The following is a 230,686-nucleotide window of genomic DNA, read 5'->3' as shown; positions in this document are numbered from 1 at the left end:
CTGAAGCTCGATTATTCTGCCTCTTCGTGCTTATCCTCGTCATTCACCTTGTTGGTGAGTTTTCCCCGATAACTAGGATTTTCTAAATGCAGGATATAATCCTCCACCTGATCAGCACCAATGCGGCGCGCCTTGATCACCTTGTCCTTATCCAAAATATAAATCTGCGGCGTGCTTTGAATATCCCATTCAAAGCGGAAGTTGTTGTGCAATTTAGAATCCTGAACATTGATCCAATCCAAATTATTGTTCTTAATGAACTCTATCCAGTCTTTATAATGTTCGATGGTCATAATAGAAGGGGAGAATACTTCAACATCCACGCCTTTCTTCTTCAAATCATGGTAGGCTTCTGCTAAAACAGGAATTTCCTTTTTGCAATGCCCGCAGTCCGGATCCCAGAAGGCGAGAACGGTATATTTATGTTTGACATCATAAAGCGACTTCCACTGAGTTTCCGTAGAATCTGTTGGCAGAATTAATCGCTGAGCCTTTTTGCCAACCAATACCGGTTCCAGTCTTTTCACCCGGTCGCAAATTTTAAACATTTTGGTCGTGTCAATCCACGGAGCCAAACCGGTGCAGAAATAGTTCTTACCGAAATAGACATACGAATTGTCAAAACCCATCACCTTGGAGTTTGCCATTTCGTTAAAGATGTACGTCAGAATATAACGGTACACTTCATTTTTGCCATCTGTTTTCGCCAATAATTCATCGCCGGCAACATTGATAGAATCAGGAATCTGCACGACCGTTTGGGTCATAAAGGTTTTCAATTTGTTATGAAAGACCGGATTGCGCAACATGCGTTCATCCTTCAAATCAATATTGTCCCAATAGTGGTTCTTGAAAAACCTCCATTGAAAAGCGGAATCAATAATCTTTCCATTAGCGTCGCGAGGGGCTTCCGGCACTTCCACATCTTTCATCGCTCTGAGCAGCTTGGCATAATACAGGTCAGGAGTGTTTTCCATCACCGCTGTCCGCTTGGCCTTCACTTGTTTATCAAGGATGGATAGCTCTTCGCGATATTTATCTTTCTCCTTTTGATCTTTTGCCGCTTTATATAAGTTGCTTAACGAGTCAGACGTATGCTTCACTACTCCAAGATACTTCATGTCATCATAGAAATACTTGTTTTCGGCAGAACCGATAACTTTAATATGCCCGGTCAGGTCGTTGGTATCTGTTTCAATGGAGAACTGCGGTTCGTTGATAATGAATTCGAAGTAACGATTGCCTAAATCGGGGAAAACAGCGAGGTAAACACCGCCCGGCACCACCGTATCGGTTTTGATATAAGCCGTACCGGATTTGTCGGTAACCAGTGTATCTTTCACATATTGCTTGTCGCCGAAATAATTAGCCAAAATGATTCGACTGTTCTCCAAGCCCTTAATAGTCAGTTTAATATTCGTTCCTTTTCCGGTACCGGCAAAAGACGTTAATGCAACAAAACTGAAGATCAATAAATTATAAAGCCTATTATTCATAGATGGTTTGTTTATACGCTGCCAAAAGTATTTTAATCCAATTAAATCTATCAAATTGATTTGTTGATTTTGCCGTTAAAATATCTTAACTATATTAGAATACGTATCTCGCTAATTAAGTTGCGTTTCAGTGATTTTATTAATAGAAATTAGCAAGATCATTCTACATATAATGCCAGGCCTTTTAAATACAGCGCCTCGGGATTATAAATGCTCACCGGATGGTCGGCAGCTTGGCTCAAACGGTGTATAATGCGAATATCCCTACTCGATTCAATAGCCGCAGAAGTAATCGCTCCCTCAAACATCTCTTGGTTCACCACTTGCGAACAGGAAAAGGTGAAAACTATTCCTCCTTTCTTTATCTTTCTAAATGCCTCATGGTTTAAACGAGTATAAGCCTTGATGGCCGAATGTCGCGCTGCTTGTCCCTTAGCAAAGGCCGGAGGGTCGAGAACAATCAGGTCATACTGCTCATTAGAATCTTTTAGAAAATCAAACACATCCGCGCAATAGCTTTCATGCTTTCCTTCGGCGCTTCCGTTCAGGGCGATATTTTCATCGGTCCATTCGATTGCTTTTGCAGAACTATCCACCGAATGTACCAAGGTCGCTCCCGCTTTCATGGCATAAACGGAAAAGCCGCCCGAATAACAAAAAGTATTCAATACCTTTTTGCCTGAAACATATCTGGCAAGCAGGGAGCGGTTGTCGCGCTGGTCAATAAAGAAGCCTGTCTTTTGACCTAATTCCCAATCTACCGAGAAGCGCAGATTGTTTTCCAGAATGGTTTTTTCGCCCAACGTTCCAAACAGATATCCGTCTGTTCCTTTAACGGGTTCCGAAGAATCTTTATGATGCAAGGAGGCCGCGCTCTTGTCATAAACTGCTTTTAGCTTATTGCCATAAACGGACTTTAAAGCCGCCACAAAGTTTTCTTTCTCCCTGTTCATTCCGTTAGAATGGCATTGGATAACCGCCGTTCCGTTATACCAGTCCACAATCAAACCGGGCATGCCATCTCCTTCGGCATGAATGAGCCGATAAGCATTGGTCCTTTCGCTTTCAGCCAAGCGGGCGGCTATTCTCACCTGATAAGCCCGTTGAAATTTCTGTTGCCAGAGTTCGGGCAAAGAAGAAACTTTCTCAAACGAAAATATTCGTGCCGAAACGCTACCGGTTCCAAAATGACCTGTGCCGAGATATTCTCCCTGCTCCGAAAGAATCTCCACTACATCCCCTTGTTGCGGATTTCCTTCCTTTTGCTTCACGGCTCCCGAGAAGACCCAAGGATGAAATCGCTTGACGGCATGCGTTTTGTTTTGATGCAGAATAAGAGCAGGATATGTCATGATTATTTTTGTTTCAGTATTCTATATTCTTTCGGATAATAATTGTTCCACCTATTGGGCATCAATTTCATCCATCCAAGATTTTTTTCTTCAAAGGTGGCCAAACACCAACCGCGATAGGCTGATTTTATTTTTGGCGTTTCGCCCCGCAAGTAAGCAATAGCTTCCTCATTATTCAGTTCTACCGAGGGAATATCCTTGCCGATAGCAATGCTCAATGCCAAATCATGAGCAGGAAGAAAATCCTTTCCCTTCATCGTCCCCATACAAATGCCGACGTTGCGGATATAAAGCTGTTTCTCCAAAAACAAGAAGTCGTTGTGAATAGTCTTAGGGATGGCGAAAAACAAATCGTTCTTTTTTATCTCCGCAAAATCTTCGGGAGATTGAAGGAAGTCGGGGTTTTGAAGTTGAGCGCTTGGTGCCGAGACTTCAAAGTTTGGAACCCAGTCACCCTCTTTCTTGAACACGCTTATATAAAACCCTTCGCCCTTCACCTTATGTGGAAAGAATTGGTAACCATAGTTGGTCTTCGTTATCCCCGGTTGTTCCACCGCTATCTCCCAACTGCCAACCCCTAACCGCTTCATGTTCTCATCATTCTCTTCTGCTTCAAAAGTGCAGGTAGAATAAATCAAGAAGCCACCTGGTTTTAGGCAGCGATATGCGCTGTTCAAAATGTCTTTCTGCCTTTGCGCACAAATCGCTACGTTTCGTTCGCTCCATTCATCTATGGCTTCTTTGTCCTTGCGAAACAAGCCTTCGCCACTGCAAGGCGCATCAATTAAAACAAGATCAAAATAATTTTCAAGAGCAGCAAAATCTTCGGCTTTATTCTGCGTAATGATGCAGTTAGGATATCCCCATTTGATGATGTTTTGTTGAAGAATACGATTGCGGTGAGGGAGAAGTTCATTGCTCACCAATACACCTTTCCCATCCATCAAAGAAAGGAGATGAGTAGATTTTCCGCCCGGTGCAGCACACATATCTAAGACCTTTACCGCCTCCTTATTTGGATTCACCTGTTTCCACACCTGCTCAACAAACATAGAACTGGCTTCCTGCACATAATACGTTCCGGCATGAAAGAGCGGATCGAAAGTAAAGGAGGGCCGCTGAGCCAAATATCTTCCTTCTTCACACCAACTAATTTTCTCCTCGCTATCAAACTTTGAAATTCTCTTTTTAGGATTCAACCGCAGCGACGTGGGCGAAGGTTGCCCGAGGCTTTCAATGAAAGCCGGGAACTCATCACCTAAAAGCAGTTGCATTCTGCCTAAAAAGGCATCGGGATATGAAGTAGTGGCGTGGTTCAAAATATTAGCGCGCAGATTAAATGGGGTGCTATTTATGAATTTGGTTCTGTACAAAAAAAACACCCCGCATTGCTGCGAGGTGCCGAATCGTTGCTGTGCCCCCCGACACGAACAACGAATTCTAAAATTGTGCTCTACTGTCGGGGGGCGACGCGCCAAAAATATCTAAGCCTTTAATTCAATCACATGATTTTACTCATCCAAAAAAAACACCCCATCCACCATCCCAATTCACACAAAACTTACGAAATGGTCACCGTATAAGGCTCAGAAGCCAAGCCAGGCCCTGCTTCATTCACTCCAAACACTGTTATATAATATCTTTCTTTAGAAGTTAAACCGATAATAGTTGTTTTGCGATGCGTATCCACTTTTACTGCCACCACCCCCGCAGCGCCCCCGATTGAAATTTGACCATTAGGAAAAGATAAAGGCTCTGGATTTGTAGCTACCACATAAACATAGTTCTCTACATGCTCATGTTCAAAGGGTTCACATTCTACGGAAGCAATTCCAATCATGGTGGAAGTGGATTCAACCTTCACGTCGGGTGCTGACAGTTGATGTGAAGGAGTGGTTTCTGCTTTGGTTGGGTCAAATCCGCCGAGCCGGATAACCGCTTCATCTCCATCTGCAATCCGGTTCACATAATTGGCATCTTTTCTAAAAAGCAATTCCCACTCCTTTTCCACGTTGTGCATCACTGCTACCTTTTGCTTGTCGCCTCCGGCTGCATCCACCTTCGCCGCCTGAAGTTCATCGTTCTTCAGCTGTAAATCTGCCGGGGTGACATCGGGCGAGGTAAAGACGCTCGCGTTTGCAATTAGCTTTGCAATCACATTGGCACCGTAAGAAATTTTTTCAGCTACGCTTAATCTTAAGAAAGCGAGCAAAACTTTTACTTTCCGTATCATTTTCTTTCGTTTTAGATTGGTTAATTAACTATGGCTCAAACGTAACAAGCTTTTTTCAAATTTCCAAATTCATGTTTTTGGCTCAAATTTTTACCTAAACCAGAGCCCTATGCGAGCTTGCAAAAGCCAAGAACGAGCTTGCAAAAGTGTTTTGCGAGTATGAAATCGGCATTGCGAGTTTGCAAAAGTGTTTTACGAGTATGCAAAAGTGTTTTGCATGTATGAAAAAGTATTTTGCGAGCATGAAATGCCCCATACGAGCTTGCAAAAGTGTTTTGCAAGCATGAAAAACGTTTTTGCATCTATGTTTTTCTCCTTTGCATGCTCGTTTTTGAAATCCCAATCCATGAAAACTCCTAAATCAACATATTTTAAACCAAAAACCTGCCTTTTGGAACATATTTAGCCATTTAGTTTTGCCTTTGGAATAGAATAAAATAAGGTAAAGCCATAAAATTTTCGGCAAGCATTTAAGGTCTTAAATTGTCCCTCTTCCTCTTTTTCAAACAACATCCATCTGCTGAATTACAATGCCTGAACCCGCCTTTACAAGGAATGCCTTGTAAATAATGTGGGGCATGTTGTAACCTTTCGGGCTGTATAAGAGTATAACACAATAAGCAATGTGCTTGTCCCCCCGACATCAAAGCAAATCATTGCGATAGGATTGTAGCCTTTCCCTCCGTGTGCAGATGATTTGTTTGGAATTGTTTAGTGAAATCATCAAGTAGTCAATCAATAAAACCGAATTTATTTTATGAAAAACGCTTTTATCAGAAACAAGAACATCGGAATCAAAAACAGCGCAAGAGTTCTTGCCTTGTTGATGATAGCCTTTTGCTCGCTGGTCTTTCCCCAAAATGCCGGTGCGGCAACCAAAACCGCTACGTTGACCGGTAATTGGAGCGATAGTAATATATGGAGTCCGGTAGGGGTTCCTGATTCAACCGATGATATTATTATCAATAGCGGATTAACGATTACCGTGGATGGCCTTTACACTTGTAATAGTTTCGATCTGGGAAACACCACGAGCGGTGCCACGACCGTTAAAATTATTACTGCCGGAAAAACGCTGACCATCAAGGGTGATTTAAGGTATAATCCAAACAGCAAAAACTCTACCTATATCATGGATGCCGGACCGGGCACGATCAAAGTGGCCGGAACTTTTTCGCATTGGAGCATCACCGGTACCAATACTTTTAAAGTAGGAACCGGAACGCTGAACTTCACTCCGGCAATCACGATTGCCGACGCGGGGCAGCATATCACTTTTACAGGCGCAGGCATCGTCACCTTTGGGTCTGACTTTGCAGATAGCAAGGACAACCTCGATTTCTATGTAGGATGCACCGTGAATTTTTATGGCGCTTATAATGTAACCTCTACCACCGTTGACTGGACCACGATTGGCACTGCCAATTTTTATGGTACCGGAACCTTTACACCCAATGCGGATGTGCTATTTAATCATGTCAATATCATGGCCGGAGCCGCTACCACGATGGCCGTAGGTTCGGGCGATGTGATGATTGAGGGAAGTCTGAGCATTGGCGCGGCTGCCACCTTTACTACGAATGAAGATTTGGAAATACGCGGAGACTTGACCAATAGCGGAGGAACTTTTTCTGCTGTGGGCCGCACCATAAAGATGGGCGGAGAACTGGGCACTATAGGCGGCTCCTCTCCTTTCACTTTCACCACTTTGCAAATAGGCGGGACGAAAAATAAGGATGTGAGCTATACCATGAGCACCAATATCACCGCTACCAGTCTAACCCTTAGTAGCACCGGAAAAAACCGGACTTTTAATATGGCTACCGGAAAGGCCTTGACGGTTACTGGAAATCTGACCATCAACCAGCCGACCAGGAATAAACGAAACGCCATCGTGAATATTAACGGCGGAACATGTACGGTGGGGGGAAACCTGATTTTTGCCGGAAGCAGCAGTACAGCCACCCGCACCTGTCAGGTAAATGTGACGAGTGGTAGTTTTGATTTGACGGGCAGTGTAACTTGGTTGAGCAATAATGTGGTGGCGACGGAAGTGATAAGCGTCAGTACCGGAACCATTAACTTTGGTTCTTCGCTCGTGATGGCTACCAAAAGCGGCACCTTGAAAATTACCGGTAGCGGAACTATGAACTTTAACGGCACTTCGGCACCCAGTCTCAACTTTGGAGGAGCCGTAGTTCCGGTGTTTACCACGTCCTACGGAAGCAAGATAAAGATTGCCAAGGGGCTGACCAATAGTTCTATTCTAACCTTCGCGGAAGGAAGCAACACCACGTTTACCGGAACCGGTACCATCACGCCGAGCGCCACGCTTACTTTCGGTAGCGTTACCATTGATGCAGGCAATACAGTAACGGCTGCAGGAGATATGAATGTGAAAGGCGATTGGTCAAACTATGGCACCTTCACTCCCGCCACCTATTCAGTAGTTTTTAACGGTGGAGGAACACAAGATATTTTCAAAACAGGAGGAGAAATATTTTACAAGATGACCGTCACCCCCTATGGAACGGTTGTTCGGATGTTGGGTGATGTGACGGTGAGCAACTCATTAACTATGAGCGGCGCGAGTGTTGATATGAACGGATATACTTTTAGCTTGGGTAACGGTTCGGGCGCTGCACTGGTTTGGAGCTTTGGACAATTTTATGGAGGAACTTTTAGAAGATACTGGCCTTCGGGAACGGCCATTACGAGTACTTCGGGAAATTATTATGGATTATTTCCCATCGGTACGTATGTATATTTCCGGCCTATATCTATCAACTCAACGTCAAATGCGACAACGGGCGGCTATGTTTCAGCAGTGCATAACAACGCGGCAGGCGCAGCGGATATTGTTTATACCGACAATGAAGGCTCCAACATGGAACAAATTGCGGTGGTCAATTCTGAGCTAAGTACTACCACTCTTGCGGGAGGCACTTATAATTTGGGCGTAAAGTTCAGCAACCTCGGTTCGCAAGGAAATGTTGCCAACTTGAAACTGCTGACTTATACCGGCGGTGTCATGGGTTCGGTCGGTACGCACGTAACTACTGCGGGGCCTTTAGGCTCGCCCACCGGATATAGAAATGGCTTAAGTGTTTCCAACTTGAATAACGTTTTTGTTTTGGGAACGAATGATAAGTCCACCACACCGATGTATAACTACGTATTCTCTCGCAAGGATGGGAATTGGAACGATGTAACTCCCGGCGATGGAACCTGGTCTTTTGCAGAAGGCGGTGCCGGTGCCAGTTGTGATTGTTTGCCGGGCGGTTCGGGCTATGCGGTCATTTCTCAAAACCAAACGGTCACCTTGACAGCCACCGACTCCGTAAAGTTTATGGATATTGATACCGGCGGAAGATTGGTCATCAATAGTTCAAAAACGATGAACTGCGGCGGAAACATTATCATGTATGGCACCGGAAACTTTACCAATAATGGAACCTTGAATGTAGTGGGAGAATTACTGATGTCTTCAGCCACTTCGCCCATTGTAAATAATAATGTGAACGTAACCGGATGGTTTACGCTACCTGTGGGAACCGCTTATACCCAATCAAGCGGGACATTAACGGTCGGAGGCGATATTGAAATCTCTGGTGCCATGAGCATGGGATCAGGTGCTTCAATGGTTTTGAATAGAAGCGGAGGATTTATATCCGGCACCGGAACTTACACGACGGCATCGGGCGGTTCTTTCCCCATTACCAATAACAAAACGATTGTTCCCGGAACAACCATTACGATTGGAACACCTTCGGTCAATACTACCTTATCCATTGCCGCCGGTACTATCGTCAATAATATCGGCGCGATAACCGTGAACGGAAATGTAACCGGCGCAAACGGAAGTACTTCTATATGGCTGAACAATGCAAACGCGCTCCTCAGTGTTTCAGGCACTCTTCTATCAACCGGAATATTGGATGCTTCTATCAATCCGAATACAGTGGAGTATAGCGGAAGCGGTGCGCAAACTATCAAGGTTCCATTGGCGACCTATAGCAAGCTAAAGGCCGTAAATGCAGGAACCAAAACATTGTCGGCAGATGTTATTGTAGATAATGAAGTTATTTTGGGAGGAACAGCGATTCTGGATGAAGGAACCAATATCTTGTATGGCGATGCGGGATTAACTATGACCGGTACTTCTGAATTAAAACTACAAAGAAGTGTGAAAGAAGTTTATCCCGAACTTTCAGGAATATATACCTGTACCGGAGGAACGGTAACGGTCAATCAAACTGCCGATAGCGCGCAGATTCGCGAAGCGCGTTATTATAATCTCAAACTAAACGGAACCAAACCTTATGACCTTTCAGCCGTTTCTTTTATTGATAATAATCTGGACGTTCTCAACTCAGCCAGAATCACCAGCAACAGCATATTGACAGTCGCCGGAACGTTTACGCATAATAGCAGCGGAACTTCTATACTTGAAGACAGCATAGCCGTGAATGGAATTGTGCTCACCGCAGGAACCTTGAATGATGGCGGACAAAGTATCAATGTGATGGGTTCGGGAGGATGGACGAAAAACGGCGGGACCTTTACATCTACAGTCGGTGGGACGGTTTATTTCACCGGAACGGATGCACAGACTTTAGGAGGAACTACAGCTACGCAGACTTTTCAAAACCTTACGGTGAACAAAGCCTCCAATACGGTAACCGTCGGTGGCAGCACCACGACGCTCAGCATGAACAGGGATATGAGTTTGAATTCGGGAACTTTTGATGCCGGTACCGCCACCAACATCAACATGACCGCAGGCGATTGGTATAACAACGGCGGAACCTTTTCTCCGAGAACCGGAACCGTCACCTTTAACAGCACCAGTGACCAAGCCATACAAGGAACAGGAACCGGTCAGAACTTTAATAACCTAACCATCGCTAAAACTGCCAGCGAATTAGCTGTGGGAGGAAGTGTAGATACGATAGCATTGAGCGGAAATATGACCTTGACCTCGGGTATTTTAACGGCGGGCGAGCTTACCGACGTTATCATGACCGCAGGCAACTGGACCAATAACGGGGCAACTTTTGCTCCTGATAACAGCACAGTTACTTTTAACGGTAGCGGTGCACAAGCTATTAACGGCACGGCAGCCAGCCAAACATTTAATGGGCTTACCGTAAGTAAAAGCTCCAATACGCTTAGCGTTGGTGGCAGCACCACTTCTCTAACTCTGAATGGAAATATGAAATTATCGTCGGGAACATTTAGTAATGGCACGGCAACAAATATTTATTCTAAAGGAAATTGGACGAATAACGGTGGTGGATTTATGTTCGGTACCGGAACCGTACACTTCACCGGAACAACTGCTCAAGCCATTAACGGCAGCGCCAGCACACAGTCTTTCTACAACATAACCGTCAATAAGGCTTCTGATACGTTGACATTAGCGGGAAGTACCACCAGTCTTACTCTCGATGCAAACATGACGCTTACTGCCGGCCACTTTAACGGCGGAACCGCTACGACCATCAACATGACCGCAGGCAATTGGACTAACAACGGAGGAACCTTTTTGCCGGGAACGAGTACAGCTCTTTTCTCTGGCACCGGTGCTCAAAATATTAACGGCACAGCAGCCAGTCAGACTTTCAATAATGTAACGGTTGATAAAAGTTCCAGCACGCTTACGGTTGGAGGTAGCACTACTTCCATGACTTTGAATGGCAACATGCTTTTATCTACCGGAACTCTGGATAAGGGAACGGCTACAAACATTTATGTAGGCGGAGACTGGACGAATAACGGAGGCAGTTTCACTTACAGCACCGGTTCGGTTACTTTCAATGGAACTGGGAATCAAGCTATCAATGGCTCTGCCGCTACACAAACATTTTATAACATGGCTGTGAACAAAAGCAGCAATACAGTAAGCATCAGCGGTAGCACGATGACATTAAACATAGGCGCAAACATGACATTAACAGCCGGAACGCTCGGCGGTGGAACTGCTACCACTATCAATATGACTTCGGGCAACTGGACAAGCAATGGCGGTACATTCTCTCCCGGCACGAGCACAGTTGTATTTAATAGCGGTGGTGCACAGGCCATTAACGGAACTTCCGCGGCTCAGTCTTTTTATAATCTAAATATTAGCAAGAGTGACAACAGTTTAACTCTGGGAGGTAGCCTCGCCAACATGACACTGAATGGAGCACTCAACCTATCTTTGGGAACATTGAATGATGGCGGAAAGAACATCACAATAAATGGCGCAAATGGTTGGAACAGAACTGGCGGCATCTTTACTACGACGGGTCGCGTCATCTTTGGGGGCAGCAGTCCCCAGTTGATTCAAGGAAGCGTTGCTACCACTTTCTATCAATTAGAAATGAATGGTGCTGGAGGTTACCTTGAGTATTAGTCCCGCTGCCGCTACAATTGTCAGCAATTCACTTACTATGACAAGCGGGGTTCTTTATACGGATTCCACAAACATCCTGCGAATTTTAGATAATGCAACTTCAACTTCCGGCTCTGCCAATAGCTATATCCGTGGACCGGTGGTAAAGGTGGGTAATGATGATTTTGTTTTCCCGATTGGCAAAGCGGGCAAATGGAGAAGAGTAGGTATTTCGTCTATCACCGATGTAAGCACCGAAGTAAAGGCAGAGTATTTTAATACCGGATATACCTCCTTAATACCCCTGAGCGGAAGATTACAAGATGTTGATGGAGATCAGTATTGGGATATTGACAGAACCGTTTCGACCGATTCAATGAAAATTGAATTGTTCTGGGAAAGCATTTCACAACCCGATGGATGGATCTGTGATGAACTCACCATCGCCCATTGGAAAACCAATCATTGGGCGGAGGAAGTGGCCACAACGGTATTGGGTTCTTTGTGTGATTTTGGTGGCAGCGGCAGCCTCAAAACTACCGGATACGTTTCTTCCTTTAGCCCCTTTAGCATTGGAGGAACCGGACAACACTCAATGCCTATTGAACTACTTTCTTTCGAAGCTAAACCGGTTGACAAGAACGTTCAAACCAGATGGACTACCTCACTGGAAGTCAACAATCACTACTTTACGCTTGAACGAAGTCCCGATGCAGAGACGTTTACTGCAATAGCTCGGATTGAGGGCGCTAATAACAGCACACAACTATTGGACTATAATTGGTTAGATGAAAATCCGCTACCGGGAGTTTCTTACTACCGCTTGAAACAAACAGATTATGATGGACAATTCAGCTATTCCAACATTGTTTCAGTAAGAATGAAGACAGGATTAACCTATAAGATTTACCCTAACCCCTCTAAAGGGCATATATATATTTACGTTTCTGACCCGTCTCAGGATTTAAACTTCAGCATGATTGACATGACCGGTCGTGAAGTATTTTCAAAAACAATGACAGGTAATAATGGACAACTACTTGAGATAAATACATCTGGCATCCTCCCGGCCGGTATGTATTTTATCCACCTTTCAAACGGTGCAGATAATTTCAGCGAAAAATTGATAGTGGAGTAATATCCGGTTGCTTACAGGAATGGAGTCCCCCCGCCCTACTGTTTGCTACACGTTAAAAAGGAAGTTCATGATATCTCCATCGTGAACTAGGTATTCTTTCCCTTCAGAGCGCAGTTTCCCGGCAGCACGACAGGCCGCTTCGGTTTTATAATGCGTAAAGTCGTCGTAAGCCATTACCTCTGCACGAATAAATCCGCGCTCAAAATCTGAGTGAATGACTCCCGCTGCCTGCGGGGCTTTATCGCCCTTATGAATGGTCCAGGCACGAACTTCCTTTTCTCCAACGGTAAAATAGGTTTGAAGACTGAGCAAGTGATAAGCTGCTGCAATAAGTCGGTTAAGTCCCGTTTCTTCCAATCCTAAATCTTTAAGAAAGGCATCGCGATCTTCGGCACTTTCCAGAACAGCAATTTCCGATTCAATGGCCGCTGAGATGATGACCACTTCTGCATTTTCACTGGCGACTGCCTTGCGCACTTGCTCCACCAAAGCATTGCCGTTTACTACGCTACCTTCATCAACATTACAACAATAGATAACCGGTTTTTCGGTCAAGAGTTGAAGGTCTTCAATAAAACGTTTCTCCTCGGGATTGTTTAAAGGAGCAGTGCGAGCCGATTGGCCGCTTTCCAGATGTTGTTTATAAAGCCCCAGAACTTCCAGTCCCTTGATCACTTCTTTATCACCGGTTTTTACCAGTTTTTTCAACTTCTCTAATTTCTTATCTACGCTTTCCAAATCCTTCAGTTGTAGTTCGGTGTCAATAATCTCCTTATCGCGCACCGGATTGACGGAACCGTCCACATGGATAATATTTGGATCTTCAAAACAACGGAGTACGTGGATGATAGCGTCGGTAGTACGAATGTTGCCCAAGAACTGATTGCCCAGCCCTTCACCTTTGCTGGCCCCTTTCACCAAGCCCGCAATGTCCACGAACTCAATCGTAGTAGGAACCACCCGTTGTGGCTTCGCCATTTCCTCCAGTTTATTCAACCTTTTATCTGGAACCGTAACCACCCCTATATTGGGGTCTATGGTGCAAAAGGGGAAATTAGCCGCCTGAGCTTTGGCAGACGAAAGCGCATTAAATAAAGTTGACTTGCCGACATTTGGCAGACCGACGATGCCACATTGTAAACCCATATTCGATTTTTAGGGCGGCAAACATAACCCTTTGATTGATTATTTGCCATTGGCGAATCTCCATCAAACTTCTACACTTCCTTCAAAAACTTTTTTTGCAGGCCCCTGAAGGAATATGTTGCGGTATCCGGCTTCCGCTTTTTGAAGTTTAACCGAAAGAAGTCCACCGGGAGTTTCTACCTGAATTTGACTTAGACTCGGTATAGTGGAAACCGCAAAAGCAATAGCAGAAGCTACCACGCCGGTGCCGCAGGAAAGTGTTTCATCTTCTACGCCTCTTTCATAAGTGCGGACATAAATTTCCTGGTCACTCCTACGGGTAACAAAATTTACGTTGATTCCTTCTTTTTCAAAACGAGGGGAGTAGCGTACTTTTCTAGCTTCCTCTACCAAATTTAATTTCCGAACATCTTCCACAAAACGAACATAATGAGGAGAGCCGGTGTTGAGTACAAAATCGTTCTGGAAAGATTCAATAGTAGGAACATCCATCATTTGCAGCACTACATCTCCATCCGCGAGAATCTCACCATTGTGGTCGCCGTCTATGGCGAGGAAACGACATTGGGAGGAGATAAGGCCTAAATCCTTCACAAACCGAATCAGGCAGCGCCCCCCATTACCACACATGCTGCTTTCATTTCCATCGCTATTGAAATAAACCATCTCAAAATCGTATCCCGATTTGTTTTGAAAATAGATTAGGCCGTCGCCACCGATGCCAAAACGCCGGTCGCAAAGGAGACGAACCAGTTCAGGATGGTTTCTGTCTAATAGCCCTTCCCGATTATCAATCATGATAAAATCATTTCCGGTGCCTTGATATTTATAGAATTTAACGGTCATTTAACTCGCGTGTTAAAGGTGGTTAAGCTGAATGGTAATCATATCGTTTTATAGACAGAAGTAGAATAAATTTGTGGGGACAAACGTTATTAGTTTAAATACAAAAATAGAAATGATATGAATACGAAGAAAATTGCTTTTACCGCACTTGTTGCATTTGTCAGCGCCTTTGCTGCCGTTGCCGTCTTTAATTTTTCGGGATGGAATTTACAAAAGGTTGCTTTCGTAGAGAAGACACCGGTGCAGTTGGCTGCTTACTCCCCTCCTGTTGGTGGAAATACCCAACCCGTTGACTTCCGCTTTGCAGCGGCAGCTTCTACCCCCTGCGTCGTTCACATCAAGTGTACCACGAAAACCACAAAGGCAGGTTTATAAGCAGTACGATCCTTTCGGCGGATTATTCGGGCAGGACTTTTTCCAATATCAACAACCGAGAAACGCACAACCACAATTATCTACCGGTTCCGGTGTAATCGTTTCAAAGGATGGATATATCGTCACCAATAACCACGTCATACAAAACGCAGACGAAATTGAAGTGGTTTTACAAAATAATAAAACCTACAAAGCCAAATTGGTAGGCAAAGATGCAGATACAGATTTGGCTTTAATAAAGATTGATGATGGAAGCCTGCCTTACATACAATTTACCAACTCTGATTCCGTGATGGTGGGTGAATGGGTGCTGGCCGTAGGCAATCCCTTTAACTTGGCTTCTACCGTAACTGCAGGAATTGTAAGCGCCAAAGGCCGGAACATCAATTTGCATGGCGACGAATTTAGCCAAGGTGCCAATACAGCTATAGAATCATTTATTCAAACCGACGCAGCAGTCAACCCGGGAAACAGCGGTGGCGCTCTGGTCAATATAAATGGCGAACTGGTAGGCATCAACACCGCCATTGCTTCTCCCACCGGCTCCTATGCGGGATATTCTTTCGCAGTGCCTTCCAACATTGTCAAAAAAGTAATCTCTGATTTAAAAGAATTCGGGGTGACACAACGCGGTTTTCTCGGTGTCAACATTCGCACAATGGATGATGAAACTGCCAAGAAATTAGGCTTTGAAACTCCCTACGGAGTCTATGTGGATGGTGTGAACAGCGGCTCCGCAGCCGAAGAAGCCGGTTTGCAGAACAAAGATGTTATCCTCAAACTAAACGGCTTTCCGGTCAACTCTTCTCCCGAACTGCAAGAACAAGTGGCCCAATATCGCCCCGGTGACCCTATTAAAGTGGAATATATCCGCGGCGGGAAAACTTACACTACCACTATCACCCTAAAGAACAAATACAACACCGTAGCTACTGTTGACAATTCAAAAGATATTCTCAATACCCTAGGCATTAAAATTGAAAACCTTAGCGAAGGCGAAAAAAGAAGCCTCGGCATCAACAATGGCGTGAAGATTGCTGACATCCGAAGTGGAAAGTTGGCCGAAGCTACCGACATTCGCAAGGGATTTGTCATCACCCAGATTGATGACCAAGCCGTTAACAATGTGGACGATTTCGTAAACATTCTAAAAACCAAATCAGGCAGAGTACTCGTAGAAGGCATCTATCCCAACAAACCCATGAGTTACCTCTACGCATTTAAAATGTAGCGCCCTCCAACCTTTTTCATAATGGTTCGTTAATTGACCGAAGCCTCAAAGCCATAGCGTTTTGGGGCTTTATTTTTGGAGGGCGATTTCGCTCGGAGACACGGAGTAAACAGCCGATAGAAATACACTCCTTCATTCTCCGTGCCTCCGTGCGAAATGGAAGCCATATTCTCTCCAACATTTCACCAGTAACTACTAAAGAAATACAAATTTCTTTCGCTCTGCTTTCAATAACCAATAACTCGGTTAGTTTTGCGGCGCGAGCCTCATACGATCAGCTCCTGTTTAATCCTCCAGGGCGGAAACGCAGCAAAGGCAGACGGTTGTAGCGGTGCGATATGAGTAACTTGCCCTATTTTTTTCCCTGATTCCATCCATTTTATAATTCTAAAGACAAAATCTTTTATGAAATTTTTATAGACACCGCCAGTATCGAACAAATTAAAGAAGCCGAATCATTAGGCATCCTCGACGGAGTAACTACTAACCCTTCCCTCATGGCCAAAGAAGGAATCAAAGGCGAACAAAACGTTTTGAAACATTACGTCGCCATCTGCGAAATCGTCCACGGCCCGGTCAGCGCCGAAGTCATCTCTACCGACTTCAAAGGCATCATTGAAGAAGGCAAAAGCTCGCCGCCCTCCACCCCAATATCGTCGTCAAAGTACCGATGATCAAAGAAGGCGTAAAAGCCATCAAATGGTTCACCGACAACGGTATCAAAACAAATTGCACCTTGGTATTCAGCGCCGCACAGGCCATCTTGGCCGCCAAAGCCGGAGCCACTATGGTTTCTCCCTTCATAGGAAGAATTGATGACGGCAATTGGGACGGCGTTCAACTCATCGGCCAAATCGCCCACATCTATCGCAACTACGGCTACCAAACCGTCCTCGCCGCCTCCACCCACCCGCAACTCCTCCACATCGTCCGTTGCGCCGAAATGGGTGCCGATATCGCCACTTGCCCCCTCTCCTCCATCCTTGGCCTTTTCAACCATCCACTCACCGACATTGGCCTCGAAAAATTCCTCGCAGACCATAAAAAGGTAAATAGTTAAGGCCTTTCTCAAAATATAAAGAATATTTGGGTGCGCCCTCCGACTTTCCTTCTGGAGATTTTGGAGCGCTTGGCCACCCTTTTCCGGTTGGAGTTGACCACCCCTGTTTGCTGACCTAAATGCATTTATCTAAGAGATGATTATACCCGGATTACGAATCCTTTGAACCAAAATATGCTGAAGCCTAGTTATGTATTGAGTTCTATTGAATGTTTGAAACGAAAAAATAATCTATTGCTTAATTCGGTTTAAAGTCAAAAGCAGGATTTACGTGAGTGTTTCCATTTTAGAAGTTGGACGAAGCATGGAGTTGGAGGCATGCTCAAAGGATTCCCCTACCCGTCTTACCCTATACTAAAGTAAAATTATCTTTTCCCTTCTTTCTATGAGCTAGATATGAGCCTGCCCCCTTGCGTTTCAGCATGTCCGAAGAATTTCTTTGGATGTGGCACGCCCAAATCTTTTTTAGGGAATGGAGCGGTTGCTAGTTCTATTTTTTCTTTGCCCTTTTCTTTTTGAGGATGTCGTGGCCGGCTTTGTCGCGTTTGGTGGTGAGGTAGCGGCGGTTGTGAGGGTTGGGGGCTATTTCGAGAGGGACGTTATCTACGATTTCGAGGCCATAGCCGATGAGGCCGACGCGCTTTTTGGGGTTGTTGGTCATGAGTTTCATTTTGGCGATGCCAAGGTCGTTGAGGATTTGAGCACCGACGCCATAGTCTCGGGCATCCATGGGCAGACCGAGGTGGAGGTTGGCTTCGTAGGTATCCATGCCTTTTTCTTGTAGTTGGTAGGCGCGGAGTTTGTTGAGTAGGCCGATGCCGCGGCCTTCTTGTTGCATATATATGACGGCACCTTTGCCGGCTTGGTCAATCATTTGGAGGGCGGCGTGGAGTTGGTCGCCACAGTCGCAGCGGAGGGAGCCGAGGATGTCGCCAGTGAGGCAGGAAGAGTGGACACGGACGAGGACGGGTTCGTTTTTTTTCCAGGTACCTTTGAAAATGGCGAGGTGGGGTTCGTGGGTATTTGGCTCTGAGTAGGCGCGAACACGAAAGGTGCCGTATTTGGAAGGGAGGGCAATTTCAACTTCTCGTTGAGAAGGCGTTCATGTTTCATCCGGTATTCGATGAGGTCTTTGATGGAGATGATTTTGATTTGGTGTTTTTTGGCGATTTGGAGCAGTTGGGGCAGACGGGCCATGGAGCCGTCTTCGTTCATAATTTCGACCAGTACTCCAGCGGATTCGAAACCGGCGAGGCGAGCAAGGTCAACGGTGGCTTCGGTGTGTCCGGCACGGCGCAGCACGCCACCTTTTTTTGCTTGCAGAGGGAAGATGTGTCCGGGGCGAGCGAAGTCTTCGGGTTGACTATCGAGGTTGATGAGATGTTGGACAGTTTGGGCGCGGTCGTGGGCTGAGATGCCGGTGGTGCATCCATGACCAACAAGGTCAACGGAGATAGTAAAGGCTGTTTCGTGGTGTGAGGAGTTTTTGGAGGCCATGAGTTCGAGTTGGAGGCGATCGCACAACTCTTCGGACATGGGCATACATATCAGTCCGCGCCCGTGGGTGGCCATGAAGTTGATGATTTGGGGCGTTACGTTTCGCGCGGCGGTTATAAAGTCGCCTTCGTTTTCGCGGTCTTCGTCGTCCACGACAATGATGAGTCGTCCTTTTTTGATTTCCGAAATGGCGGAGGCGATGGTGTCTAGTTTGGCTTTAGTCTTGTTTTTCATAGTAGATTATAGATTTCTTTTGGTGGGATTCCAGCTATTGGTTTTGATGCCTCGCATGTATAAAATGAAGCCCATCAGTAAAGCAAGGTTCATCAAATAGAAGTAGGAAGCGAAGCGCAAAACTATTAAATGAATACCGATTGTTTTGAGTAAGTAATCTACCAGCGGACTTTGAAGGAGGAGATTTTGCAGGATAAAGGTGAAGAGGTAGAATGGGCTTTGACTTATCAAGAAGATGTTGGAAAGGTAGGCCAGAAGGATGAGCAGTGGGCCTACCCAGCGGATGACTTTGTGTGAGAGGAAGCAAAAGGCTACAGGATTGAAGCGAAGGAGGAGTTTCCAATAGGCAGCCAGGTTTTGGAAGTTACCGGCTTGGATGCGGGTTTTTCGTTTGAACTCCTCTCCCACTTCGCTAGATACATCTTCATAGCAAAGAGCATTCTTTTCGTGTATGGCTTTCTGTCCCTGATGCAAAACGTTCATACTTAGATAGAAATCTTCCATGAGTTGGTTTTGTGGAATGTTTTTCCATGAACCAGCTCGTAAAGCATAGCAGCCGCCAAAGGCGCCAATCATGCAGCCCCAGTTTAAGCCTTCGTAGTATTTGATGTTATTTTCGTTTTGGATGTAGGTTTTTTCTTGGAAGGAAATTCCATCTTCTATCACTCCTTTGTTGAGGATGTTTGCCCCCACCTGGGCAATTGAATTGTTTTTGAAATGCTTGGACAGTTCATAGATCGTTTCAGGCGCAAAGATGACATTGGCATCGGTGAGTATAAAAATATCTTTTTCTGGGTTTACTCCTTTATCCTGAACCATCTTTACCAAACTGTTCAAGACGTTGGATTTGCCATTTCGCTCGGCGAAAGGAATAAAGGTGAGGTTAGAAAAACGATGGGTAAATCCTTCAACTATTTCATTGGTTTGGTCCGTTGAGTTATCAGAACCGACATAGACGTGAAGTTTTTCAGATGGGTAAGTGCTCAGAAAAATACTTTCCAATTTCTCCCGGATTACTTTCTCTTCATTAAACGCAGAAAAGATGACAAAGACGTCGGGTAAAAGTTCATCACCACTGTCAAAGATTATTTGGTTTTCTACCTTACCATTCGCCAACCATCTGAGTAGCCGTGGATATAGAATATAGGAATGAAACATGAGTCCCACAGTAGCCCAAAAAATTATTGCAGCTAAGGAAAGCATCAGTTGAGATATGGTTTACAGAAATCAATAATAGCGGAGCAAATTTTCCGGTTGTCGTATTGGTTGCGAATGAGTTGTTGGGCATTGGCACCTAAATCCATTCGTAGTTGATGGTCGCTGAGGGTTTTAATCACGGCTTGAGCAAAAGTATTCGCATCGTCGGCAATCAATATATCCTTGCCATCTGTAAAAGCCAGACTCTCTGCACCAACAGAAGTAGAAATTACTGCCCTGCCCAAAGCCATTGCTTCTATAATCTTTACGCGCATACCACTTCCGGCAAAGAGTGGAACAATGGAAATTGATTTAGAAGAAATAAATTGGACGGCGTCATTCACTTCGCCAACAATAATAAGGCCTTTAACTTTCAGGTTTCTGATTTCATCGGGGAAATTCCTGCCCGCTAGATAAAATTTGGCATCGGGTATTTCAGCAACCACTTGCGTCCAGACTTTCTGGATAAACCACTCTACGCCTTCCCGATTGGGCATCCAGTCCATACCGCCGATAAAGGCCACGACATTTTCTTCGTTCGAATTTATTAGCGGCAGCGTATCAAATATGTATCCGGTAGGGATAGAAGTATGTGGCACTGTACAACCGTGAGCGAGAAATATCTTCATATCGTTTTCACTGACCGGTATCATGATATCAGCCAGGTTGAGATTGGATATTTCAAATTGCTTCATCCTATGGGAAAGGACTTTTAAATACATTCGTTTTAAGATATGCTTTTCGGTTCGGTATAGGCGTTCCCAAATTATGAATTCAACATTTTGTGGTCGGAGCAATACTCTAGCGGCTGTGTTCTTTCTAATAACCTCGATATACCGCATCAAATAAATTCCTTCGAGTAAAATTAAATCAAATGAATTGGTTGCCAGCACCTCGGCAATTTTGTTTTCAAAATCTGTTGAATAAAAGCGTTCAATATTGTAGGACTTTGAAGTAAATAGGTTGAGAAAAGCCTTGAGCGGATGGAGGGTGGTGTCAATATCCACAGATATAAACTTTGCTATACTCTTCTCGTCTTCCGGAAGGTTTTCTGGGGGAAAATAGTGTTTTTTAGTATTTAATGAAAGAACGGTTACCTCGTGACCTTGTGCCGCAAAACCTTTGGTAAGGTTGATGATGCCAATTACCTCTCCGTCCTTTACCGGATGAGGAAATTTTTTGGTGATTTGCAGAATCTTCATTTCTTAAAACAGCGTGCGAATGTAGGAAGACTAATAGATTGCAAAAAGAGTCCCTCAGAATAATCAATGAAAATCTCGATAGTGCCTGCCAGATTAAAACACTAATCTATAGAATTCATTTCCCACTACGTTAATCGGAAAGCAAAAGGGTAAAGCCAGAATCAAAACAAACCGAACAACTCAGCGCTCACCTTATTGATAACTTCCCCCTGCGCTTCTTCTTCATCGGCAAAGTTGGACTTGTCCACATCTATAATAAGTAGGTTGCCTGATTGGTAGCTTGTAATCCACTTTTCATAATATTCATTCAACTTGCGTAGATAATCTAACCGTAGGTTGTCTTCATATTCTCTGCCTCGTTTCTGAATCTGATTCACCAAAGTTGGAACGCTGGCTCGGAGATATATCAATAAATCAGGCGGTTTGATCAAAGATGAAATAGTGCGAAAAAGTTGTGAATAGTTTTCAAAATCTCTAGTGGTCATCAGCCCCAATGAATGAAGATTGGGCGCAAATATCATGGCATCTTCATAAATAGTTCTGTCTTGAATAACGGTCTCATGTCCCTTTTGAATTTCGAGCAGTTGTTTGAAACGAGAATTAAGAAAATGCACCTGAAGATTGAATGACCACCTTGGCATATCTTCATAAAAATCATTCAGGTATGGATTACTTTCTACATCCACAAACTCAGGAATCCAAGCAAAGTGTTTAGAAAGAATTTTAGCAAGAGTAGTTTTACCGGAGCCAATATTCCCCGCAATAGCAATATGTTTAATTGGCCTTTTGGAGCCTGCAAGTTTCTTTGCCACTACCGGAGGACTCTTAACAGTAGCTGTCTTTTTAGTAGCCGGTTTAGCAACTTTCTTTGCTACCGACTTCACAGTCTTCTTTGTAGCAGACCTTGAGGCTTTCTTCGCTACGGGTAACACAACTTTCTTCCCTGTCTTTTTTACGGGCTTACTTTTAGCTTTAGATGCCGATTTCTTTTTCGCCATAGGTTTTTGCTTGTTTATCAGGTTTGGAATGCTCTTTAGTGACTAAGTTTATGTTTGTGCCGAAAATAGAAATTGTTTCAGTCTCAAAAGCTTTTTATCCCAATTATTTCCCTCACTTCCCCGATTGTTTTTGCAGCGCTTATACGAGCTTTAGCACCGCCATCCCCTATTATTTCGTTCAACATCTTTTCGTTTTGGCTCAATTCTTTAATTCGCTCACGGATAGGCGATAGGAATAGAACCATGTCCTCTGCCACTTGTTTCTTCATATCACCATAGCGAATGGTGCAGTTGTTATACTTCGTTTCAAAATCAACAATTGCGTCTTTAGAGGAAACCAGTTTCATCAAATCAAACAGATTTTTTACTGCTATTGGTTTTTCGGAGTTTGGCTGAGTCGGTCCTGTATCCGTTACTGCGCGCATTACTTTTTTGCGAATTGCCTCCGGTTCATCGGATAGATATATACAAGTGTTTTCTCCTTTAGATTTACTCATCTTTCCCTCACCGTCAAGACTGGGCACCGAAACCAATGCTCCATCGAAGTTGAAAGCTTTGGGCTCGGGGAAATATTCTACCCCATATAGGTGGTTGAAACGATGGACAAAATCACGTGTCATTTCCAGATGTTGTTGCTGATCTTTTCCCACTGGAACTTTGTCCGCCTTATGAATAACAATATCAACCGCCATAAGCACCGGATAAGTCAGCAACCCGGCATTGACATTATTAGGCTGCTCTCTCACTTTATCTTTGAATGATGCCGAGCGCTCCAGTTCACCTAGATAAGCCAGCATATTAAAGATGAGATACAACTCTGGAATCTGCGGTACATCACTCTGCAAAAATAAAGTGCATTTATTCGGATCTACACCACAAGCCAAATATTCCACCACAATTTGCCTTACATTGGCTTTTAGATCTGCCGCTTTGGGATGGGTAGTTAGCGAATGATAATCAGCCACAAAGAAGTAGCCATCAAACTGCTCTTGCATTTTCACAAAATTCACCACAGCCCCAAAATAGTTACCCAAATGTTGTTTGCCGGTAGGTCTTACACCGCTAACCGTTATCTCCTTACGCATCTTCTTTTCTATTCGATTATATTTGGCTCGAAAATAGAATAATTAAGTACCCGCCAACGATGACGATAGATGATGCCACAGTAGAACGCCTTGCCGAATTAGCACGACTAGAATTTGACGGTCAGCAGAAGGAAGTATTGAAAAAAGATCTCCAAAAGATTTTTGACATGATGGAGAAGTTGAAGGAAATAAATGTGGATGGTGCTGAGCCTAATTTATATGAGCGAGGAAAAGAATGTTCTTAGAAAAGATTTTGTAAAGGACAATGTTTCCAAAGAAGATGCGCTGAAAAATGCCCCACAGAGAGATTCGGATTATTTCAAGGTACCTAAAGTTATTAAAAAATAGTTCGAAGGCGCTGAATTGTTGGAGAACTGATGCAATACGATACAGCCAACTTAACATCAACACAATAAGAAAAATGCCTATCATTGAAATCCATAACATCCGCAAGGAATACATAATGGGATTACAGAAAATCGCTGCTCTTCGGGATGTATCGCTTTCGATTGAGCGCAACGAATATGTAGCTTTGATGGGACCATCCGGCTCGGGCAAATCTACCCTGATGAATATTTTAGGTTGTCTTGATTCTCCAACTTCCGGTTCGTACAAACTCAACAATACACAGGTATCCGAAATGAGTGAAGATGAACTGGCTCGGGTGCGCAATAAGGAAATCGGCTTTGTATTTCAAACTTTCAACCTCCTCCCCCGCCTTTCGTCTTTGGAAAACGTTGCCCTTCCTTTGGTCTATGCCGGAATGAGCAAAAATAAACGTATCGCGCGCGCCGAAGAAGTGATGGAAATGGTGGGTCTAAAAGACCGGATGACTCATAAACCCAATGAACTATCAGGAGGACAGCGTCAAAGAGTGGCCATTGCCCGCGCGGTGGTCAATAATCCATCCATTATTCTCGCTGATGAACCAACCGGTAATCTTGACACCAAAACTTCTTACGAAATCATGGAGATTTTTGAAGCGATAAACAAAGGAGGCAACACCGTAATATTAGTAACTCACGAAGACGATATAGCCAAGAACGCACGTCGTATCATCCGTTTAAGAGATGGATTGGTAGAATCGGATGTGATAAATGAATCTCTTAAATTAAGTCCAGTTTAGTATTATGAAGATCTACACCAAAACCGGAGACATAGGCGAAACTTCCCTTTTTGGAGGAAGCGGGTGCTGAAAAGCGAATTGCGTATTGACAGTTACGGCACGGTAGATGAACTTAACCATGGATTGGTTTTGTTGCGCGACGTTTCATACCGATCAGGCGACTAAAGATTTATTAAAAGAAATTCAGGACCGCTTATTCACTATAGGTGCTAACCTAGCTGCTGATCCGGATAAGCAATCGCTCAAGAAGCCTGATTTGCACGAGGAAGATATTGAACTTTTGGAGAAGGCTATTGACCAAATGGATGAGCAACTGGAGAGTTTGAAGCATTTCGTGTTGCCCGGCGGCAATGTGCATGTCTCCTATTGCCACATTGCCGTACGGTTTGCCGTCGTGCTGAGCGACTAATCGTAGCCCTACATCAAGTTACCCCCTTAGACCCGCTAATCATAAAATACCTCAATCGCCTTTCCGATTTCCTCTTTACCCTATCACGAAAAATAGCAAAAGACCTCGGTGCAAAAGAAGTAAATTGGCTGCCGAGGAGATGATTTTTTTAGAACCGAACAGCCCCATTTCTCCGTATGCCTTTAAGGTCGAGTAGATACCGCCATAGTGTAAGCTATTGGCATTTGAATCAGTCTTGGAAAAGGGTTCGGCTATATTTCACCTCTCAATAATGAAAGAAATACAACTAATGTATTGAACGCAAATCTTGGTCTAGATAACTCTTGCCATAGTAATCTTTCCACAATTGATCCATTTTGAAAGGTTCGATATCAGATTTGAAGAAAAACAGTATTTTTACGACTACGTTTAAGATATGAAACTATTTTATCTCACTTTTATAGGAGTGCTTTTACTGTTCAGTTCAGGCTGTAAGAAATTAGTTTGCGAGTGGCCACTTCAACCGAGTGCCGATCCGGATAGATGTGTAGAGGTAAGATATGATATTACGGGTGTTTACCGCGGTTATAACTTCCGTTCCGATGGGCTTTCAAAACCGTATGATGAATATGCCATTTGGGCCTATCATGATGATCCTAAAATTATCACCATTATGCCAGGCACGATAGAGTGCCTTCTCACTGGGAAATATACCTTCTTCGTTTTCGAACAAACCTTGGGAGGGCCTCCAAAATATCTTGACATCAAAGAAGGTACTGGCTTCGTGAAGGATACATTTATGGAAATGAAGTATGTAACCACCATACATGGTGATTCTACTTCGCTACCAACCATGTTCACTTTCAGAGGTTTTCGCCCTCCCAGAAACTGATATTTCTATCGCATAATCTTTGTTCCACCGTGGACAGAATAGCAGCCTCCGATTCTACTGCCTTTTTCATAAGTATATCTCCAGCTTTTAATTTTTTGCCACATAATCTTTGTCTTCATATCCAGAAGCATTGATTTTGATGTTTAGAAAAGCTCCATAGATTGCCGCACGGACACATAAAGCTCCTACACCTGCATCTGAAACTGAATTTGGATTTCCTTTTTCGGCCATTGCTTTAATTATCTCAAAAGATTCAAGGCAGAGTGTCATTACTTCAAAGGGCACTTCGATGGCGGTCTTGGTAGCTAATTGTATAGCCTCTCTTCTTAATTCCTTCTCTTTTTCTGAAGATTTTGGCAAACAGTATGCCTCCATTATCTTATTGAATGAACTGGTGTCTTCATCTACTAATTGCAACAGCCGATCTTTTATTTTCTGACCCCGTTCAGCCACATCAGAAAACTCTTTCCATCGGTCATCCCATCCCTTTTTATGTGAAGAAAGATTCGCGACCATGGTTCCCAAAGAAATCCCCAAAACTCCAACGTATGCAGCTACCGACCCACCTCCCGCCGGAGATTCAGAAGCGGTTTCATCCGCAAAATCCTTTAGCGTTTTGTTTATCAATTGGGGTGGGTTTTCTTCTTCCAATAGGTATTCTACAATTCTCTTTCGAGGATTAAATGGGCCTAGTTCATCTAGTCCCAGACTTTTAACTGCTATTTTAATCAATTCTTCTACGCTGACTCCGGCCGAACGGTTTTGTTTAATCAAAAAATATTTGCCGGCATCCAACATTGCCTGAAGAGGAATGAGACCAACCAACTCGCTACCCGTAACTCTCATTCCTCGATTATGAGCGCTCTGCACACAAGCATCAAAGGCGATATGAACAGGTGTAATATTGATATTCGTAAGGTTCATGGAAACTTGTGAAATGCCATACTCCGGGATATACCAACCTATTCCCTTAACAGCCTTACAAATACCCGATTGCGTTATTTCAACTCCTTTATCATTCTTTATCTTTCTACCCGCTTCGCGTACATCAAAAGCAACTGAGTTAGCGCGACGAACCGATGTAGTATTGAGGTTAACATTATATGCCACTAGGAAATCACGGGCGCCAATAGCTATATTGCCGCATTTTTCATTCCATTGGGTTGGGCCAAAGTCCGGCTTCCATTCAGGTTCTGCTATTTTCTTAGAGATACCTTCATATTCGCCCGCTCTGATGTTTGCCAAATTTTTGCGAACGGGATTATTAGCTGCATACTCGTATAAATAAACTGGGATTCGCAATTCTTTCCCGACCCGCTCGCCTAACTTTCGAGCACAGGCGATACAGTCATCCATCGTAGCATTTGCAATCGGAATAAATGGACATACATCCGTAGCGCCAAATCGGGGATGCTCGCCGCTGTGCTTTCTCATGTCAATCAACTCAGCTGCTTTGCTGATAGCTTGAAATGCAGCTTCAACTACCTGATTTTCATCCCCTGCAAAAGTTATAACTGTCCTATTAGTGCTTTTACCCGGATCCACATTTAATAGTCGGATACCATCAACTGATTCAATGGCTTTTGAAATCTGATGAATGATATTCATATCTCTCCCTTCACTGAAATTAGGTACACATTCAATCAATTTCTTCATAAATAAATTTTAAACGAATATAGCAAAGTAGCCTTCTCTAGATATACAATCTGTTGATCTTAGATTCAATCTTCATGCACCATAAAGAGGTGCCGACACTTTCACTTGAAAAATCGGAAAGGAAGAAGCACTTCGGTTGAATGTTTTTATATTAGGCAATATTGATTCCAGTACTATCACCGAAGAAACGATTGAAAATATTAGTCCATCGCCTGACCTGGATTGTTTGACATCTCAAGCATCTTTTGGAAGTCGGCATCTTTCAAATCGTTGAAGTAATAATAAACCGGATTCAAATGGCCGCCATTCTTGATTACCTCATAATGCAAATGTGGCCCAGTAGATTTGCCGGTGTTTCCAACCTTACCAATAATATCACCCCGTTTTAATTTCTGTCCCTCACGAATTAATGGTTGAGACAAATGGGCGTATCTTGTTTTATATCCATAGCCATGATTTACCACTACTTCGTTGCCGTAACCATTATACGAAAAGTTAACCGTTTCAACCGTTCCATCGCCGGTCACATGAATATCGGTACCAATAGCAGCAGAAAAATCCATGCCTTCATGAAACTTCATGATTTTATAAATGGGGTCTAAACGCTTACCGTATCCGGAAGCTACATGTTTAAGATTCTTGTTCAAAATGGGCTGGATGGAAGGAATAGATGCTAACATCTGCTGGCTATTAGTGATCAGCACAGCCACCTGATCATAACTCTTAGATTGAATGACCATCTGCTTTTTCAATTTATCCACCTTTAAGGATAACTCCTTCATCAGTTCCCCGTTATCAAACTGTTCTAAATAACGATATTTATTAATCCCCCCGGTTCCTGCTTTCCAAACATCCTCATCAATTGGTTCTGCTTCAAGCATCACCCGGTATATATTCCCATCTCGATAATGCAAATCATCTAACACAGTTGAAAGCCTATCCGTTTCGCGACCAAGCAAGGAATATTGATCTTTCATTTTATTCAATTCTGCCCGAAGTCTCTTTTCTTTTGGGGAGTCGAAAAAGCGATAGTAAATAGTAGAAATAGCCAGCGAAAAAACCAATGCCGCCACCATAAAGCCCAAAAAGCGAATGATTCGACTGCCCCAACTCACTACAGCTTTCTCGTAGCTGAGTGTATGTGTATTGAAAATGTATTTTTCCTTTTTCCGATTGGCCATGATGAACCTTTGGGGAAGGTAAAGCTAAAGATTCCCTCCAATTCTATTGCTAAGAAATCTTAAGGACCAAAATATTCTACCAAAGGCTTTGACCCTACGGGTCAAGAAACCAGTGCCACACATCTTTATATAAGGTTCTGAATAGTTGGGGGCCTTCCCTGCCTTTTCTTCAGACAATGAAGAGTGGGGTAATGAAACTGTATGCCTAATCTGCCGCAATGCTTTGTTGCGCACTGCATATTAACTTTCGCAGCTTATATTTATAGCATGAAGACACTTTCACTCTTTATAATGGCTGCATTATATGTCGCGGCAGGGGTCAATCATTTTTGGCATCCCAAATTTTATTTAAAAATAATGCCGCCCTGGCTTCCCTGGCATCATCAGTTGGTCATTATCAGCGGTGTTTGCGAAATAGCTCTTGGCCTGCTACTTCTATTTTCTTCCACGAGAAGTGTAGCTGCCTGGGGCATCATTCTCTTATTGATCGCTGTTTTCCCTGCCAATATTCAAATGATGCTTGACTATTGGAATAAATCTAATCCTAAGTTGTGGGTAACGATACTTAGATTGCCTTTGCAACTAATATTGATTTGGTGGGCTTACACTTTTACAAAATCATTGAGCTAAAACTCTAAAGCAGCAAAGCACTATTATGGGTGTCCTCTTTTCAATAAATATAAATGTAAAAAGGACGCTGCGATAAGCTAGTTTACTCATTCATTCGCGCAGAGTTCTGAAAAGGAAACTCTGCGGGGGGAGAAATTGTCAGAAGCAGCAATCCGATTATTAAAGTATGTCGTGTCATTATCCTTTGTTTTTACAGTCGGTTTCAAGTTTGCACGGTCGTCATACGCTTACCGCTAACGTTCCGAGGGTTTGCGATGGCGGGGCTTTTTAGCACCAAATTTAATACGAAGCACTACACTCTCACTAAGCACAAAATTGTCTGCGAAGCACGTCACCCCCGCTATTGCAAACCCTTTGTTAGCGGTAGTTGTCATTACAAATTATTTAATTCATGTAATGCTTTTAAAGTGTCAATCGGCAAATCCCTATTTTCATCAAATAGTCTGATTTCACCATCATACTTCTCTTTGTCTAAGGGCATGTTGTATTCGCCAGATATTATGTCAGTGTATGTAATAATAAGTTTGCTTTTACTTCTTGTCAGGCCTACATAATTCACACATAAATTCTTATGGCTATTCAATGTATTGCTGAAAGGTAAAATAACAGTATCAAACTGTAGTCCTTTAGAACTGTGATATGTCATGATATTTATGTTTTTACTTTCTGTAAAAACTAATTTGTCGACACGGTCAAATTTATAACCTATTACAATACCAGAGGAAACGAGAAAATCTTTAGTTTCCAAGACACCTGGTATTTTTATTTTTTTACTATTACGATTCGCAAAATATCCACCTTCTTGTATGGCTCTATTTTCTTTAAGTAGAATGCCTATATCTTCATTGGCATTAGTCGTAACATAGGTTTTTATGTATTCAAGTTCTTGAAGAGGGGAATTACATTTAATAAAAATTGGTTTATGCCCATCGTCAAACGATTTACAGCTTAGAGAACTATCCGGATATAAGTTACAAATAAGTTCTGCGATATTTTTTGAGATTCTATAATTGTGCTTCAGTTTAACCGTAGGAAAATTAACTTTTTGGCGTAAGAGTGAGACCGTCAGTGTTGTTTCCTTCTTTGAGTTTTTGTCATAAAGGCGCTGATTCTCGTCTGCGAAAATAAACATGCCTTTTTTGGCATTTTCTTGAAAGTTAATAATGTCTTGAACAGAAAAGTCCTGCGCTTCGTCTATTATAATATAATCGTGTTTTATATTTATATATCCATTTATTTCTTCTTGATAAAATACATTTACTTCTGGTAAATTTAGATAGGTCAATGTATGCTTTATGAATGTCCTAAGTGCTTTAGTATAAACTATAATTGAAATGTTCTTTTCATGCTTTTCATGCAACTCTTTAGCAAGATAAATAGCTAGCAAAGTTTTGCCACTGCCTGCACCCCCTTCAATAATAATGTTGGGTTTACTGTTAGGACAAGTTGCTGTTCATTGTCCCAGTTTGGTTTTGTTGAAAATATTTCTTTCATGTTTATGTGTTTATCAATTACAGCTAACGGTTTGCAGCTACCCGAAGGGCGGGACTTTTACCACAAACCTTGATTTGAAAAACTAATGTTTGATTAACCACAAAACTGTCTTTGGAACACGAAACCCCGCCTTTTGGGTAGGTGCTGTTATAGCCAGTGGTATTTGTCCACCGTGTTTGCAAACCATTGTCGTTGTTGAGTTGTCGTGTCATTGAGTGTCGGCTGTGCGTTGCGTTTTTTATTTTTTTTGAAGCGTTGGAAATTTTTTAAAAACAATTTTTCTTTTGGGTCGGCTTTGCAAGCTCTATTAAAAACTTTGGTTGTGAGTTGGCTTGTGCGGTTTTTAATTGTGCTTGCAAAATGCGTTGGCTATTTGAATTTTTCTACGATGTCTTTCATACTGAACTCACCCGACATTTCTTGAATGTCAATCTTGCCAAGTAAAATGTCAAAGAAAAAGTTTGAGATATTCCCAACTGTCAGTGATTTTCCTTCACCTCCGTTTTCAATTCCTAAGTCATAAGTTTTCAGCAACTGCGAACCAAGTGAAGCAGCAGTCAAAAGAAAATGGTTGTTGAATTTGTCAATGTCCAAAAGGTCAGCAGCTAAAACTTTTCCGATTACAGTGTAACTGCGAATAATTTGTTGTGTATCTTCTGAACGCAAAACAGATTTTAATTCGTCTGCTTCCATACTCATTCTAATCTTACCAGAATTTTTTGATTGCTCATGCCCTTTGAAAAGAGAACCTAAGTCAGCCAAGCTCAAATTATACATTTCAGTTCCAGGTATTGCGTTTATTTTCTCAACTGTAAATGCACTCGGTAAAAGCAAGTGAATCACTTTGGAAATTCTTGCAAGCGGAGCGTTGAAAGTTCCTATAATAGAATTGTTGATTTCAAGATTCAATGAAGCAAACACGCCACCTATTACAACACAATCTTCCAAAACAATTTCATCTGCAAAAATGCTTCCAGCAATAAAAGCATTACGCAATTTCACTTGCTTCGCATTTACATCACCTTGAAAAATTACACGGTAACTTGGAGCAAGTGAAACGATTGAATCGGCAGAACCAACAGCTTTGCGAAAAGTTGCCGAACCCTTTGCATCAGTATTTACATGCAATTCAATTTGAGTGAAAACTGCACCTTGCACTTCAAGTTTTCCTCTTTGAATTTCAAAGTATTTTGCATACACCGCACCTTCAATAATTGTGTCGCCTTGTATTACAACATCTCGTTCCAATTCGCTTGATGCTCTCGGAAGTATTGAACTCTTTACAAGATTATCATTCAGTAATAATCTTTGGTCGTTCACTCGGATTTCTTTTAACTCATTCATGGGAATTAATTTTAATTGTTGGTTTGTATGTTAGTGTCATTGTTCCAAAGCTGCATAATTTGTTGTGCAACTCTCGGATTGATATTGTGTGTTTGGCTCTCCTGACTTGATAATTCAAGTTTCAAAAAAGTGTTGATGTGTTCTCTGTTTTTTGAATCAAGTGTTTTCCATTTGCTTCCCGAATTTGAAAAACTGTCTTTCAATTTTGTCTTGTTAGATGCCAATGCAGGAATTTGTCCCGAAGTAATAATTGCAACATCATTTCCGTTTTCTTGATTCTTGCTTTCAAAATACAATACAGGAATTTGTTTTGATACTACAACTTCAATTCTCGCTGGAATTAAAATTTCCTGCAATTGTGCTGAAAGATTTTTTTCAGAAAACAAATAATTTTTTGCACTGTCAATCAATGAATGTGCTTTGCTTTTCAAACCAGAAGCGAAAAGCATTGATTGAAGATGATTTCCTTCCTTGTTGTAAATGGTTGCGATGCTTGTGCTGATGTCGCTGAATGAACGATGCACACGGGTTGTAAGTGTTCCGTGAACTCCAACTGCTGATTGGTTCAACAAAAGAATTCTGTTCCGCAATTCTTTGTCTAAGTCAAAAAAGATTTTTGCGTATCGCTCGGAGATTCTTCCAAAGTCGCCTTCCAATTGAACTTTCTTTTGTGCACATGTCTGTTGATGTTGCATTAATTCAATTATCAATGCATCAACTCTTGGTTTTATTTCTGTAAGTTGCTGATTGATTTCGGATTTTATCAGTCCGAAAAATCCCTCAACCATTGTATCAGAAATATCTTCTGCACTTTTAACTTTTGCTGCTATATGTGCGGCTTCCGTTGCTACAACTGAACCTGTAAGAAAATTGACATGTTTATTTGCCGAGCTTACGCTTCTGTCAAATGGATTTGTGTCCACATTAATTCTTATGTCAACGGGAACATGCTCTGTGTAATGAACTGTAACAGTCATGCTTCCTCCTGATTCAGATTTCGGATACGATACGGTTTTAGATTCTGAACCGTTGACTGTAATTGTTTCGTGATAATCTCTTGAATAACTCATTGGATTAAGAATTTAATTTTTGCCATTTAGACGATTCAAGTAAAGAGAGCATTTGTTTTTTCACTCTGTCTGAAACAGTAGATTGATTTACAAAATCTCCAAATTCTTGTTTTACACGACTGGAGTTGCTTTGGTCATCATCAACCCATTTCAAATTTGTCAATGTTGAATAAATATGAGATTCAATTTTTGAGTTTGTGTTTTTCTTCAATGGCGGTTGTGTAATCATCCATTGCGACTGTCTTACATTCAGTCCTTCCGATTCTGAAATGAGAACTGGAATATCTTTTTCAGTTGGCTTGCTTACTGACTCCTTATTTAAAATACTTCCGATTAAATTTTTTTGATTTTCCGAACTGTAGATAAAATCTTGCATAGAAGAAATATTCTTCATAGCATTATACTTTGTGTTGGAAACAGAAATCATTTGACCGCTCGCAATACTTTCTACTTGTGTTGTTGATGTTGAACCTGACAAACGTTTTGTTCTGTTTGCGGTTGGTAAAACATCTTTCAATACAAAGTTTGTAGTTGGCTTGTCAAGTTCAAAAATTCTTGCCCGCAATGCTTTGTTCAATCCTTCAAACAACTTTGTGTAACGGCTTGCAAGCATTTGATAATCTTTTTCCATTCTGCTTTTAATTGCAATTAGCGAAACTGATTGCTGTTGCAGTTCCATAATTTTTGCATCGGCTTTACTTTTATGCGTTGCAATCTTTTGAAAAATCTGTGAACGGATTAAAGAGTAGAAACCAAAATTGACATTATTGCAGATTTTCTCTGCTCCTTTTTGTTCCGCAATTACAACTGCTGTTTGCATTGCAATAACTGCTGCTGTGGTTCCGTCAACATGATTGGCAACGCCATCAATGCTGTCTGCCATTGGGTTGGTGTCAACTGTAAAATTAAAATTAGCCATTGTATGTTTTTTAAATTTCGGTTGCTATAAATTATGCTTCGCTATTTTCAGTGGTTTCCGTTCCGTTTTCTTCTTCTGTTGGTTCGCTGTTGCCTCTTAATTCATCCAATGCCGCCTTTGCAATTTTTGGAAGATTGATTGACATATGTTCGTATGTAACATCTTCAATTGAGGGTGGTGGTGGCAACTCTGATGTTTCAGCGAAGAAAGGACTTACAGAAGCCAAAGGCATTCTTCTTGCATCTAACTGATTTACTCTGCCGCTTGCAACCGCATACTCTTTAAAGTTTGTATCTCTCAATGAAGCATCATAAAACTCAATGTATTCAAATTTCTCCGCTCGTCTGTCAATATCTTCTTTCAATCTGTCCATGTATTGAGTGAAATCTTCTTGAATCATTTTGAAATCTTTTGACTTGGCTTCAAACGCAGCAAATACTTCTGCTTCGTTCTCCTCTGATTTTACAAGTGAAGCATCAACAGATGAATTGTTTTTGAGATTGTCTTCCGTCTTTTTCAACGCAACCATTGCATTGTATGATGAAATGTATTCACTCAAGGTAGAACGCATGATGTTTATTAAATCGTTGCTCTCTGCTCTGTTTCTACCGTAGAAATCCATTGTCTCCTGATGCCACTGATTGAGATAAGATGTTTTCTGGTCTTTGATGTTGTTGTAAATTTTCATTCTCTCCAATCTTGTTTCCTCCATTAAATTCTGAACAATAGGAGCAACAATTTCTTCGTGAATTTGATGAACACCAAAAGGAAAATTTGTTTTGCTTCCATCTTCCGCAACCCAACAATCAGAAACAATATCATACTTCAATTTTGAACTTGGTTTCAGTTGGAACGGCTGATAATTTTCTACTGATTCTTGGTAATTGAATTTCTCGTTTCTGATTCTTTCAATTTCGTCTGCTTCAAGATTTGGTGAATAGTGATTGTAAGAACATTTCAAAATTTTGAAAAGCGTTTTGTTTGAAGTGTCAACCATCATATTTGTTGAAGCAAGTTTTACTTGCGTTATCGCCTGAACTGAATTTGCCATGTTCATCATCAGCGTTTTCAAAACTTCTTCAAATTGTGTTTGATTTTTCTCTAAAGATTTTTTCATTTCATTCAACGAATGAAATCTTGCGATCTCATCTTGATAAGGTGAGTTGTCAAAGATGTTGAATACGGGAGCATTTCCTGTTTCAGTTGTTGAATGTTCATTGATAAATTTTGAATGTTCGCTTTCGGGCAACACAACTGGAAGTGAAACGGAAGTCAAGTCCAAATCAGAAAGGCAAAAGGAAGAAGTGCGAAGTGTTCTGTCAATCTTTCCTAAGTAATCGTGATAAGTAACATTTTGAATTGAGAGAGAATAGTCGTCTGTGCTTACTGATTCTGTTTCGTCTGACTTTTCAATAATTGGTGCATCTTGCATTAACTCGTCTAAATCATTTACTGCACTTGTAAATAATTCTGCTTGCTTCAAAGTATTCAGATTAAACTTTTGTGAGTTGACAGAGTTGGTGTAATCAATCATAAAACTTTTGTCCTCAAAAGGAATTTGCGCTGCAACTGGAACATAACCGATTCCCAACTTAGTTACTTTGTAATCTCTGAAAATTTCTTTGTGCATTTTCTGAAACTCAGCAATCTTCTGTTCGTTGGCATCAATCTCCGCTTGCAATTCTTTCATTTTTAAATGCGCTGTAATTGCAAAGTAGATTGGCACAAGCACGAAGAAAAATATCATGCAAATCAATCTGGTCTGTTTTGCCTTAGCAAAATCCTGACTAAGTTGTGCAACTCTTTCTTTGCATACTGCTATTTCCTTTTCATACTTTTCTTCTTCGCTGACAATTTTTTCAGCTGCTTGTTTGTAATAGTCAAAAAGGACTTTTGCTTGGTCTTGATAAATGTTTGCCGAAGCATTTAAAATTTTTCCGCTCATAACTTTTGGTTTGTTAGTGGTTATTTTGAGTAAGTGTTTTTTCTAAGTTTCAATAACTCCTCACACTTATTGAGGAGAGAAAATACTTCTGTTCCGCCTTCATTTTTTTCTCTTGCTTTTGCAAACGCCTGTTGAATCGTGCTTGCAATTTCAGAATCAATGTCTGCTGCGGCTTGATTGTTTGTTGGAGAGAGATAACGAACATCTTCTTTCAGAAAATTTATTTTCTGTTTTTCTCCTTCCCACTTTCCCGAACTTCCTGTGAATAAAATTTCAAATTGATTTAATGCTCTTAGGATTTCATCTTTCCCTTTTCTCTCAATGTCTTGTTCTGCTTGCACTGACACGGCTTTTCCCGAACTTAGATGAGAAAAGAAATAGCCAATCAGTAAAATGAAAGCTGCAAGAAGTTGAAAGAAAAGTTGGTAACGGAAATGAACTTCCGCAAAATATCCGATAGTAATTATTGCAAGAGCAAAAAAGGAATAGAAGCGAATGTAAGCAAGGCGAATTCCAAGACCACCAACTTGTTTTTCAAAATCAAAATTGATTCCGAAAAGCCCCAACTCTGTCAAGGATGAAACGATGAACACAAGACAAACCGTTGCTAAGTCCAACCAAAAAACATCGTTCCGTTTTTCTTGCGGAACGAAAAGAAAAAATCCTGTGAAGATTAACGCTAACCCTGCGATTAAAACTACATAGCCGAATATTTGACCTCTCTGTTTCATGTTTATGAGTTTTTAAATCCGCATTGAGAACAAAAAGGTGTGCTTCCTAATTTATGTCCGCACCGTTTACAACAACCTTCCTTTGATGCAACGGGCTTTCCGCAAGTTGGACAAAACGCTGCTCCGTCTGCTAACGGTGAACTGCAATTAGTGCAACTTGCACCGCTTGCAGATAGAACCGTTCCACAACTCACACATTTCTTTGCATCCTTATCATTGTCCGCTCCGCACTTTGGACAAGCTGTATATGGGTCGCCACAATGCGGACAGAACTTCATGTTGCTTGAAAATTTCTTAGCACAATTGGAACAATAAACTTCTCGTGCTGGAGTAACAACAGGATTTTGAACATTAGAATTTGTTTCTGGATTCTTATAAGAAACAGGATTAAGCAAACCGCCTCCCGATAACCCTCCCATTAAATTTGTTGCCATAACAGCACCCAATAAACTATTTTGTCCGTTGCCCTTACCCATTGAATCTACTGCTTTGTCGCCCAACTCAAAAACTTGCGACTGCTGCCATGTATAACCACCAATGATTTGTGCGCTTTGCTGCGACATGGCTTTGAGAATCATTTCACCTGCTTTGGTATTTGAATCAACTTCAATTGTGGTGATGTAAAAACTTATAAGTTGAAATCCGTAATCTTCCCAGAAAGTTGAAATTGATAATCTCAAACTTTCTGAAAGCCCATCTAAGAAAGCGGAAATAGTTTTAATGCCAATCTTGTTTGACATTATGAATTGAAGAATGGTAGATTTTGTTTTTGAAACTGTTGCTCCGTAAAAATTATCAGTGAGTTGTCGTGCTGTAAATGTTGTCGTTGTTCCAACCAATTTTATTAAAAACTTTTCTGCATCAACAATCTTAATTCCGTATCGTCCTTTTGCAAGTAAAGGAACCATTGTTTGATAGTCAGGGTCGTGATACATCATTGAATCAGTTGTCCAATCAAGATTCAAAGGCATCAATTTATTTACGAACCACACTTCGGCAGTGAAAGGATTTTTTCCTCCGAATGGAATACCAAAAAGATTTCTTAGGATTGGCAAGTTTTCAGTGTTGAGGGTGTGTTTTCCTGGTCCAAATTTGCCTACAACTTGTCCTTTGGAAAATAGAATTGCTTCCTGTGATTCAGCAACTATCAATTGAGTGAAGGTGCTTAAATTTGATTCTGGAAATTTCCAAGCGAAAAGTTGTTCCTCTGGTCTTGTGTCCCATTTTACAAAATCTATAATTGCTGCCATTGTTGTTATGATTTAATTATTTTGATTGAATTGATAAGCGTGTTTAACAAAAGTAGAGTTATTTATGAAATGGCAATTAAAGTTTTGAAACTTAATTTCTGTCAATCGTATATTAGTGCGTTGGCTAAAAAGTGGCTCTTTTGGTTTTGCCGAAGGGCTGGCTTTGTGTGTCGGGGCAAAGCCAAATGTGCCACTTGTGCGGCTGGCAAAAATTGTTTTTAAAAAAGTGCGGTGGGGGAAAAAAATAAAAAACATCGGGCAGACTTGAGTGTCGGCTTCCATGCTGTCCCGTTGCAATATGGTCTGTATGTTTTAGGTCTCTTGTCAAAATGGTTTGTCTTTGCTTTAATGTTTAAATTTTAAGTCGTCTGTTTCGTTGGTTGCACTGTCGCCCTACCATTGGCTATAACATCTATTATGCGAAACAAATCTATCAAAACCTTCGCATTTCCGCACTTCTGATTTGCTGAAAAGCGAAAGTTTGTGTTCCGCAATTGTCATACACTATCTGTCATATCTTCATCCGGTTAATAGGCTACCAATACCCAAATTTAAATTTATTTCAAACTCATCTGGGCTTAGGCTGTGCCTCCGCCCCGTAAGTATACGGCTTTTAGCTGTAAAAAGTAGCCAAAGGCTACCAACTTTTCCGACGTAGGCATAGCCTACGCCGAGAGCGGAAACTCTGCGGGAGGAAAGATTTATGTATCGTGTTAGATAATGAGCCGGAAAAAGGTGCTATGTCCGAAAAGTCGTGTTTTGGTGCATTTTAACACCATTTGGATTGGAATAGCAGGGATTATAATTGGAAAAAATGTTTTTCCAGTTATAAAAAATGTTTTTCTAATTAAAACAGCCGCTTATCTAACCATATAAGCCGCTGTTCTAATCATATCAGCCGTGGTTCTAACCATACAAGTCGCATTTCTAATCATAGCAGCGGCAGTTCTAATCATACATGCGCCTTTTCTATCCATACACGCCACTGTTCTAATCATATCAGCGGAGGTTCTAACCATACAAGTCGCGTTTCTAATCATAGCAGCGGCAGTTATAACCATACAAGCGGCGTTTGTAATCATAGCGGCGGCAGTTCTAATCATACAAACAACATTCTTAATCACCTCTTGCGCTGTTCTAATCTAAACCACCGCTATACCAATCACAAGCGGGGCGATACCAATCAAGACAAAATCTATATCAATAGAATCACCAATCGTTTTTAGCAATATGTATAAAATAAGAACGGCAGAGATAGGTAGTACCTCTGCCGTTTAATTTAGAAAAGTATAAGTTTAGCGAATCCCGCTCAGTTTCTGCGACTGGCTGCTTCCGCCGCAGTTAATTTCTACAAAATAGAAACCGTTGGTCAATGCTCCGAGTTCGGCTTGCAGGGTGTTGTTGCCCGCTTCGAGACACACCGGACGACTGTAAACGGTTTCGCCCATCAGATTATATACCCGGAGGGTAGCATTTCGGTTAGCTTACAAGGCATGAATCACCAAAGAAACACGACCGGTGGCCGGGTTCGGGAACAAGGTCATGTCGAGCGCTATGTTTCTTGGTGTTTTAATAGCGGTAGGTATTTCAATGGTGTTGAGCGGTGTGTTGTATTATTTCCGCGTCCGCATCTTCACGCATGAAGGAATAGGCGACTGGAGCGCGGTGAAGTCGCTGAGAATAACCTAATGCAGCCAATAGTTTTTAGTCAATAGAAATTGGGAGATTCATTTCTAATAGCTAAAAGCTAATTGCTAAAAGAAGTATCGGTCGTTCCGACGGAACTTGAATAGGCTGTGGTTTGTTTTCTACCAAACGTATATCTCCTGCGGAGATAAAATACATAGACGGAAACGGGTTCCTATCCCCTTTAGCTTACCCCCGCCTTTCTAGTTTGATGAAACTGAAAGGATAGGCGTGTTTGGCATCCGCCGGTTGATCTACGCGGTCCACTTCTTCCCATTCTTCAGAATTGATGTCGGGAAAATAAGTGTCGGCCTCGGGAAAAGATTCGTGCACGCGGGTTAGATAAATGATGTCAGTTTTCGGCATCGCCAAACGATAAATCTCGCCGCCACCAATAATCATCAATTCGCCTTCGCCACATTCTTTGGCATGTTGATAGGCCGTTTCCAAATCGGCGAAGACAATACAGCCTTCATCACGAAAATCCTTTTGCCGCGTCACCACCATGTTCACCCGCCCGTCGAGCGGTTTATAGTTCGGCGGAATGCTCTCCCAGGTTTTTCTACCCATCAATACATAATGGCCCATGGTGACTTCCTTAAAGAACTTCATATCTCGAGGCAGCTTCCACAACAGGCCCCCTTTTGAACCAATTTCGCTATTTTGCCCCACGGCTACCACGATTGCAATTTTCATGTTTCGAAACTAATAGAATGTTGCAGAATCTGAATGAATATCGAAGGCTCGTTTGATTCCACATTATTATACAGCCGTAGTTTCTTAACACCAATTAGCACCATTCAAAACACCTGAATGTTTCTAATATCACACCGAATCTCTTAGATTAGAATGATGGAAAGCCCACAGACGATAGATTTAGAAAAGGAGAAAAAATTAATTCTCAAAGAGTACCGGAGTCTTTTACGCTCGTTGAAAAAAAATATTTCGACGCAGAAAAAGAGGATGGTTCGGCGCGCCTTCGAGATGGCGATGGACAGCCATAAAGATATGCGGCGCAAATCGGGCGAACCATACGTGCTGCATCCTATCTCGGTGGCAAAAGTGGTGAGCGAAGAAATGGGCTTGGATGCCACCTCGGTCATCTGCGCGCTGTTGCATGATGTGGTAGAAGATACCGACGTGACGCTGGAAGAAATTGAACGTACGTTTAATAAAGAAGTGGCACGTATTGTTGACGGGCTGACGAAAATATCGGGTGTCTTTGACCTGAACTCTTCTTTGCAAGCAGAGAATTTCAGAAAGCTATTGCTGACGCTGAACGACGACATTCGAGTCATTCTTATCAAGCTGGCCGACCGGTTGCACAACATGCGGACTTTAGAATCGCTGAGTAGAGAGAAGCAGTTGAAGATTGCAAGCGAAACCATGTTTCTATATGCCCCGCTGGCGCACCGGATGGGCCTTCACTCCATCAAGACGGAACTGGAAGACTTGGCGCTGAAATTTACAGAGTCCACTTTATATAGAGACATTGCTAAAAAACTGCAGGAGAAAAAGCGCGAGCGCACAAAATTCATCAACGAATTTATTCGACCGTTGAAAGAAGAGTTGGAACGGCGCGGTTTTAAGTTTGAAATATATGGCCGCCCTAAATCCATTTACTCCATCTATAATAAAATGAAGGTCAAGGGAGTTTCGTTTGAAGAAATTTATGACCTGTTTGCTATCCGAATTATACTGAAGTCACCACCGGATAAAGAGAAGAGCGATTGTTGGGGAGTCTATTCTGCCATCACCGATATTTATCACCCCAACCCCGACCGGTTGCGCGACTGGCTGAGCAACCCGAAAACGAATGGTTATGAGGCGCTGCACACCACCGTGATGAGCGGCACCGGTAAGTGGGTAGAGATTCAGATTCGCTCTGAGCGCATGCACGAAATCGCCGAACGGGGTTTTGCGGCTCATTGGAAATATAAAGAAGGAAGTGCCGACTCGGTATTGGATGAATGGTTAGATAAAATTCGTTCGCTGTTAGGGAACCCGGACAGCACAGCGATAGATGTAGTCAATGAATTCAAGTATGAACTTTTCAGCGAAGAGATATTTGTTTTTACACCGAAGGGCGATTTGAAAAGACTTCGCAAAGGCGCTACCGCACTCGACTTTGCTTTTGAAATACACAGTGGCGTGGGGGTTAAATGTATCGGCGCCAAGGTCAACACGAAGTTGGTTCCGCTCAGCCATCAATTGAAGAATGGAGACCAGGTGGAAATTCTGACTTCCAATAAGCAAACACCCAACGAGGATTGGTTGAATTATGCAATTACCGCCAAGGCGCGCTCGGTCATCAAACAATCACTGAAGGAGGATAAAAGGAAATTTGCCACAGAGGGGAGGGAAATCTTAGAAAAGAGGATGAAGCAATTGAAGATGGAGGTGGGAGAGGCCAACATCTATCTGCTGATGAATCTGTTCAAAATGATTTCGCCGCTGGACTTGTACTTCCATGTTGCCTCGCATAAGATAGACTTAGCTGAGCTGAATAAGCTGGATGTCGTGGGAGGCAAAATCAAGTTACCCAAACCGCTGGAACAAGCAGCCAAGAACGCAGATGCTATTGATACAGCCGTAAAGCAAACCTTGCAGAAGAATGCCGAGTTGCTGATTATGGGCGAAGGGGCCGATAAGATTGATTACAAATTTGCTCCTTGTTGCAATCCCATACCCGGCGATGACGTTTTCGGATTTCTGACGATTAACGACGGGATTAAAATTCACCGTACCAATTGCCCGAACGCGGTGCAGATGATGAGCAAATACGCCTATCGTATTATCAAAACCCGCTGGACCAAACAGCATGAAATCGCTTTCCTCACCGGTGTGAAAATCACCGGCATTGATGATGTGGGCTTAGTCAATAAAATAACGAACATCATCACCGGACAAATGAACCTGAATATGCGCTCGCTTTCTTTCGATAGCGCCGATGGTGTATTTGAAGGAAAAATCATGGTGTATGTTCACGACACCGCCGAACTGGAAGATCTGACCAGCCGTCTCACCGCGCTGGATGGCGTTCTGGATGTAGGGCGTTTCGACGAGGAGGACGAACAGAAGGGATAGGCAATGCGTCCTTGATAATTTTTCGCTTCTTCGTTTCTCAAATATAAACCGGCTTTATGAAAAAGACTTTTGTAGTTCTCGTTGCGGCGTTGCTATTACTGGTATCTGCCGATGCTCCAAATGAAACCTTGTTGGGTTATAGCCCTTCGGGAACAATCCTTCAGAAAAAAGCAGAGACACGCTATGATCAATTGCTGGAAGTATCGGCCATAGAGAGCATGATGAAGCACCTTTCTGCGCGACCACATCATTTGGGTTCGCCTTATCAGAAAAGCAATGTGGAATATCTTTTAAAGAAATATAGAGAATGGGGCTTTGATGCAAGGATTGATACGTTCTACGCGCTGTTTCCCACTCCTAAGCTTCGCCTGCTGGAAGCCGCTTCAGTCATTAAATTCAAAGCCTCGCTAGTAGAACCTACTTTGAAAGAGGATACTACCTCGGGGCAGCTTAGCGAACAGCTTCCACCCTATAATTGCTATTCAGCCGACGGCGATGTGACCGGTGAGTTGGTGTATGTAAACTATGGTATTCCTGCGGATTACGAGCAGTTAGAGCAGATGGGAATCAGTGTGAAAGGGAAAATTGTGATTGCGCGGTATGGTGGCGCATGGAGAGGAATTAAACCTCGCTTGGCCGCAGAATATGGAGCCATTGGTTGTTTGATTTATTCTGATCCGAAAGAGGATGGCTATTATCAGGGGGATGTTTATCCCAAAGGCGCATTCAAGAATGAACACGGAGTGCAGCGCGGTTCGGTAATGGATATGCCGCTTTATCCCGGCGACCCGCAAACACCCGGCTATGGTGCCGTAAAAGGTGCTAAGCGCATAGACCGAGCCGAGGTGAAGACTTTAATGAAAATACCGGTGTTGCCCATTTCTTATGCAGATGCAAAACCTTTTCTTGCCGCACTTGCAGGACCGGTGGCGCCCGGTAACTGGCGCGGTGCATTGCCATTTACCTATCATGTAGGACCGGGACCGGTGAAGGTTCATTTGAAACTTGAGTTTAACTGGGACATTGTACCGGTGTATGACGTGGTCGCGATGATGAAGGGAAGCGAATTGCCGGATGAATGGATCATTCGCGGCAATCACCTTGATGCTTGGGTAATGGGTGCCGACGACCCTATCAGCGGGCAAGCTGCCATGTTGGAAGAGGCCAGAGCCATTGGCCAAATGGCGAAAGAAGGAATGCGCCCAAGGCGCACCATCGTTTATTGCAGTTGGGATGGAGAAGAGGAAGGCCTGCTGGGTTCTACCGAATGGGTAGAGACCAATAAAAATGAGCTGAGCAAAAAGGCCGTGGTCTATATCAATACCGATGCCACCGGTCGTGGATTCCTCGGCGTTGGCGGCTCTCATACCTTGGAGCAGTTTGTGAATGAAGTAGCCGATGATGTAATAGACCCGCAAACGAAGGTCAGCATTTTGAAACGAAGAATCTCCCACGATGCAGTGAATGCCTCCGGCATGAAAGAAAAGAAGGAAATCCTTGCTTCATCGGCTATCAAATTGGGTGCTCTAGGCTCCGGTTCTGATTTCTCCTCCTTCTACCAGCATTTGGGCATTCCTGCACTTGATCTCGGATTTGGCGGTGAGAGCGGCGGCGGCGAATATCATTCCGCTTATGATACTTATGAAATGTTTTGTCGCTTCAAAGACCCCAGGTTTGTTTATGAAGTAGTGTTGGCCAAGACCGCCGGTCGGATGACCTTGCGCATGGCAAATGCACAGGTATTGCCATTCCGTTATGGAGATTTTTATTCCACGGTGAATGATTATGCTTCTGAGCTTATCAAACAGTTGGATGATATGCGCTTTTCTACTGAGATCGAAAATAAATTGATTCTTGGGAAACATTACGTCCACGCAAATGACCCCACTCTTACCTTTGTTCCCCCAACGGTTAAAGAGGACGTGCCCTATCTTGATTTCGCGACGCTACAAAATGCCCTTGCTTCTTTAAAGAAAAGTAGTGCAGAATATGAATCGCTGATAGGCGACGTAAAACTACTTCCTACTTCGGTCAATAAATTAAATAACCTACTGTATCAAAGCGAGAAGCAGCTTTTGTTCGCCAACGGCCTTCCCTAATCGCCTCTGGTATAAACATTCCATCTACGCACCCGGATATACCGGATATGGAGTTAAAACCCTGCCCGGTGTTCGCGAGGCGATAGAGAATAGAGATTGGAAACTGGCACAGCAGCAAATCGAGGAAGTATCACGTTCTCTAAACGACTACCATCTGGCGGTGGAGGAAGTGATCAAAGTCTTGAAAGAGCAGTAAGCGCTTCAATCGTCAAACTCATTTCTGAAACCCGCAATCTTCATTTCGCGGACAGAGTTTTCGACCTTAGCTTTCAATTGGTTTTTATAGGCCATAACTTTCTCCGAAACAGCCTTATCTGAAGTGCCTATTATTTTGGCGGCTAATATCCCCGCGTTTCTCGCACCGTTGAGTGCTACCGTAGCTACCGGTATGCCAGAGGGCATTTGCAGAATAGAAAGAATAGAATCCCAGCCATCTATCGAATTGGAAGATTTAATAGGAACACCAATCACCGGTAAAGGGGTAATAGAAGCCACCATGCCCGGCAGATGCGCCGCGCCACCGGCACCGGCAATAATCACCTTCAATCCTCTTTCTTTGGCAATCTGGGCATAATCGATCATGCGCTGTGGGGTGCGGTGAGCAGACACCACTGTCAATTCAAACTCCACACCCAGTTCGCCCAACACTTCAGCAGCTTCCTGCATAATCTTCAAATCGCTTTCGCTGCCCATTATAATACCGACTAAAGGATTGCTCATGGTCTTTTGTTTAGGGCGCAAAAATAAGAATAGGTGCCGTTCAGGATGACATCAGTTTATGAACTCACTGGCTACAATAGAAATGGAATATAGAGGATGCAGATATATAGCACTGAAAAAGCCTTTACTACAAGTTTGTGACCAACCCAATCTAGAGCAACAAAATTTTGTTTTATTTGAATGCCCGTATTGCTATAGACAAAAAAGACGCAAGGGCTGATATTTGAAATGAAAAAATGGGTTCAAAAGGCCGTAGTGCAAAAGGTGGTATCTTATTTACCTTTTAATCATCAGGTTAATTTTCTTTTCCAGAAATACGTGACCAAAGGAGTTTACCTCACCGACGAGTATTTTTCCAGTCGCTTGGAACATGCCACTCAACATCTCAAGAAGTATCAGCAGTTTTCAGGGAAGAAAATTCCCGCAAGCACTCTTGAAATCGGCACTGGATGGTATCCGGTGGTTCCAGTCTGTTTCTTTCTTTCCGGTGTAGAGAAAATTTATTCGGTAGATATTACCTTTCTTACTTCCAAAAAGAGAATAGAAACCACGCTCAGGAAGTTTGTTGAGTATCATGATTCGGGCAAGTTGACAGGGTACTTATCTTATGACCCCGACAAATATCAAACCCTTCTAAGTCTGCTCCAGAATTTCGAGCAATTGTCTCTGGATAATATCCTGCACGATCTGAGGATCACTTACAAGATTGAAGATGCCCGGCAACTTTCACTGCCCGATGGCTCCATAGATTTAGTCAATTCAAACAATACGTTTGAGCATATCTATCCGGTTATCCTTCATCCTATTCTAAAGGATTTCAAAAGGGTGGTAAAAAAACAAGGTGGGGTGATGTCTCATTCCATTGATATGTCCGACCACTTTGCTCACTTCGACAAGAGTATCAATATCTATAACTTTCTACGCTTTTCAGATAGGGAATGGATATGGATCGACAATTCCATTCAGCCACAAAGCAGATTGCGGATTACAGACTACAGAAAAATGTATGAAGACCTGCAAATTCCTGTTTCTGAAGAAACATTCCGAGAAGGAAATCTACTCGAACTGAAGACGATCCCTCTGGATAAAAAATATGCCGAAATGCGTTTGGACGACGTGGCGATAAGCCACTGTCATTTTGTTTCGGATATGAGCAAAGGCAGATAGCCCCTTCCAAAAACAATCTAGAAGTTCACAACCAACTTGGCGTTGATGCGGCGAGTGGTGAGGTAATTAGGCACGGCGTATTGGGTGTTGAAAATGTCGCGCACCCAGATGTAAGAAACTGTATTGGTGATACCGAAGATATTAAAAGCCTCCACCGATATCCACACACCTTTGAGTCCCTGATTAAACTTGTTCTTGTTCTTCGCCCATTCGGGGTTCCAAAGTTGGCCGCTGAAACCGATGTCCACCCGGCGATAGGGCGGCAACCGTAGTTTGTCCTTATACTTATCGGCACCCGGAGGCCCAAATGGAAGGCCGCTGCCAAAAACCATCGCGATATGTACTTTGATAAATTTGAACTTAGGGATATAGTCCTGAAAGTACAAGGCAAAGTTCACGCGCTGGTCCGTAGGGCGGGGAATATAACCGGGGTAAATCGTGGCACTGTCCACAATCCTGCTTTGGTTGCGTTCGGTGTTCGCCCAAGCCACCCCATTGCTATCATAGTAGGCAACATATTGGTCGTTGCGCAGATCTTCGCCGGTACTCATAATGCTCATGCTGATCCAACTTTCTGCACCCTCAGCCAGTTCGCCGTTCAAACGGAAATCCACACCAGCGGCATAACCTTTAGAAAGGTTTTCGCCCAAATAGCGAATCAATACGTTTTCATATTTATAGGGAACCAAATCCCAGAGGTATTTATAATACGCTTCCGTCACAAAACTAAAGGGCCTCTTCCATGCACTAAACGCATAGTTCATGCCCAGCACTCCATGAAAAGATTTTTGAGCCTTGAGTTTGGTGTTCACTTCTCCTTTCAGATTACGCATTTCCCGGTAGAAAGGAGGCTGATAGTAGGTGCCGGCGGAAGCTGTGAAGACAATATCCGCCTTGCCTTTGGGTTTATAGCTGAACTGCACCCGTGGGGTGATGACAGGTTCCTGATTGACATCCCAATACTGAAAGCGAACGCCGTAATTGAAAGTGAATTTGGAAGAGTCGCCCCATCTCCAAGTATCTTGAATGAAGCCCGAAATCCGATTGGACTCAAGATCGAATGAAGATTTCAGAATGTTGTCGAATCCGATGTTTCCCTTTTGCGGAACATAGTAGTAGTTGGAATCTACCAGCACCAATGTTTCATCATAATTATAAGGAAGCGAATGACCTGCCGAATCGAGCCGGTTCCAAGTATCGAGCTTGTCTTTAATCCACTCGTGCTTATAATCAAGCCCCCATTGAAGATTATGTCCCTTTTTGAACCAGGAGCCACGGACACCGGCGTAGTAGATATCACTCTTCAACGTGTTTCGCGCCCAATCTTGCATACCACCGACCCCAAGACTGTAAAGAATCTCGCCGAAATTATCTTTACCAATATCGCTCTCCACCTGACTGAGGTAATATTCACCCTGAATATCATAAGCCTCTTTTTCGCGGTTGAGATAATAGGACGTCAGAAACTTCAGCAGTAGGTGATTGTTGGGAGCATAGTTGAAAGAAAGTCCGTTGAGTGCCGACTGATACTGGTCAGCTTCTTGTCCGTCAAAATAAATCGTCAGCTTCTTGACATCGGTCAGCAGACCAAAGCTGGTTTCGCGGTTCACCGGCTTAAAGAAAAACTGATTGCGTGAATAGTTGGTGATATATTCTACACTTGTCTTCTCGCTGATCCGATAGGTAAAAAAGCCCTGCAAGTCAAGAAAGTTAGGACTGTATTGGCCTTTAGTATCCAAGGAACGAAGCAAATATTGACTGGTGCGTTGACGTACACCAACCAGAAAAGTGAAGCGCTGTTTCTTGTCGCTTCCTTCCACGTGGCCTCCAAATCCCATCAAACTGGCATAGAACGAACCACCGAACTGCTTAGGACGTTTGTAAGTCACATCCAGCACAGAACTCATCTTGTCGCCATAGCGCGCTTGAAAGCCGCCGGAGGAGAACTTTACGTTGCTCACCATATTGGGATTGATAAAACTCAATCCCTCCTGCTGTCCCGACCGGATAAGGAAAGGGCGATAAACTTCAAAATCGTTTACATACACGAGGTTCTCATCAAAGTTACCGCCGCGTACAGAATAGCTGGAACTCAACTCATTGCTTTTCTGCACCCCCAAACCCTGAAAAGCGAGATTGGCTTCAAAGCTTTCGTTGGGAGATGCAAGGAAGGTTTGTCCTTTTATTTCCACCGTACTCGGTGCTTCGCCTTCTTGCCGTTCCCCTTTAATCACCGCATCAGGAATGGCATTTATCTTTTCTGTCACCACTTGTTTTAAGGTAACCGTTTCGCCGGGATTCAATTCCACCTTGATACGGGTAGCATAAGTATTTAGTGACGAAAAAACTAGGGTGATCTTTCTTCCGGCAGGCACCTTCAGCTCAAAGTTTCCTTTCCGGTCGGTGGTAGTGGAATATTTCTGATCTTCTTCTACCACAATGGAAATGAATTCCATCTTCTTTCCGACCGAGTCATAAACCGACCCCTTTACGGTTCCGATGTTTTGAGCAAATAACGAAAAGCCAGAAAACAGTAAGGAAAGAAATAGGAACTGCTTCAAATACATGGATGCGTATAAACGAAGATTACAGGCATTTATTGCCCCGAAGCATTTTGTAATTGAATAATAGTTGCTGCCGGATCGCCCGAACCAAACACCGCGTTACCGGCCACTAACACATCGGCACCAGCATCAATCAGTTCTTTAGCATTGTTCAGCCCTACTCCCCCATCCACTTCAATTTTTGCTTTGGAGCCGGAAGATTGAATCAAGGCTTTGCACTCCCTCACTTTCCGGGTAGCATAGGGAATAAACTTTTGTCCACCAAAGCCGGGATTCACACTCATGATTAAAACCAAATCGAGCAGATGAATAATCTCTTTCAAATCTGCGACAGATGTAGCCGGGTTAATGGCCACTCCAGCCGTAGCTCCAGTCTTTTTTATTTGATGGATAATAGAATCGAGATGATAATTGCCTTCGTAATGAACCGTGATATGATCAGCACCTGCGTCGCGGAACTGTTGAAGATATTTCTCTGGCTGCACAATCATCAGATGTACATCCAGAAATTTCTTGGTGGCCTTTCTCACTGCCTGAAGCACCGGAAAGCCAAAAGAGATATTCGGAACAAAGACTCCGTCCATCACGTCCACATGAATCCATTCAGCTTTGCTTTGGTTCAGCATTTCGATGTCGCGCTGTAGGTTTCCGAAATCGGCGCTCAGTATAGAAGGAGAAATAATTGTTTTCAAGTTGGGGCGAAGATAATTGTTGAATGATTAAAAGCAACTAACTCAAAATGCGGATGACCATCTCTTTAAGCAGTTGGCCTTCGTTAATGTTGTTGGTAGAGTTGACTCCCTTGAAGCGAAGGTCGTATTCGGCGAGAAGATGGAAGATTTGTTCGAGTTTCTTCTCTGAGTAGTTGCGCGCTGCGTTTTTATAGTCCTTGACGAAGAAGGGGTTTACTTTCAGTTTGGCCGCCAGTTCTCTGTCTTCCACGTGCTTTTGTTGTGCGGCGAGATAAACCTTAGTGAAAAATCCCTGCAAGGTGCCGAGGATAAGGACAAATGGGCCGTTCTTGGGGTTGGCTACAAAGTAGTTGGCGATTTGAAAGACCTTGGTTCTATTTTTCTGACCGAGGGCGTTGCTCAATTCAAAGACGTTGAACTCCTTGCTGACTCCTACGCCTTTTTCGACATCATCAGCGGTGATGGTGGCGCCGGATTGTTTGTTGAGGATGAGCTTTTCGAGTTCGTTGGCTACTTTAGAAAGATCGTTACCGGTAAACTCTACGAGCAGTTCGTTGGCCTGTTCTTCAATTTTGTATTTGCGGTCTTTGAGCCAGTTGCGCACCCAGGGAGCTACCTGATTGTCGTAGAGAGTTTTGGATTCGAAGTAAACACCGCTCTTTTGCACCTCTTTAATAAAGGCTTTACGCCCATCGGGCTTCCCATGCTTCCAAGCAAAGACGAGCAGCGTGGAGCGCACCGGTTTCTTGAAATAAGCATGAAGCAAGTCATTGTCTTCGCCTTTTTTCAAATTCAGGTCCTGAGCTTCTCTGACAATCACTACTTGTCTTTCGGCCATCATGGGCAGGCGACCAGCCGATTCAACAATGGAACGAACCGTTGCATCCTTGCCATAGATGATAGTTTGGTTGAAGGCCTTTTCCATGTCGGTGAGCGCATGCTGTTCGATTAGATCGGTTAACCCGTCAATGAAATAGTCTTCCTCACCACAGAAGAAATAAACCGATGCAAATTTGCGGGCTTTAATATCTGCCGCAATAGAATCATAAGAAATTGCTGCCATTAAAAGCGAAGATGTTTTACGGTCAAGCCGTCGTTGATTAATTGTTTGAGCGAGTCAATACCGATTTTCAGATGCTGCTCTACATAGCTCTTAGTTACATTATTATCGCTCATCTCGGTTTTCACACCTTGTGGAATCATCGGTTGATCAGAAACCAGCAGTAAAGCGCCGACAGGGATTTCGTTTTTGAAAGCTGTGATAAAGATCGTGGCGGTTTCCATGTCAATAGCCATCGCGCGAATCTCGCGGAGATATTCTTTGAATTCGTCATCCCATTCCCAAACACGGCGGTTGGTGGTATAAACGGTACCGGTCCAGTAATCCTGACTGTAATCACGTATCGTTGTAGAGATGGCTTTTTGCAAAGCAAAAGAAGGCAGTGCCGGAACCTCGTGCGGAAAATAATCGTCCGAAGTTCCCTCGCCGCGAATGGCGGCAATGGGCAAAATGAAATCGCCGAGTTCGCTCTTCTTTTTCAATCCCCCACATTTACCAAGAAACAAGGCTGCTTGGGGTGTGACAGCAGAAAGCAAGTCCATCATCGTAGCCGCATTGGGGCTGCCCATGCCGAAATTGATGATGGTGATTCCTTCGGCGGAGGCGTTCATCATAGGCCGATCTTCGCCAACGATGGGAACATTGTGCCATTCGGCAAACATTTTGACATAGTTGTCGAAGTTGGTGAGTAGAATGTATTTCCCAAAATCTTTCAATTCTCTGCCCGTATATCTGGGCAGCCAGTTGGTGACTATCTCTTCTTTGGTTTTCATCAGTTAGATTTTAGATAATAGACCGTAAAACGTCGAACATAGAATATTAGCGCGCAATTATAACGTTATGAACTCCCTATTCGTTGGATTGTTCTATTTTAGAATCGAAATTAAGAAAGATGACCGAAGTTATTTTTGGCAAATATGATTTTCGGGTGGAAGAACGAGAGAAGGGGCGATACATTTTCGATGAAATACGCAAGAAGTTTGTAGCGCTAACTCCCGAAGAATGGGTCAGACAGCATGTGCTGCACTATCTTATTTATGATTTGCAATTTCCTAAAAGTTTGATTGCCGTAGAGCGTGGATTGATCTTGAACGGCTTGCAGAAACGCTTTGACGCATTGGTGTTTGGAAAAGACGGACTACCCAAAATGATTATAGAATGTAAAGCCCCTGAAGAGCCTTTGAACCAAAAGTATTTGAACAGATAGCCCGGTATAATCTATCTTTGAATGTGCGCTATCTGTGGGTGACAAACGGCGCAAATAATTTCTGTTGTCGGTTAGGAAAAAACTTGGAACAATTGAGCGCTATACCAACTGCGAAAGAAGTGACAAGAGATACAGAGACCGTAGGATGAAACGTATAGCCGAGCAAATTATCTGGCTTCCCTGGACTATTTGGTGCGGGAGTACGTTTTCTATTTTGCTCCTCCTCTCCTTCCCTATTCTGATTGCCGGAGTAATGAGCGGGAACGAACGCTGGATAAGACAACTACACTTCATTCCGCTTTGGATTTCAAGAACCTTGCTTGTTCTCTGGGGCATCCGAATTGAACTTCATGAAGAAGAACCGAAGGAAACATTACGACAAGCAATATTTATCAGCAATCATACCAGCTATCTCGATGCGTTGGTGGCGGGCACTTTGATTAGAAACTACGTCAAGTTTCTGGGCAAGGCAGAATTATTGTACTGGCCGGTATTGGGCTATCTAATCAAACACCTATACGTTCCGGTGCGGCGCGAAGACAGTGAAAATCGCGCCTGGAGCATGGAGCAGATGAAAGAGAAGGTACACGCAGGCGCTTCCTTCTTTATCTGTCCCGAAGGAACCTGCAACACCACGCCCGAATTGTTGAAACACTTTCACAGCGGGGCATTTCGTTTGGCCGTAGCATGTCAAATCCCCTTGGTGGTCTTTACCATTGTGAATGCCGGAAGGCTCTTTCCTCGTAAAGGCCTGATGATTCGTCCCGGACGGCTCGTTGTTTATCGCCATCGCCCGATTGAAACTACCGGTATGGTGGAAGCGGACGTGGAGAGGCTGAAAGAACAGGCCATAGCCTTGATCACTACAGATTTGGAGCACGAATCCGCCTCTAAATTTTGAATGGTTGCGTAATTGGGTTCCCTCCTAACCCGCCGATGGCGGGAATTAGGGCTGCGTTTTATTTTTAATGCCGAGTGCTGAATTAAAAATGTCTCTGATGAGGTGGATACCGATGTCTTCCTCGTTCAATATGTAAAGGTTAACCTCTGCCTGTTCATCAGCAATAATCCATTTACCATCACTCGTCAGTCCGAACTCTGGCTAATAGAAAAGTTGGATTACTCCCGTTTTCATTATAAGATAGATGGCAATAACATAAAAGCAGGTTTTTTCTAAGAAAAGCCGTAACTTTCGGTCATGAAAGTGTTACCCGAATATATCAAGGCTGGATTTCCTACCGACAAGAAAATAAAAGCTGATTATAGTAAAATGGCCCGTATGTGCCGCGAGGCACTTGCTTCACATCCCGAAGACAAGGATTATCTGCTAGCTTGGGAGGTTGTTTATCTGTGTTCCGATAAGCAATATGAAGCGTCGCTCAAAGCCGGGCGGGAAGTACTGCCGGTGTTGACGCTGCAAGATTGCATAGATGATATAGAGCGCAACGAGCTTTGGTGTCTCGAGCAACTGGGGCGCACACCTGAAGCCATAGATATTTTGAAGAAGAAAGCCGCCGCCACGAAGGAGGGTAATGAACGATACAGCGTTTATGGATCTATCAGGGAGCTTTATAAAAAGCTGAACGACCGGGAAAACATGCTGAGGTATGGTAGTATGATGCTGGAGGAATCACCGGATCAAATGGATGTAGAGGAACTGAGGGAGCAGGCAGAGCTATAAGGAGCAGAATGAGGATTTTCTTCTGTCGTTCAAATGTTACGAAATGGCGGCCATCAGCGAAAGCGGGGAAAGTGCCTGGGATTGGAGTATGGCAGGCAGAGCCTTGGCAATGAATGGGGAAAATGAGGAGGCTATGTTTTATTTTCGGGTTGCGAACAAAATAGACCCGAAGGATAGCATGATTCATTATTATCTAGGGCAAGCCTATCAGGATTTGGGCGACCAATACCGGGCGCTGCATCATTACACCGAAGCGCTGAAAGATAGACCTGATTTTCCGGAGGTGTATAACAATATGGCGGCCCTCAGTTTTAATGAAGATGGAGATATCAAATCGGCAATTCAGCATTTGGAAGAAGCTTTGCAGCATGATCCGGATGACCGGATGAAAATTGCTGTTTACAAAAGTCTGGCGCAACTTCATCACAAGCTGGCTAATTATGACCAGCACGAATATTATAAGGGTAAGTTGCTGGAGGCTATTGGATTTCCGGTTGATTGGGAAGAAGGGGATGATGAAGAGGAAAAGGGGGAGGTTTGAAGGAGATAGTAGGATGAAAAGGGAGTATTTTCGTCCACCCATTTTTAATAAGTTCAATTTCTATAAATAATAGAGATGCTATTATTGCAGATTATATTTAGAAACTTGAACAAGGCAATACAATATTCTTTCATAATTTCGTTTACAAATAAACAACAACCATGAAAAACAAACTAAGTATTCTCGCTACGCTGATTATCAGCCTGCTGATTTTTAACTCTTGTTCAAAAATCACTAACGACCCTACCGATCCAAATACAAAGCAACACAACGAAGACATTAATAACCAGAAAGGCGAATCGGACAATGTCAACTCCGATGTAAACAACGCTATGTTCAATATTGGCGGCTTTGTCGGTAAAAAAGAAGGCATCCAAGGATACTCAATCTGCGGCGCCACGATTGATTCTTCTCACCAAAACGATCCGCAGCCATATATACTCATCAATTTCGATGGCACCACCGTTTGCCCAAATCCAAACCGGATTAGAAGTGGTCAAATTAAAGTACAGTTGATTGTTGGAAATAGTTGGGCGGATGTAGGCGCTACGGCAGAAATCACCCACACGGACTATAAAGTAGTATATACCGGACTGAACAATCACTACCTCACCTTCAATGGTATAAAATATCTAACCAACGTTAGCGGAATGGATATTTTGTCCTATGTTTTTACTGGTGCAGCCACCGTAATTTTGAAAGAAAGAAGCAGCAATATGACCGCGACTTTTGAAAACGGACAAACTTCTTCTTGGAATATGGCCCGTCGTTCTACTTGGGCTATTACAGGTTATTCAAATATTGCTGCCACTGTCAACGGAGACACCACGGTGAACGGTAAAATACTCGACTCTTGGGGCAAAACTCGATTCAATACCGATTTTCAAACAGAAATGATTCAACCTTGGAAATCTGGCACTGCGTGTGGATGGTGGAGGCCTATAGCCGGTAAATATACCAGCACCACTACCAACTTCAGCGTCACAGCCACTTTCGGCGTGAACAGCAATGGCAGCCCGGTAAGCACTGGTTGTCCGAGCTATCTGAAACTTGAATGGATTTTAGGTAACAATGCAGGCAGCGGTCAGGCAGTGTTGGGCTATTGGTAGAAAAACATAAAGGTTCAGCCTACTGAATCATTAAAAAGCGCCGGTTTCGTTTGAACATTTTCCGGCGCTTTTTTTATGTCCTCAAATTCAAACATATTTTATTTGGAAAATCACCTCATCCATATATTTTCGCACCACTCATGAAATTTCCGCAGAACCATATCGAACAACTATCCAAGTTGCTCGCCGAACCAAAGAATATTGTCATCGTCACCCACAGAAATCCCGACGGCGACGCGCTGGGTTCTTCTTTGGGTTGGAAATTTTTTCTGGAGAAGAAAGGACATCAAATCACCTTTGTAACGCCCAACCCTTACCCTGCTACTCTTAAATGGATTCCCGGCACAAAATACGCTCTGAACTATGAAGGAGAAGCCGCACGCAAAACAGCCAACGACAAAATCAAAAATGGCGACATCATTTTCTGTCTCGACTTCAACGCCATCTCGCGCTTAGAAACTCTCGGCGAAGCCATTAGCAGTTCTACGGCGTTCAAAATCATCATTGACCACCACCGTCAACCAGAAGACTTCGCCAACCTCACCTTTAGCGATATTACCTATTGTTCTACTTCAGAAATGATTTACGATATCATTCTTGATTTTGACGAAACCGATAAGATAAACCGCGAAATCGCCGAGTGCCTCTACACCGGCTTGGTGATGGACAACGGCTTCTTTCAGTTCAGCAGCACAACACCCAATGCCCTGCGCGTTGGTGCCGAACTGGTGGCCAAAGGCGTAAAGCCCGAATACATCAGCGAACGAGTGAACAACAACTTTCGCGAAAACCGCCTGCGCTATTTCGGCTACTGCCTCCATGAAAAGTTAAAATTGGTCAATGGTAGCCAAATCGCTTATATGATGCTGACCCAAGCGGAAATAAAAAGATTTAATTTGCAATCGGGCGAAAGCGAAGGTCTGGTGAATTATCCTTTTAAAATTGACGGAGTTAAAGTGTCTGCTTATTTCAGCGAAGAGGCGGATCGCGTTAAAATTTCATTCCGCTCTCGCGGCCAAACAGATGTCAACACCTTTGCCCGAACCTACTTTGAAGGCGGCGGACACCGCAACGCCGCCGGTGGCAAAAGCCTTCTTTCGCTCGAAGCCACCGAAAAGAAATTTCTCGAAGCCCTTAGCTCGCTTAAACTCTAAATCTACCATAACTTCAAACTCTAAACCAAAAATTCAAAACCATGAACAATTCAAAACCATTTTTTCTCTCACTGGTTCTCTTTGCCGGAATGTTTTCTTCCTGCAATGCGAACGCAAACAAAAACGAAGAATCAAATATGAACAACACCAATGAACCGGCAAACGCCACCACGACTCAACCCGCTGCGGCAGGAAATAATTGGAGAGAAACGCCAGGGCTTTATGCCGAAATCGTTACTTCTAAAGGCCCCATTGTTATTTCACTCTACTATCAAAAAGCACCCGTCACGGTTGCCAACTTTGTTGGGCTCGCTGAAGGGAAAATCGAAAACGGCAAAAAGCCGCTCGGCACCCCTTTCTATGATGGACTCACCTTCCACCGCTGCATTCACACCCCGCAGCCTTTCATGATTCAGGGAGGCGACCCGGCTGGTAACGGCTCTGGCGGCCCTAATTACAAATTCGACGACGAGTTTGATCTATCGCTCAAGTTTACCAAACCAGGTCTTCTTGCTATGGCCAATGCCGGTCCCGGCACCAACGGTTCGCAATTTTTCATCACCGAAACAAATCCTTCTTGGCTGGACTACAAACACACCATCTTTGGCGAAACCGTTGAAGGCTACAACCTCGTTCCTACCATCGAAAATGGAGAAGTGATGAGCAAAGTGAACATCGTTCGTGTAGGCAAAGATGCCGAAGCTTTTGATGCGGTTGCTATCTGGGCTAAGAGAGATGAACTGTTGAAAAAGAAAGCTGCTGAATTTGCTGCTGCTAAAGCCGACATGGACAAAGCAAAGACCGTTTCAGCCGCTGATCTGGTAAAGAAATCATATCCTACTGCCGTAAAAACCGCTAGTGGTTTATATTATGTTATAGAAAACCCGGGAACCGGCGCGAAGGCTGTAGCCGGAAAGAGCGTTTCTGTTCACTACACCGGTACACTGGCCGACGGCACCAAATTCGATTCCTCTCGCGATCGCAACCAACCCATCACCTTCGTCCTTGGACAAGGGCAGGTTATCAAAGGCTGGGACGAAGGCATTGCCCTGATGAACGTAGGTGCTAAATACAAATTGATTATCCCTGCCGAACTCGGCTATGGCGCGAACGGTGCAGGTGGAGTGATTCCTCCAAACGCTACCCTTATCTTCGATACCGAATTGATGGAAGTCAAGTAAATCTATTTCAACAAAACAAAAAAGGCTGTTACGCAAGTAGCGGCCTTTTTTATTTGTCGAAAATCAAGAGCTACCAGTTAAGAAATCGGATACTGCAATTTGCGAAAATGACACCGATCATCCTATGCTTTTGCTGCTGACGTTTGCTCCACTATGAATTTGAAAAACCAAACACCAGACAATAAAATAATGCTGATAGCGGCTGCAGGTTGTCAACAAACTACAAAGGTCTTAAAGACTTTTGTAGTCTTCATCCATTTTTAATTTTTTTGGGCGGCAGCCGGGCTTTCGGCTATATCCCCGACTGAAACGTCGGGGGATGCCGCCTCTATCCTGAGGACAACATGTAAAGGATAGCATAAAATGGATACTATCCTCTACACTTTTTGTCCTTTTTCTAACAATCCGGCGGGCCGGTTAAGGCTTCCCTGCCGCGGGTTCAGCCCTCCTTTCTTTTCACTGAATCTTCTCTGTGTTCCCAGCTACTCTGCGCCCTCTGCGCGAAATAAAGTCAAAAACAAAAGTCTCAAAGACTTTTGTAGTTTCAATATGCTTATTTTAGAAAAATACTACCAATTTGGCAAAATGTCCACTCCATTTAATGAACTTACTACACCATTTGTCCGAATTGGTTAAGTCAGTCTGACAAAGGGTGTACACATTTACATAAATTGCCTTCCTAATTCATTATATATAGTATATAGTGTAGCATATTGCCATCATACTATACTATATATAGACCATAGTTTTGCATATTGCCTATCTGATTTATTAAATTGTCAATAAAATTTGATAATAATCTAGATAATCAAAGAAACCTTCCTTATATTTGCTTCGTATTAATATAGATAAACGAACAAAACATGGGAACGACACAGGTAAATAGACTTTATGGCGGCATCAAAGACTCGCGGATGGTAGAAGAGGCGCAAGTGATGCACGAATTATTTGTTGATGACACGGCAGATTTCATCGGCTTCGATGCCGATTTTGGCGGTAGTTTTGAAACAGATTTTCAGACCAAACTTACGGCGGCGATGAACATCGAAACCGACGAAACGGTGCAAGACCAGATTCAACAGTTGACCGAAGAAATGCAAACCCGCTGGGATGAATGCAAGGCGCAATATCAAAACGTAAAATATTTTATCGAAAAGGCTTTCCCGAATAAAAAATCGGTGTGGAACGAATTCGGAAATGATGATTATAAAATCATGGATACGCAGCAGAGCAAGGTCAATGAATTTATGACTGCCTTCATCGCCGCGCTCGGAAAATACAGTATGGAACTGGCGGCGGTCAATATTCCGGCTGGTGTCGAGTCCGATTCGACTTTGGCGCTCACCGCCTTTAATGTGGCCAACACGGCGCAGAACAAGGCCATCAAAGAGCGGCCTACAAAAACGCAGTCGCGCATTGGTGTTTATAATGATTTATGGAAGGTGTTGCAGGTCATCAGTCGCGCCAGCAAAACACTTTATGTGAACGACTATGCCAAGCGACACGAGTATTTATTGCCCGGTCCGTACAACAATATTCAAGAGGGCGATGAATTTAAGATAAGCGGTGTGGTGAAGAATTTGGTAACCGGTGTGCCGGAGGAAGGTGTAGAGGTGAAACTGGCCAATGTAGATTTAGTAAGCGTTACGGACAGCACCGGTACCTTCGTCTTTGTGGACGGGGTGCCCACCGGTAATGATTCGCTGATTGCCACGAAGGAACATTATAAAACGGCTACGAAAAATATTGTCATCGAGGCGCATAAAAAATTGGTGACCAACATAGATATAGAACCGGATAATACGTAGAGATGCAAAATATTGCGTCTGTATTTCATCCGAACAATAGACGCAATATGTTGCGTCTCTACGCCGGATTCACGCGGACATTTTTGGTAATGAGGACTACCCTGCGGCAGGGATAGAGCGGAAATCCTTTTCTTCCTTTAAAAAATTTGTAGAGCAGAAAAGATTGGAGTGAAAGCCCGGCTGCCGCCATCATTTTTATTTATGTTTTGAGCGTGATTGATGGAAGGAGGTGAACAGGAAGCCGTGCAGGATTTAGGCCGCAGGTTTGGAGGGGCGCTGATTTAGACGTCGGCGCTATGAAGGCGGTTCAATATTTTTATTTTCGCTCGAACAATATCTGCCTTGCTGACTAAATATTTTAATAAAATTCTGCTTTATAATATTCTCCTGGCCATTGCGGTGGTGGTGGTGGGGATGTGGCTCGTGCAGTCGGGTTTGAAATCATATACGCGCCACGGCGAAAGCATTACGGTTCCAGACCTTCGGGGGATGACTTATGAGCAGGTGAAAAGTATTTTGGATGGAAAGAATCTGAACTGGCAGGTGATGGATTCGGTGTTTGATATGAACAAGGCGCCGCTTTCTATTTTGGAGCAAAACCCGAAGCCAAACGCGAAGGTGAAGGAGGGGCGCACGATATATATAACGGTGAACGCGACCAAGGCGCCGACGACGGCGGTACCGGATTTGGTGGGGCGCAGTTCGTTGAAGTATGCGCGGATGCAGTTGGAAAGTTTTGGATTGAAGGTGGGCGAATTGATTTATAAACCGAACCCGCATTTGAACTCGGTGATTGGAATGATGTTGAATGGCAAAGAGGTGGTGGCTAAAACGAAGGTGCCGCGCGGAACGGTGATTGATTTGGTTTTGGGCGATGGGTTGGGCGGAGAGAAAATGATGGTGCCTTATCTGATTGGTTTGCGGTATGATGAAGCGGAGTTTAAGTTGAAGGGCAATTCGCTCAATATTGGCGCGGTGGTGATTGATGCCGGTGTGCGCGATACGTCGGGCGCTATTGTTTATCGGCAGTCTCCTGAATTTGGCCCCGGCAATAGAATCAGAATGGGCGAACCGATAGATTTGTTTTTGGCAAAGGAACTTCCGGCAGATATTGAGGTGAATCCCGATTTGTATGATGCGGTTGATTCGTCCGACATTCAATAAAACATTCGTTTTTACGTTTAGCGAGTTGATGAAAAATAATTTGATGAAGAAACTCATAGGGATGATAGGGATGGTATGGGCTTTGCTCCCCGCTCTGGCGCAGGAAGAAAGCCTGTCACCGCTTCCGGCGAATGCTCCGTTGTATTACAGCACGCGCTCGTATCAGGTAAACAAAAAGAATCTGAGATACCTGATTGAGAAAAAGAATATCGTCGTAAAGACCAACACGCTCTCGCTTCCTTTTGTAGATGATTTTTCAACGAACCGGTTGCGGAGTTATAAATGGTTGGAGAACCATGTTACCGATACGTTTTATAATGTGTTTGGCACTTGCCTTGCGGTAGATGGGGTGGAGACCATTTCGGGGAAATTCATGAGCGATACTTCGTGGAGCTATTCTTATGATTTGGTGAATAAGAAGGTGGATTCGGTAGCGAATCCAGTCATGCCTTTCACTTTCTTTGGCCCGGCCATCACCGGATGTTTTGATCAGCCGCCACAAACGTTTTTTTACTGGGAACCGTATTACACGTTTACGTTTGATACGAACGGAGTGAAACGTGATTCTGTCTTGGTTCCGGCCGATGAAACTATTTATTATGCGCCGGTGGTCTATTTTGCGCAAGGAGAGCCGGGTACCTTGTGGGCAGATAATTATGCCTATGTCAATAATACTTATCCGGTCAATCCGCCGAGCATCGGGGTGGCTACGCTCGATGGACTGAATGAATACGGCTTGCCATATAACCGGGCAGCCAATTCTTATGGCTCGGCAGATGTATTGACTTCTAAACCGATTGATTTTTCTGGGTATAAGGACAGCAATGATATTTATCTCAGTTTTTATTATGAAGCGATGGGGCTGGGTGATTTTCCTGAAAAGACAGACTCTATCATCGTTGAATTTAAGGACATTGGCAATATTTGGAGAACGGTTTGGGCCGATACCGGCTATTCGAGCGAAGCGAATGTGCCGAATGAGTTTGTTCAGATATTTATCAAGGTGCCCGACAATCCGATTCAATCTTCGTTCTATCACAATGCTTTTCAGTTCCGGTTTCGGAATATGGCTTCGCTATATGGCAATAATGACCATTGGCATATAGATTATGTTCGATTAGATAAAGACCGCCAGAGTGACTCAATCATCCGCGACATTTCGTTCATGTATGATTTCCCTACCATCTTGAAGGAATACACTCATCTTCCGGCAGACCAGTTCACGGGGGTAGATGATTTGGCTGATTCGATCGTGCTGCCGGTTAGGAATTTAGATCCGGATGCCGTAAATAATCCTCCGGCCACGAACTTTGTAAAAGGCGCTTCGGAACTTTACCCAACCCCGACGGTAGTAGCAAACGATGCTTTGGAAACGTTCAACGCGGGTCCTTATAATTTTATTGGGGTGAATCCGGCTTCGGAATATACGATTGCTACCAGTGGTTTTCCGGTGGATAGTTTGGTGATAAAATCTAGAGTATTCATTCAGCCCAACGACAGCCGCCCGCAGAATGATACTTTGTATCACAGCCAAAATTTCAATAACCTCATGGCTTATGATGATGGCAGCGCCGAACGAGCTTATGGCATCAGCGGGTTGGGCATTAAGAAGTTCGGATACGAATTTGAATTGAGACAACCTGATACCTTAGCTGCATTTCAAATCATGTTTGCACAAGTGGAACAAGATGTGAGCGATCTGATTTTCAACTTTGCACTTTGGGACACGTTGGAGTTGGGTATCCCTTCTTTCGTGGACAGCCCTATTCTACTGATTGAAAGTAAAAAGCCGCTGTATGTGGACAGTGTTAATGGTTTCGCCACCTATGTACTCGATACGCCAATCATCCTTTCGGGTAAATATTATTTTGGTTGGGCGCAAAACGATACACGCAAAATTCAGATTGGCTACGACCTGAATTCCACCTTGGGTAAAAAGCACATGTATCTATATACCAGCGCCACCTGGAAGAAATCTACGATTACTCCTGACGGCTCTCCTATGATTCGATTTATTTTCGATACTGATTTTTGGGGAACTAACACCTTTCCGCTTGCGGTTAAAGATTTGAGTAAGAATAAGGAAGATGAAAGCCTAGTGGTTTACCCCAACCCGACTTCGGATGTTGTTTATCTGAAAGGCCATTCAGCCACTTCTTATGAGGTTTCTGTGATGAACCTGATGGGGCAAGAATTGAAAAGAGAAAAAATATTGGATGGAGGTATGCATCTCGGCGCACTTAGCAACGGAGTATATATCATCGTTGCAAAAAATGTAACGACTGGCAAAACGTCCTATCACAAAATCCTTAAAACATCTTCGAGGTGAAAGTAGTTTTGTTTGATGGCGTTTGTAATTTATGCAATGGTTACGTGAACTGGGTGATTGATCACGATAAATCCAGACAAGTGAAATTTGCATCGCTTCAATCTGGCTATGGCCAGGCAGTCATTGAACGTTTCAACATCCATGACCAATACTTAAACACTATTATCTATCTAGACGGAGATAAAATCTATTTCCGCTCCGAAGCCGTATTGCGAACTCTGAAACAAATGGGCGGCATATATTCCCTTGCCTTTGGTTTTATGATTATTCCCGCATTTCTGCGCAACTGGGTTTATAACACGGTGGCTAAGTACCGCTACCGTTGGTTTGGGGAAAGAGAGGTGTGCAGAATCCCGACACCTGAGCTGAAGGATCGGTTTGTTGAATAAGTTTCGGCTTATAGCCGAACATATTCAAAGACTGGATAACCGGTGATACCCATTCGGTCAAAGCTATTAAATCTCAACTTGTAATAATCAGTAGAGCCGGTTCTGATGTAGTAAGTGTAATTTGAATTGACCGAATATGTACCGCTGCTATTTAGCCCATATCGTTTCCATTCAAAGCCAATAGCATCCCGCCGAGTTTCCAGCCGGGAAGAGTTAAAATCACCGAATTGGATACTATCAAAATTCAAGATTGAATCCATATAAACCTCCGTCCGAGAGGGATTGGTAAGGACTCCGGTTACTTGATAAGGCAGATAATACGGGTCGTAAAAGAGGTAGGAATACTGGGTGAGGCAAAAATCCCAGAGGTTCTTATCGGGTTCTATCCCATCCACGATTTCCGAATCATTTACAAACCGGAAATAGCGGTAATTCCACCTCACATCTTTAGAAACTGATACGGTGCGAAGGTGTTGATTATCCATATCAGAATAGGTGATCGAATATTCGCTGGCAGAAAAATCATTCACTTTCATTTTGATATATCCTAATGGATCCCCCAATGTATCTACTCCCAGATTGATAATATAAACTTCCCCTTTGGTTGTCACCTCGGGCCCTAAAGCAGACCACCACTCGCCTAAAGCGGAAGAATCTGGCAGGTATCTGCCGGTTTCATACATCCACTTTTTCCCGCTGGCATCCCCCATAGTAATTGAGTTGAGATCGGTTTTCCCTGTATGGACGACACTCATAAACTTTGCGGTATTCAGCAAGATATAAAAGGAAGATGAGTTGCAGTCAAACATCAGGTCGTAGGCCAAACGAGAGTTTTGACTTATCACTGAGTTTTTCTCCAAGCTGTAGAAGAACTGGTCGGCATATTGGGGACCCATCTCAATCATACCAATCTGCACCTCTCCCTGCTTGAGGGGAGGAATGAGCGGTTTCTCTTTGAAACAAGAAGATAGAAAGCAAATTGCAGAAAATAGAACGCAGAAAATAGATAGATGCCGAATCTCTACAACGGCTATCCACTTTTGATTACTAATTGCTGATTCCAGTGTTCTCATTTTGTAAATTGCAAGATCAATGAACAGAAAAAAGTCCTTCCCCAGCCAATGTTCACTGAATTTCCTCCTACATTGTGTCCTACACCGGAAACATTATTCGCCTGAACATTTGTAACATTGAGTAGGTTCTTCCCTCCTACTGTGAGTTGTATGCGGTCTTTCCAGAAATTACGTGATAGCGAAGCATCAAGCCAATGAAAATCATTCCTTGCACCTGTTTGAATGCTGCTGTTGACAGAGAAGAGTGGCTTTCTACCAGTATATTTATAAATCAGGTTGATGCCGATTTCAGCTTTGGGGACTATATAATTAGCCGAAACCGAAGCATCGGGACTCCATAAACTGGCATCCGCAGAAGCATTAGATGAGTTATTCATATTGTAATGAGTAATCATCCCCGACAAAGAAACCTTCAACCGCTTCCATTGGTAAGTGATTTCTTCCTGAAACCCATAAGTAATATAACGATTGATATTGTAATACTGGAAGGTATCCGGTTCAGAACTAATACGCGCTGGAGTGCGTACAAAATCAATCTTATCGCTGATCCGGTTATAAAAAGCAGAGGTGGCAAATTCCAACCGATGCTTCTTTGCCAAATTGAATGTGTAGTTAAATGAGCCATTGATACAATGACCATCTTCGGGTTTAAGTTCTGCATTGCCGTGAATAGCGTGTGTGCCTCCATCAAAAAAGAAGAGATACAATTCTTTTAAGCTCGGGGCACGGTAACCTCTGCCGTATGAAGCACGGAGTGTCAATTTATCTTTGTACAGATAGCGGATATTCAGCGAAGGAATGAGCGGAACCCTGAAACGGCTATTATAACTAAACCGTATGGCGGCCTGGATAGCCAGACCTTTTACCACCGTTATCCGAACGCTGCCAAAAGCAGCATAGTCGCCGGATTGTTGTTTTCTGTTCAGCAGGTTAGTCGTCTGGGTGAACTCTTGGTTTATATCTAAGCCAAATTGAAAATTGAGTCGGTTCTTCCATCCGGACATACTATAGGTAGGGCGGAAAACGATTTGATGATAACGGGTAGTATCTTGCTGCTTCGAATCGGCCACTATTTGTTCTTTGAGTGTAACAAGATCCTTGACGTAGTTATTGGAAAAGCGAAAGAAACCTGTATAAGCAAGCAATGCGTCTAATTGGATGCCATCTTTGAAACGACACATCAGCGAAGTAGCTACCCGAGGACGAAAAGTGAGGTAATGTCCGTCCCCACCTACATAAGTCCACGATGTTCCATCCTGCGCCAGAGTTTTTTCAGGCACACCTCTGTCAAGCATCTTTTCTCTAAAGAAAGCACCGGTGACAGAAACGCGGAAACGGTTACCGGTGTAGATATACTTAGCATCTGCGAAATATTGCTCTTTGGGTTTCCACTGCTGTACCCTTTGAACAGAATGATCAGCGGTATACCCGTCGAAGAAATATCTTCCACCACTGAGATAAATCTGGTTTTTGTTGAAAGAAAAACCGGTATTGAGTTCAGCGTTATACTGTCCGGATGATTCATAATAACCTTTCAAGAGGATGTTGATCTTATCCTGCTGATATGTCTTGGTAATGATATTAATTACTCCACCCATAGCATCGGTGCCATACATGACCGATAAGGGGCCTTCTACTATTTCAATCCGCTCAATGTTATTGATATTGATTTGGCTTAGGTCTAGTTTGCCATCGAGCCTTCCAACGATTGGTACGCCATCCACCATAATCTTTACTCCTTCACCCGAAATTCCATTGATGCCAATACCAGTTCCAAATACACCATCTTGTCCTAAGTCAATGTTCAGTTCATTCTGTAGTGCTTCGCGCAGGTTATTTGCCCCCTTGGCTTTAAGCATGTCGCCTTGCAGCACTTTTACCTGATATACGGAGTTCTGGGTAGAGTTCGGGGTATATTGCCCCGTCACAACCACATCCTTTACCTCTTTAGTCGTCCACTGGATTTCATATTTTTTATCGGATAAAACATAAACGGTATCCATGATGGTTTCATAACCGAGATGTGAAACCTTGATAATGACCGGCTCAGTAAAATTATAGGTAAAAACACCTAATGAATTAGTCTGCCCCTGAATTCCCTTAACCTTCTCATTGGCTTCCTGAAGAGGAATGAAACTCACAATGGCATCGGACAGGGGCTTATGATTTTCAGCCCGAAGGACAGTAATCGAGGCACTACCCGGAAGAGATGCCGAGAGAACTGTATAGAAAAGGCAAAAAAATATTAAACCGTATATCTTCTTTACGGCGAGGGCAATCTTTGGAAAAAGTTTCGAAACATCGGACATCGTTTCATTTATCAGTGCTTAACCACCAACCTTTTAACGGATACTCCTCCTTCGGAATGAACTGCCAAGAGATACGCCCCGTTGGCTATCAAGCTAATATCTAATTGAATTTCTGTACTGCCATTTGAACTTTGGTGCATCACTAGATTCCCGAGTAAATCATAAATAGTCACCTCATCAATTCTATTTTCACTCGAGATAACCAATAGGCTATTTGCAGGATTGGGGTAAAGGTTCCATGATGTGCTTTTCATATCATCAATACCTGTATTCTGAATCAACTCCTCTTTGTAGAATAGAAAGTCCCCATTGGTACTTCCGCTAAAACCTGTAAATACCATTTTAAAGTATTTGTTCTGTTGGGTTTTTACAAAATATACGAGCGAATCGGTTACCGAAAATCCTCCAGCGGCGAAAGTTTTCCAATCCCAGCCAATTGTATTCAAATCTGAAGAAAAATTTTGTCCGGAATAATCTTTACTGTTTACCTCTAATGGTGTCGCTTCAGCCACTATGGTCCGTGGGTTTGACCATACGCCGGTAACCGGATAGGCAGGCAAACTTTGAATGTTCAAGCCCGTATATTTCAGAAACTGCAAATCCCAATCGGTCAGAACAGGCTCCTTGTCATGAACCATGTTGTCCAACAGGTTTAGATATACAAAACCCTTTCCAGAATAATCGGCCTTGAGAATATGAACTTGTTGAAGGTCCGAATTATCAAGGTTAGCATATTTAATATCATAAGCCGTATCCTTTATTAATCCTTCTATAATCAGTTTTTTCACGGCACCTCCAGGTAGGTGAATAATGAAAACCGAATCGCCCATAACATTATGCGTGGTTTGGTTATAAGCTCCCCATCCGAAATCGAAGGGGTTGGAGGGACTGCGACGGCTGTTTAAGGAGCCTTCTATCCATTCGAGGTCTGAATCATGAAGCACTGGCCAACCAGACTGTCCAGTAGTATCTAGATTACTGAAGGTAGAAGCATCATTATTCTCGGCCACTACGATATTCATCCCCAGTTGTTCATTCATTCTAACCACCACTCCTCCTTGCGGATTTCCACTGGGAGGGTAAATCGTAGGGCGAACGGAAATGGCCAGATGCCAATCCGTGTTAGACGCTGTGGTCTTCGCACCAGTAGAAAGATTATAAAAAGTCATATCCGAATAACTCGCACCAATAGACACCGAGTCATTGGGGGCAAGGGTTTGAGCATGAAGTGTGCAGCACATAATAAGGGCGGCAAGCATTGGTATCAGTCTATTCATTTTTTAGTATAATTTTGTGGGCGCAAAGTTGCTTCTAGAAAACATTCTTTGCAAGAGACTTTTGTCATAATAATGTCATTTTTTAAGCAGTTATCAACAAAATGAACCAAGCCAAAGACAATAAATTGCCCGAGACCGCCCGAGTATGGGTATATCAAAGCCAGCGCAAACTTAAACCGGAGGAAGCCGCAACTATTCAGGTATGTCTGAACGATTTCCTAGAAAATTGGACATCACATAAAATCGGAGTGGTAGGAACCGGACAGTTGGTCTATAATCGCTTCTTGGTTTTGATGGCTGATGAGGATATGGTGAAACTGGGGGGATGCTCTATTGATTCCTCCATGCACTTTATCAAGGCAATACAACAAAAGATCAACACAGATTTTTTCAATCGGCTGTCTTTAGCCTATAAGGTTGGCGATGATGTTGAAAGCTGCTCACCCGAAGAATTCAAATCTTTGGTGGATAAGGGGATTATTCATGACGAAACCATAGTATTTAACAACCTCATTCAAACCAAACAAGAATTCATTACCGGCTGGGAAATTCCTTATAAAGATAGCTGGCACAAGAATCTGGCGGTTTCTAACACGCCCTTTAGTTCCCTGTTATGAGAATAGGAAGGCTTGGGAACTGACTTCTCCACAAGCACTGAGTTCATTACTTGAATCTACCAATTCAAATCGCTTCTTAAATTCACGTCTTAAAAATCTAATATCCGGGTATCCCGATTTTAATGAGATTATATCTGAGCCTCTTATTCCTGTGTCTAATTTCTCTTCCTACGAAGAAAGTTATTGCTCAAAGTATTATTGCTCTCCCAATCCAACCCAACGCCTTCTCTCAAGCTATTAAAGCAGACAATACCTTGAAGATGATTCTCCACTATGGAACCGGAGGCTTGGACGAAACCCGCGTGGACTTTAACACCGATGCCACTACCGGGTTTGACAATCTGTATGATGCCAATAAACCAGGCAGCGCACCGGGTGTCCCTACCCTTTACACGACCATGGGGACTAACTTATGGTATGGCATCAACACCCTTCCAAGCCTGACAGATGTGACAACAGTTCCTATGGGATTGAGGCCGGATATGAATACCACCATGAGTTTGACCGCAGAGGGGATCAACACCTTTGACCCAACAACCTTTCTATTCTTACAAGATAAAAAAATAAATATTTGGAAAGATTTGAGAGAAGGAGCTTATAGCTTTACTACTGCAACCAATGACAATCAGGCACGCTTTGTTCTTCATTTCACGCCACCGGCTATTATTAACGCCATTAGTGCTTCTTGTACTTCGCTGGGAAGTATTGAAATTCAGCAGCCGGGGAGCGCCTCTTGGAACTATTCTATTATGGATGATGCGAACCAGTCCATCCATTCAGGAACTTTGAATGTTACCTCTCCGGTATCCATCTCTGTTCTGCCCGGCGTCTATCAATTATTGTTGAGTGACCAGAACGGTTATACGGTGATGAAGAATATTCAAGTCAACGGACCTCTGGCTCCGAGTTCATCTTTCACTGCCGATACTTTGATCGCCCAAGTAGGACAACAGATAATATTTAACCCAGCCGTAACCGGATACAGTTCCTATCTCTGGAATTTCGGAGATAGCAACTATGCCCAGACTACTGATGCATCACACCCTTTTGATACAGCAGGAGTTTATACGGTGCAATTAACGGTGACTGATTCTGCCGGATGCCAGTCCAGCTCCTCGGTTGTTGTGACCATCGTTTCTAAGCAATACACCGCTCTCCTTGAAGAGGAGCCGTCCGGGATAAAGATATGGAGCCATGAGAAAAGCATCTTTGTATCTCTTGATAAACCAACAGGCATTACCTTCATCCAGATATATAATGTAGTAGGTACATTGATTCATCAGGTCAAATTGCCGGCTAATGATTTTAAACAAGAGATACCAATTAATGAAACGGGCTATTACCTAGTCGGCATGATTGGTAAAGACCGTAGATTTTACCAAAAGGTTTTCATCAACAACCTTTAGCCCGGACTCCGATTTTCTGAGCGCATAAATATTATAAGCTCCTTTAGTATTGATTGAGCTACAATATGTACTTTTGCACCTATTACTTAACCATAAAAATAAAAACATGAAAAAAGGAATCATTCTTACTCTTGGGGTTGGAGTTGTGTTCGCGCTCACTACCATTGGTTGTGGAACGAAATATGCTTCGATGAACCAAGAACAAATCACCGCCAAGGCGGATTCAATCTACACTGCTCAAAGCGAAGCCAAGATGGCCGAACTGAAAGCTGCTTGCGAAAGCAGTCTCGATGCTCAAGTCAATGCCAAAGTGGAAGCCATGAAAGCAGCCGCAACCGTTACTAACTAATTCTAAACCACTAAAAGAAAAAACTATGAAAAAGAAATTCATGAACCTATCGGCGGTGGCTATGCTTTCCGCTTCTTTCATTCTCGGCAGTTGCGATAACGCTGCTGAAAATCAAAAACTGATGGATGCTGATAATACGGCTATCCAAACAATGGTAGATGCCAAAATGGCTGAACTACAAGCTCAAGCAGATGCAGATTGTACCGCACAGGTGCAAGAAAAGGCAGATGCTTTATATGCTGAAGCAATGGCTGCTGCCTCTAAAGGAGGGAAAAAAGTAGTGGCTAAACCGGTTGCTAAACCTGCCGCTAAGAAAGAAGAACCTAAACCAGAAACCGTTGGTTCCGGAAAACCTAAAATGGGCACTACTTCTGACCCTAATACGGTTGGAAGCGGTAAACCTAAAATGGGTGCTACCGGAAGTACCGGAAGCAACACTATCGGAAATGGAAAACCTAAAATGGGTTCCACAGATCCTAAGTAAGTTAAAGTTCCTACAAATAAAAAAGCCATTATGGATATCCATAATGGCTTTTTTTATTTAGAGAATTAAAGCCTACAGCTTCGTTCCTGTGAAAGTACAGTTATTCGTAATAGCCGGAGGACCAGCCGCTTGAATAGCATAAGTAAAGGTAAGTGTGTTACCAGTTAAACTCCCAGAGCCAGAAAGCAAAGTAACACCAGTAGCCAATGTCTGATTAGCAGCCGCTGTAAAGGTAGTTCCAGTTGCAGATGCAGTTGCAGTGAATGTTTGATTATAAATATTAGTGATGGTGATAGTTTGAACATCCGATGCAGAGTTAGCCACCGCAATCGTATAGCTATCAGTTCCTACAGTGCATACTTCATCGCCCTTCCATTGGCCGACGAATTTCGCTCTAACTTCAGTAGTACACTTATCTCCTTCATAACCCGGATCGCAGGTTTTGGTGCAAGAGGAAGTGATAATTGCCGCCGTAGCGACTGTCAGAAAAAGGCCAAAAATTTTCTTCATAGTTTGTTGTTTGTTTTAGTTAATAATTTTTTAGTGGCGCAAATCTAAAAACATTTGAAAAACAGAAGCTATGCTTTGCCATTTGTTTATAAAAATCATAAAAGGCTTTAAGGCTTTGGGAGTGGAGAGAACCGTCGAAACTTCACAAACGGTCTTTACTTTGCTTGCCGATGGCGCTTACCTTGCTATTATTCTTGAAAACTAAACACCCTCAAGGACAAGAAAATAAATGATGATGGCGGCAGCCGGGCTTTCGGCTATATCTTTTTCTTAACTCTAAAATATTTTTGGAAAGAAAAAGGATGCCGCCTCTATCCCTGCCGCGGGTTCAGCCCTCATTCATATAGATGGTCCTTGTGAGGCAATTTCAAATCATGAATACATTTCCGCAGAGATGCAGCGCATCGAATCTCTTTACTGTACTTTCTCTGTGTTCCCCGCTACTCTGCGCCCTCTGCGCGAAATAAAGTCAAACTACAAAAGTCTCACAGACTTTTGTAGTTTCAATATGCTTATTTTAGAAAAATATTACCAATTTGACAAAATGACCACTCAATTTAATGAACTTACTACACCCTTTGTCCGAATTGGTTAAGTCAGTCTGACAAAGGGTGTACACATTTACATAAATTGCCTTCCTATTTCCTTATATATAGTATATAGTGTAGCATATTGCTAACATACTATACTATATATAGACTATAGTATAGCATATTGTATATCAGATTTGTTAAATTGTGGATTAAATTTGATAATAATGATGAAAAGTAAAGAAACCTTCCTTATATTTGCTTCGTATTAATAGAGATAAACGAACAAAACATGGGAACTACACAGGTAAATAGGCTTTATGGCGGCATCAAAGACTCGCGGATGGTAGAAGAGGCGCAAGTGATGCACGAATTATTTGTAGACGACACGGCAGATTTTATCGGCTTCGACGCCGATTTTGGCGGCAGTTTTGAAACAGATTTTCAGACCAAACTTACGGCGGCGATGAACATCGAAACCGATGAAACGGTGCAAGACCAGATTGAACAGTTGACCGAAGAAATGCAAACCCGATGGGATGAATGCAAGTCGCGATATCAAAACGTAAAATATTTTATCGAAAAGGCTTTCCCGAATAAAAAATCGGTGTGGAACGAGTTCGGAAACGATGATTATAAAATCATGGATACGCAGCAGAGCAAGGTCAATGAATTTATGACTGCCTTTATCGCCGCGCTCGGAAAATACAGTGTGGAACTGGCGGCGGTCAATATTCCGGCTGGTGTCGTGTCCGATTCGACTTTGGCGCTCAACGCCTTTAATGCGGCCAACACGGCGCAGAACAAGGCCATCAAAGAGCGGCCTACAAAAACACAGGCGCGCATTGGTATTTATAATGATTTATGGAAGAAGTTGCAAATCATCAGTCGCGCCAGCAAAACACTTTATGTAAACGACTATGCCAAGCGGCACGAGTATTTATTGCCCGGTCCGTACAACAATATTCAAGAGGGCGCTGAATTTAAGATAACCGGTGTGGTGAAGAATCTGGTGACCGGTGTGCCGGAAGAAGGCGTAGAGGTGAAACTGGCCAATGTAGATTTAGTAAGCGTCACCGACAGCACCGGTACCTTCGTCTTCGTTGACGGGGTGCCCACCGGTAACGATTCGCTGATTGCCACGAAGGAACATCATAAAACTGCTACGAAAAATATTGTCATCGAGGCACACAAGAAATTGGTGACCAACATAGACATAGAACCGGATAATACGTAGAGACGCAAAATTTTGCGTCTGTATTCCATCCGAACAATAGACGCAAAATATTGCGTCTCTACACTGCGCGAAGGATAGAGGCGGCATCCTTTTTCTTTCCAAAATAATTTTAGAGTTAAGAAAAAGATATAGCCGAAAGCCTGACACCGTCCCGATTCTTCCAAAATATTTTAGAGGAATCGGGACGGGGGCGCGCCCGAATTATTCAGTGGGTGTTTCTATGTCTGGTTTCAGGAATTTTGGGAGCCAACACCTATATTGCTAATATTGGCGCTTGTAAAAACACAAAGCCCTCATTCCATGAAGAAGGAAAAAATTCTATTTGCCGGACTGGTCATCGCGTTGTTGTGCGGAGTGATCTTTGCCTACTATAATCATTTCAACAATCCGTTTCATTTTGACGACGAGCACACGATTGTTTCCAACGTTTATATCCGCGACCTCAAAAACATTCCGCTATTCTTTACCGATGCGCGCACTTTCAGTTCTCTGCCTGCCAACCAGTCCTACCGTCCGGGTGTGACGACGCTGAACGCTATTGATTGTTGGCTTGGTGGAAAGGGCGTTCCGGTGCCGTTCTATTTCCACGTTTCTATTTTTATTTCCTTTCTGCTGACCGGTTTATTTATGTACCTGTTGGCGGTTAAAATTTTCCGGACGGCTCTTCCAAATTCGTCGAATCCTTTTGTTGCTCTTTTGGCGGTAGCGGTGTTTCTGCTTCATACCGCCAATGCGGAAACCATCAATTATATCATTTCGCGCTCTGATGTAGATTCTACGCTCCTGATTTTGGTGGCGCTCTGCGTCTTTGCCTATTACCCCGCCTTGCGCAAATTCCAGCTATACCTCATCCCCATGTTTTTGGGTTTCTTGATAAAAGAACCGGCGGTGATGGTGGCGCCCTTGATTTTTATTTATGTCTTTTTGTTTGAGAAGCAATACAATCTTCTGAAGGTGTTTAACCTCAAAGCAAGTTGGAATATTTTGTGGATGATACTTCCGGTCTTTCTTCTCGGTATCGGTATGTATCTGATCCGCGAAACGATGATTCCTTCTACCTATACTCAGGGCGGTTATGACCGTTGGGGATATTTGACGACGCAAGCCTTCGTGATGGTGCATTATGTCAACAATTTCTTTTTCCCTTTCAATCTCTCCGCCGATACCGATTGGGGATTGATTAAAAATGTATTCGACCCGCGAGTTACCATTGGCTTGGCCTTTATTTTTTTCACTATTTATCTGGCTTACAAAGCGTCGCTTCAGGCAAAATCAAGACCAATCACTTTTGGTATTCTATGGTTTTATATTGCTTTGCTGCCCACTTCCAGTTTCTTCCCTTTCAGCGAAGTATTAAATGACCACCGGGTGTTTTTCCCTTATATCGGGTTGACGATGGCAGTGGTATGGGCTTTGTTTTTGTTGTACAAAAAGTATGAATCCGCTATTTCAAAAAGTATAATCATCCAAGGCGGCATCCTGCTTTTCTTTATCGCATTTTTCTCTGCTCATATTTACGGCGTTCGTGAACGGGTGAAAATTTGGAGTAGCGGTGAATCGCTGTGGTATGACGTGACGATTAAGAGTCCGAGAAACGGTCGCGGATTAATGAATTATGGAAACGTCCTGATGGGCAAAGGGGATTATAAAGGGGCAGAAGAATATTTTAATAAAGCAAAACAAGAGTGGCCATATTATTCATATATCTATGTCAACCTGGGTGTGTTGAACAGCGCCAACGGAAAATATGAGGAGGCAGAAAAGGACTTTAAATATGCGCTGCAACTAAACAACCAGAATCCAAACTGCTACTATTATTACGGCAACATGTTGAAGAACAGTGGCCGAATCCAGGAAGCGAAGGCCATGATTCAACAAGGTCTGAATCTCAGCCCCCAGCAGCCAGACCTGAACCGTTTGATGGCAGAAATAACCGGTAATCCTGTTTATCAGGGACAGATAAAAAATAAAATCGAGCTGCTTGAAAAGCTATCGCAACAACAACCTACGCCGGAAAATTACATCAACCTGAGTTTGGAATATTATTATCAGGCGCGCTATTTAGATTGCGTTCATGCGGCAGATGAGGCCATAAAACTCAAGCCCAACTACGACTTGGCATACAACAACATTTGCAGCGCCTACAACATGCTGCATGAATGGGATAAAGCCATCGAAGCAGGGCAAAAAGCAGTAGAGCTAAACCCAAATAGCCAGTTGGCAAAAAACAATTTGAAGGTTTCTATGGATGGAAAAAAGAATCAGCAATAGAAGATGACGCAGCTTATTGGCCGATCAAAGTTTGGACAAACCTAATCAGCAGCGAAGGTTGAAGCAATACCGGAAAGAAGAATCCAAAAATAGCTCCGGTGAAATGAGCGAGATGGCCGATGTTATCACTTTGGCGTTTCGCCATGTAGATGCTATAAGCCAGATAAAGCCCTCCGAAAATAAATGCCGGAATACCGATCGGAATGAAAAACAGATACAGCAATCCAAAGGGTTTGATGAGAATGAAGGAGAAAAGTACCGCCGCCACACCACCGCTGGCACCCAAGCTGCGGTAATTAGGATCATCGCGCTTTTTAAATAAGTTCCATACGTCGGCTAATACAATCGCCAGCAAATACATGGCTGCGTAAATCAGTCCGCCAGCCTCACCAAATATCTGCCCGAAAGCCACTTCGATATATGAACCAAAACTATACAACACAAACATGTTGAAGAACAGGTGGGTCAAGTCTAAGTGAATCAAGCCACCGGTCAGCATCCGATACCATTCTTTGTTTCGCCAAATGAGGTAAGGATAAAAAATAAGTCGCTCTATCCATTGGTGCTTTTGAAAGGCCACCAAGGATATAATCGAGGTGATGGCGATAAGGATGATGGTGATGTTCATTTCCATTTATTCGTGATGATAGGGTTCGTGATGAATAATAGTGAAAGCGCGATAAAGCTGTTCGGCAAACAAAGGCCGGATAATCTGGTGGCTAAAAGTCATTTTCGATAAACTCATTTTCTCGTTGGCGCGACGATAAACATCCTCGCTGAAACCATAAGCCCCACCTACCGCAAAGCACAAATTTTTTAGAGATTGATTGAAAAGGCTTTCTAAATGCTCCGCGAAACGAGTAGAAGTAAACTCTTTGCCTTTGTCATCTAGTAGAATCAGGTAATCTGTGGGAGTGAGTCTTTTCAATAGCCCATCTCCTTCTACTTGTTTAACTTTCGAGATGTCTTTACTTTTTAGGTTAACGGCCTCCAAAAATATCTCTTCCATCTTCATATAACGATTGATGCGTTTGCGGTATTCATCGCAAAGATTTTTGATGTCGGGAGAAGTAGTTTTACCATTAAGGAATAGGGTGATTTTCATAAATCAGAATGGCCGCCATTTCTTTATTAAATCTATTTTAGCCGCCCGCAATGATAGAAATGAAAATAAGAAACCCAGTTACTGTCTTTTTTACAGCCCTGCTTTGCTGCTGGATTTTAAGCGGTTGTGCTGATAAATCTAACCTACTGGTAAAAACATGGAAGCTAGAGGATTTGAGATATACACGAGAGATTCCCACAGATATGTTACCGGCTATTCAGGCTTCCATCAGCCAAATGAAAAATGTATTTACTCTGACCTATTATGCAGATGGGACTTATGAAACACACATGCAGGAACAGTTAGTTAAGGGTACTTGGAAATTGAATTGGAATAATACCAAAATACATTCGACAACCAAAACTGGTGAGTCTAACGACTATACTATTCTGAAGCTAAACAATAAGGAGTTTGAATTCAAAGCGAGAGAAGGAACCGAGGAAGTGATTTTTGTAATGAAAGCAAGTAAATAATCAAGAGATGAAAAAATATTTTGGAAGGAGTATTACTATCTTGTTGGTCCTCATTCTAGCACAATGCGCTAACAAAGAAAAGAAACAAATTATCGGAGTGTGGCAATTGGAGCAGATGGACATCAATGGAACAAGAATAGATGGTCATGATATGGGCAGATGGTTGTGGGAATTTAATGATGAGGGCGGCTATTTAACCAATGTGGCGGTGCGGTTGAAAAAGGCTCATACAAATTAAAAAATGATGAGTTAAAGATTCAAATAACGACAGAAAAGAACCGTGTGGAACAAATTTATATGATCCAAAAGCTGGATTCACTGCACTTAGAACTGGTCTCTACCGGCGACCGTAACAAAGGACTCCTTCACTTTGTGAAATGGCAGGGATCCGTCGAAGAAGAAGACGATTAGTCCTTTCGGCTTCTTGTATGTTTAAAGCTACCTTTTGACGGAGGTGTGAAAAAATAGGAGAACATCTTTCCCTGTATTCCTATACTATCTATTATATTTAATACGTGATGAAGAAATGTTTGATGAAAGCGATTTGTATTTTCTGGATTTCGCTGGTTTATCAGCAGGTCTCCAGCCAATCGAATGCTGTAAATGGTGAGATATTCATCCCGATGGATAACCGGAGCGAAATATGGCTCAAGCCGAATCTCGATACTCTCTTGAACAAGAAAGAGTATAGTTTTAAAATCAGGGTAGCACCGGAACTAATTATCTCACAGTTTCTATTTGAAAAAGGGCTGGCGATACAAAACGACAGCGTCCTGTTGATTACAGCCAACAGCACCAAGTGGGGAGATTATGATACGGCTACCCTACGCGCTATTGTAACCAGCATTACCGGTTCCAGAATATATCTTTTTCAAAAGCAGTTTATTGTCAAGGTACCGGAACGAATGTTTCCTGTAATCAGCAACCCAAAAACAAACTTGATTAAGCTAAATGATAAAGTCCTTTTAATCCGAAATAAATCATATCCGAGAAGTATGTTTATCCATAAACAGCCTTTTGTAACGATGTATGACAATGAGAAAAACATGAATCAGGTAGCGGTGAGTGGCGTGACCATTTCTTTAACAAAAAAAGAAGGCAAACAATATATTTCCGGTGGAGATACTTTGAGCTCGGATGCGATACAAGAATTGAAAAAAATCAAGACGGCTACACCGGTTTACATTAAAGTAGATGGACAAATCGGGAAATCTAAAAGAAGCGTGTGGGAACGAATCTTTGTTTTCGATGATTGAACCATTTTAGGACATAAAAAAAGCAAACCTTACGGGGTCCGCCTGTTTCATATCTTAATAAACAAATTACTTGCCGGCAAAGGTCAGTGCGCCACGATCTCCCAGAATCACTGTTGTTAATGGAAGTGTATTCTGCTGACCTAAAGAATTAGTAGCAGTAATTCTATAATGATTTAGGCTCAGGTTAGGATTTGTATCGGTATAGCTGGTTGTTTTTTCTTCTACGCTATTCTTCACCGGAAGAATTTCTAGCACGACATAAGTTTTTCCATCCGTACTTCTTTCAATGCTATAAAAAGAAACATCCTCATTAGAAGGACTGAAGATTTGCAGTTCTACAACGCCTCCCGCGAGATTGGTTTGAACGCGAAACGGGGAAGCCACTGAAGACTCCTCAAACTGACTTCCATAAAACACCTTAGTTTCTTTACTAAATTCGGAAGAGGGTGAATTGAATACATTATTGTTGACGAAATAAGCACCGGTTTTCCCCTCTGCTTTTCCGCCATAATTACTGAAATTGTTTCCCGCAACCATATTGTTGTTATTGCCAATCATTCCTTTATTGTCAATATCCATCATGGATTCCATAATCAGGTTATTGTCAATCGTTCCTTCGTTCATGATCCTTTTCATCACAGTATTTCCGTTGTTCACGAATTTCCCGGATTTAGAAATCATCAGGTCTTTCATGCCAACCATGCTAGCCCCTTTTTCAACTGTTAGAGTTCCCTCCACGACAATACCGGTGTTCATCGTCACCTGACCAGAGATAATCACCTCATCATCTGCGGCAATTACATTTCCAGGATAAGCTTGATTCCAAACGGCGGCATCCGTCCATTTACCGGAGGTTACCACAAAGGTTTTTGCAGATACATTAGATGCTGCCAGAAAGGAAACCATAAGAAGCGTGTAAAGTTTGTTCATGTCCATACCCCTTATTACGGACATCATGGTCATAAAGTTACGTGAGGGCATATTCATTCAAATCTGGATTGGGCAGCAGAGGTCGCTGAAAACTTCAGTTTTCAGTAGCTTTTTACCAAAAAAGACTTAAACAGCAGGCATCATCTTGTAGCTAATAATGAACGCTACAATGGTCAATGATACATATACAAGGTACGGAATGTATAGAAGAAAGCGCCTAATTGATATTCGGAAAACGAAATGACAAACAGCCACCAGAAAAAATTTATCAAAAAGGCTAGAAATCACTGTTCCATAAGCAATCCCCACCAAACCAAACTTCATAGAGAGTAGAATGCTACACGAAACGTTCAACGTGATTTCTATTAATGAAGAAATAAACAGGAAGCGGGAAGCATGAATACCGGTAAGAATAGTTTGTGGAAAAAGGACTCTGGGAATGATGAGTAAAAGATAGATGTTAAAGATGATGGCACTGGAAGCAAAACTCTGATTGAATACCAAAGGATATATGTAAGGACTGGTAACCATCAGAATGATAGTAAGGGGAAAGAACAGGTGCATCAAATGTGCTGAGTTCTTCTTGATCTGCTTTAACCCTTCGTCTAGATTTGCAGAAACAGCAGTAATCATAGCCGAACTGAAGGTATTGGCAATAATTAAAAGTATAGGCAGTTCCTTTGCCCCGTATCGGTAAATGGCGAAATCTGTGTCATTAAACTTTGCTTTTACCAAGATGCCGTCTATATATTCCGCCGACCCGCTAACAAATATGGAGCCGATAATAGGCAAAGAAATTTTGAGTTGATCTAATTGCAATCGCCAATCAAAACGGAAAGCTCCGAATTTATAGACAAGAAATAAAGCAAACAAAATCCTAAGTGCAGCTACCCCTATAAAACCATACATAGCATACTCCACGTGGTAATTGATATATATGGGGATGACTGCTGCCGAAAAGGAAAGAATTGCAAAGGCCATTCCGTAAATCACCAACTCTTTTTTCTTGTTGTTCAGAAACAGAATATACTCTGATATGAAGGAAGGGTTATTCAACAACAAGAAAAAGACAGACAATTGAATTAACCCGCCGCTTCTATCCTTATCCAAAAACAAAAGCAGGTTTTCCGAGAAGGTAAATAGCAAAACTCCTGCCGCTACACTCAAAAAGGACAGCGATAGAAAGGTATTGAACAATACTGCCTTTTTGTCCTCCTCATTCTTTTTAGGATATACGGACAGCATTGAATTAATCATTCCGCTCACCCAAAAGAAGCTGAGCATACTACTTACAAGAAGAAAAGTTTCAAACCGGCCAATATCGTCTTGGCCTAAGCTCAGCTTCGCAAAGCAAACGCCAATAAGCACAAAGGCCCCATAGCGCAACATTTGAAAAAGCTGTAAGGCAGAAAGACTGCTGAATCGAGATGGAATCGGGCGCTGAAAATTCACTTGAAGCTATTAATTGACCAACCCTAAATCAATTCGACGAAGAATAATATCGGCGGAAAGAATCTTCACCATTACCTTGTCACCCAGTTCAAACTTACGCTTAGTTCTTACGCCTGTCAACCGAAGCATCTTTTCATCAAAAGCAAAATCTTCTTTTCCCAAAGCCTCCACGCTCACCATGCCTTCACATCTATTGTCCACCATCTCCACAAAGATGCCGCGCATAATGACTCCGGTAATCACCCCTTCAAACTCTCCTCCTATTTTATCCTGCAAAAATTCAATCTGTTTATACTTTACAGCTTCCCGCTCTGCATCCATAGCTTTGCGCTCCATCAGCGATGAATTTTTACAGCGTCCCTCCAACTCCAACTTATCTACTAATTTATCAGACGAGTTTATCAACTGTTCTGCTAACCGATGAACCATCACATCGGGATAGCGACGGATGGGCGAAGTGAAGTGAGTGTAATGCTTCATGGCCAAGCCATAGTGGCCTATGTTCTTCGTAGTATATTCTGCTTTAGCCATACTCCGAATCGCCATCGTTTCCAAAACATTCTGCTCGGGCTTGCCTTCTACCTTCTTCAAAAGCGTGTTGAATATTCCTGACGCATTCTCGGGTTCATCAAATTTTATTTTATAACCAAACCGAGAAGCAACCGCGCTAAACATTTCAAGTTTAGCCGGGTCGGGTTTGTCATGAACGCGATATACAAAAGGCTGTGTTATTTTATTCTTCTGAATTTTCGAGCCAAACTGCGCCACTGTTTCATTGGCCAACAACATTAAATCTTCCACTAGTAGATGGGCTGCCTTCCGCACTTTCAGAACTATTCCAAGAGGCTTGCCGGTTTCATCTAGTTTGAAACGGACTTCCGCTTTTTCAAAAGCAATGGCTCCATTCTTCATTCGAGCGGCGCGAATATGGTTGGCGATTCGATGCAGTGATTTCAATTCCTCCGCATAGTCACCCGTACCGGTTTCCAATACTTCCTGCGCTTGCTCATAAGAAAAACGTTGATTAGAATGAATTACTGTTTTGGCCACAGTAAAGTTCTTCATGTGCAGCTTGTCATCAAATTCAAAGATGGCCGAGAAAGTCAGTTTGTCCTCGTTGGGGCGCAGAGAACACAATTCATTCGATAGCCTTTCCGGCAACATCGGACAAACTCTATCCGGCAAATAAACAGATGTTGCCCGGCGCTCTGCCTCTTTATCTAACTGCGAACCTTCGCGCACATAATGTGATACGTCCGCAATATGAACGCCCACCTCCATGTTGCCATTAGCAAGCGTTCGGATAGACAAAGCATCATCAAAATCCTTCGCATCTTCGGGGTCAATGGTGAAGGTCGTAACCGCCCTCATATCCAAGCGCCGCTTAATTTCTTCCGAAGGAATTTGCTCCGGCACCTTCGCCAGTTCATCATATACCGCTTTCGGGAAATCAATACTGAAACCATTGGTAATCAATATCATCTTCATGTCTAAGTCAGACGAATGTTTGTCGCTAAGCACCTCCACCACTTCGCCCAAAGGATTTCGCTTGCCTACATTCCAGTCCATCACCCGAACAATAACACGATCCTCTGTTTTTGCTCCTTTCAAGGAATCTAAGGGGACGAACACATCGGTTCCCAATTTTTTTCATCGGCAATGAAGAAAGCGAATTTGTCCAGCACCTTAATCCTTCCCGTGAAACTTTCCCAGCTCCGCTTGATGATGGCCACAATTTCCCCTTCCGGTCGGCGAGAAAAAGAAGTGATTCTAATCTTCACTTCATCGCCCTGCAAAGTATTTCGCACATACCGGTTCGGGATAAACACATCGCGGTCCAACTCGTTTACCGACACAAAAGCCGAGCCCGTTCTGGTCACATCTGCCGTGCCGAAATAATATTTCTGCACCTGGCTCTCGTCACCTCCCGATTTTCTGCTTCCTCTATCCGAGTTCCTCGGTTTTGTATTCTGTAGTAATTCAATCTTACCCTTTTGGCCAATACTGATGGTGCCGGTCTTGTCGAGATAGTTCAGTGCCAATATGATTTCTTCCTGACTGAGTTTCTGCTCCAACTCAGGGAAAAGTTTTTTGAGGTCGGCATTATTGCCGAGTGATTTTATCACACTTAATACTTGCTCGTTATTATCGGCGGATGAGCTCCGCTCTTTACTATGCGGCTTACCGCTTTTGTTCTGTTTCTTTTTCATGATATTTTAAAGGATGATGGGATATTATTTAAACCCCTGTTGTTAGTTTGATTGAGCATTTTTCTATTCACACCTGGCGGCGCCGCATAAATGCTACTGCCACACAAAAATAGTTTTATTATGTTCAGATAATAATGGCTCTTTATCGGCGGCTGTCGCACCCGCTGAAACTATTCCGCCTAGTGGACACCAAGCAGTAGGAAATAAATGATGATGGCGGCTTATTGTCGGCTATATCTGCTCCCTAAACCCTCCAAAGGAGTCCTTTGAACCTATCGCGGGCGCAGCCCTCCTACTATATAGATGGTCAGGAACGCCAACCTCAAAGAAAAAAGTCTTGACCGATAACCATCGGAACGGACTTTTGCCATTTATAAACTACAAAAGCCTCCAAGATTTTTGTAGTTTGAATAGGGTTGGCTATTTAAAAGCAACTATAAGCCGTCATTATTGCGAGTCGTAGGCAAATAGCCTACGAACAGTTGGGGGCGACTCGTTGTTTATCGCCATCGCCCGATTGAAACTACCGGTATGGTGGAAGCGGACGTGGAAAGTCTGAAAGAAAAGGCCATAGCCTTGATCACTACAGATTTGGAGCACGAATCCGCCTCTAAATCTTAAATAGCTTCGCCTAAATTGAAGGTAGAGATTGCAAAATCCTAATTAAATCCTTCTTGATTATTCATACTATCTATTCAGAACTAGATTATTTCGGCATAAAACCATTTAATAGTTCAGGACTACTCTCTTATAATTTAGGTTTATTATCTTATAATTTCCAGTTATTACGTAATAAATATTAATTAGTAGGTGATAATCAAAAAACATTACCTACTAATTCATATTTATTAGGTGCTAATTCGGAAATGTAATGTTATAATCATCGTTTATTAGGTATTAATTCTAATTTAGTAAGTAATAATTTCAATTTATTACTTACTAAATTAGAATTATGTCCTTGTTTTTGTTGTTAGCTAGCTAGTTTCTGGCTATCGCTAGCTACTTTTTTATTAGGACAACCTTGTCTTTCATTAGTTTTCGACTGGTTTTACGTTGGAATTGATGCAAATAGATGACTTCGCCCTCGTTGTGATGAAGAATCAGCAAACATCCATTAAAACCTAATAACCTCTCTAAAGTTTTGAACAAACCCGGAAGCAAGTAGATGAAGGGGGAAATCTAAACTACACCTTAAAGCCCCTTGGCTTTGGCCTCATTCCAAATGGCATCCATTTCGCCGAGCGTCATATCGTGTAGCGATTTGTTCTGGACCACACTTTGTTCTTCGATGTATTGAAACCGACGCATGAATTTCAGGTTCGTCCTTTCCAGCGCGGGCTTCGGGGTCCAGCTTTAGGAAGCGCGCATAATTGACCAGCGCAAACATCAGGTCGCCAAATTCATCTTCGATCTTGTTTTTGTCGCCGGTGGCTATGGCTTCTTCCAATTCATTGCGCTCCTCCTCCACTTTGGCCCAAACGTCCTCTATTTTATCCCACTCAAACTTTACCTGCGCGGCTTTGTCTTGCATCCGGTAGGCTTTAATCAGGGCAGGCAGCGAAACCGGCACACCGGAAAGAACGGACTTCTTCCCTTCTTTCAACTTAATCTTTTCCCAGTTTTGTTTCACATCCTCTTCGTTGTTCACCTTCACATCGCTATAGATATGAGGATGGCGCGTGATGAGCTTTTCACATAGGTCATTGATAACACCGGCTATGTCAAACTCCTGTTTCTCCTCTCCTATTTTGGCATAGAAAATAATGTGCAGCAACAAGTCGCCCAACTCTTCTTTGATGCCTTTCATATCACTTTTCAGAATGGCATCGCCCAATTCATACGTTTCTTCGATGGTCAACGGGCGAAGCGATTCGAGAGTTTGTTTCCTATCCCAGGGACATTGCGTTCGCAGTTCATCCATGATCTTCAATATGCGGGCAAAGGATTTGAGTTTTTCTTCCATCAGAAATTGTTTTTATGAAGCCGTAAAAGTGTGGAAATAAATGAAGCTTCTTTAGCGGAGCTTGACAAAAGATGAAGTCAGCGTTTTGCCCGGAACGGTGAGGCGGAGCGTATAAAAACCTGAATTAAACTTACCGGTCTCTATCTGCACCACATTGGAACCCTTGAGCAATTCGCAGGTGGTTCTATATAAGCGTTCGCCCATCACGTTGAATACGCTGACTTCTGCATCGCGATACTCCGAACTTTCTACGCGCAGTTTCAACACGTCGGTAACCGGGTTAGGATAGATATAGAAAGCTAGGTCGGCGGCAGGTCGGCGCAAAACCTGATTGTTTGCTGATATAATCCACCAATCGGGATCGAAGGTCACAGAATCTACTGCGTAGGGAAGCGGAAAGGAATAAGTCTGACCAGAAGTTGTTGGATTGAAAACCATCGTGGTATCTTTCGAAAATCCCTTGAAGGAAATGTCCACCGGTATTTCAAAATAGGAAACAGAAGGGTGTGATTGAGTTTGATGAATCGTCAAGTTCACTTGCTTATCCAAACCCTGCGACCATTCAATCTGGTAGGATGGGAACCCCTTGCCATAAACCCAATCAGTAAAAAACTCATCCAAATTCATTCCTGAGGTAGCTTCCATTTGGTTCTTGAAATCTGTTGTGGTAGCAAAGGAATAGCACAGCGAGGCATTGTCAAGATAAGCCCTCATGCCCGAAAAGAAAACAGTATCGCCGAGCAGCCAACGAAGCGAATGAAGCACCATAGCACCCTTTGCATAGGAGAGCCTACCGTTGAATATTCTGCTTACGTCGGTCGTGTCGTCACACCATACCGAGCCTTCGGGTTCGCTGGTTGCCGACAAAATTCTGCTTTGCCGAAAAGCCATCCACCATTCCGGTAAAATTCTTTCGTAACAAAGGCCGCTTAAATAGCTGGCGAAGCCCTCGTTGAGCCAAACGTCTGACCAGGAAGCGCAGGTTACTTTATCTCCAAACCAATGATGCGCCAGTTCATGGGCCATCAACTCAAAGTTGAAGTCCACCATAAAGGTCATGGTTTGATGCTCCATGCCTCCACCCCAACCAAACTGTGCGTGGCCATACTTCTCCTTGCTGAAAGGATAAAGCCCGAATAGTTCATTATACAACTGCATGATGGGAACAATATCCTTCGTCTGTTCGCGCACCCGGTCAATGGTTTCGGGATATACATAGTTCAGCACCAGGATGCTGTCGTTCTGATAAGGAACATAATCCGCATAGACGGCATAGTTCGTCACAGCCACACAGACGAGATAGGCCGCCACCGGATAGCGGTGCTTCCAATGATAGGTCTTAAATGTATCCTGTTGAGTTTCGCTCACCAACAATCCATTGCTGGCAGCTCGATACCTTTGCGGCGTAGTGACGATCACGTCCAAAGAATCGATTTTATCTGAGAGATTCTGGCGACAGGGCCACCAGTCTCTGGCCCCGAAAGGCTCGGATAGAGTCCAGAGGATAGGAACGCTATCATGATAATCCTGAACGAAAGAACCAAAGCCGGTTTCCGGTGGTGCGCCTTGATAGAATACGGTTAAAGAATCTACCTGAGCGTCGGCCAGCGGCGAAGGGAATTCAATGTGTAAGACATCTTTCACGTTTCGGGTGAAAGAAAGAGCGGTGTCGTGAAACAAAATGCTATCCACTTGCAAGGAATCCGTCAAATCGAATTCGATGTATGGCATAGCCTGACGGGGAATAAAATAAGAAGTGACATTGCCAGATATATAATGTACCGATGGATCTAATTGCAAGGCCAATCGCTGATAAATAATGTTGCAGTTATCTTCCGTACCGGAACGGGCCGCCTGCTGCCGATAGGAGAAAGATTTCTTTTCGAGTGCAACAATCTTCTCCCAGCCTTCTTGCGCCAACAAAGACCCCGTAAGAAATAAACAGTATAACCCAGTGATGAACCACTTCATATTACACATCAAATATAAGAACAGTGAACGGTTGGAACGGTTGCGCTGTTTTAGCTTGGGCAAAAGACAATTAGTCCTCGTAAAACCCTCAATTATCTTTCTTATTTTGCCACGATCAGCTTGATTGTTTTATAATCTCTGCCGGTATATATTCTCTGTAAGTAAACTCCATCAGAAAGTGCAGATGCATTTATCTCTGCTTTTCCTGCTCTCATTTCCGCCTTCGATACAAGCCTTCCAATAGCATCAACAATATAAATCTCTGTTGATAGTGGAAGATTACATTCAACGATAAAGTTCCCCTTAGTTGGATTTGGATATACACCAATTACGGTTTCTACTTCGGTTTCTTTGACATGCGTAAAGATTATGTCGTTTACCAACAGCGAGTCCGAGGCGCCTGTACATCCATTAGAATCAACGCGTTGAACGGTATAATAACCGTTTTGTAATATTTCCAAAGTAGAGTCGGTTGCGCCAGATAATAAGGTATCGTTAATATACCACTGGTGGGAACCAGTCCCTGACGAAAATAGCGTATCACCAACCCTGGTTATCATCGGTTTATCTGGCACATTAATAAGTAAATGCAAATAGTTGACGCTGTCGCAACCGAATTGTGTTTGCATAAAGTGATTGTAATCTCCCGGAGTAGAGAGTTGCATACCGAAGTAATCATACGAGGAACCGGAACAAATGGAAACCGTGTCAAACGTTTTGTAGGAAGAATTTACTGTTAAGGTCAATTCTGTAAACGAGTAACATCCTTGAGGAGAAATGATCGTGTCATAATATACTCCTGGCAATGTCAGAGACCGGTTATTGAATAAATAGGTGCTGTCCTGACAGATAGATGCTGAAATAGCATTAATGCCTCCAGGCGCAACCGTCAGAACCAAAGTAGCAAGTGAGTCGCATCCATTGCTGCCTGTCAGCGTATCTACATAGGTTCCTGCGGTGCTATAATCTATTCCATTGAAAGCGTATGAATTTCCAAAGCAGATGTTCGCATCCGTAATGGAATTACTTATAGGAAGCAGCGCGGTCACAATAGTATGCGTTGAATCACAGCCATACTGGCTTGTGAAGTGAAGGATAACTACACCCGTATCCGCAGGGTTGCAGGAGCTTAGCAGTTCGCTCGTCTCTATGGATGGAACTAAGGTTGTAGTGATAGTATGCGTAGAATCACAGCCATAGGTATTGGTGAGATGTAGTTCTACTACTCCTGTGTCTGCCGGATTGCAGGAGGTTAGAAATTCCGTAGTTGCACTGCTTGGCAGTAGCGTAGTAGTCACTGTATGCGTTGAATCACATCCATAGGTATTGATGAGATGTAGTTCTACTACTCCTGTGTCCGCCGGATTGCAGGAGGTCAGGAATTCCGCAGTCGCACTGCTTGGCAGTAGCGTAGTGGTCACCGTATGCGTTGAATCACAGCCATACTGACTTGTGAAGTGAAGGATAATTACACCCGTATCCGCAGGGTTGCAGGAGCTTAGCAGCTCGCTGGTCTCTATGGATGGCAGTAAGGTTGTAGTGATGGTATGGATCGAATCACAGCCATAGGTATTGGTGAGATGTAGTTCTACTACTCCTGTGTCTGCCGGATTGCAGGAAGTCAGGAATTCTGTAGTTGCACTGCTTGGCAGTAGTGTAGTGGTTACCGTATGCGTTGAATCACAACCATACTGGCTTGTGAAGTGAAGGATAACTACCCCTGTATCCGCAGGATTGCAGGAGCTTAGCAGTTCGCTCGTCTCTATGGATGGAACTAAGGTTGTAGTGATAGTATGCGTTGAATCACAGCCATACTGGTTTGTGAAGTGAAGGATAACTACCCCCGTATCCGCAGGGTTGCAGGAAGTCAGGAATTCTGCAGTTGCACTGCTTGGCAGTAGCGTAGTAGTCACTGTATGCGTTGAATCACATCCATAGGTATTGATGAGATGTAGTTCTACTACTCCTGTGTCCGCCGGATTGCAGGAGGTCAGGAATTCCGCAGTCGCACTGCTTGGCAGTAGCGTAGTAGTTACCGTATGCGTTGAATCACATCCATACTGACTTGTGAAGTGAAGGATAACTACACCTGTATCCGAAGGGTTGCAGGAACTCAGTAGTTCGCTCGTCTCTGATGATGGCAGTAAGGTCGTAGTAATGGTATGGATCGAATCACAGCCATAGGTATTGGTGAGATGTAGTTCCACCACCCTGTGTCTGTCGGATTGCAGGAAGTCAGGAATTCTGTAGTTGCACTGCTTGGCAGTAGTGTAGTGGTTACCGTATGCGTTGAATCACAACCATACTGGCTTGTGAAGTGAAGGATAACTACACCTGTGTCCGCCGGATTGCAGGAAGTCAGGAATTCTGTAGTTGAACTGATTGGCAATATTGTAGTCGTAACCGTATGCATTGAATCGCAACCGTACTGGTTTGTGAAGTGAAGAACCACCACACCGGTATCAGCCGGATTGCAGGAACTTAATAGTTCACTGGTTTCTGAGGATAGAAGTAAACTTGTCGTAATCGTATGTGTTGAATCACAGCCATAGATATTAGTGAGATGTAGTTCTAACACTCCCGTATCTGCCGGGTTACAGGAAGTCAAAAACTCTGTAGTAATTGAGGGAGCAGCAATGTAGGTTGTGTTTGCCGCAATAGTCACCGGTGAAGAGAAATCTACCTGTTGCCATCCGCTTGCTGTTTCATCGGCAAAAACCGCACTGACCAGTTGAGTACCCGAAGAAGACCACAAAGTGCCAGTATGCGTTCCAGTATTTGTCGCACGCTTATAAAATCTTATGCCTGAAATTTGTCCCGAAATATTTGATCGAAACTTTACGCCTAATTCTATATCCGACGGATCTGGCCCTCCCGGCTCACCACCTATAGTACCGCTATCCCAAATACTTATTGGGCCTAAACCGGCAGCAGGTAAAAACCCCGAATTAAAAGGAACGCCGCTGTTTACATTATTGTAAGGCGTGCCGTTTATAACGAGTGTATATGGACCAGTTCCACTCGTTTCCGTGTATGTCAATAAAATCGAATCGCCTTCACAAATATTTTCCGGTGCCAATAAAACTCCCAAAGGCAATGGATGAACAACTACTGAAGTTGAACTCAATGGAGAATCTGAAGCGGTACAGCCATTTGTGTCAACCACTGAGGTCAAATTATAAGTAAAGGTTTGTGGAGTGGCATAAGTTTCTTCAAAAAGAACATCCACCCAATAGTTAGCGTTATTACCTCCATCCGGGAAACCACCACCATATTTATAGACCCCATTCGGTCCATCTACGCCTCCCGCCAGCAAAGCCGTAAGAGGAGGATTGGCTACCCCGCTTCCTGAGAAGAATCCCGGACTAATGGCAAAGTATCCATCCTGGGAAAAATAAGAGGCGATATAAGTCGTGTCTGCCTGAATGGCTACGGGATTAGAAAAATGAACTTCCTGCCAGCCACTTGCAGTTTCAATTGTAAATGTGTCAGACGCCAGTTTGGCCCCACTTGTATTCCACAAAGAGCCAACGTGAATCCCTGTATTTGTTTCCCCTTTATAGAATCGAACTCCCCGAATAAAACCACTGACAGAAGAATTAAATTTCACACCAACTTCTATAGGCACATTGTCCGTCACACTCGAATTTGACGGCGTTCCAGTACTACCCCATATACTTTGTTCTATAGGCCCAAACGAAGCAAAAGTCTGACCGGATTGAATACCCATGTAGCCAATTCCGTTTACCACTATATCGTAAGGCTGGTTACTGCCTCCTGAAGATAATTGAATATGGATACTATCCCCCTGACAAGCATTGGCATTCAAAGCTGAAATAGTCGCTGAAGGAATAGAATTCACTAAAAGGATTGCTGAATCAGAAATCGCAATTCCGTAAGCATTTATCCAAACAGCATGGAATAATTTTCCGTTGTCGGATGGCGCTGCTTCAAATTGCAATGTATCCGAAATAGCATTGGTAATATCGTTCCAGTTATCTCCGTTATCGGTACTTTCCTGCCACTGAACCGTTGGCGAAGGATTACCACCTGCATCAGAAACAAACACTACGATAGTTCCTTCACATGCCGTTACTGAAGACGGGGAACTCATTATTTCTGGCGCTACATTACTATTATCAGAACAGGTTATTTCAAAGTCTTTGAAAACAGGCGTAACCTGATTATTAGATGTAGTTAAGTCTACTTTATATTGAGCATATCTGGAAACTCCGCCAACACTATCTCCCGAAACAGCAATTAAAGAGTATGCCGTCCAACTTCCATCAGGAATTGCAACCTCTCCTGTTCTAACATACACCGAAAGAGAAGTGCCCACAGGCATATCTGTTGTCCATGAGGCATCACCCCAATTTTTGGCCGCTCCTCCATCATAAACTCTTGATTCAAAAGTCCCCGATGTTGAGTAAGGAGCTATTCGTAGCCAGTCAACGGAAAGTTCAACCCCACCAGCCGGATAATCACTTATCTGAACAATCATATTAGAGCTAACTGTTTGTGTAATGGATGGTGTCGGAACCAAAACCTCATCAACGTAAAACTCAAAATCATCGCTTCCACTATTCCATTTTATCTTGTATCTATGAGGAGCGTCAAGCAGACTTCCTCCAAGCACTGAGGTTTGCCCCGCAGAAGTTCTGACATATACGTTATTATCACCTGCTCCTCCTCTGCCGATTACTATCCACGGGTCATTAAATGCTGCATCACCCGTAAAACCTATATTTTGAAAATTGCCCACTGTATAAGTAGCAATGAACTCCAGCGACGCTCCTGGTCCAAAAGAAGTATTAGTATATACGTGAGTTCCACTAACTGCAACGCGTCCACTATTATATGAAGTAGTTGCCCCACCTTGTCCATCCCAAACTTCTTCACCCCATCCTGATGGAACAACAGCTCCGGAAAACTCCGCACCTAACGAGGGGTTAAGTATTACTTCTCCATCATTAGTTAAGGAAACATAAGTATTGCCCCCTGTATTACCTGAACTGAAATCCGAAAAAGCATTATCGGTAAAGCAAGCTACAAATGGCAATGGTGTATCAAAACTGCGTGCCGAAAAAGGCTCTGTTGAAGAATTACCAGATAAATCCTCAGAAGAAACGTCGAAATAATAAGTAGTTCCCGGGATCAATCCGTTAATGGTGACACTATGAATCGTAACCGCCGAAGCATCACTTTCACTCTGATTCAAAGGATTTGACACGGTATCATAATTTACTTTTGAATCGGATGGTTCATCTGTGGTCCATGTGATTGTTACTGAAATGCCGTCTGAAGAAGGCGTTACTACTATATTGGTAATTACTGGAGGACTTACATCGCCAACTCCATCCTCACATTCAATTGAAATACTTTTTAAAACAGGAGTAACCGAGTTATTGCCAGTGGAAAGATCCGTCCGATACTGAATATATCTTGAAGCGCCCCCTACATTAGACCCTGAAGAAGGAATTTGAATGAATGAAGTCCATGAGCCATCAGGAACAGATGTATTTCCTTTTCTAGCATAAACAGATATACCTGTACCTAAGGGAACATCAGCGTCCCAGGTAGCAGCATCCCATTCCTTCATCGAGCCTCCGTCGAATACATTCGAGGTAAAACTTCCTGATAAAGTGTACGGAGTAATTCTTATCCAATCAACAGTTAGCGCATCACCTCCCGATGGGTAATCACTTATCTGCACATTCATATTAGAACCTACGGCTTCAGTTATGGAAGGAGTAGATACCAAACTTCCATCTACATAGAACTCAAAATTATTACTGCCGCTGTTCCATTTAATTTTATAGATGTGTGGCGTGCCAAGCAAGTTGCCTCCCAAATCTGCGGTTTGATTGGTAAATGTTCTTGCATAAATATTCCCATCACCTGCCCCTCCTCTGCCTATAACAATCCAAGGGTTGTTGAATCCCGCATCTGCTGTGAATCCGACATTCTGAAAATTACCCGCGCTAAAAGTTGCTTTAAACTCAACCGAAGTCCCGGGGCCAAAAACAGCATTTGTATAAATGTGAGTGCCGTTCACCGTAACTTGTCCACCACTATATGAGGTGCTTGCTCCAGGTTGCCCGTCCCAAATATCTTCACTCCAACCCGATGGAATACTGCCACCAGAAAATTCTTCTTGCAATGTCGGCTTAAGAATTACTTCTCCATCATTATTTAATACAACAACTGTATTCGCATCCGTCATTCCAAGATTGAAATCTTCGTCTGTTTGATCCACAACGCAAGGGCCAAAAGGCATCGAAAAAGCGATAGAGTCTGAAGGCATCGGGCTCGTGCTGCTATTGTCCGCAGCATCTGCGGAAGTAACCCTAAAATTATAGGTAACTCCCTGAGATAAGCCACTAAGCACTACGCTATGGCTGCTTACCATAGATGCATTCTGTGTGATTAAGGCAAGAGCGTCAGGCGTCGCTGCATAATGAACTGATGAATTCGAGATTTCATCAGTTGTCCATGTAATTGTTGCTGTCCCATCGCTGTGCGGCGATGCCACAATATTGCTGATTACCGGACCCGTAGTATCTACACTATAATCGGCCATATAAGTTCCGGCTCCTTTGGTAGCATCGAAAAATGCGTAAGAGATTCCTTTAATGGTTTCTACATTATAGCTCAGAGGACTGCCGTTATACGAAATAGAATTTAAGGTTCCATTTGCACAGGCCGTGGGTAACATAGCCTGCATGTTTCTTGAACCTGTAGCAGCAGTAATAGAAAAACTTAATTGCTGATTATTCCAAGCAATACCATTGAAAGCCGAACTGTTTCTTCCATCCAACCAATCCAGCATCTGTTTTGCTGATACAACAGGAATACCTCTTGCTTTTGCAGAGGCAACAATAGCATTAGCGCTTGGATGATTAGGGTTGTCAAAGTGCATATTTGCGGTAAACACCCCATAATAACCTTCAGTGCCAATTGCTTTATCCAATAAAGCATTGATGAATGTAGGATATGATTGCCCCGATTCGTCAGTCATTTGAGTTGTGGCTTGGTAACAATCAATGATCGTTCCGTCCAATTTGGCAAAGCGCATTGGCATTCCCGAACCGGTAAACATACCGGGACGATCGTTGACCCAAGCCGGTGGCCAGTAGTAATAATTCACATCCAGACGGATTCCGTTTGCTGCTTGCACTTCAGGAGTCATGCTCCATCCGCTCCAAGCTATGCAATGGTTTCTATTGGTCGCCGGAAGGGGAACTCCCGGGAAGGCATTTTGAAAATCATCAAATTGATTCGTGATAAAATTCTGGAATTGCGACTCATTAAAATTAGCACAACCCGTATTGATGTGCAAAGCCACCTCGAATCCGAGGTTGTTGTATTGAGTTGCCTGCGCACTTGTAAAATTAGACCCGACAAACAGGTAACCGGTAGAGCGGATGCACTCCCAATCTTCTAACGAGCAACCTGAAGGGCTTTCTGCTATATTAATATCAAAACGAGGCTGCATCCCACTATCTCCGTGGTCATCACCGGTCATCACTACCGCAGCTTTTAGTCCTTTAGGCAGGAACCATGTTCTTGGTAAAGGTTTTCTATGTAGGTTTCCCTGCACTATAATATTGGAAAGCAAATGTTGCTGTTCGTCAGCCTGTGGAATAGCTATCTTATTAAAGTCAATCCAATCGGGAAAGAACTGGTCGTCAGAACGAATAGGATTGATTTCACCATCTCTCTTTTGATCCGCCCATTCAGGATTCCCCTGACGGGTATATACCACAGATTTGGCGAGGTCGTAGGTAAATGCAACTGCAATACCTCCGTTGCTTCCAACACTTTTTGTGGTAACTGCAGGATAAGTAGTCGCTGTCGAGGCATCTGAGTAGAGTGTTGCCAAAGACGTTGCGCCATTCAAAGCATATTGGTCGGCTACTCCGTGATACTGAATCGTTTGATTTACAATTCCTACACCAGGGCCACTATTATTCACTAAAAGATATTTATCAGACAAGGTTCCACCCGCAGGGGTAATGCCCATCAAAGGCGCCAACTGAGCATCTGGTCTGAAGGCGATTAAAGTTCCTCCTGCATTTACCCAATTCGTCAGCATTGTTACGTCGGATGCACTCAGAGGGATTTCACCCAGAACGACTACATCATAATCATTCAAAACAGAAGCAGAAACAAGCGAAATATCCATCGCTGTGAATGCATTCCATCCTTCCGCACGAAGAATTTCCACTGGGTAACGGCTGAATGGGTTTGATGCAGCACTGATTACCAGAACAGGGCCGCCGGTTCCTTCATTGGGTGGTGGAGGTGGCGGAGTACGTGTGGTGAATGACCAGGAATAATTAGCAGCCAAAGGATTTCCTGCAAGATCCCTAATAGTAGGTTCGATAATCCCCCCCTTTAAAGTTGCAGTATATACTGAAGTATAATCTAGGTTAGCTGATGGCGTTAAGGTAACTGTTCTGCTTCCGGTATTATAGCTAACCGTTGCTAGAACTACTACATTAGAAGAATCCCTCAGCTCAAAGGTAGAGGCATTAATTGTACCGGTATCAATAGCCTCTGTAAAAACGGCTTTAACCGTTGTATTAATCTGAACACCGGTGGCTCCGTTAGAAGGAGAAGTGGATGCTACTCCCGGACTTGTAACATCTGGTCCTACATAAGTATTGAAAACCACATCTACCCAATAGTTACTCGTTTTGTAATTATCATCAGGGTAAGCGGATATAGCAGAGTATTTGTAAACACCATTATGCCCGGCTTCTCCATCTGCCAAAGCCTTTAAAGGGCCATTGAAAACAGGTTGAGTAAAATATGGATTGGTATAAGGATAATCTCCCGAGCTGCTATGAAAAGAAGCCACATAAGTTATTCCCGAATCAATAGCTATAGGAGCTCCTAATAATACTTCCTGCCATCCCGAAGATGACTCACCAGTGAAGGTCGCTTCAGCCAGCATATCACCTGAAGTATTCCATAGATGCCCGATATGTGTGCCGGTAGTTCCTGCACCTTTATAGAATCTTATCCCCGTTATATACCCATTCTGACTTGACTTGAATTTAACTCCCAACTCAATGGCTTGCCCATCATTCCCATTGGCAACAACCGGAGCATCGGTTGGTTGAAAAATAGTACACGGACAAACAACCGGAACCTGGTCGCCCACTGTATCTATAATTGCATTCGCCGAAGGCGCATTTCCTTCCGTTTCTATATTTCCTGAATCATCAAAAGCACGGCTTTTAATAGTAACGGTTCCTTGAACAGTAGGAACCCAAAAATAATTCCAGTTAGTAGTACCCTCGGCCATCTGCCAAGTTGCTCCCCCGTCCACGGACACTTCTACCCCGGCTACTGCTCCTCCAATATCCGAAGCAGTTCCACTAATGTTTACAGCAGTTCCCTGCGGCAACAAAGCACCATTCAAAGGAGTAGTAATGATTGAAGTAGGAGCGGTAAAATCAGTAGATGCTGATGCCGATACTAAATCGCTTTGCAAAGTCTCAGGCTGCACCCCCATATCGCCTAATATATTAACCGTAGCCTGCTGCATCCGGATGTCAGCCGGTTCGTTACCACGGGCGTGTATACTATCAAGCCCCCATGACCATTGAATAGTTCCAGCGCCAAAAACTAATGCACCGCTACTATGTCGGTACACAGATAATTTATGTGTTCTACCTCCCACTGCTGTGCTGGACATGGTAATTCTTCCAGCCGGATAGCTGGCTTCATATTGCTCCCAATCCCATTCGTAGCCAAGAGTTCCATAAGGAAGTGTTGCAGTTTGTCCATCAGCAAGGGAAGCAATCGAAGTATTCCTCCAAAAGCGCATATTTCTATACGTGTAAGGTACTTCAATAGAGCCGGTAGATCCATCCCAGCTCATCTCCCCACTTATAGAATTTTCAGGATTGCAGCCATCTGCTGCCACAAACGAGCATCCATCACGCCACAAACCTGTCCACACATCTAACAATGGATCGCATTTGCCCCCGCAAATATTCTCACCCAGTGTACCTTCTTTATAGCATACTATGGTTTGATTATTATCCTCCCAACGTGTTTTCCAATAAACTTCATTGCCGCTGAAAAAAGCCAAATGCACCCCGGCATCTCTGGCATCTTCAAACTTTTTTCTTTCCGGTGCCGACCAGTATTCATCATGGCCTACGGACAACATTACCTTGTGTTTAGCTGGTGTAATAAGTGAAGAATCTCTTCCCATATCCCAATCGGTGGAATAGCTGATATTGTATCCATTCTTTTCTAAAAAACGAATCATCGGATATTCCGCATTAAAAAACCAATCTTCATCTGGCCCACCGCCGCCGCCGCCGTTGGCGGTATAGAAAGGACGCTGATAACTTATTTTGGTAGCATGGTTAAAGCCCGGAACACTGATACCAGCTACATACAAACTGTTCCCTCCGTAATTATTATACGCTTGCCATGTGGCATCGCCCGTTTTAAAAAGCAAATTTGAATTCCCCACATCATCACGCACGATAAACGTAATATGGCTGGCTCCGCTATTATCCAAGCGTGTCAATTTAGCCATATAAACTCCTGAAACTGCATTCGATGGTACCTTCCAATAACCAGATTCTTGCCAGTTGCTACAATCCGTTTTACCGGTCACTGCATCATACAAATCTGTTGGCTGCGATTGTGGCAAAGCACAAGTCACCAAGCCTGTTCCTATCAAGCGGGCGCCATTCCCCTGATAATAACCTATTCTGTAAACATTAATAGTATATGCCGAGGCATCAGTCTTGATTTTGAAATGAACCGTATCGCCCTTGTTAACGCTGATGGTAGTGGCAAACCCCTGAATAGATAAAGCTCCGGCTCCTGTTATCTGCCATTCTGAAGGTGGATTTCCCGTCTGACTATTTTCTATTACAATCGCATTCTGGCTATAACCCATCATAGCGCAGCTACTAAATAATAGGGCCATCAAAAAGAACCGTTTCGCTAAGTGGCTTTTGCAATAAATCTGTGTAAATAAGTCCATGATCTATATTGTTATTTGAGATGATTGATTAAAGCTCATTTGTTCAGAGTCTTTGCCATATTAAAATGCCCGTGAAAGGAATCCTTTTCAGAGGCAGTTTAATTTGACCATGGATAATATAAAGTCAGTAAGAAAAAAAGTCAAGAGGCAAATAGAATTTGTCCTGCTTTTAACTAAAGGAATTAATCCTGCTTTTGCCTACATTATAAAAAGGAAATTAACTATTGCTTTAACCCATTTGCATACGCAAATAATGTTGATTTGGTTAACGGATTAGATCTTATTTCGAAGAGGATACAACCGCCTACTTACAAGGTGAACGCACACAATCTCTAATAGTTGGGTAACACAAAAAAATACCAACGAGCTTGATTAATTCTAAAAATGTCAACAAATAGAGTATGCCCAAAAACAACTTTTCAACTGTTAAAGTCGAAGAACATTGCTATCAATATCCAGTAAAGTGACCCGACAGGACGCAAGTATACGGATTATTCATTTAACGTTAATTATTCGGATTCTTCTTTTTAGATTATTAGAAACTATAGCATTTCTACACTAGGGGGAAAAGGAAAACTCTGCTGAGAAGGAAGAAATTAATATGCTTAGTATTGTCGGAATTTACCGATATATCATGTCCATTTATAATATGGATAGATCATTGAGAGTAAAAAAGAAGCAACTTAAACTCTGCGTAAGTTTCAAATTAAATTCTCACTTACCTGCGTATATGTGATTTCCCTTTTATTCTTATGCGCTTTTCACAGATAGTCCTGGGAACGGTTTCCCAATTCATAAAATTTATGAATTTTAAACCTCATTTGGTCAATAAATAAGATGATGAGTATCTAAATTACAAATTCTGAGCATCCACCATTTTTAATTTCCATCCTAAATCCTATATTTGCGCTCCCAAATTCAAAACAAATACTATGAAAAAGGATATTCATCCAGCTAATTATCGCACAGTGGTTTTCAAAGATATCTCTCTGGACAAATCATGGATAGGTAAAAGCACAGCCAATTCACGCGAAAACATTAAGTGGGAAGACGGAAACGAATACCCACTTATCAAACTCGAAATTTCTAATGAAAGTCATCCTTTCTTTACGGGGAAAATGAAATTTGTAGATACGGCAGGTCGTATTGATAAGTTTAAGAAGAAATATACAAAGAAGTCTGCGGCAAAAGATACGCCTACAGAAGACAATTCTTAGGAGTAAGCTAATTGAAATATTTATCTGAATGCCTTTCACGGTTCCGTGAGAGGCATTTTTTTATGTTTGAAGGCTAATTATATTATGGTCACTAGAAAAAAGGTATCAGTAGTAATCTTAGCCTGGAACGGTCGCCTCTTTTTAGAGAAGTTTCTTCCAAGTGTTATAAAATACAGCGCTTCTGAAACTATCGAAGTAGTGGTTGCCGACAATGCCTCTACAGATGATTCGGTGGCATTTGTTCAAGAAAATTATCCTCAGGTTAGACTGATAAAAAATACCGTAAACGAAGGCTTTGCTTCCGGATACAATAAGGTATTAAAACAGATTGATGCTGAATACTTTATCTTACTAAATCAGGATGTAGAGGTGACAGAAGGATGGATCGAAAAAGTCTTAAAATCAATGGAGGAGGAAAAAGATGTGGTGGCAGCACAACCTAAAATCCGCGCATATCATGAGAAGGATTCATTTGAATATGCCGGAGCCTGTGGTGGATATTTAGATCGTTTTGGATACGCTTTTTGTCGGGGCAGGATTTTCGATAGTATAGAAAAGGACTTAGAACAATATAATACCATAACGGAAATATTCTGGGCAACCGGAGCCTGCCTGTTTGTTAAGTCAAAAACCTATTTTAAATTGGGGGGGTTAGATGATGATTTCTTTGCCCATCAAGAGGAGATTGACTTATGTTGGAGAATTAGAAATACTGGCGGCAAGGTGATCTGTGTTCCTTCTTCAGTAGTATATCACGTAGGGGGCGGCAGTTTACCACAAGGAAATCCACGAAAGACTTACTTGAATTTCAGAAATAGTTTAATGATGATGTTTAAAAACCTACCCCTGAGCGAAATGTTATGGAAGGTTTTTATTGTCCGGTTATCAATGGATGGCATTGCAGCTATCCATTCGGTTTGGAAGCTAAAGAGTCTTTCAGATTTAATGGCAATTCTTAAAGCACATTTTGCTTTTTACATTTCAATTCCTGCTTTAGTTGCCAAAAGGCGGGCAGTTCAAAATAAATCCTCGGACGGACTTTGGCAGAGAAGTATTGTTTGGCAATATTATGCATTAAGAAAAAGAAAATTCAGCGACTTAAGTAATGGGATACATAATGAGTTTCTAAAAAATACCGATTGTAAAATATAGTTCTGAATAATTCGTCTTAGCTATCAAGGCTGCCGCCTGAGGAAGCATTAAAAATTGGTGAGGATGGGTTGCGAGATTCGTCTTTATCGTTTGTCATCAAACATGGGGTGAATGGTTGATATTGTTGAATCGGGCGAGTAGCCGTTTTTTATATTTCAATTTGTAATGTGGATTTAGTGTGCAGTGCTTATTGAGTTGCTATAGAGTCCTACAGTTAAAAAGTCCCGCCGCCTCCACCCCCACCAAAACTTCCTCCACCAAAGTCATGTCCTGAGTCAGTATTTCGAGCAGGCTTTACTGCAAAACTCTGAATAACTGCAAGGGCTTCCATATCCAACAAAGTATCAGTGTGTTGTAAACGATCGGATTCAAAAGTAAGCCCAGTTGGTTTTCCCTTCAGCGCTCGCATAGATAGCAGCGCAAAGGTGAGCAGCAAAAGACCTCCGCCAATCAAAGCCACCTCAACCGGAATGATTTGATAATAGTGGCGAACAGTGAAAATGGAAAACCCCAAAGAAGCAAAGCCCGCCCATAGCATTTGGCGGTTCTGTTGCTTCAGCGAAAAGAAGATATATCCGACTGGTATCAGGAAAGTGAAGGTATAGAAAAGAAAAGCGAAAGGAATATCGCCCCCCGATAGAATAGCAGAGCCAAGAAGCAATATAGTGCCTTCGCGGACAATCAGGTAATTACCCGCTAAATAGAACAGTATCATGCTAAAAACGGAAAGAGCCAACAAGCTTTTTCGGTAGTATAGATTGTTTTTGCGTTTCAAAAAGATATGCATGTAATACATTCCTGCCGCTAAAACCATTAATACAAATGGCAAGAGCAATTTGCCTGAATCGCCTACCACTATTAGCCGTTCCGCCACGAAGCCCGTAATCGAAAGACAAGCGAGCAAAGCCGATAAGGAATCTACGTAGCGAATACAGCAAACGACACCAACAATTGCAAACGTGAGCAAGGCTGGAAAAATAATTTCCTGGTCCATGCCCTGATAGAATATAAAACCACCTAGTGAAAGTTGACTGCAAAGAAGAAAAGCATCATCGGCACCGTTGCCAAAATATTTACGGTTACCGATCAGCAGTTCGGTAATAATAAAACCGAAGGCGGTAAATAGCAAGAGGTTTAATGACCAGCCTAATCGTCCGGCTTCCATGAAAAATAAAGAAAGGGTGCCGCAACAGGAGGAAAACAAAAAGCAACCGAGAATAAACAAACCGATGCGAATCAAGAGATTGCTCTGTGTATGATATGCAGGCAAACGTTCTTCCATAAAATCAAGCTGTTTTGTATTGATAAAACCTCCCCGCTTCAGCGACTCGGCTTCAGCGAGAAGAAAGGTGTTGTCTAATAATCCTCTATTGTACGCCAACATACTTGGTCCGCTTTTTAAAGTCCTTTAGCCATTTGATGAAAAATATAATAGAGGCTCCAAAGTAGAAAGGAGTGAGATATATAATCACTTCTGAAAAATTAAATTTGGTTATGAATCTAACGAGTAAAATATTCAATCCGATATATCCATACACCACAGAAAAAAATAGAAAGTTGAGGTTGGCTCTTTCATAAGCCTTCCAGATGAAAAATACAACTGCGTTGATTAGTACCAACAAATACAAATACCAGTAACCCGAAAAAAGATTACCTATACTCACAATACACAACAGATGCAGAGCAAAGATTAGATAGGTTTCATTAAAATGCTTCTTGAAGTCTATGTATTCAGCGAAATAAGTCCAGACTCCCAAGCTATAACCGAGGAGTATAGCGGCAAAACTCATAGAACCAGAGGAGAAGAAATCACCATTCAGCAAATCTGCCGGACTGATAGAGAACCCAACGAAAGCAATAAGCCCAGTAATAGCTAAAGATAAAATACCCTTGTGGTCGAAATAGTATGCGCAGAAAAAATAGAGGATTGTAGGAGCCAAAGTAGCCAAAGGATAATGATCTCCGAAAGGGTGATATTGGTATTGCAAGTAGCCGATAAAGATACCCGCCAAAATATTCGCCGCCAAAGCTGCATAATCATAAAGAGGCTTATCACTACTGACCGCCTTGGTCGAAAATCCTTTGGAATGAAGGTAGCTGTAATAAAAGCAAATGAGGGTGACCAGCAGCAAGAACAATAATATGGCAGTATGGCCAATGCTATCCAGGTTTTTATAAATCAGCATACCTGCACCGGTAGTAAAAAGTAACACCGATAGATATAGCAGCCCCCGCAGTTCATAGCGCAGAGAAAAAATATTCTTCGAACGGTAATCTTTTATTTGTTCATGTTGGGCATCCGTGATGAGTCTCTTTGACCAGAGTGATTCTACTTCTCTTTTATCAAACGCATTTCCCATCCGAACATAAATATATGATGTTTTAAGTCTGGACTGGATGAAACTCGCCTTCCCATTTAGCTATAACCACCGTAGCAAGACAGTTGCCGATGACGTTAACCGAAGTGCGCGCCATATCCATCAGTTCATCTATTCCAAGAATGATAAATACCGGTTCAATAGGGAGATCGAATGAGGCCAAGGTGCCCATCAGAATCACCAGCGATGCTCGAGGAACCCCGGCCACCCCTTTGGAAGTCAGCATAAGCGTGAATACCATGATAAGTTGAGTGCCAAAGGGAAGTTTGACACCGGCAGCCTGCGCTACAAAGACAGAAGCCAGAGAAAGATAAAGTGTAGTGCCATCTAGATTGAACGAATAACCCATCGGCATGACAAATGAAACCATCTTGCGCGGTACACCTAACTGCTCCATCGCTTTCATCGCTTTTGGAAGGGCTGACTCTGAACTGGTAGTGGCAAAAGCAATGGAGACAGGCTCAATAATAGCGTTGACGAATTGTTTGATAGGTACTTTTATAATCAGCGCGATAGGAAGCAGAACGCCTAGTAAGAAAACCGTCAGGGCAGCATAAAGTGTGAGCAACAGTTTTGCCAGATTGGCGAGAATACCAAGCCCCATGTGTCCCACCGTATAAGCAATCGCCGCTCCAACCGCCACCGGTGCAAAGTACATGATGATGTTGGTGAACTTGAACATCACTTCCGACAGGCTCTCTACAAAGTTGACCATCGGTTTGCGAAATTTCTCTTCCACCATAGCCAAGCCAAGCCCGAAGAGAATACTGAAGATGACGATTTCTAGTACGGCTCCTTCATAGATGGATTTCGCGATGTTTTCAGGAAGATATGTAAGATAGTGTCGGTGAAAGTTTGTTTCACTGCCGGAAGTTGTGCATGACCGACGTATGGAGGAAGACTTATTCCTTCACCAGCTTTTGATAGGTTGATTGCCGCCAAACCGATAAAGAGGGCCACCGTAGTGACGGCCTCAAAATAGAGCAGGCTCTTCCAGCCCATTCGCCCTACCTGTCTGATATTGCTGTGACCTGCTATGCCATAAACCAGTGTTCCAAAAATAAGCGGTGCAATGATTGCTTTAATCAGACGAAGAAATATCTGGGAAAGAATTTTGAGGTTCTGCGAAAACTCAGGAAAGTCAAGCCCTACCTCCATGCCGACGACCATACTGATAAGAATGGTTGCAGTCAGTGACTTGCGACGAATGCCGTAATAGATTAAAGGCAGAATAGCCAGCCACCGAGCAATCATCTGCACATTTTGCGAAATAGGAATCCATCCTTCTGCGGCGGCAAAACTGAAAAGTCCGGCAATCAACAAAACCAAAATAGAAAGTAGAAGAAGATGTCTGTTGTTCATGTGCAGTTTCTATTCAGAGCAAATATATTTTTTTATCCTCCCTAAGTTTTGTAAGCTCAGATCAAACTCTGCCATATACCTTCATTCTTAAAAAATGAATTTACTTTGGAGCTATAAAATCAATCTATTATGAAAAAGTTGTACTCCGTTTTCCTATTCACCTTATTGGCTGGTTTATTCGCCTCGGCTCAAACCACGATTTACAGTAATAATTTTAATAACTCTACCGGTTGGTCTTTAACCGCTGCGAATAACGGGGACACGTGGACCGTAAACAGTTCTTATAACTGTAGCGAGCCTACTCCCAACAATGGTGGCGGCAGTTATTTGCACATCTACGATGATCTCTTTGGCGACGATTGCGCTTTTGCCAACTATTATGGTCTCGGAAGTTCCGGTTCTGCCACCGCATCTATGTCCTCGGACATTAGCACTGCTGGCTACTCTGATGTTACTATTAGTTTTTCATGGCTTTGTCAGGGAAATGGCTCCATCACGCCCAGCTACGGTTCTGTATGGTACAGCACCAACAGCGGCGGTGCTTGGACACAAATCAACAGTCCGATTTCTAAATACAGTGGACAAGGAACTTGGACAACGGCCACCATCACATCGGCAGCCGTTCCGGGAATTGCCAATCAAGCGACCCTTATGCTTCGTTTTGGATGGAACAATTCCGGTTATGGCTTAAATCCTGCCTTTGCAGTGGATGATTTGCTTATTATCGGTAATGGTTCTGCTTGTTCCAATGTGGGCGGTACGGCCTCTGTCAACCCGTCAGCTGTATGTAGCGGTGGCACTTCTAATGTTTCACTAACGGGTTCTACAGGAACTATTCAATGGCAGGAATCGGCCAACGGAACCAGCGGATGGGCGAACGTAACGGGCGGAAGCGGATCCACCACTAATTCATACACTACTGGGACTTTGAGCGCCTCGACTTATTATCGCGCTGTACTATCCGAAGCTAGTTGCGCGGACAAGAACTCCTCTGTAGCCAGTGTAACTGTGAATCCACCAGTAACTCCGGCTCTCAGCATTAGTCCTTCGCCCAGCGATTCATTCTGCACCGGTGGCACGCTGACCTTTACTGCCAATCCAACAGCAGGCGGCACCTCCTCTCCTACTTTTCAGTGGAAAATCAATAATACAGATGTGGCTACTGGCAGCACTTTTTCTCCCGTATCGCTCGCCAATAACGACCTAGTGAGTTGCGTGATGACGAGTAATGATCTTTGCGCTTCGCCCACTACGGCTACGTCCAATACTATAACTGTACATGAAGCGCCCCTGCCTGCGGTTCCTGTGATTACGCAAAGCACTGATACTTTGGCAAGCAGTGCAGCGACGACTTACCAATGGTTTCGTAATAACTCGATGGTTCCGGGAGGCAATAATCAGAACTTGGCTATCACTCAAGACGGCGTATATGAAGTAGAGGTTACCGGAGCAAACGGTTGCAAAAGAAGGTCTGCTACTTTCAACGTAATTGGTACCAGTATCTCTTCCACTATAGGCGCAAAGGGTATTCACCTGTATCCGAATCCAAATCAGGGTTCATTCACCATAGAAACAGAGGATGAATTCAGTCCTACTGTCAGCATTACGGATTTGGCAGGAAGATTATTGAGCAAGAATCAAGTCATCATCAACAAGCAATCTGTTCAGTTGAACGAGGTGGCTAACGGAATTTATTTTCTGCATCTGAATCAGAAAGGGGTGAATGAAAGCCTGCGGTTTGTGGTGTTGAAATAGATTAAGCTAGAAAGTCCCGCCGAAGCGGGATTTTCAATTCAGGCTATACGAAGGGCTTGGTATCGGGAAACTTGTATTTCTCAATATGAACTGCACAGTTAATTTATTCGGCATGGAAGCCCCGTCTCTAAAAAGTCGGGGCTTTTTGTTGGATTCCGTTAAGAATTTGAACTATCCCGTGGGGCTATCGAAAAAAACTGACGGCATATCGTAGCAAATTGGTGTTATTTCGATGGATGTTGATGAGATTTCGTACGATGCTGATACGATTTTGAACAATCGTGGTGCGTTTTCGTACAGTAGTGGAGCGATTTTGAACGATGGTGGTTCAATTTTGCACAATCGTGATGTGTTTTTGATGGATCGCGAAGACTTTTTGCACAATCGCGATGCGTTTTTGATGGATCACTAAGGCTTTTGAGCAATCGTGATGCGATTTTGATGAATGGTGGAGGCTTTTTGAGCAATCGTGATGCAATTTTGATGAATGGTGGGGACTTTTCGTACCATCGTGATGATATTTTGCATCGTGATGGTGCGAAAATGTGAAAGTAGAAGGGAGATATTAAAAAGGATCAAATATTTTGGCAGGGTAGAGGCTTATAAAATACCAAAATGTGATTTGAGTCCTGCTACCAACCAACTGCTTTGGAATAAAGGCTTCAACTCGGGAGTAATTGTTGCTATCCTATATTAATGAACTCAAAGAAATAGTTCCGCTGCTTATGTTCTGACAGTAATTCCCTTTTCCAGTTGAATAGTATTTTCGGTACAACTATAAATTTGGGAGGGATATTTATCAATGATTTGATAGTTATGTGTTGCCATCAGGATGGAGGTGTTATGCTCACGGTTAATGCGGATGAGCAGCCGAACAATTTCATCGGAGGTTTCGGGATCCAGATTTCCGGTTGGTTCATCGGCCAACAATAACTGCGGGTTGTTCAGCAATGAACGAGCAATCACCAGCCGCTGTTGTTCGCCACCGGAGATGCGATGGGGCATCTTATAGCTGAGATGTGAAAGACCCACTTCACTTAGAACTTCAGCAATGCGCTCTTCCCTCTTCTTTTTTAAAGACCAACCGGTAGCACGAAGTACAAAGTCGAGATTATCAAAAACGGTTCTATCTGACAGGAGTTGAAAATCTTGAAATACAATGCCTAATTTCCTACGGAGTTTTGGCACATCGGAAGTTTTGAGTTTGCGTAAATTAAAACCACATACCGATGCCTCTCCTTCTCGCACCGGTAAATCAGCATATAATGTTTTCAAAAAACTGCTCTTGCCCGTACCCGTTCTGCCAATCAGGTAGATAAACTCTCCCTGCTTCAGTTCAATATTTATTCCTTGAAGGACTGCTTTCTTTTCCTGATAAATATTAACCCCTGAATACTCTATTACGTTTTCTTCCATGCCATCCATATTTGGTCGTTGGAGCAAATTTAGAAAATGCGTGACATGAAATAGCTCTTTATAAACAACATAGTGTCCTTACCCGGTTAACCTCGCGCCCATTTATCTGTTGCGTATCCGTTGCAAGATGAAAATTAATTCGCTGAGCATAATAGCCGTAGCGCCCCAGATAACGTGTTGATTATAGATGAAGGCCGGTGCAGTGACCACCGTTTTATCATAGAGCGTAATCTTGGTATCGGGATGGACATTCTTTTCATCCAGAAAAAAAGATAATGGTATCTCCACAATGCGTTCCACCTCCTCCACTTGGGGTTTGAAAAATAAGTGTTCAGCAGTAAAACCCACCGTTGGACATACCAAGAAATTACTGGGAGGAATGTATAAGTCGCTCAAACTGCCTAGAATATTAACGACACCCTGCGGTACACCAATCTCCTCCTCAGTTTCTCGAAGTGCAGTTTGTATCAAATCTTTATCCAACACATCCTTCTTCCCTCCCGGAAAACTCATTTGACCACTATGAACGCCATCGTACTTTTTGCGTTCGATGAAAACGAAATGAAGTGACTTCTCTTTTTCATAGAGTAATAATAAGACCCCTCCAATTTTGGGGTGATTACTTTGAATTTGTTCCGATGTTAAGTTAGGACGATAAGCCGGTGACAAACGATGACGTGCAATTTCACCGGGCAATGGCTTTTTAAGTTCCTCTTGCAAATCAGCAATTATTGGCAGGTTAAATTTCACAAGATCTGAGAATGTTGATGAATTAATTTAGTAAGGACGAAAAAACTACATTTTGTATCGCAAATGTAATAGGGAAGAATTATCTTTGTCGTTTGGAATATTAACAGGACACCACAAATAGAAATATCATGCAATCTCGATTCACCGCCAAAGGTGTAAACAACGAAGGCAAGGAAGTGATTCTTGCTTATGAATTAAAGGAAGATGCATTTCAAGTCGGCTTGTATATTGTGCCCGGAAAATCTCTAAAGGCCGAAGACAAAGCACAACTTGAAAGTAAATGGGTCAATGGAGAAGAATTTGTATTTCCAGAAGCCACTGTTTATGTAAATCCAAACCTAAATTCTGAAAGCATTCTCCCGGTAGATATTCTTTCTGAGGAAACAGGTAAGATACGCATCAAACAAAACGAGTGGGCATACACCCTGTTGACTGCCAAGCTGTGGGAGTCTTATTTGCAAGAGTTGGAAAAATTGAAAGAGCGTGCTTCGGGACTGAAACAATATGAGCGGCAGTTGTTTGATGATGCCAAGTCTTTTTGGGAACGGGTTTTAGAACACCGTAAAGAAAGAGACATCAGTCAGGAAAGACTCGATAAAATAAAAGAAGAAGTCAATGCGGTCTTTGAAAAACTAAAGACCTTCCGAAAAACAGAAAGTGTTGAGTTTGAGGCTGCTTCAGCAAAATTTCGTGAAGAAACATTGACCAAACTTGACGAAGTCAAGAAACGTGCTGATGAAAAAGCAAATTTCAAACTGCTTATTGATGATTTGAAAGCCCTCCAAAATCAAAGTAGAAAGAACCGTTACTCTAAGGTAGATGAACTAGAAGTGCGCAAGCAATTCGATTCGGTTTTTCAACATATTAACCATCAACGCGATCATTATTTCAGCGATAAGAATGCTATTCGTATTAAAGGATTGGCGGAAGTAATTGATAAAATGGAAGCGTCCTTAGCAAGAGATCAAAGAGATTTAGATCATTTGAATAAAAAAGCGAATAGCAATAGTGTTCAGTCATTGGAATTACAGCTCATTAAGGTTAAAACCAATATGCTTAATGAAACGATGGCTTCGAAAGTAGAGAAGTTGAAAGACATACATGCCACGATGGAAAAATTACAGAAACACACCAACAGAGGCAATAAAACAAAAGAGATCACTCCTTCAAAAGAGTTATCTGAGGATAATATGAAAGCTGAAGAAGCAATTCAACCTGATGCGCCAACAGAGGCACAACCCGAGAATTAGGCTGTCAGCATCGCTGTTTTCTGAATTGCAATTTCCACTTTGTTGTGCTTATTTCCGGTTTGCAATTTTTTCCTTTACTGTATCCACTAAATAGTAGGCCACAGGAACTAAGAATACGGTTAGGATTAAGGAAGAAAGTAGGCCACCGATAATTACCCATGCTAATCCATTTTTCCATTCGGCGGCTGTTCCAGTAGCCAATGCAATAGGAAGCATACCGAAAACCATAGCGAGCGTAGTCATTAAGATGGGTCGCAATCTTCCTTTTCCTGCGATAATCAATGCTTCTTTGAAGTGAATCCCTTCGGCCTTTAATTGGTTGGTAAAATCTACAATTAAAATTGCGTTTTTCACTACCAATCCCATGAGCATAATTAAACCAAGCAAGGCAAATAAACTCAGATTGCTTAATGATAGATTCAATGCTAGAAATGCGCCGATAGCAGCAACCGGAATAGAAAACAAAACTACAAATGGGTATATGAAACTGTCGTAAAGAGCTACCATAATTAGGTAAATCAGTATAAAGGAAATAATCAAAACGGAGCCCAGTGCACCAAAACTATCGTTCTGCCTCTTGATATCGCTGCCCCAGGTCATTTGTATTCCATTTGGCAACGGATTTTCTTTCAGATAAGTTACTACATCGTCTGCTACAGTTCCTGATGGTCTGCCCAGCGCGTCAGCGGTGAGCGTTACAGCCGCTTGGCGGTTCATTCTTTCTAATAGTGAAGGTGAATTGTCCTGCTCCACATTGGCGAATTGCGACACTTCCACCGGAATCCCCATAGGGTTAATAATTGAAAGTTGCTGCACATCTTCAAAATTCTTTCGACTGAATTCATCTAACCAGATTCTAATTGGATATTCCGTTCCATTATCCGTAAGAGAGGCATCAACATTTCCGGTTAATGCAGTCCTCAGGTTCATTCCCACATAAGCAGTGTTGAGTCCGAGGCGTTGCATTTTATCTTTATCAGGAATGATTTTGTATTCCGGACTACCAGTTTCAACAGATAAACGCACATTATCTGCACCCGGTATTTTTTCGATGATTACTTTTAAATCATCGCCGCTTCGCATTACTTGATTCAAGTTACTTCCGCTCAACGTAATCTCGATAGGCGCAGAGCGAGGAATTAAACCCAAAGCAGCCATTGAGTAATTTATACTCGGAAATTTCGATCTCAGTTCTTCCCGTAGTTTTTTCATAAATGATTCTGTCGGCAGATTCTTAAGTTCCTTTTTCGACTTTAACTGAATAGTAAATTCAGTCTTGTTAGCCGAACCAACGCCCAAACTCCCAATACCGGTGCTGGGCCCGCCAATATTGCTGAATACGGTAGCCACTTCGGGCTGCTGCATGATGTAAATTTCAATTTTCTGCGCAATCAAATTATTTTGCTCGATAGCAGTTGACTTGTCAAATTCTAAGGACATTCTAAACTTTCCTTGATCGCCTGTTGAGATAAGTTCTTTACCAATGATCCCTTGTTTCATAATACCTAAGGTCATTGCAAAAAGCAATAAAACAATTCCTAAAAAAATGAGTTTATGGCTCAAAACCCAAGCTAACTGTCGCCCATACCAATTGGTAAATCTCTCAAGCTGATCTTCAAACCAAAGCAAGAAACGATTGAAAAGATTGGTTGGTTGCAAATTTTCTTTCTTACCAATTCGTGAAGCTAGCCAAGGTGTAAGCGTAAAGCCAACCAACAAACTGGTAAGCGTAGATGTAATTACCACTATCGAAAATTGCTTGAGCATATCCGCAACAAACACTTGCAAGAAAAGAATGGGTAAGAAAACAACTACATCCACCAAAGTGATAGACAATGCCGCAAAGCCAATCTCCATACGGCCATCCATTGCAGCAATTCGTTTTTCTTTTCCCTTGTCCAGATGTTTTTGAATGTTTTCCAATACCACCACCGCATCGTCAACCAAAATGCCAATGATTAAAGACATGGCAAGCAAAGTCATTAAATTGAGTGTATAGCCTAAAAGCCACATCACCGCAAACGCAGTAACTAAAGAAGTGGGAATAGCGACAATTACAATAATTGAATTTCTAAGACTTCTCAAGAATAGAAGCATGACCAACGAAACAAGGATTACCGCTAAAATCAAATCAAAAACAACAGAATTAACCGCTGCAATTGTGTTATCAGTGCTATCATCTGCAATAATAAATTTCACAGCCGCATTTGAATTTTGTTGTTCAATAGATTCAAATCTTGCACGAACTAATTTGGAAACATCCACCGCATTGGCATCTCCTTGTTTCTTTAATAAAAGTCCTATGCCATTTTTACCATTAAAACGACTGATAGAAGTCGTCTCCTTGATACCATCTATAACATTTGCTACATCCTTAACATAGACGGGACTACCCAGAGAATGCATTGCCACTTGTACATTTTTCACATCCTCAATACTTGCAAACTTACCCGTTAAGCGCACCGAATTATTCTCTTTATCTGTTTGAACTTTTCCTACTGGCAAATCCAAGCCCGAACGATTAATGGCTTCAACAACCTGATACAAAGAGATTTTGTACAACTTCAACTTGTCTTTATTTACCTTCACTTGTATCTCTCTCTCTTCACCACCCAAGATGGTAATCTCAGCTACGCCCTTTATTTGCTGGATTTGAGGCAAATAATCATCTTTCATTTTTTGATAAAACTCGGTTGCAGCTAAATTGCTTGTAGCATTGATTGACATTATAGGCAAATCGTTCGGCGAAACTTTACTCATCACAGGACTCAAAATATCTTGTGGTAAATCTTTTCGGATATTGTCAATATAGCGTTGTGCGTCTTGCATTGTTTTGTCCAAATCAGTTCCATACTTCAGGTTAGCTATAATGATTGAAGCATTCGGCAATGACTTTGTAACCAAATAATCCACCCCCTCTAAATTAGATAAGGCATCTTCTATCTTTCGAGAAACCGACGTCTCTACTTCGTTTGGTTCTGCACCGGGATAAACCGTTTTAATGACCACAACGGGCTGATTAAAATCGGGCATTAATTCATAACTCAGATTCACATACCCGATAACCCCTAACAGCGTAAAAACGCTGAAAAGCACAATTATTAGCGAAGGGCGTTTTATAGATATTTCTGTTATGTTCATTTTATCCCTTGTTTATTTGACCACTACATTTGCGCCGTCAAAAAGATTTATAAAACCACTTGTAACAACCACATCATCTTCATTTAAACCGCTCGACACCACTGCTCTATTTTGCATTTTATTTGAAATAGCAATATCTTTCAGAATCGCCTTCCCATCTTGAACAAGGTAAACCTGCGGTTCATTGGCGGAACCGGTGATAATAGAGGTAGGAATAACAATTCCCTTTTCCTGCGTATCGTTTTCTAAACTCACTTGACCAAACATTCCGGATTTAATTTTCATATCGGATGTGTTGTTAACTGAAAATTGTACGGGGAAACTACTTCCCATATTGGCTTTGCTTCCTATCATAATCGTTTTCCCCATGAATGCAATTTCAGGATATGCATCCGCTGATATAGGATAGCTTTGACTTAGCCTAAACTGCTTTAAATCATTCTCAGGAACATTGATTGTGAATTTCAAAATTGCGATGTCTGTTATTTGAAGTAAAGGAACTCCCGGTGCTGCGAATGCTCCCTCTTCACTAAGTTTCGCAGTAACTAACCCGTCAAAAGGCGCTTTGATAGTTGTTTTGCTTATTTGTTCTACTAAAGTCGCTCTTTGTACTTTTGCAGATTTCAAACCTAACTCAGCCTTCTCTAACTGTATCCCTTGTATGGCGTCTGCTTTAGATAAAATCGCATAACGATTCACATCAGCCTCTATACCATCAATTTGCACTTCAATAGTTTGCAGTTGCAGTTTCAATAGTGAATTATCCAGCAGCACTAAAGATTGACCTTTACTTACGGGGCTTCCAACATCAACTAAAACAGTATTGATTTTCCCCTGTATTTCAGCACTAATTTTAGTTTCCTTATTAGGTTCAAATGTTCCTGAATAGGATGATTCAGCATTCACATTCTCAAAATGTAACGTATCCACCTGAACATGAATAGGTTGACTTTTATCGAATTGATAGACCTTACCTTGTGTGATTTCTTTGTTGGTTTTTAGCTTAATTACTACAAAGACAATTAACACCAAGGGTATGATAAAGTATAATACCTTCTTTAAGATAGATGCTCTTGTATTCATTGTAACAATTATTTGGTTGTTGAAATATTTCCGGTCAATTTCTTAAGTTCTAGATCTGCCTTGAGATATTCAATTATTGCAGACAGGTGTGCTTGTTGAGCTTCACGCAACGTATTATCTGCAAGAAGGATCTCTGTTATGTTGGCTACTCCTTGCTTTTGCTGAAAAATAGTCTGTTCGTAAATTGCCTGAGCCAATTTAATTTGCTCGATTGTTGTTTCCACTGATTTCTCGGTAATTATTCTTTGCAGTTTTGCATTCTCAACCTGCATCAAATTTTGTTCGCTTAACAAGCTTATTTGCAGATCATTATTCTTTAGCTCAATTTTTTTCTGATTTATTTTTCTTTGCGTAACAGTTCCGTTAAATAGCGGATAAGAGAGCTGGATGCCTGCAAAGCTGATGGGGTAGAACTTTAAAAAATCATTGGGCTTTTTGTCATATCCCACACCCGTTGCTCCATAGCTTCCAATAAGATTAAGCGAAGGCAAAAACCTTGATTTGTTTAATGTATTGAGTTCACTCGTCAATAAGCGGTTTTGAGTCTTTGATATACGGATATCTAATGTGGACGATCGAGTATATTCATTTGCGTCTTGATATTGAATGCTTGGTTCAATCTGTAGATCTTGCTCAACGGGAACACCTATTGCAAATTTTAATGCATTTAGAACTTGATGATATTTGCTGCTGACACCTTCTTTTTGCGTGATCAGTTGCGCTATCTGCAATTCTATCTTGCTTACATCCGTACCTTTCGCAAGCAATTGATCCTTAAGCAATTGCATATTCTTCAAAAGTCGTCCTGCATTGATAAGGTTGCTGTCAATAAAGGCTAATTGGTGATGCAAAATTTGTCCATTGTAATATAGATTAGAGATTTCAAAATAGATCTGTTCTTCTGTTTTTTTGTATTGCAGTTCCGTCAATTCCGATCCAACCTTTGTGGCTTGAATAGCTCCATAAACTTGTAGATTGTACAAAGGCATCATCAATTGTAGGTTTGCATTGATATTGTATCGCACACCAAATTGCACCTCCTTAAATTGCCCTTCTGGTGCCAGAGGGTTGAAAGTGGATAATGGCATCAACTGGTAAGGCAGATTTACAAGTACTTGTAATCTGCATTGGCTGTTATTTTCGGAATCAAATTGGCTTTGGCCTCTTTCGATTTTTGAAGACCCATAGCAATATTATTCTTGCCTATTTGCAGATTTTTATTTTGAACCTGTGCAGTATCAATACATTGCTGCAACGACCACACTTGGGCACTGATGCCATTCCACAAAAAAAGCAACCACAATATGATGAATAATTGTTTGTAAATGCTTACTAACTCCATTGGACAATTTTTTTTAGCTCAACTAGCTTATTTCACAAGTCAAGTTTACTTTAGTCTTTATTGAATTAGATATTAAACAGGCGGCTTCCGATTTTTGCAATACACGTTCTACTTTCTCCGATTTCCCCAAATCGTTTATTTTAAGCTTGGCAGTAAGATTAATTTCAGTCATTAAAAATTTACCTTCCACCTTATCCAATATGCCCTCGGCATCGCAATCAAAACTTTCAAATTCCAACTTTGAGTATTCAGCTATGGCTAAAAAGGTAGTCATAAAACAACTCAAAACCGATGCGGTGAATAAATGCTCCGGCGACCAAATCCCCGCAACACCCTTTTCAAATTCCGGAGGTGTTGCTACTTCAATTTTAGTCGGCAATACATCAGAAGACATGATGCCCATTCTTCCTTCTTTCCAATTCAAAGCAACTTGATAACTGTGTTTGTCCATGATCGTTCTTTTTAGATATTGTTTAAAACCGTCGTTAGCTTTTTCTCTACTTCAGTTGCTGCCTGTGCTAGAGCATCATTCCCAATAGCGCCCATAGCTGCTGCTGGTGCAATCATTGCTACTTCAACATCCCCGTTTTCTAATTCACGCAGGGTTACATTACAAGGTAACATGGTGCTAATGGTCGGCTCAATACTCAGAACCTTATCAGCATATACCGGATTGCAAGCCCCTAAAATTATATGTGGCAAATAATCCTTATCCAGTTTCTTTTTCATGGTAGCTTGCAAATCAATTTCGGTAAGCACACCAAAACCTTGCTTCTTCAACTCCTCTTCTACCTTTAGGCGGATAGCTGCGATGGTAGTTCCTGCGATTGTTTTTGAATGGTAGTATTTCATAGTTTATAGTTTACTTTTTATTCATTTCGACAACAAAAATTCCTCTAATTTCGTTTTCGGCATACCCAATGGCTTGGTCTGTAGGATATAGCTGTTTAATTCTTCTGAGTGTAGCCGTATTAATTTCCACATTGGGTTTGCCATGACATTGCAGACACATTTGGTTTGTGATGATAGGATAGTAGCCCACCATTTTACCATCAATTTCTGTAACGGTAGGAGGCTGCTCCTCGCCTATCATTTTTGCTTCTTTCCATTTCTTGATATAAGAAAGTTCGGCTTCGTTAGCTGCATTAGCTGTATTTCTAGGCTGATCGCTCACCCGCTTTATTTTTGCTTCCAACACTAGCGACATGCTATCGGTATAAGGATGGCTTTTATATTACAAAACTCTACAGCCCCTTCTGTCCTTTCTCACCTATCGCGGAAATTAAATTTTAGCCAAGCTCGATTTAGTTTTCAGTGCCAGTTCTTTACCTGTTTCCAAGTAACTAATTTCGCTCAATGCTGCTTTGTTCACAGGTCGTTCTACTTCACTAATTGTTTGGTTCGAAACCTGATTACCTGTACAGCTATCTAAGATAAGTGTCCCGGCAAACAAAGCGGTTATAATGACTAGTATTTTTTTCATTTTTCTATCATTTTCAAAAGCCCGTCTAATACACTTTTCCCATCAGTTGTCAGGTTAGATTTATTACCGGATAGCTTCCATTTTAAAACTACCATTCTCATGCTACCCATAATTATAGTGGTGATAGGTTCTGCACCTAATATTCTCCCATAAACTCCTTCGTTCTGACCTTTTGTAATTAGTGCTTGGATATTTTTTTGCATCAGAGCCATCATGTCTGAAACCTTAGCACTTAATTCTTTATTAAATTGAAATATCCCTTCAGAAAAAATCACGCTAACGATGGCAGGCTTTTGTGTAAAGCTGTTCAGTTGTGACGCAAATATTTTTCTCAAAAGTTCGGAAGGTTGTTTTTTCTTATCGGCTACTATAGTGGCAATGCGCTCATTCATTTCAAAAATAAAATACGTTAATAGTCCGAGTAATATTTCGTTTTTACTCTTGAAATGACGATACAACGCTGCCTCAGACAAATGCAAATCAGCGGCTAAATTTTTTATGGTTAACTCTTGTATTCCAAATCTGTCAATGCGAAACGTTGCCGCTTCCATAATTTCAATTTGCCTTTCTGTAAATTCTTTATTTTTCATTGTCTAGATTCAAATTGATAAACGAAAATCCTAACCAAATTACAGAAGTAGTCATTGCAATTGCTCCAATTAATACTAATGCAGGAGGTAATCCAAAATACACTTCGGTCAAAATCCCAATTGGCATTAATAGGCCCGTTAATGCCAACCAAGAAATAGCTTTTGTATTTTTGAGTTTTGCTCTGAATTGGATTAAAAGATAGCCAATGAGAATATTTAAGAATGCAAATAAGTTCCCGTGAACATGAGCCAGTCTGCTCTCGAAATGCTTTCCAATACTATAAGAATCTACCCAAGATTCTTTGTCGGGCGCAAAGTCACGAAGGTAAATTAAAAGAAAACCATAGGCCATAAAAAACCCCATCGTTAGAAAGCCCACAGCTATATTGTTTTTCCCATTCATGCTCATTCAACTTTAACATAAGTAAGTATTCGCTTACAAAGGTAATTGATTTTTTGTAATGCAGCATATATTGACTTTCCCAACTCAAATTTCACATAGTCCTGCCTTTTCTAAATGTGAACTTTCCGTAATTCTTTCCTTGCCTAGGTCGTCAAATACGATATGTATTGATGAGGAAATTGCCCTTCCGAGCTTTTCACCTAAACCACTTCCATCATTTCCAAATTTGCTCTATAAAAACCGATTTTGGTTAACCTATGGGAATAAACATCAAGATTTAAAAGGTCATTTATAAGCGATAGATTATTCGCAATATCAACCCTTTTATAGCGACTTACACAAGTTTCAGTTTCGATAATCCCACTATGCATCCCTCCTTTGGCCACTGTACTTTTGCGAAATCTATCTACTTTGCAAAACACTTCTCCTAAATTTCTCTCTTAAAGGCTTTAACCAATCATTTTCCACGGAAAACCAATTATAATCCCCGCTTAACCAATAAGTATCCCCGTTATACTAATTAAATAAGCGGCTATACTCATCACAAACGTCGCAGTACTAATCACAACCGCCGCTTTACTAATCAAACAAGGAGCTATACAGATCACAACAGGCGCTATACCAGTCACAGACGCCGCTATACCAACCGCAACATTGGATATACTTATCACATCAGAGACTATATTAATCGCCTACTACTCACTGCGTTTATTATTTGCTTTCTCTCAGGGCTTGAGAGGCGGTTAAAGACAAACTAAATAATTTTGAAAGATCCTTGCACTAGATAAAAGCAAGTCAATTAAAATAAAAAAACCGTTTCGGATTTCCGAAACGGCCTTATTATTTTCAACCAGTATTGGTTTATTTTTTCTTACTTTTAGGAGCCAAGGTCATAAACATTTTCTTGCCTTCCAATGCAGGCAATTGTTCTACAATGGCAAAGTCCTTGAGCCGATCAGCAAATTGAAGCAGTAGCAACTCTCCTCTTTCCTTAAAAACAATAGACCGCCCCCGGAACATAACGAATGTCCTTACTTTATTTCCATCTTTCAGAAAACTTTCGGCATGCTTTGCTTTGAATTCAATGTCGTGGTCGTCCGTATTCGGTGTGAAACGAATTTCTTTCACCTCCACCTTTTTGGCATGTGCTTTAATCTCTTTCTCTTTTCGCTTCTTTTCGTAGAGAAATTTATTGTAGTCAACGATTTTGCAAACCGGGGGATTGGCGGTTGGAGAAATTTCTACCAAATCCATACCTTTCTCAATAGCCATGTCTAAGGCTTTGCGAATAGGATAAATGCCGGGTGTAATATTTTCACCAACCAAACGAACTTCCAGATGCTTAATTCGTTCGTTAATGTGATGTTCGGGTTCTCTTTTGAAAGGTGTCCTGCTGTATCGAGGGTTAAAGGGGCGCTGAAAGGTGCTCAAATTGGTTTGTTTTGTTATGAAATTTTACTGTGCAAAGATAATAAAACATCCCTCACATGTGCAACAAGGGCAGAGGATTGTAGATGAAACCTTCACTATCTGATCAATACTTTACCTCTCGCCATCCGGTTTTCACCTTGCTCGATATCCCAGAAATAGGTTCCTTTTGACAACTGGCTGATGCTGAGCCGTGCAGAAGATTCAGATAATTGGCGGTGAAGCATCTTCTGTCCCAAGGCATCATAAAGGTTGAAATAAGTTCTGGTATCGGCATTATTCACAAGAGAAACATTCAGCCAGTCGTTTGTAGGATTCGGGTACACGTGTACAAAACCAGTATAATCTATTTCCTTAACTCCTGAAATAAAAATATCAATACCTGTAGAGGTGGCTTTGCAACCAAAATTATCTGTGATTTCTACAGAATACAAACCGCTTTGACGCGCAATATAAACCGCAGCAGTAGCTCCCGATATTTCTTGATTATTAAGCAACCATTGGTATGCAACGGCTCCATAAGACGAAAGTGTATCGCCCTGTCGGATAATTGAAACCGATGGCTGCGGACGCACGTTCAACGCAACGGGTTGCGAAGTGCCATCACATCCTCCACCATCTGTCACCTGTACATAATAGTTGCCGGCAAGATTAGTTTGAAAACAAGCAGTAGTTTTTCCATTATTCCATAGATAACTAGCAAACCCTGATGGAGCACAAATCTGTGCCGAATCGCTGGCGCATATTAGAGGCTTGTCAATGGTGAGCAAGGGCGCGCTCCCGGAAGATAAATTCACGAGCAAAGTATCATAGATAGTGTCGCAGGCGGTAAATCCCGAAAGAATTACCTGAACAAAAGAGGAAATTCCAGTCTGTGGAGTGAAAACCGGGGTTAAGATGGTAGAAGTGTCAAACGTGCCCTGTGACGAAAACCAACTATAGCCACTAACCCCCTCATTCATTCCATGAAGTTGAATAGGCGTTCCTACACAAACGGATGTGTCTGGACCGGCATCAACAAAAGAAGGTATAAAAGGAGCCACACAGCCGTTATTATAGTAGGTGGCTATTCCATCCCAAGTAAATGCCACCGAAGAACCGTCCTGAAGAGTTGAACTACCACCGGTCGCACCATTGATATTCACCAATGAGGATGGTTGATATTTAACTGTATCAGCGCAACCGCCATTAGCAAACTTCATAATCAGCGTTTTAATTCCGGCACTTCCACTGTTGCCAAAATGTCCTTGTGTATTGCCGAAACATTGATAAATCACATAGAGCGTATCACTTAGGTTGGCGAAGGAATTAGCCAGCGCGCTTACATTCGTACTTGTAATCAGTATCACCCTAGCATTGGCCGGCAACACCCCCCCAATTGGCTGAATCAATCTGCCACAGGACATAATGCTGTTATTTAAAGAATCTGTTTTAATATTAGTCTGTCCGTTCTGACAAACTGAAAGCCACGGATTGGCCGTTGTCGCCCATTCTACGCTCAGGTTAGAAGTATTCAATGGCGCAGGACCCACTTGAAAATATACCATTTCATTTTCTCCTTCCACCGAACTGCAAGCATCTACGAGGATTCGCTCAATTTCAAAACATTTTGTAAGAGGTTGAGATATTCCATAAAGCCCTGCTCCAAATATCCAGATAGTCGCCAATACAATTTTCAATTTCATATATTCCTATTTAAGAAAAAAATAGCCTGAGGATTCTCCGGCGAGTCCATTTTCTTCGCGCAAAAGTATAAAGGTTATTTTGTCCGAATGTGAAATTATCATTTCCTTTTTGTTCTTCAATTTTCTTTCTATTTAAGTAGCCTAAGAAAATAAATTGGTAAGCTTCGCTATACTTGCGGAAAAGGTCTTTGATTGTCTCTTCCTCCTAAAACAGATGTACTCATAATTGGCGCCGGGCCTGCCGGAGCCTCGGCAGCATTGTTTTTGTCTAAACGCAATATTGCCTGCACCATTATAGATAAAGCGCAATTTCCGCGCGACAAGATATGTGGCGATGCACTCAGTGGTAAAACAGTAGAAATACTAAACCGGATTGATAAAAACTTAGTTCAAGAAATGGCGAGCGATTCAAAATTTACAGACTCGCATGGTGTTATTTTTACTGCACCAAACGGAAAATCATTGCGCGTGCCTTTTGTAATGAAAAAAGAATCAACGGTCCCCCCCGGCTTTATCGCTCGCCGATGGGATTTCGATAATTTCTTAGTGGATAAAATTAAAAGTGATCCCAATATCTCCTTAGTGGAGAATACAGAAATCAGACATTATGAAAAAAGAGAGGATTCAATCCTCGCAACAACAACAGAAGGCAAAGATGTTTCTACAAAACTCATCCTTGCTGCCGACGGGGTTCACTCGTCTTTTGCTAAAGACAAAGCTCATTTGCTCTTGGAGCCAAAACATCATTGTTTTGGTTTGCGGGCCTATTATAAAGGAGTAAGGAATCTGGATAAACAACATTTCATTGAATTACACTTTCTGAAAGAAATCCTCCCCTGTTATTTCTGGATATTTCCTCTGCCAAACGGTATAGCTAATGTGGGAATTGGTATTCGCGCCGACCACGCTAAGAAAAAAAAACATCAAACTAAAGCAGACTTTTGACTGGATGATGAACGAAAATGCAGCGATTCGCAGCCGATTTGAAAAGGCAGAACTTATCGGCGATATTAAATTGGCTTCGCTCCATTGGGAACAAAAAAGCGAAGTATATCCGGGAATAGGTTCATGCTTTGTGGTGATGCAGCACAATTGGTGGACCCCTTTACCGGAGAGGGTATTGGCAACGCGATGCTGAGCGGCATGTTAGCAGCGGCTCAGGTAGAAAGATGTTTGACAAGTAATAGCTTTGACGCTTCATTTATGCAGCAATATGACCAAGAATTATACCGACGGCTATGGCCTGAACTACAGTTATCTACCCGACTCTGCACACTGGTCAACTTCCCGGGTTTGTTCAATATGGTGGTGCATAAAGCGAATGACAATCCAATTATTGGTGAAACCATCTCGCACATGTTTAACGATTTGGATATTCGGAGCCGACTAAAAAGTCCTTCCTTCTATTGGAAGCTATTATTCTCCTAAATAAATATCCGTTAGACTTTTTCGATTCATTCTTCCTTCTAATTTAGCGACCTAACTTATAGTGTAGCATGAATAGCATTAAATTCAATAAACTCATGGTGGCTAACCGGGGAGAAATTGCCATCCGGATTTTTCGTGCTGCTTCTGAGCTAAAAATAAGAACCGTAGGTGTTTATACCTATGAGGACCGGTATTCTCTACATCGGTACAAATGCGACCAGTCATACCAAATTGGTCCCAACTCAGAACCATTGAAACCCTATTTGGATATTGAAGAAATCATCCGGGTGGCGAAAAAGAACGGAGTAGATGCCATACATCCCGGTTATGGATTTCTTTCAGAAAACGTCCAATTTGCAAAACGATGTGCTGAAGAAGGCATCACCTTTATTGGCCCTCGCCCCGAAGTGATGGAGAAATTAGGTGACAAGGTCTCTGCAAAGATTTTAGCCAGGGAAGTGGCTATTCCTTTAATTCCCGACAGTCAGATTCCATTGGAAACTTTAACCGATGCATTGACAGAAGCATCCCGTATCGGCTTTCCGGTATTGCTTAAAGCAGCAGCCGGTGGAGGAGGAAGAGGTATGCGCGAAGTAAAGAATGAAGAAGAGATGAGCCGATCGTTTACAGATGCTAAGAACGAAGCATTGAAAGCATTTGGCAATGACACCATTTTTATTGAAAAGTTCATTGACAATCCCAAACACATTGAGGTGCAGTTATTGGGCGACAACTACGGAAATATCGTTCACTTATACGAAAGAGATTGCAGCGTCCAGAGGCGATTTCAGAAGGTGATTGAATTAGCGCCCTCTGTTCTTCCCGATGAAATTCGTGAGAAACTATTTGAGTATGCCATTCGCATCGCCAAGCATGTTGATTATAACAACGCCGGCACCGTAGAGTTCCTGGTAGATAAAGACCATCACATTTTCTTCATTGAAGTAAATCCACGAATACAGGTGGAGCATACTATTACCGAAGAAGTAACAGGAATAGACATCGTTCGCTCGCAAATCTTGATTGCCGCCGGTTATGAACTGGCGCATAAGCAAATATTTCTACGCTCACAGGATGATGTAAAATGCAATGGTTTTGCTATCCAGTGCCGGGTTACTACCGAGGATACTGAAAATGATTTCAAACCAGATTATGGCACCATTATCGCATATCGCAATGCAGGGGGCTTTGGAATCAGGTTAGATGAAGGCAGTACCTATCCCGGTGTAAAAATCTCTCCCTTCTTTGATTCCATGCTGGTAAAAATATCAGCTTGGAGCCGCACATTAAAAGGCGCCACCAAAAGAATGCACCGTACGCTTACGGAGTATCGTATTAGAGGTGTCAAGACCAATATCCCTTTCCTGATGCAGGTGATGGAGAATGAAGAATTTCAGTCCGGCAAAGCCACGGTTGGATTTATCACAAAGAACCCTGAATTGCTATCTCCAAAATGGGGACTGGACAAAGACCGTGGCACTAAAGCTATTCGCTATCTAGGTGACCTGAAGGTAAATGGTCATATGGATGTGAGCAAATATGACGTGGATAAGAAATTCCGGGAACCGATAATCCCTCCCTTTGATTTCAATGCGCCTTTTCCGAAAGGCAGTAAGGATTTACTGAATGAATTAGGGCGTGATAAATTCATCGAAGCGTTGAAAGGTGATGGGAAAATACATTATACCGATACGACTCTTCGCGATGCACACCAATCCCTTTTTGCCACCCGCATGAGGAATGTAGATATGCTCGCCGTAGCAGAAGGAATGGCCAAGAATCATCCCGAAATTTTTTCGATGGAGGTATGGGGCGGTGCTACCTTTGATGTTTGCATGCGTTTCTTACACGAAGATCCTTGGGACCGGTTAAGAAAGATTCGTAAAGCCATGCCCAATATTCTCCTGCAAATGCTGTTCCGTGGAAGCAATGCTGTAGGCTATGCCGCTTATCCGGACAATCTGGTCGCTAAGTTTATTGAAAAAAGCGCAGAAAATGGTATAGATATCTTCAGAATTTTTGATTCGCTGAATTGGTTGGAAGGAATGAAGATGAGCATTAAAACCGTCAGAGAAAAAACCAACTCTATTGCTGAAGCCTGTGTCTGCTATACCGGCGACATTCTAGATGAAAAGAAAAATAAAAAATACAACCTCGCTTATTACATTGAACTGGCAAAACAACTTGAAGGCGAAGGCGCACACATCTTGGCTATCAAAGACATGGCCGGACTACTCAAACCCTATGCTGCTGAAATCCTTATCAGCGAGCTAAAGAACGCGATCAAAATTCCCATACATCTTCACACACATGACACCAGTTCTCTTCAGGCGGCTACCTATATGAAAGCCATTGAGGCAGGAGTAGATGTGATTGATGTGGCTCTGGCTTCCATGAGTGGGCTTACCTCCCAGCCCAATTTTAACTCTATCGTAGCCATGATGCAAGGGCATAAACGGGAAAATCGGGTTAACCTGCCTTCATTAAACGCTTACTCCAACTATTTTGAAGTAGTTCGCGAGTATTACTATCCTTTTGAAAGTGAATTGAAAGCTGGAACAGCCGAAGTGTATGAGCATGAAATTCCCGGTGGACAATACTCCAATCTCCTTCCGCAAGCGCGTTCGCTTGGATTAGAAGACAAGTTTGAACTCATCAAAAAGAACTATGCCGAAGTCAATGAAATGTTCGGCGATCTAATCAAAGTCACTCCTTCTTCCAAAGTAGTAGGAGATATGGCTTTGTTTATGACTTCGAACGATTTAACCGTTGAGGATATCATGAAGAAGGGGGAAACGCTTTCTCTTCCCGATTCTGTCAAACAATTATTCCGCGGCGAATTAGGCCAACCCTATGGAGGATTTCCTAAAGAACTTCAAAAAATAATTCTAAAAGATGAAGCCCCCTTTACCGACCGTCCCAATGCACATCTGGCACCTACCGACTTCGACCGGGAGTTAAACGCCTTTCGGGCAAAATATGATGAAAACAGGACGGAAGAAGATTTTCTTTCTATGAAAATGTATCCCAAGGTTTACGACGAATACTATAAGTTCCGAAAAAACTTCGGTGATGTATCCACCATTCCCACTCCGGCTTTCTATTATCCCATGAAACCCTACGAAGAAATTCTCATCACCATTGAACCGGGTAAGAGTTTGTTGGTGCGCTACCTGAATATGAGTGAACCCAACGAAGAAGGAATACGCGATGTATTTTTCAAGATCAACGGACAAACGCGCTCTATCCATGTACAAGACCGAACAGTCAAGTCCACAAAAATTCAACACCTGAAAACCACCAATGCCAACGATATTGGTGCCCCTTTGCAGGGAAAACTAATAAAGGTATTTGTGAAAGAAGGTGAACTGGTATCTAAAAACCAGCCTTTATTTGTCATCGAAGCCATGAAAATGGAATCAACAATAACGGCACCGGTCGAAGGAGAAGTTAAAAAAGTGTATTTACACGAAGGAATTATGGTAGAACAGGACGACTGTGTAGTCAGCTTTTAAATTTTCTATTTTGTTCTTGAATAATTCACTAACTCTTATACATTTGCGCTCCGTTTTGGAAGCTTAGCTCAGCTGGTTCAGAGCATCTGCCTTACAAGCAGAGGGTCACAGGTTCGAACCCTGTAGCTTCCACTAAAATTTAGGTTCAGAACACTCCGATATAATCGGAGGGGTCACAGGTTCGAACCCTGTAGCTTCCACTAAAATTTAGGTTCAAAACACTCCGATATAATCGGAGGAGTCACAGAATCTAACTCTTCACTTTCCAAACAAAAAGCCTCTAATTGAGGCTTTTTGTTTTATGGGATAATAGAGATTCAATAAAATCCCTCTCCCATCCTCTCCATCTCCCAAAACAAAAAAGCCCCGCCTCGCGGCGGGGCCTTAAGCCAGAAATCCTAAGCAAGACAGATAGCATCTGCTGTTTCGCTGTTTTCGCCTTTACCGAGGCGATTCCAGGCATAAATCCTGAAAAAATACCTCGTGCTCGCACTGAGAAAGACAAAATCATCGCCATCTTCATAGCCGTCTATGCTAAAAGAAAGCTTATCAGAATGCGCGGCAAGATACCACGGTGCGCCCGAAAACTGTGTGCTAACCATGACCACATACACCTTGGCCGTTAACACTTTCAACAGTTCAAAAGTAATGTCACCGGAGCCCAGCGAAGTGATTTTTCCAATCACCACTTTCGTGCAAGGCTGAATCGAAGTGCGTTCCTTGCGGGTACTGAATCCGGCACTATGGATTTTTTCCGCATCTCCCCCACTCTTCTTCTGTATATCCGCTCCTAAAGAACGAATCAGTTCAATGGCCTCTCTGGCTATAATATCCCTTTGCTCAATTACCAGACGGTCACCATTCTTCGCTTGGTTGATTAAAACCTGCAACTGATCTGCCTTGAGCTGCAAATCTGCTAAGGTCGGATCCACCACCGGAAAATTTCCATTCCCCGTCAGCATAAAGATGTGAAAGATCAACCTTTCATACACCTTTTCTGCACTGGTTAACAAATTGAACTTGTAACTGATACTCACCAGTATCATGATGGGCATATACGGTCCCATTTTACGGCGGAACTCGTTCCGCAACCGGTTTACCCGGTTTTTATTACGTTCGCGTCTTGTTTTAAGCGAACGCTTATTACACTTTTTCATAAAAATTAGAATTAAAAGATTAAGAAAATGAATGCCATCGAAGGCTGTGGTAACGAGGTGCCTTTATCTCCCGACCTTTTCAGTCGAGAAGCCATTAACCCGTTCCGGTGAATTTCTACCCAGGAAATTGCCCGGAAATTTTACTCGCTTCTCTGTTTCATACTCTTTTCATTTTCGTTTTTAAAAGCTGTATTTTCACCTGGCTTTGAACTACTAACGCTAAGGCCTATTTATTTATTGCATGAGTTTTGTCATTTTATTGTCATTTTTTTTCTAGCCCTGCTTTAACCGGTACTCGAAGGATTCTATCAAGCTCCTTTTGCAAAATTCAGGAGGGGGATTTGCTTGTAGGAACGGGAGGATTTCTTTTATTTATCACAGCTTAGACTCATGCAAGACGATAAACCAGATAAAGCAGAAGAGCCCGCCGCTGATTACAGCAAAAAGCGCCTTACTTTTTTTAATTCTTTTGAGGAAGAGCAGGAAGCGCAAATTTCCTATTGGAGAGGACTGAAACCCATTGAAAGAATGGAACAACTGCGCAGCATCACGCTATACGCATTCAGCCATTATGAAAAATATACCGGCAACCGTTTAACTTTTGACTGATATTGGAAAAGCGAAACTTTTGATAAATTTATTTCGCATAATAGATGTTAGATGCAATGCTATGACGACACTGCCAACAGGATACGAACAGAAAAATGCGAGCCTTTCGCAAAAATTAAATGACAGACATTAATATATGAGTGCAGAGAATCCCATATTAAACAGTCCATACTTAGAGCCATTGCTGCACTATGACACTGATAGCGAAGGGAGTTTGGATTATAAGAGTATTTGCAAAGGCCGGAGGATATTTAAAACGGATGCTGCCGTCATACCTTCCAGACAAAGTGGGCAGAAAGAGGTTTTTGAATGGAATGAAGATGCTGGTGAATATTTGAATCACATTATTAATCTGTGTCGCAAGGAAATTGGAATTTGGAGAACAGCAAATTATCCCAACACAACAAGAGTTACCAAAGAACTGCTGACTTTTTGGTTCAACAATACAGAAAGATTAGTAACAAAAAAATTATTCTTTGCCCAACAAGAAGCTGTTGAAACGGCTATTTGGATCAATGAAGTGGCAGAAAAATCTAACGCTGGGCAACACATTTTAAACTTGCTACGTAAGGGACAGCAAACAGTAAGCGATGATGCAACAGATCAATTGCCAAGAATTGCTTTTAAAATGGCGACAGGTTCTGGCAAAACGGTTGTAATGGCTTGTTTAATTTGTTACCACTACTTCAACAGACAAGAATACAGAAATGATACCCGTTTTGCTGACTACTTTTTAATCGTTGCTCCAGGCATTACCATTAAAAGCCGCTTGGGTGTTTTGTTTGTGGATACGAAAAATAAAAACCCAAAAGACATTGAAGATTATTACCGTGTTCGTGGTTTGATTCCTGCCAATATGGAGCACCGTTTGGAAAACCTAAATGCAAGATTAGTCATTACCAACTATCACACATTTGAACCTAAGATATTACAGGGAAACAAACGCAGTCCGTTTGATGGCAAAGTAAATTTGGAGGGTAAGAAAATTAATACGGGCAATAAAGAAGATTTTGCCCAAGTGGTAAAAAGAACTTTAGGAAAATTTAAAGCTGGAAGCAGGGTATTGATTTTGAATGACGAAGCACATCACTGCTATTTACCAAAATCAAAAAGTAAAACTACTGACAACGAAGAAGCAGATGAAAACGCAAGAGCAGCCGTATGGTTCAGCGGATTGAGAGAGATTACAAAAAAGTTCAAGGTTCAAAGTGTTTATGACCTTTCGGCAACGCCTTACTATTTAACGGGTTCAGGTTACACACCCTATAGCTTATTTCCTTGGGTTGTTTCTGATTTTGGTTTAATCGAGGCTATTGAAAGTGGATTGGTGAAAATTCCCTTTCTTCCAGAAAGCGACAACACACAAGAATTAACCATGCCTGTGTTGCGAAATTTGTACGACCACGTTAAAGATGAACTACCCAAAAAGGGACAACGGACACAAAAGAAAGATGCAGCAGCCGAAGGCAATAAGTTTATTGAATTGCCACCACGACTGCCTTTATTAGTGAAAGGTGCCTTAGATCAATTTTATAACCACTATGTAGAATACTTTAACGGCATTAGAAAACACAAAGAAGAAAAAGCAAACATCTTTTCTGCACCGCCAGTATTTATTGCGGTATGCAATAATACCGGTGTTTCAAAAGAAGTGTACAAATACATTGCAGGTTATCAGTACGACGATGCCGAAGGAAATACAGTAACTGTAAAAGGTGCAAAAGAATTATTTTCAAATTACGACCTTGCAACTAACAAACCATTAAAACGACCGCCTACATTGCTTATTGACAGTGATGCTTTGGAAAACGGGGAACAAATAAATGACGATTTCAAGAAAATATTTTCTTCTGAAATAGAAGAATTTAAAAAAGATTATGCCCGTATTCACGGACAGGGAAGCACCGATAAAATTTCTGATGCTGAAATTTTGCGGGAAGTGGTAAACACTGTTGGCCGACAAGGGAAATTAGGTTCACATATTCGTTGTGTGGTTTCTGTTTCAATGCTTACCGAAGGTTGGGATGCCAATACAGTAACTCATATTATGGGCTTACGTGCCTTTGGCTCGCAATTGCTTTGTGAGCAAGTGGCAGGTAGAGCTTTGCGAAGAATGAATTATTTTTTGCAAGGCTACGACAAAGACGGAAACCCAACCAGCGACAAACGCAAAATTGTAATTGAAAAATTTCCGCCTGAATATGCCCATATCATTGGCGTTCCTTTCAAAATGTTTAAAGGTGGAAAAACCGAACCACCACCGCCACCAGTTGACTTAACACACATTGCTTCTATTCCTGCAAGACAAGCGAAAATGGAAATTGATTTTCCAAATGTGGTTGGCTACCGTATAGAAAATTTAGACGGTGAAATAAAACACGATTTCAGCAAAATAGAAAACTATGAAATAGATGGTTCTAAATTTCCGACCGAAACCATTATGACCAGTCCTATTTCTGCATCAGAAGAAAAGTTACAAGTAAAAGGAGTATTGGAAAAACGAGACAATGAATTGATTTTTCTTATCACCAAAGAGCTTATAAAACACCATTTCAGCGATGAGGAAGGCAATCCTCGTTTTCAAAAATTCAATAAACTCAAAAGCATTGTAGCAGAATGGTACAACAAAAAAGTATTGTTGCTCAACATTACAGACCAACGATTTAAACGACTGCTTTACTTTGAAGAACCAAAGAAAATAGTTGACCATATTGCCCGTGGCATTAATCCGCAAAACAATACTACCGAACATATAAGACCAGTGTTTAACTATTACAACAAGTTTAGCAGCACTAAATATGTAAACGGAAACACCGTAAAAGATGTTTACCCAACTGAAAAAAGCCATGTAAATTATGTGGTAATGGATAGCGACTGGGAAGGTATTTGTGCCAAGACTTTAGAAGAAATAGGAACGGTAGAATGTTATGTAAAAAATCAATTCTTAGGCTTTGCTATTCCTTACACCAAAGACGGAAAAGACCGACAATACTTTACCGATTTTATTGCACGGGTAAAAAGCAAAGACGGCACTATCAAAAATCTAATGATAGAAATTAGTGGAATGAGCAAAGACAAAGCAGAGAAAAAATGGTTTGTAGAAAACCGTTGGATACCTGCCGTAAATGCTTTGAAGGAGAAATACGAATATCCCGAATGGCATTTTATTGAAGTGGCAAACGACATCAGAAACATTAAGAATCAATTAATCGAAAAAATTGCGTCCATTGTCTAAACCATGATTGAAAATGATTCAATGAATACTATGATAAAAGAACAATATCCCGAAAGCGAATTGACTGGAAAGATAATAGGCTGCGCTATGGAAGTCCATTCTATTCTTGGCAATGGTTTTCAGGAAGTAATTTATCAACGGGCTTTAGAAATTGAAATGAGAAATCAGGGACTACAATTTAGCCGCGAACATGAAATGGAAATATCCTACAAGGGGCAAGAAATAGGAAAAAGGAGAGTAGATTTTTTTGTCGAGGGGAAAATTATGGTAGAGTTGAAAGCAGTCATCCAATTAGAGGATGTGCATCTGGCACAAGCCATCAACTATCTGGAGGCATACAAGATGCAAATTGGTTTACTCATCAACTTCGGAAGTCAAAGTTTGCAATTCAAAAGAGTAATGAAGCCTAAAAAGAAATCATAGTCAATCAAAAAATCAACTAAATCATAGTTAAGACAATGGCAAAGAAAGTAGAATCCATCAAGCATAAAGGCGACAAACGCGCCCATATACCTAGCAAGGAAGAAGCAGGGTATGAAGATGCCAACGAAAAAGTAAGCAGTGGTAAAAAGGTTTTGGAATTACCTAAAAACCCTGTAGTGCATCGTGGACAAGACCCTGAATTGTTTTGGCTGAATAAATATGTTAATGACGACCGTGACGATTTGTTACGAGTGGACATACGCAGCCTTTACCGACACGAACACATAGCACCCGAAACGCTAATAAAAAATCTGTATAATGTTACAGAAACCAAAAGCGACCAAATGGATTTGTTTAGTGTAAACGAACTCTTTGGCAATGCACTGGATAAAGATGAAATAGAAAAAGTAAGCGAATACTACCACCACCAAGATGGTTGGACAAACCGACTAATACAAGGTGATAGCCATTTAGTAATGGCAAGTTTACTAGAAAGGGAAGGAATGGCAGGTCAAGTGCAAACCATTTTTTTGACCCGCCTTATGGAATTAAATATGGTAGTAATTGGCAAATAAAATTGAATAACCGAGATGTAAAGGATGGAAGTGATGAAATGCTTTCAGGTGAACCTGAAATGATAAAAGCGTTTCGAGATACTTGGGAAATGGGAATACATTCTTACTTAACTTATTTGCGTGACCGTTTGTTAATAGCTAAAGAACTTTTAACTGAAAGCGGTTCTTGCTTTGTTCAAATTAGCGATGAAAATGTTCATTTAGTTAGAAGTCTAATGGATGAAATATTTGGTAGCGAAAATTTCTTCTCTTTAATAACTTTTAAAAAATCTCTTCCATTAGGTTCTTCAGGTTTAGCTTCTGTAAGTGATTACATTATTTGGTATGCAAAAGATAAGAATAAAGTGAAATATCGCCAACTTTATGACGATAAAAAATTTGGAAAAGGCACAGGTTACACTTGGCTTGAACTAGTAGATGGAACTAGAAGAAAAATGACTAAAGAAGAAAGAGATAATCCTGAATCACTAAAAAATAGTAAGCATTTCTTTCTTGACAATTTAATGTCATCAGGCTACACACAATCTTGTTTCTACGATTTTGAAATTGATAAAAGAGTTTTCAAAGCACAAAAATATAGTTGGAAAACAAACTTTAACGGAATGATGAAATTGGTGCAAAAGAAAAGAATTATGGCACCAGGCAATTTGCCAACATATGTTCGATATTTTGATGATTTTCCTGTGCAAGAAATTCATAATATTTGGGATGATACACACGGTGCATCAGATATACGTTATGTTGTTCAAACATCAAATAAAGTTATTGAGCGATGTATTTTAATGACAACCGACCCAAGCGATTTAGTTCTTGACCCTACTTGTGGAAGTGGAACATCAGCGGTTGTAGCTGAACAATATGGCAGAAGATGGATTACAATTGATACAAGTCGTATCGCTTTAAATATTGCCAAACAGCGTTTGATGACGTCTGTATTTTCATATTATAAACTTTATGACGAACTGAATTCTGACATAAGACAAGGTTTTCAATACAGAACAGTACCACATATAACTTTAGGTTCATTAGCGAATGATGAAAGTGGCAGTGAAGAAACCTTATTTGACCAACCAATTGAAGATAAAAGTAGGCTTCGTGTAAGTGGTCCTTTCACGGTAGAAACTTTACAAAACTTTGAGCCAATCAGCCCCGAAGATTTAGACGATGAAGTAAGAGTAAACGAAGAAGAGGGAGCATTTGAAGAAGTGATAAAACAACACTTACTAAGTGCAGGTATTAAAAACGGAAGAAAAGATGAAATGGTGGTTTTCCGCAGTGTAGAATTATTAAGTCATTCGTATTTACACGCAGAAGGATTTTATATGAATGGTGTAGGCGAAAAGAAAGCCTATTTTCATATCGGGCCAAAGTTTGGCACAGTTAGTAAAACAGCAGTAAACGAAGCCATAAGAGAATGCCGCAGCCGTGGCGATGCAGGTTGGTTAATCATTCTCGGTTTTAGTTTTGAAAGCGATATTGAAGGCGGTTCGCAAACCAAAAGTATGGGAACATTCCAAGTTGATAAAGTCCGCATTCACGATGATTTGTTGCAAGAAGGGTTGAAAAAGAAACCGGCTAAATCAGCCGCCAGTTTTGTAACCATTGGCGAACCTGATATTGACCTGTACATAAAAGGCAAAGAAGCAACCCTTGAAATAAAAGGCTTAGACATTTACGACCCAATTAAAGATGAAGTAAAACCTCGAAATGTTCACGACATTGCATATTGGATGGTGGATGAAGATTATGATGGCAGCAACTTTGTGGTAAAACAAGTTTTCTTCTGCGGTGGTGATAAATCTGAATTTGACAAGTGGAAAAAAGGCTTAGACAACCTTGCCAAAGACAGCACCAAAAAGAAAGTTGAAAAAACCTTGAAAATTGAAATAGACGATGAAGCATTTGACCGTTTGTACGGACACATTTCTCATCCAATCGAAATCAAAAAGAAAGGACAAAAAATTGCGGTGAGAATCATCAGTCAATTTGGAGAAGAATGTACCAAGGTATTAACAGCAAAATAAGCCGATATATTTGTTGGCTCGATTGAAAGCTCCCATCGCTCCCTCAATCTATTGGTCTTCCCCCACCCACAAAAAAACTTCCCCCAAAAGCTAATCGTTTGCCAAGCCAAACTATTAGTTTGGGCAGTGATTCTAATAGTTTGGGAGGTGAAACTATTAGTTTGGGCAGTGATTCTTTTAGTTTGGAACGTCAAACTATTAGTTTGGGCAGTGATTCTAATAGTTTGGAGGTCCAAACGATAAGTTTGGGCAGTGATTCTTTTAGTTTGGAGATGCGAAACTATTAGTTTGGGAGGTCAAACTAATAGTTTGGCTAGTGAAACTTATTAAATCGGGTCTGAACCTATTAGTTTCGGGTTTGGCGGTTTTTGAGTTCGGGCAGAACTTTTCGTCTTCATCCTCCAAACCGAGTTGTGTATATCCCCTCCTTCATATTTTTTGAAGGTTTATTTAATTTGCCAAAACAATAAACCCATGAACACACTGGTTTGTAATCTTTCTTCGAAAAAAATCAATATCTCCGGCGAATCGGTCGCTTTGCGGGCCGCCTATTTTTTGAGTGATATGGCGGTGACCGTCGGCAGCACGCACATAGCTATTCATCTGGCCGAGCATTATAAGCAGGTGAAGGGAGAAAAGAACAAGGTGGAAATGATGCGCAAATTTTACGCCAACCAGAATGATGCAGGCTTTCTGGACATGGAAAAAATCTTCAAGCTCTTGCATGCGGTACGCCAGAAAAAGCATAAGTCAAAGGAAGATATCATTTTTATAAAGCGCGCGGAACGGATGGTGGATGCTTATTATCAGGGCTATGTGGAGTATATGGTTAAAATGTCCTCGCCCGGCGGTTTGAGTTATCTGGCGGGTTTGATGGAGAAGAACAAGTTTGAATTTACGCCCATGGATATACAAAATTCAGAAAACGATAAGAAACCCTACTTTCCGGCCAGCAAATTTTTACAGCGGCAATGGGAGAAGGAGATTCCACCACCGGCTATGTTCTGCCTGACGCAGGAATTTTATACCAAAGATTTTTTGCCCCGCCACCCTATTTTCGCCCCCGGAGAATGGGGCGTGAAGGATGCAGCGAATCCTTATGTAGATCATTGCTTTACGTTTCCGAACCTGAACGGAATGAATACCGAAGAGTTGCTGACGGTTCGCAAAGACACGGAGAAAGTTTCGGGTGATTTCAGAAAAGCCGTAGATGAATGGATAACGTTGGCAGAAAGCGGCGCCAAAGGTGCGGATACGCTGAAGTTTTATCTCGATCAGGTGAAGCCATTAACGGTGTCGCTGCAAAAACATTTTGATGAAAATGATATTGTGCGGGATATAAAAAAATAAATATCCGGGATCGAGTGTGGAAGTGTATCTGGGGGAAGCGCCGATGTGGTTTATCCGAGATTTTTATGAAACGCTGGGCATTTTCACCCCTGAAACCTGGTTGAAGTTGAAGGCGCTGAAAGACACGGAGGACGATGAGCGCAAGCGACGCTATCCTTTTATGTGTATGCGCGGAGTAGTGGGCGAAGCCCCACCGGCGGTCGCAGCGGAAACGCAGGCGGTGAAGAAAACGAAAAAATATATTGACCTCGATTAAGCATGAACCCTAAAGCATCTTTCCAGTATTTGCGCGTCCGGATGAAGGGCGGCGGCAATCAATTGGAGTTGCAAAGTCTGGATGACTTTTATCGCTTGGCAACTTCGCACAAGCCCAGGCATATTTTGCAACTACAGGCCGATGAAGAAGAAATGATTTTTGGATTTCACCAGAGTGGCAGTTTGATAATGCAAACTTCGCAGGGATTTGAAACACTGGAAGATTATCAAAAATCAATGGAAGGTGGATTTCCGGATTCCCGGCATTTTTATGAAGCCCGCGAAAAACATCTTGAAAAATATGAAGATCTGCAAGTGGTTCACGAGGCTGACATTACCGACCTCGCCTTGTATGAAAAAATTAAGAGTCTGGGCTTTGTGAATGGCTACAAGGATTGGACCAAGTTTAAAAAAACAAACCCAAACATACATGGTCCCGACGACTCAGTGAATAACCCTTTAACTCTTTTTCGATGGGCAGAGGAAAAGAGTTTTGAAAATTATGACACACTTAAAACCGCGCTTTTAAACGGGTTCAGCGATGGTCGTCATTATAAGTTGGCGCAAGAAAGAGGCTATAAAAACTTTGCGGATTATGATGCCGGTATGCGGGGTGGATTCAGCAATGAAGATGAATTTAGGATGGGAGTGCGCGAAAAGGTGAACTCGCGAAAAGAACTGCTCGATATTTTTACCCTGAAGCACGTAGGCGATGATAAAACTACGGCCTTTGACCAAAAAGCGCTGTTGGTGGTACTTTCAAGACTGCCGCCCCAAAAAAAGGTGAGCTCCGATAAACTGAAGCAATTGCTGGATAAAGCTTTGAATGAATTTAAGAAGACCGAGTCGGAGCAATTTCCGGAATGGTTTACCACGGTGTTAAACAATAGCCTCGATGTAGAAGATTTTTTGGCAAGCAGCGAAGCGGTTAAAAGGTTTGGAATATATCATGCGGGCGAAAAATGTTTTGAAACAGGAAGGCTGAATCAGCGGATGGTGATAATAAATGCCCGAGATATAACCCAATCAAATAGCGAAGGCGCCCGCAACATTCTGACGATGGTGAATGAATTAAAAAGGCAGGGCTTTCGTGATTTTACGGTCATCGGTGACGGAATGTTTCAGGCCAGCGTTCGCAATCCACAACTGATGGATGAAATAGTCGCTCAGGCCAAATTTTTAAATGTCCATGATAATGTGGATACAGATGTCTTTCTGATTCAGTATGTAAAGGTTAACCTGTGTTTGTTCATCAGCAATAATCTGTTTCCCTTCACCTGGCAAGTTGAACCCTGGCTGATAGATAATTTGGATTACTACCGCATTCGCTATAAGATAGATGGTAAAAAAGTCAGCCTGCCGGATTTGGAGGAGTGAACTATCCTTTGTGAAATTTGATAGCCAACGCAATTTGGTGCATGACTCCTTCTTGCTTTAACCGCAAATAGACAGTAGCCGTTAATAAAGTTGTATTTGACAGAGGGAAGAAAGTTGATTATCTGATGTAAGCAAAACTTACATGAAAAACAGCAACTATTCCATTGAATACAGCGATGATAAAGCCACCGTCTGGGTGGCTTTTCGATGAGGCAACAATTCTCTGAAAAGATAAAACTTCGGCAGTTCATTCAGGCATTACCTATACCGAAGAGCACCAGTAATAACCGATATGGAGTTGAGGACATTGTAGAGAGCTTCCTGCTATCTGTTTGGTTAGGATGTTACAAGTTTTCTCACACTCATGTGTTGCGATTGGACAATACGCTCAAGAAAATATTCGGATGGAAACAAATCCCGAGCGATACCTCTTACAAACGCTTCTTCAAAAAATTTAATCAAGGCATCAATATGGTTCTTTGAGCAGTTGCGGTTTGACAATTATGCGCTTGACTTAGATTCAACAGCTATCCCCCGCTATGGAAAGCGAGAAATAAAAAAGTCCCTCCTTACCAGGGAGGGACCCGTTACTATGGTAAAACCATGGCAACATCCAACAATTCTTCGGTTGGCAGATAACAGTCGGCAGTAAACCCATCTTTTCGGTTAACTGCTAACTGTCAACCACTAACTACTTTTTATCGTCTTCTTTTACTTCTTCATAAGGCACATCGGTCACATTGTCTCCACCTGCGCCATTGGCAGAAGCACTGCTTTCGGCTCCAGAGTTGTCGGCTCCAGGTGTAGCACCTGCTTGTTGAGTAGCGTTATAGATATCCTGCGAAGCAGCCTGCCATGCAGTATTCAACACCTCGGCGGCTTTATCCATCTCGGCTATATCCTTTCCTTCCTTCGCTTTCTTCAAGTCGGCTAAGGCAGTTTCAATCGCTGTCTTTTTATCAGCAGGAATCTTCTCACCTATCTCAGTCATTTGCTTTTCGGTTTGGAAGATGAGCGTGTCTATCATGTTCATCTTCTCTGCCTCTTCGCGCACTTTCTTATCGGCGTCTTCATTGGCTTTGGCTTCGTTCTTCATCTTTTCAATCTCTTCCTTCGACAAGCCGGTAGTGGCTTCGATGCGGATAGATTGTTCCTTGCCGGTTCCTTTGTCCTTGGCATGAACATGTAGAATCCCGTTGCTGTCAATATCAAAGGCTACCTCGACTTGAGGTGTTCCACGCATAGCAGGCGGAATGCCGTCTAAGTGAAAGCGCCCGATAGTACGGTTGTCTTTCGCCATACTTCTTTCGCCTTGCAATACATGGATCTCTACCGAAGGCTGGTTGTCCTGGGCGGTGGTAAACACCTGCGATTTTTTAGTTGGAATGGTCGAGTTGGCGTCAATCAACTTGGTCATGACACCTCCCATGGTTTCCAAACCAAGAGAAAGCGGGGTAACGTCCACCAATACGATATCATCTTTTACTTCACCGCTCATGATTCCACCTTGGATAGCAGCCCTACAGCCACCACCTCATCGGGGTTCACACCCTTAGAAGGCTTTTTGCCGAAGAACTTTTCTACTACTTCCTGAATTTTAGGGATACGGGTAGAGCCACCCACCAAAATCACTTCATTGATTTCCGAAGCGTTCATGCCCGCATCTTTCAAGGCCTGACGGCAAGGCTCCAATGTTCTTTCCACCAACTTGTCGCACAGTTGCTCAAATTTAGCACGGCTCAACTTCTTCACTAAGTGCTTAGGCACTCCGTCAATCGCTGTGATATAAGGCAAGTTAATTTCCGTTTCTTGCGAAGCAGATAACTCAATCTTTGCTTTTTCAGCAGCTTCTTTCAAGCGTTGCAAAGCCATGGGGTCTTTGCGCAGATCCATCCTTTCTTCCTTCTGGAACTCATCAGCCAACCACTGAATAATTTCATGGTCGAAATCGTCCCCTCCTAAGTGCGTATCGCCGTTGGTAGACTTCACTTCAAACACTCCCTCACCCATTTCAAGTATAGAGACATCAAAGGTTCCACCTCCAAGGTCATACACCGCAATGTGCTGATCTTTGTGTTTCTGATCCAAACCATAAGCCAAAGCGGCTGCGGTTGGCTCATTCAAAATCCTTCTTACGGTCAAGCCGGCTATTTCACCTGCTTCTTTCGTTGCTTGACGCTGGCTGTCATTAAAATAAGCCGGAACAGTTATAACAGCTTCGGTCACTGTCTGACCCAAGTAATCTTCAGCGGTTTTCTTCATCTTTTGAAGAATGATAGCCGAAAGTTCCTGAGCGGTGTAAAGTCTGCCGTCAATATCTACACGCACCGTGTCATTATCCCCCTTCACCACCTTATAGGGAACACGAGGAATCTCCTTCCCCGCTTCGCTGAAGTGCAAGCCCATAAAGCGCTTAATCGAAGAGATTGTTTTTGTCGGATTGGTAATCGCCTGACGCTTGGCCGGGTCTCCAACTTTCCTTTCCCCATTAGCTAAAAACGCCACAATAGAAGGAGTAGTTCTTCTACCTTCATCATTCTGGATAACGACCGGGTCGCTTCCTTCCATTACGGAAACACACGAGTTGGTGGTTCCTAAGTCAATACCTATTATTTTTCCCATGATTATTATTTTACTGCTCCCTAGTGCAATCCTTATGCCACAGAGGCATTTTTACTCAGGGGCGGCAAAAATGACATTTTAGTGAATACTTTGCAGCCGAAGACAAGAAAAATTTTGTCAAACGGTCGAAAATAGCCTGACAATTTGTCAGTTACAGAAGTTTCCGTAGTGGTTCTTGAACCGAAGGGGTTTCATAACTTCCTGACAGGCAAGGCTGTCTATACCGGCATCAGACAAGAAAACGCTATCTACTGTTTTGAAGTAGCGGCTCGAAAGAAGACCTACCCCACCATCTACATTTGTATAAGGAGGCAAGGCTTCATTAGAAGTAATACCACCTTGCGCATTGCGGGAAGAGATATATTTGCCCAACTCCGTTCCGCCAACTGCATAAATGAACTGCATGCCCTTTGCCTTATCGTATTCGCGGAACAGGTCATTGTTTGCAGGAAGACGCGACGCTATATACCGGAGAACAATATCAGAATTGAATCTGGATTCATAATATCCTCCTGGGGTATATTCCTGTGGTTGTAATCTCAGGAAGGGTATGTCAATAAAAGTGTCCTTGCTATAATTATTGTCTGAAAGTTTATGTTCTACATAATAAACCCGCACTGTGAAGTCGTAAAGACTTCCATTTTCTGCAAGGTTCCAGCGAATGGCTGGTGAGTTGATGCTGATTAAATTCAGCTTAGTGCCGCGCAGTGGGAGAAACACACTAAAGTCTTTGACCATAGTGGTGGTGGCAAAGATTTCTTTACCGCTTTCATTGTTTTTGATTTCCAGACGGTACGTTCTGGAAGGGTCTAGGTTTCCGTCGAATGTATATAGAATGTTGGGTGATTTGGCAAAAGCACCAGAGTCTTTGGGTAAAGGTGGGTTGAGCGTATCGCCATTCACTCTTTTCAAATCAAAAGTAGCGCCACCATTGGCATCTTTCAATTGAACGGTCAATATATCTCTATAATAAATAGAATCCGGTACGCCGGCAGCTACATAGGCATTACCTTCTATCAGGAATCCCTTTTGGATACGGATAAAATGTCGCGTTTCCTGCCAGTTGAGTAAACCATAGACCACAGGTGTTTCTTCATAATCGGCGGTTACTTTAAAATCTTGTTTGCAGCCTGCCAGCGAAACAATAGCAAAAACATAGAGGATGTAATATCTGAATTTCATAAGTGGGACAAAAGTACCTTTCGGCTCTTAGTTTACAAACAAGATGGGAACTTTAACCTTCGAGAGGTGGACTGTTCACGGCTGGAAATGTGAATAAAAAGAGAATGTGATTTTCTGTGAACCTTGAACGGTCAACTGTGAACATTATTACATTTGCGCTCCTTACAAAACAGATATGGCAACTTCAGGCATGAAACAGGAAACAAGCACTTTAGAAACAGCAAAACAATTAGGGTTATTACCCGAAGAATTTGAAAAGATTAAACAGGTATTAGGCCGCAGCCCTAACTTTAACGAGTTAAGCGTTTACTCGGTGATGTGGAGCGAACATTGCAGTTACAAGAACTCTATCAAGTGGTTAAAGACACTTCCCCGCAAAGGCAAACACCTGCTGGTAGAAGCCGGAGAAGAGAACGCCGGACTGGTTGATTTGGGCGATGGGCTCGCTTGTGCTTTCAAGATAGAATCACACAATCACCCTTCTGCTTTAGAGCCTTATCAAGGCGCGGCAACCGGTGTGGGTGGCATTCACCGCGATATTTTCACGATGGGCGCCCGACCCATCGCTGCGCTTAATTCACTTCGCTTCGGAGATTTAAAAAACGACCGAACCAAGTATCTGCTCAAGGGTGTTGTGAAAGGAATCGGAGCCTATGGCAATTGCTTCGGGGTGCCAACCGTAGCCGGCGAGGTTTATTTCGATCCTATTTATCAAACCAATCCTTTGGTCAACGCGATGAGCGTTGGTATTGTGAAAATCGGAGAAACGGTTTCTGCCACTTCTCACGGTGCCGGCAATCCGGTTTATATCGTTGGTTCTGCTACCGGCAAAGACGGAATTCACGGCGCAGCCTTTGCTTCAAAGGATATTACCGAAGATTCAGTGAATGATTTGCCGTCGGTGCAGGTAGGAGATCCTTTTCAGGAAAAGTTGTTGCTCGAAGCCTCTTTAGAAGTGATCAAGACTGGTGCTATTATAGGTATGCAAGACATGGGTGCGGCGGGTATTACCTGCTCCACCTCTGAGATGAGTGCCAAAGGAAAATCAGGCATGAAGATTTGGTTGGATAAAGTCCCAACGCGCCAAAAGAATATGAAGCCCTGGGAAATTCTTCTTTCCGAATCGCAGGAGCGCATGTTGCTGGTGGTGAAAAAAGGAATGGAAAAGGAAGTAGAAGCTGTGTTTGAAAAATGGGATTTGCATTGCACTCAAATCGGCGAAGTGATTGACGGCGACCGTTTGCAGTATTTTATGAACGACGAACTAGTCGCCGATGTTCCGGCAGAGAGTTTGGTTTTGGGCGGCGGGGCGCCGATCTATGAAAGAGAATATAAAGAACCAGCCTATTTTGCAGAGAATAAGAAATTCAATATTGATTCTGTTGAACTGCCTGACAATCTAAAGAAGGTAGCCGAATTTTTAGTACAGCGCCTCAATATTGCCTCCAAACGCTGGGTCTATGAACAGTACGACTCGATGGTGGGCATTGCCAATACCTCCACCAACCAGCCCAGCGATGCGGCCGTGGTGCGTATTCACGGAAGCAAAAAGCACCTGGCGGTGACGGTGGACTGCAACGCCCGTTATGTATGGGCAGACCCATTGGTAGGTGCACAAATAGCCGTGGCCGAAGCTGCGCGCAACATTGTGTGTAGTGGCGCCGAGCCTTCCGCCATCACCAACTGCCTGAACTTCGGTAACCCTTATATACCAGAAGTGTTCTGGCAGTTTGTCAATGCCATCAAAGGAATGGGCTTGGCCTGCGAAGCATTCGGCACACCGGTGACGGGCGGCAACGTTTCTTTCTATAATCAATCTACCGACGGCGGAGCCGTATTTCCAACACCTACCATTGGCATGCTGGGTGTGATTGAAGATAAAGAAACAATTACTTCGCTTGCTTTCAAAAATAAAGCAGACAAGATCTATGTCATCGGCGAAATGAAAAACGATATTTCTTCATCCGAATATCTTACCGGCTATCACGAAGTAAATTCCTCACCGGCCCCCTATTTCGATTTAGAAACCGAAGTAAAAGTTCAGAATGCAATCAAGGAATTGATTTCCGAAAAAGTGGTAGAATCAGCTCACGACATCTCCGAAGGCGGCTTGTTTGTCACCCTGCTCGAGTCGGCCATGGCGGGCAAGAAAGGTTTTGAAATAGAAACCGACGGCGACCTTCGCAAAGATGCCTTCCTGTTTGGCGAGGCACAGAGCCGCGTAGTGGTTTCTGTAAAGTCGAGCAAAGAAGATTCCTTCTTTGAAATCCTTTCAAAACATGATGTAGAATTTTCAAACATCGGCGAGGTAACCTCTGCCATGATCTTTGTGGACAAAGCCCGTTGGGGCAGCGTCAGTTCTTTTCAAGATCTGTATGATGCAGCGCTGGCTAAGACGCTGGCTGAATAAGACTACCTCAACTCTTTGAGAGTTGGCCAACGCTTTAACCTAATCCCGAATAGCTTCGGGAAACAATTTCATCAAGTCTTTGTTGGAGATAATCCCGTGAACCATTCCGTCTTTCACAACAGGAACCGCCTGAAATTTACCTTCAGCCAAGATACTAAACACCAACTCCAGATTATCATCCGGCTTCACCGTCACCGGATTCAGCGTAATCACATCCGCGATATCGAAATTAGCATCCAGCGATGCCATGTTAAAAGCCGCCCCGTTCCTTAATTTCATTCCTAAATATCTCAACATATCCTTCTGGCTGATGATGCCAATCAACTCGTCACCATTGGTTACCGGAAGGTGGCGGATATTATGTTCAGTAAAAAACTCTATCAGTTGGCTGAATTTGCTGCTCTTACTGGCCACAATCACGTTTTGGGTCATAATACTCGACACCATCATTTTTCTACTCATTGTTTCGGTTTTAATTAAGTGCAAATATATATCATCTAAAGGTCAAAATCATGACTCGGGCCATAAATATCTCTACAGTTCGTCGTAGGCATTTATTTTGAGAAAATCTTTTCTATCAGAATCATCCTTATCATAGCCGCATCCCGAGTTCAACCCTCAGATACGTTCATGTTGTGGTGCACTTCTAAAATTCTAAGACAGTCCACATCCGCAGTTGATAGAGAATGATGGCGGCAGCCGGGCTTTCGCTCCAATCTTTTCTACTCGCTAACTTTATAAGGAAGAAAAGGATTTCCGTTCTATCCCTGCCGCGGCCCTCCCCTCCACACTTTGCCCTACCTATAAACAGGCCACCGCTTCGGGCAACCCATAAAGAGGTCAAAAGACATTTTTCTATACCACATTTGTTTTTCCCTATTGCGAACAAATAACACAAACCACCTCCTGCTTCACACCACGATTTTCTTATCTCAAACATCTATAATTTCCGCAGCAGACTTCTGCACCAGTTTCTTCGCCTTTGGGCTTGACGGGGGGAGCCTAAACCATCGGGTTCTAATTTCCAAACAATCTGCTGATTTCATAAATGGATTATCTAAGGGTGTCAACCATGCCGCCAGATGCTTAAACGGCACAAACGGCTCGCCCATTGGCGCCAATGGCTCAGTCATTCGCGTCCTTGACGCAGCCATTGGTGTCTCTGACTCAGTCATTGGCGCACTTGGCGCAGTCATTGGCGTCCCTGACTCAGCCATTGGCGCCCCTGACTCAGCCATTGGCGCCATTGACACAGCCAATAGCGGCCTTAAAAGCATCAAATGCTCCATTTTTCTGTTAAAATCAATAAATTCTATTCATAACTATTAAAATCAAAAAAAACTTGGCAAAAAAAGAAAGGCCTATGTACCCGTCTAAGAACGGCGACAAAAGCGTCTGGCAACCAACCTCAAATCCAACCGGGCATATATCTGTCTGCGCCCTCGCGAGAAAGTAGCCTGTGGCTACTAAAAGAAAACTTCTACTGGCGCGAGCCTCCACTCGTGTTTTCAAAACAAAAATCTTTAAGAAGCTGTTTGGATTTGAACAACCGAATTTGTTATGAATCTGATGTATCGCACAGAGCCACGGAGCATCACGGAGAACACAGAGGGATTTTCTCCGTGATGCTCCGTGGCTCTGTGCGATACACTTTTTTTATACAGAAATCCAAACAGCCTCTAAGACTTTTGTAGTTTATAAAACTTAAAAGCTCCGTTCCGATAGCTATCGGCGGCGCTTTTTTATTTTCCGCCCTTCAAATCTTGATACGATATGGATACCACAGATCACTTTGCCTTGACGCTGAACCGGCACCGAAAAGCCGATATGATAGCTGCGCTTCATTTTTTTGTCTGGTTCTTGTCGGGCGATAAGGAATTGGCAAAGCTAAACCGGGAGGTGATGCAGGATGCGGCCCGGTTGACAGAGCGTGTAATGATGGCCGGAGATGATGATTATTTCTCGATGGATTTTAATGAGTTTATGAACGTTTATTCAGCGGTTCAATATATGGCGGTACTGATTAAAGAAACTCCGGGCATCTATTATGTAGAAGAAATTTTTGGCAGCGAAAAGGAGGAGGCCTGGAAAGCGAGCCATCGCGACTATTTTCAAACTACTTGTATGTATTTGATTAATGAATGTAATGATAAATTCTCCAATGTTCCCTCATTCGTGATGGAGCGCACCGCGCTTGAAAATCAACTCGCTAAACTTCTGGGTAAATAGGAAGTTTCATCGTCGAAAAGAAAACCTCTATTTTCTGCCCCGCACAGGGCGATGTGGCCTTGATTATGGTCTATTATTTCATACATCATTTTTTCTCCTGTTTTTATGTGCATTATACTGCGGAAGAACCGGTGTAGATTTACCCCACTAAAATTGGAGCATTATGAAAGCGATATTCAGAACGATGATGATGGGATTTTGTTTGATGGCTATTAGCCCTACGATATATTCACAAGGTATTGCCAGCACCGGTGCAGAGGTACCCAAAGTGAATGCAAGGAGCGAAACGCCGCCCAAAGCGCCCGAAGTGAATACCGCCAATCAGCAGGAAGTGACGATTACCATTCGCAACAAAGCGGAGAAACCGGTGGCAATTTTTGCCGGCCCCAAAGAAGGCATCCGCGACCCCAAGGTGCAAACCTTAGGCGGCATGAGCCTCAACAAACTTTATTTGCGCGAAAGCGAGGTAGTTTGCCTGATGGATATGGCCGAAAGAAAACCCACCGCCTGTGCGGTAATCAAAGCGGGAATGACCACCATAGAAGTGAATCCTTCAGGAACGACTCTTCAAAGCAAATAGCACCTACACCGGTCCCTTCTCAGGTTCCGTAAAAATACCACAACTTGCCGGGTGTTTTCGATTGACTTTTCTACTCTGAGCGAAGCGGATTTGCTTTCCTTATCCCATACACAGCTAAAAGATTATCTGCCCGATTGGGAGCGCGGTATCTGGGAGTTTATTGAACAGTGGCAGGATGTTTCTATCGAACATATCAAAGTGTTTACTTCCGGTTCTACCGGTCAACCTTCTTCGGTTACCCATTCCAAAGAAGCGATGCGACAAAGCGCTCAAATGACTTGCCGGGCGCTGCAATTGAAAAAAGGGCGACCGGGCGCTACTTTGTCTTCCGGCCAATAAAATTTCAGGTATGATGATGTTGGTGCGCAGCATGGTGGCAGGCATGAACTTGTTTTGTATGCGTCCTTCCATTCATCCATTGCGCGAATTAGATGAGAAGCTATTGTTTGACTTTGCCGCATTTACTCCTATGCAGTTGGCAGATATAAGTGGGGATAGAACAATATTTAATCAGGCGCAAAATATTCGCCGGGTGATTTTGGGTGGAGAAGAAATACGTTATGGAATTTTGGAAGAGATAAAGAAAATGACGAACGAAGTCTATGCCACCTTCGGCATGACCGAAACCATCAGCCATGTTGCTTTGAAAAGATTAAACGGTACAAAGCCCGACCAGTATTTTAGAACTCTGCCGGGGATAAGCGTTGCGGCAAATGAAATGGATTGTTTGATAGTTCACGCGCCGCAACTCGGTCAGCAAAACTTGCTCACGAAGGATTTGGTAAAGGTTATTTCTGAAACAGAATTTGAGTGGCTGGGAAGAATAGATAACGTGATCAACCGGGGGGGAGTGAAGATTCATCCAGAAAAGATAGAGGCACTATTGGAGCCGTATATTTCTTGCCCCTTCTTTATCGCCGAGATAAATTCAGGTAGCAGCGAAGCGAAGTTGTTATTGATACTGGAAACCACTCAGGTGAAGGAAGAAGAATTGCTGACCATAAGCAAAGCCATACAAGCCTTGGATAAACTGAATCGTCCGCAGCAGATATGGCTGCTTCGCGAATTTAAGAGAACCGAGAATGGAAAAATCAGACGAAGAGAAACGTTGGAATCGGGCAAAGAGGTTCAGCAAATAGCTTTACCGTTCATTTAAGGGAATGAAATCTTTTACAAAAGCCGGACTTACATCTACCTCCGGCAACGGCTGTATATAATGACGCATGGAAGGAGTATCAGGCTGAAAAGAGAGAATCGGCATACCGGGTGCTAACAAACGCAAATAAGACAACTGGTAAGGATCAGTAGCCACCGCAATCTTTTTGAATCCTAACTTCTTTGCCAACTTCTTCCCATACTTTACATTCTGCCAGCTATGCAGTGCTTCGGATTCAACAAAAGTATGTTCCGCAGGAATACCCATAGCTTCTGAAAATATTTTCATCACCTTTCCTTCTGTGTAAGGAGTATGAACCGCCGCACCGGAAAAGATGATGTTGTGCGCCACTCCGCTCTCATATAACTCCTTGGCAAAAAAAAGCCGGGTGGTAAACAGTTCGGGATAACTCTTTGACTCGTATGGATAACCGGGCACTATGATGGCATCATAAGGTGCCTTTTCCATGTATTTAGCGTTGAAGCGGTTTACCACCTTGGTCAATGAATCTTGGCGCGAGGGCGCTAACGATATAGCGATGGCGACCACCACCAAAATAATTAAGGAAACTTTAAAGGGCTTTTTCATAGTTGTGATGAAGTGAAATTAAAATCCTTTTACCGGTTTTCAAATTACCGGTGGAGAATCTTGATCTTTAAAAGGTTTGACTTCTAAAGAGTCCGGACATTCTTTCAAAAGTTGTTCTATGCTTTTATGAAACACCGGATGAATAAAAGCAGGCGCAATTTCAGCGAGTGGCAATAGGGTGAATCTTCTTTCCTGGATATAGGGATGTGGAATGACTAATTCGGTGGTTTCGATAATCTGTGCCTCATAAAAGAGGATGTCAATGTCTATAACTCTAGCTCCCCATTTTTCCGTTGGTTTTCTTCCCACTTGCTTTTCAATTCTTTTCAATTCTATAAGTAAATCAGGCGGTGCCAAAGTGGTGGTGATTTGAATGGCTTTGTTGAGAAAATCCGGCTGGTCTTCTTTTCCCCACGCTGCCGTTTGGTACAGAGCAGATGCTTGGTTGACCAATATCCCGGCTTCTTTGATTAAAGAGATTGCTTTGGCAATGTTTGATTGTCGGTCGCCTTGATTCGATCCTAAAAGAAGATATGCAGTTGCCATTTTAGATAATGTATGGGCGAAAATATTTTATCCTGACAAAATGTATAGCAAGCAAATAACTCATTCTAAATGTTGCGATAAATTCACTCCAATTTCTTTCTATGTTTGTCCATAAGGAGGATTTGTTTTCAATCTTCCGGTCGAAGCCTCTTTTCCAAACCCGAAACTAAATAACCATGTTGCCTCCTCTGCCCGAACGTTTACGACCTAAGAAAATAGATGATTTTGTAGGGCAACAACATTTGATAGGCGAAGGGCGTGTTTTGCGAAAACTGATTGAATCAGGAAATATTCCCTCCATGATTTTATGGGGACCTCCCGGAACTGGAAAAACTTCTTTGGCGCAATTTATGGCCGAGCATATCCATCTTCCGTTCTATCAGCTCAGCGCCATTGATTCAGGAGTAAAAGAAGTAAGAAGAGTGATAGATGAAGCCTCGGCAAACGGAAAGGCAATTCTTTTTATTGATGAAATCCACCGCTTTAATAAAGCACAGCAAGATGCACTGTTAGGAGCAGTAGAACGAGGCATTATTACTTTGATTGGCGCTACCACCGAGAATCCATCTTTTGAAGTCATCAGTGCTTTGTTATCGCGTTGTCAGGTTTATGTTTTACATCATCTGGAAAGGAATGACTTAGAGTATTTGCTAAAACAAGCGGTAGAGAAAGATGAAGTGTTGTCCAAGAGGGAAATCAATCTGAAAGAAACAGAAGCCTTGTTGAAATATTCTGGCGGCGATGCCCGGAAACTGCTGAATGTTCTGGAACTGGTGGTAAATGCGGTGAGTGTGAATCCGGTGGTGATAGATAACGCAACAGTGGAGCAAATGATACAGCAGAAGATGGCAATCTATGATAAAAGCGGCGAGCAGCATTATGATATTATCTCTGCCTTTATCAAATCTATGCGTGGAAGCGACCCGAATGCTGCGCTGTATTATCTGGCACGGATGATTCAGGGAGGAGAAGACCCCAAGTTTATAGCGCGGCGCATGTTAATCTTGGCGAGTGAAGATATTGGCAATGCCAACCCAAATGCCTTGTTATTAGCCACTTCTTGTTTTCAAGCAGTAACGATGATTGGCTATCCCGAATGTGATTTAATCCTTTCTCAAACTGCTATTTATCTGGCCACTTCTCCCAAAAGCAACGCGGCCTATACAGCGATAAAAAAGGCAAAAGCGTTAGTGAATCAAACCGGTGATTTACCGGTTCCTTTGCACATTCGTAATGCGCCTACCAAGTTGATGAAAGACTTGAATTATGGGAAGGACTATCAATACGCCCACGAGTTTCAGGGCAATTTTGTAGAGATGGAGTTGTTGCCTGATAAAATAAAGGGTACTAAAATCTTTGATCCAGGCAATAATGCAAGGGAAAACGAAATAAGAGCCAATCTTAAAAAGTGGTGGAAGGAAAAGTATGGATACTAAAGGCTCGGCAAACGACTTTTGAAATTATTTCGCCGCGGTCACATTTTCTCCCTTGAAACCAATGGCATCTAACCGTGACTTCATTGGGTTTATTTTGCTCAGATAATTTGATTTGTATTTAGAGGGCAAAGGATCTGAATAAGTCAACTTTTGTTTTAGAGGATCTACCTGTGCTCCATCTTTCCAAAAGCGATAACAAACGTGAGGGCCGGTTGCCAGACCGGTGCTGCCCACATAACCAATCACCTCCCCTTGTTTTACCCGGGCACCGGAGCGCACGCCTTTGGCAATTTTACTCATGTGAAGGTATTGTGTCTTAAACTTTCCGTTGTGTCTGATTTTGACGTAGTTGCCATTATATACTTTGAAACAAGCATCTTCAATCACTCCATCCGCAGTGGCGAAAATAGGAGTGCCATAAGGAGCCGCATAGTCAGTTCCTAAATGTGCTTTCCATGCTTTGGTTACCGGATGAAATCTTTTCATCGAAAACTTAGAGGATATTCTGGAGAACTTTACCGGAGCTTTCAGGAACTGCTTTTTCATGCTGTTCCCTTGTTCATCATAATAATCTCCTTCGTGTTGTGAATCGTTTTCATAATAGAAGGCATAGTAATATCCAACCGAGACAGCTTTTCCTCTACACAATCCTCGTCATACAAAATCTTAAACCGGTCTCCTTTTTGAATACGGTAGAAGTCCACCGACCAGGCAAATATTTCGGAAAGACGGACAGCAATCACCGGATTGATGCCACTGCTTTCCAAAGTTTCATACAAAGAAGAATTAATCACCCCGCTCACTTCGCGTTGCTTGCGCTCTACATTATTTTGTCCGCGATAGATGTATAAGGAATCATCCAAGTTAAACACCACATAGTCCACCTTGTTCTCGGCATAGATCATTTTTATGGGGGTCCGGGAACTGTCGTTCTTGTCGTAAAGCACGGTTACTTCGTTTCCAGCTTTAATGTTGCGCAGGTTGAAAATGGATTTTGATTCGCGGGTGATAAAATTAATGACCGTCCCCGTCACGTTATACTGTGACAAAATACCGGCAAATACCTCATTGCGTTTCACCTGGTGTTGCGACACCTCATATTGATTCAGGTCTAAACCAAACTTGATGAGGGGCATTTCAGGCTTTCTGATACACTTTGCCTCGCTACCTGTGGTGCAAATATCGTTCTGGTTATAAAAGTAAGATACAACCAGTGCAGTGATTGTAAAAATACCTGTTAGTAGCAGTAGTTTCTTCTTCATTACTTTAATTAGGCTGTAATAATAAACGAATGAATCTTTCCCAAGGTTACATCCTACCCTATTTTTACAACAATGTTGTAGTCGCGTTTAATGAAATGGACGATTTAGATTTTACCTCGATGACAAGCTGTCAATTCCATCCTGAAAAGAATTTGCCTTCCTGACACGCTGTAAATGCCTTCCTGAAAAGAATTTGCCTCCCTGACACGCTGTCAATGCCTATCCTGAAAAGAATTTGCCTCCCTGACACGCTGTCAATTCCATCCTGAAAAGAATTTGCCTCCTTGCCACGCTGTCAATGCCTATCCTGAAAAGAATTTGCCTCCTGACACGCTGTCAATGCCTATCCTGAAAAGAATTTGCCTCCCTGACACGCTGTCAATGCCATCCTGAAAAGAATTTGCCTCCCTGACACGCTGTCAATGCCTATCCTGAAAAGAATTTGCCCCCCTGACACGCTGTCAATGCCATCCTGAAAAGAATTTGCCTCGATGACATGGTGTCAATGCCATCCTGAAAAGAATTTACCCCACTGACACGCTGTCAATGCCTATCCTGAAAAGAATTTACCCTACTGACACGCTGTCAATGCCATCCATTGAAGATTTTACTCCGATGACAGGCTGTCATAGCGTATCCAATACAGATTTATCTCATTGACTCAAGCCATTAAGTTAAGTCACAGCGCTTTCGGTTTTCAATCTCACCTTAACCGCTCTCCGAATAGGGATAATGGCAGCGCGAAGGATAGAGGCGGCATCCTTTTTCTTTCCAAAAATATTTTAGAGTTAAGAAAAAGATAGAGCCGAAAGCCTGCCCCCTTGCGTTTCAGCAAGGGGACGCGCCCAAATTGTATTTGTGCTTTGGGAAAGATTTTAGAAAGCTGTTGTTGGTTGAAGGCAACAAGAGTTTATCGGTAAGTTTCGGAGTGTGGTCTGGGATTAGTCAACCAGAAAGGTTCCGAAGTGAAGCACTTCGCCTTCTTTCAAATCGAGCAGGCCGAGTTTGTCGAAATCTACATTGTCCCACACTTTGCTTTGAAAGTGGACTACGTTTCCTTTGAAGAGCAATACGTATAGGTCGGGCAGTTCGTCGAAACCGAGGCTGCCTTCGCGCAGGTCTGCGGGATGGAAGTGGATATGGGCCTCGCCGCGTTCGTTGAGTTGGGAACTTCCGAGATAGTCATCATCGGTGAATAAGTCTTTGTCGTATAGACGGACGGTGTATTGGCTACCGGTGAGCGGGGTGTCTTCTCCTTTTTGTATGAACCGGACTTTGACGGTCAGTTCTATTTCGGGATTCCAGTTTCTAAAGGCGTTGAGCAGTCTTTCTTTCATGTTTTATAATTGGCCGTTTTGATGTTTTGTATTAGAGCATGGGGGTATCAATAAAGAGGCGCACGTTGCCTGCCTCGTCTTTGCTGTGTTCTTTCATGGCGTGATAAATTTCTGGCCGGTCGTAGATGACAAAATAAACAAAGGGGTCGTGGATTAAGCTCTTCTTCACTTCGAAGTGAGGATCGGCGGATATGGCATTCATGACGGTGAGTTTGACGTTGTGGTCGTTCAGGTATCGGTAAGCGGCACCTTTTGCCAGTTGTCTGGTTGCGTCGTTACCTTCGACTAATAAAGTGGGATAAAGCAATTTATCTGTGAGGTGCAGGGCATCAATCACTTTAAAGATGCCTTTGGGGTTTTGAAGTTTGAGGTGCAGATAGTCGCCCCAGTTGATGAAGAAACCGGCTGCGGCAAAGTTTCCTTTGGCATCGGGCATCATGTATATCCGACTGGTGGGTGATGAAGAAAGGATGCGGTCGGTCATGGCGAAGAATTTTTCTTCGGAATGAATTTGGTTGAAAAGAAGCGGACCGCGCAGGTCTTTAATCATGGAGTAATATTCGCGAAGCGCATCGCGGTCGGTGGAAATATCAATCATCTTTTTTGCAGCGCTGCCGCTGCCGTAAAGCAAATTGACATGGGTATTGTTTCGCATGGTAACGATGTCGGCAAATTTGCCGTGGCGCTCTACATTCATTCTTACCGCGTCGTTAATGGCCTGATTTTCTCTGCCCATGGATGAATAGGCAAAGTGGATATCGTTGAGGTCGGTTAAATCATGCAATACATTGAAGAGCGTAGTAAAGATTCGTTTGCGGCGATAAATCGCTTCGCCATTTACTTCGCGCTCGCTGAGGCGAAGGATGTTGTAATAATAACCGGGGTGAATTTGTCCGGTAGCATCTTTGAAATCAATCAAATTGACATGGATGTATCCCAGCATGTTATAATCTCCCTTACTTTCTTCCCCGGTGCCGGGTTGAGGATGAAGGACAACCACGACAATGGCATCGTCAAAAAAATGCTGAACAGAATCAGGAAATTTGTGGAAGTAGCTTTGAAAGGTCAGTTTGCCTTCTCCCTTTTCGTTCACGTGCTTTTCGGGAACGGATACTACCTCGCGACATTCGCTGTAGAAGTATTCTGCATCATCGCGCAAATTAAATTGCGTCAGTACGGATGAAATTTCTTTGAGCAAACCCATCGGGAAAGCCAGCATAATCAGTTCATCTTCAAAGGTATCTTCGCAATCAATCTCTCGTTTAATAAATTTGAGTTGGGAAGGGTTGGAGCTATCTTTTCCTTCTATGTAATAGTAGGATCGTTTTTTCAACTTCATGTCAGCATATTATAAGGAGAGGCAAAAGGCCGCGAGGGTTCAATGTTTTTGGTATTGATGATTCAGCAATCCTAATTCGCTGCCTATCTTTCTGAATTTGTCAATAATGAAATCCAGATGTTCATTTTCATGAGAGGCCATATAGCTGGTGCGCAGCATTTGCATGCCCGGCGGAGTAGCAGGAGAAATAAAGGCATTCACAAAAACACCTTCGTCATAAAGCATTTTCCAAATGATGAAAGTCTTTTCATCGTCGCCGATAATAACCGGAACAATAGCCGATTCGCCTTCTACCACGTTAAACCCGGAATCCTTCAAAGCCACTCGTACCCGATCAGCGTTTCTCCTTACCTTCTCTGACAATTCAGGTTGAACCATCAAGATATCAAGTGCTGCATTTGCAGCAGCTACCGATGCAGGTGTTGGTGAAGCAGAAAATATCAGGGCGGGCGATTTATGTTTCAAATAGTTAATCACTCGTTCAGGGCCTACCACAAAACCACCCAGCGAAGCCAGTGTTTTGCTAAAGGTGCAGACAATCAGGTCAATATCTTTCTGTACGTTGAAGTGCGCGGGCGTTCCCAGTCCACCCGGGCCCATCACACCAAAGCCGTGAGCGTCATCTACCAAAACAATGGCGTTATATGTTTTAGCCAAAGCCGAAACTTCGTCGAGTTTGGCAATTGTTCCCAGAGCACTAAAAACCCCATCGGTTACAATAAGTTTATTCGCTTCGAGGGGAATACTTTTAAGTCTTTTCTCTAAGTCCTTCATATCGTTGTGCTTATAACGATATACGTGCGCATGAGAAGCAGAAGCCAACATATTACCAGCAACTATACTGGCGTGGTTGTCGCGATCGCTCAAGATAAAATCTCCTTTGCCGATGAGCGGCAAAATAACTCCTTGCCCCGCTTGATAACCCGTGCTGAACAATAAGGCGGCTTCCTTGCCCATAAATTTGGCAATCTTCCGTTCTAATTCTTCGTGTAAATCAATGGTTCCGGTAAGAAAGCGGGAACCAGAACAACTGGTGCCATATTTCTTAATGGCCTCGATGGCAGCAGCTTCTACGTTAGGATGAGTGGTCAAGCCCAGATAGTTGTTACTTCCGGCCATCACCATTTTCCGTCCCTCCATTCGTACCACGGGACCTTCACTCTCCTGAATAGGTCTGAAGTAAGGATAATTTCCTTTCTCCTTGACTATTTCCGTACGATTATATTCATAACACTTGTCAAAAAGTCCCATCCGCAAAATAATGTTTGTTGTTCAATTTTAACATACCTACTCAAATGTTCCGCAACAAAGATGGAATTTTTAGGAGAAAATGAAATTCTATGTTCTATGGCCTGTGGATAATCTGCCCATATCTGATTTATAGAATAGACACTATCTTGATTATAGCACTTGATCTATAGAAATTATTCTTTTTTCGCCTGCCATAAGTTTTCTTTCTTAATCACATGCTCAAAATAGGTTTACTTAGCGATACGCATGGCTTTCTTGATACTAAAATCAAGGAGGTCTTTAAGGATGTAGATGAAATATGGCATGCCGGAGACATTGGAACGACTGAGTTGGCAGATGAGCTAAAACAATTCAAACCGTTTTTCGCTGTATATGGAAATATTGACGGAAAGGAATTGAGGATGGATTTCCCCCTACATCTTGAAATGGAAAAAGAGGGATTGAAAATTCTCCTGATTCATATCGGTGGATATCCGGGTAATTATGAACCGAAAGCACGAAAGAAAATCGAGGAATTGAAACCGGATATATTCATCTGTGGACATTCACATATTTTGAAAGTAATGCGCGACCAGCAACATCACAATATGCTCATGATGAATCCCGGCGCAGCCGGCTCGCATGGCTTTCATAAAATAAAGACGGTACTGCGTTTCAATTTGGATAATGGAAAAATTAAAGACCTCGAAGCCATTGAATTGGGAAAGCGAGGTGAAATCATATAATATTGCCTCCCGATGGAAATAGCCCTTCACCAGGATTTACTAATAAAAGTTCTAAACATTAAGAAACGCTTTCTCGGCATGTATAAAGTCGCGAATGCCGGTCATGTAGGCTGTTCATTAAGCATAGCTGAAATAGTAACTTTCGTGCGCTTTGCTTGGATGAAAGAAGACGATGAAATCATTTTATCCAAAGGGCACGCCGCTGCTACAATATACTCTATGCTAGCGGAAGAGGGAATTCTCAGCGAAGCGGACATTCAAACCTTCTACAAGAATGACACTTATCTTGCTGCCCACCCACCGGTGAATAAATTAAAAAGAATTCCTTTCGCTACCGGTAGTCTTGGACATGGCTTATCGCTGGCCGCAGGTTTAGGGCTAGCACAGCGATTGAAAAAGAAGGATAAAATGATTTTCTGTATTATTTCTGATGGAGAACTAAACGAAGGTTCTACCTGGGAGGCCATGCTTTTCATTGCCCACCATTTGCTTACAAATGTCATACTGCTGATTGATAGAAACCGATTGCAAGGAATTGGAAGAACAGAAGATGTGATGAAGATGGAGCCGCTTGACAAAAAATTAGAAGCCTTTGGATTTAATGTACTCCTTGCCGATGGTCATGATTTCACTTCTCTGGAACAAGCCAAACTTGAAACCCAACACTCAAAACTTCCAACTGCCATAATCTGCAATACTACCAAAGGAAAGGGATGGAAACAGTTTGAAGACAAAGTAGATTGCCATTATCTACCGATGAAAGAAGATCAATATCAGGCAATTATGAAAGAGGTTCAGCTTCAATATGATTTACGGATTGACGGATTGACAGAATTACAGAATTAGTTCTTATGCGTGTAGAATTTGCCCAATCCATGATCACCCTTTTTGACAAACACCCCGAAATGGTATTTGTCACCGGGGACTTAGGCTATATGGCTTTAGAGAAAGTACAAGAGAAGTTCGGCGAGAAATTCATTAACGCTGGAGTGGCCGAGCAAAATATGGTGACCGTATCTGCGGCACTGGCCCACGAAGGTTTTATTCCCTGGGTTTACAGCATTTCTCCTTTTGTTACCATCCGTCCTTATGAACAGATTCGCAATGATGTCTGCCTGCACAACCTACCGGTGAAACTGGTGGGCAATGGCGGTGGATATGGTTACGGCATTATGGGGGCTACCCATCATAACATTGAAGACATTGGTGCCATGCGCATTCTCCCCAACATGCGCGTTTACGTTCCCTTCACAGCCGATGATGTGGCACAGTCTGTTGCAATGATGCAGGATGATCCTCATCCCAACTATCTTCGTCTGAATGTTGGCGCAAAAATTCCTACACCGGTAGCTCCCTTTGCTACCTGGAGAAAAATTAAAGACGGAACAAAAGGCGTGGTAGTAGGAACCGGGCCGGTAGTTGAAAACATCTATCACCTCGATGCGGCAAAAGATTTAGAGATATGGGTACTTAGTATTTTCCCCATCACAGAATTACCCAACGACCTAATTCATTCCGTCAACCAATCAAAAAAAATCATCACCATCGAAGAACATAACGGCGAATGTGGTTTGAGAGAAACCCTCTCCTATCAGCTCATGAATCACTTAACTTCTCCGATAAAGATTCTTTCTCTTTCAGCACATGGCTATCCTTCCGGAAAATATGGAGACCAAAAATGGCATCAGGCAGAAAATAATCTAGGAGGGCCGGGACTAAAGCAAGAGGTAGAACATTTTTTAGTGACGCCATAAATCAATTTGCAGATTTACAGAAATAATAAAAACAACAATTGGCGAATCGGTCAATCTGTAATTCTGCAAATAACTAATCGTTAAACCTCATGAAGTATTTCGCTGACAAAACCAATCGTCTTTACATCGTCATGAGTGCTTTCTTCATCGCCAACGCGATGGTGGCCGAATTCATGGGCGTTAAAATCTTTTCAGTCGAAGACACGCTCGGCTTTCAAAAGCCGGTCTTCGACTTATTTGGCTTTCATTTCGACGGCATCAGCCAAACCTGCGGCGTCCTTCTCTGGCCCCTTGTTTTCATCATGACAGACATCATCAACGAATACTTCGGCGTGCGCGGGGTGCGCTTCATTTCTTGGATTGCCGCCATCATGATTGCCTATGCCTATGTCGCCCTCTTTGCTGCCATGCACACCGCGCCAGCCGGCTGGTGGCTAAGCAGCTCCAACTATGGTAAAGAACTTGATTTTGGCAAAGCCTACAACGCCGTTTTTGGTCAGGGTGCCAACATCATTATCGGCTCGCTCGTTGCCTTTATGATTGGCCAATTAGTGGACGTAGGCATTTTCCATTGGGTGAAAAAGAAAACCGGCGATCGCATGGTTTGGTTGCGCTCTACCGGTTCCACCGTCATCTCCCAACTCATTGATAGCTTCCTCGTCCTCTTTATCGCCTTCTACCTGCTCAAACACGGGCAACAAGGACAATGGTCGCTCCACATGATTTTCGCCGTCGGCATCGTCAACTATCTATATAAAGTCACTGCGGCTATTGTCCTCACACCGGCCATTTACCTCGGCCACCGCCTCATAGATAATTACCTCGGCCATGAACTTTCTCACCGGCTCAAACATCAGGCGGAAGAAGGCGCTATTGAAATTAAATAAGCCTCTATCAACATAACCTTATCAATACCTCCGGGTCCGCCCCGCCTCAAAACCCAACTATGCATGAGCCTTTTAAACGCCTACTATATTAATTTGCGTTAATTGGATATATAATATTGAGAATAAGGTCTAAATTTGCGGAAGTGGTAATGGTTATGAAATGGAAAACCTTTTAAGATTAAACAGTCTTAACTTTATTTTCGGTTGGGCTTTGAGAAGTTATAATAATCCGCCTTTATTCGCGGCTGTTACGGTTTCAGTTAATGGTAAAATCGGATAAAACGTTTTGTAACTTCTGGGGTGACAGCAAGTAATCCCTTTTGTATAACACATTGATTAAAATCTTCAAAATAATTTTAAAAACAGATAATTATGAGTAAAATAATTGTAAACCGACTTGATTATGCACGAATTAAGAAGTGTATAAATGATGCTAAACAATTTAATTCGATAAGTAAAGTTGAATCCGAAAAACTGTTAGCAGAGTTAGACTCGGCTGAAATAGTGGAACCTCAAGCTATTCCTTCAAACGTTGTTACCATGAATTCGATTGTGAAATTGAGTTTTTTAAATAGTAACAAACAGATTCAGTTTCAGATAGTTTACCCTGACCAAGCAAATTTTAAAGAACATAAAATATCCATATTCTCCCCTATTGCAACCGCATTGATAGGTTATAAAGTTGGAGATGAAATAGAATGGATAGTGCCTGCCGGTTTAACTCAATTAAAAATTGATGAAATAGTTTATCAACCCGAAGCAGCAGGTGAGTTTGACCTGTAATTGAATAAGGCAGTTAAATATTTTTGGTCTCCTCCAAAATAAGTTTAGGCTGCCATTGTAACTATTCAAAACTGTATTACTCGTTTTATAGACATGTAGGTTCAAGGCAATGGAAATCGCAATTCAGAAAACAGCGATATTATCATCCAAATCCAAACAGCTTCTTAACAGACTATTGATTTTTTCTGCATTGAAATCCTATTTTATGTTTGCTCCTTTCATCAACAAAGTAGAACTTCGCCCCCAATGAACGATATGAATTATACATCAGAAGATATTTTAAATGCCCTTCGCCATGTGGATGACCCCGATCTTCACAAGGATTTGGTTTCCCTTAATATGATTAGCAATATAGTAGTGGAGCAGGGCAAAGTTAGTTTCAAACTTACGCTGACAACCCCTGCTTGCCCACTCAAAGAAAAAATCAAAAACGATTGCATCAAAGCCATTCAGCAATATGTAAACGCCGATATGAAGGTAGAGATAGACATAGATGCCAATGTCACCTCACTTCGAAATACCAATGTCAACGTGCTGCCTAGTGTCAAAAATATTATCTGTGTTGCTTCCGGCAAAGGAGGAGTTGGGAAGTCCACGGTGGCGGTAAACCTGGCGCTGAGTCTGGCACGCACCGGTGCTAAAGTAGGTTTGATAGATGCTGATATTCACGGGCCATCTATCCCCACCATGTTGGGAGTGAAAGGTAAAAAACCTGAAATCAGGCTTATTAAAGAGAAGCATTTCATGGTTCCACTGGAAGCCGAAGGTATTAAATTGCTCTCTATTGGCTTGTTGGTGGATGAGCGTCAGGCTATCGTTTGGCGCGGACCCATGGTTACCTCTGCGCTGCGCCAATTTGTCACAGATTGTATCTGGGGCAAGCTCGATTATATGATTGTAGATATGCCTCCTGGTACCGGTGATGTGCATATCACCGTAGCGCAAACGCTCAACGTAACCGGTGCAGTGATTGTCACTACGCCACAGGAAGTAGCCCTTGCTGATGCACGAAAAGCTCTTGCTATGTTTCGGTTAGACAGCATCAATGTGCCTATACTGGGCATTGTTGAAAACATGGCCTATTTCACGCCAGAGGAATTGCCGGACAACAAGTATTACATTTTTGGCAAGGGAGGTGGGCAAAAAATGGCCGACGAATATGAAGTACCTCTACTTGGACAGATTCCGTTAGTACAAAGCATTCGCGAAGGAGGAGACACCGGTAAACCGGTGAGTATTTATGGTAGAGATAATATTCAAGTGACCGAGGCTTTTGACGAAATAGCAGAAAACGTAGCCAGACAGGTAGCCATTAAAAATGCTAGCTTCGCTCCTGAAAAACAGAAATCCATTTTATAATGAATCAAAAAAATGTCGCTCATCTTTTGGCTAGAGTGGAAGCATCTCTGGACACCATGCGCCCCTACCTGAACAGCGACGGCGGAAATGTGGAAGTGTTGAAGATTTCGGATGACATGATTGTACATGTGAAACTGTTGGGAGCTTGCAGCGTTTGCCCGCAAAGTTTCATGACCATGAAAGCGGGTATTGAAGATGCTATAAAAAAGGCCGTGCCCGAAATTAAAGGGGTGATGGCTGTGAATCCACAGCCCGTGGACTAATTTTCTTGCTTGAGCATAGAAGATTTTCGTTTATTTTCCAGAACTATTTTTATCGCATAAGCTGGACGGTGAATTGTATATCCCCATTCAGGCTACTAATTTTTAATTCTATTTTTCATTTAACATGATCTCCTGCACCGTTGACCGCGTTCCCGCATGGGTTCCATATCTTGAACCCGGATATCCCAACCGGTTTATATGAGGGCTCAGAATATGGAAACACTACGACCCTATCCGAATAAAAATACCCGGCTTGCATCCTATTCAGGAAATAATGACCTACTGAGGAATAATTAGCAGAACTTCACCAACAACCTTATTCCATCTCAAAGGTTATGAAGGAAACCTAATCGAAATCAAGTCTCATATTCTTTCTACATGAGCTCATATTCTAACTAAAGAAGCTCATTTCCTTTGTAAAGAGTCTCATATTCTTCCTAAAGAAGCTCATATTCTTTGTAAAGAAGCTCATATTCTTTGTAAAGAAGCTCATATTCTCAGAAAAGAGGGCTCATATTCTTCCTAAAGAGGCTCATATTCTCTGAAAAGAAGCTCATATTCTTCGCGTATGATACAAGGCCCGTTTGTAAAAATCAAAAATTCAGGTGAAGAAAAATCTTATTTGTTGCTTGTTTGAATTACCAATAAAATTTATTTATCGTTCTACCCGGCTCCGGTTCCTGTTCCGGCTATACATATAATACAAACCAGCGAAAATCTTAGAACCGGTACCGGTTCTGAAAAATATTTTCTTTATATCCTGAAACCTATTTTGGGTGTTGGTCGTAAAAGACTGTATTCTGGACACCCTTCTATATAAAGCCTTTTGAGGGTCTTGTTCAGGATGCTACTTTCTAAACCTTTCCCCTTCTCGCATCTACCGGTGCGAGTCTTGCCTTGGATGAAACTTTATCATACACTTCATTAAAAGCATGGGTGCATAGAGGCAGTTCTTCGCGCAGTTTGTCATAATCGCTATGGTCAAACATGGTGCGAAACTGTTCGCGGCTCATTAAGGTCTTTGCATAAAGCGCCTGATACCCCTTATTTTCTATCACAAATTTCTCCAGTTCGCGCAAAGCACTCAGACCGTCAAAAGGGCGTTTCATGGGGTTGCCATAAGCGCCCACATCCACAAACATGGGGTCTTTGCTTCCATCCGCCAACTGATATGGATGGATGAAACCCGCCTGTTTTTCGTTGTCATAGATCGCCATGGGAGAAAGCCAGATAGGGTAAATATTGTATTGTTCGTGAAAGTACAGTAAAGACTTTTTGAGATGGACCATAGGCATGAGCATATCCTGCACCACATGGTATGTATCGCGCAGGCGGCGGGTGGTTTCTGTTTCGGTATATTTCAATAAAGGGATTTTGGGCGGCAAAGACCATCCCAACAGATATCGGAACAAGGATTGATTGCTAAACGGAATGATGCTTTCCATTTCCCAAAACAAACCGCGTGTATGCCGGTGGTAATAGTCTCGCAGCGGAATGTATTCGTATCCCGTTTTCTTTTTCAGCAAATATTTTTCTGCATGGCGATAGAAGAAAGGCTTCCAGAAATAGCCAATCGAATTTATTGGAGTATCATCATTTCGTTCATCGGTCAACACACCGGTCATCACCACGGCAGAATTCTGTCCATACATTAATGCTTCTACAAACTGGTTCTTTTCAGTGCCGCGGCTTTCGCGTTCAAATAGTTCAGTCAGTTCATCCAAAGAATAGACGGGTTGATAATGCAATTTGACATACTTCTTTGCCGGAATGATTTTTAGTGTGGCAGAGACCAAGAATCCCAGCGTGCCGTGGCTCCAGGGAATGGCATAGAACAAAGCGACGTTCTCATTTTTGCTGCACTGCGCCACGGTTCCATCTGCCGTCACGATTTCAAACGATTCGCAGATGAATTGAAATAGGCCGTACTTGTGGCTGCTGCTTTCCACGCCAAAGCCGTTAATCAAACCACCGACAGTCAAATCATCCAGTTCGGGCACTACCGGAAGCGTCCATCCTAACGGATTGAGCGTAGCGGTTATTTGTCCCATAGTGGCTAGAGGCTCTACACGCACCACCCGGTGCTGTTCATTCACATCCAGTATATCATGCAGATTCACGGAGATATTGCGGTGAGTCTGTTTATAGCCAGGCACCGAATCGCTCATGGTGAACCATCCGGAACGGGCGGTACAAAGTTTCTGTTCAGAACCTTCTTTTGCCCAATCCATCATTTGTTGTTGCACCCGCTTCACCCGCTCAGTATGTTTGGCAGGCGCACTATGCATCAGGAACACTATTCGATTGCGTGTGTTGAGATAGAAACTATAAACTACAGAAACCGGCAGAAGAAAGATAGTGGCAAAAAGCCCCCGGTGGTAGGTCAGAATGTATTCAAAGAAACTGGAGGGTTTAAATTCATCCTGAGCACTCATATCAAAGGGCATCTATAACTAGGATAGGTAAAAATCTATACAATTATAGAAAAGAATTTTCGAATTTGCGTCGAAATAGCCGAGAAACCGCTTTGTATCAATCCGGTCAAAAACCTGAAGGCGCTAGTGATAAACGATTCTACTTAGAACGAACTTAGCCCCCCCTCATCTTAAAACTCCATTGAATCTTGAAACGAGCAATGGTTTCACCGCTCTCGGTTACTCCGGTGGTTAGGGCGTCGAAGGTTTGCCCCTCTCCTGTCAGGATTGCTTTTTCAACGGTATGGGTTATTTCCTGTCCTTGAAGGCAGGTGAAGGTGCTTAGGCCGGTGGCCTTTTTCATAAAATCCGCTTCGGCATGGGTCACCAACATCGCGACAGAAGGATTCTTAGGCGCAACCGCCAGCAGTGAGGGAATGCCGGTACTGATTTCGGCCGTCATGGCTAAAACAGCAAAATAGGTGGAGCGAAAAGGGTTTTGGTTCAGCCATTTGTAAGGAACGGTTATGCTGCATTGATTCGCATCAAAATGTTTTATGCGAACCCCTGCGAAAAAGGCCATCGGCAGTTTGCCAAGCAAAAACATCCGAAACATAAATGGATTGTTTACAAGACGAGTTAGCTTTTCATCGGTTTTGATTCGGGCAGTCTGATATTGTTGGAGCAGTTCTTCTGGCGACATGGCGACTAATTATTCGTCAAAGCAATGAAATCAAAGCAATTAATCAGCATCCGCAGCTATTGGATTCATTTCTCAATTCCGATAATTCGTTTAGGTTTGCCTCATAGTCAAAAAAAGAATCAATAACAATAAAAAAATAGAATTTATGGCAGAAAAAATAACTGTAAGCAGAGGAAAACTGAAAGTGCCTAATGAACCAATTATTCCATTCATCGAGGGCGATGGAACCGGTCCAGATATCTGGCAAGCATCCGTTCGTGTATTGGATGCTGCGGTAGAAGCGGCTTATAAAGGCAAAAAGAAAATTGAATGGAAAGAGGTGTTGGCGGGAGAAAAGAGTTTTAAAAAGACGGGTAGTTGGTTGCCCGATGAAACGCTCGATGCCTTTAAAGAATATCTGGTGGGTATGAAGGGACCTCTCACCACACCCATAGGTGGCGGTATCCGTTCGCTCAATGTGGCCTTGCGTCAAATTCTTGATTTATATGTTTGTCTCCGTCCGGTTCGTTACTATGCCGGAACACCTTCTCCGGTGAAACATCCTGAAAAGGTAAGCATGGTTATCTTCCGTGAAAACACCGAGGATATTTATGCCGGTATTGAATTTGCAGCCGGAAGCAAAGAGGCGGCAGACATACTTCATTTTCTAAAGAGAAAGTATGAAAAGGATTATAGCAAAATTCGTTTTGGAGATAAAAAGAAAGCAAAGCAGTACTTGAAGGCTGCCCGCCTTGCCGATGATGAACCGGAGGTGATGGTAGGTGTAGGCATCAAGCCGGTCTCTAAAATTGGCTCGCAACGGTTAATTCGTTCTGCTATTGAATATGCCATCCTTCATAACGAGCCTACGGTTACCTTGGTTCACAAAGGAAACATCATGAAGTTTACCGAGGGTGCTTTCCGCGATTGGGGTTATCAATTGGCAGAGAGCGAGTTTGGAGATAAAACTTATACCTGGGCTACTTGGGAGAAAACCAAGAAAGAAAAAGGCGAAGTGGTTGCTAATCTGGAAATGAAAGCAGCGAAAGAGGCAGGGAAAGTTATTATCAAGGATGCCATTGCCGATATAGCCTTGCAACAAGTACTTACGCGCCCCGATGATTTCGATGTCATTGCTACCCTCAACCTCAATGGAGATTATCTCTCTGATGCGCTAGCAGCACAAGTGGGAGGAATCGGTATTGCTCCGGGAGCGAATATTAACTACGTCACCGGTCATGCAATTTTTGAAGCGACACACGGCACTGCTCCTAAATATGCAGGGCTGGACAAAGTAAATCCAGGCTCTGTCATTCTTTCCGGAGCTATGATGTTTGAATACTTAGGATGGGATAAAGCGGCGAAGTTGATTCACCATGGTTTGGAAAGCGCTATTGCCGGCAAGCGGGTTACTTATGATTTCGCCCGCCAAATGGAGGGAGCTACTGAGATCAAATGCAGCGAGTTTGCCGATGAAATCATCAAGAGGTTCTGATAAAACAAAATAAAAAAGGGGCGCCGATGGCGCCCCTTTTTTTATGTCTATACCTTTCGGTTTAGAAGATTCTTTTAATTACTGGATTAGCATTTTTTGTTTCATCTCTCAAAGGAACGCTCTGGTCAATTGGACCTGGTTCAAAGCGAAGCTCAGAGAATTTAGACAAGCGACTACCAATTTGCATATCAGCAACATTGCAGGTAATGCTCCATTGGAAGCTAACGTTAGATGCCCCTCCGTTTAGCTCCACTACATCAAAGCCGGTAGTTGTTTTGTTGGTAACAAAAACACCTTTGCAATCTCCTTCCAACTGAACAAAAACTCTTAAAGGATGTTGTTCGTTGATAGCAACATTCTTAGCCAAGATAGGGTCAATATCAATATGCACTTTACCATTCACCAACTTCCCCTGTCCGTAATCCTGAAAGTAGAACTCAGGAGTTTCAGGAGCATGCAGCGTAACTGGTTTTCCATTTAGGTCAGGCACACAGGTAGAAACCGTGCTGGCTGTGTTGCTCCAAATCTTATAATGTGTTCCTAATGTAGAAAATGCTTCCACCAAAGTAGTTGAAGAAGTTCCTCCTGCACCATCACCAGCAACAAAATAGCCTCCGGCTGTTTGTCCAGAAGTTGCATTTTGAAAGCCCGACACCCCATAAGATTTTCCAATGAACGCGCCACCGGAGCCATCAATAGGCGCGCCACCTACTGCATTGTTCGACCGCCCCACCACACCATAAGAGGTAGTGACGTTATCTGCACGTCCATATACTCCATAGCCCTGAGAAGCAGATGCAAAACCATAAGCACCTGTCAAAGTGCCATAAGATGCAGAACCTGCGCCTCCGTTAGGAAACAAATAAGTCTGCACATTATTGCCAATAGCCAGAACCCCGGTTCCACCAGGATTCAAGTTAGCTCCATAAACACCTACACCTAACGATTGTTGTGTAGCTCCAAACATTCCGTGTCCACTGCCTGTACCAGCCGCTACTATATTTTGAGCAGCTACTCCAATTCCATTTGCGTTTGAATTTGAAATAACAGCAATTGAATTTGGATTAGTTCCAGTAACATTTAAAGGAAAGGCAGGCGTAGCCGTTCCAATTCCTACATTACCAGTTCCTGAAAAAGCCAGATCAAAACCACTTAAAGGAATCGAAGTAGCATGTGTAAGCGCACCTCCCAATTCTATATTAGAAGAAGCTATCTGTACACCGTTGATAGCAGTTATTGAAGCTGTTCCTGAAGGCCCCGTTGCGCCGGTTGCACCAGTAACTCCTGTCGCGCCGGTGGCACCAACCCCTGTAGGGCCTTGGGGTCCCGTATTACCTATTGCTCCTGTTGCGCCAACAGAACCTGTTGGGCCTGCCGGACCTTGAATTCCAACTCCTGTAGCTCCTGTATTACCCATTGGACCTGTTGCGCCTGTAGCTCCGTTTGTTCCATTTATTCCGTTTGCACCAGATGGGCCTGTAGCACCGGTGGCACCGTTCAACCCGGTAGGGCCAGTAGGTCCAGTGGCTCCTCCCCCACTTCCGCTAGTCCCCGTTGGACCAGTAGGGCCAGTCGGGCCAGTAGGGCCTGTATTACCAACTAATCCATTAGCACCCGTTGGACCTGTTACCCCATTGGCCCCTGTGGGACCAACTGCACCCGTAGCACCGGTAGCACCAGGCTCTCCGCTTGGCCCAACCAATCCTGTAGCGCCTGTAGCTCCTGTAGCTCCACCACCGCTTCCAGTCTCGCCGGTTGGTCCTGTAGGACCAGTAGCTCCTGTAGAACCGGCAGTACTATTTGCTGCAAACAAGGCATAAGGAACGCTCAATAATTGCGTAGAACCCATATCTGTGTAATTAATTCCACCGGCAGGGTCTAATTGAACTTGTAAATATTTAGGACCATTGCCCCAATTGACTGTAGCCAGATTGCCTCCCTGACCAACCGGGAGACTGATTAAACCAAACTTATTGGTCGTGGCGCTGACCACCTCCTGATAAACCACCGGACCTTGGTCCGTCTGGTCATGTATCAGTAATCTAATCGAAACAACAGTGCCCGCCGCTAAAGGCTCTCCAGCCGCATTACGAACCACTGCTTGATAATTCATTAATTGTGGAGCCTGAGCCCAAGTTGTATAGCCTATAGCACATAGCACAATTACAAGTAAGTAAGATTTCATTTTCATGTTTTTATTTTTTTTGAGAACCGCAAAAATAAGAAGATATGGGTCTTAATGAAATCGGACAAAAAGTAGGCCAAATACCGTTCAGAACAAAGATGAAACCACCTAGTAGACTGCGATATTCTTACAATGGCATATTTCTATAAGCTACAACACTTGTCCTCCGTCTTCCCTATTTGGTTCCCTTGTTAAAAGCCACCCGTCTGTCCGCGCTGCTTTTTAGCCTAGTTCCAATCTTTACAAATTCATACCAGATTACTGATATGACCCCTATTCCAATACAAGTCAATAACTGGGAGATATTAAGTGCCTCAAATTCGAAGAAGGTGGTCAGTGGCGGCACAAATAATAATAGCCCGGTGATAGTTATTGTAATGGCAATAATCAGCAGAACCAGATTGTTTTTGTATCTCAAAGTGGTGAAGATTGAATAGTAAAAAGAACGATTAACAAGGGTCAAAAATATATTGGCAGCTATTAAAACAGTAAACACCATAGTTCGTGTAAGGGCCTCATCGAATCCTTGGTATATTGAATATTGGTAAGCGAATAGAGTGCCGGCTGTAATGGCAATACCCTGAATGATGCTTGTTGTCAGTTCTTTCCAACTGAAAAATATAGTTGTAAAAGGTCGAGGCTTTTGAAGCATGGTATTTTTCTCCATGGGTTCATTTTCAAAGAGGATGGAACAGGTTGGCCCCATGATCAATTCTAAAAAAATGATGTGTACCGGCGAAAATATATTCGGATAAACCCAACCTAAAGCCAATGGAATAAAAACGGTCAGGATAATAGGTATGTGAATGGATATAATGTATTGAATTGCCTTTTTAAGATTGGCATAAATTCTTCTGCCCATTGCAACCGCCTCTACCATTTTTGACAAATCATCTTCTACCAGAATCAGCGAAGCTGCCTGTTTGGCAATTTCGGTACCCTTCTTTCCCATAGCTATACCAATATGCGCGGCTTTCAAGGCGGGTCCGTCGTTTACGCCATCGCCCGTCATGGCCACTATCTGATTGTCCGCTTTTAAGGCATTAATAATTCTCAGTTTCGCGTCCGGAAACATTCTGGTAAAAATGTTGATGTGCATCACCTTCTCCTGCAATTCTTCTTCAGATAATTTCATCAGTTCATCTCCCGAAAGACTGTGTTCAAAACCTTTAAAGGCTATTTGCTTTGCAATGGCTGTGGTTGTTTCAGCATAGTCGCCTGTAATTATTTTTACGGCGATACCGGCCTTATAAAAATCATCCAATACTTTGTTGATATTCTTCTTAGGTGGATCGTAAAAGGCTACAATCCCCTTAAACCTAAATTGAAATTCTTGCTGTGTTGCAGGGAAATCGTTGCCTGTAAAATCACTTTCGCCAACACCCAAAACCCGGTAACCCTCATTGGTGATGGTTTGTATTGCTTCAATAATTTGTTCTATCTCTGCTTTCGACAAATTGGAAACATTCATCAATGCTTCGGGCGCACCCTTGGCAGCTATAATCCTTTGTCCCAAATTGTTTTCAAAGATATGCGTCATCATGGGTGGTTTTCCGCCCAATGGATATTCATGAATCATTTTAAAGTTTCGCCGTTCGTCTTCTGTATGCAAATCGTTGTAGGCATGATGCAAGGCTACTTCCATAGGGTCGAATGGAATAGGTTCACTCGCCCACATGGCCATTTTTATCAACGCTTTTTCATCTTCATTAGCCGCAACAGGATTAGCTATTCTTTGCGAAGCGAGCGAAAACACTTTCGCCAAACTCATTTTGTTTTCAGTGATCGTTCCCGTTTTGTCAACGCAAATAACCGTGGCAGAACCCAATGTCTCCACTGTCTTCATCTGTTTGACCACTACTCCCGTCTTCATTAACCGCCAGGCACCCAGTGCCATAAACGTGGTGAATGCCATCGGAATCTCTTCAGGCAAAATGCTCATAGCCAGCGTAAGCGCCTTGAGCAAACTATCTAATACACTATAAGAACGAAAATAATTGATAGCCCAAACCACCGCGAAGACTATGGCACCGGCTATCACTAACTTTTTTACAAAGTCGCCTATCTGCAACTCTAACGGTGTCTTTTCTTCTTTAATGCTTTCAAGGCTTTTCCCAATTTTACCTAATCTGGTTAGGTTGCCAATTTCAGTGATGGTAACAATAGCCAAACCACTGGCAACGGTTGTGCCTTTAAAAATCAAATTATCTTCCTTGTCTTTATCTTTAAAAACCGGTAGAGATTCTCCGGTGAGGATAGATTCGTTTACCGAAAAATCATTGGAATGAACAATAATTCCATCGGCTGTAATGGAAGTCCCTTCTTCCACTATCAAACTATCACCAACAACTAAGTCTTCGCTTTTTATCTCCTCCGTTTGACCATTTCTAATCACTTTACAATTAGCTTGCGTAAAGCTCTTTAGCTTTTGCAAGGCATTACGGCTTCTTGAATCCTGAAAGAGGGAAATTACGGAAACAATAATAATGGCCGATGAAAGAAATATCCCATCGCCTGTTTTCCCGCTTATAAAATAAATCAGTGCGGCAACCAATAACAAAATAATCATTGGCTCTTTTGCCAATTTTCCTATTACATCTAAAACCCTGTTTTGTTGTTGGTAGTCTAATGTGTTTCGCCCAAATTTTTTCCTTGCAAGGATTACCTGTTCGTTTGTTAAACCTTTTATGTTGAAATTATCTACAGGCATGGGCAACTTCTATCTTGAAACAATTACGTGCTTTTCTATTCATACAAATATGGCTTATTGTCATAAGCCATTTGTCTTACGTTTTCTATCACTCTTTTCATATAAGGCCTCCAGAACATATTGGCAAACAACCAGTTTAATGGGTAAAGCAACGCAACATTAGAATGCAAGTTATACGAATAGTCTATTAATATTTTATTGGGTTCAAGCTCTGTTGTTTTCCATTGTCCAACAAATTTATACAAGCCTAGCATCCATGACTGAAACTCACTTACTTCTATTGTCCAGTACTTGTTTTCAACGCGTTCAATTACTCTGTCAATCGAAGCAAATCCTCCCTTTTGAGAAATTGATTTTGCAGCAAATATCTTCTTACTGCTACCTATTTGTCCCCAGTTTTCATCATCTGTGCAATGTGTTACCTTTGGCATAATACCAAACCCTGTGTGTACTTTTGAAACATCACAAAGCATTGGTGTTTTAAAAGCCCTTTCTAATGAGCATACGTAAATAGTCATAATTTCAACTTTTACGATCATATTCTAAGTGCTGTTTGCTTCATTCTGATTTTATTGGGTCATTCTATATCTCCCCCATTGCATAGTCTCTTTTTCTAAAAATATATTCATAAAAAGGGACTCTGCGCTATGGAATTTACTACTGTTTCACTATCCTTTTGCTCCATTCACCCGAGATGGTCTTTGCCTTACAATAATAAACGCCGCTTGGGAAGGTGGATAAATCCAATTCAATATTTTCAGACGAATCATTGTTTGCCTCCTTCACAAGCAATCCGGTAATTGAATAAAGACGGATTCTTTTTACATCTGTAGGCAATCCAGACAGCCTAAAGATTCCAGAGGAAGGATTTGGATAAACAGAAAAAGTTTTTTCTGCTTCATCAATAATCACCGATGGAACCATGGGTTCTATTAACCGAATAGCATGATTATTATAATCGCATACATACACCTTGTTGCCAGAGTTATCTGCCACCACGCCGCGCGGGTATCTGAAAGCCGCCAATGAATCTACATCATCAAAATAGTCCTGAACGCCCGAACCGGCGAAAGTGCTTACAGAATAATCACTCAAATTTACCTTGCGAATCCGGTTGCCAAAAGTTTCGCCTATCAGCAATTCGTTACTTAGAGTATTTACAAACAGTTCTGTAGGCGTATTCAGCAATGCCACGGAACTGTCCCCGTTGGCAAAACCTCCGTTGCCATTACCGGTTGCGCCTGTGCCGCATACGCCGGATACAATTCTGTCGATACTAATTTTACGAATGCGGTGATTATAGGCATCAGCTACATAAATATTGCCTGTATGGTCAATCGCCAATCCCGATGGTGTATGAAAACGAGCCGCCGTATCCAAGCCATCTTTTAAATCTCCGATGCTTCCAACACCCATTGAGGTTCCGCCTCCGGCATAGGTACTCACCATACCCGACTTACTGATTTTTCGGATGCGGTGGTTCCAACTATCCGACACATAAACATTGCCCGCCGTGTCCACACAAATGCCTCGTGGGTAATCAAATTGGGCGCTACCCGCCGGACCGTCAACATATCCCTCAATGCCACTTCCTGCAATAGTAGAGACTACACCGGTGAAAGAGATTTTGCGAATCCGGTGATTAGAGAAATCTGATACAAATACATTTCCTGAATCATCCACACAAACATTGGAAGGGCTATAGAATTGAGCCGAATCTCTCATTCCATCTTTAGCCCCGGCGACTCCGGTTCCGGCCAGAGTACTCACCAATCCGGTTACAGTATTTACTTTTCGGATGCAGTTATTACCCCCATCGGCAATGAAGAGATTATCGTTTTTATCAATACACATACCGAATGGCTGCCTGAACCGTGCATCATACAATGTCCCGTTCACAAAGCCCTGTAACCCATTTCCGGCATAAGTAGAAACATAGTTTTGCGGATAGGCGAGGAAAGAAGTGAATAGTAAAATTGCAGAAAGGAATATCTTAATTATTTCCATACTCCAAAAATAACTAAAACCAAGAACAGGGATATATATCCTCAACCGATTCCATTTGATGGACCAGGGGAAGACTTTTTTGCCAGATAATAATTGCGCTAATGTTTCCGATTCAAACTTCTCGTCGTCCAATCCTTCTTTCTTCTTTTCTTTCATAACTGTATCAAATTTACTTTTTGACACAGTTTAGTGAACAGAATCGGATTTCACATTAACAAAGGGGCTTTTCACATTAACAAAGAGAGATTTCACACTAACATAGAGGCTTTTCACACTAACAAAGAGAGATTTCACACTAACATAGGGGTTTTTCACACTAACAAAGAGAGATTTCACACTAACATAGAGGCTTTTCACACTAACATAGAGAGATTTCACACTAACATAGAGGCTTTTCACACTAACAAAGAGAGATTTCACACTAACATAGGGGCTTTTCACACTAACAAAGAGAGATTTCACACTAACATAGGGGCTTTTCACACTAACAAAGAGAGATTTCACACTAACATAGGGACTTTTCACACTAACAAAGAGAGATTTCACACTAACATAGGGGCTTTTCACACTAACAAAGAGAGATTTCACACTAACAAAATGTGGGGGGGGGGTGAAAAAATATTGAGTTCAAATCTGATCTTATAACCTCACCCCCCAAAAAACGAATCAACCCTCAAAATTATCGTTTGACCTCTCTACCTATTTGTTTCTACTTCAAAATATCCATTGGCTTGGGATATTATTAAGATTTTGGGGGATTGGCAGGTGCTTTGGGGAGATTACTTGAAAATGGAAACCCTTCACAACATTGGCGATCCTAATCAAACCATCCGCTCCACGTCCCCACTTAACAATCTTTTTATCCCCCTCGTGAAATGAAATAAACTAAATTCGTTTTTATCGCATCGGATTTAAAATAAACACACTCGAAAATATGGTTAAAAAGATTGTTATTGGTTTCGCAGCACTTATAGTTTTGCTCGTAGGAGCAGTGATAGCTGTGCCTTTTCTATTTAAAGACAAAATCAACGCCACGCTGAAAGAGGAAATCAATAAGCAGGTGAATGCCAAGGTAGATTATGGCGATTTCAGCCTTTCGCTCCTGCGCAGCTTTCCGAATTTCAATTTTTCGTTGAATGATTTGAGCGTTATTGGCATGAACGAGTTTAAGGGAGACACGCTGCTCTATGTCAAGAATTTCGCGTTTACTATTGACCTGATGAGTGTGATTAAAGGAGAAAAATACAAGCTCCTCGCGCTGAATGTTAAGGAGCCTTATGTACATGCGGTGGTGAACCCGGAGGGCAAAACCAACTGGGATATCATGAAAGATTCAGGAGAGAAAAAACTCCATGATGATGAAGCGGGCAATTTTTCGTTAGAGATAAAGAAGTATAAAATTGAGAAAGGAATGATTGTTTATGAAGATAAACAAGAAAACAGTTCGGCACTTTTAAATGGGTTCAATTTTGAAGGAAGTGGAAATGTTGCGAACGATTTGTATGACTTCCTGATTAAAAGCGACATCGCCGAGTTGACCTATAAAAGTGGTGTCGTTCCATACCTGAACAAAGTACACCTGAATGCGAACGTGCAGCTCGCAGTTGATAACCAAAAAAGCAAATACACTTTCCGCGAAAATTTAATCACCCTGAATGATTTGGGTTTGCAGTTCGATGGCTTTGTAGAGCTGAAGGAAAAAGAAACCGTCATGGATTTGAAGTTCAAATCGAAAAAGACAGAGTTCAAGAGCCTGCTATCGCTCATTCCTGCTATTTATAAAAAGGACTTCGACAAGGTGAAAACCAGCGGCAGTCTGGCTTTGGAAGGCAGCGCCAAAGGAAGCTATCTGGATGAAAACTATCCGGCACTCAATCTGAAGTTGAATGTGAATAATGGTATGTTCCAGTATCCCGACCTACCGGTACCGGTAAAGAACATATTCATAGCGAGTAACATCGTTAAACCACAGGGTAGTTTAGACCTAATCACGATAGATATTTCCAAACTTCATTTGGAGGCAGGCACAGACCCGATAGACGGAAAGGTATTTATCAAAACACCGATGAGTAATCCCGATGTAGCAGCTAACATCACCGGCAAGGTGAACCTGAGCAATGTCCCAAAATTGTATCCTATGGAGGGACTCAAAAGTATTTCGGGCTTGATGAATCTAAATCTGGATTTCAAGGGAAAGAAGAGCGATTTAGACAACAAGAACTACGAAGCCATCCGCGCAGCAGGAAATCTGAAAATCGCCAACTTGGTGTATGACAGCAAGGAAACCCCCATGCCGGTGCGTATTCCGGATATGCAGATGACCTTCAATCCAAGAAACATTACGCTCAATAGTTTCAGCGCCGTATTGGGCAAAAGCGATTTTAATGCAACGGGAACGCTCGATAATTTTATGGCCTATTCCTTCGGGAAAGGAGATTTATCAGGAACCATCACTCTTCGTTCTGCCAATTTCGATGCGAATGAATGGCTGCAAAAAGATAAGACAGCGGGTAGCAGCACAAATGCTGCGACTACACAATATTTCCAGGTGCCGAAGAATATTGATTTTACAGCTAACTCCAGTTTTGGAAAAATTCTGTATGAAAAACTGGTGTTAGAGAATGTGAAAGGACAGGTAGTGATTAAAGATGAAACCATCTACCTGAACGACCTTTTTGCGAATTTACTGGGAGGCAACGCTACTATCTCTGCTCAATATAAAACCAAAAACATGAGCCATCCAGAGGTGACTTTTAATTATGACGTGAAGAATTTTGACATTCAAAAGACTTATCAAAACGTGGGGATGTCGGGCAAAATGGCCCCGGTTATGAAACATATCGAGGGTAATTTCTCCAGTAATTTGAAGGGCAGTGGAAAATTGGATCAGAACATGGACGTGGATTATCAGTCGCTGAATGGAGAAGGAACAGTCGAAATCCCTTATGCGAAGATTACCGGTATGCCGGCTCTTTCTGAGATTTCAAAAATCGGCAAGATACCTGCGCTTCAAAATTTGGAGTTAAAAAATGCAGTAACGAGTTTGAAATTCAACGACGGAAAGGTGAACGTGAAGCCGACAGATTTAAAGTTTGGCAACGGTTACAATATGCACCTGGAAGGAACGAACGGCTTTGACCAAAGTATTAACTACGACATGCGTCTGGATGTTCCTACCAAGGAATTGGGACAAGCAGGCGCTGTAGCTCAAAATTATCTTTCGCAAATTCCCGGCTTGAAAGCGTCGCTTCCCGAAACGTTGGGTTTTCTGTTTAAGATAACCGGAACGATGGCGAAGCCTCAGGTGAAACTGACGAAGATGCTTAGCGGTGGCAAAAGCACCGGTGATATGGTGAAAGATGCTGCCGGAGATTTGAAAAAGCAAGCCGAAGAACAAGTCAAACAAAAAGCCGATGAGTTGAAGGCAAAGGCGGAAGATGAATTGCAAAAACAAAAAGTCGAAGCCGAACGAAAAGCAAAGGAAGCGATAGATAAAGCGAAAAACGATGCACTGGGTAAAGCAAAAAAAGAAGCGGAAGAAAAGGCGAAGAAGCTATTCAAAATTCCGCGCTGATTAAAGAAAAAATTAGTTTTGGACGATATGCAGGAAAAGGAAATTAAACTTACGATCAAGACTTATAAAACCATCAGTGAACTTTCAGAACAAGACCAAGATTTATTAAAATCAGCAGTAGAAGCGCTGCCTCATTCCTATTCTCCCTATTCAAACTATAAAGTGGCTGCTGCTATCTTGCTCGAAAATGGGAAAATAGTTACAGGCACTAATCAGGAAAACGCCTCTTATCCGGCAGGTATTTGTGCCGAAGGAACAGCCTTGAGTGTGGCTGCTGCACTTTATCCCGGAGTGGGAATGAAGCAGATAGCGATTACGGCAAAGAGCGGCACTCACCTTGTTGACCATCCGGTAGCACCTTGTGGTATTTGCCGTCAAAGAATCTTTGAATATGAAACGAGATTTGAATAAGATATTGAAGTCCTGATGATGGGGGAACAGGGCGAAATCTACTGTGTGAAATCCATTAAAGATTTATTGCCTCTAGCCTTTTCTAAAAAAGATTTGTAAAATAATTCTACTCCATTATGTCTAAATCAAGACGGCAAAGACTCCGCGAATTAATTGAAACCAGTGAAGGAGATATCACGAAGATCAACGAATTCTTTACGGAGAATATTAGTGATGATGAGCTGTTAACACTGATTTTGAATACCTCTCAGGATAAGGAAGTTTCTTTCGGCGAAAGTCTTGCTGATAAAGTTGCAGAGTTTGGAGGCAGTTGGACTTTTATTATTACTTTCTTCGGATTACTCACTACTTGGATTCTGATCAATGTTTACTTATTAGCCCAGACAGCTTTCGACCCCTATCCATTTATTCTTCTAAATCTAATCTTGTCGTGTTTGGCAGCTATTCAGGCTCCCATTATCATGATGAGTCAAAATAGGAAAGAAGATAAGGACCGAAAACGTGCACAAAACGACTACTTAATAAATCTGAAGGCAGAATTGGAAATCAAGAATCTCCAATTGAACATGAAAAATCTATTTGAGATTCAAAAAAAACAGATGCAAATGCTTGAAAAACTAATGAGTAGAAACGATTCTAAAATTGGTTAGAAAGAGTATGACTCAAATCCAATCGTTCGAAGCCTATCTAAATGATTATCGAAAAAGTGTGGAACACCCTGAAGAGTTTTGGGGTGAAGTGGCGGAAGATTTCTTTTGGAAAAAGAAATGGAATAAAGTTCTCGACTGGAATTTCACCGAACCTAGCATCAAGTGGTTTGAGGGCGCTGAGTTAAATCTTTCCGAAAACTGCTTAGATCGTCATCTGACATCAAGAGGAAACCAAACCGCTATCATCTGGGAGCCCAACGACCCTAACGAGCCATATCGGACGCTAACCTATAAACAGCTCCATATAGAAGTTTGTCGTTTTGCCAATGTTCTAAAGAACCTAAAGGTAAACAAAGGTGACCGGGTGTGTATTTATATGCCCATGATTCCTGAAGCTGCGGTGGCGATGTTAGCATGCGCACGCATCGGGGCTATTCATTCTGTCGTATTCGCAGGCTTTTCTGCCAATTCCCTAATAGACCGAATCAATGATTCTCAATGTAGTTTGGTGATTACCGCCGATGCAGTATTTAGGGGTGAAAAGAAGATTGAACTAAAAAAAATAGTGGATGAGGCTTTGTCCGAGACTCCTTCTATCAAAAATTGTATTGTCTTTAACCATCGCCAATCGTCCGTGAAAATGAAAGAGGGGCGCGATATCTGGTGGCATGATTTGATTCAGGGGGTTTCTTCTTTTCATGCAGCAGAAACGATGAGTGCCGAAGACCCACTCTTTATTCTTTATACATCCGGCTCTACCGGCAAGCCTAAAGGGATGCTCCATACCACCGCCGGCTATATGGTTTATGCTGCTTATACCTTCGAGAACATATTCAACTATCAAGATGGAGAAGTGTTTTGCTGTACTGCTGATATTGGCTGGGTAACGGGACATACCTATCTTATCTATGGCCCCTTGTTGAATGGCGCTACGACTATTATGTTTGAAGGGGTTCCTAACTATCCTGACCACGGAAGGTTCTGGGAATTGGTGGACAAGCATTGGGTTAATATTTTTTATATCGCTCCTACTGCCATTCGCTCTCTACAGGCGAAAGGCGAAGAGATATTCAAGAACAAAAATCTTTCCTCACTTCGGGTTTTGGGCACGGTTGGAGAGCCGATCAACGAAGAAGCTTGGCAATGGTATCACGAAAATGTGGGTAAAAAGAATTGTCCTATTGTAGATACTTGGTGGCAAACCGAAACCGGTGGTGCACTGATTTCACCGATTGCAACCGTTACTCGGCTAAAGCCAACTTATGCAACGCTTCCGCTGCCCGGTATTCAACCGGTGTTGATGGATGAGTTGGGAGAAGAAATTATCGGTAACAGTGTGGAAGGTAACCTCTGTATCAAGTTCCCTTGGCCCGGAATGGCACGAACTGTTTTTGGCGACCACGAGCGCTTTCGGCAAACATATTTCAGCACTTACAAAGGTTATTACTTTACCGGTGATGGTTGTCGAAGAGACGACGATGGATATTATCGAATCACCGGCCGGGTGGATGATGTAATTAATGTTTCCGGCCATCGTATCGGTACCGGCGAGGTAGAAGATGCCATTGATGAACATGGTCTGGTAGTGGAAAGTGCTGTAGTGGGCTATCCGCATGACATCAAGGGGCAGGGCATTTATGCCTTCGTAATTTGTAATCGTGATGTACGGGTTAAAGATTTTGAGTCCTTTCAAATGGAGATTAGAAATCACGTCAGCAAGATAATCGGCCCTTTTGCACGGCCCGACAAAATACAAATAGTGAAAGGCCTGCCCAAAACCCGCAGCGGTAAAATCATGCGCCGGATTCTCCGAAAGATTGCCGAAGGAAACACTACTGATTTTGGAGATACTACGACTCTGCTCGATCCCTCTGTGGTGGAAGAGATTGTTAAAGGAGTATAAGAACGTCCTTTACATTAAACTTTGCATTTCATCCTCTGTCCTACCTTCAAAATTAATAACCATGAAAAAGCAAATCGTTTTCAGCATTGCGTTTCTACTATTGAGCATAGGTACTTTAATGGCTCAGCCTCGTCCGCACGATCTTCCTGCACAGCATCGGGAAATGCGCCATGACCGTGGTCAGGTTCGCCACGACCAAAAAGATATCCGCCATAACCATCGTAACGGACATGGGCAGGGAGAAGCTAGAGATCATCGCAAATTGCGAAGCTACAAAGGAGAGCGTCGTCATGGCCACCGGGCTTTGCGTCATGACCGCAGAAGTAATGGCGGTAGTATAGCCCGATAATCGTCTAAATGGAATTCCGTTAAAGGGCTTGATTTAAACAACCACGTTGATAATCCTGCCCTTGACGAAGATGAATTTCTTAGGAGGATTGCCGTTCGTCCATTTCTTGATTGCATCTAAGGCTAACACCTGATGTTCTGCTTCTTGAGGTGTAATATCTAAGGAGAGGCTGATTTCAGCACGTACCTTTCCGTTCACCGAAACACCGTAGGTGTGGCTGTCTTCTACCAGATATTTTTCTTCAATCTTCGGATAAGAGGCGAGATGGATACTTTCTTTGTGTCCCAATCTTTCCCATAGTTCTTCAGTAGTGAATGGGGCAAATGGGGCAAGCGCGATCAATAAAAGTTCGAGAATATCTCGCTTGTGGCAATTCATGGCAGACAATTCATTGGCGGCAATCATAAATGCGGAGATGCAGGTGTTGAAGTTCAATCGTTCGATATCGTCAGCAATCTTTTTGAGGGTTTTGTGGAGAACTTTTAGTTCAGCAACCTCAGCCTCCGGTCCCTTCTCTGAAGGAGAGGGGGAGCCAGCACCTTCGATTAGGGGTTCATATAATCTCCAAAACTTTTTGAGGAAGTTAGATACTCCACTAATACCCTTGTCGTCCCAAGGCTTGGATTGTTCAATAGGCCCTAAGAACATCTCAAACATTCGGAAGCAGTCAGCACCGTGTTTCTCGATTACATCGTCGGGGTTGATGACGTTGTATTTGGACTTGGACATTTTTTCGGGGTCCTCTCCACAGATATATTTTCCGCGATCATTAAGAACCAATATCGCATTCTTTCCTAAGCGCGAATGTTTGACAAACTCCTCTAATATTAGTTCCCTTTCTTGTTTCTCCCCAAATGCAACTAATTCTATTTCTACATTAATAGGAGAAATAGAATTAGAATTTACTTTTAGACCGGATGCGGAAAATCCTAACTTTTCAGAAAGGGCTTTAGCTTCACTTATTGCTATATTAAATTTTTCAGTATCTAAAGTATCAAATGTTCCTGATTTATTTTTGTCATAATATTCCTTAGAAACGTAAATTACAGGAAGGTCAATCCCCATTGTATTCTCACCTTCCAACCGAGTTTCCGTGTACGAATAATTCATCCTATAAACAAAATCGCTCCTTCCCTGTATCATCCCCTGATTCACCAACTTCTTAAAAGGTTCATCAGTTTTTACATAACCTAAGTCATATAGAAACTTGTGCCACATACGGGCATAGAGCAAATGGCCTACGGCATGTTCTGCACCACCGAAGTACACATCCACATTCTGCCAATAATCTATATTTTCTTTAGACGCAAACTCCTGATCATTCTTCGGATCCATGTAGCGCAAGAAGTACCAACTACTGCCTGCATATCCGGGCATGATGTCAGTTTCGTAATGGTTCTTCACCCAGTCGGCGTTGTTGGCCAACGGCGCGCGACCATCGCCGGTGGGTTTGAAGGAGGTGACATCGGGGAGGATTAAGGGCAGCTGGTTTTCGTCGAGGGGTATTGGAATCTCTATCACCTCCCTAAACCCCTCCGAAGGAGGGACTTTAGCAGCCGCCTCATCTTCATCATGTTGTCTTTCCGGCAAAGAGTTTAGAGTTGATTGTACCTTTTTAATAACACTGTCTACATCACCTATAACTTCTTTATTTTCAAATCTAATCACTGTATAGCCAAGTGTTTCTAAGTCTTCAGTTCGAAGTTTATCATCTTCTTGTTGTTTCAAATGAATCCCGCCATCAATCTCAACGATTAAGCCTTTTTGCAGACAAACAAAATCTGGAATATACCGGTCCACTGCCTTCGGAATTTATATCCGGTTTGTTTGTTCTTTAATCTATCCCAAATAATTTGCTCTGCCTCGGTAGGATTCTTCCTGTTTTCCTTGGCTAATTCCAGATTATGCTCCCAAGTTTGACCGTCAGCCGTGTGATATCTCGGCTGTTTATTTTCCCCTCCTTCGGAGGGGTTAGGGGAGGTGGTGTATTTTATCGGGAAAGGTTCTCCCCAATAGCGCTGCCTACTGAAACTGGCATCTCGTTGCTTATAATTGACCTTCTTCTCTCCTATTCCGCGTCTTTCAATTTCTGATATGATAGACTGGATAGCCTCCTTCACCTCCATTCCATTCAGTATACCAGAGTTAATTAGCTTACCAAGTTTATCCTCCATTTTAGCATTAGGATACATGCTTCGATCAACGACATCTATAATAGGCAGGTCAAACTTCTCGGCAAACTTCCGGTCGCGCTCGTCATCAGCAGGAACAGCCATAATAGCACCGGTACCATAACCTGCCAATACGTATTCAGCAATATATATAGGAATTGGCTTTTCAGTAAATGGATTTATAGCATAAGAACCGGTAAAGGCACCCGTCACTTTCTTCTCTTGCTGACGATCTACATCGCTACGGCTTTTTACGTACGTAATGTATTCGTCTATTTCTGTTTTTTGTTCTTTAGTAGTTAGAACATCCACTAAATCATGTTCTGGCGCAATGACCATAAAAGTAGCACCGAAGATGGTATCGGGGCGAGTAGTGAAGACAGTAAGTGTCTCCCTAAATCCCTCCGAAGGAGGGACTTTAGCAGCCATCTTTTTATCCCGATTAATCGTCGTTTGGGAAAGGTGAAAATTCACCAGTGCCCCTTCAGAGCGGCCAATCCAATTCCTTTGCATGTCCTTCATGCTTTCGGTCCAATCCAGATTTTCTAATCCTTCTAACAATCTGTCTGAATATTCAGTGATGCGGAGAAACCATTGGCGCATCTTTTTTCGTTCTACAGGATGGCCACCACGTTCGCTCTTGCCGTCTTTAACCTCATCGTTGGCTAGCACCGTCCCAAGCGCCGCACACCAGTTCACTTCGGCATAAGAAATATAAGCAAGACGATAGCCCATCAGCACCTTTTGCTGTTCAGATTCGCTTAATTCATCCCATTTTTTTTCCTTTCCTTCTGTGGTGAACTGTGAACCCTCAACCGTGAACTTCTCAATCAAACTTTCAATAGCTTCTGCTTTATCCTTTTCACGGTTGTACCAACTATTGAACAACTTCAGGAATATCCATTGTGTCCATTTGTAATAACTCGGGTCGCAGGTCTTTACTTCACGACTCCAGTCAAAACTAAATCCGATTTTATCCAACTGTTCCCGGTAACGCTTAACAGCTTTCTCCGTAGTAACCGCCGGATGTGTACCGGTCTCGATTGCATATTGTTCGGCAGGGATTCCAAAAGCATCATATCCCATCGGATGCAATACATTGAATCCTTTCATGCGTTTATACCTTGCATAAATATCGCTGGCTACATAACCAAGAGGATGGCCGACATGTAAACCCGAACCGCTGGGATAAGGAAACATATCCAGCACATAAAACTTAGGCTTCGAAGAATCTTCTGTTACTTTATAAAGTCCGTTCTTTTCCCAGACCCCCTTCCACTTTACCTCAATTTCACTGAATTTGTACTCCATTATATATCTCGCTTATTGAGGCATCAAAATAAACCGAATTTCAACACGGCGCAAAGATGAAGAGAAGCTATGTAGATTTGATGTAGCTACTAATCCGCCCTCTATTTTATTATTTTCGCCCGCTTAATCCAAATAGTCTCTATATAACTAACAGAATGAATCAGATAAAAAAGTTGTTTCTATTTTCTCTTTTATGTATTTGTGCACAGGTATCTTTTGCTCAGGATAGTGGCAGAAGGTATGACCAATCCATGAAGTTTGCGGAAGTCATGACGCTTATAAAAGGATATTATACCGATACCGTAAACGATGAAAAGCTAACAGAAGACGCGATCCTCAAGGTATTGGAAGACTTGGACCCTCACTCCTCGTATGTTCCGGCTAAGGACGTAAAGAAATCGGAAGAACAACTGGTGGGCAATTTTGAAGGCATCGGCATTAGCTTCCAGATACTTAAAGATACTATCATGATTTTAGAAGTTATCCCAAGCGGTCCGTCCGAAAAGGTTGGCTTGCGCGCCGGTGACAAAATCATCAAAGCAAACGACACCATTTTGGCAGGTACTAAGCTGGATAATGAACGAGTTGTGAAAAATCTTCGCGGGGCCAAAGGAACCAAGGTAAAGATAGGCGTTATGCGCAGTGGAGAAAATGGACTGCTTGACTTCACCATCACACGCGACAAAATTCCGATTTTCAGCATTACGGCGGCATATATGGCTGCACCGGGCATTGGATATATTCGTTTAGAAAGGTTTGGTGCTACGACCTTGCAAGAGTTTTTGCAGTCGGTTGAAAAACTAAGAGCTCAAGGAATGAAAGATCTAATCTTCGATTTGCAGGGAAACGTGGGAGGCTACCTTTATACTGCAGTTGACATGTGTAACCAATTCCTTGGCGACACACAGTTGATTGTTTATACTCAGGGCTTGCACTCTCCTTATTATCCATACAAATCTAACGGTCGCGGCATGTTTCAGCAGGGGAGAATCGTGATGATGATTGATGAAAGTTCGGCTTCGGCGGCAGAGATCCTTTCAGGATGTATTCAGGACAATGATCGGGGATTATTGGTTGGAAGAAGAACATTCGGAAAGGGATTGGTACAAAAGCCGTTTACACTTAATGATGGTTCTCAGGTGAAACTCACCACTGCTCATTATTATACGCCAAGTGGCAGATGTATTCAAAAGCCCTACGGAAACGGCAATAAGCAATACCGCGATGATTTTAAAGAGCGTTTGGAATCTGGTGAGCTTTTCGGCACAGACACTTTCAAATATGCAGACACGCTTCGCTATACGACTCTAAATGGCAGAACGGTCTATGGCGGCGGAGGTGTAAAGCCAGATTTCGGAGTGCCTCTTGATACGTCCATGAATTCTCCGCTGTTCAATCTACTTTTAAGAAAGGGTATTGAAAACAAATTCTGTTTGGAGTATGTGGATCGCAACCGAGAGACTCTTTCCCGTTTATATCCCAATGCAGATTCCTTCTACAATCGCTTTGAGGCCGATGCACAGGTACTTAATCAGTACTTTGCCCTAGCAGTAAAAGATAGCCTTCTTAAACTGAAAGTAGGAATGAATCCCATAAACTTCAAGGACTATTTCTCGATGGCGCAGGAAGACAAAACTTTCCATCTGGAAAAAGATTTTAATCGTTCAGAACTTCTTATCAAGACTCGTTTGAAGGCTACCATAGGCAGGAATATGTTCGATACCGGCATGTGGTGGCGCGTCATCAATTCTTCCGTAAACAATGTTTATTCAAAAGCAGTGGAGGTGATACAAAATGAAAAACTGTTCGACGTGCTGAAACCCAAAACCGCAGAAAAGCAGGATGGTAAGAAAAAAGGGAAATCCTCTCACAAATAGACATTAGTATTAAGTATCTCCTGCTAAGTAAACAACCCAATATCCTCCCTGCTTAAGGACTAAATACCTACTACTACCTACTAAATACTCATTGAAATGAAAATCGGATTATTCTACGGAACAGATACAGGCAACACAGAACGAGTAGCCAAAATAATTAAAGAAAAACTGGAAGCCACTTTAGGTCCTGATCGTATTGAACTCCACGAAATATATCATAAGAAAAAGGAGGATATGGAATCTTTTGACTTCCTTATTCTTGGCATGCCCACTTGGTATGACGGCGAGTTGCAAGGTGACTGGGAGGAATACATTCCTGAATTGCAGCAGATAGATTTTAGCGGTAAGAAAATTGCTTTTTTTGGCTTGGGCGATCAGTACGGTTATGCCTCCTATTTCTGCGATGCACTCGGGGTATTTTCTGAAATAGTGGAGAAAAATAAAGGAACAGTCGTCGGTCTTTGGCCAATTGCCGGTTATGAACACGACTACTCCAAAGCCCAGCGCGGCGACCAATTCATTGGATTATGTATTGATGACGACAACCAAAGTGACCAGACCGAAGAGCGGATTCAGGGTTGGGTACAATTGATTTTGCCTGAATTAACATAATAGCCTTAGCCCAGTTGGGTGGTGTTTGCTCTAATCGGAGTTGATGGATTGCGGTCGGATATTGATGGAATTGGCCTGACTGTTAGAAATAGAGATGGTGCTTGAAATTTCACTTTTGTCCATAATTATCTTTTTGTGGGGTATTTTATTAGACTTCTTTCCAAAATGGGTTTATTCTAAAAATAAGTACACTAGACTATGTGTTCTGTTGATTGAATTGTGGAAAAACAGAAGTTTGATAATTTCTTTGCTTCATGCGATGGGCAATTATTCAAAAACAGCCAAAGGCACAGTTTAAACGTAGTACAGGAGTCACCCGAGAGGTGTTTCATCTGATGGTGCAGGCTCTAGAAGAGGCAAATGCAAAAGCAAGAAAGCACCCAAGCCGTGGAGTGGCTTCCAAATTAAGTTTAGAGGACAAGGTTTTGATGCTCCTGATGTATTACAGGGAGTATCGAACGATGTTCCATATTGGCGTTACCTATGACATTAGTGAATCGGCGGTTTGCAAAATAATTATGGATACGGAGCATAAGCTCATCAACGATCCCCGGTTTCATTTGCCTTGGCAAAAAGGTACTTACCCGTCCGGAAAATAAGTTTGAGCTAGTCTGGATAGATGTGACGGAAACCCCTATTGAGCGACCTAAAAAAAACAGCGGCGTTATTACTCAGGTAAAAAGAAAAGACACACCTTAAAATCACAGATAATAGCAGACCAAAATACCCGACAGATTGTCTGCACTGAAGTAGGAAATGGACGCAAGCATGACTACAAGTTGTATAAACAAAGCCAAACACCCATCCATCCCACCATAACCGCAGAAGTAGATACCGGATACCAAGGATTACAAAAGGCACATCCCAATACCGAAATACCAAAGAAAAGAAGCAAGAAAAATCCGCTTACCAAAACAGATAAACAAAGAAACCAACGGATATCCTCCAGCAGGGTGGCTATCGAGAATATCATCCGAAAACTCAAAATATTCAGAATACTGGCTGAAAAATATCGAAACAGAAGAAGAAGGTTCAAATTGCGGCTCAACCTAATCGCGGCTATTGCTAACTTACTAACTAAGCCTATTTGATTTTGGAAAGAGGTCTATTATTTTTTCATTAAAAAATGGATAATGTATATTTTCGCCCGCTTTTGGGGCAAATACGAGCATGACTTTTGAGGCTGCGGTCATGACTTACACTAGACTTCTTTCCAAAATGGGTTTATTCTAAAAATAAGTACACTAGACTATGTGTTCTGTTGATTGAATTGTGGAAAAACAGAAGTTTAATAATTTCTTTGCTTCATGATGGACAATTATTCAAAAACAGCCAAAGGCACAGTTTAAACGTAGTACAGGAGTCACCTGAGAGGTGTTTCATCTGATGGTGCAGGCTCTAGAAGAGGCAAATGCAAAAGCAAGAAAGCACCCAAGCCGTGGAGTGGCTTCCAAATTAAGTTTAGAGGACAAGGTTTTGATGCTCCTGATGTATTACAGGGAGTATCGAACGATGTTCCATATTGGCGTTACCTATGACATTAGTGAATCGGCGGTTTGCAAAATAATTATGGATACGGAGCATAAGCTCATCAACGATCCTGGTTTCATTTGCCCGGCAAAAAAGGTACTTACCTGACGAAAATAAGTTTGAGCTAGTCTGATAGATGTGACGGAAACCCCTATTGAGCGACCTAAAAAACAGCGGCGTTATTACTCAGGTAAAAAGAAAAGACACACCTTAAAATCACAGATAATAGCAGACCAAAATACCCGACAGATTGTTTGCACCGAAGTGGGAAATGGACGCAAGCATGATTACAAGCTGTATAAACAAAGCCAAACACCCATCCATCCCACCATAACCGCAGAAGTAGATACCGGATACCAAGGATTACAAAAGGCACATCCCAATACCGAAATACCAAAGAAAAGAAGCAAGAAAATCCGCTTACCAAAACAGATAAACAAAGAAACCAACGGATATCCTCCAGCAGGGTGGCTATCGAATATCATCCGAAAACTCAAAATATTCAGAATACTGGCTGAAAAATATCGAAACAGAAGAAGAAGGTTCAAATTGCGGCTCAACCTAATCGCGGCTATTGCTAACTTACTAACTAAGCCTATTTGATTTTGGAAAGAGGTCTACTGACTCAAGCATGACTTTGAAGTCCAAAGTCATGACTTTATGGGCTTCGGTCATGACTTTACGAACCAAAGTCATGATCAGGAATGCCGCAGTCTTGACTTTAGAATCTAAATTCAGGACTGTACCGGAGAAAAACAAAATAAGAAAGAGAAGTTTGTACATGAAGAACATCAGCTTTAGGCTTTGTGCGATAAAAGTGGGGGATCCAACACGGAGAAAATTAAGTCCGAACACTATGTATTGAAGTTGTAACACATCGCATTTTTGTCAAAGCCTCACCGATGGCAGAATATTTCACTCCCAACGATATCGGGCAGCGGTTTATGACCATCTGCACTGATTTAATTCTATTTTTGAGGTTCACAAAAAATGAAATTATGTACACCACTATACTTTTAATACACCGAATAGTCGTCACCCTGTTTTTATTGCACTATATGACGAAGCTCATTCTTTTGTTGTTCAACAAAAAGGAACTGCTTGCTTCCTATTCACAAAAGACCAGACTTGTCGAGATAGTTATCAGCACCACCTTTCTGATTTCAGGAGGTTGGTTGATGTTTTCAGGAGCTTTGTTTAATAACCTCTTGATTATTAAATTGATTTGCGTGTTTGCTGCTATCCCGCTGGCGGTGATTGGTTTTAAAAAGGGGAATAAAGTATTGGCCATCTCGGCAGTGTTTTTAGTTCTAGCAGCCTACGGCTTGGCAGAAATGAATAAAAAGGGCAAAACCGGAGGGAAGATGGACACCACCACATTTGCCGGCGATCCTATTGCAGAGGGACAGTTTATTTACGGTAAGAGTTGTGTGAAGTGTCACGGTGCAGACGGCAAGATGGGAGGAAGTGGCTCGAAGGATTTGTCGCTGACTACGCTGACGGATGATGAGAAAAGAGTGGTGATTCGCCAGGGCAGAAATGCCATGCCTGGGTATAAGGATTTAACAGATGTGCAGGTTGAGTCTGTGATACAGTATATTAATACGATAAAAAAATAGAAGTCGGCCGATGGATTGATTGCCGGGTTCATTAAAGCACATCATTTTTTAGTTATCATTTAGAACTCATGTCTTCAAAGAATAAAAATTTATCGCAACATAAAACAACCGGTATAAGCGCCGACTCAGAATATCGGATTGCCATAGTAATATCCGAATATCATGAAGAGATTACGGCAAATTTAAAGAAGGGTTGTGTCCAAACTTTAAAGAAGCACGGTGTGTTGGAGGATAATATTTTTATCCATCCGGTTCCAGGAGCATATGAATTGCCTTTTGGCTGCTTTATGGGTTTATGACAAGAAGAAAGCCGATGCGGTGATTTGTTTAGGTTGTGTCATTAAAGGGGCTACTAGCCACGATGTGTACATCAATCATGCAGTATCGGATGGACTAATGCAACTGGGACTTAAAACACGGGCGCCCTTTATTCTTGGATTATTGACACCCAATACCTTGCAGCAAGCTAAAGATCGCTCTGGTGGTAAGTATGGAAACAAAGGGGTGGAATGTGCTATCGCTGCTTTGAAAATGCTAGAACTGAAAAAGTCGCTGAAAAAGAAATAGAAAGATGAAACTGCATGTTATTGAAACAGGATTTTTTAAGTTAGACGGTGGCGCCATGTTTGGTGTGGTTCCCAAAACTATGTGGCAAAAACTGAACCCACCGGACGATAGAAATTTATGTACTTGGGCTTTGCGCTGCCTTCTGATTGAAGATGGCAAGCAATTAATTTTGATTGATTGTGGGCTGGGCGACAAACAAGAAGATAAATTCTTCAGCCATTATAAACCTCATGGAGATGCCAATTTGGAGAAGTCGTTGAAGCAAGCAGGTTTTAGCAAAGATGATGTGACCGACGTGATTCTTTCTCATCTTCATTTTGATCATTGCGGAGGAGCTATAGAAAAAAACAGCGAAGGCAAATTATATCCTGCCTTCAAAAATGCTACTTATTGGAGCAACGAAAAACACTGGCAGTGGGCTACACAGCCCAACGCTCGCGAAAAAGCTTCGTTTCTGAAAGAAAATATCCTGCCTATTCAGAAGAGCGGACAATTAAAATTTGTTTTGGACGACAGTCGAGAAGTACATCCCTCCATTGCATTGAAAACAGTTAATGGCCATACCGAATCAATGTTTATTCCACACATTAACATCGGAGATAAAACCATTGTCTATTGCGCTGACCTTTTGCCCAGCATGGCTCACCTACCAATTCCTTATGTGATGGCGTATGACACACGACCGTTGTTAACTTTAGACGAAAAGAAAGCATTTCTGCAAAATGCAGCAAGCAACAATTACTATCTCTTTTTTGAACACGACCGTTCGATAGAATGTTGCAGTATTAAAGAAACAGAAAGGGGCGTTCGCGAAGACCAGACGTTCAAGCTAAGCGAACTGGTGTAATCCAGATTATATTTTACCCTCGTCGAGTAATATTTTTGCCCTTAGAATACTGGCAATTGACAGCGCATCACGTATTTCTCCACGCAAAACCATTTGATATACTTCTTCAAAAGGCAGTTTCTTGATTTCAAATTGTTCATCTTCTTCAGGGTTAGCCTCCACGGGCACCAAATCTCGGGCTATATAGGTATAGGAAAGTTCATCTGTACAAGAGTTTGAAAGTTGCATCTCTAAAATCATTTCAAAGCGCCCAGCGCTAATTCCAGCTTCCTCCGCCAGTTCTCTCTTAGCGGTTTCCAATGGCATTTCGCCATCATGGCATCCTCCTTCGACTATTTCCCATTCGTAGCTTTGTAAAGGGTATCTGTATTGGCCTACTATCCAGATGTTATTATTTTTATCCAAAGGGATCACCGCTATGGCACACATTTTATAATGTACCACTCCATATATACCCGGATTGCCCGCCGGATTAATCACCTGATCTTCTATTAGTCTAATCCATAAGTTTTCGTACTTAATCTCGCTGGAAAGTTTTTTCCATGGGCTCAGCGCCTGATTCATTTTCATTGCCATTTCTATCAATTAGAGTTTACTGCAAATGGGACATTTCTGCAAGTCATGGCCACGTGCGGGGCAGTATTCCCTTCCAAAATAAATTATTTGCAGATGTAATTTGTTCCAGAGGTTTTGAGGGAATAATCTCTTTGCATCTTTCTCTGTCTGTCCCACACTTTTCCCATTACTTAGCTTCCACCGATGCATGAGGCGACGAATATGAGTATCTACCGGAAAGGCGGGCTTGCCAAATACCTGCGTCATGATAACCGAAGCTGTTTTATGCCCTACTCCAGGTAGAAATTCCAATTCCTCAAAGGTGTCCGGCACCATCCCTTTATGCTTTTCTATCAGAATTTCGGACAATCGAAATATGGCCTTTGATTTTGCGGGAGCTAAGCCACAGGGCCGGATAATATCTTCGATTTCTTTAGCAGAAAGTTTCACCATCTGTTGAGGGGTGTTCGCTTTTATGAAAAGATGAGGAGTAACAAGATTAACTCGCTTATCAGTGCATTGTGCTGAAAGCAATACCGCAATCAACAAAGTGTAAGCATCGCGATGGTTTAAGGGTATCTCGGGTTGTGGATATAGTTGCTCTAATTGTTGTACAATAAATTCTATCCGCTGTTGTTTGGTCACGACCTAAATAGAGGAGTTATTTTAAAGAGCAGTCTTGTCTTTATAATGTTCAATAATTTTATCTGTCGCCTGGTCTATCATCTCATATACATAGCTATATCCGGATTCTCCTCCGTGGTATGGATCAAAAATATCTACATCCCGGTCTGGATATACCTCACTCATCATTAACTTTATTTTTTTCTTTTCTTCAGGAGTATGGGTATGAAGGTATATGGAAGCATATATAACTCCATCCATAGCATAGATTATATCGTACTTAAGAATGTCCTCGCGGGTGAGAAGTGTAGAGGAAAAAGTAGTTATATCAACTCCATGCTTCCTCATACATTTTACGGCACTCGGATGTGGGTGGCTGTCCTTATATTCCGCACTGACTCCTGCGGCTTTAATCTCCCAATCTAGGTTATAAATTTTAGCATTATGCCTCATCAGCCCTGCTGCCATCGGAGAACGACAAATACTCGCATAACAAACAAATAGTAGCTTTAATGGCATAGCAATCAACCTGAATGGCGAAGAAACAAATATTTAATCTGGAATCATACTCTAAGTGTACTTTGTTGCAATATTTAGTAGATATGGGTGGCAGCACACCGCAACTTACAGTATATCGAGATTAGTTGTTGTTACCCTTAAAATTTAAAAACTTCAATTCTTATTTAGCTGAACACTTAAGCATTTGACACTATAATTCTTTACTGTTAAATTGCCGCCTATTGCCTTTGAACTACATATCTGACATAAAAAAGCTTGTGCTACCTGTATTGCTACTCACGGCAGTAGTAATAGTGATATTAAAACCATCGCCCAACAATTTACGTAGTGCGTCTGAAGAAATTCAACAAAGAGTCAGTGAGATTGAGAACAGTTTTAATAATCTGAGCCAGAACGACACACTCTATAAAGATTTAGAAAAGTTCAATACAGAAAGTCAAGCGCTCCAATTGGCTGAGAACCAGGGTATCGCAATATTTTATTATCATTTTGATTCGCTACTCTTTTGGACAGATCATCACACATTCCTACCCTCCTCACCCGGCGCACTCCCCAATGGAACTTCATTCTTAAAGTTAAAAAATGGATGGTATGTAGTGATAAAGCATACGGTTCAAAAGTCAGGGAAAGTAATGATTGGGGCAGCACCCATCAAATGGCAATATCCCTTTGAAAACCACTTTTTGAAAAATGCATTTTCTGCTCCGCTCAAACTGACAGAAGATATTGAATTGAGTGTGCAAAAATTACCGGGTTCGGTTCCAATTTACAACCAACATAGTGATATACTATTTTACATCTACCGTTTAGAGCATAAGGATGGTACTCAAATAAACTTCGCTTTGCTTTTGGCGCAGGTGATGCTTTTAATTATTGCGTTTTACTATATTCATTATTTCGCAGTACGGATTGTACACAAGAAGGGCTTTGCCCGTGGATTTATCTATCTCTTTATTTCAGCGGGAGTGATTCGCGCGGTTTTGCTGATTTTGGGCCAGCCTTCTGAGTTTTATCACTTGGAGTTATTTCAACCGAAACACTACGCCTCATCTGTATTTTCTAAGTCGCTCGGCGATCTCTTCATTAACAGTTCAATTTTGATTTGGATGGTGTTGTTTGCTGCTTTTTACAGATCCGATTCGGAAAATCGCAAACCGGTGAGCAGTCTTAAAGCAATTGCCTCTGTAGTCACCATATTCCTGCTAACCGCAGGATTGCTATGGATATTCAAGTCACTAGTGATTGATTCGGTTATTTCGTTCGAGGTATATAACATCCTTAGTCTTAGCCCATTTAGCTTGTTAGGCTTACTAAGCCTCTCTTTGTTGTTAATGGGGCATTTGATTATTTCTAAATATCTAATCCACATTTTGCGAACCTCAGAAACAAGATGGGGCATTGTTGTTGGAGTTATCATTTTCTGTGGAATAGCCTTTGCACTGAGTGCGGTTTATTCCTCCTACTGGCAAGCAATCATTTTTACTGCTCTTTGGTGCACATTTTATATTCTGGCGATTTATCGTTTGATGGAATCAAGTTCCGGCTATTCTGTAAAGAACCTGTTGATTATCATTTCCCTTTACAGTCTGCTATCTGCCTATTTAATTGAGAACTTTTATGAACATCATGAAAGAACCTATCGAAAATATTTCGCCAGTAAACTGGTAAGTGAGCGAGACTTTATCGCAGAATTCTTGTTCAATGATATTTACACCCGTTTAGAACAGGATACTTTTCTGCGCAATTACTTTGCCAACCCAATTACTCCTAAAAAGGAAATTACGGACCGTTTAAACTCTGTGTACTTTTCGGGATACCTTAATAAGTATGAGATAATGGCTTTTGCCAAAAATCGATCTGGACTTCTTCTCAGAAACTCAGATACTACTAGAATTGATTATCTCCTTCCATCAAATTTACTTGGAGCAGACAGTACCGACCGTCTATTCTACACATCCGATAGTAGCAAGAACTTTTCCTATTTCTCATACATCCCCTATTATGAGGACACCGTATTGATTGGAACTTTAGTGATTCAACTCAATCCCAAGAATTATTACGGACAAAACGTTTATCCTGAATTACTGTTGGGGAACAATGTGTCGAACCTGCCGAACAACCGGCGTTACAACTATGCTATTTACCACCGCGAGCAATTGGTCAGCCAGCATGGAGAATATCCTTATCCCTATTTTTGGAATAAGGCGTTCGTTTTCAGCGGACTGCCTTATCAGTATATTGATGTGGGTGATTGGGAACATATCATCTATCAATTTGGTAGTGACACAAAGGTGATTGTTACCGAACATCAGGAAGGTTTGTTTGAACCGATTGCCACTTTTTCCTATCTTTTTACTTTCTATTTTTTGATGGCAATATTAGTTCTGGGCCTATTCAATCTTTTAAATCGGTCGGAAGTAACCCAAGAGCGATTTAGTTTCTTCTACGTTTCATTTAGAACACGAATTAACTATTCCATACTGCTCATAACTGTAGCTTCTTTCGTTATTATTACTCTGGTGACGATTAGCTTCTTAAAAAAGCAGTATGACAATAATTATTCTGACCGTCTATTACGGAAAGAAAAAGTCATTCATTCAAGTATAGAATATTTTCTCCGGCAACACGAACAAGCAACTCTCCTTCTTTCCGATGACAATTTCCGGAACACTCTAAACTTTGAAATAACTCGACAGGCAGAAATGAACGATATTGACGTGAATATATATAGTCCAGACGGTGATCTAATTGTCGCCTCACAGCCAGCAATTTACGATCATGGATTAGTGTCGAGAAAGATGAATCCGCATGCCTTCTTCTTGTTGTCAAGCGAAAAGGCAGCCCAGACTACTGAAGAAGAAAACATCGGCTCTTTAGGTTACCTTGCTACTTATGCGCCAATCAGAGATCTTGCAGGAAAAACAATTGCCTACTTAGGAATCCCGTATTTCACCAGATCAAAGAATATTTATGAAGATGTATCTTCGTTTCTTGTGGCTTTGATGAATGCCTATGTGTTCTTGTTGATTTGCGCCGCCTTAGTGGCTTATTTTATCTCTAATTCCATAACTAAACCGCTCACAATTATCAGTGAAAAGCTGCGACAATTAAATCTAACTAAAAAGAATGAGCCTATTCAATGGAATAGTCGCGATGAAATAGGTGTGCTGGTCAAAGAATATAACAAGATGATTAGCGAACTGGAAAACAGCGCACAGGAATTGGCTAAAGGAGAACGAGAAATCGCCTGGAGAGAAATGGCAAAACAGATTGCCCATGAAATTAAAAATCCTCTTACCCCTATGAAGTTGAGTATCCAATATCTTCAAAGAGCCATTGATTCCGGCGATCCAAATATTGCCCAATTATCTCGAAAAGTGGCTCGGACGCTGGAAGAACAAATTGAAAATCTATCATCCATCGCCTCGGCCTTTTCCTCCTTTGCCAAAATGCCCAAGACCCAAAATGAATTAATTAACCTGAACGAATTACTTCAGTCCATATCCGATTTGTTTGGCCGAGAAGAGAAAACTTTCATCACCTTTTCCACCGACTCTAAATCACCAGTGGTTTTTGCAGACAAGAATCAATTGGTCAGCGTATTTAATAATCTGATAAAGAACGCATTACAGAGTATTCCCGAAACCCGGATAGGCTTTGTTGATATTCATGTTAAAGAGGAAGATGGATGGGTGGTTATCACTGTAAGCGACAATGGGCAAGGCATTCCACATGAACTCTATGAAAAGGTCTTTGTCCCGAATTTTACTACGAAATCATCCGGTACTGGTCTGGGCTTAGCCATCACTAAGCAGATAATAGATGGCACTGGTGGTAGAATATGGTTTGAGTCCTCCGAGAATATAGGAACCACATTCTATATACGCCTTAGAATGAAGATTGAGTTATAATTGCTTTGGCTAGGCGTATAAAACTCTTTCTATAGCCCTTTACAAGGGAATATTCCCGTGTTTCTTTCTCGGCAATTTCACTGCTTTGTTTTCAGTCATTTTAAAGGCACGGATAAGGCGGGTGCGTGTTTTGGATGGCTCAATTACTTCATCAATAAATCCACGAGCCGCCGCTTTGTATGGATGAGCAAAGTTCTCAGCATACAAGTTCACTACCTCCTTCATCTTTTCTTCCGGGTCCTTCGCTGCTGATATCGCTTTCTTAAAAATAATTTCAGCCGCTCCCTTTGCTCCCATTACCGCAATTTCCGCATTGGGCCACGCATAATTCATATCAGCCCCTATATGCTTTGAATTCATCACATCGTATGCTCCACCGTACGCCTTACGCACAATCACCGTTATCTTAGGTACCGTCGCTTCGCTGAAAGCGAAAAGCAGTTTAGCTCCACTGCTGATAATTCCTCGCCATTCTTGGTCTGTACCCGGCAAGAAACCAGGAACATCCACCAAGGTCAATAATGGAATGTTGAAGCAATCACAAAAGCGAACAAAACGTGCACCCTTGTTACTGGAAGAAATATCAAGCACTCCAGCCAATACAGCTGGTTGGTTGGCCACGATACCAATGCTGCGACCTGCCAAACGAGCAAAGCCCACTACAATATTCTCTGCGTAATGTTGATGCACCTCCATGAAAGAACCCGTATCGGATATTTCATGGATAATATCGCGAATATCATAAGGCTGATTTGGGTTCTCAGGAATTACAGAATCGAGTTTGTGTCTGGTCTCATCGCCCAAAGTATAAGGATAGGCTGGTGCTCGATCTTCGCAATTCTGAGGCAAGTAACTCAACAGTTTCTTAATGGAGGCAATACAATCCGCATCATTTGCACAGGTAAAATGCGTAACCCCCGATTTTACTCCATGCGCCTGAGCACCTCCCAGTTCTTCACTTGTCACATCCTCGTGAGTCACCGTCTTAACCACGTTGGGGCCTGTAACAAACATGTAGGAAGTATGCTCTACCATCAGGATAAAGTCAGTGATGGCTGGCGAATAAACTGCTCCGCCTGCACAAGGGCCCATGATGGCAGAAATCTGAGGGATAACTCCCGAGGCAATCGTATTTCGATAGAAAATATCAGCATAACCGCCCAAAGAACTGACGCCCTCCTGAATGCGTGCTCCACCAGAGTCATTCAAACCGATGACCGGCGCACCGTTCTTCATCGCCAAGTCCATGATCTTACATATCTTCTCTGCGTGAGTTTCAGAAAGTGACCCACCGAAGACCGTAAAGTCCTGAGAAAAGACATAGACCATTCTACCGTTCACCATTCCATAACCAGTGACTACCCCATCTCCCAGATAAATTTCTTTATCCATATCAAAGTCTTTGGTGCGGTGTTCCACCAACATGCCAATTTCTTCAAAGCTGTCGGGATCCATCAGCAAATCTATCCGCTCGCGAGCGTTCAGTTTTCCTTTCTTATGCTGGCTGTCAATACGGCTTTGCCCGCCGCCCATCATCGCAGCAGCCTTTTTCTCTTTCAGTCTATCTATCTCTTTCTTCATCTATTATATGATCTTCTCTTTAAAATTTATCCCATGTTTTTCCAAGCGGGCTAAAATAGGATTATAAATTTCCGGGTAACGGGGCATAAGCACACCCGTCCGCTTTATCTCGTTATTCAATATCATCTCCGTCACCATTGCCATCGGCAAACCCACGGTTAATGACATAGCCGTATGATCTGAATCTTTCCCCTTCACCACCAACGAAGATTCCATTGTCTGCTTCTCTTTTCCACTTTTATCAGAAAACTCTATCTGATGTATCATCACAATCATATCCTTATCTCCCGGTTGCAGGCTCCATGAACGTTCGAGTACCTGCTGTAAAAAGTCTGCGGGAACCAAACGTGGTTCCTTATGTGAAAGCAACATAGGCACCACTCCAAGTTCACGCAACAGCCCCTCGGTTTCCTCATCAGGCACTACCTTCTTATCCTTTACCAAGCGCTCCACCTGTCCGCGAAACGTATCCGTCTCTACTTCTTTACGATTCGTAAATCCCATTTGCACCAACACATTCCAGCCTTTGCAAAATGGTGGGCGGCGAAGCGTTCCTCGATAGATAGTCTTTACTCCCTTTAATCCATAAGCATCTACATACTTCATTGAATCTCTATTCGGATAGCTTTCAAACTCACCATAGCCTTCCAGTTTGATATTCAGCGTATGTTTAAAAGGTCTTCATAATGCAATTCCACCTTCTCCCCATCTTTCATATAAAGTATCTTGCCTTCGCCCTGACCTGCCAACACCACATTGCGCGGATTCCATGTAACCTTATAATGCCAACCGTTATCATCATTTTCCGGAGCTACCAGTCCACCCGTATGCGAAAGAAATCCAGTAATCTCCTTGCCCTCATCTTTCAGTCTGGCAATCGCCTGGAGGGCGCTCATGTGATCTATACCGGGGTCGAGACCGATTTCATTCATAAAAATCAATCCCTCCTTCTTCACATCCTCATCCATCCCCAACATCGCATCTGATATGTAGGATGGAGTCACCAAGTTGCGTTTCAGTTTCAAACAGTCTTCAGCAATAATAACGTGCATCGTTGCCGGCAACATAGAGATCACAATATCTGCATCTGCAATCAATCGCCTTCTTCCTGACTCATCCTGAAAGTCAAAAGCAATCGCGCAGGTGTTAGCGCGCTGGCGAGTTTTTTGCATCGCCTGGCAGCCGAAATATCAGCCACCGTAACCTGCCATTGTTCCTCCACCGACCTGTCCACCAGATGGTCAATCAAAGCGCCAGAAGATTTACCGGCTCCAAGTATTAGAATGTTACGCATCAGAAGCAACTGCAATAATAAACGATATGACCGAAATTCATTCCTTTGCGGCAAACAGAATTTAATGATTTGGAAAGTAAAGCCCACGCTCGAAGACGCGCACATTTTCTCCAGCAAACACATAGGCGACCATCTCGGCATCGCGATTACCGAAGTCGGAGATGACTATATCAAAGGCACCATGCCCGTTGACCACAGAACCGTGCAGCCCTTTGGCTTGCTGCATGGTGGCGCCTCCTGCGTATTGGCAGAAACCCTCGGAAGCGTAGGTGGTTTGTTTTGTGTTGACCAAGAGAAATATAGAGTCGTAGGTATTGAGATAAACGCCAACCATATCCGCGGCGTGAACAAAGGCTTCGTTACCGGCACCGCCAGTCCAGTCTATATCGGAAAGACAATACACGTTTGGGAAATAAAAATTGTGAACCCAAAAGAACAGATGGTCTGCATCAGCCGCCTGACGTTGGCGGTTCATCGCAAAGTCTATTAAAGCAACGCTACAAACCCCCACGCCCGAGGCATCCCTTCCTTGGGTTAAAATCAAAAAAGCGCTCCCGAAAAATCGGGAGCGCTTACTCTCTATTAAGTGTGTGATAGGTTATTTGAGAACGCTCACCAATTTGTTGGTCACGCCGCTTTCGTTGCGAATACTCATGATGTAGTTACCATTCGGAAGGCCAGAGACATTCATTTCCGTTTCAGTAGTTGTCGCGTTCTTCTGTGCCACCACCTGTCCGTTTGGAGTCATTAGTGCGATTTGAGTTTCAGTGCCCGGCTGAAGAGCAATCTTGAAGAAGTTATTTGCCGGATTAGGATAAACCAAAACCGTTCCCTGCTTTACATCCTCTACACCCGTAGCACCTCCGTTCTTCGCATAATTATTGCCATCCTGAAAACTGCCTTTAGAAATCAAATATTTCACTTCCGGCTTCTCAATCAAGAAACCATTTGGCTCGCTCACCAAGAAACTGAACGTTTTGCTGCAACCTGCTGCATCCGTAATTTCGACATCATAAGTACCAGAAGTCAAACTAGAAATATTGCGATCATGCACATTATTGCTCCAGCTATAAGCATAGATTGGCGTTCCACCTCCTACATTCAACCCGATGGATCCATCGTTTCCGCCCGGAGTGGTTACATCCAACACATTTGGAGTCACCGCAATATCGTTCGGCTCTGCAATCACCACCGATCCCGAAACCACATCGCCGGTACTATCTGTCACCGTGAAAGAATAAGTACCCGCCGCCAAATTGCTGTGCGAAGCAGTAGCCGGAAGTCCGTTATCCCAAGTATAAGTAAGCGGAGCATTGCCGCCAAACACGAACAAATCAATCGTACCATCATTACCACTGTGGCAGATAGGATTGTTCACGATCAGCTTCGTCGTCATGTTTCCGGCCGATACAGAAAGAGATATAAGGGCAAGAGCGAAGAGGAATAGATTTTTCATGGCTTTCATAATTTTGATTTTACTTTTTGCGGGCTTCATTTTCATCACCCAATACCTACTTATACTGTTTGAACCCAAAAAAAGATTCATTGTTCCTAAACTATTTCACATAATTCGCACAAACGGCAATTTGTATCCGGCTAAATATAATATGTAGTATAGGCATTAAAAAGCCGCAATAAATATTTGGGCGGTAGCCTACTGTCTTTATGCTCCCTTTGGGGGGCAGGAGACTTTGAATCAAATTTGAAGTGCAGAATGAAATACAGGAAGGCACTCCTCATTCAGCATTAAAAAAGCCCTGCACATCTTGCGACATACAAGGCTTGAAAGTAGTGACCCGGAAGGGCTCGAACCTTCGACCCAAAGATTAAGAGTCTTTTGCTCTACCAGCTGAGCTACGGAGTCAAAAAGCGGAGCGCAAACATAACAGGTCTTTCCGATTTTTCAACAGACTTCTTCGGTGCATTTTTCAGGTCCCCGTTCGGTTTCAAATGTTGCGTGATGCACTTTTAGCTTGGTCAGTTCTTGTTTGATATGATGTTTCATGTCCATTTCCTCCGTGCCGCTCATGGACTCTTCTATGCAAAGGTGCGCCGTCATCGCATTCACCGTAGTGCTGAGCGCCCAAACATGAATGTGATGAACACTCGTAACTCCTTTATTGCTCATAATCAGTTGTTTCAGCTTATCTATATCCACCCCCGGCGGCACGGCATCCATAGACAGGCGCAGGCTATCGGCCAACAAATGCCAGCTACTATATACGATGACTACGATAATGACTAAGCTGATTACTGTATCTAACCAATACCATCCTGTAAACATGATGAGCACACCGGCAATCAATACACCAAGAGAAACCAAGGCATCGGCCACGAGATGCAGGTAAGCGCCTTTGACATTCAGATCGTCCTCCTTGTTCTTAATAAACAAGAAAGCAGAAGCACCGTTGACGACGATTCCAATTCCGGCCACTATGGAAATGATATCTCCTTGAAGAGGTTCGGGATGAAAAAATCGTTTCACTGCTTCAATGCCGATGCCCCCCACCGCTATCAGCAAGATGACGGCATTAGCCAGCGCCACGAGAATGGTGGTTTTGCTGTAACCGTAGGTATAATTTACGCTTGGTTTGATTTTGGCCAGCCGGAAAGCAAAAAGTGACAAAGCCAGTGCGGCCACATCGCTCAGGTTATGACCGGCATCGGTCAGCAATCCCAAGGAACCGGTCATCAATCCGGCAACAGATTCCACCACTACAAATGCCAGATTCAAAACAATGCCCACGATGAACGCACGGTTCAAGTTGGATGAAAGCGTGGAGTGCTCGTTTAGGTTGTGATCAGAATGTGTGTGCAGATGAGCCATGATACATTCTTTAAGTGAGATTGAAAAAATAAGTGAGTGCGCCGACCAAGATAAGTACAATCCCGGTCACGGCCTTTTCGTTGCTGTCGAGAAAGCGGAAGTTGTAACGACTGATGCCCTCCAGCGCGAGCGCGACAAAGAGCATCATGAAACCGACGGTGACCAACAGATAAACCAGCGATACGCCCGCAATCCCCGCCCATCCATATTTGCCGGCGGTGAAATAATATGTTTCCAGTTCCAAACAAGGCGAAAAAAACATACCGATGCTGACAGAAATAAGGATAGCCTTGAAAGATTTATTGTGTAATGGTTTTTCGGGGAAATGATGCCGGTGTCCGTGAGCATGAAAATTGCGAACGACATAAAAGATACCAAGCAGAATCAGAATAAAAGGTGCCAAAACTTCGGTCATCCACTGAAAGGATTCGGATAGTTTATATCCTGCCCAACCAATCAAGATTCCGATAAGAATAGTGCTGGCTATATGCGACCCTCCGCTCACCGCCGTTGCAAAGAGCGTGCGCTTCTTTGTCCAGCGCTCGGCTTTGCCAATAGCCACCAAGGGCAGCCAATGGCTGGGGATGGTGGCATGAATGACACTCAGCACTAAACTGCTGATGATGATCTGAAGCATCTAATCTTTCTTTCCTTCTATAATAATAACGAATTCTCCTCTCGGCTCTTTAAGTGTAAAGCGCTCAATCAGTTCTCCGGCAGTCCCACGAATTGTTTCCTCAAACATCTTGGATAATTCTCTTGAGGCAGATATTTTTCTTTCCTCTCCTAGATGCTGCAACAATTCATTCAACAGCTTTACCACTCGAAAAGGAGATTCGTACAAGATGATGGTGCGTAGCTCTAGAGCTATCTCTTTCAATTTAGTTTGCCTTCCTTTCTTGTGAGGCAGAAAGCCGATGAAAACAAATTCATCAGTTGCAAAACCGGAGTTAATCAATGCAGGCACAAAAGCCGTAGCACCGGGCAGACACTCCACCGTAATACCTTCGCGGATACATGCCTGAATCAAAACATAGCCCGGATCGGATATACCCGGTGTTCCTCCATCGCTCACCAAACCGATGGTCATTCCAGACTTCAATTGTTCCACCACTCCTTCCACAGTCTTCTGCTCATTGAATTTATGATAAGCCGAAAGACGAGTGGATATTTTATAATGGTCTAACAGTTTTTTAGTCTGGCGGGTATCTTCGGCAAGGACGACATCCACCTCCTTCAACATTCTGAGGGCGCGAAGCGTGATATCCTCCAGATTTCCAATCGGAGTGGGAATGATCAAGAGTTTATTCATAAAAGGTTCTTCCGATTAGGAAGATTCCTCCATTATTTCAAATTTATATCCTTCCATAATTGGATTAGCAAGCAATTTCTTGCAGGCAGTGTCAATCTGGGTCGTGGCTTCTTCTTTTGACGAAGCACTTATTTTAATGGTGATGTGTTTGCCAATGCGCACATCTTCTACGGTCTTGAAATTCATTTTCAGTAAGCTATGTTCTACGGCTTTGCCCTGTGGGTCTAACAATTCTTTTAGAGGCATTACATCAATCTCTGCTTTGAAGTTCATGGTTTGATTTGTTTTTGAATCAGCGAAATAATTAGGTAAAGAATAACAATGAGTGAAATGGCGGCGAATTTAAGTGTTGCCAGCAAAACCAGCGACAAGAGCAGGAAAGAAAAGGCCGTTTCGTTTCCTTTCCACGAAAAGGATTTGAATTTGAGGGCAAACATCGGCAGTTCAATCACCATGAGTATGGATAAAACAATCACCACACCGTATAAGACCGGCAATTGAAAAAGATAGAACGATAATCCAAACGAATTATGGAGAAAGGTTAAAAGAAAGCCGGTAATAAATATCGCGACCGCAGGAGTTGGCAGGCCAAGAAAAGAATCGGATTGGCGATGGTCTGTATTAAACTTAGCCAAACGCAAGGCCGCAAAGAGTGTAATCAAAAAAGCCGGAATACAGAGCAAGTAAATCGTTGCCTCCGGTAAGGAACCTGAACCGGATTCATAATTCTGAAAAAGCAAATGAAACATAATAGCACCGGGCAAAACACCGAAGCTCACTACATCCGCCAACGAATCTAATTGCTTGCCAATGTCGGTTGCGTTTTTGGTAAAGCGCGCAGCAAACCCATCAAGATAATCAGCCACAAGAGAAATAAGCACACAATAGGGAACCCACTCTAAGCGATAACTGAATACAAACACAATGCCCAGACAACCGGCAAGAAGATTGAGCAGTGTGAGAAGATTTGGAAGACTGAGCAGGGAGAAGAAATTCATGTACTACTTGCTATTCATTATTTCTTCAATCTCCTCCGCCTCAACTGGAATGTTCGCCATCAAGTCGGTAGGTTTGCCGTTGGTTACAAGGATATTGTTTTCAATACGAATACCCATATTCTCTTCGCGGATGTAAATTCCCGGCTCGCAGGTGAGTACCGTACCCGGTTTAAGTTTATCGAAGCGATTGCCTACGTCATGTACATCCAGCCCTAGAAAGTGAGCGGTTCCGTGCGGGAAATACTTTTTATAAAGAGGATTGTTTTTATCCTGTTTTTTAACGTCTGCGCTCTTCAATAAATTAAGTTTCACCAATTCTTCCTCCATTATTTTTCCGACAGACGTATTGATTTCATTCAACGTCACACGGGTGGTCATCATTTTCTTTGCCTCGTTGTGAACGCGAAGCACCGCATTGTAAACATCCTTCTGGCGCTTTGTGAACTTACCGTTCACCGGCACTGTCCTGGTGAGGTCTGCGTTATAGTTGCCATATTCCGCTGCGGCATCCATCAAAATCAACTCCCCCGACTTACATTGAGCATCATTTGCCACATAATGAAGCACACAGGCGTTTACGCCCGTTGCAATAATCGGCTCATAAGCCTGACCCGTTCCGCGACGGATTAAATATTCATGAGTCAGCGCGGCTTCCACTTCATATTCCCAAACGCCGGGCTTGATAAGTTTCAAAGCGCGAATAAATCCCTTGTGGGTAATGTCAATCGCCCGTTTCAGCAAAGTGATTTCATGTGCTGATTTAGCCATCCGCAAAGCAGAGACAATCGGCGCAGAGCGTTCGTATTTATGAAGCGGGAAGTTGTTCATCACCTTGCGTGCAAACTTTATTTCCGTAGCCTCCTCCATAGAAACGCTGCGGTCATGCTCATTGGTATTCAGGTAAATATGATTGGCATAATGCGCCAGCATGTTGAAAATGCCCTCAAACTGTTCGCTCCAAAGTACCGTCTTCACCCCTGAGATTTTAGACGCTTCGTCCATCGAATGTTTCCTTCCCTCCCACCACATGATTTGTTCGCTGGTTTTCCGAACAAATAATACTTCCTTGTACTTCTCTTCCGGTGCATCGGGAAAAAGAACCAAAAAGGTTTCTTCTTGATCAATACCGCTTAGATAAAACAAGTCCGGGTTTTGTCTCCATTTGTATGAAGCATCTGCACTGCGCGTCACTATTTCGTTCGATACAAAGACGGCAATAGAATCCTTCTTCATTTGTTTGGAAAAATTCTTGCGGTTCAGCTTAAAAAGCTCGGGGTTTATAGATTCATAGCGCATAGCAAAGAGTGTTTCGACGTTCCGCGCGAATGTAGCGCAATTCTAACTCTATGAAAATTATTTGTACTTTAGAACTGATTAAAATCCTTTCGTGGATTGAAATCTTGGATTACATTTGCTCCCTCTTAGCCTGAAAATTGTCACTTAAGATGAATATAGTTGGTCTGAAAAATCCTAAAGCAAACATTGAAACTTTAGGTATCAAAAGTTCAAAAACACAATACTGGAACCTTAGTCCGGAAGAACTTATTGAAGAAACGATTCGCAGAAATCAAGCGATACTAAACGACACCGGCGCTTTGGCGGTAGATACCGGCGAGTTTACCGGCCGTGCCCCGAAAGATCGTTTCATCGTGAAAGATGAGAACACCAAAGATTCGGTGGACTGGGGTGGATTCAATACACCTATAGAACCTGCGGTGTTCGATAAACTTTACACGGATGCGGTTAATTACCTGAGCAGTAAAGAGGTATTTGTCCGCGACTGCTATGCCTGTGCTGATGATAATTATCGGCTGAATGTGCGTGTGGTGAATGAATATCCTTGGGCAAATCTATTTGCCTATAACATGTTCCTTCGCCCCAATTCAAATGAACTAAAAACTATTGAACCGGACTGGACGATTATACAAGCTCCCGGTTTTAAATGCAATGGCGTGAAAGACGGTGTTCGTCAACACAACTTTGCTATTCTCAATTTTACCAAAAAGGTTGTCATCATCGGCGGCACTGCTTATACCGGCGAAATAAAAAAAGGAATTTTCTCCGTTCTTAATTATGTACTTCCGCACGAAAAGAAAGTTCTATCCATGCACTGCTCTGCCAACGTGGGCAAAAGCGGCGATGTAGCTTTGTTCTTTGGTTTGAGCGGAACCGGAAAGACCACTCTTTCTGCTGATCCGAATCGCCCTTTGATTGGCGACGACGAACACGGCTGGACATCCAAAGGGGTATTTAATTTTGAAGGCGGTTGCTATGCCAAAGTCATTGACCTTTCGGCTGAGAAAGAACCGGATATCTTCAAAGCCATCCGTCATGGAGCTATTCTCGAAAACATCGGCTTTCTGGAAGGTACCCGCTCGGTGGATTATGCTTACAAAGCAAAGACGGAAAATACCCGTGTTTCCTACCCTATCCATTTTATAGATAACGCCCTGCCTAAATCTATGGCAGGCGAACCGAAAAACATCTTCTTCCTTACCTATGATGCTTTTGGCGTTTTGCCTCCTATCTCAAAACTAAGTGTTGGGCAGGCTATGTATTTCTTCCTTTCCGGGTTTACTTCAAAAGTAGCCGGAACCGAAGCCGGAGTGACTGAGCCTCAAACTAATTTTTCTACCTGTTTTGGTGCACCTTTTCTTCCGTTGCACCCTACTAAATACGCCTCTCTGTTAGGCGAAAAACTACGCAACTCTGAAATCCGCGTGTGGTTGCTCAACACCGGCTACACGGGGGGCTCTTACGGAACCGGCAAGCGGATGAGTCTTCCTCATACTCGTGCTTTGATCACCGAGGCCTTAAATGGCAATCTTGATAAGGTTCCTTTTGAAAAACACCCCGTTTTTGGAGTGTCTATGCCTAAAAATTGCCCGAATGTTCCTGACGAAATTCTGAACCCGCGCAATACTTGGCAGAGCAAAGAGGCCTATGATGCCAAATCCAACGAATTGGCTGCAGCTTTCAATAAGAATTTTGAAAAATTTGCCGCAAAGGCAGAGAAAGAAATTCTGGACGCTGCGCCAAAAGCAATGCAGTCAGTTTAATTCAGCGTTTCTAGCTCATCATCATTTTCATTTTTGTCTCTTTTGGGGTAATTTTTTATGGAAAGCATAAAAAACTCAACCTGCTTTACCCAAAACACTTGCTGACTTAGGACAGTCACCAAGCGGCTGACATTCTTTTCTCAAAATAGAAACCAAAGCACCTCCTAACTTGGTTTCTATTTCACCAAAAGAAGCTAAATCTCCTTCTACTTTGGTTTCTTTTTAGGGAGAAGAATCTAAAGTGGCTGCAGACTTGGCTTCTATTTGCCGATTAGAGATTGGGACTTGAAGACTTGCTACTTAAAGACGTGGACAAAATGGTTGGTGATGAGCAGAATCTACTTCATACCCAAGAGAAAATGGACAAAAGCATTAACAGAGTCCTAACTGCAAATAGATGAACATTACAAACAGAATTATTTTGGGAAAACCAAAAGCAAATTCACTTATGTTTTTCTGTGTAGCTTTGACCTCTCTGTTTCTTTCAGAGTAATATCAAACATGGAAATCACCCTCATCATTCTGGTCGTTATTCTTTCCCTGCTTGGGTTGGTGGGCAGCGTGTTGCCCGCACTACCCGGCCCTCCTTTAAACTATCTAGCGATTTTATTACTTCAATGGGCCTATCATCCTTTTAGTGTTTCTACCTTGCTTTGGTTAGGAGGCCTGATGATAGCGGTACTGTTGCTTGATTATTATCTACCAGTGATTACTGCAAAAAGGTATGGTGCCACAAGAGAGGGCGTGATAGGGAGTATCATTGGGATGGTTCTTGGAATGTTTTTCACTCCGGTGGGTATGGTGGCGGGAACCTTGACAGGGGCTGTCATCGGTGATTTGATAGCAGGCAGAAGCGGAAGACAAGCTGCAGTATCCGGTATAGCTGTTTTGGCAGGCACCGTATTAAGTATAGGAATAAAACTGATGGCTTCCGGGCTGATGACTTCGCTGGTGATTTATAAACTGATAGCCAGATTGGGTATGGCCACCTGATTCCGCCAAAGCCCAGATATTTTCCTTGTTAATGAATTGACGATATTTATCTTTAAGCACAATAAACAAAAAACCATGAAAGCGCTTTTATCTCTTCTATTCTTCAGTCTTGGAACCGGTATTATTAATGGGCAATCACAACAATATGGATCGGTAGATACGACCGCTGTAAAAGGACAGATTGTACTGATAGACAGTTTATGTACCTTGCGCAATAAGCCGGGGAAACACTACTACAATGATTTCAAACCATACTATCTTCTGCTTTTCAAACCTTCAGCAGATCAAAAAATGGTGATACGCGCCAAATCTGTAGCGAGATTAATGGGAAATACGGAGATCAGCCTGAAGGTCAGACGAGTCAAAATCAAAAACCCAAATTCTACTGACCCATCCGACACAACCGACATCTCTTCTCTCGGCATCACTAATTGCTACGATTATGTGTTGAAGGAAAATAAATACATCATTTATGAATTGATTGAATAGCCCTACAGGTTATTCTCCGGCTCATTTTTCAAAATGGGTCTATTGGATTTAATTCTGAAAATACAAACCGTTCGACCTACAGTATATGGTCATGGCGCAACAATCCACAGCGCAAGATTGATAATTATTGACCGCTCAATAAAAGGTCAGCGGTTCGATTTTTTATTTTTGTTCGAAACAAATCGGAATGAAGGTAACGATTATTGGGGCAGGAAATGTGGCAACTCAATTGGCCCTTGGGTTGAAAAAGGTGGGCCATGAAATAGTGGAGGTCTATAACCGAAGTGATGAATCTGGACAGGAGTTGGCACGAACGGTGGGGGCTTCGTTTACCTCAAAGGCAGGAGAACTGAAAGATGCTGAGGTATATATCATTGCTGTGAAAGATGATACGCTGGCAGAAGTGGCAGGACATTTGAAGTTGGGCAATAAAACAGTGGTGCATACTTCCGGAACAAAATCGAAGGATTTGCTGAAAGATTCGGCCATAGGCTTTGGGGTTTTCTACCCCTTGCAGACCATGACCAAATACTCCAAAGTAGATTTCAAAACCGTTCCCATATTGGTTGAAGGAAGTAGCGAGCCTGTAGTACAAAGGCTGGAGATGTTGGCTCGATCGCTTTCACACCACGTACACCGAGTAGATGAAGAACAGCGGAAATGGATACATGTAGCGGCGGTGTTTGCCAATAACTTTACCAATCATCTATGGGCGTTGGCAGAAGGGATATTAAAAGAAAGAGGCATTTCGTTTGATATTCTGAAACCGCTGATTATGAAATCAGCACAAAATCTGGAAGGAGCTTCTCCCACCGCGATACAAACCGGCCCGGCGATACGCGGCGATCATCAATTGGTTCAAGAACATTTGCTGATGCTAACCCATGATCCGAAATTGCACAAGCTATACCGAATACTGAGCGAGAGCATTTCTAAATCTCCTCTAAAGGAGTAATCTTGCCAAAGGGGGATTAACCTTTATTGATTTGAAAACATTGTTTGCATTTTTTCGTTTGGTGCGTATCAGCAACCTGTTGATGATTGCATTGAGTCTTTCCCTTTTTTATTACCTCATCTTGATTCCGGTTCATCAGGACAAACTGCATAGCACGCTGGTTCCTTTTACGACCTTTGAGTTTGTGTTATTTATTCTCTCGGTGGTATTTATCGCCGCTGCGGGGAATATTATCAACGATTATTTTGATTTTGAACTGGACCGGGAGTTCAAACCGGAACGGCCACTGGCTCAGGGGCTATTCTCTCTGGACACCACCATGTATCTGCACATGGGGTTTGCTTTATCAGGTATAGCATTGGGCTATTATTTAGGTTGGTTAGTGGGATACTTCAGTGTTGGGTATATCTATATTATCTGCTCCCTGCTGCTCTACATTTATTCCTCCTACTTAAAAAAGATTCCGCTGGTCGGAAATGTCGCCATCTCTGCGCTGACCGGTTTTGTGTTTGTATTGTTGCTGATATTCGAGGCAAACTTCTTGCGAGTCATTTTTTTGAAGAAGGCAAATATGCGTTCAATATCCTGATAGCAGGTTAAGTTCTATAGCGGATTTGCATTCTAATCAATCTATCGCGAGAGGTTGTAAAGACCATAGAAGATAAAGAAGGAGATGCCGCTTATAAAATCAATACAGTGACCGTTCGGTTTGGCGAAATAGCGGCCAAGGTCATTGCAATGAGTTTGCTCCTCGTTCTTCTCGTGGGGCTTGGATACTTTATGAACGCATTTCTTGAAGCAAAGGCCGTTAAGGAATTCTCTTATTTTCTTTTTGCCGTAGTCATCCCGACGGTGGTTGCGATTGTTCTTCTGTTTCTGGCAAAGGACAAAAAGATGTATCATTCCATCAGTCTTTTATTAAAGCTAATCATGCTGTTGGGGGTCCTTTCAATTCCGGCGTTCTATTTCTTTAATAAAACGCAATAACCGAAAGGTCATCTGCCACCATGAAAACAAAAATCATCCTTGCCTCTAAATCTCCCCGCCGCGTGGAACTGATGAAGATGGCAGGCTTTGAATTTGATGTGGCCTCCAAGAATGTTGATGAAACACATCCACTAGGCATTGCCCCTGAATTAATCCCGACCTTTTTAGCCAAGAAGAAAGCTCATGCCTTTTCAAATGAACTTTCGGATGATATGGTAGTTATTGGGGCAGATACCATTGTATTGTTGGAAGGAAAAATTTATGAAAAGCCCAAAGACCATAAAGAAGCGGTGGAAATGCTTACCGCATTAAGTGGAAAGATGCACGAGGTAGTTACCGGTGTTTGCCTGTTGAGCAAAAGTAGAGAAGAATCCTTTTCAGAAACTACAAAGGTCTATTTCAATGAGTTTAGCAAAGAAGAAATTGAGTATTACGTAGATAAATTTAAACCTTTTGATAAAGCCGGCTCTTACGCCTGTCAGGAATGGATAGGCGCTATTGGCATTAAACGTTTTGAGGGTGATTACTTCAATGTAGTGGGCTTGCCCATCAATAGGGTCTATCGCGAGTTGAAGAAGTTTTAGAAAGTTAAGAACAACCTAACTTCTTATAGCATCCACCGGTTTCATATTCGCTGCAGACCAGGCAGGAATAAAACCGGCAAGAATACCAACTACTACAGAGATAGAAACGCCCAGCATCAAATTGAAAGGGGTGATATAAAAGTGAAAGTCAGACTTAGCCACATTTGTGATGAAGTATTGTAACAATTGGAAAAGTCCCAGTACCACAATCAATCCTACAATTCCTCCCAACACACAAAGCACCACCGCCTCTAATAAAAACTCGAGCAGAATATAAACCTTCTTCGCTCCGATAGCTTTTTTAATCCCAATGATATACGTACGCTCCTTTACGGCTACAAACATGATATTGGCGATTCCAAAAGCGCCGACAAAAATAGAGAAGCCACCAATAAACAATCCCGCAAGGTTTATAATAGAAAAAACAGAGGCAATTCCCTCCGTAAAAACACTTACTTGATTTATAGCAAAATTATCCTCCTGAAAAGGCGAAAGACGTCGAGCAGAACGCATCACTCCCTTTAATTCGTACCGCAACTCATCTATCGGAACATTTGATTTCGGAATGACTGCAAGTATCGGGTCGTTATTCCCGGATGACATATTCACAAACATACTCATGAAGCTGAAAGGAACGATCACATTGTTGTCCAGCGTAAATCCGAACAAATCGCTTCCCTCCTTTTTCAGTACGCCGATGATGGTAACCTTCACTCCATTTACCTTAATAGTGCTCCCCTCAATCTGCGAGCGATTCGGGAACAGCGTTTCAGCCACATTGGCACCAATCAAAGCAACTCCTTGCGCATTGTTGGATTCAGCAGGTGTAAAATAGCGCCCCTGAGTAAATTCCATCTCCTTGATTTTGTTGTAATCAAAAGTAGCGCCAATTACCTGCACTCCATCGGCTGTATTTTGTCCGGAAATGACAGATATATTCCCGGCAAAATACATCAAGCAACTGGCATCTGCACCGTTTACATTCTTTTGAACCTGCTCTAATTCTCTGCGATTGGAAGCCGGACGATTAAAGTACTTCCACCAAGGATAACTTCCTCCATCTCCCCAAATCCAGGGCCATTTTTGAACATAAAGAATATCGTTGCCAAAGGAAGCCAAGCTTCTCTGGATATTCATTTCCAAAGAGTTTACTGCCGTGCGGACTGAAATAATACACAGAATGCCAATAGCAATGCCCAGTATTGAGAGAAACGAGCGCAACTTGGAGGCACGTATCTCAGCAAATGACATAGCGAAACTTTGAAGGAAGATTTTGATTAGGATGGACATACCCGACAAACGTAAGGAAAAAGGGGCTATTTTCTTGCGTATTTCTTAAATCGGCTCTCATCTCATTATGATATTCCGATTCAGATATTAACTTTGCGCCCCTCAATTTTGAGTTCCGTAAAATTCAAATACTTATACGATGAAGCTGTCTAACTTCAATTTCAACCTTCCTAAAGAACTTATTGCCCAACATCCCGCAAAGAACCGCGATGAATCCTACTTGATGGTAGTGGACCGGGCAACCAAAAAAATTGAACACAAAAAGTTTAGCGATGCTTTAAAGTATTTTGATGATGGCGATGTCCTGATGTTGAATAATACGAAAGTATTTCCTGCTCGATTATATGGCACCAAAGAGAAGACCGGCGCTAAGATTGAAGTGTTTCTTCTGCGTGAGTTAAATCAAAAGCAATTTCTCTGGGATGTTTTAGTGGATCCCGCGCGCAAAATTCGTGTGGGCAACAAGCTGTATTTTGGAAAAAATGATGACTTGATTGCCGAAGTAGTGGACAATACTACCTCTCGTGGCAGAACCATCCGTTTTCTTTTCGATGGAGATTATGCCAAATTTAAGAAGGTGCTTTTCGACATGGGTGAAACCCCACTTCCCAAATATATTAAGCGCCCTGTAGAAGCCGCCGATGCAGAGCGCTTCCAAACTGTTTTTGCCCGTGAAGAAGGAGCCGTTGCTGCTCCTACGGCAGGGATGCATTTCAGTCGCGAACTGTTAAAACGATTTGAAATTAAAGGTATTGAATTAGCCGAAGTTACGCTCCATACTGGTTTGGGCACCTTCCGTTCTATTGATGTAGAAGATCTTTCCAAACACAAAATGGATGCGGAAGAAATCAACATTCCTGAAAAGGCCGTAAAGCTGGTGAACCAAGCAAAAATTAATGGCAAGAAAATCTGTGCTGTAGGAACTACAACGATGAGAGCCGTAGAGTCTGCCGTATCTGCCGAGCGCTATCTGAAAGCATATAAGGGCTGGACCAACCTATTTATTCACCCTCCTTTTGATTTCAGCATTGCCAATGCCATGATTACCAATTTCCATCCTCCTAAATCTAGTTTGATGATTATGGTAGCCGCTTTTGGTGGTTATGATTTAACCATGAAAGCCTATGAACTGGCTGTGAAAGATAAATATAAGTTCAATTGCTATGGCGATGCCATGCTGATTATTTAATCAGCAGAGAAGCCCATCTCTATTGCCTTATAAAAGCAAAAGCCACTCTTTCGGGTGGCTTTTGCTTTTATAACTTGTTAACGATTTCTAGTCGAAGGTTTTAATGTTCATCCTCATTAAAGAAGAAATCTTCTTTAGTCGGATAATCAGGCCAGATGTCCTCGATGCTTTCATACGTTTCTCCATCGTCATCCAGTTCCTGAAGATTTTCTACCACTTCAACGGGTGAGCCAGAGCGTATCGCATAATCAATTAACTCATCCTTATTGGATGGCCAAGGTGCGTCTTCTAAATATGAGGCTAATTCTAATGTCCAAAACATGTGCGTTTGCTTTTTTTATTGAGCGCGCAAAAGTAATTTTTTCCATTAAACAAAAAACCGGTACTTTGAATTATACCAAAGCAAGCTCTTCCAAACATTTCCCGCACACATAAAACCAACATCATCAATTTCTGACCTCTCTAAAATGATTTCAACAAACTGACGAAAAATAATACTTGCGAATTCTCTAGATTCGGATAAGTTTGAATCGTAATTAACAAGCAATTGCCCAACGGAAAAAGCACTTCTTATTTCTATGCCATTTTCAGCATCATGTTGGTGCTGCTCGTGATGGGCATAGCGGCTGTCATCGTGATTGAGGCTCAAAGGGTCTCAAACAATTTCAAGGAAAATATGGTGGTGGAACTGGTCGTAAAGGATGACCTCACGGCGCAAAGCATAGACTCTTTGCAGCAAAAAGTAAAAGCCACCCGATTCATAAAGGAATCGAAAATCATCAGCAAAGAAGAAGCGGCCCTGATACTCCAAAAAGATTTGGGCGAAGATTTCCTAGATGTTCTGGGCTATAACCCGCTGTACACTTCCATGCAAATCAACCTGCGAAGCAATTATGCCAATCAGGACAGCATGGATTTAGTTCGGGCCACCCTATTGCGCTTAGAAGGCGTAAAACAGGTGAACATGCAAAGCAATGTCTTAGAATCTTTAGACCGAAAAGTGCGTGGCGCCTCCATTATTATCTTGCTGGTGGGTGCCGCTTTGTTAATATTCTCCGTATCCCTGATTTTTAATACTATACGACTGGTCATGTTTTCCCGGCGCTTCATTATCAAGACGATGCAACTTTTCGGAGCCACCCGATGGTTTATTATCCGACCCTTTTTAGGCAGAAGTATTGTGAATGGCATAGCCAGTGGATTGATTGCCTGTGGCATTCTTGCCATCGTAATTTTCTATTTTGACTATACCCTTCCCGAACTTGGTTTAAAGGCTGATTTATATACATTTGCGCTCCTGTTTGGAGTAATTATTTTGTTTGGAATATTGATTTCATTTTTAAGTACTTTGACAGCTTTGTTCCGTTACTTGAGAGTTAAAGTAGAGGACCTTTATTAATAAAACTTTTATGGCGACGAAGCAAATAAGTACTAAGGAGAAACAGACTTCCCCACCTGCAAAATCGGGAACAACGGTCACCCCATTCATTTTCGACCGAACTAACTACATCATTATGGCCGTTGGTGTAGTGGTGATTCTTGTTGGTTTTATGCTGATGAGCGGCGGTGCGACCAACGACCCAAACGTATTTCCCAAAGAAGAAATTTATAGCTTCAGAAGAATCACGCTGGCACCTATTGTCGTTCTAATCGGCTTTGCCCTCGAAGCAGTCGCCATTCTAAAAAGACCCAAAATCTAATGACCACTGGCGAAGCTATCATCCTTGCCATTGTAGAGGGGATCACAGAATTTTTACCTGTTTCCTCCACTGGCCATTTGATTTTGACAGAATCGGCTATGAGGCTTCACGACAGCCCGTTTTCCAGAACCTACATCGTCAGTGTACAGTTTGGCGCCATCCTATCTGTTTTATTCCTCTACCGCCAAAGATTTTTACAATCACTTGAATTTTATTTCAAGCTATTGGTTGCGTTTATTCCCGCAGCGATTTTGGGCCTTTTGCTGAATGATCAAATTGATAAACTGCTATCCAGTGTTACTACAGTAGCCGTGGCGCTCATTATCGGTGGCGTGGTACTGATTCTGGTTGATAAAATTTTTCATCGCCAGATTGATGAAGCCGTAGATGATGAGGATACGACGACCGTAAATGTGGTAGATGAGTTCGGCATAGAATACAAAAAAGAGGTGCTGAAAAAGCTGGATATAAGTTGGTTACAGGCCTTCATCATCGGTTGTTTCCAATGTATTGCTATGATACCCGGCGTGTCGCGCTCCGCCGCAACGATTGTAGGCGGCATGTCGCAAAAACTCAATATCAAACGCGCTGCCGAGTTCTCCTTCTTTTTGGCAGTACCTACTATTTCTGCCGCTGCGCTTTATAAACTAATGAAGAATTTCCACGTAGTGACCGGTGAGAATATTGACTTCCTGATTATTGGCAACATCGTTTCGTTTATCGTCGGAATGATTGCTATTAAATTCTTCATCGGACTGATTACCCGTTACGGACTGAAATTCTTTGGTTACTACCGAATCATTTTGGGAGTAGTTATTCTCATCCTGATGGCGATGGGCTACAATCTCGAAATCTCCGAATAATGAATTTTATTGAAGGAGAAATTCTCCTATTGAATAAGCCATTGGAATGGACCTCCTTTGACGTGGTGAATAAACTTCGCTATGCGTTGAGTCGAAAAACCGGTATCAAATTGAAAGTGGGCCATGCCGGAACTCTGGATCCATTGGCCACCGGGTTGCTGATAATCTGCACCGGAAAAATGACCAAGCGCATTGATGAATTCACCGGAATGGATAAGGAATATACCGGTACATTCAGTTTGGGAGCCTCCACTCCTACTTACGACAGTGAACAAGCCCCCGATGCTACCTTCCCTATTGACCATATCAACGAATCGCTGCTCCAAGAAACAAGGAAGAAGTTTTTAGGAACTCTTTAGCAAATGCCTCCGATCTATTCTGCTATCAAAATAGATGGCACCGCTGCCTATATTAAAGCGCGAAAAGGGAAGGAAGTAGAAATGAAGCCCCGTGAAATAAGCATTCATGAATTTGACCTCACGCGAATTGCCTTGCCAGAAGTAGATTTCCGAGTGTTGAGCAGCAAGGGAACTTATATCCGTTCGCTGGCGCATGACTTTGGCAAAGCGGTAGATAGCGGCGCCTATCTCAAAAGTCTGTGCCGAACAAAAATCGGCCACTTTGAATTAAAGAATGCCAAAACTATTGAGGAGATGCTGGAAGTGATTGCAACCGCTTGATCACCGCAGTTTTTCATTACCTGAATTCAGCTTTTCTTCCGCACAAAACATCCTTTCATAGCTACCTTTTCCATCTCCGGATAAGCAATTTCTTTCCGGCCACCCGGTGCTGATGTCAAACCAAAGCTAAGTGGAGAATAATGTACCTCGCTTCAATTATTACGGTTTGCTGATCTGCTTTTTCTATCAATGGCTATCTGCAACATTCTGATGAATTTTTCGAGAGGCACGCGATGAACAAAGGCAGCAGTCTTGACGGTAATAAATTTGGTTAGAAACTTTCTAAAGCTAAACCCGCCTAATCTTTTTACACCAAAAAGTTCCATGATTTCGGCAATGTCTCCGTGCTCTTTCAAAATTTCAGATACGTAAGTCTTTTCGGTGATTTTCATACTGCTCAGATTTGTACATCGAAAATAGAAATTCTACTCCTCTCCTCTCGCAGTATGGTGGCGGATTTGTTTTAAGTAGATAAAGGAACTTAATGCCAGAGGCGGTCGGAAGCTATAAGGCGGGGTGCGAGGGAGGGAGGTAAGAGAACGACTAATTAAATTTCAATTAGCGCCATACCCTGTTGGTATTAAGTTTTACCATAAAAACATAATAGCACAAAACATTACCAATAAATTTTGTCTATAGGCAGTCGGTGGCGTTCATTATGTTTAGATTTTCATTTGATGAACTAAACACAAATGGCACGGAAATACTTTGTAGAATGATTCATACCACCTCCGTATTTTTCATTCAGCATTCAGCACTCTAAACTCAGCAATAAAGCCACAGTTGTTTGTTTATTGCCCAAAAAAAGTTTTTGAACGAGGAAAAATCTTTTCCTCATGAAAAAAGAGCGTGGCGTGCGTAAAAAATACTTTTCCGGGCTGAAAAGCGCGTTTGAGAAAAATTTAGCGCTTTTGAGTGGTCAAAAAATCTTTTTGAGCGCAGAAAAGAGTTTTTGTGAGCTAAAAAGATTTTTCAGCCGCCAAAAACTCTTTTTCACCTACCAAAAAAAATTTGGCGAACGGAAACGCACTAAATCACTGGACAAAAGCTCCAAATTTCCGCCAAAAAGATTTTTCAGCTCAGAAAAAGATTTTTTGACCTGTCCAGTCTGATATTTTGGTTTTTAAGCGGTTTTGAAGCCGAAATTCAAGCTTTCAGAAGGCCTATAAAATTGTAAGTCAGACTACAAAAGCCCTAAAGACTTTTGTTTTTGACTTTATTTCACGCAGAGGGCGTAGCGTAGCTGGGGACACAGAGAAAATACAGTTAAAAAATTTGATGCGCTGCATCTCTGCGCACTACGCGTGAAATGTATTCATTCGGTCGCTCCGATGGAGCTTGAACAGTGGAGACTATTTATTTCTACCAAAAGATAGTTCCTACGGAACTTGATGGATGTTATTCGCGAATGTTTGTTTGCGGTGGTTTTCAATCCGTAGGATTGATGCCTTTAGTAGAAAAGCAATCATCCATCTGTCAAATCCTGTAGGGATGAACGTTATTTAAACTACAAAAGTCTTAAAGACTTTTGTAGTTTAAAAACAATGCAAACCTTCCAAACCCTCAACCATAAATGACGGTTTACAACACCATGCTTTAGCGTGGTGAGAATCTGGCTCTTACTAAATGGCTTTAGCCCTGATAATTTCTTCTTGGTTGACAGCTCGTCAATCTATATTATTCTTACGGTCTCAATAATGAAAGAGGATTCAGTCGTATTGTTTAACGCTACTTGTATCTGGGGTGAAACTGCATAATGGTGCTGCGGAGATAGTCGCGGTCTAAGTGAGTGTAAATTTCGGTGGTGGTGATGGAGGCGTGTCCCAACATTTCTTGAATGGCGCGTAAATCAGCACCGCCTTCAATCAAGTGGGTGGCGAAGGAATGACGGAAGGTGTGTGGCGAAATCGTTTTGGTCAAACCAATGTTTTGAGCACAGGCTCTAATCACCAAAAACACATACATTCTGTAAAGCCTTTTCCCTCTTCGGTTCAAAAACAAGATGTCCTCCTCTCCTTTCTGAACCGGTACATGAATCCTGACTTCGTTTTTGTAGAGGTTGATATATTTAATGGCCTGTGAACCAATCGGAACGAGTCGTTCTTTATTTCCCTTGCCCAGAACTTTGATGAAATCAACATCCAGAAACAGGTTCGAAATTCGGAGGTTCGTTAATTCACTCACCCGCAAACCGCAACCATACAACACCTCGAGCATAGCCCGGTTTCGTGTTCCCTCGGGGGTGCTTAGGTCAATAGAATCAAGCAGTGCGTTGATTTCTTGCACACCGAGTGTGTCGGGCAGTTTGCGCGAAAGTTTAGGAGAGGCAATGAGTTCTGTTGGGTTTTCGGAAACCACATCTTCCAACAATAAATACTTATAAAAAGCCCGCAATCCAGAAATAATCCTGGCCTGCGAATGCGCATCGAGGCCTACTTCATGAAGGGCTTTGATAAACCCTTCCAGATGTTGGTGTTTGATTTGATCTACATTTAATGTCAGCTTTTCACTCTCCAGATAGTTGACTAGTTTAAGTACATCGCGTTGATAGGCCTCCATAGAATTGGGCGAAAGAGATTTCTCTAACTGCAAGTAATTCCTAAAGCCTTTGATGTAACTATTCCAACTCATCCAAATTCTTTATTTCAAAAACGGCCAATTTCAATACCCTACTGAATCAAAATCTTTCCGGTAAAGGCAATATCGTCTTCGCTGATTCGGATGAAATATATTCCGGGTGCGATGTCGGGAAGAGAAAAAATCATCTTATTCCCATCAATAGAAATCTGATGAGGAATCGTTTCGCCAATCAGATTATATACTGTTGTGACAGGTTGATGGAAATGTCCACCATCCATTTCACAAACAAAATATTCTTTAGCCGGATTGGGATATAACCGCAGCCTATTAGGATTCTTAATCACTGCAACATGATTGAAGGGAACGGTACTGGTATCCCAAAGAGAATCGGAAAACATCATCAGTCCGCCTCGCTGATTGCCGAGCACATATTCTAAATGACCATCAGCATTCAAATCGGTGAAGGTGATTACTGCTTTGCCTCCTACGTCCTGCTTTAAATAGTTGGAGTCTATGAGTGGGAAAGAGTCGCTGCGAAGGCGAGTTGGGTCAATAAAATATTGATAGACCGTGCCGCTGGCCGATCCTATGAGTAAAAATAAATTATCCGCACTGTCTTTGATAACCGTGGGCGCGCTGAATCCCTGAGCTAATTCATACGGCTTGACATTGACAAAGCCGAAATTATGGTTCACCGAATCGGGGCTAAAGATTGGGTTAAGTTTTGTTCCGAAATTCCAGAAATAAGAAATTTTGCCATCATCTCTACCTACCAATAAATCGTTCAGCGAGTCCCCGTTCACATCAAATATAAATGGAGCACTGAACTGATTGACTTTCAGATTGAAATATTGAGGCGTTGTCAAAGCGGGAAAGGAGGCACCGGATAGGGCAGTGTTCTTAAAGAAATGAAGCCATCCGCCCACTTCACCCACTATCATGTCTTCCAACCCATCGCCATCCATGTCGCCGAAGGATGGGTGCATGCCCACCAGATTAAATTTGCTGAGGCTGTCGTAGTCACCGGTCATCAGCCGGAAACGAGGAAAGGTAGGTGTGCCAATATTTTCAAGATATGCCAAGGATGATTTGAATAAGTCTTCTTCATGAAAATAACTGTAATTGCCTACAATAAGATCCTGAATTCCATCGCCATTCATATCGTGAAACACAGGTTTAGAGTCCGTTCCGAAATCAAGAAAATGCCGCACTAAAAAAGAATCAGATACAAGCTCCATAGGGCAGGCAATGTTGCCGGTGTTGTGATAGTAATGTACATTCCTTGTATCATTACTTCCTACGGCGGTGTTGGGAGCTATCAACAAATCTTCCCGACCATCATCGTCGGCATCAAAACCATAAGCCGCCGGATAAGAAGGAAGATGAATCGGTATATCGCAAGAGGGGTAGGTAGAATCCAAGGAACAGATATGGGCAGATAAAGGAGTGCCACAATTTTTCAAAAAGGCCAAACTGCCATAGCCAATGTTGCCATTCAGAATATCTAAATCACCGTCGTTATCGGGATCGAAACCAAACAAACTATTGCCGGCATGTCGTTGGCTGCCATCGTCGGGAGAGGCGAGGTTTCCTTTGCAGACGATATTGAGTTCGAAGGAGTTGTTCAAAGAATTTTGTGCCACATTACCCCAACATTGAGTTACTTCCTCATATCGAAACGAATCTATGTCGAAGTAGGGGTTCCCGATGTTTTCTTTGGTTTGGTTTTCATAATAACTCATGGTCGTTCCAAACACACCGTAACTCAACACATCTATATCGCCATCGCCATTCACATCGGCAAATAGGGGGATGTCGGTGCTGGCCGTCCATATATTCACAGAGAACGCGCCGCTTTGATATCTCAGCAAAGAGGAAACCGTATCAAAAGAGAGGAGTCCGTTGTGAACACTTCCTTTCAAAACCATCGTTCCCAAACTGGTATGAGTAAAAATATCTGGGATGTTATCGCTGTTGTAATCGTGAAGCAGCGCAAAATCCATCATTCCTTCGGGAAACAAACTTTCGTATTTGGGCATATATTCAAAGGCTGTATCCGTATTAGAACCGTTGCCATTACCCAGATAAACCATCACCCGATTCCCGGCCCGGTCAAATACAAAAAGATCTTTAATCCCATCCTGATTTATATCCGCCTCAGAAAACTGAGGGGCATTCATCCCACCTGCCCAGGGTTCGCGCATAATGGAGTTTCCTTTTTGAACCGGAACACTAAGAATCCGATTTTTGGGGCTTTGAGCCATCAAAACAATCGGTAGATAGAATAGAATGAAAAACAGAAATCCTTTAGACATGTTGCGAAGGTGGTGAAAAAAATATTAGTTGCTAAAGATTGATTGAAGTGAGAAACCCATATTCGTTCAAGTGCCGAACAGCACCACTGAATATAGTGAACAGGCGCTCGGACTGTAAAACTCCTACTCAAACGGTAGCGCAAAATTCTTCTCATAAAAAAAGGCGCTCCAAATTATGGAGCGCCTTACTGAAAATTTCAGGGAGAATATTAGCGGGTGATCACCAGCTTCTTCACATAAACTTCATTAGCCGAAGAGACCATCACGGAATAGGTACCGGATGCCAAAATGCTCAGTTGGAAATCAATATTGTTGTTCTGACCTTTCACAATTTGGTGATGACGGCTAAGTACCTTTTGCCCTACGATATTGTAAATATCTACCGTAATCTCCTGATCCTTGGATGATAAAATTTGCAAGGTGGTATGTGAAGCAGTAGGGTTTGGAACCAGATCCAATACCTCAAAAGTTGTTGTAGAAGTGAGTATCGCCGTAACCATATCGGTATGCTTGAAGTCTCCGTTATAATCCATCTGTTTCAAACGATAGTAATAACGAACATTGGAAACTACCTCTCGGTCGTCATATTGGTAGGTTTGCTGTATGGTGGAGTTGTTGTGTCCATTGACAAAACTAACTTTGGTCCAGCTTGCTCCATCGGTACTGCGCTCTACATCAAATCCATAGTTATTGATTTCAACTGCTGTGGCCCAACGCACTTGGATGTAGCTGTTGTCCATAGCCTCTGCTTCAAGATAAATTAATTCTACCGGTAGAGGTACACCACCAAAGCCCATTCCAAAATCTGAGAAGTGGCTAAGAGCGCTTTGTGCTGCCACTACTGTATTGCGAGCCGGAATAGTAGGATGGTTAATAATTGCCTGTGTACTATTAACATGCGTGCCCGGTGCAGTCCAGGCATCGGAACACTCGCCTCGTTTCACCACTCCTACTCTGTTCGGATCTGTCGGTGCATTGGTATAGGCACGTTCTCTTAGGGTGATGTCGTAGGACAGCAAACTGTAATCTACCGTATCAGGATGTATCGTCCAGAAGCCGCCGTTCAATAAGTTCTCTACAAGCGTACCGTTAATCATTAGCCCATTTCCAGGGGCAATATCTGAGCAACCCACATTACTACTAAATGGATTGAAATATGCCGTCAGTTCATTTATACCTACACTGTCTCTGCCCGTATTGTTATGTAGTCTGACGCTTGCTAACTGATAGTGCACATCATATCCCACAGGGAAGTGATAAAGACCTGTGTCTCCAACCGCTCTTCTCAGGAATCCGTAGATATAAGAGGTGTCGTTTCCAGCATCCAGCGCAGTGGTCAATGTATCGAGAATGACCACAGTATCCATACCGGTATTAATAACTCCCTCAATCAGTGAAAGGTGAGAGTTGATCAATAGATTTCCTCCGAGAGTAACACCGGTGGCATTATTAACGATCACACTATCGGCAGTAATGGGTGAAATCGTTTGCGGTGCATTGCCGGTCAACTCAAGAATACCCGCGTTATGCGTATAAGCTCCATTGACTGTCAAGTCGCCGTGCAAGAACAAGTGACCGTGTGGTTGAATAGTGACCGAGGTGTTATTCGCAATGGTCAAGTGATGTGAATACGCGTTAGCGGTAATCACCGGCTGATAGGTTCTACCGGATAAGATAGTAACATCTGTGGATGCGGTAGGTATGCCCGGACACCAGTTGCCAGCCGTATGCCAATCGTTACTAATCCCTCCGATCCATTGGACAATAGTAGATGAAAGTACCGTAACCGTGATAGCACTCGAGTTCGCTCCAGGAGAAGGATTGCATAAATTCGTAGCATTCAAACGGAACTGATAACTGCCGGGAGATGTCGTTACATTATTCGTTGTAATGGACAGATTCGGACTATTCGAGTTGTTATAAGTAAATCCGGTAGGTGTTCCCGTATTCACATTCGCCCAAGTGCTTCCGTTATAATATTGCCAGTGATAAATCAATCCCCCACCATCTGCAGCAGCACCAAGATCGGCCCCGCCACCTAAACAAATAGTAGTGTCGTTTGAAACACTGCTGAAACTTGGTGGCGCAAAAACATTAAGATAGCCTATATCCGAAGTATCGGGAGGCGAGCAAGCACCGGTAACAATACATTTGTATTGATTTCCGCTAAGATCAGGAGTTGAATTGGAAATAGAAAGACGGGTGCTATCTAAGTTGTTGTGATTTGTGGAGGTTAAGCTATAAGGCGTACTATTTACCACCGCACTCCAAGTGCTTCCACTATCCAAACTAACAATCCAGTTGAAGGTCATAGGTCCTCCGCTAGCAGCAACAACCTCAAACCAGGTACTACTTCCTTCGCAAACCGTATTGACAAATGAAATGGGACTGTATTTAGTAATCACCGGTGTTGCATTAATGGTAACACTTATGGCAGAACCGATGCTCATACAGCTATCCGCATTACGCACGTTCAATGTTCCATTGTAAGTAGCCACTGCGGCACCAGCCGGAACAGAAAGACCAATCTGCAAAGCAGGTAAGGAAGTGAAATGCACATCGGTGAACCCTGCTGCTTCAGCAGCAACATCCCAATCAACACTGAACTCTATTGGAGATTGAGTGGTGGCACTATAGGTTAAATCTGCCGTTTGAACACCTGCCGAGTAACAAACCGAAGGATTGCTTCCCAGTGTAATAGTAGGCAACGAATTAACCTTCAGGCTGATTGTATAATTGGTGCTCGTACAACTCGCACTGCTGTTCTTTACTGTGAGTGTACCACTATAAGTGGCCGCCGCAGCACTTGCCGGGACGGTAATCACTATCGGAGTGGCTGTAAGGTCCACCAGAATTGAATCGGCGAAACCGGCTGTTATTGCCGGAGCACCCCAAACTATGCTATACTGATCTGGGCTATTGGTAGTAGCCGTATAGTTGAGATACGCAATTTGTGTACCCGTAGAATAACACAGAGAAGCAATCGTGTCTAAAGTTACCGTAGGCTGTGCGCAAGCTATGATTTCGTCTGCACCAATATCTGGTGTCGTTCCGTTTCTTGCCTCCTCATCAAAATCAACTGTTGCATAAGAGGAAACGTCCGTTCCGTTATTATCAATGAACTTGCTGCTCTCTCCATCAGTCAAAGCAATGTGCATGAATTTACCGGCAGTGACAATATCAGAGAGGTCTTCAAACAAATACCCGGACCGAGGATTAACCGAATCAACCGCAGCAGTATTAGTATAAGAAGATGGATTTGTCGAAACTACAGTAGTACGCGCAAATTTACTGTTTGCGTCAGCACTAAAATAGCTTTGCCATCCGGAGAAAGTGTAATCGTACGAAGGCTGAGTCTGGAAATTACCTGAAATTCTTTGACCAACAGTGCTAGTGTTTCCGGTTGAAAAGAAATTATAATCAATGTTGCTTCCGCTCCAACCAGTTGTAGGAGTGCTGGTATTATTCCCTATTGCAAAGTGCTTCACATATCCGGTACGGTTATTTATAATGATGTTATTCTTCAAATACACAGTACCTCCCTGTGTAGTACCATTCCCCGAGGCACTTCTCATATAACCATAAGATGGTACAACCGGACAATCACCCGGCAAAGATGATTTGCCTGCACCGCTTATATAGATAGAATTATAAAAGTATTTAGTAGTGTTACCAGATTGTGTCACATCGAGAATACCGTAAATATCCGGGTTATTATAAGGCTTGGTTGAATTAAATACAGCAGGAGCCAGATAAATCATATTGTTGATTAAGGTATAGCTGCCATTCGCAACATAGCTATTGCCTGCTGTCAAATCACTGGCACCGATAGCTATACCTGAAATAGCCGGTGTAAACACATTAGTACCAGAAACTCCACCATTGTAGTTTTCCAAATCTGATATTCGGTTCTTGCTCACGACACCTGCATCTGCAGAAGTCTCGGCATTCAATGCAATACCATTCACCCGCACCCAGCGATTCCAAGTAGCATTAGCCTTCAATCCATAAACGGTATTACTATCCACCCGATTGTCTCTTCCATAATTAGATCGCAATGCAATACCTGTTAAGGCGCCAGGCCATACTTTGTCCACGTACTGTCCATTCAAGAAAACATTGGACATCGAAGTTTCAGACCAAAGATTGGCAATGGTATTTGCCGTGATAATTGATTTACCTGCATACACATTCAATGCATTGGTTCCGTATTCACGAGCACCTCGACGGATACCCGTCATATAAGAGTAGCCTCCTGTATTCTTTATACCAGCAATTACGTTGTTCGCAATGGTGGAAGCTGAGGTGCTGTAGTTCCAGATAGCAAAGACCGAAACGTTGTCGTTACTTCCATTTGCAGTACCTGATCCAGCTACTTGAATACTTGGACTGGAAATAGTCGCGCTCAAATCTCCAATAGTATTACCACCAATATCTACCAAGCCTGTCTTCACCCGGATACCCATAAACATAGATAGCCCTGTTCCTGTGAGGTTGATATTCTTGATGATGTTGCTGTCCACCTTGGTCTCCTGACCGGAAGTGGAGCCTCCAATCTCTAAACGGATTCCTTCGAAATCTAATGAACTGTTACTATTCAACCAAGCGGAACCGCCCGCATTGATAGTTTGACCACCAATCGAATTACGTTTGATCGTATGCGAATGAGAAGAAGAAGCCTTCAAGTAGATAGCAATGTGCTGAGGCACAGAACTTTGATAAGAAGACATATCAGCAGTACAATAGAAGTTATTGTCAGATATATTCCAATTGTTTCCGTTGCCTGCTCCATCCGGAAGATAAACTCCGGTTTGAGAGAAGTTGAAAATATCATTATGCTGAATAGTAATCGTGTTGTTGGCGGTGCTCGGTGTATTGTTATACGAGAAGAACATATTCGCCGGAACACCCGTCGCACTGGTCCTGTCTCTAATAGTATTGTAAGTGAATGAGATATCGCTATTGCCACTTCCGCCAGCGCTGCATCCCGAAGAAGACGGTGCCCGGCGCACTCGAAATTCCCCCGGAAACATAGGTGGTGCTGTTATTTCCTTCAATCACCGAATTTGATACCGATATAGTATTGGCATCATTCTGGAAAGCAAATACAGGACGTGAAGAATTGGTGTTTCTAAAGCGCAGATATTGACCAGCACCGCTGTAGTTTCCGTCAATCGTAACATTCGCTGCACCGTTAAAGCCAATCATACCTTGTAGCGAAGCGGTGCCACTAGTACCTTCGGCAGTACGAACTGTTGCACTGGACGGAGTAATAGTAATCGCTCGGGTTCCTCCACAATAACTTGTAGCGTTTAAGAAAACTGGAGTAGCTGGCTCAGATGAGTTGGCATTCACTATTACACTCAGGTCTTGTGTCAACACGCTATTATTAATGGCATTGAACAAGGCACTGTAGGTAGCAAACGAAGGAGTACCGGTACCGATATAAACCGTCGCGCCTAAACCATAATAGAGAGGGTTGGCTGTGTAACTATCGTTTGAAGTATTCTCATCTGGAACGCCATTAGGAAGTGTGGTGTATGCCACGACGTTATAAGCAGTAGCCGCAGCAAAGGAAGCAGGCAAGGTAAGCACAATTGTTTTAACGATGGTTGCCCCAGATGCCACTGACTGTGATGTATAGGTCTGTTGCGGCTGGTTTGTTCCATTTATTGACCAGTCCACTTTAAAGGAAGTAAGCACCGCAGAACCGAAGTTCTTTATGGTGATATCCACTGATGAACCAGAACAATTTGGCGTAATAGCAATCACTCCTGCATCATTCACGGAACCAAACTCATCGGCACCAATATCAGGACTTGTAGCATTACGAGTCTCCCCGTCATAATCGGTTGTGATGGAAATAGGTGTCGCCCGGTTGTTGACGAAATAAGAACTATTTCCGTCTATAGTGGAAATATGAAGGTCGGACAGTGGTGTAGCAAACAGATTTTCCGGATTCAATGTGTTTGAACCAAAATTTGAGCTACCTGCTGTATAAGTAGCAGTGTAGCTATTTGCATCTTTGCCCGACGCTGTTCGCCATGTTCCCAGTGTTGAGTAAGTATTGCCACCCCATTGACCTATTCTAGAGTAAGCACTATTTCCCATAACAATTAAATTAGAATCACTAACATTCCAATTAGTTGCAAAATTAGATGCTCCCACATTTCCTATAGCACTATGACCAGTCACAAAACCATTCCCAACTAATCGTGTATTAATAAAAATATTATTCTTCAAAGTAAGAGCATCACCCACTACAGTACCCGAACTATTTGGTTGTCTGAAGTAACCATAAGAACTGAAATCAACTCCTGATACCGCTGTTCCTCCATTAGACCCACTTATGTAAACTGAGTTGTATTGAACATTGGTAGTTGAAGAAGAGTTTAAGTCAACTTCAATTCCATATAAACCAATACAGTTAGATGTACTTCCATTATTCTTTAGAGTAACCATATTATTATGGATATTCCAATTACCATTTCCTCCTGTACTTGTCCAAACATAAATCCCTTCGGAGGCACCACCTCTTTCAGCACTACGCATATCCCAAACAACGTTTCGATCAATAGTTCCGCTAACAGTATAAGTACTTAAAACCTTTACATAAATCGCGCTATTAACTACCCCTCCATTAACCAAGCTATTAATATAAGGTCCCGCCACGCTATTACCCTCAATCAGATTGCCTGATGTAGAGGCAGAAGGCTCAACGCGAAAACCAAAGCTATTCCAGTTTCTACCAGAAGCCTGTGCCCCGTTTATAACATTATTGGTAATCGTTGCTGGTCCTGCGGTCTGGTGAAAAATACAATGAACGTTACCACCCTCAACAGCACCTCTCTGCCACAAATACCAGAAATTATTCTTATTATAAGTAGTGGCAGAAGTCGTATTGCTTTTATTCCAAACACCATAGATATACCCAGGATAAGAACCACCACTAATTCCTCCTCCTTCTACTTGAATTATTTTTGAATTATCCGGAAGGCCATTTGATCCAGAACATAAATTGTTATTCGTGACAGAGGCAACTGTAGAACCTTCAATAGAAATACATACAAAGCCTGAATAATCACTATTAGACCATAAGATATTGGTGATGTTATTAGAGTCAATGGATACCGTTCCGGCATTTACGACAATACCTTGCCCCTGATTTTCTCCACTATAATAGTTATCCCAGCTATTTCCCCAATAAGATACGCTGCCTCCGGTTCCGCACTGCGCGGAGCTACCACCGATCCAGTTTTGGGAAATGATATTGCCGGTCGAAGATGAGCCTGGAAGGAAAGAAAGTGCCGTTTGAACGTTCTGACCGTTGATACCAGTGTTGTAGATACTGTTTCCTTTGATAATGAAGTTATTGCCGCCCGATGGAACATAAATTCCATACGATCGTGTAAATCCCCACTCCAAGCCAAGAAATTATAAATTTCATTATTGGTTAATGAGATATTGGTACTAAAGCTGTTGTCAACCCGAATAATATTTACTGCCCAACTAACGCCACCGTGAATCAGGTTATTATCTATGGTGATATCGGTGCATTTCGAAATATACAGCACTGCCCCGGCTGTTTTAGTACTGTTACCTTCTATGTCACAATTCTTAATGGTGATATTAGAAGCAGTAGTGGCAGAGTTTCCTAGTCGGAAAGTATTGTTTTCAGACGCACCGGTACCGGTATAAGTATTCACGAATTTCAAATACCTTCCTGCACCATCAAAGTTACCATCAATGGTGACTCTGGAAGCATATATTCCAAAACATTCCCATACCACTTAGGCTACCAGTCAGTGTTCTTACCGTCGCGTCTGTAGGAACGATGGTAACCGTATAACCGCTTCCGCAATATTCTGCCCATTGGTTGAGGGATTGATTCCCATCTTCAGCAGTATTTGTAATCACCTTTACTGTAAGGTCGCCACTTAATCCATTGTCGCCTATTGCTTTGAACAACCCATCAAATTTGGTGAGGGTTGTATAATCCCCACCGGTGCCCACTGTTACCACTCCCGAAAGCGGTGTAGCAGTAATTATATTAAACGAAGCCGGCACGGCATTCACAGGTGAAGGCGTTGCAGTTACGCTGGCGTGAACCGGAGTAGTAGCATTGAAGTTACTATATCCGATATTACCCGCCACATCCTGTGCCACCACATAATATTGATAGGTTTGGCTGTCACCACTCCCGGAAGGTTCAGCACATAATTATAAGTGCTGCCTGAAGTAGAAGAAGGAGCTATGTAAGCCCATGCAGTAGGTGAGCCGCTTCCGGCACTCAGACGATACCAAAGGCGAGGCTCATTGGCACCGGTAGCTATACCCGAACCTGCGTCGGTGATAGTAGCAGTGATGTTTACATCAATGGTTCCCGTACATACTGCCTGGTTAGTAACAGCAGATACCGTAACTGCCGGAGTGAAAATATCACTCGCGGTGGCATTTACTGCGTCGGCACCTATATCCGTTGGAGTAGTACTGGCTCTTACATCGCCATCAAAATCATCAGTTACCGTACCGATAGCAATACCTGTACCCTCTGCGGGGGTAGGAGAATTAAGGTGCAAATCAGGTGTAGCAGCCGTTGGAGCAACAAAGTTTGGATTGCCCACGCCAGAACTTAGATCCTGACCTGACATAGCTGATTTCATACCTTGTAAAGTGGCTTGATCAGTACCGTTGAGGGAAAACAATATTCCACCAGTACCCGTAGCATAGTAGATGTTATAATCGCTAGTTGTTGGTGCTACCCAAACCCAATAAGCAAAATGTTTTCCAGAACCTCCACTGTTAGAACGTTCATTAACAAATATGTTATTCCGGACATTGTATGTACCAGATGAGGTGTTTCTTCTAAAAGCATAAGAACTTCCTGCAGTTACTCCAGTACCTCCCAAATAAATTGAGTTATGATAAGCACTAACGGTACTGGTACTACTACAATAAATTCCGGCGATGTCTGAAACCGCGGTTTGTGGTGACCCAGAAATATCGAAACCAAGCCGAATCATATTATTGGATAGATTACCAGTACCACCTGTTACAGAAATGCCATATTGGTAGGTGGGATTTGCCGTTGGTACTGAAGAAAAACCATAAACCAGATTCTTCGAAATATCAACTGTTCCACTATTACTGAGTATTCCTATAGTTGAAAGTTCACCAGTATTAGCGGTGGTTGAAAGCATACACCGAATTTTTAGAAATAGAGGAGGCTGTGCTACTGCTATTCAGAAATATGCCGATTAATTTAGAATTTATTCCGCTTGCTCCCGATGCAATCGCGGTGGTTGCGGTGGTAATATCTCTGACAGTATTTTGAGTAATAGTACAAGCACCGGTACTGGCAGTCGCAATCCCCCTAACAGTAGTTGTAGTTGTTGTACCCGTTGCAGAAAGATTAGCAAGGATATTTTGGTTGATAGTATTGGCAGCAACAGAAGATGTATTAATACCTATCATGGCACCACTACCTGCATATAAAATACTATTTGCAGCGCTAGCATGACCAATGGTATCGGTTTGGATAGTTACCGAACCAGAGCTAGTCTGATTAATACCTGTAAAACCTGATGCTGCTGTGTTCGTCAAACTGAAATTGCTGATTGCATTGTTGGAAATAGTTCCCTCAGCAGTACCGGAGAAAGCAATACCGATAACTGAAACTGCACCGCTATTCGTCCAAGTGCCCGTTGCCCCTGCGGCAGAGCCACCAATCTTGTTAAACTTAACTGTGTGTCCTGTACCTACACCTACGGAAATAGCCGTTTGTGTAGTTGTAGCAGTTGTTGTTTGGAAGAAACTGTTTCCATCACCATTTGCGGCTCCTCCTATTGTCCAACTTGCACCATTGCTCACCAGAACACCAGATGTAGCAAAGTTGCTGATGCTGTTGCTGGCGACAGTAATAGCTGTATTTGTAGCGGTGTTGGAATAAATTCCATTAGCTGGATTATTGGTAGTTCCTCCTGAAGGAGAGGCAATACTGTTACCTGAGATCGTGATGTTGTTATTGGTTCCGGTGCCGATCAAAATTACACCAGTCGAAGCTAAAGTGGTGTTGTTTTCAATGATGCAATTGGTAAGTGAATTATTGGAAGCTCCTCCAAAGAATTGGAATGTGGCCAATCCTAAACCCGAAGTGGAATGTGTATTTCTCCACAACAAATATTGACCAGAAACGCAAA

At 42.6% G+C, this 230,686-nt stretch carries 179 protein-coding genes, 2 tRNA genes, 1 other RNA gene and 16 pseudogenes; 95 read left to right on the top strand and 103 right to left on the bottom strand.

Features of this window, described 5'->3' with window-relative positions:
• Positions 1-11: 11 nt before the first annotated feature.
• The 4 genes from IPP77_02895 to IPP77_02880 form a co-directional block, all read right to left on the bottom strand.
• Complete coding sequence (locus IPP77_02895) at positions 12-1,496, bottom strand: redoxin domain-containing protein (protein MBL0308652.1); 1,485 nt, start codon at positions 1,494-1,496, stop codon at positions 12-14.
• Between the two features lie 158 nt (positions 1,497-1,654).
• Positions 1,655-2,851 carry a class I SAM-dependent rRNA methyltransferase gene (locus IPP77_02890; protein ID MBL0308651.1) on the bottom strand — a complete coding sequence of 399 codons (1,197 nt, stop codon included), beginning with the start codon at positions 2,849-2,851 and terminating at the stop codon, positions 1,655-1,657.
• Positions 2,851-4,167: an RNA methyltransferase gene (locus IPP77_02885; GenBank protein ID MBL0308650.1), complete on the bottom strand. Its 1,317-nt coding sequence runs from the start codon at positions 4,165-4,167 to the stop codon at positions 2,851-2,853. The genes IPP77_02890 and IPP77_02885 overlap by 1 nt, the downstream gene beginning before the upstream one ends.
• 242 nt (positions 4,168-4,409) lie before the next feature.
• Positions 4,410-5,081, bottom strand: coding sequence for a fibronectin type III domain-containing protein (locus IPP77_02880; GenBank protein ID MBL0308649.1), 672 nt, complete (start codon positions 5,079-5,081; stop codon positions 4,410-4,412).
• Between the two features lie 757 nt (positions 5,082-5,838).
• Between IPP77_02880 and IPP77_02875 the strand changes: the two genes are divergently transcribed.
• Positions 5,839-11,481 (top strand): hypothetical protein, encoded by a 5,643-nt coding sequence (locus IPP77_02875; protein MBL0308648.1) that lies wholly within the window; start codon positions 5,839-5,841, stop codon positions 11,479-11,481.
• Complete coding sequence (locus tag IPP77_02870; GenBank protein ID MBL0308647.1) at positions 11,453-12,598, top strand: T9SS type A sorting domain-containing protein; 1,146 nt, start codon at positions 11,453-11,455, stop codon at positions 12,596-12,598. The genes IPP77_02875 and IPP77_02870 overlap by 29 nt, the downstream gene beginning before the upstream one ends.
• A gap of 45 nt (positions 12,599-12,643) precedes the next feature.
• On the opposite strand, the gene ychF is transcribed toward IPP77_02870, so the two are convergent.
• Both ychF and IPP77_02860 read right to left on the bottom strand, forming a co-directional pair.
• Entirely contained in the window at positions 12,644-13,744 is a 1,101-nt protein-coding gene (ychF, locus tag IPP77_02865) for a redox-regulated ATPase YchF (protein ID MBL0308646.1), read from the bottom strand.
• Between the two features lie 63 nt (positions 13,745-13,807).
• On the bottom strand, positions 13,808-14,590 hold the full coding sequence (locus IPP77_02860; GenBank protein ID MBL0308645.1) for a diaminopimelate epimerase: 783 nt from the start codon (positions 14,588-14,590) through the stop codon (positions 13,808-13,810).
• A gap of 117 nt (positions 14,591-14,707) precedes the next feature.
• Here IPP77_02860 and IPP77_02855 point away from each other — a divergent pair, with 117 nt between their 5' ends.
• The 4 genes and pseudogenes from IPP77_02855 to IPP77_02840 all read left to right on the top strand — a co-directional run bounded on the left by IPP77_02855 (position 14,708) and on the right by IPP77_02840 (position 17,256).
• Entirely contained in the window at positions 14,708-14,965 is a 258-nt protein-coding gene (locus IPP77_02855; GenBank protein MBL0308644.1) for a hypothetical protein, read from the top strand.
• Complete coding sequence (locus IPP77_02850; protein ID MBL0308643.1) at positions 14,892-16,196, top strand: Do family serine endopeptidase; 1,305 nt, start codon at positions 14,892-14,894, stop codon at positions 16,194-16,196. Before IPP77_02855 ends, IPP77_02850 begins: the two co-directional genes overlap by 74 nt.
• Positions 16,197-16,453: 257 nt before the next feature.
• Positions 16,454-16,552, top strand: an RNA gene (ffs, locus tag IPP77_02845) — signal recognition particle sRNA small type.
• A gap of 141 nt (positions 16,553-16,693) precedes the next feature.
• Positions 16,694-17,256, top strand: a pseudogene (locus IPP77_02840) (fructose-6-phosphate aldolase).
• Positions 17,257-17,746: 490 nt separating this feature from the next.
• Here IPP77_02840 and IPP77_02835 read toward each other — a convergent pair.
• The 5 genes and pseudogenes from IPP77_02835 to trpS form a co-directional block, all read right to left on the bottom strand.
• Positions 17,747-18,987, bottom strand: a pseudogene (locus IPP77_02835) (bifunctional 3,4-dihydroxy-2-butanone-4-phosphate synthase/GTP cyclohydrolase II).
• Positions 18,988-18,993: 6 nt separating this feature from the next.
• Positions 18,994-20,190: a glycosyltransferase gene (locus tag IPP77_02830; protein ID MBL0308642.1), complete on the bottom strand. Its 1,197-nt coding sequence runs from the start codon at positions 20,188-20,190 to the stop codon at positions 18,994-18,996.
• On the bottom strand, positions 20,190-21,386 hold the full coding sequence (locus tag IPP77_02825; protein ID MBL0308641.1) for a glycosyltransferase: 1,197 nt from the start codon (positions 21,384-21,386) through the stop codon (positions 20,190-20,192). The genes IPP77_02830 and IPP77_02825 overlap by 1 nt, the downstream gene beginning before the upstream one ends.
• A gap of 161 nt (positions 21,387-21,547) precedes the next feature.
• A complete protein-coding gene (locus tag IPP77_02820) occupies positions 21,548-22,198 on the bottom strand; it encodes a deoxynucleoside kinase (GenBank protein ID MBL0308640.1) in 651 nt (216 codons plus the stop codon).
• 269 nt (positions 22,199-22,467) lie between these two features.
• Entirely contained in the window at positions 22,468-23,469 is a 1,002-nt protein-coding gene (gene trpS / locus IPP77_02815; protein ID MBL0308639.1) for a tryptophan--tRNA ligase, read from the bottom strand.
• A 59-nt stretch (positions 23,470-23,528) separates the two neighbouring features.
• Here trpS and gatC point away from each other — a divergent pair.
• From gatC to IPP77_02795, 4 genes and pseudogenes are all read left to right on the top strand, one after another.
• Positions 23,529-23,817: pseudogene (gene gatC / locus IPP77_02810) on the top strand (Asp-tRNA(Asn)/Glu-tRNA(Gln) amidotransferase subunit GatC).
• A gap of 79 nt (positions 23,818-23,896) precedes the next feature.
• Positions 23,897-24,595 (top strand): ABC transporter ATP-binding protein, encoded by a 699-nt coding sequence (locus tag IPP77_02805; protein MBL0308638.1) that lies wholly within the window; start codon positions 23,897-23,899, stop codon positions 24,593-24,595.
• Between the two features lie 4 nt (positions 24,596-24,599).
• A pseudogene (locus tag IPP77_02800) lies at positions 24,600-25,147 on the top strand (cob(I)yrinic acid a,c-diamide adenosyltransferase).
• A 272-nt stretch (positions 25,148-25,419) separates the two neighbouring features.
• Positions 25,420-25,875, top strand: coding sequence for a hypothetical protein (locus IPP77_02795; GenBank protein MBL0308637.1), 456 nt, complete (start codon positions 25,420-25,422; stop codon positions 25,873-25,875).
• An 87-nt stretch (positions 25,876-25,962) separates the two neighbouring features.
• Here the strand turns inward: IPP77_02795 and ftcD are convergent, their stop codons facing one another.
• Both ftcD and IPP77_02785 read right to left on the bottom strand, forming a co-directional pair.
• Positions 25,963-27,531, bottom strand: a complete 1,569-nt coding sequence (gene ftcD / locus IPP77_02790; protein ID MBL0308636.1) for a glutamate formimidoyltransferase — start codon at positions 27,529-27,531, stop codon at positions 25,963-25,965.
• Positions 27,532-27,731: 200 nt separating this feature from the next.
• Positions 27,732-28,712, bottom strand: coding sequence for a M23 family metallopeptidase (locus IPP77_02785; protein ID MBL0308635.1), 981 nt, complete (start codon positions 28,710-28,712; stop codon positions 27,732-27,734).
• A gap of 267 nt (positions 28,713-28,979) precedes the next feature.
• Here IPP77_02785 and IPP77_02780 point away from each other — a divergent pair, with 267 nt between their 5' ends.
• The gene (locus IPP77_02780) at positions 28,980-29,342 is read left to right on the top strand and encodes a DoxX family protein (protein MBL0308634.1); all 363 of its coding nucleotides are present in this window, start codon (positions 28,980-28,982) and stop codon (positions 29,340-29,342) included.
• Positions 29,343-29,715: 373 nt separating this feature from the next.
• Here IPP77_02780 and IPP77_02775 read toward each other — a convergent pair whose 3' ends face one another.
• The 10 genes from IPP77_02775 to IPP77_02730 form a co-directional block, all read right to left on the bottom strand.
• Positions 29,716-30,729: an ATP-binding domain-containing protein gene (locus tag IPP77_02775; protein ID MBL0308633.1), complete on the bottom strand. Its 1,014-nt coding sequence runs from the start codon at positions 30,727-30,729 to the stop codon at positions 29,716-29,718.
• 476 nt (positions 30,730-31,205) lie between these two features.
• The gene (locus IPP77_02770) at positions 31,206-32,180 is read right to left on the bottom strand and encodes a hypothetical protein (protein MBL0308632.1); all 975 of its coding nucleotides are present in this window, start codon (positions 32,178-32,180) and stop codon (positions 31,206-31,208) included.
• An 11-nt stretch (positions 32,181-32,191) separates the two neighbouring features.
• Complete coding sequence (locus IPP77_02765) at positions 32,192-33,250, bottom strand: hypothetical protein (GenBank protein ID MBL0308631.1); 1,059 nt, start codon at positions 33,248-33,250, stop codon at positions 32,192-32,194.
• Positions 33,251-33,254: 4 nt separating this feature from the next.
• A complete protein-coding gene (locus IPP77_02760) occupies positions 33,255-34,169 on the bottom strand; it encodes a hypothetical protein (protein MBL0308630.1) in 915 nt (304 codons plus the stop codon).
• Positions 34,170-34,200: 31 nt separating this feature from the next.
• Positions 34,201-36,114 (bottom strand): hypothetical protein, encoded by a 1,914-nt coding sequence (locus IPP77_02755; GenBank protein MBL0308629.1) that lies wholly within the window; start codon positions 36,112-36,114, stop codon positions 34,201-34,203.
• 20 nt (positions 36,115-36,134) lie between these two features.
• Positions 36,135-36,689, bottom strand: coding sequence for a hypothetical protein (locus tag IPP77_02750; GenBank protein ID MBL0308628.1), 555 nt, complete (start codon positions 36,687-36,689; stop codon positions 36,135-36,137).
• A gap of 158 nt (positions 36,690-36,847) precedes the next feature.
• Positions 36,848-38,095 (bottom strand): SPFH domain-containing protein, encoded by a 1,248-nt coding sequence (locus IPP77_02745; GenBank protein MBL0308627.1) that lies wholly within the window; start codon positions 38,093-38,095, stop codon positions 36,848-36,850.
• Positions 38,096-38,107: 12 nt separating this feature from the next.
• Positions 38,108-38,377, bottom strand: coding sequence for a hypothetical protein (locus IPP77_02740; protein ID MBL0308626.1), 270 nt, complete (start codon positions 38,375-38,377; stop codon positions 38,108-38,110).
• Positions 38,378-38,955: 578 nt separating this feature from the next.
• On the bottom strand, positions 38,956-39,198 hold the full coding sequence (locus IPP77_02735; protein MBL0308625.1) for a hypothetical protein: 243 nt from the start codon (positions 39,196-39,198) through the stop codon (positions 38,956-38,958).
• Between the two features lie 192 nt (positions 39,199-39,390).
• Positions 39,391-39,543, bottom strand: a complete 153-nt coding sequence (locus IPP77_02730) for a hypothetical protein (GenBank protein MBL0308624.1) — start codon at positions 39,541-39,543, stop codon at positions 39,391-39,393.
• Positions 39,544-39,613: 70 nt separating this feature from the next.
• Here IPP77_02730 and IPP77_02725 point away from each other — a divergent pair, with 70 nt between their 5' ends.
• Entirely contained in the window at positions 39,614-39,784 is a 171-nt protein-coding gene (locus IPP77_02725) for a hypothetical protein (GenBank protein MBL0308623.1), read from the top strand.
• Positions 39,785-39,970: 186 nt separating this feature from the next.
• Here IPP77_02725 and IPP77_02720 read toward each other — a convergent pair whose 3' ends face one another.
• Positions 39,971-40,477, bottom strand: a complete 507-nt coding sequence (locus tag IPP77_02720; GenBank protein ID MBL0308622.1) for a dihydrofolate reductase — start codon at positions 40,475-40,477, stop codon at positions 39,971-39,973.
• Between the two features lie 156 nt (positions 40,478-40,633).
• Here IPP77_02720 and IPP77_02715 point away from each other — a divergent pair, with 156 nt between their 5' ends.
• Together IPP77_02715 and IPP77_02710 are read left to right on the top strand one after the other, a co-directional pair.
• Positions 40,634-42,868: a bifunctional (p)ppGpp synthetase/guanosine-3',5'-bis(diphosphate) 3'-pyrophosphohydrolase gene (locus IPP77_02715; GenBank protein MBL0308621.1), complete on the top strand. Its 2,235-nt coding sequence runs from the start codon at positions 40,634-40,636 to the stop codon at positions 42,866-42,868.
• A gap of 56 nt (positions 42,869-42,924) precedes the next feature.
• Positions 42,925-45,163, top strand: a pseudogene (locus tag IPP77_02710) (M28 family peptidase).
• Positions 45,164-45,168: 5 nt separating this feature from the next.
• On the opposite strand, the gene purE reads toward IPP77_02710, so the two are convergent.
• On the bottom strand, positions 45,169-45,687 hold the full coding sequence (gene purE, locus IPP77_02705) for a 5-(carboxyamino)imidazole ribonucleotide mutase (protein MBL0308620.1): 519 nt from the start codon (positions 45,685-45,687) through the stop codon (positions 45,169-45,171).
• A gap of 228 nt (positions 45,688-45,915) precedes the next feature.
• Between purE and IPP77_02700 the strand changes: the two genes are divergently transcribed.
• The gene (locus tag IPP77_02700; protein ID MBL0308619.1) at positions 45,916-46,854 is read left to right on the top strand and encodes a class I SAM-dependent methyltransferase; all 939 of its coding nucleotides are present in this window, start codon (positions 45,916-45,918) and stop codon (positions 46,852-46,854) included.
• 17 nt (positions 46,855-46,871) lie between these two features.
• Here the strand turns inward: IPP77_02700 and IPP77_02695 are convergent, their stop codons facing one another.
• Genes IPP77_02695 through IPP77_02680 form a run of 4 tightly spaced genes read right to left on the bottom strand, consistent with a single transcriptional unit; the run spans position 46,872 to position 51,943 of the window.
• The gene (locus IPP77_02695) at positions 46,872-49,421 is read right to left on the bottom strand and encodes a carboxypeptidase-like regulatory domain-containing protein (protein MBL0308618.1); all 2,550 of its coding nucleotides are present in this window, start codon (positions 49,419-49,421) and stop codon (positions 46,872-46,874) included.
• A gap of 29 nt (positions 49,422-49,450) precedes the next feature.
• On the bottom strand, positions 49,451-50,110 hold the full coding sequence (rpe, locus tag IPP77_02690; protein MBL0308617.1) for a ribulose-phosphate 3-epimerase: 660 nt from the start codon (positions 50,108-50,110) through the stop codon (positions 49,451-49,453).
• A 37-nt stretch (positions 50,111-50,147) separates the two neighbouring features.
• Positions 50,148-51,173 carry a DNA polymerase III subunit delta gene (gene holA, locus IPP77_02685; GenBank protein MBL0308616.1) on the bottom strand — a complete coding sequence of 342 codons (1,026 nt, stop codon included), beginning with the start codon at positions 51,171-51,173 and terminating at the stop codon, positions 50,148-50,150.
• The gene (locus IPP77_02680; protein MBL0308615.1) at positions 51,173-51,943 is read right to left on the bottom strand and encodes an AMP nucleosidase; all 771 of its coding nucleotides are present in this window, start codon (positions 51,941-51,943) and stop codon (positions 51,173-51,175) included. Before IPP77_02680 ends, holA begins: the two co-directional genes overlap by 1 nt.
• A 119-nt stretch (positions 51,944-52,062) precedes the next feature.
• Here IPP77_02680 and IPP77_02675 point away from each other — a divergent pair.
• The 12 genes and pseudogenes from IPP77_02675 to IPP77_02620 all read left to right on the top strand — a co-directional run bounded on the left by IPP77_02675 (position 52,063) and on the right by IPP77_02620 (position 63,733).
• Positions 52,063-52,526, top strand: a pseudogene (locus tag IPP77_02675) (type I restriction enzyme HsdR N-terminal domain-containing protein).
• On the top strand, positions 52,523-53,278 hold the full coding sequence (locus IPP77_02670; GenBank protein ID MBL0308614.1) for a 1-acyl-sn-glycerol-3-phosphate acyltransferase: 756 nt from the start codon (positions 52,523-52,525) through the stop codon (positions 53,276-53,278). Before IPP77_02675 ends, IPP77_02670 begins: the two are co-directional and overlap by 4 nt.
• Before the next feature lie 102 nt (positions 53,279-53,380).
• A complete protein-coding gene (locus IPP77_02665) occupies positions 53,381-53,554 on the top strand; it encodes a hypothetical protein (protein ID MBL0308613.1) in 174 nt (57 codons plus the stop codon).
• A gap of 21 nt (positions 53,555-53,575) precedes the next feature.
• Positions 53,576-54,058 carry a hypothetical protein gene (locus IPP77_02660; protein ID MBL0308612.1) on the top strand — a complete coding sequence of 161 codons (483 nt, stop codon included), beginning with the start codon at positions 53,576-53,578 and terminating at the stop codon, positions 54,056-54,058.
• Positions 54,059-54,101: 43 nt separating this feature from the next.
• Positions 54,102-54,599 carry a tetratricopeptide repeat protein gene (locus tag IPP77_02655; protein MBL0308611.1) on the top strand — a complete coding sequence of 166 codons (498 nt, stop codon included), beginning with the start codon at positions 54,102-54,104 and terminating at the stop codon, positions 54,597-54,599.
• 161 nt (positions 54,600-54,760) lie between these two features.
• Positions 54,761-55,708, top strand: a complete 948-nt coding sequence (locus IPP77_02650) for a hypothetical protein (protein ID MBL0308610.1) — start codon at positions 54,761-54,763, stop codon at positions 55,706-55,708.
• A 140-nt stretch (positions 55,709-55,848) separates the two neighbouring features.
• Positions 55,849-56,862, top strand: a complete 1,014-nt coding sequence (locus tag IPP77_02645; protein MBL0308609.1) for a bifunctional oligoribonuclease/PAP phosphatase NrnA — start codon at positions 55,849-55,851, stop codon at positions 56,860-56,862.
• 137 nt (positions 56,863-56,999) lie between these two features.
• Positions 57,000-58,043: a peptidylprolyl isomerase gene (locus IPP77_02640; GenBank protein ID MBL0308608.1), complete on the top strand. Its 1,044-nt coding sequence runs from the start codon at positions 57,000-57,002 to the stop codon at positions 58,041-58,043.
• Between the two features lie 863 nt (positions 58,044-58,906).
• The gene (locus tag IPP77_02635) at positions 58,907-59,851 is read left to right on the top strand and encodes a carboxypeptidase regulatory-like domain-containing protein (protein MBL0308607.1); all 945 of its coding nucleotides are present in this window, start codon (positions 58,907-58,909) and stop codon (positions 59,849-59,851) included.
• A 342-nt stretch (positions 59,852-60,193) separates the two neighbouring features.
• Positions 60,194-61,015, top strand: coding sequence for a PASTA domain-containing protein (locus IPP77_02630; protein MBL0308606.1), 822 nt, complete (start codon positions 60,194-60,196; stop codon positions 61,013-61,015).
• Positions 61,016-61,058: 43 nt separating this feature from the next.
• The gene (locus IPP77_02625) at positions 61,059-63,344 is read left to right on the top strand and encodes a T9SS type A sorting domain-containing protein (protein MBL0308605.1); all 2,286 of its coding nucleotides are present in this window, start codon (positions 61,059-61,061) and stop codon (positions 63,342-63,344) included.
• Positions 63,332-63,733 (top strand): DUF393 domain-containing protein, encoded by a 402-nt coding sequence (locus IPP77_02620; GenBank protein MBL0308604.1) that lies wholly within the window; start codon positions 63,332-63,334, stop codon positions 63,731-63,733. Before IPP77_02625 ends, IPP77_02620 begins: the two co-directional genes overlap by 13 nt.
• 8 nt (positions 63,734-63,741) lie before the next feature.
• Here the strand turns inward: IPP77_02620 and IPP77_02615 are convergent, their stop codons facing one another.
• From IPP77_02615 to IPP77_02605, 3 genes are read right to left on the bottom strand one after another with little or no spacing between them, the layout of a single operon-like run.
• Positions 63,742-64,806: a hypothetical protein gene (locus IPP77_02615; GenBank protein ID MBL0308603.1), complete on the bottom strand. Its 1,065-nt coding sequence runs from the start codon at positions 64,804-64,806 to the stop codon at positions 63,742-63,744.
• Positions 64,803-67,115: a TonB-dependent receptor gene (locus IPP77_02610; GenBank protein MBL0308602.1), complete on the bottom strand. Its 2,313-nt coding sequence runs from the start codon at positions 67,113-67,115 to the stop codon at positions 64,803-64,805. Before IPP77_02610 ends, IPP77_02615 begins: the two co-directional genes overlap by 4 nt.
• Positions 67,116-67,126: 11 nt before the next feature.
• Positions 67,127-68,392 carry a T9SS type A sorting domain-containing protein gene (locus IPP77_02605; protein ID MBL0308601.1) on the bottom strand — a complete coding sequence of 422 codons (1,266 nt, stop codon included), beginning with the start codon at positions 68,390-68,392 and terminating at the stop codon, positions 67,127-67,129.
• A gap of 101 nt (positions 68,393-68,493) precedes the next feature.
• On the opposite strand from IPP77_02605, the gene IPP77_02600 reads away from it, so the two are divergent.
• The 4 genes from IPP77_02600 (at position 68,494) to IPP77_02585 (ending at position 71,248) form a co-directional block, all read left to right on the top strand.
• A complete protein-coding gene (locus tag IPP77_02600) occupies positions 68,494-69,009 on the top strand; it encodes an ABC transporter ATPase (GenBank protein ID MBL0308600.1) in 516 nt (171 codons plus the stop codon).
• A 122-nt stretch (positions 69,010-69,131) separates the two neighbouring features.
• Positions 69,132-70,415, top strand: coding sequence for a PKD domain-containing protein (locus IPP77_02595; protein ID MBL0308599.1), 1,284 nt, complete (start codon positions 69,132-69,134; stop codon positions 70,413-70,415).
• Positions 70,416-70,521: 106 nt separating this feature from the next.
• Positions 70,522-70,764: a hypothetical protein gene (locus IPP77_02590; protein ID MBL0308598.1), complete on the top strand. Its 243-nt coding sequence runs from the start codon at positions 70,522-70,524 to the stop codon at positions 70,762-70,764.
• A 25-nt stretch (positions 70,765-70,789) separates the two neighbouring features.
• Positions 70,790-71,248, top strand: a complete 459-nt coding sequence (locus IPP77_02585) for a hypothetical protein (protein MBL0308597.1) — start codon at positions 70,790-70,792, stop codon at positions 71,246-71,248.
• 72 nt (positions 71,249-71,320) lie between these two features.
• Here IPP77_02585 and IPP77_02580 read toward each other — a convergent pair whose 3' ends face one another.
• Positions 71,321-71,758 carry a hypothetical protein gene (locus IPP77_02580; protein MBL0308596.1) on the bottom strand — a complete coding sequence of 146 codons (438 nt, stop codon included), beginning with the start codon at positions 71,756-71,758 and terminating at the stop codon, positions 71,321-71,323.
• 822 nt (positions 71,759-72,580) lie between these two features.
• Here IPP77_02580 and IPP77_02575 point away from each other — a divergent pair.
• Both IPP77_02575 and IPP77_02570 read left to right on the top strand, forming a co-directional pair.
• Positions 72,581-73,525 (top strand): carboxypeptidase regulatory-like domain-containing protein, encoded by a 945-nt coding sequence (locus IPP77_02575; protein ID MBL0308595.1) that lies wholly within the window; start codon positions 72,581-72,583, stop codon positions 73,523-73,525.
• A 300-nt stretch (positions 73,526-73,825) separates the two neighbouring features.
• On the top strand, positions 73,826-75,796 hold the full coding sequence (locus tag IPP77_02570; protein MBL0308594.1) for a tetratricopeptide repeat protein: 1,971 nt from the start codon (positions 73,826-73,828) through the stop codon (positions 75,794-75,796).
• 13 nt (positions 75,797-75,809) lie between these two features.
• Here IPP77_02570 and IPP77_02565 read toward each other — a convergent pair whose 3' ends face one another.
• Positions 75,810-76,430: a rhomboid family intramembrane serine protease gene (locus tag IPP77_02565; protein MBL0308593.1), complete on the bottom strand. Its 621-nt coding sequence runs from the start codon at positions 76,428-76,430 to the stop codon at positions 75,810-75,812.
• Positions 76,431-76,901 carry a 23S rRNA (pseudouridine(1915)-N(3))-methyltransferase RlmH gene (locus tag IPP77_02560; GenBank protein ID MBL0308592.1) on the bottom strand — a complete coding sequence of 157 codons (471 nt, stop codon included), beginning with the start codon at positions 76,899-76,901 and terminating at the stop codon, positions 76,431-76,433.
• 59 nt (positions 76,902-76,960) lie between these two features.
• Here IPP77_02560 and IPP77_02555 point away from each other — a divergent pair, with 59 nt between their 5' ends.
• From IPP77_02555 to IPP77_02545, 3 genes are all read left to right on the top strand, one after another.
• A complete protein-coding gene (locus IPP77_02555; protein ID MBL0308591.1) occupies positions 76,961-77,374 on the top strand; it encodes a hypothetical protein in 414 nt (137 codons plus the stop codon).
• A 7-nt stretch (positions 77,375-77,381) separates the two neighbouring features.
• Positions 77,382-77,612, top strand: coding sequence for a hypothetical protein (locus IPP77_02550; protein ID MBL0308590.1), 231 nt, complete (start codon positions 77,382-77,384; stop codon positions 77,610-77,612).
• Positions 77,613-77,889: 277 nt separating this feature from the next.
• Positions 77,890-78,630, top strand: a complete 741-nt coding sequence (locus IPP77_02545; protein MBL0308589.1) for a hypothetical protein — start codon at positions 77,890-77,892, stop codon at positions 78,628-78,630.
• A gap of 66 nt (positions 78,631-78,696) precedes the next feature.
• Here the strand turns inward: IPP77_02545 and IPP77_02540 are convergent, their stop codons facing one another.
• The 8 genes and pseudogenes from IPP77_02540 to IPP77_02505 all read right to left on the bottom strand — a co-directional run bounded on the left by IPP77_02540 (position 78,697) and on the right by IPP77_02505 (position 98,176).
• On the bottom strand, positions 78,697-79,617 hold the full coding sequence (locus IPP77_02540; protein MBL0308588.1) for a hypothetical protein: 921 nt from the start codon (positions 79,615-79,617) through the stop codon (positions 78,697-78,699).
• A 69-nt stretch (positions 79,618-79,686) separates the two neighbouring features.
• The gene (locus IPP77_02535; GenBank protein MBL0308587.1) at positions 79,687-81,012 is read right to left on the bottom strand and encodes an oligosaccharide flippase family protein; all 1,326 of its coding nucleotides are present in this window, start codon (positions 81,010-81,012) and stop codon (positions 79,687-79,689) included.
• Positions 81,013-81,021: 9 nt separating this feature from the next.
• Positions 81,022-82,644, bottom strand: coding sequence for a ribonuclease R (gene rnr, locus IPP77_02530; protein MBL0308586.1), 1,623 nt, complete (start codon positions 82,642-82,644; stop codon positions 81,022-81,024).
• The gene (locus tag IPP77_02525; protein ID MBL0308585.1) at positions 82,629-83,222 is read right to left on the bottom strand and encodes a hypothetical protein; all 594 of its coding nucleotides are present in this window, start codon (positions 83,220-83,222) and stop codon (positions 82,629-82,631) included. Before IPP77_02525 ends, rnr begins: the two co-directional genes overlap by 16 nt.
• 1,191 nt (positions 83,223-84,413) lie before the next feature.
• A pseudogene (gene mazG / locus IPP77_02520) lies at positions 84,414-85,185 on the bottom strand (nucleoside triphosphate pyrophosphohydrolase).
• A gap of 51 nt (positions 85,186-85,236) precedes the next feature.
• Entirely contained in the window at positions 85,237-87,156 is a 1,920-nt protein-coding gene (locus IPP77_02515; protein ID MBL0308584.1) for a T9SS type A sorting domain-containing protein, read from the bottom strand.
• A 101-nt stretch (positions 87,157-87,257) separates the two neighbouring features.
• Positions 87,258-89,363: a T9SS type A sorting domain-containing protein gene (locus tag IPP77_02510; GenBank protein MBL0308583.1), complete on the bottom strand. Its 2,106-nt coding sequence runs from the start codon at positions 89,361-89,363 to the stop codon at positions 87,258-87,260.
• Complete coding sequence (locus IPP77_02505; protein ID MBL0308582.1) at positions 89,270-98,176, bottom strand: DUF4082 domain-containing protein; 8,907 nt, start codon at positions 98,174-98,176, stop codon at positions 89,270-89,272. The genes IPP77_02510 and IPP77_02505 overlap by 94 nt, the downstream gene beginning before the upstream one ends.
• A 932-nt stretch (positions 98,177-99,108) precedes the next feature.
• Here IPP77_02505 and IPP77_02500 point away from each other — a divergent pair.
• Positions 99,109-99,393, top strand: a complete 285-nt coding sequence (locus IPP77_02500; GenBank protein ID MBL0308581.1) for a type B 50S ribosomal protein L31 — start codon at positions 99,109-99,111, stop codon at positions 99,391-99,393.
• Between the two features lie 84 nt (positions 99,394-99,477).
• Positions 99,478-100,545: a glycosyltransferase family 2 protein gene (locus IPP77_02495; GenBank protein ID MBL0308580.1), complete on the top strand. Its 1,068-nt coding sequence runs from the start codon at positions 99,478-99,480 to the stop codon at positions 100,543-100,545.
• 214 nt (positions 100,546-100,759) lie between these two features.
• Here IPP77_02495 and IPP77_02490 read toward each other — a convergent pair whose 3' ends face one another.
• From IPP77_02490 to IPP77_02480, 3 genes and pseudogenes are all read right to left on the bottom strand, one after another.
• The gene (locus tag IPP77_02490; protein MBL0308579.1) at positions 100,760-101,929 is read right to left on the bottom strand and encodes a hypothetical protein; all 1,170 of its coding nucleotides are present in this window, start codon (positions 101,927-101,929) and stop codon (positions 100,760-100,762) included.
• Positions 101,913-102,905, bottom strand: coding sequence for a DUF2157 domain-containing protein (locus IPP77_02485; GenBank protein ID MBL0308578.1), 993 nt, complete (start codon positions 102,903-102,905; stop codon positions 101,913-101,915). The genes IPP77_02490 and IPP77_02485 overlap by 17 nt, the downstream gene beginning before the upstream one ends.
• 22 nt (positions 102,906-102,927) lie before the next feature.
• Positions 102,928-104,285: pseudogene (locus tag IPP77_02480) on the bottom strand (cation:dicarboxylase symporter family transporter).
• A 129-nt stretch (positions 104,286-104,414) separates the two neighbouring features.
• Here IPP77_02480 and IPP77_02475 point away from each other — a divergent pair.
• The gene (locus IPP77_02475) at positions 104,415-106,040 is read left to right on the top strand and encodes a T9SS type A sorting domain-containing protein (GenBank protein MBL0308577.1); all 1,626 of its coding nucleotides are present in this window, start codon (positions 104,415-104,417) and stop codon (positions 106,038-106,040) included.
• A gap of 232 nt (positions 106,041-106,272) precedes the next feature.
• A complete protein-coding gene (locus tag IPP77_02470) occupies positions 106,273-106,452 on the top strand; it encodes a hypothetical protein (GenBank protein ID MBL0308576.1) in 180 nt (59 codons plus the stop codon).
• Between the two features lie 311 nt (positions 106,453-106,763).
• Here the strand turns inward: IPP77_02470 and IPP77_02465 are convergent, their stop codons facing one another.
• Together IPP77_02465 and IPP77_02460 are read right to left on the bottom strand one after the other, a co-directional pair.
• Entirely contained in the window at positions 106,764-107,456 is a 693-nt protein-coding gene (locus tag IPP77_02465; GenBank protein MBL0308575.1) for an ATP-binding cassette domain-containing protein, read from the bottom strand.
• Positions 107,457-107,558: 102 nt separating this feature from the next.
• On the bottom strand, positions 107,559-108,206 hold the full coding sequence (locus IPP77_02460; protein ID MBL0308574.1) for a CoA pyrophosphatase: 648 nt from the start codon (positions 108,204-108,206) through the stop codon (positions 107,559-107,561).
• A 128-nt stretch (positions 108,207-108,334) separates the two neighbouring features.
• Between IPP77_02460 and IPP77_02455 the strand changes: the two genes are divergently transcribed.
• Positions 108,335-109,456, top strand: coding sequence for a hypothetical protein (locus IPP77_02455; protein ID MBL0308573.1), 1,122 nt, complete (start codon positions 108,335-108,337; stop codon positions 109,454-109,456).
• Positions 109,457-109,504: 48 nt separating this feature from the next.
• On the opposite strand, the gene IPP77_02450 is transcribed toward IPP77_02455, so the two are convergent.
• The 11 genes and pseudogenes from IPP77_02450 to IPP77_02400 form a co-directional block, all read right to left on the bottom strand.
• A complete protein-coding gene (locus IPP77_02450) occupies positions 109,505-112,597 on the bottom strand; it encodes an efflux RND transporter permease subunit (protein MBL0308572.1) in 3,093 nt (1,030 codons plus the stop codon).
• Positions 112,598-112,609: 12 nt separating this feature from the next.
• The gene (locus IPP77_02445) at positions 112,610-113,680 is read right to left on the bottom strand and encodes an efflux RND transporter periplasmic adaptor subunit (protein ID MBL0308571.1); all 1,071 of its coding nucleotides are present in this window, start codon (positions 113,678-113,680) and stop codon (positions 112,610-112,612) included.
• A gap of 8 nt (positions 113,681-113,688) precedes the next feature.
• Positions 113,689-115,022: pseudogene (locus IPP77_02440) on the bottom strand (TolC family protein).
• Positions 115,023-115,044: 22 nt separating this feature from the next.
• Positions 115,045-115,473, bottom strand: coding sequence for an OsmC family protein (locus IPP77_02435; GenBank protein ID MBL0308570.1), 429 nt, complete (start codon positions 115,471-115,473; stop codon positions 115,045-115,047).
• 11 nt (positions 115,474-115,484) lie between these two features.
• Positions 115,485-115,874, bottom strand: a complete 390-nt coding sequence (locus tag IPP77_02430; protein MBL0308569.1) for a DUF302 domain-containing protein — start codon at positions 115,872-115,874, stop codon at positions 115,485-115,487.
• A 10-nt stretch (positions 115,875-115,884) separates the two neighbouring features.
• A complete protein-coding gene (locus IPP77_02425; GenBank protein MBL0308568.1) occupies positions 115,885-116,229 on the bottom strand; it encodes a DUF3365 domain-containing protein in 345 nt (114 codons plus the stop codon).
• A gap of 75 nt (positions 116,230-116,304) precedes the next feature.
• Positions 116,305-116,505, bottom strand: a complete 201-nt coding sequence (locus IPP77_02420) for a hypothetical protein (protein MBL0308567.1) — start codon at positions 116,503-116,505, stop codon at positions 116,305-116,307.
• Complete coding sequence (locus IPP77_02415; protein MBL0308566.1) at positions 116,502-117,095, bottom strand: TetR/AcrR family transcriptional regulator; 594 nt, start codon at positions 117,093-117,095, stop codon at positions 116,502-116,504. The genes IPP77_02420 and IPP77_02415 overlap by 4 nt, the downstream gene beginning before the upstream one ends.
• Complete coding sequence (locus IPP77_02410) at positions 117,085-117,498, bottom strand: hypothetical protein (protein MBL0308565.1); 414 nt, start codon at positions 117,496-117,498, stop codon at positions 117,085-117,087. Before IPP77_02410 ends, IPP77_02415 begins: the two co-directional genes overlap by 11 nt.
• Positions 117,499-118,359: 861 nt before the next feature.
• A complete protein-coding gene (locus tag IPP77_02405) occupies positions 118,360-118,929 on the bottom strand; it encodes a translation initiation factor IF-3 (protein MBL0308564.1) in 570 nt (189 codons plus the stop codon).
• Between the two features lie 95 nt (positions 118,930-119,024).
• Positions 119,025-120,611 (bottom strand): T9SS type A sorting domain-containing protein, encoded by a 1,587-nt coding sequence (locus IPP77_02400; protein ID MBL0308563.1) that lies wholly within the window; start codon positions 120,609-120,611, stop codon positions 119,025-119,027.
• Between the two features lie 192 nt (positions 120,612-120,803).
• Between IPP77_02400 and IPP77_02395 the strand changes: the two are divergent.
• From IPP77_02395 to IPP77_02385, 3 genes and pseudogenes are all read left to right on the top strand, one after another.
• Positions 120,804-122,039, top strand: a pseudogene (locus IPP77_02395) (geranylgeranyl reductase family protein).
• 68 nt (positions 122,040-122,107) lie between these two features.
• Positions 122,108-125,554: a pyruvate carboxylase gene (locus tag IPP77_02390; GenBank protein ID MBL0308562.1), complete on the top strand. Its 3,447-nt coding sequence runs from the start codon at positions 122,108-122,110 to the stop codon at positions 125,552-125,554.
• Positions 125,555-125,611: 57 nt separating this feature from the next.
• Positions 125,612-125,686, top strand: a tRNA-Val gene (locus tag IPP77_02385).
• A 266-nt stretch (positions 125,687-125,952) separates the two neighbouring features.
• On the opposite strand, the gene IPP77_02380 is transcribed toward IPP77_02385, so the two are convergent.
• On the bottom strand, positions 125,953-126,711 hold the full coding sequence (locus IPP77_02380) for a hypothetical protein (GenBank protein ID MBL0308561.1): 759 nt from the start codon (positions 126,709-126,711) through the stop codon (positions 125,953-125,955).
• Positions 126,712-127,101: 390 nt separating this feature from the next.
• Between IPP77_02380 and IPP77_02375 the strand changes: the two genes are divergently transcribed.
• From IPP77_02375 to IPP77_02335, 9 genes are all read left to right on the top strand, one after another.
• On the top strand, positions 127,102-127,320 hold the full coding sequence (locus IPP77_02375) for a hypothetical protein (GenBank protein ID MBL0308560.1): 219 nt from the start codon (positions 127,102-127,104) through the stop codon (positions 127,318-127,320).
• 136 nt (positions 127,321-127,456) lie between these two features.
• A complete protein-coding gene (locus IPP77_02370) occupies positions 127,457-130,555 on the top strand; it encodes a DEAD/DEAH box helicase family protein (GenBank protein ID MBL0308559.1) in 3,099 nt (1,032 codons plus the stop codon).
• A gap of 30 nt (positions 130,556-130,585) precedes the next feature.
• Entirely contained in the window at positions 130,586-130,978 is a 393-nt protein-coding gene (locus IPP77_02365) for a GxxExxY protein (protein MBL0308558.1), read from the top strand.
• 35 nt (positions 130,979-131,013) lie between these two features.
• On the top strand, positions 131,014-131,553 hold the full coding sequence (locus IPP77_02360; protein ID MBL0308557.1) for a hypothetical protein: 540 nt from the start codon (positions 131,014-131,016) through the stop codon (positions 131,551-131,553).
• Positions 131,526-133,577 carry a site-specific DNA-methyltransferase gene (locus tag IPP77_02355; protein MBL0308556.1) on the top strand — a complete coding sequence of 684 codons (2,052 nt, stop codon included), beginning with the start codon at positions 131,526-131,528 and terminating at the stop codon, positions 133,575-133,577. Before IPP77_02360 ends, IPP77_02355 begins: the two co-directional genes overlap by 28 nt.
• Positions 133,578-134,051: 474 nt before the next feature.
• Positions 134,052-134,927, top strand: a complete 876-nt coding sequence (locus tag IPP77_02350; protein MBL0308555.1) for a hypothetical protein — start codon at positions 134,052-134,054, stop codon at positions 134,925-134,927.
• A gap of 16 nt (positions 134,928-134,943) precedes the next feature.
• A complete protein-coding gene (locus tag IPP77_02345; protein ID MBL0308554.1) occupies positions 134,944-135,183 on the top strand; it encodes a hypothetical protein in 240 nt (79 codons plus the stop codon).
• A gap of 2 nt (positions 135,184-135,185) precedes the next feature.
• Positions 135,186-136,559: a hypothetical protein gene (locus IPP77_02340; GenBank protein MBL0308553.1), complete on the top strand. Its 1,374-nt coding sequence runs from the start codon at positions 135,186-135,188 to the stop codon at positions 136,557-136,559.
• A 207-nt stretch (positions 136,560-136,766) separates the two neighbouring features.
• Positions 136,767-137,042 carry a hypothetical protein gene (locus IPP77_02335; GenBank protein ID MBL0308552.1) on the top strand — a complete coding sequence of 92 codons (276 nt, stop codon included), beginning with the start codon at positions 136,767-136,769 and terminating at the stop codon, positions 137,040-137,042.
• A 208-nt stretch (positions 137,043-137,250) separates the two neighbouring features.
• On the opposite strand, the pseudogene dnaK reads toward IPP77_02335, so the two are convergent.
• Positions 137,251-139,181: pseudogene (gene dnaK, locus IPP77_02330) on the bottom strand (molecular chaperone DnaK).
• Between the two features lie 147 nt (positions 139,182-139,328).
• Positions 139,329-140,363 carry a DUF4249 family protein gene (locus IPP77_02325; GenBank protein MBL0308551.1) on the bottom strand — a complete coding sequence of 345 codons (1,035 nt, stop codon included), beginning with the start codon at positions 140,361-140,363 and terminating at the stop codon, positions 139,329-139,331.
• 190 nt (positions 140,364-140,553) lie between these two features.
• On the opposite strand from IPP77_02325, the gene purL reads away from it, so the two are divergent.
• Positions 140,554-142,773, top strand: a complete 2,220-nt coding sequence (gene purL, locus IPP77_02320; GenBank protein MBL0308550.1) for a phosphoribosylformylglycinamidine synthase subunit PurL — start codon at positions 140,554-140,556, stop codon at positions 142,771-142,773.
• Positions 142,774-142,812: 39 nt separating this feature from the next.
• On the opposite strand, the gene IPP77_02315 is transcribed toward purL, so the two are convergent.
• Positions 142,813-143,235, bottom strand: a complete 423-nt coding sequence (locus tag IPP77_02315; protein MBL0308549.1) for a CBS domain-containing protein — start codon at positions 143,233-143,235, stop codon at positions 142,813-142,815.
• A gap of 417 nt (positions 143,236-143,652) precedes the next feature.
• Here IPP77_02315 and IPP77_02310 point away from each other — a divergent pair, with 417 nt between their 5' ends.
• From IPP77_02310 to IPP77_02290, 5 genes are all read left to right on the top strand, one after another.
• Entirely contained in the window at positions 143,653-144,102 is a 450-nt protein-coding gene (locus tag IPP77_02310; GenBank protein ID MBL0308548.1) for a hypothetical protein, read from the top strand.
• A gap of 444 nt (positions 144,103-144,546) precedes the next feature.
• On the top strand, positions 144,547-145,002 hold the full coding sequence (locus tag IPP77_02305; GenBank protein MBL0308547.1) for a hypothetical protein: 456 nt from the start codon (positions 144,547-144,549) through the stop codon (positions 145,000-145,002).
• Between the two features lie 163 nt (positions 145,003-145,165).
• Positions 145,166-145,582, top strand: a complete 417-nt coding sequence (locus IPP77_02300) for a hypothetical protein (GenBank protein MBL0308546.1) — start codon at positions 145,166-145,168, stop codon at positions 145,580-145,582.
• Between the two features lie 51 nt (positions 145,583-145,633).
• Positions 145,634-145,921, top strand: a complete 288-nt coding sequence (locus IPP77_02295) for a hypothetical protein (protein MBL0308545.1) — start codon at positions 145,634-145,636, stop codon at positions 145,919-145,921.
• 10 nt (positions 145,922-145,931) lie between these two features.
• On the top strand, positions 145,932-146,738 hold the full coding sequence (locus IPP77_02290) for a hypothetical protein (GenBank protein ID MBL0308544.1): 807 nt from the start codon (positions 145,932-145,934) through the stop codon (positions 146,736-146,738).
• Here IPP77_02290 and IPP77_02285 read toward each other — a convergent pair.
• Together IPP77_02285 and folK are read right to left on the bottom strand one after the other, a co-directional pair.
• A complete protein-coding gene (locus IPP77_02285; GenBank protein MBL0308543.1) occupies positions 146,724-147,326 on the bottom strand; it encodes a YdcF family protein in 603 nt (200 codons plus the stop codon). The genes IPP77_02290 and IPP77_02285 overlap by 15 nt on opposite strands.
• Before the next feature lie 39 nt (positions 147,327-147,365).
• Positions 147,366-147,872, bottom strand: a complete 507-nt coding sequence (gene folK / locus IPP77_02280) for a 2-amino-4-hydroxy-6-hydroxymethyldihydropteridine diphosphokinase (GenBank protein ID MBL0308542.1) — start codon at positions 147,870-147,872, stop codon at positions 147,366-147,368.
• A gap of 176 nt (positions 147,873-148,048) precedes the next feature.
• On the opposite strand from folK, the gene IPP77_02275 reads away from it, so the two are divergent.
• Positions 148,049-149,308 carry a replication-associated recombination protein A gene (locus IPP77_02275; protein ID MBL0308541.1) on the top strand — a complete coding sequence of 420 codons (1,260 nt, stop codon included), beginning with the start codon at positions 148,049-148,051 and terminating at the stop codon, positions 149,306-149,308.
• 24 nt (positions 149,309-149,332) lie between these two features.
• Here the strand turns inward: IPP77_02275 and IPP77_02270 are convergent, their stop codons facing one another.
• The 5 genes from IPP77_02270 to IPP77_02250 form a co-directional block, all read right to left on the bottom strand.
• Complete coding sequence (locus IPP77_02270) at positions 149,333-149,854, bottom strand: M23 family metallopeptidase (GenBank protein MBL0308540.1); 522 nt, start codon at positions 149,852-149,854, stop codon at positions 149,333-149,335.
• Complete coding sequence (locus IPP77_02265; protein ID MBL0308539.1) at positions 149,851-150,570, bottom strand: hypothetical protein; 720 nt, start codon at positions 150,568-150,570, stop codon at positions 149,851-149,853. The genes IPP77_02270 and IPP77_02265 overlap by 4 nt, the downstream gene beginning before the upstream one ends.
• A gap of 941 nt (positions 150,571-151,511) precedes the next feature.
• Positions 151,512-151,907: a hypothetical protein gene (locus IPP77_02260; protein ID MBL0308538.1), complete on the bottom strand. Its 396-nt coding sequence runs from the start codon at positions 151,905-151,907 to the stop codon at positions 151,512-151,514.
• A gap of 31 nt (positions 151,908-151,938) precedes the next feature.
• The gene (locus IPP77_02255; protein MBL0308537.1) at positions 151,939-153,246 is read right to left on the bottom strand and encodes a hypothetical protein; all 1,308 of its coding nucleotides are present in this window, start codon (positions 153,244-153,246) and stop codon (positions 151,939-151,941) included.
• A gap of 39 nt (positions 153,247-153,285) precedes the next feature.
• Positions 153,286-154,497: an aminotransferase class I/II-fold pyridoxal phosphate-dependent enzyme gene (locus IPP77_02250; protein MBL0308536.1), complete on the bottom strand. Its 1,212-nt coding sequence runs from the start codon at positions 154,495-154,497 to the stop codon at positions 153,286-153,288.
• Between the two features lie 215 nt (positions 154,498-154,712).
• Here IPP77_02250 and IPP77_02245 point away from each other — a divergent pair, with 215 nt between their 5' ends.
• The 7 genes from IPP77_02245 (at position 154,713) to IPP77_02215 (ending at position 160,268) form a co-directional block, all read left to right on the top strand.
• Positions 154,713-155,222, top strand: a complete 510-nt coding sequence (locus IPP77_02245) for a metallophosphoesterase family protein (protein ID MBL0308535.1) — start codon at positions 154,713-154,715, stop codon at positions 155,220-155,222.
• Between the two features lie 12 nt (positions 155,223-155,234).
• Positions 155,235-156,068, top strand: coding sequence for a transketolase (locus IPP77_02240; protein ID MBL0308534.1), 834 nt, complete (start codon positions 155,235-155,237; stop codon positions 156,066-156,068).
• A gap of 5 nt (positions 156,069-156,073) precedes the next feature.
• The gene (locus IPP77_02235; protein MBL0308533.1) at positions 156,074-156,976 is read left to right on the top strand and encodes a transketolase; all 903 of its coding nucleotides are present in this window, start codon (positions 156,074-156,076) and stop codon (positions 156,974-156,976) included.
• A gap of 89 nt (positions 156,977-157,065) precedes the next feature.
• Complete coding sequence (locus IPP77_02230) at positions 157,066-157,863, top strand: queuosine precursor transporter (GenBank protein MBL0308532.1); 798 nt, start codon at positions 157,066-157,068, stop codon at positions 157,861-157,863.
• Between the two features lie 372 nt (positions 157,864-158,235).
• Positions 158,236-158,646: a nucleoside diphosphate kinase regulator gene (gene rnk / locus IPP77_02225; GenBank protein ID MBL0308531.1), complete on the top strand. Its 411-nt coding sequence runs from the start codon at positions 158,236-158,238 to the stop codon at positions 158,644-158,646.
• Between the two features lie 255 nt (positions 158,647-158,901).
• Positions 158,902-160,005 carry an Mrp/NBP35 family ATP-binding protein gene (locus IPP77_02220; protein MBL0308530.1) on the top strand — a complete coding sequence of 368 codons (1,104 nt, stop codon included), beginning with the start codon at positions 158,902-158,904 and terminating at the stop codon, positions 160,003-160,005.
• On the top strand, positions 160,005-160,268 hold the full coding sequence (locus IPP77_02215; GenBank protein MBL0308529.1) for a NifU family protein: 264 nt from the start codon (positions 160,005-160,007) through the stop codon (positions 160,266-160,268). The genes IPP77_02220 and IPP77_02215 overlap by 1 nt, the downstream gene beginning before the upstream one ends.
• Before the next feature lie 854 nt (positions 160,269-161,122).
• Here the strand turns inward: IPP77_02215 and IPP77_02210 are convergent.
• Entirely contained in the window at positions 161,123-162,715 is a 1,593-nt protein-coding gene (locus IPP77_02210) for an FAD-binding oxidoreductase (protein MBL0308528.1), read from the bottom strand.
• 142 nt (positions 162,716-162,857) lie between these two features.
• A complete protein-coding gene (locus IPP77_02205; GenBank protein MBL0308527.1) occupies positions 162,858-163,385 on the bottom strand; it encodes a DUF4442 domain-containing protein in 528 nt (175 codons plus the stop codon).
• Between the two features lie 145 nt (positions 163,386-163,530).
• Between IPP77_02205 and icd the strand changes: the two genes are divergently transcribed.
• Positions 163,531-164,859 (top strand): NADP-dependent isocitrate dehydrogenase, encoded by a 1,329-nt coding sequence (gene icd / locus IPP77_02200; GenBank protein MBL0308526.1) that lies wholly within the window; start codon positions 163,531-163,533, stop codon positions 164,857-164,859.
• A 61-nt stretch (positions 164,860-164,920) separates the two neighbouring features.
• Here icd and IPP77_02195 read toward each other — a convergent pair whose 3' ends face one another.
• The 4 genes from IPP77_02195 to IPP77_02180 all read right to left on the bottom strand — a co-directional run bounded on the left by IPP77_02195 (position 164,921) and on the right by IPP77_02180 (position 171,917).
• On the bottom strand, positions 164,921-166,708 hold the full coding sequence (locus IPP77_02195; protein MBL0308525.1) for a collagen-like protein: 1,788 nt from the start codon (positions 166,706-166,708) through the stop codon (positions 164,921-164,923).
• 511 nt (positions 166,709-167,219) lie between these two features.
• Positions 167,220-169,754, bottom strand: a complete 2,535-nt coding sequence (locus tag IPP77_02190; GenBank protein MBL0308524.1) for a cation-translocating P-type ATPase — start codon at positions 169,752-169,754, stop codon at positions 167,220-167,222.
• A gap of 35 nt (positions 169,755-169,789) precedes the next feature.
• Complete coding sequence (locus IPP77_02185; GenBank protein MBL0308523.1) at positions 169,790-170,272, bottom strand: hypothetical protein; 483 nt, start codon at positions 170,270-170,272, stop codon at positions 169,790-169,792.
• A gap of 139 nt (positions 170,273-170,411) precedes the next feature.
• Positions 170,412-171,917, bottom strand: a complete 1,506-nt coding sequence (locus IPP77_02180) for a T9SS type A sorting domain-containing protein (protein ID MBL0308522.1) — start codon at positions 171,915-171,917, stop codon at positions 170,412-170,414.
• Between the two features lie 778 nt (positions 171,918-172,695).
• On the opposite strand from IPP77_02180, the gene IPP77_02175 reads away from it, so the two are divergent.
• The 5 genes and pseudogenes from IPP77_02175 to IPP77_02155 all read left to right on the top strand — a co-directional run bounded on the left by IPP77_02175 (position 172,696) and on the right by IPP77_02155 (position 178,648).
• Positions 172,696-175,335 (top strand): hypothetical protein, encoded by a 2,640-nt coding sequence (locus tag IPP77_02175; GenBank protein ID MBL0308521.1) that lies wholly within the window; start codon positions 172,696-172,698, stop codon positions 175,333-175,335.
• A gap of 27 nt (positions 175,336-175,362) precedes the next feature.
• Positions 175,363-175,845: pseudogene (gene cdd, locus IPP77_02170) on the top strand (cytidine deaminase).
• Positions 175,846-175,862: 17 nt separating this feature from the next.
• On the top strand, positions 175,863-176,396 hold the full coding sequence (locus IPP77_02165; GenBank protein ID MBL0308520.1) for a DUF1003 domain-containing protein: 534 nt from the start codon (positions 175,863-175,865) through the stop codon (positions 176,394-176,396).
• A 7-nt stretch (positions 176,397-176,403) separates the two neighbouring features.
• A complete protein-coding gene (acs, locus tag IPP77_02160; GenBank protein MBL0308519.1) occupies positions 176,404-178,299 on the top strand; it encodes an acetate--CoA ligase in 1,896 nt (631 codons plus the stop codon).
• A 61-nt stretch (positions 178,300-178,360) separates the two neighbouring features.
• Positions 178,361-178,648 (top strand): hypothetical protein, encoded by a 288-nt coding sequence (locus IPP77_02155; protein ID MBL0308518.1) that lies wholly within the window; start codon positions 178,361-178,363, stop codon positions 178,646-178,648.
• A 33-nt stretch (positions 178,649-178,681) separates the two neighbouring features.
• Here IPP77_02155 and IPP77_02150 read toward each other — a convergent pair whose 3' ends face one another.
• Both IPP77_02150 and IPP77_02145 read right to left on the bottom strand, forming a co-directional pair.
• On the bottom strand, positions 178,682-180,448 hold the full coding sequence (locus IPP77_02150) for a DUF559 domain-containing protein (GenBank protein ID MBL0308517.1): 1,767 nt from the start codon (positions 180,446-180,448) through the stop codon (positions 178,682-178,684).
• Complete coding sequence (locus tag IPP77_02145) at positions 180,403-182,130, bottom strand: leucine--tRNA ligase (GenBank protein ID MBL0308516.1); 1,728 nt, start codon at positions 182,128-182,130, stop codon at positions 180,403-180,405. The genes IPP77_02150 and IPP77_02145 overlap by 46 nt, the downstream gene beginning before the upstream one ends.
• A gap of 155 nt (positions 182,131-182,285) precedes the next feature.
• Here IPP77_02145 and IPP77_02140 point away from each other — a divergent pair, with 155 nt between their 5' ends.
• From IPP77_02140 to IPP77_02110, 7 genes and pseudogenes are all read left to right on the top strand, one after another.
• Positions 182,286-184,007: a S41 family peptidase gene (locus IPP77_02140; GenBank protein ID MBL0308515.1), complete on the top strand. Its 1,722-nt coding sequence runs from the start codon at positions 182,286-182,288 to the stop codon at positions 184,005-184,007.
• Positions 184,008-184,103: 96 nt separating this feature from the next.
• Positions 184,104-184,619, top strand: a complete 516-nt coding sequence (locus IPP77_02135) for a flavodoxin (protein MBL0308514.1) — start codon at positions 184,104-184,106, stop codon at positions 184,617-184,619.
• 254 nt (positions 184,620-184,873) lie between these two features.
• A pseudogene (locus IPP77_02130) lies at positions 184,874-185,710 on the top strand (IS5 family transposase).
• Between the two features lie 216 nt (positions 185,711-185,926).
• Positions 185,927-186,752, top strand: a pseudogene (locus IPP77_02125) (IS5 family transposase).
• Positions 186,753-187,051: 299 nt separating this feature from the next.
• Positions 187,052-187,768: a c-type cytochrome gene (locus IPP77_02120; GenBank protein ID MBL0308513.1), complete on the top strand. Its 717-nt coding sequence runs from the start codon at positions 187,052-187,054 to the stop codon at positions 187,766-187,768.
• 68 nt (positions 187,769-187,836) lie between these two features.
• Positions 187,837-188,335: pseudogene (locus IPP77_02115) on the top strand (6,7-dimethyl-8-ribityllumazine synthase).
• 4 nt (positions 188,336-188,339) lie between these two features.
• Positions 188,340-189,182 carry an MBL fold metallo-hydrolase gene (locus IPP77_02110; GenBank protein ID MBL0308512.1) on the top strand — a complete coding sequence of 281 codons (843 nt, stop codon included), beginning with the start codon at positions 188,340-188,342 and terminating at the stop codon, positions 189,180-189,182.
• Positions 189,183-189,188: 6 nt separating this feature from the next.
• Here the strand turns inward: IPP77_02110 and IPP77_02105 are convergent, their stop codons facing one another.
• The 3 genes from IPP77_02105 to IPP77_02095 are packed head-to-tail and all read right to left on the bottom strand — an operon-like array spanning position 189,189 to position 190,880.
• On the bottom strand, positions 189,189-189,746 hold the full coding sequence (locus IPP77_02105) for an NUDIX hydrolase (protein ID MBL0308511.1): 558 nt from the start codon (positions 189,744-189,746) through the stop codon (positions 189,189-189,191).
• A gap of 21 nt (positions 189,747-189,767) precedes the next feature.
• Complete coding sequence (gene nth, locus IPP77_02100; protein ID MBL0308510.1) at positions 189,768-190,382, bottom strand: endonuclease III; 615 nt, start codon at positions 190,380-190,382, stop codon at positions 189,768-189,770.
• 21 nt (positions 190,383-190,403) lie between these two features.
• On the bottom strand, positions 190,404-190,880 hold the full coding sequence (locus tag IPP77_02095; GenBank protein MBL0308509.1) for a low molecular weight phosphotyrosine protein phosphatase: 477 nt from the start codon (positions 190,878-190,880) through the stop codon (positions 190,404-190,406).
• 257 nt (positions 190,881-191,137) lie between these two features.
• On the opposite strand from IPP77_02095, the gene IPP77_02090 reads away from it, so the two are divergent.
• On the top strand, positions 191,138-194,791 hold the full coding sequence (locus IPP77_02090) for a HAMP domain-containing histidine kinase (protein ID MBL0308508.1): 3,654 nt from the start codon (positions 191,138-191,140) through the stop codon (positions 194,789-194,791).
• A 39-nt stretch (positions 194,792-194,830) separates the two neighbouring features.
• Here IPP77_02090 and IPP77_02085 read toward each other — a convergent pair whose 3' ends face one another.
• The 4 genes from IPP77_02085 to IPP77_02070 are packed head-to-tail and all read right to left on the bottom strand — an operon-like array spanning position 194,831 to position 197,666.
• Positions 194,831-196,372, bottom strand: a complete 1,542-nt coding sequence (locus tag IPP77_02085; GenBank protein ID MBL0308507.1) for an acyl-CoA carboxylase subunit beta — start codon at positions 196,370-196,372, stop codon at positions 194,831-194,833.
• A gap of 3 nt (positions 196,373-196,375) precedes the next feature.
• Positions 196,376-197,035, bottom strand: coding sequence for a hypothetical protein (locus IPP77_02080; GenBank protein ID MBL0308506.1), 660 nt, complete (start codon positions 197,033-197,035; stop codon positions 196,376-196,378).
• A complete protein-coding gene (locus tag IPP77_02075; protein MBL0308505.1) occupies positions 197,032-197,544 on the bottom strand; it encodes a saccharopine dehydrogenase NADP-binding domain-containing protein in 513 nt (170 codons plus the stop codon). Before IPP77_02075 ends, IPP77_02080 begins: the two co-directional genes overlap by 4 nt.
• Positions 197,466-197,666, bottom strand: a complete 201-nt coding sequence (locus IPP77_02070) for a hypothetical protein (GenBank protein MBL0308504.1) — start codon at positions 197,664-197,666, stop codon at positions 197,466-197,468. The genes IPP77_02075 and IPP77_02070 overlap by 79 nt, the downstream gene beginning before the upstream one ends.
• Positions 197,667-197,730: 64 nt before the next feature.
• Here IPP77_02070 and IPP77_02065 point away from each other — a divergent pair, with 64 nt between their 5' ends.
• On the top strand, positions 197,731-198,156 hold the full coding sequence (locus IPP77_02065) for a hotdog fold thioesterase (protein ID MBL0308503.1): 426 nt from the start codon (positions 197,731-197,733) through the stop codon (positions 198,154-198,156).
• Positions 198,157-198,264: 108 nt separating this feature from the next.
• Here IPP77_02065 and IPP77_02060 read toward each other — a convergent pair whose 3' ends face one another.
• From IPP77_02060 to IPP77_02025, 8 genes are all read right to left on the bottom strand, one after another.
• A complete protein-coding gene (locus tag IPP77_02060; GenBank protein ID MBL0308502.1) occupies positions 198,265-199,122 on the bottom strand; it encodes a T9SS type A sorting domain-containing protein in 858 nt (285 codons plus the stop codon).
• A 335-nt stretch (positions 199,123-199,457) separates the two neighbouring features.
• A tRNA-Lys gene (locus tag IPP77_02055) sits at positions 199,458-199,531 on the bottom strand.
• A 38-nt stretch (positions 199,532-199,569) separates the two neighbouring features.
• Complete coding sequence (locus IPP77_02050; protein MBL0308501.1) at positions 199,570-200,493, bottom strand: cation transporter; 924 nt, start codon at positions 200,491-200,493, stop codon at positions 199,570-199,572.
• A 10-nt stretch (positions 200,494-200,503) separates the two neighbouring features.
• Positions 200,504-201,130, bottom strand: a complete 627-nt coding sequence (locus IPP77_02045) for a hypothetical protein (protein ID MBL0308500.1) — start codon at positions 201,128-201,130, stop codon at positions 200,504-200,506.
• Positions 201,131-201,805 carry a 16S rRNA (cytidine(1402)-2'-O)-methyltransferase gene (rsmI, locus tag IPP77_02040; protein MBL0308499.1) on the bottom strand — a complete coding sequence of 225 codons (675 nt, stop codon included), beginning with the start codon at positions 201,803-201,805 and terminating at the stop codon, positions 201,131-201,133. It lies immediately after the preceding gene.
• A gap of 15 nt (positions 201,806-201,820) precedes the next feature.
• Positions 201,821-202,078, bottom strand: coding sequence for a phosphoribosylformylglycinamidine synthase subunit PurS (gene purS, locus IPP77_02035; protein ID MBL0308498.1), 258 nt, complete (start codon positions 202,076-202,078; stop codon positions 201,821-201,823).
• On the bottom strand, positions 202,075-202,803 hold the full coding sequence (locus tag IPP77_02030) for a CDP-alcohol phosphatidyltransferase family protein (GenBank protein ID MBL0308497.1): 729 nt from the start codon (positions 202,801-202,803) through the stop codon (positions 202,075-202,077). Before IPP77_02030 ends, purS begins: the two co-directional genes overlap by 4 nt.
• A gap of 3 nt (positions 202,804-202,806) precedes the next feature.
• The gene (locus IPP77_02025; GenBank protein MBL0308496.1) at positions 202,807-204,099 is read right to left on the bottom strand and encodes an aminopeptidase P family protein; all 1,293 of its coding nucleotides are present in this window, start codon (positions 204,097-204,099) and stop codon (positions 202,807-202,809) included.
• 149 nt (positions 204,100-204,248) lie between these two features.
• Here IPP77_02025 and pckA point away from each other — a divergent pair, with 149 nt between their 5' ends.
• From pckA to maf, 7 genes are all read left to right on the top strand, one after another.
• Positions 204,249-205,862, top strand: a complete 1,614-nt coding sequence (gene pckA, locus IPP77_02020; protein ID MBL0308495.1) for a phosphoenolpyruvate carboxykinase (ATP) — start codon at positions 204,249-204,251, stop codon at positions 205,860-205,862.
• 501 nt (positions 205,863-206,363) lie between these two features.
• Positions 206,364-206,855 (top strand): DUF456 domain-containing protein, encoded by a 492-nt coding sequence (locus IPP77_02015; protein MBL0308494.1) that lies wholly within the window; start codon positions 206,364-206,366, stop codon positions 206,853-206,855.
• Between the two features lie 75 nt (positions 206,856-206,930).
• Positions 206,931-207,344, top strand: coding sequence for a hypothetical protein (locus tag IPP77_02010; GenBank protein MBL0308493.1), 414 nt, complete (start codon positions 206,931-206,933; stop codon positions 207,342-207,344).
• A 187-nt stretch (positions 207,345-207,531) separates the two neighbouring features.
• On the top strand, positions 207,532-208,299 hold the full coding sequence (locus tag IPP77_02005) for a DUF2520 domain-containing protein (protein MBL0308492.1): 768 nt from the start codon (positions 207,532-207,534) through the stop codon (positions 208,297-208,299).
• Between the two features lie 31 nt (positions 208,300-208,330).
• Positions 208,331-208,888 (top strand): UbiA family prenyltransferase, encoded by a 558-nt coding sequence (locus IPP77_02000; protein MBL0308491.1) that lies wholly within the window; start codon positions 208,331-208,333, stop codon positions 208,886-208,888.
• Positions 208,889-208,995: 107 nt separating this feature from the next.
• Positions 208,996-209,286 (top strand): hypothetical protein, encoded by a 291-nt coding sequence (locus tag IPP77_01995; protein MBL0308490.1) that lies wholly within the window; start codon positions 208,996-208,998, stop codon positions 209,284-209,286.
• A 20-nt stretch (positions 209,287-209,306) separates the two neighbouring features.
• On the top strand, positions 209,307-209,870 hold the full coding sequence (maf, locus tag IPP77_01990; protein MBL0308489.1) for a septum formation protein Maf: 564 nt from the start codon (positions 209,307-209,309) through the stop codon (positions 209,868-209,870).
• Between the two features lie 15 nt (positions 209,871-209,885).
• On the opposite strand, the gene IPP77_01985 is transcribed toward maf, so the two are convergent.
• Complete coding sequence (locus IPP77_01985; protein MBL0308488.1) at positions 209,886-211,121, bottom strand: ABC transporter permease; 1,236 nt, start codon at positions 211,119-211,121, stop codon at positions 209,886-209,888.
• A 178-nt stretch (positions 211,122-211,299) separates the two neighbouring features.
• On the opposite strand from IPP77_01985, the gene queA reads away from it, so the two are divergent.
• Positions 211,300-212,349, top strand: coding sequence for a tRNA preQ1(34) S-adenosylmethionine ribosyltransferase-isomerase QueA (queA, locus tag IPP77_01980; GenBank protein ID MBL0308487.1), 1,050 nt, complete (start codon positions 211,300-211,302; stop codon positions 212,347-212,349).
• 100 nt (positions 212,350-212,449) lie between these two features.
• On the opposite strand, the gene IPP77_01975 is transcribed toward queA, so the two are convergent.
• Positions 212,450-212,671, bottom strand: a complete 222-nt coding sequence (locus tag IPP77_01975) for a DUF2795 domain-containing protein (GenBank protein ID MBL0308486.1) — start codon at positions 212,669-212,671, stop codon at positions 212,450-212,452.
• 225 nt (positions 212,672-212,896) lie between these two features.
• On the opposite strand from IPP77_01975, the gene IPP77_01970 reads away from it, so the two are divergent.
• The 4 genes and pseudogenes from IPP77_01970 (at position 212,897) to truB (ending at position 215,592) form a co-directional block, all read left to right on the top strand.
• A complete protein-coding gene (locus tag IPP77_01970; protein MBL0308485.1) occupies positions 212,897-213,748 on the top strand; it encodes a cell division protein FtsX in 852 nt (283 codons plus the stop codon).
• Between the two features lie 10 nt (positions 213,749-213,758).
• Positions 213,759-214,049 (top strand): DUF3098 domain-containing protein, encoded by a 291-nt coding sequence (locus tag IPP77_01965; protein ID MBL0308484.1) that lies wholly within the window; start codon positions 213,759-213,761, stop codon positions 214,047-214,049.
• Positions 214,049-214,912: an undecaprenyl-diphosphate phosphatase gene (locus IPP77_01960; GenBank protein MBL0308483.1), complete on the top strand. Its 864-nt coding sequence runs from the start codon at positions 214,049-214,051 to the stop codon at positions 214,910-214,912. The genes IPP77_01965 and IPP77_01960 overlap by 1 nt, the downstream gene beginning before the upstream one ends.
• Positions 214,912-215,592 (top strand): annotated as a pseudogene (gene truB / locus IPP77_01955) (tRNA pseudouridine(55) synthase TruB). The gene IPP77_01960 and the pseudogene truB overlap by 1 nt, the downstream one beginning before the upstream one ends.
• A 152-nt stretch (positions 215,593-215,744) precedes the next feature.
• Here truB and IPP77_01950 read toward each other — a convergent pair.
• Positions 215,745-215,984 carry a DUF1858 domain-containing protein gene (locus IPP77_01950; GenBank protein ID MBL0308482.1) on the bottom strand — a complete coding sequence of 80 codons (240 nt, stop codon included), beginning with the start codon at positions 215,982-215,984 and terminating at the stop codon, positions 215,745-215,747.
• Between the two features lie 444 nt (positions 215,985-216,428).
• Here IPP77_01950 and IPP77_01945 point away from each other — a divergent pair, with 444 nt between their 5' ends.
• On the top strand, positions 216,429-216,704 hold the full coding sequence (locus IPP77_01945) for a hypothetical protein (GenBank protein ID MBL0308481.1): 276 nt from the start codon (positions 216,429-216,431) through the stop codon (positions 216,702-216,704).
• A 616-nt stretch (positions 216,705-217,320) separates the two neighbouring features.
• On the opposite strand, the gene xerD is transcribed toward IPP77_01945, so the two are convergent.
• The 7 genes from xerD to IPP77_01910 all read right to left on the bottom strand — a co-directional run.
• The gene (gene xerD / locus IPP77_01940; protein ID MBL0308480.1) at positions 217,321-218,223 is read right to left on the bottom strand and encodes a site-specific tyrosine recombinase XerD; all 903 of its coding nucleotides are present in this window, start codon (positions 218,221-218,223) and stop codon (positions 217,321-217,323) included.
• Between the two features lie 38 nt (positions 218,224-218,261).
• On the bottom strand, positions 218,262-220,487 hold the full coding sequence (locus IPP77_01935; GenBank protein MBL0308479.1) for a T9SS type A sorting domain-containing protein: 2,226 nt from the start codon (positions 220,485-220,487) through the stop codon (positions 218,262-218,264).
• A gap of 209 nt (positions 220,488-220,696) precedes the next feature.
• Positions 220,697-225,544: a T9SS type A sorting domain-containing protein gene (locus IPP77_01930; GenBank protein MBL0308478.1), complete on the bottom strand. Its 4,848-nt coding sequence runs from the start codon at positions 225,542-225,544 to the stop codon at positions 220,697-220,699.
• A complete protein-coding gene (locus IPP77_01925) occupies positions 225,447-227,912 on the bottom strand; it encodes a hypothetical protein (protein ID MBL0308477.1) in 2,466 nt (821 codons plus the stop codon). Before IPP77_01925 ends, IPP77_01930 begins: the two co-directional genes overlap by 98 nt.
• Positions 227,913-228,230: 318 nt before the next feature.
• Entirely contained in the window at positions 228,231-228,656 is a 426-nt protein-coding gene (locus IPP77_01920) for a hypothetical protein (protein ID MBL0308476.1), read from the bottom strand.
• Positions 228,581-229,687: a hypothetical protein gene (locus tag IPP77_01915; GenBank protein MBL0308475.1), complete on the bottom strand. Its 1,107-nt coding sequence runs from the start codon at positions 229,685-229,687 to the stop codon at positions 228,581-228,583. The genes IPP77_01920 and IPP77_01915 overlap by 76 nt, the downstream gene beginning before the upstream one ends.
• Positions 229,668-230,686, bottom strand: a 1,019-nt coding sequence (locus IPP77_01910; GenBank protein ID MBL0308474.1) for a hypothetical protein, incomplete at its 5' end; no start/stop codon positions are given. The genes IPP77_01910 and IPP77_01915, both read right to left, overlap by 20 nt.

Source organism: Bacteroidota bacterium, from assembly GCA_016722375.1.
Lineage (GTDB): Bacteria > Bacteroidota > Bacteroidia > Chitinophagales > LD1 > Bog-950.
The sequence above is the reverse complement of the archived record's forward strand: the minus strand, read 5'-3'. Positions and strand labels throughout refer to the sequence as shown.

Bases quoted from the DNA above. Each gene is read 5' to 3' on its own strand.
- IPP77_02895 (MBL0308652.1), bottom strand. From the start codon at position 1,496: ATGAATAATAGGCTTTATAATTTATTGATCTTCAGTTTTGTTGCATTA.
- IPP77_02880 (MBL0308649.1), bottom strand. From the start codon at position 5,081: ATGATACGGAAAGTAAAAGTTTTGCTCGCTTTCTTAAGATTAAGCGTA.
- IPP77_02875 (MBL0308648.1), top strand. From the start codon at position 5,839: ATGAAAAACGCTTTTATCAGAAACAAGAACATCGGAATCAAAAACAGC.
- IPP77_02870 (MBL0308647.1), top strand. From the start codon at position 11,453: ATGGTGCTGGAGGTTACCTTGAGTATTAGTCCCGCTGCCGCTACAATT.
- ychF (MBL0308646.1), bottom strand. From the start codon at position 13,744: ATGGGTTTACAATGTGGCATCGTCGGTCTGCCAAATGTCGGCAAGTCA.
- IPP77_02860 (MBL0308645.1), bottom strand. From the start codon at position 14,590: ATGACCGTTAAATTCTATAAATATCAAGGCACCGGAAATGATTTTATC.
- IPP77_02855 (MBL0308644.1), top strand. From the start codon at position 14,708: ATGAATACGAAGAAAATTGCTTTTACCGCACTTGTTGCATTTGTCAGC.
- IPP77_02830 (MBL0308642.1), bottom strand. From the start codon at position 20,190: ATGCTTTCCTTAGCTGCAATAATTTTTTGGGCTACTGTGGGACTCATG.
- IPP77_02825 (MBL0308641.1), bottom strand. From the start codon at position 21,386: ATGAAGATTCTGCAAATCACCAAAAAATTTCCTCATCCGGTAAAGGAC.
- trpS (MBL0308639.1), bottom strand. From the start codon at position 23,469: ATGCGTAAGGAGATAACGGTTAGCGGTGTAAGACCTACCGGCAAACAA.
- IPP77_02795 (MBL0308637.1), top strand. From the start codon at position 25,420: ATGAAACTATTTTATCTCACTTTTATAGGAGTGCTTTTACTGTTCAGT.
- ftcD (MBL0308636.1), bottom strand. From the start codon at position 27,531: ATGAAGAAATTGATTGAATGTGTACCTAATTTCAGTGAAGGGAGAGAT.
- IPP77_02785 (MBL0308635.1), bottom strand. From the start codon at position 28,712: ATGGCCAATCGGAAAAAGGAAAAATACATTTTCAATACACATACACTC.
- IPP77_02780 (MBL0308634.1), top strand. From the start codon at position 28,980: ATGAAGACACTTTCACTCTTTATAATGGCTGCATTATATGTCGCGGCA.
- IPP77_02770 (MBL0308632.1), bottom strand. From the start codon at position 32,180: ATGAATGAGTTAAAAGAAATCCGAGTGAACGACCAAAGATTATTACTG.
- IPP77_02765 (MBL0308631.1), bottom strand. From the start codon at position 33,250: ATGAGTTATTCAAGAGATTATCACGAAACAATTACAGTCAACGGTTCA.
- IPP77_02760 (MBL0308630.1), bottom strand. From the start codon at position 34,169: ATGGCTAATTTTAATTTTACAGTTGACACCAACCCAATGGCAGACAGC.
- IPP77_02755 (MBL0308629.1), bottom strand. From the start codon at position 36,114: ATGAGCGGAAAAATTTTAAATGCTTCGGCAAACATTTATCAAGACCAA.
- IPP77_02745 (MBL0308627.1), bottom strand. From the start codon at position 38,095: ATGGCAGCAATTATAGATTTTGTAAAATGGGACACAAGACCAGAGGAA.
- IPP77_02740 (MBL0308626.1), bottom strand. From the start codon at position 38,377: ATGGAAGCCGACACTCAAGTCTGCCCGATGTTTTTTATTTTTTTCCCC.
- IPP77_02735 (MBL0308625.1), bottom strand. From the start codon at position 39,198: ATGATTAGAACTGCCGCCGCTATGATTACAAACGCCGCTTGTATGGTT.
- IPP77_02730 (MBL0308624.1), bottom strand. From the start codon at position 39,543: ATGGGCGAAACCGTTTACAGTCGTCCGGTGTGTCTCGAAGCGGGCAAC.
- IPP77_02720 (MBL0308622.1), bottom strand. From the start codon at position 40,477: ATGAAAATTGCAATCGTGGTAGCCGTGGGGCAAAATAGCGAAATTGGT.
- IPP77_02715 (MBL0308621.1), top strand. From the start codon at position 40,634: ATGGAAAGCCCACAGACGATAGATTTAGAAAAGGAGAAAAAATTAATT.
- purE (MBL0308620.1), bottom strand. From the start codon at position 45,687: ATGAGCAATCCTTTAGTCGGTATTATAATGGGCAGCGAAAGCGATTTG.
- IPP77_02700 (MBL0308619.1), top strand. From the start codon at position 45,916: ATGAAAAAATGGGTTCAAAAGGCCGTAGTGCAAAAGGTGGTATCTTAT.
- IPP77_02695 (MBL0308618.1), bottom strand. From the start codon at position 49,421: ATGTATTTGAAGCAGTTCCTATTTCTTTCCTTACTGTTTTCTGGCTTT.
- holA (MBL0308616.1), bottom strand. From the start codon at position 51,173: ATGGCAGCAATTTCTTATGATTCTATTGCGGCAGATATTAAAGCCCGC.
- IPP77_02680 (MBL0308615.1), bottom strand. From the start codon at position 51,943: ATGAAAACCAAAGAAGAGATAGTCACCAACTGGCTGCCCAGATATACG.
- IPP77_02670 (MBL0308614.1), top strand. From the start codon at position 52,523: ATGAAACGTATAGCCGAGCAAATTATCTGGCTTCCCTGGACTATTTGG.
- IPP77_02660 (MBL0308612.1), top strand. From the start codon at position 53,576: ATGAAAGTGTTACCCGAATATATCAAGGCTGGATTTCCTACCGACAAG.
- IPP77_02655 (MBL0308611.1), top strand. From the start codon at position 54,102: ATGGCGGCCATCAGCGAAAGCGGGGAAAGTGCCTGGGATTGGAGTATG.
- IPP77_02650 (MBL0308610.1), top strand. From the start codon at position 54,761: ATGAAAAACAAACTAAGTATTCTCGCTACGCTGATTATCAGCCTGCTG.
- IPP77_02645 (MBL0308609.1), top strand. From the start codon at position 55,849: ATGAAATTTCCGCAGAACCATATCGAACAACTATCCAAGTTGCTCGCC.
- IPP77_02640 (MBL0308608.1), top strand. From the start codon at position 57,000: ATGAACAACACCAATGAACCGGCAAACGCCACCACGACTCAACCCGCT.
- IPP77_02635 (MBL0308607.1), top strand. From the start codon at position 58,907: ATGGGAACGACACAGGTAAATAGACTTTATGGCGGCATCAAAGACTCG.
- IPP77_02625 (MBL0308605.1), top strand. From the start codon at position 61,059: ATGAAGAAACTCATAGGGATGATAGGGATGGTATGGGCTTTGCTCCCC.
- IPP77_02615 (MBL0308603.1), bottom strand. From the start codon at position 64,806: ATGAGAACACTGGAATCAGCAATTAGTAATCAAAAGTGGATAGCCGTT.
- IPP77_02610 (MBL0308602.1), bottom strand. From the start codon at position 67,115: ATGTCCGATGTTTCGAAACTTTTTCCAAAGATTGCCCTCGCCGTAAAG.
- IPP77_02605 (MBL0308601.1), bottom strand. From the start codon at position 68,392: ATGAATAGACTGATACCAATGCTTGCCGCCCTTATTATGTGCTGCACA.
- IPP77_02600 (MBL0308600.1), top strand. From the start codon at position 68,494: ATGAACCAAGCCAAAGACAATAAATTGCCCGAGACCGCCCGAGTATGG.
- IPP77_02595 (MBL0308599.1), top strand. From the start codon at position 69,132: ATGAGATTATATCTGAGCCTCTTATTCCTGTGTCTAATTTCTCTTCCT.
- IPP77_02590 (MBL0308598.1), top strand. From the start codon at position 70,522: ATGAAAAAAGGAATCATTCTTACTCTTGGGGTTGGAGTTGTGTTCGCG.
- IPP77_02585 (MBL0308597.1), top strand. From the start codon at position 70,790: ATGAAAAAGAAATTCATGAACCTATCGGCGGTGGCTATGCTTTCCGCT.
- IPP77_02580 (MBL0308596.1), bottom strand. From the start codon at position 71,758: ATGAAGAAAATTTTTGGCCTTTTTCTGACAGTCGCTACGGCGGCAATT.
- IPP77_02575 (MBL0308595.1), top strand. From the start codon at position 72,581: ATGGGAACTACACAGGTAAATAGGCTTTATGGCGGCATCAAAGACTCG.
- IPP77_02570 (MBL0308594.1), top strand. From the start codon at position 73,826: ATGAAGAAGGAAAAAATTCTATTTGCCGGACTGGTCATCGCGTTGTTG.
- IPP77_02565 (MBL0308593.1), bottom strand. From the start codon at position 76,430: ATGGAAATGAACATCACCATCATCCTTATCGCCATCACCTCGATTATA.
- IPP77_02560 (MBL0308592.1), bottom strand. From the start codon at position 76,901: ATGAAAATCACCCTATTCCTTAATGGTAAAACTACTTCTCCCGACATC.
- IPP77_02555 (MBL0308591.1), top strand. From the start codon at position 76,961: ATGAAAATAAGAAACCCAGTTACTGTCTTTTTTACAGCCCTGCTTTGC.
- IPP77_02550 (MBL0308590.1), top strand. From the start codon at position 77,382: ATGAAAAAATATTTTGGAAGGAGTATTACTATCTTGTTGGTCCTCATT.
- IPP77_02540 (MBL0308588.1), bottom strand. From the start codon at position 79,617: ATGAATATGCCCTCACGTAACTTTATGACCATGATGTCCGTAATAAGG.
- IPP77_02525 (MBL0308585.1), bottom strand. From the start codon at position 83,222: ATGAAAAAGAAACAGAACAAAAGCGGTAAGCCGCATAGTAAAGAGCGG.
- IPP77_02515 (MBL0308584.1), bottom strand. From the start codon at position 87,156: ATGAAGTGGTTCATCACTGGGTTATACTGTTTATTTCTTACGGGGTCT.
- IPP77_02505 (MBL0308582.1), bottom strand. From the start codon at position 98,176: ATGGACTTATTTACACAGATTTATTGCAAAAGCCACTTAGCGAAACGG.
- IPP77_02500 (MBL0308581.1), top strand. From the start codon at position 99,109: ATGAAAAAGGATATTCATCCAGCTAATTATCGCACAGTGGTTTTCAAA.
- IPP77_02495 (MBL0308580.1), top strand. From the start codon at position 99,478: ATGGTCACTAGAAAAAAGGTATCAGTAGTAATCTTAGCCTGGAACGGT.
- IPP77_02490 (MBL0308579.1), bottom strand. From the start codon at position 101,929: ATGTTGGCGTACAATAGAGGATTATTAGACAACACCTTTCTTCTCGCT.
- IPP77_02485 (MBL0308578.1), bottom strand. From the start codon at position 102,905: ATGGGAAATGCGTTTGATAAAAGAGAAGTAGAATCACTCTGGTCAAAG.
- IPP77_02475 (MBL0308577.1), top strand. From the start codon at position 104,415: ATGAAAAAGTTGTACTCCGTTTTCCTATTCACCTTATTGGCTGGTTTA.
- IPP77_02470 (MBL0308576.1), top strand. From the start codon at position 106,273: ATGGATGTTGATGAGATTTCGTACGATGCTGATACGATTTTGAACAAT.
- IPP77_02465 (MBL0308575.1), bottom strand. From the start codon at position 107,456: ATGGAAGAAAACGTAATAGAGTATTCAGGGGTTAATATTTATCAGGAA.
- IPP77_02455 (MBL0308573.1), top strand. From the start codon at position 108,335: ATGCAATCTCGATTCACCGCCAAAGGTGTAAACAACGAAGGCAAGGAA.
- IPP77_02450 (MBL0308572.1), bottom strand. From the start codon at position 112,597: ATGAACATAACAGAAATATCTATAAAACGCCCTTCGCTAATAATTGTG.
- IPP77_02445 (MBL0308571.1), bottom strand. From the start codon at position 113,680: ATGAATACAAGAGCATCTATCTTAAAGAAGGTATTATACTTTATCATA.
- IPP77_02435 (MBL0308570.1), bottom strand. From the start codon at position 115,473: ATGGACAAACACAGTTATCAAGTTGCTTTGAATTGGAAAGAAGGAAGA.
- IPP77_02430 (MBL0308569.1), bottom strand. From the start codon at position 115,874: ATGAAATACTACCATTCAAAAACAATCGCAGGAACTACCATCGCAGCT.
- IPP77_02425 (MBL0308568.1), bottom strand. From the start codon at position 116,229: ATGTCGCTAGTGTTGGAAGCAAAAATAAAGCGGGTGAGCGATCAGCCT.
- IPP77_02420 (MBL0308567.1), bottom strand. From the start codon at position 116,505: ATGAAAAAAATACTAGTCATTATAACCGCTTTGTTTGCCGGGACACTT.
- IPP77_02415 (MBL0308566.1), bottom strand. From the start codon at position 117,095: ATGAAAAATAAAGAATTTACAGAAAGGCAAATTGAAATTATGGAAGCG.
- IPP77_02410 (MBL0308565.1), bottom strand. From the start codon at position 117,498: ATGAATGGGAAAAACAATATAGCTGTGGGCTTTCTAACGATGGGGTTT.
- IPP77_02400 (MBL0308563.1), bottom strand. From the start codon at position 120,611: ATGAAATTGAAAATTGTATTGGCGACTATCTGGATATTTGGAGCAGGG.
- IPP77_02390 (MBL0308562.1), top strand. From the start codon at position 122,108: ATGAATAGCATTAAATTCAATAAACTCATGGTGGCTAACCGGGGAGAA.
- IPP77_02380 (MBL0308561.1), bottom strand. From the start codon at position 126,711: ATGAAAAAGTGTAATAAGCGTTCGCTTAAAACAAGACGCGAACGTAAT.
- IPP77_02375 (MBL0308560.1), top strand. From the start codon at position 127,102: ATGCAAGACGATAAACCAGATAAAGCAGAAGAGCCCGCCGCTGATTAC.
- IPP77_02370 (MBL0308559.1), top strand. From the start codon at position 127,457: ATGAGTGCAGAGAATCCCATATTAAACAGTCCATACTTAGAGCCATTG.
- IPP77_02365 (MBL0308558.1), top strand. From the start codon at position 130,586: ATGATAAAAGAACAATATCCCGAAAGCGAATTGACTGGAAAGATAATA.
- IPP77_02360 (MBL0308557.1), top strand. From the start codon at position 131,014: ATGGCAAAGAAAGTAGAATCCATCAAGCATAAAGGCGACAAACGCGCC.
- IPP77_02350 (MBL0308555.1), top strand. From the start codon at position 134,052: ATGAACACACTGGTTTGTAATCTTTCTTCGAAAAAAATCAATATCTCC.
- IPP77_02340 (MBL0308553.1), top strand. From the start codon at position 135,186: ATGAACCCTAAAGCATCTTTCCAGTATTTGCGCGTCCGGATGAAGGGC.
- IPP77_02335 (MBL0308552.1), top strand. From the start codon at position 136,767: ATGAGGCAACAATTCTCTGAAAAGATAAAACTTCGGCAGTTCATTCAG.
- IPP77_02325 (MBL0308551.1), bottom strand. From the start codon at position 140,363: ATGAAATTCAGATATTACATCCTCTATGTTTTTGCTATTGTTTCGCTG.
- purL (MBL0308550.1), top strand. From the start codon at position 140,554: ATGAAACAGGAAACAAGCACTTTAGAAACAGCAAAACAATTAGGGTTA.
- IPP77_02315 (MBL0308549.1), bottom strand. From the start codon at position 143,235: ATGAGTAGAAAAATGATGGTGTCGAGTATTATGACCCAAAACGTGATT.
- IPP77_02305 (MBL0308547.1), top strand. From the start codon at position 144,547: ATGGATACCACAGATCACTTTGCCTTGACGCTGAACCGGCACCGAAAA.
- IPP77_02300 (MBL0308546.1), top strand. From the start codon at position 145,166: ATGAAAGCGATATTCAGAACGATGATGATGGGATTTTGTTTGATGGCT.
- IPP77_02290 (MBL0308544.1), top strand. From the start codon at position 145,932: ATGATGATGTTGGTGCGCAGCATGGTGGCAGGCATGAACTTGTTTTGT.
- IPP77_02285 (MBL0308543.1), bottom strand. From the start codon at position 147,326: ATGAAAAAGCCCTTTAAAGTTTCCTTAATTATTTTGGTGGTGGTCGCC.
- folK (MBL0308542.1), bottom strand. From the start codon at position 147,872: ATGGCAACTGCATATCTTCTTTTAGGATCGAATCAAGGCGACCGACAA.
- IPP77_02275 (MBL0308541.1), top strand. From the start codon at position 148,049: ATGTTGCCTCCTCTGCCCGAACGTTTACGACCTAAGAAAATAGATGAT.
- IPP77_02270 (MBL0308540.1), bottom strand. From the start codon at position 149,854: ATGAAAAAGCAGTTCCTGAAAGCTCCGGTAAAGTTCTCCAGAATATCC.
- IPP77_02265 (MBL0308539.1), bottom strand. From the start codon at position 150,570: ATGAAGAAGAAACTACTGCTACTAACAGGTATTTTTACAATCACTGCA.
- IPP77_02260 (MBL0308538.1), bottom strand. From the start codon at position 151,907: ATGAAAGAAAGACTGCTCAACGCCTTTAGAAACTGGAATCCCGAAATA.
- IPP77_02255 (MBL0308537.1), bottom strand. From the start codon at position 153,246: ATGAAGTTGAAAAAACGATCCTACTATTACATAGAAGGAAAAGATAGC.
- IPP77_02250 (MBL0308536.1), bottom strand. From the start codon at position 154,497: ATGGGACTTTTTGACAAGTGTTATGAATATAATCGTACGGAAATAGTC.
- IPP77_02245 (MBL0308535.1), top strand. From the start codon at position 154,713: ATGCTCAAAATAGGTTTACTTAGCGATACGCATGGCTTTCTTGATACT.
- IPP77_02240 (MBL0308534.1), top strand. From the start codon at position 155,235: ATGGAAATAGCCCTTCACCAGGATTTACTAATAAAAGTTCTAAACATT.
- IPP77_02235 (MBL0308533.1), top strand. From the start codon at position 156,074: ATGCGTGTAGAATTTGCCCAATCCATGATCACCCTTTTTGACAAACAC.
- IPP77_02230 (MBL0308532.1), top strand. From the start codon at position 157,066: ATGAAGTATTTCGCTGACAAAACCAATCGTCTTTACATCGTCATGAGT.
- rnk (MBL0308531.1), top strand. From the start codon at position 158,236: ATGAGTAAAATAATTGTAAACCGACTTGATTATGCACGAATTAAGAAG.
- IPP77_02220 (MBL0308530.1), top strand. From the start codon at position 158,902: ATGAATTATACATCAGAAGATATTTTAAATGCCCTTCGCCATGTGGAT.
- IPP77_02215 (MBL0308529.1), top strand. From the start codon at position 160,005: ATGAATCAAAAAAATGTCGCTCATCTTTTGGCTAGAGTGGAAGCATCT.
- IPP77_02210 (MBL0308528.1), bottom strand. From the start codon at position 162,715: ATGCCCTTTGATATGAGTGCTCAGGATGAATTTAAACCCTCCAGTTTC.
- IPP77_02205 (MBL0308527.1), bottom strand. From the start codon at position 163,385: ATGTCGCCAGAAGAACTGCTCCAACAATATCAGACTGCCCGAATCAAA.
- icd (MBL0308526.1), top strand. From the start codon at position 163,531: ATGGCAGAAAAAATAACTGTAAGCAGAGGAAAACTGAAAGTGCCTAAT.
- IPP77_02195 (MBL0308525.1), bottom strand. From the start codon at position 166,708: ATGGGTTCTACGCAATTATTGAGCGTTCCTTATGCCTTGTTTGCAGCA.
- IPP77_02190 (MBL0308524.1), bottom strand. From the start codon at position 169,754: ATGCCTGTAGATAATTTCAACATAAAAGGTTTAACAAACGAACAGGTA.
- IPP77_02185 (MBL0308523.1), bottom strand. From the start codon at position 170,272: ATGACTATTTACGTATGCTCATTAGAAAGGGCTTTTAAAACACCAATG.
- IPP77_02180 (MBL0308522.1), bottom strand. From the start codon at position 171,917: ATGAAAGAAAAGAAGAAAGAAGGATTGGACGACGAGAAGTTTGAATCG.
- IPP77_02175 (MBL0308521.1), top strand. From the start codon at position 172,696: ATGGTTAAAAAGATTGTTATTGGTTTCGCAGCACTTATAGTTTTGCTC.
- IPP77_02165 (MBL0308520.1), top strand. From the start codon at position 175,863: ATGTCTAAATCAAGACGGCAAAGACTCCGCGAATTAATTGAAACCAGT.
- acs (MBL0308519.1), top strand. From the start codon at position 176,404: ATGACTCAAATCCAATCGTTCGAAGCCTATCTAAATGATTATCGAAAA.
- IPP77_02155 (MBL0308518.1), top strand. From the start codon at position 178,361: ATGAAAAAGCAAATCGTTTTCAGCATTGCGTTTCTACTATTGAGCATA.
- IPP77_02145 (MBL0308516.1), bottom strand. From the start codon at position 182,130: ATGGAGTACAAATTCAGTGAAATTGAGGTAAAGTGGAAGGGGGTCTGG.
- IPP77_02140 (MBL0308515.1), top strand. From the start codon at position 182,286: ATGAATCAGATAAAAAAGTTGTTTCTATTTTCTCTTTTATGTATTTGT.
- IPP77_02135 (MBL0308514.1), top strand. From the start codon at position 184,104: ATGAAAATCGGATTATTCTACGGAACAGATACAGGCAACACAGAACGA.
- IPP77_02120 (MBL0308513.1), top strand. From the start codon at position 187,052: ATGGCAGAATATTTCACTCCCAACGATATCGGGCAGCGGTTTATGACC.
- IPP77_02110 (MBL0308512.1), top strand. From the start codon at position 188,340: ATGAAACTGCATGTTATTGAAACAGGATTTTTTAAGTTAGACGGTGGC.
- IPP77_02105 (MBL0308511.1), bottom strand. From the start codon at position 189,746: ATGAATCAGGCGCTGAGCCCATGGAAAAAACTTTCCAGCGAGATTAAG.
- IPP77_02095 (MBL0308509.1), bottom strand. From the start codon at position 190,880: ATGCCATTAAAGCTACTATTTGTTTGTTATGCGAGTATTTGTCGTTCT.
- IPP77_02085 (MBL0308507.1), bottom strand. From the start codon at position 196,372: ATGAAGAAAGAGATAGATAGACTGAAAGAGAAAAAGGCTGCTGCGATG.
- IPP77_02075 (MBL0308505.1), bottom strand. From the start codon at position 197,544: ATGCAAAAAACTCGCCAGCGCGCTAACACCTGCGCGATTGCTTTTGAC.
- IPP77_02070 (MBL0308504.1), bottom strand. From the start codon at position 197,666: ATGCGTAACATTCTAATACTTGGAGCCGGTAAATCTTCTGGCGCTTTG.
- IPP77_02065 (MBL0308503.1), top strand. From the start codon at position 197,731: ATGATTTGGAAAGTAAAGCCCACGCTCGAAGACGCGCACATTTTCTCC.
- IPP77_02060 (MBL0308502.1), bottom strand. From the start codon at position 199,122: ATGAAAAATCTATTCCTCTTCGCTCTTGCCCTTATATCTCTTTCTGTA.
- IPP77_02050 (MBL0308501.1), bottom strand. From the start codon at position 200,493: ATGGCTCATCTGCACACACATTCTGATCACAACCTAAACGAGCACTCC.
- IPP77_02045 (MBL0308500.1), bottom strand. From the start codon at position 201,130: ATGCTTCAGATCATCATCAGCAGTTTAGTGCTGAGTGTCATTCATGCC.
- rsmI (MBL0308499.1), bottom strand. From the start codon at position 201,805: ATGAATAAACTCTTGATCATTCCCACTCCGATTGGAAATCTGGAGGAT.
- purS (MBL0308498.1), bottom strand. From the start codon at position 202,078: ATGAACTTCAAAGCAGAGATTGATGTAATGCCTCTAAAAGAATTGTTA.
- IPP77_02030 (MBL0308497.1), bottom strand. From the start codon at position 202,803: ATGAATTTCTTCTCCCTGCTCAGTCTTCCAAATCTTCTCACACTGCTC.
- IPP77_02025 (MBL0308496.1), bottom strand. From the start codon at position 204,099: ATGCGCTATGAATCTATAAACCCCGAGCTTTTTAAGCTGAACCGCAAG.
- pckA (MBL0308495.1), top strand. From the start codon at position 204,249: ATGAATATAGTTGGTCTGAAAAATCCTAAAGCAAACATTGAAACTTTA.
- IPP77_02015 (MBL0308494.1), top strand. From the start codon at position 206,364: ATGGAAATCACCCTCATCATTCTGGTCGTTATTCTTTCCCTGCTTGGG.
- IPP77_02010 (MBL0308493.1), top strand. From the start codon at position 206,931: ATGAAAGCGCTTTTATCTCTTCTATTCTTCAGTCTTGGAACCGGTATT.
- IPP77_02005 (MBL0308492.1), top strand. From the start codon at position 207,532: ATGAAGGTAACGATTATTGGGGCAGGAAATGTGGCAACTCAATTGGCC.
- maf (MBL0308489.1), top strand. From the start codon at position 209,307: ATGAAAACAAAAATCATCCTTGCCTCTAAATCTCCCCGCCGCGTGGAA.
- IPP77_01985 (MBL0308488.1), bottom strand. From the start codon at position 211,121: ATGTCATTTGCTGAGATACGTGCCTCCAAGTTGCGCTCGTTTCTCTCA.
- queA (MBL0308487.1), top strand. From the start codon at position 211,300: ATGAAGCTGTCTAACTTCAATTTCAACCTTCCTAAAGAACTTATTGCC.
- IPP77_01975 (MBL0308486.1), bottom strand. From the start codon at position 212,671: ATGTTTTGGACATTAGAATTAGCCTCATATTTAGAAGACGCACCTTGG.
- IPP77_01965 (MBL0308484.1), top strand. From the start codon at position 213,759: ATGGCGACGAAGCAAATAAGTACTAAGGAGAAACAGACTTCCCCACCT.
- IPP77_01960 (MBL0308483.1), top strand. From the start codon at position 214,049: ATGACCACTGGCGAAGCTATCATCCTTGCCATTGTAGAGGGGATCACA.
- IPP77_01950 (MBL0308482.1), bottom strand. From the start codon at position 215,984: ATGAAAATCACCGAAAAGACTTACGTATCTGAAATTTTGAAAGAGCAC.
- IPP77_01945 (MBL0308481.1), top strand. From the start codon at position 216,429: ATGAAAAAAGAGCGTGGCGTGCGTAAAAAATACTTTTCCGGGCTGAAA.
- xerD (MBL0308480.1), bottom strand. From the start codon at position 218,223: ATGAGTTGGAATAGTTACATCAAAGGCTTTAGGAATTACTTGCAGTTA.
- IPP77_01935 (MBL0308479.1), bottom strand. From the start codon at position 220,487: ATGTCTAAAGGATTTCTGTTTTTCATTCTATTCTATCTACCGATTGTT.
- IPP77_01915 (MBL0308475.1), bottom strand. From the start codon at position 229,687: ATGCTTTCAACCACCGCTAATACTGGTGAACTTTCAACTATAGGAATA.